Source organism: Paraburkholderia sp. D1E (genome assembly GCF_052682275.1).
The window spans coordinates 2,698,376-2,929,061 of record NZ_JBQYMB010000001.1; the positions used below are offsets into that span (position 1 = coordinate 2,698,376).

Sequence of the window (230,686 nt, forward strand, 5' to 3'; positions counted from 1 at the left end):
GGTTGGTGGCCATGGGCTTGCCCATGATGCCGAGTCCAATAAAGCCAGCTTTTTGCATGGAATTCTCCGGAGATGTCATGGCGGCCGTCTCTACTTCGAGTCCGCTTATTTCTGCATGAAGTGTTTTTGAACCGTCTGTGCAGCGGCTTTCAGCAGCCCCATATCAGCACAGACCGCGACGACGCGACAGCCCATCGAAATATAGCGCTCTGCGTCGGCCTGCACGGGGGCGAGAATGCCGCTCGGCTTGCCGGCGGCCTGTGCGCGCTCGAAAACGCGCGCAATTGCCTGTTGCACGTCGGGATGGTTCGGGTTGCCGATATGGCCGTAGGCGGCCGCGAGATCGGACGGTCCGACGAACACGGCGTCGACACCGTCCACAGCAAGAATCTCGTCAATATTGTCGACGGCCTTGCGGCTTTCGATCTGAACGATGACGCAGACGTTGTCGTTGGCGATGTCGAAGTAGTCGGCGACAGTTGCATAGCGATTGCCCCGGTGGCTCACCGACACGCCACGGATGCCCTGCGGCGGGTAACGCGTCGCGGCGACGGCGTGGGCCGCGTCTTCGGCGCTCTCGACGAACGGCACGAGAAAATTCGAGAAGCCGCTATCGAGGAGCCGTTTGATGAATACGCTGTCGTTGGCCGGCGGGCGCACCACAGGCGCGCTCGGGCTGTCCTTGAGCGCCATCAACTGGGGGATTAGCGTCAGAACGTCGTTCGGTGCGTGTTCGGCATCCAGCAGCATCCAGTCGAAGCCGACGATGCCGAGCAGTTCGGTAACAATCGGGCTGGCGAGCGAAGCCCAGCAGCCGATCAGGGTTTCGCCGCCGCACACGGCGCGGCGAAAGCTATTAGGCAAGGGCTGGTAAGGCGTGACGGCTGTCATGGGATGTCTCCTCGAACGGCAATTTACCGGGTAAGCTCCGACGTCTGCTGGATCCTATGTTATAGGTCGTCGTATGTCTTGGTGCAGATTAGCATTAGGTCGCCCGCCTGTAACGGTCACGTAAACCCGAATTCCTCACGGGGTAGGGGTTTCAGGTTGCGCGCAGGCTCATCTATGTTGTAGGATGACCTATATCTAAGATGTCCATCCAAGGAAAGTGAAATGTCTATTACCGGCGAAATGCTGATTGGTCGCAAAGCAGTGCGCGGCGAGGAAAAACCTTTGCGAGCGTTTAATCCCGCCACGGGCGCCGACATCGCCGAGCCGGTGTTCGGCAGCGGCTCGGTGGCGAATGTCGAGCTTGCCTGCGAACTCGCGCAGAAAGCGTTCGACCCGTACCGGCATCTGCCGCTTACGGTGCGCGCCGAGTTTCTCGAGCGTATCGCAGACGGCATCACAGCGCTCGGTGACGCGCTGATCCAGCGCGCGCACGAAGAGTCTGGCCTGCCGAAGGCGCGTCTCGAAGGCGAGCGCGGCCGTACGTCGGGCCAGCTCAAACTGTTCGCCCAGGTCGTACGCGCCGGCCAGTGGCTCGCAGCGACGCTCGATTCGCCGTTGCCAGAGCGCAAGCCTTTGCCGCGCTCCGACCTGCGCATGCAAAAGATTCCGTTGGGACCGGTCGCCGTGTTCGGCGCCAGCAACTTCCCGCTCGCGTTTTCGGTGGCGGGTGGCGATACCGCCGCGGCGCTCGCGGCGGGCTGCCCGGTGGTGGTGAAGGCGCATCGCGCTCACCTGGGCACCTCGGAGATGGTCGGCCGCGTGATTCAGCAGGTCGCGCAGGACATGGACTTGCCTGAAGGCGTGTTCTCGCTGATCGTCGGCGCCGGCAATTCCGTCGGTGAAGCGCTGGTCGCGCATCCGGCAATCAAGGCGGTGGGTTTCACGGGTTCGCGCGCAGGCGGCACGTCGCTGATGCGCGTCGCGGCCGCGCGGGCCGAGCCGATTCCGGTCTACGCGGAAATGAGCAGCATCAACCCGGTGTTCCTCCTGTCGAATGCGCTGTCGCAACGCGGTGAGACTATCGCGCGCGGCTTCGTGGATTCGCTGGTGCTCGGCGCGGGGCAGTTCTGTACCAATCCGGGGCTCGCCATCGCCGTCGACAGCGCCGCACTCAAAGGCTTCGTTGCAACGGCATCCGAAGCATTGAGCGGCAAGCCGGCCCAGACCATGCTGACAGCCGGCATCCACGCGGCCTATGAAGATGGCGAAGGCAAACTGGCCGCAACGAGGGGCGTCGAAACGATTGCGCAAGGCGTTGACGCAACGGGCCCGACGCAGGCTCGCGCGGCTTTGTTCGTGACCGATGCGCTGACCTTCCTGTCTACGCCGGCGCTGGAAGACGAGGTTTTCGGGCCCGCGTCGACAATCGTGCGTTGCAAGGATGAGCAGGAAATGCTCGCGGTAGCCGAGCACTTTGCCGGTCAACTGACGGCCACGGTGCAGATGGACAGCGCCGATCTGCCGGCGGCGAAGAAACTGGTGCCGATTCTCGAGCGCAAAGCCGGCCGGATTCTGATCAACGGTTTCCCGACGGGCGTCGAGGTTTCACATGCGATGGTGCACGGCGGCCCGTTCCCGGCGACCTCTGATAGCCGGGCGACGTCAGTGGGGACGACGTCGATCGAGCGCTTCCTGCGTCCGGTGTGCTATCAGGATTTCCCGGCCGATCTGCTGCCCGAGTCGCTGGCCGACGGCAATCCGCTGGACTTGTGGCGTCGTCGTGACGGCGAGATCACGCGTAGCTAAGCGGTGTCGCAGCTAAGCGGTGCGTGAGCAGCGCGCAAGCGGGCGCCGCGTGAGATAGAAAAATGGCCGGGATATCCCGGCCATTTTTTGCGCCCAGCGCGACGAATCAGTGGTTGCCCAGCGCGACGAATCAGTGGTTGTCCAGCGTGACAAATCAGTTGTTGTCCAGCGTGAAGAGTCAGCTGTTTGCTTCCGCGGCTTCGTTGGCGCGCCGCAGCCGCTCGCGGCTATTGGACAGGTGCATGCGCATTGCCGCGCGCGCGCCTTCGGCATCGTGCCGCGTGATCGCCTCGAGAATGCTTTCGTGCTCCAGATTGACGAGCGACAGATACGCGTCAGGCTCGGCACGCGCGATCCCCGCTGAATCGAGCCGGTTGCGCGGAATCAGTGCGCTGCCCATCTGCGTGAGGATGTCGACGAAATACCGGTTGCCGGTGGCGCGCGCCACGGAGATATGGAACTGCAGGTCGGCGTCGACGCTATCCCGCCCGTTGTGGCGGGTGGCTTCGATCGCATCGAGCGCGGTGCGCATGCGCGCGAGATCGTCCGGCTTGGCTCGTTGAGCCGCGAGACCCGCGCACTCCGTTTCGAGGCTGATGCGCAGTTCCAGGATCGACAGCACGTCGCGCAAGGTCGTGGCGGGCACCATGTCGATGCCCAGCTTTTCGCGCTGCGGTTCCAGCACGAAGCTGCCGATGCCGTGGCGCGTCTCGATGATCTTACCCGCCTGCAAGCGTGAAATCGCTTCGCGGATAACGGTGCGGCTCACGCTCAGCGTGACCATCAATTGCGATTCAGTTGGCAGTTTGTCGCCGGGCTTCAACGCGTTAGACGAAATTTGCTCGGTGACGTAGCCGACGACAAACTCGGCAAGATTGCGCGCGCGTCGTGGCGGTACCGCGGATGCCAGTGGTGTAGCCATCGAAAACGCCCCTTGAATCAGATAGTTGCAGATACTTCCTGCGATCCATTATACCGTCGTCTGACGACTGATTATATAAACGCCGGATCATTTTCGGCATCGACGTCAGACTGGGCGTCGATGCCCGGTTTAAGGCGCCTGGCGGAGCGGTCACGGTGTTTCTGCGAGCGCCCCGGGAAGTACGATAACCGCCCGGCTGCTAGCCCGGGCGTAGTTCGACCCGCTTGATGTCTTTCACGATCACGAGGTAACTGAACACCGTCAGCAAGGCATTCAGGCCGACGAAAACCAGCGCGCCGTTGAACGATCCGGTCTTCGCGACGACGTAGCCGATCACGATGGGCGTCACGATGCCGGCGACGTTGCCGAACATGTTGAAGATGGCGCCCGACAAACCGAGGGCTTCCTTCGGCGACGTATCCGCCACCACGGCCCAGCCGAGCGCCCCGATACCTTTGCCGAAGAACGCGAGCGACATGAGCGCGACGACGATCCAGTCGGTCGACACGTAGTTGCAGCCGATGATGCATACCGACAGCAGCATGCCGCCGACTATCGGCACCTTGCGCGCGATCGTGAGCGAATGTCCGCGCCGGATCAGCCCGTCGGACAGGATGCCGCCGAGCACACCGCCGGAGAATCCGCAGATCGCGGGCAGCGACGCCACCAGACCCGCGTGCAGAATCGTCATGCCGCGCGCCTGCACGAGGTAGATCGGAAACCAGGTCAGGAAGAAGTAGGTCAGCACGTTGATGCAGTACTGGGCGAGATAGACGCCGAGCAGCATGCGGTTGGTCAGCAGTTGACGCACTAGCGACCAGCCTCCGGTGCTGGCGATGTCCGCGGCCCGGGCTGCTTTCGTGTGCCCGTTCACCACGCCGCCGCCCTGTTCGATGTAGTCGAGTTCGGCGCGCGAGACGCGCGGATGGTCGGCGGGGTTCTTCATCACCTTCAGCCAGGTGAGGGCGAGTAAAAGTCCGGCCACGCCCATCACGAGGTAGACCGTGTGCCAGCTGAACGCGTGGGTCAGCCATGCCATCAGCGGCGTGAAAATGACCGCCGCGAAGTATTGAGCTGAATTGAAAATGGCGGAGGCCGTGCCGCGTTCGTTGGTGGGAAACCAGCTCGCCACAACCTTGGCATTGGCCGGAAACGCCGGCGACTCGGCCGCGCCCATTGCGAAGCGCAGCACGAACAGCGCGGTGACGGCGGCCGCTGCGCTGCCCAGCAGACCGATCGAGCTTTGCAGCAACGTAAACAGCGACCACAGGAAAATACTTGCCGCGTAGACGCGCCGCGCGCCGAAACGGTCGAGCAGCCAGCCCGCCGGCAATTGCGACAGAACGTAGGCCCAGCTGAACGCGGAGAAGATGTAGCCCATCTTGATGGCGTCGAGGCCAAACTCGGCGCGCATCGCGGATCCGGTTACCGAGAGCGTGGCGCGGTCCGCGTAATTGAATGTCGTGATCAGAAAGATCAGCAACAGAATCGCGTAGCGGACGTTGGTGCGCTTTGCGACGTAGGCGGGACTCGCGGTACGGCTCATTTCCATCGTCATCTCCTGAATTTTTATCAGTAAAAAAGCGCCCGGTGACGTTGCCGTCCCGGGCGCTCCTTGCAGTGCCGTGCGCGCGACCCCGGTTCGCCCGGCCTGACGCCGTACTGTCTTACTGCGCGCCGAGCTTCTTGATCAGCACGTCGAGCTGCGCCGTTTCTTCTTCGGTCAGATCGGTCAGCGGTGCGCGCACCGGACCTGCGCTGTGGCCGACCAGCTTCGCGCCGGCCTTCACGATGCTGACCGCGTAACCCTGGCGGCGGTTGCGGATCGCCAGATACGGCAGGAAGAATTCGTCGAGCAATTTGCCGACGCTCGCCTGGTCGTCCGCGGCGATTGCACGGTAGAAGTCCATCGCGGTCTTCGGAATGAAGTTGAACACCGCCGACGAGTACACCGGCACGCCCAGCGCCTTGTAGGCGGCGGCGTAAACTTCAGCGGTCGGCAGGCCGCCGAGGTACGAGAAGCGGTCGCCGAGACGCCGGCGGATCGACACCATGTTCTCGATCTCTCCCACGCCGTCCTTGAAGCCGATCAGGTTGGGGCAGCGCTCGGCCAACCCTTCGAGCATGTCGGCGTTAAGCTTGGAGTTCGCGCGGTTGTAGATGATCACGCCCATGTTCGGCACGGACTTGCAGACTTCTTCTGCGTGCGCTGCGATGCCTTCCTGGCAGGCTTCGGTCAGGTAGTGGGGCATCAACAGAATGCCGTTCGCACCGTGACGTTCGGCTTCCTGCGCATAGGCGATCGCCACGCGGGTCGGGCCGCCCGCGCCGGCGAGAATCGGCACCTTGCCTTTGCAGACTTCCGTTGCCGTGCGGACGACGTTTGAGTAGTCGTTATGCGTGAGCGAGAAGAATTCACCCGTGCCGCCGGCGACGAACAGCGCCGAAGCACCGTAAGGAGCGAGCCATTCCAGGCGCTCAGCATAGGTATCGGCGCGGAATTCGCCTTGTTCGTCGAAGTCGGTAACGGGGAAGGACAGAAGGCCTTCGGAAACGATCTGCTTGAGTTCCTGCGGTGTCGTCATGATGAATATCCAGGGCGTCGAATAGGGGTGGTATGTAGAAATGGAGATTTCTTATACGTCATCGTACAACAACAAATTGACTAACTCAACGGTGTTTTCACGGCATAATGCGCGTCATAGGGTAAATACGGAACGTCTGCTTAATCGTCTATGTTGTAGGATGACGTATGAATGGTTGGCGCAGCAGGCGTGAAACCGCATAAGGATCGATGCAATGGAACAAACCCCGCTCTACATTCGCGTTCACCCCAATGACAATGTCGCGATCGTCGTCAACGACGGCGGTCTGGGCGAGGGCGCCGTGTTTCCCGATGGTCTTGCGCTGCGCGAGCGTGTTCCGCAAGGGCACAAAGTCGCGCTGGCCGATCTTGCGGAAGGCGACGAGGTCATCCGCTATAACGTGGTGATCGGGTACGCTCTCAAGGCGTTGCCGAAGGGCAGCTGGATCAACGAACACGTGATTCGCATGCCGAGTCCGCCCGGACTGGAAGATCTGCCGATCGCCACCATCAAGGCGCCGGATATGCCGCCGCTGGAAGGCTTCACGTTCGAGGGTTATCGTAATGCCGACGGCTCGGTCGGTTCGCGCAACATTCTGGCCATTACGACCACGGTGCAATGCGTGGCCGACGTGGTTCAGCACGCGGTCACGCGCATCAAGGCCGAGTTGCTGCCGCAATACCCGAATGTCGACGATGTAGTGAGCCTCGGGCACACCTATGGTTGCGGCGTCGCGATCGACGCGCCGGACGCGATGGTGCCGATCCGCACCGTGCGCAACATCAGTCTGAATCCGAATTTTGGCGGCGAAGTGATGATGGTCAGCCTCGGTTGCGAGAAGCTGCAGCCTGAACGCCTGATGCCGCCGGGCACGATTCCCATCGCCGCTGCGGCGAATATCGCCGAAGTGGCCGACATCGGCGACGTCGCGGCCGATCTGAATGGCGACGTGGTGGTGCTGCAGGACGAAGCGCATGTCGGCTTCCAGTCGATGATCGAGTCGATCATGAGAATGGCCGACGGCCATCTGAAGCGGCTGAACAATCGCCGCCGCGAGACCTGCCCGGCCTCCGATCTGGTAGTCGGCGTGCAATGCGGCGGCAGCGATGCCTTTTCCGGGCTGACCGCGAATCCCGCGGTGGGCTTTGCCACCGATCTGCTGGTGCGCGCGGGTGCGACGGTAATGTTCTCCGAAGTCACCGAAGTGCGCGACGGCGTCGATCAACTGACCGCGCGCGCGGCCAATGCGGACGTGGCTGCGGCGATCATCCGCGAAATGCAGTGGTACGACGATTATCTGAAGCGCGGTGGCGCGGACCGCAGTGCCAACACCACGCCGGGCAACAAGAAGGGCGGTCTGTCGAACATCGTTGAAAAGGCGATGGGTTCGATCATCAAGTCGGGCAACTCGGCGATCTCCGGCGTGTTGTCACCTGGCGAAAAGGTCAGGCAGAAAGGCTTGATTTACGCGGCCACGCCGGCCAGCGATTTCATCTGCGGCACGCTGCAAGTGGCGGCGGGTATCAATCTGCATGTGTTCACGACCGGCCGCGGCACACCGTACAGTCTCGCGGAAGTGCCCGTCATCAAGGTCGCGACGCGCTCCGATCTGGCGCGCCGCTGGCATGATTTGATGGATATCAATGCCGGTACCATTGCAACCGGCGCGGCGACGATCGAAGACGTGGGCTGGGAATTGTTCCGCCTGATGCTTGAGGTCGCAAGCGGACGTAAAGAGACTTGCGCGGAGAAGCTCAAACTCCACAATGCGTTGACGCTGTTCAATCCGGCGCCGGTGACCTGATAGCACCGATCGTAATCATGACGCAATCACGAAAAAGACTGAAACATGACTGACTCGAACCTCAGCCGCCCGGCGGCGCAGAAACCATTCCGCCGTCTTCTGCTCACCGGCGCAGCCGGCAACCTCGGCCAGCAGTTGCGTGGTGCGCTCGCCGCGTGGGCCGATGTGGTGCGCGTTACCGATATCGCGCCGCTGGGTGAAGTGGCGGCGCACGAAGAAGCATCGATCGTGGATCTCGCGGATGAAGCCGCCGTTCACACGCTGCTCGAAGGTGTGGATGCGGTCGTTCATCTGGGCGGCATTTCCATCGAGGCGCCGTTCGAAGATCTGCTCGAAGCGAATATCCGCGGCCTGTACAACCTCTATTCGGCTGCGCAGAAGCAGGGCGTGAAGCGCATTGTGTATGCGAGCTCGAATCACGCTGTGGGTTTTCATCCGACGACATCGGTGCTCGATATCGACGCGCCGCTGCGTCCTGACAGCCTGTATGGCGTGACGAAATGCTTTGGCGAATCGCTGTCTCGTTACTACTTCGACCGCTTCGGTCTCGAGACTGTGTGCCTGCGGATCGGCTCGTCCTTCGAGCAGCCGAAGAATCCGCGCATGCTCGTCACCTATCTGAGCTTCCGCGACTTTATCGAACTGGTGCGCTGCTCGCTGTTCACCAACCGGGTCGGGCACGCGATCGTTTATGGCGTATCGGATAACCGGACCACGTGGGTCGATAACACCAAGGCGGCGTTCCTTGGCTTTCGCCCGCAAGACAGTTCCATCGAGTTCGAGCACCTCTTCCCGGTCACGGCGCCCACTGCCGAGCTCGACGATCCGACGCAGCATTTCCAGGGCGGCCCGTTTGTGCTGGCCGGTCCAATGGAACCGAAGCGGTGAGCGCCATGGCGAACCCGCGGGTGGAGCGTGTTGAGGCGGCGGGGCAAGCGCCCGCGTCGGTCGGCGAGAGTCCGGTGTGGCGCGCAGCGGAACAGGCGCTCTACTGGGTGGATATTCCGGCCCAAAAGATCGTGCGGCTACAAATCGATTCAGGAGAGCGCGCCGAGTGGTTATTGCCGGAGAAGGTGGCGTGCATCGCTTTCGATCGACACGGCAAGGTGCTGGCTGGCTGTGAGACGGGACTCTTCGCGGTGACGCTGACTGAAGGGGCACCCGGTGGCGAACCGGTGAAGGTGACGGGCAGAAAACTCGCCGCGCCGGTCTTCGCATTCGAAGATATGCGCTTCAACGACGGCCGTTGCGATCGGCAAGGGCGCTTCTGGTCCGGCACGATGGTACAAGACATGGCGGCCGCCAATCCCGCGGGCGCGCTCTATCGATTCGATGAGCGCGGCGTGTTGTCGGAGCCGGTCGTCGATGCGTTGATTACGCAAAACGGTCTCGCGTGGTCGCCCGATGGGACCACGATGTATCTGTCGGACTCGCATCCTCTACGCCGGCAAATCTGGGCATTCGATTACGACATCGAAGCAGGCGAGCCGCGTAACCGGCGCGTATTCGCCGATCTGCATCACTATGCCGGTCGGCCAGACGGCGCAGCGGTAGATGCCGATGGCGGCTACTGGATCTGCGCGAACGACGCAGGCCTGTTGTTGCGCTTTACGCCGCAAGGCAAGCTCGACCGGCAGATTGCCGTGCCGGCCGTGAAGCCGGCAATGTGCGCATTCGGCGGCGCCAATCTGGATACGCTGTTCGTGACGTCGATTCGTCCTGCGACTGGCGCGAGCGAACACGACGGCCATCTCTTTGCCGTTCGCCCCGGCGTGACCGGCCTGCCCGAGCCTGAATACGCGGGCAAACTCTGAAAAAGCGCGGTGCATGAGACGGGCGTCGAGGCATTAGTGCGTCGACGCCCAACAGTCGCAGCTTTTTATTCATCACTCGTCGTACAACATAGTGGCGTAAATGCCACTTTCGAGCCATCTCCCTCGCTACGAAAAACATAAATCCGCGAGGTGCGGATTTCGCTCGGTTAGGCTTCTGTATTGGCTTTCAAGCCAAAAATCAATTCGGAAACTCTTACGTCCGATCGGCCGCCGTGCGGGTAAATACCGGCTGTACAACTCATACGACGTTTTATAGACTTCATATGTCGTCGTACAACATATAAGCCCAAACAAATTGCTTTCGAGATAGCTTTTGGGCCGCTGGACAAAGCGGGCAGCGTTCTCTGCGCGTGTGACCAACTTCACGCGGGATTCATGCCGATGCAGTCGAAGTAAATGAAGTCGAGTTGTCTGACAGGAGTGCTGAGCATCTGTGCCGGGGACGTCAACACAGGCCAGCACGGCAAAGCGCTTGCTTACCCGTATGGGTGGCGCGCGTAGAGCCGGGAGACGTATCAAAACCATGTCGCATCCCAAAGCGGTCCGCCGCAAGCGGCCCTCCGCAAACGGTCATCCGCAATCGATTGGATGATCTATTTTTCAAGGAATGTCACGATGAATAAGAAGTTTGCCTCTTCCCGTGTTTCGATGATTGTCGCGGCCTCCGTGCTGGCGTTCAGCACGGTGTCGGCACACGCCCGCGTGTTCCGTGTGTCGGACGTGCATGGCGATACTTATCCGACCAATATGGCCGTGAAGTACATGGGGGAAGAAATCAGCAAGGCAACCGGTGGCAAGGATTCCGTGAAGGTCTTTGGCAACAGCGCGCTGGGTTCCGAAAACGACACGATCGATCAGGTGCGCATCGGCGCGCTGGACATGGCGCGCGCCAACGGTGCGGCGTTCAACGAGATCGTGCCTGAATCGATGATTCCGTCGCTGCCGTTCCTGTTTCGCGACATCGACCATTTCCGCAAAGTGATGTACGGCCCGGAAGGCCAGAAGATCCTCGATGCCTTCAAGGCGAAGGGCATGATCGCGCTGACGTTCTATGAGAGCGGCGCACGCTCGATGTACGCGAAGAAGGCGATCCATTCGCCCGCAGACATGAAGGGCCTCAAGGTGCGCGTGCAGCCTTCGGATCTGATGGTCGACGAAATCAAGGCGATGGGCGGCACGCCGACGCCGATGCCGTTCGCCGAAGTCTATACGGGCCTGAAGACGGGTCTGGTGGATGGTGCGGAAAACAACTTGCCGTCGTACGAAGAGACCAAGCACTTCGAAGTCGCACAGGTCTATTCCGAAACCCAGCATTCGATGACGCCGGAAGTTCTGGTGTTTTCCAAGAAGGTTTGGGACACGCTGACGCCGCAAGAGCAGGACATCATCAAAAAAGCGGCGGCTGACTCGGTGCCTTACTACGAGAAGCTGTGGACCGCGCGCGAAGCCGACGCGGCAAAGACGGTCACGAAGGGCGGCGCGACGATCATCCCCGCAGCGCAGATCGACCGTGCTGCTTTCGTGAAGGCGATGCAGCCGGTCTGGGCGAAGTATGAGAAGACGCCGCAAATGAAGCAGCTCGTCGACGAAATCCAGGCAGTCAAATAAGTTCGGCAATAACGCGGTGGTGAAAAGCCTTGCAGCAAGCGCTGGAGGTTTTTCCTGCCGCGCGGTTTCCTGAACCGATACCGGTTAGCAGGATTCCTGAAGATTAAATATAAGTCCGCTGTAGGCAAGGATGGGGTCAATGAGATTCATGAAGCGCCCAAATGATTTTCTCTTCCGTGTGCTGGTGGTCGTGGCGTCGGCGAGTCTTGCCACGCTGTGCCTGTTGGTGATTTATAGCGTCGTGATGCGCTATGCCTTCAGCGACGCACCGGATTTCGTCGAGCCGATTGCCCTCTTGCTGGTGATTGTGATCGCCATGTTCGGCGCCGCGCTCAAAGTTCGCGAAGGCGGCCATATCGGGCTTGACTCGCTAGTCAAGAAATTGCCGCCGAAAGGTCAGGTGGCCGCCCATGCGTTCCAGCATATCTGCCTGATCTTGCTGGCTGTGGCGATTTTCTTCGGCTGCTGGCAGATGGCGGAGACGACCATGGATGACAAGATCCCGATCCTGGGCCTTCCGGAAGCGCTTCGTTATCTGATTCCGATTATTGCTAGCACCTGCATCGCTCTGTTCTCGTTCGAGAACCTGCTGGGGCTTTTCGCACAGAAACAAAAATAGAAGAATCATGGAACTTGCCATCCTCTCAGTTAGTTTCCTCGTTTTCCTCGTGTTCGGGGTTCCTGTTTCGTTTGCGCTGGGACTCTCGTGCGTCCTGACTTATCTGTATGAAGGCCTGCCGGCGGCCACCGCCATGCAGTCGATGATTTCTGGAATGAACGCGTTTTCGTTCCTCGCAGTCCCGTTCTTCATTTTCTCCGGCGAGTTGATGCTGCACGGCGGTATCGCCGACCGCATCCTGCGTTTCGCGCAGGCCACGGTGGGTCATTTCCGCGGCGGCCTCGGCATGGCTAACGTGGTCGCGTGTACGTTGTTCGGCGGCGTGTCCGGTTCGCCGACGGCGGATACTTCCGCCATGGGCGGCGTCGTCATTCCGCTGATGAAGCGCGAAGGCTACAGCGCGGCCTATGCGGTCAACGTGACGACCCATTCGTCGCTGGCGGGCGCGTTGATGCCCACATCGACGAACATGATCATCTATGCATTCGCGGCCCAAGGCATTACCGGGACGTTGAACGGCCACCAGATGAGCGGCGTGTCGATCGGCGATCTGTTGTTTTCGGGTCTGTTGCCGGTTTTGTGGGTGATGGGTTTCGTGCTCATCGCCGCGTACTGGCAGGCGGTGAAGTTCGGCTACCCGCGCCGTCCGGACGGCTCGACGGAATTGCAGCGCTTTCCTGGCTGGTTCGCCGTGGCCCGCACGTTCCTTGGCGCATTGCCGGGCTTGATGGTGATCGCGATCATTCTGGTCTGCGTGGCGAGAGGTATTGCCACAGCGACGGAAGCGGCAGCCATTGCCGTGGCCTATTCGCTGGTATTGACCATCGTCGTCTATCGCACGATGACGATGAAGAAGCTCTCTCATGCACTTTCGAAGGCGGCTAAAACCACCGGCGTGGTGCTGCTGCTGATCGGTGTGTCGAACATGCTGCGCTACCAGATGGCCTATCTGGAGATTCCCGACGCAATCGAACACATGCTCGACGGTGCAACGAGCCACGCCTGGTTGATGTTGCTTTACATCAACGTCCTGCAGATTTTCCTCGGCACGTTCGTCGACATGGCCGCGCACATTCTGATCACCACGCCATTGTTCCTGCCGATGGCGATGCACGCGGGTGTTGGCCCGGTGCAGTTTGGGATCATGATTTTGCTGAATTGCGCATTGGGTCTCGTGCATCCGCCGATCGGTTCGGTGCAGTTCATCGGCTGCGCGATTGGCAATGTGTCGATCGGTGAAACTACCAAGGTGGCGTGGCCTTATTACCTGGCTATCTTCAGCGCGATCAACATTGTGACCTACGTACCGATGTTTTCGACGTGGTTGCCTAGCCTGATCAATGGCCACCCGGTGTTTTGAACGCTTGACCACGAGGCGGCGCCGGTGAGGCATTGCCAGACACACAAATAAATTTTTTACAGAGGAGCAAAAATGAAAAAGGCACTAGCAACCTCGGCCCTTGGGTTGGTCGCCCTCGGCGCGCACGCTCAGACCAGCGTGACGTTGTACGGTATCGTCGATACGGGTATCGGCTATCAAAGCAGCTCGACGTCGCTCGGTTCGACGACTGGCGGCCGCTCGGCCGTCAAGATGGTCAACGGCATCTGGGCGGGCAGCCGCTTCGGCCTGAAGGGCAGCGAGGATCTGGGTGGCGGCACGAAGGCGATCTTCCAGTTGGAAGAGGGCTTTAACAGCGCAACCGGCGCGCAGTCCGTCTCCGGCCTGGCGTTCAACCGGCAGGCGTATGTCGGCGTGGCCAATGCCACCTACGGCTCGCTGACTGCCGGGCGCCAGTACACGTCGTACTACACGTTGCTCTCGCCCTATAGCCCGACCACGTGGTTGACGGGCGCGTACGGCGCACACCCGGGCGATATCGATTCGCTGGATACGCTGTACCGCGCGAATAACTCGCTGGTGTATACGTCGCCGAGCATGTACGGTCTGACGGTGAGCGGTTCGTATTCGTTGGGCGGCGTGGCTGGCAGCACCAATGCCGGCTCGACGTATAGCGCGGCGGTTCAGTACCTGAACGGTCCGTTCGGCATCGCAGCGGGCTATCAGCGCATCAATAACTCGACGCCTGGCGGCGGCGCGTGGGGTGCTGATTCCACCACGTCGAATGCCGGCGCGCAGACGGCCGTGTCGGGCATCAACAACGGCTACCAGACGGCGCAGGCGCAGCAGCGCGTTGCGGTGACCGGCGGCTACGCGTTCACGTCGCAATGGGACGTCTCGTTCTCGTACTCGAACGTGCAATACATCCCGGGTGTGAATTCGAAGTTCCACAACCAGGCGATCTTCAACACGGCTGGCGCAGTGCTGCACTTCAAGCCACTGACCGCGCTCGATCTGGCGGCTGGTTATAGCTACACGCGCGCCACGCAGTCGAACGGCATCTCGAGCTCGGCTCGCTACCAGCAGTTCAATCTCTCGCAGTACTACAGCCTCTCCAAGCGTACGGGCCTGTATGCGCTCGAGGCATATCAACGTGCGGGTGGTCAGACTCTGGGAACGAACGGCACGAGCATCATCAATGCAACGGCCGATATCGGCGACGGCCAGAACGGCGCGCCGTCTTCGTCACGCAGCCAGTTTGCTGCGGGTGTGGGCATCATCCACAAGTTCTGATCGTGTAACAGAGTGACGGCGTCTGTCGACGCCGTCACGGCGACGCGTATCCGATACGCGTCTGCTCAGAAGTACTGGCTGCGCGCGCAATGCGCGCAGCATTTTTGGCGATGCACCGCCTTCGAGCATCGCGCGCGCCGGCGTTCAAGCCTGCGCTTCAGACCACAAACGCCCACCCGTTGCCCAGTTTTCACGCTTGACGTCGGTGAGGATAATGTCCACCGAGTTCGGTTCGACGCCGAGCGATTCGCAGGTCGCTTTGGTGATGGCTTCGACGAACTGGCGTTTCTGTTCCAGCGAGCGGCCTTCGAAGAGTTCGATATGAAACGTGGGCATTGCATGACTCCGTGATGGGTGACATTGGGAAATAAATTTAATCGCGGTACGTGCGATCAAGCCGGTCGAGCTTGCGCAGCAACGCCGGCCATTCCAGTGTGCCTTCGATCGCACCGCCGTCGTATAGTTGGTCGGCGGTGCGTGCGGCGATTGCATTGCCTGGCACGACGAGCTCGCTGCCGCATGCTTGCGCCTGCAACTGGATTTCGCAGGCCTTGATCAGCGTTGCCATGAGCACATAGGCCTCGGCGACAGTGCGGCCGGCAGTCAGTGTGCCGTGGTTGCGCAACAGCATGGCCGGTTTGCCGGCGAGATGCGCGACGAGGCGTTCGCCCTCAGTCGGCGTAAAGGCGAGGCCTTCGTAATCGTGATAGGCGAGGTGGCCGTAAAAGCGCAGCGCATGTTGCGACGCCGGCAGCAAGCCGGCCGGTTGAGCGGAAACCGCCACGCCCGCCGTATTGTGCAAATGCATCACGCAGAAGGCATCGGGGCGTGCCGCGTGCACGGCGGCGTGCAGTGCGAAGCCCGTCGCGTTGACGGGATGCTCGCTCGTGCCGACGATGTTGCCTTCGATATCGATCTTCACCAGATTCGACGCACACACTTCATCGAACGCGAGACCAAACGGATTGATCAGAAAGTGGCCGGGTTCACCGGGAACACTGGCTGAGATATGCGTGTAGATCAGGTCGTCCCAGCCATTGAGTGCCGCGAGGCGATAGGCGGCGGCCAGGTCGATGCGGGTCTGTTGTTCGGCGTCGGACATCGGCCCCGCCTCGGCGACGCGGCCGGCGGGCGTGTGGGTGAACGACATGTCTGTCTCCTGAAATTGTCTGGTGGGCCGTGACGGCGGCCGGGGTCTGGGGGATAAACCTGCGGCTTGAACCTGCGGCGCCAAACCCATGGCGCTAACCCGCGCGCCTGACCGAAGCCGCTGACGTAATCGATGCCGGTGACGTGACGGGCCCCCGGGCTTCGATGCATTCCGCCGCTTCGGACACTGCTGCGTCACGCATAAACCGTCGAGTGAACCACTGCATGCTCCACGTCGCGAGTACGAACGGTGCCGTCATAGCCGGCAGCGCATAGTAAGTGGCCGCCGTTTGCAACGCGACCGAAAGTGCAACACCGCCGAGCGTCACCGCGATGCCGCAATCGGCCAGCGCGATCGCGCTCAGCGCACCGTTGAATCCTAACAGGCCTGCTTCGAACGAGCTTGCACTTGCGCCGAACTGCAGGTGCACGGCGCTCGCGAGGCTTGCGCCGACCAACGCCCACAGCGCGTGCCGGCGTGACGCCGCGGCGATTCCGATCAGGACGAGCAAACCCGGTAACGCGCCGGACGCAAAGCCGGTTTGTGCGAACCCGGCGAGTAAGCCGCTGCTCAATTGCGTGGCGTCGAGCGTGTGCTCAGCGGTGAAAGCTGTTTGCTGGGAAACTCGTGTCACCAGCGGTAACCAAAACCACGTAACGATCAGGCAGGGGCTCGAGAAAAACCCGAGATCCCGTGCACGTAACCAGCGCGACCACGGTTCCAGCAGCCACGCGGCGCCCGTCGCGGCCAGAATCGCCACGGCGGCGGCTGTTGCATTGTCGGCGATGAAGCTGAACGCAGCGAGACCGGCCAGCGCGCCGTTAAAGCCATGCAGGCCGGCGCGGGTCGCATCCTCGCGATAGCCGGCCAGCACTGCGCTTACGTTGGCTGCGATCGCGCCCATCAGCGCCGCGCATGCGAGGCGCGGATCGCATAGCAGCCATGCGGCGAGCAGGCACGCGCCGGTGAAAGCGTTCGGTTGCAGCACGATCTGGCCGAGGCTGCGCAACAAGGTGCGCAAGGCGGCGGATTGTGCTTCGGTTGCGGCTGCGGGCATGGTTTGGGGACGGCGAATTCGATACGGCGCGACTTTGCCGCGTGCAAGCCAGGCGCGCGCGGCGGGTCAGGTTGAGTGTGACCCGCGAGCATAGGCCACTTGCCCCCCGCCAGGCATTGCCGGGCGTTGATAGTGGCTATTTGCGACACACGCGCACCATAGCGCCCCTGACCGAAAGGCCGAAAAACAACCTGTCGGCGAACCGAAAGCTTTCGCGCTACGATAGGAACCCGGCGCGCTGGCCGTGCCGTTTCACAAGGAGACAGGCGGATGCGTGAATTACGATGGGCATCGGAAGAGGACGACGGCATCGAACATCTGGTGTTCGAGGCGCGCGCGGACGGCTTTACGGTGGAGAGCGCCCTGGTCGGGCAGCGCTACGGCAAAGCGTATGGCCTGCACTATCAGGTGCGCTGCGACGCGCAATGGCACACCACGTATGCGTGGCTGAAGATCGTCGGCGGCGGTGAGCTGGAATTGCACGGCGATGGCGCCGGCCATTGGCACGATGGCCACGGCCGCGTACTGAGCGCGATTGAAGGCTGCATCGATATCGATATCGCCGCCACGCCCTATACGAACACGCTGCCGATCCGCCGTTTGCAACTGGCCGAAGGCGCGCGCGAGCCGATTTCCGTAGCCTATATTTCGACGCCGGATTTGCAGGTCACGCGCGCCGAGCAGGCGTATTCGTGCATCGAGTTGAATCGCGTGTATCGCTACGAGGGCATCTTTCGCAATTTCACTGCGGACCTGACAGTGGATGAAGACGGCCTCGTGATCGACTATCCGACGCTATTCACACGCCTGCCGCGCGGGCGTTGATCGTCGGGATGCCGGGGCCGCCAGCCCGGTGCTGTTCGACAAAGCGCTCGATGCCTGCTGCGATGCGCTCGGGTTCGCGCAATACGACCCAATGCCCGGCATCGATTTCCGTGCGGCTATATGCGCCGAGCCAGCCTTCGAGCCCAAGGGAAAGCTCGGGCCCGACGTAGCGATCGCGCAGTGGCACGATGAATTGCACCGGTGCCTGCGCATGGCGCGCGCGCGGGTGCAGCAACTTGTCGATGAAATTGGCGCGGTAGAGATTGAGGCCGTTGATTGCATTGCGCGTTTGCGCAGGATCGCGTTCAGGGCGCACGCTTTCGGTCAGGCGCAGCCATAACGGCCACATGCGTGCGCCGCCCGCGCGCCACACCAGTTCCGGCAGCAATGGCAGGTGAAAGAAGAAGATGTACCAGGATTTGAGTGTCTGCCGAAGACCGCTGCCGAATGGGCGCTTTGCTGCCTGAGGCGCTCTGGATTGTTCCGCAGGATCGGCGCCAGCGCCGCCGCGTAAGCCGAACGACGCGTGATCGAGGCACGGCCCGGAGATCGACGTGTACGAGGCAATGCGGCCTTTGAAGGCCGGATCGGTGACTGCTTCCCAGCTTTGAATCGAACCCCAGTCGTGGCCAACCAGGTGAAACGGCCGCGCGCCGCACGTTGCATCGGCGACGGCCGCGAGATCGGCGGCCAACCGTTCGAGCCGGTAAGCCGCGCGCGACGCTGGCGCGTCGGATGCCCCCGCGCCGCGCACGTCATAGCTGATCACCCGGTAGCGCGCGTCGAGTTGCGCGCGCACCGGCTCCCACACTGCCGCCGAATCCGGATAACCGTGCACCAGCACGATCGGCGGCGCGTCGCGCGGCCCACTCACGTAGACCGCGAGCCGCACGTCGCCGGCCTCGACCGACAGCGTGTCGCGTATCACGCGGCCGCCTGCACGCCGCGTCGCGCGGCTTTGCGTGCGCTCGGCGTGGCCGCGTTGGAGGCGTCGACTGCGGCGACGAGGCCGTCGATACGTGAGAGTTGCGCGCGATTGTCGTGATCCCACGGATGGAAGCCCGGGCGGAAAAAGCTCAGCCATTCGCCGGCGATACGCGGAAACACGCCGTGACGCGGGCTGTACAGATACTTCACGACGCGCCACATGCCGCGGATATGGCCGCCGCGTTTGCGATCAGCGATTAGCAGACGCACGTGGAAGTCGAACACGATCAGCCAGAAGGTCAGGGTAGTGGCGAGCATCGTGCTGGTGCGCAGCAGATAGCGTCCGAGGCCGGGTTTAACCACCGCATTCCACACGTCGTACGAAACCGACTTGTGTTCGGTTTCTTCGAGCGCATGCCAGGTCCACATCTGCGCATAGCCTTCAACCGAACCTTCGATACGCGATGCGTCCTCCAGCAGCAAACCCGCCAGCATCGCCGTGTAATGCTCGAGGCAGACCGTAACCGCGAGTTGATACGAATGCGGCAGGATCTTGCGGCCGAAGTTGAGAATCGCCCACAGCCGCTTGTCGAGCTTGTGCGCGGGCAAACCGGCTTCCTGCAGCAGATCGTTGTATTCGATGTGCTCGCGCGTATGCATCGCTTCCTGGCCGATAAAGCCGAGCACCTGCTTCTTCAGCACGGGGTCGTCGATCTGGTCGCGGTAGTTGCGCACGCTATCCATGAAGAAACGCTCGCCGGCTGGGAATAGCAGCGAAAGCGCGTTGAAGAAGTGTGTCACATGCGAGCCCTGCACGTGCCAATCGGAGGCACGTTCGGACGGTAAGTTGAAACGGAGGTCGCGGCGAACCGGCATCATGGCCTTGCTCCTTGTGATCTTTTATGTGCTGCTGATTGTGCTGATCGGGTGTTATGCATCGCGTTACGTGTCGGTCCGCGCATCACGCGCGACGGCCGTCCATTTGCGCGGCACGGCGCGCGCGCTTTTCCGCAATGCGTTTCATGCGGCGCGTCTGCATCACGACCAGCGCCTGATACGCCGCCGGCAACGTACGCGCCATCCAGTCGGCGGCGCGCGCATCACGGCCGATCAACACACGCCGTTTGTTCTTGCGCACACCGTCGAGAATCACGCGTGCGGCTTCGTCGGCGGTGGTGATGAAAAACTTCTCGAAGTCGTCCTTGCCTTGCTGTTCGGTTTCCAGCATGAAGCCGACCATGTTCGACGAGATCCGGCTCGACTGTGCGATGCCGGTGCGAATGCCGCCCGGGTGCACGCAAGTCGCCGACACGCCGCACTTCATCAGATCGAGTTCCTGGCGCAACGCTTCGGTAAAGCCGCGCACAGCGAATTTGGTCGCGTTGTAGCCGCTCATGCCGGGCTGCGAGAACAGGCCGAACACACTCGACGTATTGATGATGTGTCCCGCACCGGAGGCCTTGATATACGGCAGAAACGCCTTCGTGCCGTGCACCACGCCCCAGAAATTGATGCCGACGATCCATTCCAGATCGGCGTACTCCATTCCTTCGATGGTGCTGGACAGTGCGACGCCCGCGTTGTTGAACACGAGGTTCACCCGTTGATGCTGCGCGGCCGTTTCGGCGGCCCAGTCGAACATCGCGGCGCGGTCCGACACGTCGAGCACACGCGTGGTGATACGCAGCGGCGAGCCCACGATATGCGGCGCGGCTGCCTGCGCGAGTTGCGCGGTTTCTTCGAGGCTCGTGGCGTTGCGGTCGGCGAGCGCGAGGTGGCAGCCTTCACGTGCCAGCCGGATCGCGAGTGAACGGCCCATGCCTGAGCCTGCGCCGGTGATCGCGGCCACTCTGTCGGTGAAGTTTTTCATGGCTTATCTCCTGTCCTCTCTGAACGGTGCCTTGTCGTTGTGCTCTTTTTGGTTGTGCTTTTTCAGGTTGCTTCCGCGGATGTCGTGGCCGCGTTGCCGTGAGCATGGACAGGCTGCGGCTGCGTGTCAGCATGCCCGCTCAGCGGCTGCACGGCGGGCGAATACGCGAGGTAATCGTCCATGCTGAAGGTGCTGGTGGCCTGGCGGAATTTGTAGGCGAATCCTGGCCACAGCGTTGTGTTCTTGCCGGTCTTCGGATCGAGATACCAGCTCTTGCAGCCGCCCGTTGACCAGATCGCACGGCCGAGTTTCTGCTGGATCTGTTCGTTGTAGGTACGCTCCACCTGCGGGCGCACTTCGATCGCATCGGCGCGTTCGGTCTTCATCGTCTTCAATGCGCGCAGGACGTATTCGACTTGCGATTCGATCATGAACACCATCGAGTTATGACCGAGACCGGTGTTCGGGCCGACGATCATGAAGAAGTTCGGATAACCGGGCAGTGTCGTGCCGAGATACGCATGCGCGCCATCGCGCCACGTATCGACGATATCGACGCCGCCACGCCCGCGCACCACGCCCGCCGGAAACAGATCGGCCACCTGGAAGCCGGTGCCGAAGATCAGGCAGTCGGCCGGATGGCGCGCGCCGTCGGTCGTGATCACGGCGTCTTCTTCCACGCGAGCGATGCCGGTGGTCGTCACCGACACGTTCTGGCGCGACAGCGCGGGGAAGTAGTCGTTCGAGATCAGAATGCGCTTGCAGCCCATCGTGTAGTTCGGCGTGAGCGTGGCGCGCAGTTGCGGATCGGGCACCTGGCGGCGCAGATGGCGCTCCGCAACTTTCTGCGCGGTCTTCATGAGCGAAGGATGAACCGCGAAACCGAGGGCGCGTGATTCGAGCATGCAGTAGAGTGCCGAACGCATGATCTTCTGCGTGAACGGCAGATGCCTGAACAGCCACTGTTCGAACGGCTTCACCGCGCGGTCGGCCTTCGGCATGATCCACGGCGGCGTGCGCTGGAACAGGTTCAGATGCGAGACGCGCGGCGCGATCTGCGGCACGAACTGAATCGCGCTCGCACCGGTGCCGATCACCGCGACGCGTTTGCCTTCGAACGAATAGGTATGGTCCCAGTGCTGCGAGTGGAACGCTTTACCCTTGAATTTCTCGATGCCGGGAATGTTCGGCATGGCCGCGCGCGACAGCCCGCCCATCCCCGAGATCAGCACGCGCGCCGACCATTGCTGACCGTTCGCGAACGTCAGTTGCCAGCGGTGGCGGGTTTCGTCGTAGATCGCGCTCGCCAGCTCATGGCCGAAGCGCAGATGACGCTGAACGCCGAAGCGTTGCGTGCACGCTTCCAGATAAGCGCGAATTTCCGGCTGGCGCGCGAACATGCGGGTCCAGCGCGGATTTGGGGCGAAGGAGAACGAATAGACGTGCGATTGCACGTCGCAGGCACAACCGGGATAGTGGTTGTCGCGCCAGGTGCCGCCCACCGACTCAGCCTTTTCGGCAATGATGAAGTCGGTCATGCCGGCTTGCCGCAACCGGATCGCCATCCCAAGGCCGGCAAAGCCGGAGCCGATGATAGCGATATCGGTATCGATGGGCGTGGATGCGTCGGGCGCCGATGCGCCGGGCGCCGCGTCGTCGAGGGGCATCATGCGTGCGTTCATCCGATCCGTCTCCGTTTTGTTCGCTTTTGACTGTTACATTGGTTGATGTAACAATAGAGGCTGTCAACGGATGACGCAAGCGGGCTGTTAGACCCTCCGCTCTAAGAATGGCCGCATGATTTTTCACTATGTGAAAAACGGCTGCCGGCGTCAGGCATAAAAAAAGCGGACCCGCAGATCCGCCGTTTTTCGCCTCGCTGGATACTCAGTGCCGCTTCATTTCGCCGCCAGCGCCGCTGTAACCGCGCGGTTTTGCCAGACGTTGTCCTTCACGGTCACTTTCTTCGGAATCAGATGGGCGCCGTAAAACGCGTCGGCGACCACCTGCTGCGAGCGCACGATCTCGTCGGTCACGGTGGTGGTGCCGTACGGATAGCGGCGCACCCAGGTTTCGACCAGCTTCTGATCCAGACCGACCTTCGGCGCGATCAGCGCGGCGGTTTCCACCGGATGGCCGTTGACCCACAGGCCGGCGGTGCGCAACTGGCCGAGAATCGCGCCGATCACGTCCGGATGCTGCTGCGCGAAGTCGCGTGTGGCCTCGTAGAAGTTATAGGGGGCGTTGAGGTCCGAATAATCGACCAGCGTGCGAGCCTTCAGCGCCTGTTGCGCGGCGGCGTAATACGGATCCCAGATCACCCAGGCGTCGACGGTGCCGCTTTCGAAGGCGGCGCGCGCATCGGCGGGCGCCAGATACACCGGCTGAATGTCTTCGTAACGCACGCCGGCTTTTTTCAGCGCTTCAAGTAGCAGATAGTTCGAGCTCGAACCCTTCTGCAGCGCGACACGCTTGCCTTTCAATTCTGCCACGCTATGCAGCGTCGAATCGCTTCGGACCAGAATGGCTTCGGCATGACGTCCGGACGGCTCCGCGCCGACGTACACGAAGCGTACGCCACCGGCCTGCGCGAACACCGGCGGCGGCGCGCCGGTGTAGCCGAAGTCGACGCTGTTCGCATTCAGTGCTTCAAGCAGTTGCGGGCCGGCCGGAAATTCGAACCATTTGATGCTGTAGCCAAGCGGTTTGAGCTTGTCGTCGAGCGAGCCTTGCGCTTTCAGGATCGCGAGCAAGCCTGATTTCTGATAGCCGATGCGCAGTACTTTGGCAGGCTCCTGGGCGGCGCCGGTGCCGCTGCTTTGCGCGCTTGCGCCCAATGTCGTGAATGCCGCCAGCAATGCGGCGGCGATTGAAAGCGAAAAACGGGTATGACGGGCCATCCGGCGAATCTCCATTGCGTTCGATTGGTCGAAGATCGTCGCATGGACGTCCCGCCGGGCAAACGAAGCAATGCAGATTTGAATATGACGCGCGCGGCGCTATTTTTTAGGTTTTTCTTTCTTTGCGGCAGCGCGCTCCGCCGTTGTGCCTTCAGGCGGATGGCCCAGCTTCTTTTCCATGATCGCCGCAACGCGGTCGCCGAGATAATCGCCGGAAGCTTCTTCAAGCGCGCGGTTCATTTCACTTTCAACCAGCACCATTGCCAGCGGCCGCACACGCCAGATCGCTTCGACCAGGGCGGGTACGTCGGCAGGCGGTGGCAGCGCGTCGGCGTCGTAGCGGTCCAGTTGACGCACCACCAGATCGACCAGCGCCTTGGCGACCGCATTGAAGTGCGGCCTCGCGGTACCCACGGCATCAAGCAGGTCGGTGAGTGGAATGCCTTCCTTCGCCAGGGCGGCGCCGGCGGTCAGCGCCGTGGGGTTGCCCGACACGAACGAAAGGCCGTCGCGCTCCAGCAAACCGAGATCGACGGCTTTGCCGAGCGCGCTCGGGGAGGCTTTATTGCCGAACAATTGCAGCAGTTCGATCAGCGAGTATTTTTTCGGCCGTTCGCGCGACCAGCGGCCGCCGATTGCGGTTTCAAGGCCGAGGATCGAACGCAGATCGTGGCCTTCATCGACGGCCATGATCAGGTCCTGGATGTTCGCGAGCGTGTAGCCGCGCGTCAGCAGGTGGTTGATCAGCTTGAGGCGCGACACGTGCGTGTCGTCATACACGCCCACGCGGCCGCGCTTTTCCGGCGGCTCGAGCAGGCCGCGATCCTGATACGCGCGTACGTTGCGCACGGTGGTGTCAGTGACCCGCGCGAGTTCGTCGACGGTGTATTCATTGCGCGGCACGGCGCTTGCCGGGACGTTCGAGTCGTCGGGCGCGGGCGAAAAGGAGGGCGGCGGTTTGGGCATGGGGGGATTTTAACGCGCCGCGCAGCGCTTCAGTCGTGTCCCTGCGCCACATCGTCCGGTAAGGATGAATCGCCTGTGCCCAAGGTCCGCTGCATCAGCGTGGTGTCGAGCCACCGGCCATGCTTGAAGCCGACCGCCTTCAACGTGCCGGTCAATTCGAAACCCAGTTGCGTATGCAGCGACAGTGAACCGCCGCTGCCGCCGTCGGCGATGACGGCGACCATCTGCCGCCAGGGGCCGGTTTCGCAGCGTTCGATCAGCGCCTGCAATAGCGCGCGTCCCAGGCCTCGCCCGCGATACGCGTCGCCGATGTAGATCGAATCCTCGATCGTGTGGCGATAGGCGGCGCGCGGCCGGTAGGGCGTGGCGTAACAATAGCCGGCGACCTCGCCGTTGATCTCCGCCACCATGTACGGCAGCCCGTGGCTGCGCACGGACGCGAGGCGCGTGCGCAGGTCGTCGACGGAAGGCGGAATTTCTTCGAACGAAGCGACCCCGGTCAGCACGTGGTGCGCGTAGATCGCCTGAATCGTGGGCAGATCGACTTCGGCGGCGTCGCGGATGACGGGCGCGGTGGGCGGCAGCGTGGCGGCTGAGTCGGCTGAGTCGGCTGAATGGGCCGTGGAGGGTGCGGGACGGGTGGTGCTCATACGTGTTCCTGTCGTGGCCGGTCGGTCTGAGAATACGTTTTACTATGCCCGCCGCGCGCGCGAATTTGAAGCGAGTCAAAAATCGCTACGTTCTATAGGCGGTATCAGCGTATCTACAGGTGACAGGCGTACGCCAGACCTGGCGTGGAACGCCCGGCCATGCGGCTGGGCCGGGCGCTACGGATTTTCGTCGCCAGCACGCATCCGCGCGGCATGCGTTCCGGGGATCAGTTATGCGAGTACGTATCAGGCTGTGTCACGTGTCCGCGGTAATGCCGGTGATGCTTGCTCTTGTGCTTCGGTTTGGCCTTGGCCGGCGCGTGCTCGGCAGGCTGGGCTTGCGGCTGACCTTGCGGCGACTGCTGTGGCTGGGCCTGTGCGCCCGGCGCGGGTGCCGGATGGGCATTGCCGGACGGCAGCGAGCTTTGGCCTTCGCCGAAACGGAAGGTCTGCGAGGTTTGCGCGTAAGCGCCGGCGGACAGCGTTAGGGCGGCAACTGCCAGGCAAATCGAAAACTTCATGAATCCATCCTCCTTCTTAACGAGCCGGTGAGAATACCGCAATGCGGCTTGCTGTTCCCCCGGCGCGCTCAGACGGGCATGGCCGCAAGCACTGATTCGTCAAGCTCGAATACCAGGCGGGGGCTGCCGGACACATTGACTGGCGTGCTTCAGGATCAGGCGTCCGCGGCAGGAAACACGGGTTCGCCAAGCGTGAGCATCAGCCGATTGGCCCACGCGAAGATCGCAATAGCGTGAGTCAGGTCGAGGATTTCCGCGTGCGTCAGGCCATGGGCTTCGAGCCGTTTGATGGCGGCTGCGTCGACATTTTCAGGGCGTTCGGTCAGTTCGATCGCGTACCGGATGATCGCTCGCTCGCGCTCCGTGGTGCCTGCGGTCAAGGGGTCTTCGAACACCTGCTCGATCGCGTCCGTCCGCTTCGCGAGCTGGCCGAATCGTTGCGCGTGCACCGAAGCGCAATACACGCAGCCGTTCACACGCGACACCACGGTGCTGGCAAGCTCGCGTTCGGCGCGCGGCAGGTCGCCGGGCGCATACATGATCGCGTTGAAGACCCCGGAGCGCTGCCGCAGGATTTCCGCCTGCTGGACCAGCAGCAGATAGTAGTCTGAGGTCTTGGCTTCAGGATGGCTCTCTTCGAGCACGGCGATCTGCTCGGGTGTGGCGCCGCCGAGGCTGACCGTGTCGAGCCATGCGCGCCAGCCGAGCGTATCGAAGGTGAAGCCGTTGAACCGGTCAACCGGCAACGCACTGGTATTCACATGACTCATGCTGCCTCCTGGGCGGCGCGCAGTGCCTTCAGGCCCACTACGACACGCAACTGATAGGTGACGAACGCAATCAGTTGCGACAACGCGACGATACCGCGCGCCGTGATACCGGCCTGCTGCAGCGTCAGCAGATGTTCGGGGCGTGCATCGACAGGCGCGAGTGTCAGCAGCTTGACGTGCGAGAGGATCGCGATCAGGCGCGCGTCGGTGGCGGGGTCGAGCGTGCCCGCTTCGATTGAATCGAGTGTAACCGGTTGTGCGCCGGCGGCGATGAGCCGGGCGGTGTAGGCGTCGGCGAGATCGTCGGCCCGCGAAAGGCGCGCGGCATACCACGCTGCAAACAAACGCTCCTGCAAGGAGAGATCGGGCAACGCGGGATCGAACAATGCATCTTCGCTGCGCTGTGTGTGCAGCGCGACTTTGTCGCGGGCATGACGGATCGCGGCGAGCGGGCTGCCGGCTTGCAGGCCGGCAAGGGCGTCGACGGTGTCGCTGATGTCTGCGCCATTCGCGTCTGAGGGCGCGGACGGCTGGTTGGGTGAGGCGAGGTCGGTCATGTCTGCTCCGGCGGGTTAATCAGTGTTTTCAGCGGTTTTTTCTGCTTGCAGGTGAGCGCGCGAAGTGCCGGACGACGCATCCGCATCGGTCCATTCATCGCCTTGCAGCTCCGCCGTATTGAAGGCGAGGAGTGCCTCGTAGTGCCGCTCACGATCCGCGTCGAACAGACGGCTCGCGATACCACGCGCAAGACGCTGTGCGCCGTCGCTGATCGCCGGAATGTCGCCGGACAGCTTTCCATGACTGAGGCTTGCTGCATGATTGAAGCAATGGATCTGCGTCAGCGCCACACACGTGCCGCGTTCGCGTTCCTGAAACGCGAACGCAGCGCCGAGATCCGGTGATTCGGCCAGTTCGTGTGAAGGCAGCGACGGGTCTGCTTGATAGCGATCTTTCCAGCGCCGCACGTAGCGCGCGAACGGCGCGAATTCGGAACGCGTGGAGAGATCCGAATGAAAGCCGGTCGCGAAGATCAGAAAGGCCACCCCGTAACGGCCTTTCGGCGTTGTCACCGCGAGCGAACCGTCAAGTTCGTCGAGCGCAACGATCGGGCTGCCGACGTGAAAGCATGCACCGTCATGGCGGGAAACTCGCAGCACGCTGTCGCGCGGCGGGGGTGTTTGTTCAGTCTGCGCGTAGTGCAGGAAGCGCCATCTGGAAGCATCGTCGAGATCGGCGAAACCGTGCACGAGGCCCGGACTGCCGATGCCCGTCAGCTTATTCACACGCGGAATATCGTCGCGGCGGATAAACAGATCGACACTGGCCGCACCTGCTTCGAGTGCGGTCGCGGCATTGTCGAAGGCAGACGCACCCGCGCCGACGACACCGACGCGCTTGCCGGCCAATGCGGCGAAGTCGATTGCATCCGCGGAGTGCGCCCAGTAGCGGGGCGCAACCGTGTTGGCGATAGCCGGTACAAAGGGACCGCCCAAACCGTCGCGTCCGGTGGCGAGCACGACATGCCGCGCGAGCACCGTGCGCTGCGCGCCTGCTTCAGCGAGATCGAGCGCTAGCAGGCCGTCGTCGTGCGGCCGCAGCGAGGTCAGCGTGGTGTCGTTATGCACCGGCAGATCGAGCACGTGGCGATACCAGCGCAAATAGTCCATCCACTGTGTTCGCGGAATCTTGTAGAGCGCATCCCATGCGGCGCTGCCGAATTGCGCTTCGTACCACGCGCGAAACGTGAGGGCCGGCATGCGCAAGGCGGGCCCCGTGAGCTGCTTGGGCGAGCGCAGCGTTTCCATTCGCGCGAACGATACCCACGGACCTTCGTGTCCGGATGGTGCGCGGTCGAACACCCGCAGATTGTCGATGCCGAGCCAGCGCAGTTCTGCCGCCGCGGCGAGCCCCGCCATGCCGCCGCCGATCACCGCGACATCGAGCACGCGTTCAGCATCGGCGAAACGCGGCGGGACCCATGAGGGCGCGGGCAATTCCAGCCAGCGCAGATCTTCACGCAAGCGGGCTTCGAGTGCGGCAAGGCGATTCATGCGGTGTGTTCCAGATGTTTGGTGCGCGCACGGGGGACGCGCGTTTCGCGCTGTAGTAGCGCATCGTGTTGCTGGGCGGGATGCAGCACCACGCCTTCGAGCAGTTCGCGCGTCGCGTGTTCGATGGCTTGCAGCAACGCGTCGACGGCGGCGCGGCGCGGTTTGCCAGCCGGCGTCACAACGCCGAAGAAGAACGGAATCGCACAGTCGAGTGGCCGCGCCGTTACGCCTTCGATCGACAGGCCGAGACCCGTTGCCGGATCCACGATCGCGACTCCGGCACCCGCCCGGGCGGCCATCACCGCATTTAACGATGCGTTGGTTTCGAGGAACACATCAGCGGAAATACGCGCGGCCGCGAACGCCGCGTCGATCCGATGCCGTAGTCGAAACCGGTTCGCCACGGTAACGATGCGCCGGGTCGCCAGATCGCGCAGCGCGATGTACGGCTGCGAGGCGAGCGGATCGCCGCTTTGCACGAGCGCCACGCAGGGCGCCTCAGCTATCCAGTGGATGTCGAGTCCCGCATGGCCGATCGGCAGCGTGACCAGGCCGATATCCGCGGAACGGGTCAGTACTTCATGCACGACGTGTTCGGCCGACAAACTGCGTAACTGGAATTGCGATGCATGGCCGAGCGGCGGCAGCGCGGCGATGGCTGGCGGCACGATTGACGCCGCCAGCGCGGGCGTGGCCGCCACGCGCAGCGGTTCCGCTTCGCCGAGACCGATGGCGCGCGCCCGTTGCTCGATGGTCTTCAGTCCGATTAGTGAACGCTCGACTTCTTCGTAAAGCAGAAACGCACGATGCGTCGGCGTGACACGCGGACCATTGCGATTGAAGAGGGCATAGCCGAGATCCGCTTCGAGCTCCTGAATCTGACGCGTGACGGCGGGCTGCGAGCGCTCGAGTAAACGCCCCGCACCGGTGATGCTGCCGGCGGACATGACCGCCGAAAACGCTTCGAGTTGATGCAGCTCCATGGCTGGCCCTGGCAATTCGGTCTGCGCATTGTAGGGTCGTCTGAATGCGGGATTTATATAATCAATTCCGATATCGACAGCCGAAAAAATGCGAAGCGGATCGGTGGACGAGCGCGTGGCGTCTCAGGTTCTGTTCCATGCGGTGCGTTTCGAAAGAGAAAAAAATCAATTGCATCAATGAGATGCTTCAGCGTGTTTGCGGATGAGGGTGAACATGGGCGCATGGCTTCGTCTTGCGCAAGCAGAGGCATGCGCTCCAACGTGATAACCATATTCCCAAAACTTCGTTGGTTCGCCGGAATTCACCGTGGTTACATGGCCCCACTTTGAAGATGAGAGTCGGGGCAAACATGAAGCACGTATCGAAATCATCGCGGACCAGCTGGTCACGCTGGCTAAAAACGGTGCCGGTGCTCGCCGCCGTGGTGGGCATCGCAGCAACCTCGCCGGCCTATGCCGGCGCCGCGGCGGGCGAGCCGTATCTGATCGGCGTGAGTGGGCCGCTTACCGGACAGGACGCGCAATACGGCACGCAGTGGAAGCGCGGCTTCGATCTCGCGTTGGAGCAGATCAACAGCCAGGGCGGCATCAAGGGCCGTCCGCTTGCCTACGACTTCGAGGACAGCCGTGGTGATCCACGCCAGGCCGTGTCGATCGCGCAGAAGTTCGTCGGCGATCCGCGCATTCTGCTGGAGTTGGGTGACCTGTCGAGCACGACCTCAATGGCGGCCTCGCCGATTTATCAGCGCGGACAACTCGTGCAATTCGGCTTCACCAATTCGCACCCTGATTTCACCAAGGGCGGCGACTACATGTGGAGCACGGCGCTCAGCCAGGCCGAAGAACAACCGCTGCTCGCGCATTACGCGGCGAAAGAACTCGGCTTCAAGCGCATTGCCGTGCTTTATCTGAATACCGACTGGGGCCGCACCAGCAAGGACATTTTCTCGAAAGCCGCCGCGCAGGATGGCGCGCAGGTCGTCGCGGCGGAAGGCTATCAGCCGACGGAGAAAGACTTCCGCGCGACGCTGGTGCGCGTGAACGAAGCGAAACCCGACTCGCTCGTGCTGATCTCGTACTACGCGGACGGCGCGCAGATCGTGCGCCAGGCGCGCTCGTCAGGATTGACGCAACCGATTGCGGCAGTGGGCTCAATCTATTCGCCGAAGTTTCTCGAGCTGGGTGGCGAGGCCGTGAACGGCGTGTTCACTGAATCGAATTTCTTCCCCGGCGACAAGCGGCCTGAAGTGCAGGACTTCGTGCAACGTTATCGCGCGAAGTACAGCGGCGAGCCCGATACGTTCGCCGCGCGTGCTTACGACGCGATGATCGTCTCGGCGGAGGTCATGCGCCGCTACGGCGTGACCCGTCAGGCCGTGCATGACGGTCTGAAGCAGATCAAGGATGTGCCGAGCCTGATCTTCGGCAAGGTGCAGTTCGATCCGCAGACGCGCCGCGTGGCCGGCGCGCGCAGCGTGTACCTGGTCGTCAAGGACAACCGGTTCACACAATGGGACGGTTCCAAGCCACTGGTCGCTTCGAAATAACGCTTAGGCAACGCTCACGTGTCTGCTTCTCACCGGATCTGATTGCTATGGCCTCATGGCTCGACTACACGATCAACGGACTGATCGTCGGCAATATCTATGCATTGCTGGCGGTCGGCCTCGCGCTGATCTTCGGCGTGTCGCATCTGATCAACTTCGCGCACGGCTCGGTGTACATGATCGGCAGCTTCATCGGCTGGTTGTGTCTGACGCGGCTCGGTTTGCCGTTGCCGCTGGCCTTGCTGGCGGTGGTGCTCGGCTGCGGGCTGCTGGGCATCGCGATCGAGCGTATCGGCTTGCGGCCGCTGCAGGGCGCGGCGCGCATCGCGCCGTTGCTCGCGACGATCGGTATCAGCTTCGTGCTCGATCAATGCGCGCAGTTGCTATTCGGCGCCGATCCGCGAGCCGTGCCGAGCACGCTGCCCGATTGGCACTTCCGTCTTGGCGGCGCGACGATCGGCTCGCTGGATCTGCTGATTGCCGGCATCGGCGTGACGGCTGCTGCCGTGCTCTATGTGTTTTTGCGTTTCACGCGGCTCGGTTGGGCGGTACGCGCAACGGCGCAGGACCGGGACGCGGCGCAGCAGATGGGCGTGAACGTCAACGGTGTGAATCAGGCGGTGTTTGCGATCGCGTGCGCGCTTGGCGGCGTGAGCGGCTTGCTTGTCGGCATGTACTACAACAGCATCGATCCGGCGATGGGCTTTCAGGCCACGCTCAAGGGCGTGGTGGCGTTGCTGATCGGCGGACTGGGCAATGTGCCGGGCGCGATTGTCGGCAGCCTGCTGCTGGGTCTGGTCGAGAGCTATGGCGTGGCGATCTTCGGCACCAGTTACCGCGATCTGTTCGCGTTCGTCCTGCTATTGCTGTTTCTGGTGTGGCGTCCCAACGGACTCTTTAGCGGCAGCCGCCGATTGCCGCCCGAGCCGATGACCGGTACGTTCCTGTCCGCCGGCAAGGCGGTGAAGGTGCCGCGCGCTGTGGTGATTGCACTGACGCTGGCTGCGGTTGCGTTGCCGTTCGTAGCCAGTTCGTCCTATTTCCTGCAAACACTCACCAATGCCTGGCTGTACGGAATGCTGGCGTTGAGCCTGACGCTGGTGGCGGGCACCGTGGGACAGATTTCGCTCGGCCATGCCGCGCTGCTGGTGATCGGCGCGTACGCATCTGCGTTACTGTCGACGAATCTCGGCTGGTCACCGGTCGTGACGATTTTTTGCGCCGGTCTGATCACCTCCGCACTTGGCACGCTGCTGGTCTATCCGGCATTTCGTTTGCGCGGGCACTATGTGTCGATTGCGACGCTCGGCATCGGCGAAGTAGTGAGCCTCGTGATCCTCAACTGGGACAGCCTGACGCGTGGCCCGCTCGGCATCGCGGGCATTGCGCCGCTGTCGGTGTTCGGCTGGACGCCGGACAGTGCTCGTGCGATCTACTGGTTTGCGCTGGGCGTGCTGATCGTGCTGGCGTTGCTGCAAACGCGGCTGCTGGGCTCGCATCTGGGCCGCACGCTGCGCGCGATTCGCGAAGACGAGGTCGCTGCGCGCTCGCACGGCATCCGCCCGAACCGCTACAAGGCGATCGCGTTCGCGTTCGGTGGGCTGGCCGCCGGCATCAGCGGCGGGATCGCGGCGCATCTGTATAGCTACATCAACAACCAGACCTTCGACTCGCAAGTGTCCATCCTCGCCTTGACGATGGTGATTCTCGGTGGCCTCGGCAACGTGCTGGGCGGCATCGTCGGCGCGGTGGCGCTGATCGGCTTACCGGAGATTTTCCGCTGGGCCGCCGATTATCGGATGCTGATCTACGGCCTGGTGTTGCTGCTGCTGGTGCGATTCCGGCCGCAGGGTTTGCTGGGCACGGTATGACGGAGCGCACATGACACAAACTCTTCTCGAGGTGCGCGGCGTGACGCGGCGCTTCGGCGGACTGACCGCGGTGAACGGGGTCGATCTTTCGATCTCGGAAGGCGAACTCGTGAGTGTGATCGGGCCGAACGGCGCGGGCAAGTCGACGCTGTTCAACCTGATCACCGGGCTCGATACGCCAGACGCGGGCCGTGTGCAATTCGACGGCCGCGACATTACCGGCGTGCGGCCGGAAAAACTCGCCGCGCTCGGGCTGGCGCGCACGTTTCAACATGGCCGGGTGTTTGGCAACCTGAGCGTGCTCGACAACGTGTTGATCGGTGCTCACGCGCGTTTGCGCACCACTCGCACAGGTTGGCCGATTGTCGGCGCGATTGCCGAAGTGGCGCGCGCGCTCATCGGGCCGGCTTCGATCCGCCGTGAAGACGCGGCGTTGCGCGACGAAGTGCGCGAGATCATCGCGGGGTTTGGCGAGCGCCTGACGCCGCGCATCGATCATCCGGCGCATAGCCTTTCGTATGCGAACCGGCGGCGCGTCGAGATTGCTCGCGCGCTCGCCTTGCATCCGCGCATCCTGTTGCTCGACGAGCCGACGGCCGGCATGAACGAGTCCGAAACCGCCGAAATGCTCGTGCTGATTCAGCAACTGAAAGCGCGCGGGCTGACCATTCTGCTGATCGAACACAAGCTCGACATGGTGATGCGGCTATCGGACCGCGTGATCGTGCTCGACAACGGCGGGAAAATTGCTGAAGGGTTGCCGCGTGACGTGCGCAACGATCCGCGTGTGATCGAGGCGTATCTGGGTCATCGCAATGTCGGCGGCGCGGCGACCGTGCGCGTCGCGGCCTGAACTTCTGGAACCTCGACAATGAGTGACGCTCTACTGAAACTCGAACATATCGAAACGTTTTACGGCCCCGTCCAGGTGCATTTCGATGTCAACTTCCAGGTACGGCGCGGCCAGATCGTGAGTTTGCTCGGCGGTAACGCGAGCGGCAAATCGACCACGATGAAGCTGATTCTCGGTCTGCACAAGCCGCGTGCCGGCAGCATAACGTTCGAAGGCGAGGCGATCACGGGCCTCAGCACGCCGCAGATCGTGCGGCGCGGCGTCGGTTCGGTGCCTGAAGCGCGAAGGCTGTTCGGCGACATGACGGTGCGTGAAAATCTGCTGATGGGCGCCTATACGCGGCGCGACCGTGTTTCCATCGACGAAGACTACGAGCGCGTGCTGGGCCTTTTCCCACGCGTGAAGGAGCGCCTGACGCAAAAGGCCGGCACGCTCTCCGGCGGCGAGCAGCAGATGCTGGCCATGGCGCGTGCGCTGATGAGCCGGCCGAAACTGATCTGCATGGACGAACCCACCATGGGTTTGTCGCCGCTGTACGTCGATAAAGTGCTGGAGCTGATCGACACGATCAACCGGCAAGGCGTGACGTTCTTCATGGTCGAGCAGAACGCCAGCCTCGCGCTGGAGATCGCGCATTATGGCTACGTGTTGCAGACCGGGCGCGTCGTGCTCGAAGGCACGGCAGAATCGCTGCTCGGCGATGAGCGGATCCGCGACGCTTATCTTGGCGGCGAGGCGGCTGCGACGACAGCTTCCTGACGCGATCAACGCACGATATCGGGCGCAGCGGGCGGTTTATGCGGGATCACCTGTGCATTGCGCCGCGTAGCAACATGCGCTTGCCATGCGTGGCGTGGCGCACTCCGGTGAGCCGATCGCCAATCACGTGGCTGATCGCGAAAGCGGCGTCAAAGGTCGAACTGATCGAATTCGCTTTGCAGTTCGCGATTGCGTGCAACGCGTTCGTCGATGCCCGGGCCGAGCCGTTCGACAATCGCCGACATCAGCAGGTTGAACAGGCACGTGAGCGGCGCCAGCGAATCCCAGAACTGACCGACATCGGTTTTCACCTGTAAAAGATCGCCGTCGAATTCGCGCGCCCAAGGACAGTAAATATCGGTGACGAGCGCGAAGGGCAGGCCACGGCGCGTGGCGGCTTCGCAATAACGGCGCGCAACCGACGAGTAGGCGCGCGTATCGGTGATGATCAGATACGGTGACTTGAACTCGGAGTTCAGCGAATCGACATATGAGCCCGACATGCCGTCGGAATAGAACACGCGCGGGCGGATGTATTCAAGGTAGCTGTAAAACGCGTTGCTGATGCCGCGCGTGGACTGAATGCCGAGGATATAGACGGCGTCAGCATTCGAGATGCGTTCGGCCACACGGGCGAACACCGGCGATTGCGCAAGCTGGTAGACATGCTGGATCGCACCGATTTCGAGTTCGAGCGAGTGGGTGAGAGCCGGGTTGGGGGTGGAACTGGAAGCGTTGGGTCCGCTTGCGGTGGGTGCGGCTTCGTCGTGTTGGCCGGAGGCGCGGCGAAATGCGTCGAGGCGGTCGGTGATCAGCCACGGGCGTTCCTGCGCGCCGCGCAGTTCGCGCTTCAGGTCATCGAGGTTCTGGTAGCCGATGCTGCGCAAGAACCGGCCCACCGAGATGCCGCTGGTGCCGGCTTGCTGGGCGATCTGATCGGCGTTTTCGAGGCCGAGCCGGTCGAGATTCGCCAGCATGTAGCTGGCGACACGCTTGGAGGTGGGCGTGAGTTCGGCAAAGCGGGCTTCGACGGTTTGTGCAAAAGCGGTCGGCATCGTAGTTGCGGCGCGGAGCGGGTGGTGGGTCGATCACCAGGATGATGACATAGTCGACCGCGAGCCGACCCCGCACGATCCTAAAAATCAGGGCGCGCCCGTGCGGGCGAGGGCCTGGTCAGGCTGCCGGCCGGGCCGGCGCCGTTCGCGAAAAGTGTCGCGCGCCCGCCACGCACGCCACCACCACGACGGTCACCAGGATCATCGCGGGGGGTACCTCTTCGTGCAGCAGCAAACCGGCGAGCAGCAGGCCGAAGAACGGCTGCAGCAACTGCAACTGCCCGACACCGGCGATGCCGCCGAGCGCCAACCCGCGATACCAGAACACGAAACCGATCAGCATGCTGAAGAGCGACACGTACGCGAGCCCCCACAGCGCGGCGTGGCTCACGCCTTCAAACGATGCGGGCCGCGTCCACCAGGCGAGCGGCAGCATCACCGGCAACGACAGCACCAGCGCCCACGAAATCACCTGCCAGCCGCCGAGATGGCGTGACAGCCGCGCGCCTTCGGCATAACCCAGGCCGCAGACGACAATCGCCGCCAGCATCAGCGCATCGCCGACTGGCGACGCGTCGATGCCGTGGCGCAAGGCGAACGCGACCACCGCGCCGCTGCCGAGCGCCGAGAACAGCCAGAACGCCGGCTGTGGGCGCTCGCCGCCGCGCAGCACGCCGAAGATCGCGGTGGCCAGCGGCAGGAGTCCGACGAACACCACGGCGTGCGCGGCGTTGACGTGGCGCAGCGCGAGGGCGGTCAGGAGCGGAAAGCCGACCACTACGCCGAGCGCGACCACCACCAGCGGGATGAGGTCGCGCCTGGCGGGCCGCGCCTGGCGGAATACGAGCAGAAGCAGCAGACCCAGCGTGCCCGCGATGGTCGCGCGAGCCACCGTCAGAAACACCGGATCGAGACCTTGTACGGCGATACGCGTGGCGGGTAGCGAGCCGCTGAAAATCAACACACCCACCATGCCGCTCACCCAGCCGTTTGTTGTCTTGTCCATCGAAAGAGTCCATGCGCATTGAAAATGGAACCCACAGCATGCGCTTTCAGGCCGCAAAGGGTAAGCTATGGATCAGTACAATTCGTACAAACTGTACCGAACATGGAGCAGTACAGATGGCGGAAAGCGATAGCAGTCGGGTGGCCCCAGGCATGCAAACCGGCATGCAAACCGGCACGCGTGTCGGCACGGTAATGGACAGTTTGCGCGAACGCATCGCGCGCCGTTCACTGACGCCGGGCGCGCGCGTGCCGTCGATCCGCATGATGACCGAGACGCTCGGCGTGTCGAAGTCGACCGTGGTGGAAGCGTACGACCGGCTGGTCGCGGAAGGCGTGATCGTGGCGCGGCGCGGTTCCGGCTTTTTCGTGTCCGGCCATGCGCCGCCGCTCGCGCTCGCCGATCTCGGGCCGCGGCTGGATCGCGAGGTCGATCCGTTATGGCTCACACGGCAGTCGCTTGAGGCCGGTGCGAAGGTGTTCAAACCCGGCTGCGGCTGGATGCCGCCTTCATGGCTGCCGGAAGACGGCGTGCGCCGCGCGTTGCGTGCCGTGGCGCGCGATCCGCAGGCGCCGCTTGCTGAATACGCTAGTCCGCGCGGTCTGCCCGCGCTGCGTCAGCAACTCGCGTGGCGGCTCGCCCAGCACGGCGTGGAAGCACCGCCCGAGCAGATCGTGCTGACCGACGGCGGCACGCACGCACTCGATCTGGTCTGCCGGTTCCTGCTCGAACCTGGCGACACGGTTCTGATCGACGATCCGTGCTATTTCAACTTTCAGGCGCTGCTGCGCGCGCATCGCGCCCGCATTGTCGGTGTGCCTTATACGCCGTCCGGGCCCGATCTGGCGGCATTCGAGCGGGCGCTGATCGAGCACCGCCCGCGGCTCTACGTGACCAATTCCGCGATCCACAATCCGACCGGCGCCACGCTTGCGCCGGCCATTGCGCACCGGCTGCTGAAACTGGCGGGCGAGCACAATCTGCTGATTGTCGAGGACGATATCTTCGCCGACTTCGAAGACGAACCCGCGCCGCGTCTTGCGGCGTTCGACGGTCTCGCGCGGGTGGTCTCGATCGGCAGCTTTTCGAAAACCTTATCCGCGGCGGTACGCTGCGGCTACATCGCGGCGCGCAGCGAATGGATCGAGCCGCTGGTCGATCTGAAGCTGGCCACCTCGTTCGGCAATGGCCAACTCGCGGCGAGCGTGGTGCATCGCCTGCTGGTGGACGGCACGTACCGGCGGCATCTGGAATCGATGCGCGCGAAACTCGCGGACGCCATGGGCGAGACGATCAGGCGGCTGGGCTATGCCGGTCTTGAAGTGTGGACGCGGCCACGCGCCGGGATTTTTGTGTGGGCGCGCCTGCCAGATGCGCTCGATGCCGCCGATATCGCGCGTCACGCGTTAGCCGAGAGTGTGGTGTTCGCGCCGGGCAATGTGTTCAGTGCGTCGCAATCGGCAACCGGCTTCCTGCGCTTTAACGTGTCGCAATGCAACCGGCCGAAGGTGTATGAGGCGCTGCAACGGGCAATGGACGTGTCGGCCGCATCGAAGGAGTACGCCTGAGCGCGCGCTTCTCACCGCGCGCGCAAGCTTACTTGCACAGCAAAAGCAGGCGTTCCTGATCCGTGCAGGTGGAGCGCGGTTTTTGCGCGGCTTGCGCCGCCGTCGCGCTGATCGCCGCACTCTTGTTCGCGAGGCACGCGCGCAAATGTTTCTCCACCGGGCCGTAGTATTTCCATCCGTGCACGAGCGTCGGCAATTCGAGTTTCACCTGCTTCCACTTCGGATGCCCGTGCTCCTGCAGATTGTCGAAGTTGGCGCACAGTGAGTCGGCAAAATGATTCAGATTGCCGACGGTATCGCGCAGGCCGTAATCGTAGGTGACGAGAAAGGCCTTCACGGTCAACGTGGGAACGTCTTCTTTCAACCAGTTCGGGTAGCTGGTCGCGCGGAGCGTCGCGGGAAAATATGTCTGTTTCGCGCGGGCGGTTTCGGGTGCGTTGGGATCGACCCTCAGAGGGCGGATCTGTTGCAACAGTTCTGGGTTCATGTCGTTGAACAGTTTCGCCGGCTGCCCGACCACGATGATCGCAACGTCCACCTTCTTGACGATCAACGCGGCCAGCGCGTCTTCGTTACTCAGATGCTGGATGTTCTGCTCGGGAATCGCCTGTCCGAACATCAGGTGATAGAGGGTCGTGGCGGACTGAGCCGTGCCGCTGCCGATCAGACCCACGCTGATGCTCTTGTCCTTGATGTCGGCGAAGGTTTTCATCGGCGAGTCCGCGCGCACCACGACGTTAATTTCCTCGTCGTAGAGCGGCATGATGAGCCGTAGCGGCCGGATCGCCGTGCCTGCATCGGCATTGCCCGCGTTGGCCATATCGATGTAGGCCTGGTACACGTCGGATTGCACCAGCGCGAGCTTCACACCCGGCTCGAAGCGCATGCGCTGCACGTTTTCAGCGGAACCCTTCGACGCCATTACTTCCAGGTCGATGCCCGCCGGCTGCGCGACCCATTTCGAAAGATCCTGGCCGAACTGAATATAGGTGCCCCGTTCCGGACCAGTGACGATCTTGTAGTGCGCAGGCTCCGCGCAAGCAAACGAAGACATGACCATCAGCGTCAGCCCCAGCCATCCCGCCAGAAGTTTCTTCAGCATGGTCTATCTACCTATCGGTCAGGGTTGAACGGCTGCTTGCGTCGGCGCGCGCAAAGCATCGGTGAGCCGGCTTGCCGTCTCATGTTCAATGCGTTGCGTGCGTCTTGTCCGTCTGTTGCCGCTCAGAGGGCACGTGATCGCCAGTGCGATCGGGCATGCCGTGAATCAGGCCGTCTGTCGCACAAGCGGCTATGAAATTCGGTATCCAAACTATTTTTTGCTAACCGGGTTGTCTATCGCTGCATGCGGGTTGAGTGGCGCCCAACCTGTCTCGCGAATCACGCGTTCAAGGATTGTCTTCGCGGTCTCGTTGCCGGTGTCGATCGTGAGCGCTTCGTTGGCGTGCTGGCGCGCGCAGTTCCACGACTGCTGCGAAACACACACTTGCGCTGCCTGCAGCGCGGCGTCGCGATGCGCGGCGAGCGGCCTCAATTCGGTCAGCAGACTTTGCGCGTCGGTGTTGCCTGGTTGCAGTGTTTGCGCCGCGCCAAGCGCCGCTTGTGCCGCGGATAGATCGTTGGCGCGGAAGGCCATATGTGCTGCCTGCAGTGCTTGCGCGGCATCGTGGAACTGCGGCGCAGCAGGTTTGACAGGTGTTGTGACCACCTGCGGCACGATGGGCGCGGTCTGCATCGCTGGCGCAGCCCTGGCAGAATTGGTGGGGGCAACAGGCTTAACGGCGGCAGTCTGGTTCGTCGATTGAGCCGGTGCGTACAGCGCAATTGTGCCGGTCGCCGTTCTGGCATCCTGAACGTTGTCGGCGTTCTGTTCGGTGTTGCCGTTCTGCGATTCGTGGTTGTCGCTGAATAGTTCATAGGCGACATAGGCTAGTCCGATTGCGCCAATGGCTACGATCGCGAGCAACACGCGGCGCACTGGGAGCGCGTGGAGACCGCCAGAACGTGGCAGATCGGCGAGCGGGGGAATGGGTGCATCCGGAGACGCGAGTATCGGCGCTTGTATTGGCGTCCCGGCACGGGAAGCTTCGTCGGTTAACGCAACCTGCGCGGCGAGCTCGGTTTCGCCCGGCTGTACCGGATCGACGTCGTTTTTCTGCGCCGTCTTGCTCATGGCGCTGGCGCGGCTGCCGGGAATCACAACGCGCTTGTGTGGGCCGGCGTCGAGCGGGTGCACCGCGCCGCAATACGGGCAATAGTCGACTTGCCGGTACAGGGCACCGCCACAGCGTTTGCAGGGCGTCGGGAAACTATGGCCGAGTATTGTCTGGGTGGACATACTGTGGACCCACCTGTGGAAAACAATGCCGTTACGGCATGCTCCAGATCGTGTTGAGGCAGGAGTAATTGTCCGCGGAAATCACGATCCACATGCACTGGAGAGCCTTGAGGCGCAAGTCCTCGCTTGCGGTGCTGCTGCTTGCAATATGTGGCGTTTCGATGAGAACGTCAATCGACGTTCTTACCTACTTTATGTGCGGTAGAACACATTTGCAGGTACGACGAAACACTGCATATGTCGGCAGAACGAACAGACGGATGGTTTTTTTCACACCGCATGCGTAGTCACGATGCGCACGTGATGATTCGATGGCGGAATCGGCAGAACGGCATGGCGGCGATGAAAAGAAACGAGGTCGAAGCGCGTGGCGTTCGACCTCGTTATCAGGCGTTTGCAGGAAACGCTCATAGAAAACGTGATGCGGGATTAGTGCTTGCGCAGCGGATGATCCTTCAGAAGCCACGCGAGTGCGAAGGCCAGCACCACCACGCAGGCCGCCGATAGATACACCAGGTGCAACGCACCGGCAAACGCCTGCAGATAATCGCTACGCAACGCTTCAGGCAACTGGTGAATGGCAGCAGGTCCGAGCGCGTGCGGCAATTCGGTGTCGGGCGGAATCAGCTTTTCCAGGCGCGCGGCGAGGCCGTTCGAAAACACCGCACCAAAAGCGGCCACGCCGATCGAGCCGCCAATCGAACGGAATAGCGTCGCGCCGGAAGTGGCGACGCCCATGTGCTTGAATTCGACCGTATTCTGGACGGCGAGAATCAGCACCTGCATCACCATACCGAGACCGCAGCCGAGAATGCCCATGTCGATATACATCACATGAATTGGCGTGCTGATCTGCAGGCGCGCGAGCAACACCATTGCCACGGCCACGAGGAACGTGCCGGCGATCGGGAACATGCGGTACTTGCCGATCTTGCTGATCAGGCGGCCGGTTACCATCGACATCACGAACAGGCCGCCCATCATCGGCAACATCTGCATGCCGGCTTCCGTAGGTGTCGAGCCTTTGACCACCTGCAAATAAAGCGGCAGGAAAGTGACCGAGCCGAACAGCGATACGCCGATGATGAAGCCGATCAGACTGCTCAGCAAAAACGTGCGCTGTTTGAAGAGCTCGAGCGGCATGATCGGTTCGACGGCAGTACGTTCTTCATGGATGAAACCCCAGATCGCCACCAGTCCCATCCCCAGCGTGAACCACAACTGCGGCGACGACCACGGCAGAATCGTGCCGCCCTGGCTCGTGAACAGGATGATGCAGGTGAGGGCGCCGGCCAGAAACGCGGCGCCCATGTAGTCGATGGTGTGCTTCACATGCCGCACGTGCGGTTTGAAGACCGCACCGATTACGGCCAGCGAGATGATGCCGAGCGGCAGGTTGATATAGAAAATCCAGCGCCATGACAGGTGCTCGACGAGAAACCCGCCGAGCAGCGGCCCGACCACCGTTGCGAGACCGAACACGCCGCCGAATACACCCTGATAGCGGCCGCGTTCGGCTGGCGGAATCACGTCCGCGATAGCGGCCATTGTCACGACTAGCAGACCGCCGCCGCCGAGCCCTTGCAACGCGCGCAGCACGATCAACTGGGTCATGTTTTGCGCGACGCCGCACAGCGCCGAGCCGACGAGGAACACGACGATCGCTGTCTGCAGCACGATCTTGCGGCCGAACAGATCGCCGAATTTGCCGTACAGCGGCACGACGATGGTCGAGCTGAGCAGATACGCGGTCACCACCCATGACAGGTTATTGAGCCCGCCAAGTTCGCCTACGATGGTCGGCAGCGCGGTCGAGACGATCGTCTGATCGAGCGCGGCGAGCAGCATGACCAGCAGCAATGCCGGGAACAGCAGGCGGATCGGCGGGTGATCGGCTGCCTGCGTGCCGGGCTGCGCGTCTGGCTGCATTAGCCCGGTGGGTTGAGTCGTTGTCGATTGGTCCATGGCGCCAGGGTGTTGAAATTAATTAATTCAGGGATTAATATATGCGACATCGCGTCACTCGTCAAATTGAATGCAATGGCAAGGATTCCGTCAGATGAACAGGAAGTGAAGCGCGCGCCGCGCAGCACGGCCGCCGTGAAGGCGCGAAAGCTTTCGAAGCCGGCGTCAGCTGCCGTGGGAGATTCTGCGGACGTTGCAACGCCGGCCCCCGCACGCCGCCCCGGCAGGCCTACGGGTTCGGCGCGCGGCCCGGAGCAGCGCAGCCGCCTGCTGGATGCGGCACTTGCCTTGTTCGCGCGGCAGGGCATCGTCGATACCACGCTTGGGGAGATTGCCCGCGAGGCAGGTTTCACGCCGGCGATGATGCATTACTACTTCAGGACGCGCGATCAACTGCTCGACGTGCTGATCGACGAGCGCTTCGGTCCGCTACGCGCGGCGCTCGGCGTGCCGTTTCAGGAACATCCCGACGATCCGGTGGCAGCCATCACCCAACTCGCCCGGCGTTTGGTGCAGGTGGCGAGCGACAACCCGTGGTTTCCCTCGCTGTGGGTGCGCGAAGTGATTAGCGACAGTGGTCTGCTGCGCCAGCGTATGCATGAACGCTTCGGCAACGCGCATCAGAAGGCGTCGCTGTCAGCCATTGCACGCTGGCAAAAGGAAGGGCGCCTGAATGCGGGGCTGGAGCCGTCGCTGGTGTTCGTCACGCTGCTAGGCCTGACAATTCTGCCGCTGGCCACCTCGAAGCTGTGGCGAAACGATCCCGTGCGGCGCAATATCGGCGGCGAGGAGATCGCCCGGCACGTGGTGGCCTTGCTGGTGCAGGGCATCGGTCCCAGCAAAGCGGGCTGACCCACCACTGACTCACTCAAGATTACATTTCTGCCACCCCCGCCGATCGAAAGCACCGAGGCACGCAACATGCTACCTGAGGGGTGGATGCGAATGCCGCGCGAGAGACGCAACAGCGTTGGCGTCGCAAAAGAACAGGGATGTCAGGGAAGACGCCGCGCTGGCAGGGCGATGCACACGGGTTTGCAGCGGCTGCCACGGCGAATCGGGTGTCGGCATCTGTCTGCCGGGGCATTGGCGTCGAGGCCGGTTTTTCATTGGCGTGCAATTTTGGCGCGTTACTGTGCGCACGCGTTGCGCTCAGGCCGTGTTTTACAATCGCGGGCCTGCATGCAACTCAACGCATGAAATCGAGTCGGACCATGAACAGCAAGACAGCAGCCGCGCAAATCGGCGGCAAACAGCAGAGCGATACGTTGGCCGCGTCTGACGGCCCAACCGGTTTTTTAGAGCAACAACGGAACATGAACGGAGCATTGAGACTCGATCAGGCCACGATCGTGCTCGTCGAAGACGACCCGGATAGCCGGGAATCACTGGCTTTGTTACTCGAGGCAGAAGGGGCGCATGTCGTCGCTGTGGCGGATGCGGAAGAAGGTGTCGAAGCGGCGCTGCGGCTATTGCCTGACGCCGTGGTGTGTGACCTCGAATTACCGGCCATGGACGGCTTTTATCTGATCCAGCGGCTGCGTGATCACGAGATTCGCGGCGATCACGCGCCTTCGGTGGCCGTGGCGCTCACAGGCCATACCGACGACGCTTACCGCTTGCGCAGCATCGGCGAAGGCTTCCAGCATTTCATGATCAAGCCGGCATTGCCGGAAGATCTCGTGACCTTGTTGCGCGACGCGATCGAAGCCCGCGCGGCGGGCTGATCCGCCTCACTCGCGGGTGAGGCTGTTATTTGGCAACGGCGACCGGTGTTGCGGCACTGGCGTTGGCGCTGGCTGCTTCCGCTATCTGACAGGCGGAACACAATCCCTTCAATTCGATTTCGTCGCTGGCGAGGCGGTAGCCCGCGTCTTCGATTTGCGCGACGAGAGCCTGACGCAGCTTGGGCTGATGCAACTCGGTAACGTTGCCGCATTGCTGGCAGACCACCAGAATGCCATGTTGGCATTGCGTCAGGTCGTGGCAGACGGTGAATGCGTTAATTGATTCGATCCGGTGCACGAGCCCGGCCGTGAGCAGAAAGTCGAGCGCCCGGTAAACCGTGGGCGGCGCCGAGCCGGGATGGATCTGGCGCATGTCGTCGAGCAACGAATAAGCTTTGGTGGCGCGCCCTGAATTCAGCAGCAATTCGAGCACTTTGCGGCGGATCGGCGTGAGTTTTTCGCCGCGTTCGCGGCAATATTCTTCCGCGAGAGTCAGTGCGGCTTCCTGCGATTCACCGTGCCCATCGTGCATATGCCCCGGCTCATGATGATGAGCGGAGGCGGCGGGGGTGGCTTTGTCGGCGGTCGCGGCGGGCTTGGCGGTCTTCATGGGTCGATTATAAAGGCCATCGTGCTTCGCTGTGCCGGTGTGCGTCGTGCCGGCCGGTCGCGGCCGGGCGGCGCGATGAGGCATGAGGCCGCCGGATGGCTCAAGTCATGCTTAATCAAGTCATGCTTAAGTCAGCGGGAAATCGACGTATTTCTTGAAACCCGGGCGCGTCGCAATCCGTGAATACCAGCGCTCCAGATTCGGCAGCGGGGGACGTTCCACGCCATCCAGCCCGAACCAGCGTTTCGCGTACGAGCCAATCACGATATCGGCGAGCGTGAAATTCTCGCCTTCAAGGAAGAAACGGCCTTGCAGATGATTGTCCAGTAGCCGCCACAGCAGCGTGACTGCGGCGAAGTCGGTGGCGAGTTTGGCGGCGTCGCGCTCGGCGGCCGGCGTGCGCACGAGAGCCCAGAACACAGGTTTCTCCGCGGGTTGCAGCGTGGTGAGCGACCAGTCGAGCCAGCGGTCGATGCTGGAGCGCAGTTTCGGCTCGGCGGGATACAGGAGGCTCGATTCGCCGTATTGCAGCACCAGATAGCGCAGGATCGAGTTCGATTCCCACAGCACGAAGTCGTCGTCGACCAGCGTCGGAATCTTGGCCGTCGGGTTCATTGCGAGGTAATCGGGCTCGTTGTTGCGCCCGAATTGCAGGCCTGCATCGATGCGTTCGTACGGCAGCACCAGTTCGTCGCAACACCACAAGACTTTCTGTACGTTGACCGAGTTGGCGCGTCCCCAGATCGTAATCATCCGGCAAATCCTTTTCTTTATGCTTACAGTTGGCAAGCCGCGTAAGGCACGCGGCGTTCAGCCAGCAACGATACACGATGCACATGGGTTTGCGCGCCGCCGGCCGGCAATTGGCCGCGTGCAGTGCTGGCCGAAGTGTGGTCTGAACGTGGGTCAAAGCGCTAGGTAAACGTGGCCGAAATGTGTTCAAAGCACCGCCCATCCGGGGCCCGAATACCGGCCCAACCACCATGCCGGCAACACGCGGGCGTTGCGTACAATGGGCGCACCCGAATACGATGAGGCACCGCATGGCCCGCATTGTCCCCGACGACTGGAAGAGCCTCGCCGCCACCGGCGCGGCGGCACGCGAACGCGAAACCCTCGCGTTGCTGGAAGACGCCCTTCCCGATGGCTACACCGTCTATCACGGCGTGCACTGGACCCGCCTGAATCAGAACTTTTCGGTGTTCGGCGAGGCCGACTTCGTGATCGTCAGCCCGGCCGGGCGCGTGATGATCGTCGAACAGAAAACCGGTTTCCTGCGCGAAACGCCGAAGGGGCTCGTCAAGGTCTATCTTCAGACGGAGCGCAATGTGGCAATCGCGCTCGCGCACACTGTCGAAACGCTGCACCGGCGCTTTACCGCGGCGTTCGGCGCGGGCACGTATTTCATCGAAGAACTGCTGTATTGCCCGGACCACGTTGTCAAGGACGCGGCGATTGCCGGCGTGAATCCTGCGCGGATCGTCGACGCGACGCGTAAAGACCGGCTTGCCGCGATTATTCGTGAAGCCTTGCCGGCCGACGAATCGCGTCTCGCCTGCGCGCCGAAAATTCACCACTTCTTTGCCGACGAACTTGCGCTCACGCCCGACGCCAGCGCGCTGGTCGGCCAGGCCGGCACGCTCGTCACGCGCCTCGCGGGCGGCCTCGCAACCTGGGCGCGGCGGCTCGAATTTTCGCCGTTCCGGCTGCGCGTGATTGGCACGGCCGGCTCAGGTAAAACTCAACTGGCGGTGCAGGTGATGAGCGACGCGGTAGCGCGCGGACAGCGGCCGCTGTATGTGTGTTTCAACCGGCCGCTCGCGGATCACATCGCGCGGGTGGCGCCACCTGAGGCGAAGGTGGCGAACTATCACCAGCTATGCGACTGGATTGCACGCGACGCGGGCCGCGAGCCGGATTTCCAGTCCGGCGACGTGTTCAATCAGCTTGAAACGACTTTCGCGGGCGCGCCGATCGACGCGCGCTGGCAATTCGACGTGCTGATCGTCGACGAAGGGCAGGATTTCCAGCAGCCGTGGGTGGCGGCACTCGAGCGTCTTTTGAGGCCGGGCGCCGCGTGGTGGTGGCTCGAAGACCCGCTGCAGAATCTGTATATGCGCGAGCCGGTCGAACTGCCCGGCTGGACCAGGCTGAAAGAGACCACCAACTATCGCAGTCCGCGCGACATTCTCGATTATGTGCGCGACGTGGTCGGCGCCTCGGTGCCGGTCGCGGCGGATCTGGCGTCGGGCAGTCCTTTCGACGGTTCCGATATTTCGCTCTCCGTCTACGACGAAGTGAATGCCGCTGAAGGCAGCATCGAGGCAACCAAGCGGGCGATCACGCAGGCGTTGTCGCTCGGCTTTCGCAAACAGGACATCGCAGTGCTCTCGTTTCGCGGCCGCGAAGGCTCGGCGATGACCGCGCAGGATCATCTCGGCCCGCATCGGCTGCGCAGTTTCACGGGTAAGTACGATCTGTTCGGCAACCCGGAGTATCGCGAAGGAGATGTGCTGTTCGAGTCGATCTATCGCTTCAAGGGGCAGGCGGCGCCGTGCGTGATTCTCACTGAAGTCGACTTCGATATGTTTGATGAACGCATTGCGCGCAAGCTGTTGGTCGGCGCCACGCGTGCGACGATGAAACTGATCATCGTTGCTTCGCAGCGGGCCGCAGGGTATCTGCGCTTGCGTGATGGTAAAGAGGTCAGGGAAACCAAAGAGATCAGAGAAGCGAAAGAAGCTTAGCGCCCGTCTGGGCCGATGCGCGCGCCAGAACCTGTGCGCCAGGGTTCGCACCCGGTTTCATGCACACAACAGGCCCACGCCTTCAAGTCCACGCACGCGCGCCCACCAGCATTCCGGTTTGCGTGGGCGCGTCCCACCAGATCACGCGCAGCAGCGGCGCCTGCTGCGCGATCAGCAGTGCCTGCACCGGATCGCTCTCGACAAAATGCGTGACGCCGCCGCGCAATGCCGCAGCAGCCTTGTGAGCGGCGGCGCCGGCGGGACTTTCATCGTGCGTGCCGGGCGTGCGCATTACCAGTTGCATATGACCGAAGCCGTGCCGCGCGAGCCACGCTTCGGTGCGCGCGCGATCCAGTTCCGGCCGGCCGGTGATGATGGTACGAACGCGTTGCAGATCGAGGTCCGGCAGCATCTCGAACGGCAGCAGCGCGTCGCGTTCGGCGAGCGCCGCGGCCAGATCCTCGTCGTAGCGTGCGAGCGGCACGTCGGGCAGCAGAATGCCGTCGAGGTCGATCGCATAGGTAGCGTATTCGTGATCGTCGGCCATGGCGGGCGCGGTGCCCGCTTGCACGCGCTCCCAGTCCTCACGATAGCGCGCGGTGTAGGCCTGCCGCTCCCACGGAAACAGCGCGAAGTAGCCCCGGGCGTCGATCGCGTAGTCGGGTTGCATGCGGCTCAGGTCGTCGACCGCGGCGGTCAGCGTCCTGACGTCGAGGCCATGCTGCAGGAGGAATGCGATGCAGTCGGTCAGCGTAAAGCCGCGCCCCGCGATGTCCTCGCACAGCAATACCTTCGAGCCCGCAGGTGGAATGGGCAGAGTCGAATCCCAGGCAACCGTGCGCGACTGGCGGTCGTAACGCAGGAAGGCGACCGGCGTGCCGGCCGCATGCGAAACCATCAGCGCAAGCGGCGCGCCGCCGCGCAGAATGCCGATCGCCAACGTGAAACGCTCCGCCAGCAACGCGGGTTGCAACGATTCGATCCAGTGATCGAGTTGTTCGTACGTCAGGGGCAAAACGGGCTTGTTCATGACTCTTTGGGCGTCGCGTGGAGTACGCAGGGCAGGTGTCCCGTAGGCGGAGAGCGGCGCGCGGCGCAGCGCGGCGGCAGGTCCTCGTTTTTGAGACAAAGATTTTTGGCGATATTATGCATGCGGTTCAAAGATCGCGCGTCGGGGTGACGCGCGTCGCCGGACGGGGCGCGTCGCAAAGACCGGCGCCGCCGGCGGGGAAAGGGCACTGCAGGTTCGCTGGCGGGTTGAGCCGGCGCAGCGTGGAGCCGCCCACAAAAATAACAAACGATGGAAAAGCCAGGCAAATGACCAAGTTGAGCGCAGCGGTGGATGGCAGGAAAGGTGTGTGCAGGGGCGCATGGTGGGGGCTGGGTCTGATCTTCGCGCTCGCCGCGTGGAGCATGCACGCCCAGGCGCAGGCAGAGTCGTTGCCGTTGTCGCTCGACGTGAAGGGCAAAATCAGCAAGACCAACGACGCGGCACGCCATCTGTATCACTTCACCGAGGCACAACTGCTCGCGCTGCCGGTCCATTCGATTACGACCGCCACCACCTGGACTCCACGTTCCACCTTCACAGGACCACTGCTCGCGGATATCCTGAAGGCAGTCGGCGCATCTGGCAGCGCAGTCGAGATCCATACGCTCGACGACTATACCTACACCATTCCGGTGTCGGACTGCGATCGCTACGGCGTGGTCGTTGCATACAGCATGAACGGCCGGCGCCTGAAGATCAGCGACTTCGGGCCGCTGTTTCTTATTTATCCGCGCGACGCGTTCCCCGATGAACTCATGGGCGCGGCGGGCGACTCGAAATTCGTATGGCAGATCAAGGCACTCATCGTCAAATAACGCGCCGCCCCTTGCGTCGTGTCCTCTATGTGCTGATCTGGCTGACCGCGCTCGCGGCGCCGGCCGGCGCAATCGGCTATCTGTTGTACGCGAACCTGCTCAATCCGCGCGCCACCGAGCAGTTGACCGGTTCGTACGACGGCTTCTATTGGGACGCCGCGCAACTGCAGATCGCCTACGCGCGCTTCGAGAACCAGTTATTGCTGTATCAATCCGGCGTCGACGACGACTATCCGCGGCTCATGTTGCGCTACCAGTTGCTGCAATCGAAGCTGCATGTGATGGCCGGTTCGACACGCCGGCTGACTACGCAGCTCGCGCTGTTGCAGCGGCAACTGGACGAAATCCAGTCGATCGACCATCTGCTGGACGGGATTGAGCCCGAGGTCAATGCCTTGCAGAAGGACCGCAGCCGCGCCAGTCAGATAGTCGGGGAGTTGCGCCAGCATTGGAATGAGGTCAACGATCTCGCATTGAGCCGCCGGTTTGCCGACGTAGCCGACCGTGAGGCGATGAACCGCGATTTCATCGACAAGCGCCGCATGCTGTTCGCGGGCGGCCTGTTGCTGCTGTTGCTGTCGGCGGCCGCGACCACGCTGCTCGTGCTCAACGGCCGGCGCCGCACGCGCCTGATGCATCAGCAGCACGCGGCGCTCGAAGCGGAGCATCAGGCGAGCCGCGCCGCGCGCGAGTCGAGTCTCGCGAAAGACGCGTTTCTCGGCATGATCAGCCACGAACTGCGCACGCCCTTGCACGCGATCGTGTCATCGATCGAATTGCTGGGCTTTAACTATCACTCGGAGGCCGACCGCAAGGTCATCCAGCGGCTCGAAACCGCGGGGCGGCATCTGGAAGCGCAGATGAAGGATCTGACCGACTATGCGCGCCTCGGCGCCGGCAAGCTCGAACTGCGTCACGAGCATTTCGAGCCGCGCGAACTGCTGGCGTCGATCGTCGATGAACACGCGATGTCAGCCGCCGCGCGCGGTCTCAAGCTGGAAAGCGAGGCGAGCGGTATGAACGGTCTCGTCGATTCCGATCCGCACCGCATCCGCCAGATCGTCAACAACTTGGTCACCAACGCGATCCGTTATACCGAAACCGGCACCGTGCGCGTGCAATTGAGGCAGCGGCCGGCGGTGCTGATCTTCGTCGTCAGCGATACGGGACCGGGCGTGCCGCATGCGCAGATTCCGCTGATCTTCCAGGAGTTCACGCAGTTGGATGCGTCGCGCACGCGCCGCTTCGAGGGTGCGGGCATGGGTCTCACAATCGTGCAGGGGCTGCTCAAGCTGTTCGGCGGCACCGTCGAGGTGGCGAGCACGGTGGGTGAGGGGACGACCTTTACGGTGACGATCCCGGTCAAGCCGGTCGCGGCAACCGCGCCGGCCGGCGTTGCGGCACATGCCGAACCGGGCGGCGCGCGCCCGTGTGTCCTGATTGTCGACGACAACCGGTTGATTCGCGAGTCGCTCAGCGAAATGGTCGCGCACATGGATTTCGACGCGCACGCCGTCTCCAATGCCGACGATGCGCTCGTGTGGCTAGACGCGCATCACTGTGACGTGATGTTGCTGGATCTGCATATGCCGGATCGCGACGGTTATACGTTCCTCGCGGATTTCGCGGCACGCGGGGGGCCGTCGTCGGGTGTCCCGGTGATCGTGGTGAGTGCGTATGCGCCGGAGACGGCGAGTGGGGGCGGTGCGGCGGGGGAAGAGGGAGAAGCCGGCTTGCAGCCGTTTTTTGAAGCGTTATTAAAGCCGGTACATTACGAGGAACTGCGCAGCGCCTTGCAGCGTGCTTTGACTTCGCGGCATACGGTGTGATGTGACGCCTGGAAGACGCAGATGGAGGAGGGCTCAGCCTGAGCACACACCTTCAACCGCTTGCCGGCTCGTCAGGGCCGGTTGAGGCGCTTGGACAGATCGGCGACCAGGATCGCCATACGCGCGGGCTTTTCATAGCACGCGACGTCGTAATTGCGGATGACCTGGCTGATCTCCGATTCGCTAGCCTTGCCGGTCAGCAATTCGCCGGTCAGCACGAAAATCGGCGCGTCCGGATTTTCCGACGCCCGTACCGCGCGGATCGCCGCCGCCGAGGTCTGCGAGCCGAACAGCCAGTCGATCACGACGCCGTCGAAGATCTGCGTTTGCAGTTGTTCGGTGAACGCCGCGAGGCCGTAGATCGCCACCGCCGCGAAACCGCTGCGCTCGAGATAGTCGCGCAGATTGTCGGCTGAGGCCTGATCGTCGTCGACCACGGCGATGGTCGGCTTGTCGGTTTCAGCGCGGCGCGGATAGATCTCGATCTTGTGGACTTCGTACGCGCTTTGGTAAAGCGTACCGTCGTGACGCGTAACGCGCCATTGACCGAGCTTCGAGTACGCGACAAATTCAGGGCGGCTGCCAGGTTCGAGCGCGGCGCCGACCCAGGCGGTGCAGCTCAACTCGATTGCGCCGATGCTGAACACCGCCTCCTGGGCAATTGCGCCGACCATGCCCGGATCGAGCGACTGCGCGCCGAATAGCTGAGCGGCAGGTTCGCCGAACACCTCGGCGACCTTCTTGATCTGCGAGAGGGTCCACGGGCTGTTGCCGCGCAGCTTGCGGTGCCCCTGCGAAAAACTCAGATCGAGGATGCGGCACAACTCAGTGGTTTGCTGGCGTTTGCCAATTCCATGCCGGCTCATCAACTCGCGCACGCGCTCGGCGACAGCGATGGAGTCAGGTGAGTGTGTTTCGTTGGTCATACTGCGTGAGGATCTGCCTTCTTGAAGGGTGGCTGGGGCATGCGATACGGCACGCGCAGCGCGACAATGCACATTGAATGCGCATTGACGCCACTACGCGGGGGACAGCAAATGTACCGTAAAAAGTCTCACGGTCTGTATTTTGGTATGACTGCCGCTGAGCCTGTGGGTGCGAGACGCAAACCGACAAACCCGGCGATCTATTTATGCTTTTAGCATTGGAAGCATTTTACCGATTAAACCGGTCGGAATCTGTAAGTAATTCCGATTGAATTTTTCCTCATCCGCCGTTACGCCGGCGGCATCTTGCCGAGCGTGGCTGCCGAGCTTTTCAGGCCTTTGAAAATCCGCTCGGCGACCTTACCCGGAAACCGCTCGGGCAATTCGGCCGAGACCCGCGCGATGACCTCCGGCGTCTGTTCGATCAGCCGCTGGATCAATGGCTCGGCGTTCGCGCCGTACGAACATCTCAGCGCCATGGTGTTGAAGTGGCGCCGCTGCACGTCGCGGAAGGCGTCGTGTTTGCTGCGCGACCACATGGCCATGGCAAGCTTGGCCTTGAACCACGACCACTGATTCGGGCCGTTGCCTTCCACCGGCCAGATCGACATCACGTCGTAAAGCGGCGTGAGACGGTACTGGCCGCCCGCCAGCAGGCGAATGCTGAAGTTCTTGGCGTGGCCGTCCGGCGCCGCCAGCATCCAGAACAGGATCTGGCTTGCCAGCAGTGTCTCGATGTCCTGCTGCGCCGACACCGATTGCTGAAGAATCCGCGCGAGGTCCAGCACGCCCGGGCCGCCTTCGTTTTCGTACTTGCGATGCGACGGCACGCCGTACACCTGGCAGAAGTCTTCCTGCGGCAGGCGCAGCAGCCATTGCCCGCTTGAATGCAGTTGCCGGTCGAAGCGTTCGACGCTCAGTACCCGCTGCTTGCCGAACGTCATGATTTCGGCGTTGGCCACCGGCAGGCCGTAGGCGCGCAGGATTTGCAGACACAGCCATTCGTTTTCGACCGAGGTGCTGAGGTCGGCAAGCTTGTTGCCGACCAGCCCGAGCGGCAGCTTGAAAATGTGCGTGGTCGGCGTGGCGCCATGCGGACGCTGCCACTTGCCGTCGTGCCACAGCAGGGCGGTTTTCTCCTGCGCGCCGGCGAGCGAGATGCGGAAATCGTCCGCTTCGTCGCGCGCGCCCAGGGCGGGGCTGCTGACGGTGCGCGCCAGCATGGCTTCGATCTCACTGTCGGAGAGCGGCGTGCCTTCGATACGTTCGACGCCGGCCGGCGCGTCGTCAACGGCCAGCAACTGGACGGCGCCCACGCAATCGCGGCCAATGGCTTGCAGCAGGTCGAACGCATCGAGCGTATCGGTCTGGTAGCGCTGCGCGATGCGTTTTCTGATCGCCTCGCTGTCGGGCAGCAGATTGTCGAAATAGTTGAGCACCCGTGGCCCTTTGTGCACCACGTTGCCAGGCGCGAACGGCAACGAGAGCGAAAGCGGCCGGCCCGCGGGCGAGGCGACCCACGCGGGATCGTAAGCGAACTCCATGGGACCGCGGGTGGGCAGGCGCCAGACGCCGACACGCTCGCCGTTGGCCCACACCGAAAGCGCCCGCGAATGAGTTTGACGGCCCATGCTTACCATTCGATCAAAGGCGCTGGCTCAGGCGCCGGCTGGTTCTTGTCGCGTACCTGCAATTGCAGGCCGTAGGCGCCGCACAGCGCAAGCAATTGTGCGAGGGTGAGACTGGTGGCGTCGGTTTCCAGCGCCGAGATGCGGCTCTGGCTGACGCCGATGCGCGAGGCGGCTTCGGCCTGGGTGAGACCGGCCTGGCGCCGGCCGGCAGCAAGTAGCTGGGCCATCTGGTCCTGCGTGGAGACAAGGTGGATCATGGCAAATTATCCGTGAAACGAATAAATGCACTTTATGCGTCAGACAGATATTTGTCAAATATTCATATGACGCATATTTTGCAAATATCTGTCTGGCGCATAAACGGAAAATATCTGTATTGCGAATAAAATTGGTCTGTCTGCATTCCTGGCAGAGGATGGCCGTGTAGCATGCTGTGAAAACATTTTCTACCGACTCCATTCGACTCATGAACCCGCCGACGCTACGCCACACCGACGTGCCGTACTACACGCAATGGGGCAGCCCCGACTGGGTGCGCCACATCGTCGAACAACAGGGCGATCCGTGTGACGACCCATGCTGGCAGCGCAGTGGTTTTGCCGACCCGGAGCGTTACCGTTTCTGGGCCAAACGCCTGTGCGGTCTGACCTGCCTCGAATCCGCGCTTGACTACTGGCGCATAGAACACGCGCCGCGCGCCGTGCTGCTCGATGAAGCGTTGCGTCACGGCGTGTACCGGTTGCGCGACGACGGCGGCGTCGATGGGTTGATCTACCGGCCGTTCGCCGATTGGGTTGACGAGGCGTTCGGCATTCAGGTCGAGGTGCTGCCGCAGGCGCCGCTCGAAGAGATCGCCGTGCGCATTGACGGCGACACGCTGGCGATCGTTTCCGTGAGTCCCGAAATCCGTTATCCGGAGCGGCCGAATCAGCGCCAGGGCGGCCATCTGATCCTGCTGCACGGGCGCGATCGCGATGGCGTATGGTTCCATAATCCGTCGGGCATTGCGCCTCACCAGGCGGATGTGTACCTGCCGTTCGCAACGATGGCGCGTTTCTACGCGGGGCGTGGCATGACGCTCACCCGCATCGTCGGCTAGGGGCGGCATCAGGCAAGCCGTACGGCGAGCGCGATGATCGGGCCCGTTTGCTGCTGGAAAGTTTCCCACCGTCCTTTGCGATACCGGAAACCCGACATGAATCGAACCTATGCCTTGCTTGCCGCGGGCCTTGTCGCGCTCAGCGCCGTCACCGCAGCGAATGCAGCCACCGAGGACGACCAGGCCAAGGCCTGCCGCGGCGACGCGATGCATTTCTGCTCCGCCGAGATTCCGAACAAGGAAAAAATCACCGCCTGCATGAAGCAGCACCTCGACGAACTCAGTCCGGCGTGCCGCGCGATGTTCAAGGGCGGCAAGAAGGGCGACGCCAAAGCCGCTTCGCAGTGAACGTGGTGGCAGCGCGCCGCTGCGTTTCGGTGGAGTGCTTCGGTGGAGCACTTCGGTGAACCACGCTAACCCCTGCGTTGCAATCGCGTTCCCGCGATCCGGCCCCAGGGCGCGCCGCACGTCGTAGAATCGCTTGTTCCCGATTCCCGGAGTAGCCGCGTGTCTGACCAGCCACACCCCCAGCCACGCCCACCACGCTTTCGCCTGCCGCGCCGTGCTCGCACGCCCTGGCAGGCGCCGCGCGCCCGCACACTGTTCACGCGCCCCGCGGCGTCGCCGCAGCGTGTGTTGCTGCAGCGGATCTATCTCGTGCTTGGCCTGTGCGTGCTCGCCTTCGCCGTGCTCTATCTCGACCGCGACGGTCTGCGCGACGCCAACCGCAAGGTGCTCGGCATCGTCGACCTGATGTACTTCACGATGGTCACCGTCGCCACGGTCGGTTATGGCGACATCGTGCCGGTCACCGCCCGCGCGCGGCTCATCGACGCCTTCTTCATTGTGCCGATTCGTATCGTCATCTGGTTCGTGTTTCTGGGCACTGCTTATCAGTTCGTCATTCAACGCGTCATCGAGGAATTCCGCATGAAACGCCTGCAAAAACAACTGCGCGATCACGTCGTGGTGTGCGGCTACGGATTAAGCGGTTCGGTCGCGGTGCGCGAGCTGCTCGAAAGCGGCTTTGCCGCGGAGTCGATCGTCGTCATCGATTCGCAGCAGGAGGCACTTGAAGCGGCCACGGCGTTAGGTGTGGCGGGGTTGCTCGGCGATCCCTCGCGTGAGGACCTGTTACAGCAGGCGCAGGTGCGCATCGCCAAAGCAGTGATCATTGCCGTCAGCGACGACGCCATCGCGATCCTGCTCACGCTGACCGTACGCAGCGTCGCGCCGGACACGAAAATCGTCGTGCGGATTCAGGAGCAGACCTATCAGCGCCAGTTGCGCCAGGCCGGCGCGGACGTGATCGTTTCGTCGACCAAGATTGGCGGGCTGTTGCTCGCCGACGCGGTGGACAGCAACTACATCGTGCCGTTCATCAACGATCTGTTGTCGGCGCGCGGCCGTGTCAATCTGGTGGAACGGCCTGCTACGGCGCTGGAAGTCGGTCGCTGGAGCAATGCGCTGCCGGGCGCGGTGGTGGTCGGGCTGATACGTGCGGGGCGCATGCTGTCCTTCTATGAAGACGAGCCGTGTCCGATTGAGCCGGACGATCTGCTGATGGTGATCCAGTCGTCGCGCCATGCGGGCGACGCGTCCGGCGGCTAGTGCACACCGCCAGGCGCGCGGCCGGGCCCGGCCGCTTCAAGGCGAGGCCCCCGCAGATTGACGACGATGCGCATGTTTATGTTTTTGTAAACTAGCTCGCCGACGAACGCGATTCATTGACATTGACTTACGGTTTTCAGGTGCGCTGAATTGAACGCATCATCTTGCAAGGACAGGAAAAGCCCGCTTATGACTCACCCGACCACGCAGATCTTCGACGACGCCGCCACCGCGCGGCTGATTCCGTATGCGACGCTCGTCGACGCTTTGAAGCGCGCAAGCATCGACTACGCGCAGCAACGCATTAAGAGTCCTGAACGGCTTGTCGTGCCGCTCAACGAAGGCGGCATCATGCTGTCGATGCCGGCCACCGCGCCCGATCTTGCGATTCACAAACTGGTCAACGTGTGCGCGAGTAATAGACCGCGCGGCATTCCGACGATCCACGGCAAGGTAATGGCCTTCGATGCCGACACCGGCGAGACGCTCTTCATCCTCGACGGCCCGACGGTGACCGGTCGGCGCACGGCGGCGATGTCGATGCTCGGCGTACACACTTTCGCGCGGACCCGGCCGCACGAATTTCTGCTGATCGGCACGGGCACGCAGGCAGTGAACCATCTGGAAGCAATCGGCGAACTGTTTCCCGACGCACGTGTGTGGGTGAAGGGCAGTGCGCCCGCGCGGGCTGAAGCGTTTTGCGCTAAACATCGCGGCAAGGCGTACGACCTGCAACCGCTGCCGCATCCCGACGCCGCACTTCCCGATTCGATCGACGTGGTGATCGCACTGACCACCAGCAAGCAGGCCGTCTACAACGAAGCGGCGCGCGCGGACCGGCTCGTGATCGGCGTCGGCGCGTTCACGCCGGCCATGGTCGAGATCGGCGCGCATACGATTGCTGGTAGCGCGCTGTTTGTCGACGACGAAGCCGGCGCGAGGCATGAAGCCGGTGATTTCATCCAGGCCGGCGTCGATTGGGCGCAAGTCGGCGGAATTGCCACAGTGGTGGAAAACGCTGCTTTGTGGCTGCAGGGGAAACCGATTGTTTTTAAAAGCGTCGGTTGCGCGGCCTGGGATCTGGCGGCCTGCCGCGTGGCGCGCGAAGCCTTGTCCGGCGGCTGATCGCGGATCGTTTGCAGCGCCCGGCGCAGGGCGGTTCGCAGGCCCTGGTTGGCATCTTGCGCCAACCTGCGGCACATGTTGCCGTGCAAACAATCTCAAAACGTTGCACCATAGGCGTTTGCCAGAAAAAAGCGCCGGTCCGCCTGCGTTTTTTGCCCTTTGTCCTTTGAACGCCTATCACGACGCTGCGACCGCGCTATGACGACCCACCACGCTTCTGCCACTCCCGACCTGCCGCTCGACATGATCATCTTCGGCGGCACCGGCGACCTGTCGTTTCGCAAGCTGCTACCCGCGCTCTATATGGCGCATCTGCACTGCAATCTGCCGCCGGATACCCGCATTCTCACGATCGGCCGCAAGCCTTGGTCACGTGAGGAGTACATCAACGAATTCATGGAAGCGAAGGCGAAGCCCTTCATCGAAAAGAAGGCGTTCGATGCCGCCGCCTGGGACAAATTTCTGGCGCTGTTCGAGTACGTGCGCATGGACGTCGATTCGGTCGAGGACTACCAGCGTCTGAAGGAGGCGTCGCGTGACGGTGTGCGGCGCGTGTTCTATCTCGCGACCTCGCCGGATCTGTTCACGAACATTTGCGACAACCTGTCGGCGGCGGGACTGGTCGACGAGAATTCGCGGGTCGTCCTCGAGAAACCGCTGGGCCACGATCTGGCGTCCGCGCAAGAGATCAACACGGCGGTCGGCAAACATTTCAGCGAAGCGCAGATCTACCGGATCGACCACTACCTCGGCAAGGAAACCGTGCAGAACCTGATGGTGCTGCGCTTCGGCAATCCGATTTTCGGCCCGCTGTGGCAGGCACCGTATATCAAGAGCGTGCAGATTACGGTGGCGGAAACGGTCGGCGTAGGCAGTCGCGCGGGCTTCTACGACAAAACCGGCGCGCTGCGCGACATGGTGCAGAACCACTTGCTGCAATTGCTGTGCATCGTTGCGATGGAGCCGCCGGTGTCGCTCGACCCGGATGCGGTGCGCGACGAAAAGCTCAAGGTGCTGCGTTCGCTGCGGCCCATGACGCCCGAGGACATCGCGCGTGATACGGTGCGCGGCCAGTACACCGCGGGCGCCGTGGACGGCGAGGCAGTGAAGGGCTATCAGGAGGAAGACAACGTGCCGCCGGGTAGCCGTGCCGAGACTTTCGTCGCGTTGCGCGCGCATATCAACAACTGGCGCTGGGCCCACGTGCCGTTTTTCCTGCGCACCGGCAAGCGGATGCAGAAGAAGGTGTCGGAGATCGTCATCGAGTTTTCCGAGTTGCCTTTCTCGATCATTCCGAACGGCAATAGCGGGCGCAACTATGGCAACCGGCTCGTGATCCAGTTGCAGCCTGAAGAGTCGATCCAGTTGCAGGTGCTGGCGAAAGAACCGGGCAGCGGCATGCATATGCTGCCGGTGAATTTGAACCTCGACTTGCAGCAGGCGTTCACCGAGCGTCGCGCGGAAGCGTATGAGCGTCTGCTGATCGACGTGATTCGCGGACGCCTCACGCACTTCATGCGCCGCGATGAACTCGAAGCCGCGTGGGCATGGGCCGAACCGATTCTTGAAGGCTGGGGCAAGTCGGGCGACAAGCCGCGTGGCTATACGTCAGGTACGTTTGGGCCGGCTGCGTCGACCGCGCTGATGGCGCGGGAAAACGCCGTATGGGCGGAAGAATCGCAGTAAGTCAGCCGGCAGCCGGGCGTCGGCTGTAGGTCGACGCTTTGAAGTGTTCGTCTGGCATTAAAAAAGGCGGCCCGTTTTTGCGGGCCGCCTTTTTTATTACGTGTGAGCCGTGCTGCTCTACGGCAACGAAATCGTCAGCGTGGCCGATTGCGGTCCGAGCTTGACCACCTGCGAATACGGCGCGAGTGTGCGCAACGTCTGATCGCGCAGATAGGTGTTCAGACCGAGATAAGCGAGCAGCCCGACCAGCGCGAACACCGCACCGATCGACCACAACGGCACCTCGCGCTTGAGCCGGTGAGCGACCTGGTCCGGCAGCGGCCAATGTGGGGCGAACGGTGCACGCTTGCCTTTCATATGCGCGATTTCGTCGCCGATCCGCGCAGTCAGATACGCAAGCTTCTCTGGACCCTCGAGCAGATACTTGCCCTGGAAGCCGAGCAGCAGGCACATGTGGAACACTTCGAGCGACTGCAGACGCGCGGCGCCCTGGGCGCGGCATTCCTCGAGATACTGGAAGAACTTCTCACCTGCCAGTTGCTCGCCGAACAGCACCAGCTGCAGCGGCCGGCGCTCCCATTCAGTGCGAATCCTGAACGTTGACGACAACACCGATTCGTCAATGGCCGCGCAGAACGCAAACTTCGACGCGTAGACATCTTCCGCCGATGCATTGAGTTTTTTCGCACCGCGCTCGAAGTCGCCGAGAAACTGCTGGATACGCTGGCTGAATTCGTTCGCGTCGCCGGGTTCGCGGCCGTTCTTCAACAAAAACAGCATGAAGAAGCCGTCGTATAGCAGATCGAGCAGCGAGCGGACCTGGTAGCTCGGCTCGCTCATAGGGGCGGGCGTCGCGGCAGGTGTGCCGCCGCCAAACAGGGAAGGCGCGTAGCTCATGATGTGACGGCGATCAGTTCGAGTTGAAGATCGTTGATGCCCGACGGCGCGTAGATCATTGCCGATTGGGCCTGCAACATACGGTCATACAATGCGCCGCGCGATTCGCAGGAGAAGTAGCACGCGCCCGGCCGTACTGGAATGGCGGGCGGTACTTGCGGCGTGTAAACGAGGCGCACGCCCGGCATGGCCGAGAGCACCAGCTTGTCGACGTCGTCCGGCGCGCCGACCTTGAAGCGGGCGGGTACGGCTTCGACGAGTTCCGCAGTCGGCATGTCTGCGGAGACGGCGATGTAGAACATGGTCTTGTCGTCGATCTTGCCCGAGTCGAGACGGCCCGCATGGAACGACGGACGCACTTCTTCGAGCGCGATCGCGAAGTAGCGCGTCGAGATCACGGTTTCGAGCAGATCGCGCAGGATCGTGTCGAGGCGCGCAAAACCGGGGCCCGGATCGTCGTGCCGGTAAGCCGGCAGGTCGGACAGCGCATAGCCCTTCGAAAACGTCATCAACTGGCCGGCGAGACGCAGCAATTCCTGAAACAGACGTTCTGGATGCAGCGCCGAATGCTGATACAGATGCGCAAGCGAGGCAAACGCGGCACTGGCGGTGTGCAGCAGCCAGAACGACGCGATGTCGCCCGAACGGAATTCGATGATGTTCTTGGTCGGCTCGCGGTGAAAACCATACAGCGCGTTGACCTTGGCCTGTAGCGCGTCGATCAGTTGACGCAGCCGTTGATGCAGGATCGGCGAGGCGTCGATCGCGAGGCAGGGCGGCACGAACGTGTCGTCGATTTCGAAACCCGACGTGGCGGTGCGGCGCACGCGCACGAGCGGCACCGACAGCAACTGGTCACGCGGCTCGCTATGCGCAATGAGTTTGACGCTGGTCTTCAGGAAGGTGATGTCGGCTTCGGCGGCGTCTGTGAAATGATCGGCCACCGGCGTCTGCTCGCTGACATAACGCGACACGAAGCCCGCGTTGCTGTCTTGCGAATAGTTCGCGCCGGCTTCGCGCAGCGGATGCAGCGCCAGATAAAACGTGAACTCATTGATACCGTCGGGCAGCGTGTCGAGCGCGATCGGCGGCGGCAGGTCGTCGGCTTGCGGCGCGGAGTAGAGCGCGCCATCCGGAAACACCAGCGAGAGTTCGCTCACGCGCAGCACATTGCTGCCGAGCGCGTCGCGGTCGAAACGCGCCGAACGCACGCCCCAGTTGTATGGCTGGATCGCCTGGATCGATTCGAACAGGCGCGCCTCATGATAGGCGTCCTGACGCTGAAAATGCTGTGGCCTCAAAAACAGGCCTTCCCCCCAGAGCACTTTTGCCGAATAACTCATCTCAAACCTGTTATATACGTTCAGCGTGTGGCGCGCCCGGAGATAACCGATTCGAACGCCGTATTGTTAATTCTATAAAAACTGTTAAATCGTATTTGACCGGCATCTTTAACCGCAGCTTACTGAAGAAAGCATATTCAGCGGCTGGGCGGGCAATCCCTGTTCAGGCGGGATCACAGTGCCGTTGGTCACCGTCATTGCGCAGTTATGCAGGCCGATCATTATGCCGGATTTCTCCGACTTCGCCGGGTCAAACGCGAATTTCCAACGCTGCATGGCCGGGTCGCGGAATAGAGCGACGATACCGAATGCCTGAGCTTCACGCGAGACTTTTTCGGTAACGACGTAACGCTGACCGGGGATCAGCGTCACTTCGCGCACACCCAGCAGATCGCCGCCCAGTATGGTCTTTTCCTTGGCTGGATCGGTAAAGGCGTCGAATGGCGCCTGCTGGAATGAAGTGGGGTCTTTCAGCACGTAAAGCCGTACGACGAGTGCCAATGGGCGCTGGTCATTGGCGGCATTGAGATTCTGTGCGGCGTATAGCGTGAGGCCGACATTACGCGGTGGCTTTTGCGCGTCCGGCAGGTCGGGCTTGCCGAGGCCGCTCGCCTGCAAAACCGCGTTGGCAGCGGCTCCCAGCACCGGCACGGCGGCCGCGCAGCCGTCCAGCAGCGCACACACGGCGGCGCTGGCAATCAATAGCGATGCATAGCGAACAAGACGCGAATTCATATACATCGACCGGCTCGGCGCCGTCCCCCGTCAAAACATCAATAACGAAATCAATCAGGCAAATTTTCAGCAACGCTATGCCGCGTAATGCCGCTTTATGCAAAGCGCATTGCTCTCCGACACTTACCTGTTTGCTGCCTGGCATGCGGAAATTTTTTCCGTTCTCCGCATTGTGGCTATTGCACCAGGAAACAATTTCTGCATGTTTCGTTTAAATCATCCACATGCATTTTTTTTGTGCAATCCTTCTTCACACGAAAGTTGAATTATCGAAAATTGGCCTGTACTATACCCGCGCAGTTGAAGCAAAGCAAAACTCCGGTTTTCCCTTGAATTAAAAAAATCGCACGTCGGTGAAAAACGATGAATGAGCGTCTGTTAGTAAAACTATCTGGGGTAGTGTTGGCATGCGGCGTGATTGCCGGTTGCGCGACACAGGGCAACAACACAGCGACCACACCGGAGGCTTTTAATAAGCAACTCGCGGACGCGGATACCGTCGCCAAGGGCGGAGATCAGGATCGCGCCATCGCGCTTTATCAGCAATTGTCAAAATCGGATCCGACCCGTGAAGAACCGTGGTCGCGTATTGCGCAGATCCAGTTCACGCAAGGTCATTACGGTCAGGCTATTGTCGCCGCGCAAGAAGCGTTGCAGCGCGACCAGACGGATCGTCAGGCAAAGAGCGTGCTGGCTGTAGCCGGCCTGCGCGTGGCCACGCAATCGCTCGGCGAACTGCGTCAGGATGCGTCGCTCGCGGGTGACGCGAAATCAGACGCGCAAGCGCTCGCCAAGCAGTTGCGCGACACGCTCGGCGAAGCCACGTTGTTCCCGCCTGATCCGAACGACAAGCCCGTCGTGAAGAAGAAGCGCATTATTCGCCATGTTGCCAAGGGTAAGGCTGCGGAAACGCCGGACGCAGCCACCAGCGCCGCGGCTCCGGCCGCTACGCCGGCTGCTGCTCTCGCAGCACCCGCGCCGGCGCCTGCAGCACCCGCCAAAGCCGCACAAAGCGGCGGCGCGTCCGATCCGTTCAGCGCGCTGCGCTAATTCAGGCCTGATTCATCTGCATCCGGGAGCCGACGATGGCGAAGAAAGAAAGTATTCAAAAACGTTTGCAAAAAGTGCGACCGCCACGCGTTCAACTGACGTACGAAGTTGAGCGTGGCGATGCGATCGAAATCAAGGAACTGCCTTTCGTCGTCGGTGTGGTTGCCGATCTGGCAGGGCAGTCCGAAGTCGAGCAGCCGAAGCTGCGCGATCGCAAGTTCGTCAGCATCGACCGTGACAATTTTGACGACGTGATGAAAGCGATCGAGCCGCGCGCCGCGTTTCAGGTGGAAAACCGTCTGAGCGAGGCAGGTGGCAAATTCGCTGTCGATCTGCGTTTCAAGTCGATGGCCGATTTCAGTCCGGATGAGGTGGTTGCACAGATCGAGCCGCTGCGCCGTCTGCTCGATGCGCGTTCGAAGCTCGCCGACCTGCGCAACAAGCTGGCCGGCAACGACAAGCTCGAAGACCTGTTGAGCGAAGTGCTCAACAACACGCAGCAGTTGCAGACGCTGGCGAAAGATCAGGGCAACGCAGCAGACCAGCACGCCGGCGCGCCGGATCACGACAAGCAGGGCGAATAAGTACGCACGGGGTGTGAGATGAACCAGCAAACGGCAGCAGCCCAACTCGCCGCGGCGCAAAGTGGCGCGGAATCCACGTTGCTCGACGAAATCGTCGAGAAAAGCCGCGTGGCGAAGTCCGAGTCCGAACATGCGCGCGCGAAAGACCTGATCGGCGAACTCGTACACCAGGTGCTCGACGGCACGGTGGTGATGTCCGACAACCTGTCAGCGACCATCGACGCGCGCGTCGCGGAACTCGACCGCCTGATCTCCGCGCAACTGAGCGCGGTCATGCATGCGCCGCAATTCCAGCGCATGGAAAGCACGTGGCGCGGTCTGGACTATCTGTGCAAGGAAAGCAATACCGGCTCGACGGTCAAGATCAAGGCGCTGCACGCGCCGAAGCGCGACCTCGTGCGCGACTTCAAGAACGCCATTGAATTCGATCAAAGCGCACTCTTCAAGAAGGTTTATGAAGAAGAGTTCGGCACCTTCGGTGGCGCACCGTTCGGCACGATCATTGGCGACTTCGAGGTGACGCGTCAGCCTGAAGACGTGTATTTCATCGAACAGATGGCGCACGTCGCGGCCGCGGCGCACGCACCGTTTATCGCATCGGCGTCGCCTGAACTGATGGGTCTCGAAACGTTTGCCGATCTCGGCAAGCCGCGCGATCTCGGCAAGGTGTTCGATACCGTTGAATACGCGAAGTGGAAGTCGTTCCGCGACTCTGAAGACTCGCGCTATGTCGGGCTGACTTTGCCGCGCTTTCTCGGCCGCCTGCCTTTCAATCCGAAAGACGGCGCGACTGCGGAAGGCTTCAATTTTGTCGAAGACGTAGACGGCACCGATCACAGCAAGTATCTGTGGTGTAACGCAGCGTGGGCCTTCGCGGCGCGCCTGACGGCCGCATTCGACGATTTTGGCTGGTGCGCGGCGATTCGCGGCGTGGAAGGCGGCGGTCTGGTGGAAGATCTGCCCACCCACACCTTCAAGACGGACGATGGTGAAGTCGCGCTGAAATGCCCGACCGAAATCGCGATTACCGATCGCCGTGAAAAGGAATTGAGCGACCTCGGTTTCATTCCGCTCGTGCACTGCAAGAACTCGGATTACGCCGCGTTCTTCGCCGCGCAATCGGTGCAGAAGCCCAAGAAGTACAGCACTGATAGCGCGAATGCGAACGCTGTGCTGTCCGCGCAACTGCAATACATCTTCTCGGTGTCGCGCGTGGCGCACTACCTGAAGGCGATGATGCGCGACAAGATCGGTAGCTTCGCATCGGCGCAGAACGTTGAAGTATTCCTGAACCGTTGGATTTCGCAGTACGTGCTGCTGGACGACAACGCGACCCAGGAGCAGAAAGCGCAGTTCCCGCTGCGCGAGGCATCGATACAGGTCTCTGAGATTCCGGGCAAGCCTGGTGCGTATCGTTCGGTCGCGTTCCTGCGTCCGCACTTTCAACTGGACGAGCTTTCGATCTCTTTGCGGCTTGTCGCTGACCTGCCGAAACCGGCAAATTCATAAACGAAGTCAGAAAGCCCGTGCCGGCCGCACGGGTTGGCTGTTAAAACCACCTCTTTGGGGAGTCGATGAGTTATGAAGGACATCTATTTAAAATTCGGCAATCCGGCGATCAAAGGCGAGTCCGCCGATAAAGATCATGCTGGCTGGATCGAAATCGATTCGTGGAGCCACTCGATTACGCAACCGCGTTCGGCAACAGCTTCGACGGCGGGTGGTCACACGTCCGAGCGTTGCGAGCACGCCGACATGCAGTTCACGAAAGATATCGACGTGGTCAGCCCGCTGATCTATCAACACGCATCGGGCGGTACGACGTTCGACGAAGTGACGATCGACTTCATGCGTTCGGACGGCGAAGGCAACCGCATCAAGTACCTGGAAGTGAAACTCAAGTACGTGATCATCTCGAGCGCCACGCCGAGCGTGGTGGGCGAAGGCCTGCCGACCGAACAGTTCTCGCTGAAGTACGCTGCCGTGCAGTGGAAGTACACGCAGCAGAAGATCGGCGGCAACCAGGGCGGCAACGCGCAAGGCGCGTGGAGCCTGACGAAGAACGACAAGACGTACGCGGTTTGATGCCGGGGTGCGCGCGGCGTGCGGCCTGAAAAGGCTGACGCCCGCCGCGTGCGCCTCGCGTCGAACCGCTTCTTCGGACGCTGATGAAACGCTTCGAACCCAGCTTTCTCGACAAGCTGTTCGACGACGAACCGCATTTGCCGGCTTCCCCGGCGATGCGGCAATTGTCGTTGGACGAGTTGAAGGCCACCGTCGCGCGCGACGTCGAGGCGATCCTGAACACCCGGATCGCTCTGACCGAGCACGAGCTGGCGGCGCTGCCGGAATGTCAGCGCTCGGTGCTCACATACGGTCTGAACGATTTTGCGGGCTTGAGCCTCGCGAGTCACTATGACCGCACGTTTATCTGCAAATCGATTCAACAGGCAATCGCACGGCATGAGCCGCGCTTGCAGCAGGTGGCGGTCACGCTCGAATTGAACGAACAATCCACCAACGCGTTGAATTTTGCGATTCAGGCGTTGCTGGTCGTGCACCCGGCAGAAGAACCGGTGAGTTTCGATGCAATGCTGCAGCCTTCTACGCTGCAATATTCGGTGACGCGTGCACGCGCCAAGCTTTAGTGCCTGATTTTAGCGGCTGAGTTTTAGTACCTGCGTTTTGGTGTTTTTAGTACCGCTTTGCTGCCGTTAACGCGCAACGGTGGCATGGATTGGGCGGAGAGGATTCAGGTCCGGGGATATCGATGGAAGAATTGCTGCCGTATTACGAGCGCGAATTATCATTTCTGCGGCGCTATTCGCGCGATTTCGCCGAGCGCTATCCGAAGATCGCAGCGCGTCTGGCAATGTCCGGCGAGCACTGCGAAGATCCGCACGTCGAACGGATGATCGAATCGTTCGCGCTGTTGGGCGCGCGCATCAACAAGAAGCTCGACGACGATTACCCTGAATTCACCGAAGCGCTGCTGGAAGTGCTGTATCCGCACTACCTGCGGCCGTTTCCGTCGTGCTCGATCGCGCAGTTGGGCACCTCGGCTGCGCTCAGTCACCTGACCGAACCGGTCCTGGTCGAGCGCGGCACTGAACTCAAGTCGCGCCCGATTCGCGGCGTGCAGTGCCGTTTCCGAACCGCCTACGACGTGACGCTGGCGCCGATCCGTATTTCGGAGGCGAAGTACACGTCGGTGGCAATGGCGCCGAGCGCGACCGTCTTGCCGGGTAACGCTACGGCGATCGTGTCGATCACGTTCGAATCCACGGCCGCGCAGCTCGATCTCTCCGCATTGAAAGTCGGCACGTTGCGCGCCCACCTGCATGGCGAGCAATCGTTTATCGCGGCGCTGGCGGACTGTCTGTTCGTCAACGCAATGGCCACGTATGTCGAAGCCGACCGCCGCGGCGTGTGGAAGCAACTGCGCGAATCGCCTGTCGTACAAGCCGGTTTCGATGAAGACGATGCACTGATCGATTACCCGGCCAAATCGCACCCGGCCTACCGGCTGCTGACCGAATATTTCGCGTTCCCCGAAAAATTCAATTTCACCGATTTCGATCTGGCGGCCATGACGCGCGCGAGCGGTCGCTGCCAGCGTCTGACGCTGCACGTCGTGCTCAAGGAAGTGCGCAGCGATTCGCACATCGCGCGTCTGCTGGATTCGTTGTCCGCGCATCATTTCCGCTTGTTCTGCACGCCGGTGGTGAACCTGTTCGAACAGCACGGCGAGCCGATCCGCGTCAGCCACCAGGCGGTTTCATACCCGGTGATCGCTGAGGCGCGTCGCGCGTTCGCGTACGAGGTCTATTCGATCGATTCGGTGAAACTCGTCCGGCAGAAGGCGCACGAAGAATCGGTGATCGAATTCCGGCCGTTCTATTCACTGCATCACGGCGAAGCGGCGCGTGCGGGGCACTACTGGTTCGCGCGGCGGAACGATTGGGTTGCGCAGAAAAGCCCGGGTTACGAGACCGAGATCTCGATCGTCGATATCGACTTCGAACCAGCAGCCCCGCAAACCGATACGCTGAGTCTCGATCTGACGTGTACCAATCGCGATTTGCCGGCCGGCCTCGCCGTGGGGCTCGAAGGCGGCGACCTGTTTCTGGAAGGCGGTTCGCTGACCGGCAGCATCGCGATGCTGCGCAGGCCGACGCCTAGCGTGCGCTTCGAGCGCGGGCGCGCCTCGCACTGGCGGCTGATTTCGCATCTGGCGTTGAATCATGTATCGCTCGCCAATAGTGGCCTGTCAGCGCTCAAGGAAATGCTGGTGCTTTACGATTTGCGGCGCACGGCGGTGTCGGCGCGGCATATCGATGGATTGGTCGGCATCGAGCAGCGCGCAGCGGTGCAATGGCTGCCGGGCAAACCGTTTGCGACCTTCGTGCGTGGCATCGAGATTCGTTTGACGATCGACGAAGAGCATTTCGTCGGCACGAGTCTCGCCTCGTTCGTGCGGGTGATCGATACGTTTTTCGGGCTGTACGTGCATCTGAACAGCTTTGTGCAACTGGTCGTCGTGTCGAAGCGCACCGGCGAGGAGATTCTGCGATGCAAACCGCGCAGCGGCGAATCGATCCTGGCGTAGTCGAGCAGCTTCTCGACGAACCGCATCGCTTCGAATTTTTTCAGGCGGTGCGGATTCTCGAGAAGTGGTTCGCGCAGCAAACGCCGTCGAGTAATAGACGCCCCGGCGAAATCGTCGCGCAGCGGATTGCTTTTCGCAATTCGCTGTCGATGTCGTTTCCGCCTAGCGAAATTCACAGCGCGCAGTCGTACGACGATGCAGGTACGGCGCTGAAAGAGAAGCCGCAGCGCACCGCCGCGCTTGCGGCGGGTTCGCTCCACAAGGTCGATATCACGCCGGCGTTTTTCGGGTTGCTGGGCGGCCAGGGTGCGTTGCCGCTGCATTACACCGAGCAGATCATCGCGCGCGAGCAGATTCAGCGCGACCGGGCCGCGCGCGAATTCTTCGACGTGTTCTCGAATCGCGCGACCGCGCTGTTCTACGCGGCATGGAAGAAGTACAGGCTGCCGTTTCATTACGAACTGGATCGCGACGAACGCTATCTGCCGCTATTGCTCGCGCTGGCAGGCGTCGCCGACGACGACACGCGCAACAGTCTGCAAAGCGGCGACGGTGCGCTATTCGACGAAGCGATTGCCGGTTACGCGCTGGCCGCACGGCATCGGCCGGTTTCCGCGGCCTATTTGCAGCGTACGCTGTCCGAATACTTCAAGGTGCGGGTACGCGTCGAGCAGTTCGTAGGCAAATGGTACGACGTGCCGCGCGATCAATTGACCGTGCTCGGCGGTGTCAACGCGACGCTCGGCGCCACCGCGCTGGCGGGCGAGCGCGTCTGGCAGCGCGACATGCGCGCGCGTCTCGTGATCGGACCGCTCAACAAAGCCGACTACGAAGCATTTTTACCGGGCGCCGACCGCGCCGTGGCGCTCGAACGCATGCTGACGCTGCTCGCCGGCGTGACGCTCGAATACGAGATTTCGCTGGTGCTGCGCCGCGCGGAAGTGGGGCCAAGCATGTTGAGCGGCGGCGCACGCCTCGGCTGGGACGCCTTCCTGTGCACCAAGGCAGCCGACCGTGACCGCGCGGATGCCCGCTACGAATTGCACGTGATTCACTGACCACAACGATAGAACCTGGACCCGGATCGCACGACATGAGTACGTCCCTCAATACCCTGATCGCCAAACTGAATCCGACCTGCCGGCAGGCGGCTTTGCTCGCGGCGAACAACTGTCTCGCGCGCGGTCACTATGAGGTCGACCTCGAGCATCTGTTGCTGGCGCTGCTGGATGAACCGGCGAGCGATGTCACGCTGGCACTGCGTGCGAGCCGGGTCGACGCGCATGCTTTGCGCGCGGATATCGAGCGCGAATTGCAACGTTTGAAGACTGGCAATACGCGCACGCCGGTGTTTTCAAAGCATTTGATCGACTTGCTCGAACAGGCGTGGCTGATTGCATCGCTCGATTCGCAGATTGGACGGATACGCTCAGGGCATTTACTGCTCGCATTGTTGACGGCGCCGGATCTCGCGCAGTTCGCTGAGCGCATGTCGCCGCTGCTGCGCGACGTGCGGGTGACGGATCTGAAGCACAAGTTCGACGAATTGACCGCCGGCTCGCGTGAAGTCGAACGCAGTAACGCTGCGGAGAACGCGGCGGAAGGCGCGAGCGATACGGCTGCGGCCGAATTGGCACCCGGCGCGCCTTCCAGAACTCCCGCACTCGATACGTACACCAGCAATCTCACGCAGCGTGCACGTGAAGGCAAGATCGACCCGGTGATCGGCCGCGAAGGCGAGATTCGCCAGACCATCGACATTCTGATGCGCCGCCGGCAGAACAATCCAATCATGACGGGCGAGGCGGGCGTTGGTAAAACAGCCGTGGTCGAAGGTCTCGCGCTGCGCATTGCGGCTGACGATGTGCCCGCGCCGCTGAAAGGCGTCGCCTTGCATGTGCTCGATATGGGGCTGCTGCAGGCAGGCGCCAGCGTCAAAGGCGAGTTCGAGAACCGCCTGAAAACCGTGATCGACGAGGTGAAGAAGAGCCCGCATCCCATCATTCTGTTTATCGACGAAGCGCATACGATTATCGGCGCCGGTGGTCAGGCCGGGCAGAATGACGCAGCGAATCTGCTGAAGCCGGCCTTGGCGCGCGGCGAATTGCGCACCATCGCGGCGACCACGTGGAGCGAATACAAGAAGTACTTCGAGAAAGACGCGGCGCTGGCGCGGCGTTTCCAGGTCGTCAAGATCGAAGAGCCGAGCGAGACCCTCGCGGCGGCAATGTTGCGCGGCATGGCCGCGTTGATGGAAAAGCACTTCAACGTCCGTGTACTGGACGATGCGATCACCGAAGCGGTGCGTCTGTCGCATCGCTACATCAGCGGCCGCCAACTGCCGGACAAGGCGATCAGCGTGCTCGACACTGCCTGCGCCAAAGTCGCGCTCGCCCATAGCTCGACACCTGCCGCGATCGACGACACGAAGAAACGGCTCGAACGCATCGACACCGAAATCGCCGCGCTGGAACGCGAGGTGGCGAGCGGCGCGTTGCACGACGAGCGGCTCGCGGAATTGCGCAGCCTGCGCGAAGAAGACGTGAAGGACCTGGCCGTTGACGAGGCGCGCTACGACAAGGAGCGCGCACTGGTGGCGGAGATCGTCGGCTTGCGTGCGGAAATCGACGCCGCGCGCGTGAGCAGCGCGGACGCCGGCCAGGCCGACAAGGCGCCGCAGGCGCGCGAAACGCTTGCCACGCGCGTGGCGGAATTGCATGCATTGCAGGGCGGCCAACCAATGGTTCCATTGCAGGTTGATGGCCACGTGGTCGCCGAAATCGTCGCTTCATGGACCGGCATTCCGCTCGGCCGCATGATCAAGGACGAAATCCAGACCGTGCTGAATCTGCAACCGCTGCTGGCCGCTCGCGTGATCGGGCAGGACCATGCACTCGATGCGATCGCGCAACGCGTGCGCACGGCTAGCGCGAGTCTCGAAGACCCGAACAAACCGCGCGGCGTGTTCATGTTCGTCGGACCGTCGGGTGTCGGCAAGACCGAAACCGCGCTGGCGCTCGCCGATGTGCTCTACGGTGGCGAACGCAAAATGGTCACGATCAACATGAGCGAGTATCAGGAGGCGCACAGCGTATCGGGCCTGAAGGGTTCGCCACCGGGCTACGTCGGCTATGGTGAGGGCGGTGTGCTGACCGAAGCGGTGCGTCGCAATCCGTATTCGGTGGTGTTGCTCGACGAAGTGGAAAAGGCGCACCCTGACGTGCTGGAAATGTTTTTCCAGGTGTTCGACAAAGGCACGATGGACGACGCCGAAGGGCGCGAGATCGATTTCCGCAACACGCTGATCATCCTGACTTCGAACGTCGGCTCGCAGGCGGTGATGCAGGCATGCCTGAACAGGAGCGCCGAAGAACTGCCGGATACGGACGAACTCGCGGAGACATTGCGTCCGCAACTGTACAAGGCGTTCAAGCCGGCGTTTCTCGGCCGTATGAAAGTGGTGCCGTACTACCCGATCTCCGACGACGTGCTCGCCGAAATCATCGCTTTGAAGCTGGAGCGGATTCGCCGCCGCATCGAGTCGAATCACAAGGCGGTGTTCGAGTGGGACGAGTCGCTGGTCGATGCGGTGCTCGCACGCTGCACCGAAGTGGACTCCGGCGCGCGCAATGTCGACCATATTCTGAATGGCACGCTATTGCCGGAAGTCGCACAGCAGGTGCTGGAGCGCATTGCCAACGGCACCGCGATCGAACGCATCGCGGTACGCGCGAGCGAAGCGGGCGAGTTCGAATACACGGTTGTGTGAGCGGGCATGCCCCGCCTGCCTGCCAATCTGTTTTAATGCCGTACCGGATACTTATTGCTTTCTGTCATGCCGACTAATCTGAACACGCTGCTGGCCCCGATCAGCGAAGCCTCGCCTTGTGGCGAAGACCTGCTGTTTTCAGCGGATTTCGACGCGATCCAGCACGCGCGCCGATTCGAAGACCCGTCGCTGGATCAAGGCGAATGGGTCACGGATATCAAAGAGGCCGACTGGCCATTGGTGGTCGAACGTTCCAGCAGCCTGCTGCAGACGCAGACCAAGGATTTGCGTCTCGCTGTCTGGCTCACCGAGGCGCTTGCCATCGAAGAGGGCGTGACCGGTCTCACGCAAGGGTATGCGCTGCTGACGGGGTTGTGCGAAAAGTACTGGGATCACGTGCATCCGCTGCCGGAAGGCGATGACACCGAGTATCGCCTCGGCAACGTCGCGTGGCTGGTCGGCCGCACCGGCGATCTGCTGCGGGCGACGCCGCTCACATCGTCGCAAGGCAATTCGTACAGCACGATCGATTGGGACGTGGCCACGCATGTTGCGCAAGCGGTCAAGCGCGATCCGGATCACGCCGACGATATCGCGCGCGGCAAGCCTTCCATCGAGCAGATCGAGGCGTCGAAACGTGCCACGCCACCGGCGTTCTACTCAACGCTGCTGGTCGATCTGAAAGCGTTCGAAGCGGCGATACTCGCGCTCGAACAGGAACTGGACCAGCGCGCTCCCGATTCGGCGCCGAGCTTCCGTCAGGCGAAAGATGCGTATGAAAGCGTCTACCGGTTGGCGGAACGCTTCGCACGCGAGTTGGGCGTAAGCGCCGAAGCGTCGCCGCCAAAAACGCCGAACCCGGACGAGCACGAACGCGCCGAGCCTACCTTCAAGACTTCACCGCAACGCGAGGAACCCGTGTTGACGACCAGCCAGACTATCCCGAGCGGCCCGATTGCAGGAATCCAGAGCCGTGCGCAAGCCGTCGCGCAGTTGCGTGCCGTGGCTAAATTCTTTCGCAGCACCGAGCCGCATAATCCAGCTGCTTACCTCGCCGACAAGGCGGCGGAGTGCGCGGATATGCCTTTGCATCAGTGGCTTTCCTCGGTAGTGAAGGACGGTGGGTCGCTCGCGCATATTCGCGAGCTGCTGGGCGTGAAGCCCGAGGACAACAGCTAAGACTTCCATAGTGCAAACAAAAAAGCCTGGCATCGAACATCGGTGTGCCAGGCTTTTTTTTTGATCACGCGCTCAGGCAAGCAACAACTCAAGACCCCGCGCGAAACTCAATGCGTCTGTTACGCGCCCGCCCATCGGTCGTGTCGTTCGATGCAATCGGCTGATCCGGACCCACGCCTGTGGTCGTCATCTGCTCGGGCGGGATGCCCTTGGCGACCAGATAACCCTTCACCGCGTCCGCACGCGCCTGGCTCAGCGCGATATTCGAGGTGCGATTCCCCGAGTTGTCGGTATGGCCGATGATCGCCACCGTTTTCGTCTGCATCTTCGACAACACGGCCGCCATCTGATCGAGAATCGCGCGGCCTTGCGGCGTGAGCGTCGCGCTGCCCGTCTCGAACTCGATGGTGCGATTCGCCAGAGTCTGATCGAGCACGCCCTGTTCAGATGCGCTCACGCGTAGACCGTTCTTGATCGTGTAGGTCGGATTCAGTGCGTTCGCCATATCGCTTGCGAGCTGCTGACGCTGCGATTCGTTGTGCACTTCACCTTTCACGTCGATCTGCGTGCCGTCGATCTTCAACTGGCCTTTGCTGATCTGCTTCAATTGCGGGCCGATCAGCTTTTGCACGTTGGCGGACCAGTTCGGCGGCGTCGCGACGTCCGCGACTTCGATCTGATCGACTACGTTGGACGCGCCGTAGGTGTCGCGCAGACGTGCCAGCACGGCGGCCTTGGTCGCTTCATCCGGCACTTTGCCGCCCACGACGACCTGGCCCGGCATGGCATTGGCGGGCGGCGGCGATGCGCTGATCGCACCGGTGCCGGCGCCGGTGGTGCCGCTGGCGAGCCCGGCCGTGGTGACGGCAGGGCCTGCATTGCCCGGCTGCGCCGAAGGCGCGGGCAGAATCGTTGTGCGAATCGCAGTGCCGCTGTTGTCCACCGGCGTGACGCGTGCCGGGCCGTCGTTGTCGGCATGGGCGAGCGTGCTGATCAGAAGGCCGGCCAGCAGCGAGGCAATGCGCGTGTGTTTGCTCAACATCGTGTCACGCTCCCGTGAATGCTTCGCGGAACGTGTCGATGCTGACACGCAACGACAGTTGCGGTTGGTCGAGGTAGCTGACGAGCTTGCTGATGCCATGGTCGTTTTGTGCGTGCTCGTCGATCCACTCGGGATCGTCGATATCGATGTTATGTGCAGCGTACGCCTGCGGATCGACCACGCTATGCAGCGTTTTGGCCGAGGCGCCGTTAAAGCCGATGATGAGTCGCTCACGCTCGGCAATCGTGCCGATAAAAATCGCCAGTTCGAAATCGGCCTGCGAGACGAACGGCGCGATCAGTTCGAGCCAGAATGCCGCGACTAGCGAGCGATAGAACGGATCGTTCGGCAGCGGCAAGGTCAGCCCACGCTCGAGATGCGACGAACCGCTTTGCATCACCGGGCGCAGCAGCGAACCGAGCGCCAGCATCGCGCCGCGCAAGCGCACCGGATGACCGCTCGCGAGCAGCATCTGTTCGAGGCCGGCGAGTGTCTGATGCTCGACGAAGTCGTTGAAGGTGCCGTCGTGCGGATTGCCCGGCCCACCGCCGATTTCGATCTGCACTTGTGTTTCGCCCAGCGCCTGGAGCGCGCCGGCCGGCTCGCTCACACCGAGCAGCGGCTTCATCTGCGAGGCGACGCGCGACCACAGGCGTGCGAAGGCGAGCGGACTGCGCGCGAGGAACGTCAGCGGCTTTTCGACTTCCAGCGCGGTCGCGGCAAGAAACGGAAAGCGCCGCGACGACTGATCCTGACTCGCCACCATATGCCCCGCGATCGCCAGTTTGCTGCGCGAACCGAGGAACGCGAAGTGCATGGGCTGGGCGCTTTCGTAGACGATCTTCCAGCGTGGGTCGTCGGTGAGCAGTTCCATCGCCTCGGCGATCCAGCGGTCGAGCGTGGCCAGCAATTGCGGGTTATGCGGGCTTTTGACGAAGTCGCCGCGCGACGGAATCTTGCCGAAGTAGGCGATCTGCGCCTGCACGGTTTGTGTCATTGCGCACCCCCTGTGTTCGAAACCGCGGCGGCCGTTGCCGGCCGTGCCGCTTGCGACGCCGGCGTGGCAGCGGGCGCGACGCCCGGTGCACCACCCGCGGCCGTCGCATTGACTGAATTCGCCGCCGCGCTCACATCCGCCACCGAAGACGGCAGCCGCAAGCCGCGCAGGCTCTGTTGTTGCGGCGCGTCGCTGGTGGCGCTGCCCGAAGCCTGCGACGTGCTGATGATGCGCATGCTGACCGCCACGGTCACGTTGCCTTGCGTCCAGGACAGATCGAAGGTGCCGTCCGGGCGGCGCTTGCGTTGCGCCGAGTTGATCAGCTTTTCCAGACCGTAGCGGCCCGGCTCGTTGACCAGTTGCAGCGTGCGGCCGTCGAAGGTCGTGGCATTCAGCGTCGCGCCAGGCGAGCCCGACGGATTCGGCCAGACGAAGTTGGTCCATTGCGGCGGCGTGTTGCGGTAACGCATTTGCTGGCCGTCGATCGCGAGCGTGTATTCCGTGGTGCCGCTGCTTGGCTGCGGCAGGATCTGGAACACGGTCTGCGGCTCGGCCGAGCTTTGACCCGACGAGCTCGCGGCTCCCCCGGCCAACGGCGCTACCCAGCGCGCGAAACCGCTGGTGAAGTCAGGCGTCAGCGCGAGGCCCATATCGCCCCATGTGCGCGAGGTCAGCGTGTCGCCGCGACGCACCGCGAGCGGCCCGAGCGTGGTGCCGACAAACTTGGCGATCGCGCCGTCCGGCCCGAACACCTGGGCGATTTCGCCGGCGCCGGCTTCGACCTTCGCGTCGCCTGCAAACGGATACTTGTTCGCGAGCGAGCTCTGGAAGGTCTGATAGACCTGCGCGTTCCACACCTTGTTGACTTCGACGCTGGCCGGCTGGATCACCACCGCATAGGCAGCCATCAGCGGACGCACCAGCAGCGGGCGCAGCGCCTTGCGTTGCGAATCGGTGAGGCCCGTCAGCATCTGTTCGTCGACGTACTTCAGCGAATCGGCCAACTCGGAGCCGCTGCCGTCGAGCGTCTGCTGCATCAGCTGACGCGCGCCCGGTCCCGGATCGCCCTGGTTCTTGATCACGTTAAAGCGGGTACGGACCTTCGAGAGCGTGTCCATGTAGCCCTTCAACATCGAGCCGTTGTCGCCGGAGACGACGATGCGGCCCAATGCCGAGAACTCCTGGCCGATCGGGCCCATCGGTACTTCGACCGGATTGCCGTTGATGTCGATGTTGGCATTCAGCTGGCCGGTCGGCGCACGCGAGAACCAGTTCTTGAACCAGCTGGTCATGCCGGATTGCGCGCGTTTCAGGTTCGCGTTGAAGAGCGACGGGTTGTCCCACGAGGTCTGGTCATACGCGGTTTCAAGCACCTTGCGGATCGGCGAGTCTTGCGGATCGCCAAGACGGTTCATCGCATCCACCGCCTGGCCGAAGCTGCCGAAGCTCTGCACGGCAATGCCTTGCATGAACTTCTGCCAGTGCATCGCGTACTCGGTCTTGTACATTGCCACCAGCGCTTTCTGGATCTGCTCAGGGCTGCCTTCCAGCGTCAGGTCGTCATGCGCGGAGGTGTTGAGCACCCAGTCTTTTGCCTGCAATTCCTTGGTGGCGGCGTCACGAATTGCCGGCTGCACGTACTGGAACCACGCCTCACGCGTGAAGGTGCCGGGGATCGCATAGCTGCCGGCCACCAGCGCCGTATTGTTTTCGCCGACGATGCGCGCGATCGTCATCGGCGCGAAGCGGGTCGACGCACGCGCCTTGATTTCCTCGTAGACGCGCTGACGGGCCGGCATGCCGCGCACCACGCGGCGCAGGTTTTCACGCGTCTGGTCGACGAGACCGAGGTTCTCGTCGATCATCGGCCAGTCGTTGTCGGACACGCGCGACAGATAGAAAGTGATCATGCGCTCGGCGCTGCGGATCATCTCGTCGCGGGGCATGTTGCCGCGATTCGTCTCGAGCCAGCCGCGCCAGAAGCGGGCGACCTGATCGGTCAGGTGAGCCGTTTCCACGTGACGCTTGTCACTGAGCATCAGGTAGGTCTTGAGCGCGTTGTACGCGTCTTCGACGTTGGTTGGCGACGCGTCGCTATACAGGCCGCCCTGGCTGTTCGCCGCCATCGCCGCGTGTGCGGACACCGGAATTGCGGCGGCGTCCGGCGTGCGGTTCAGCGGCGCGAGCTGATCGGGGTGCGCGTTGACGTCTTTCAGGAACGAGGCGAGATTCTGCGAGACCGGGTCGAGCAGGATCTGGCGCACGCCGTTGTAATACTCGGTCAGCAAGTGCTGCTCGAGACGGTCGCCCTGATACAGCCCGAGCGACACCGCCAGCGGCTTGTCGCGGCGGAACTGCTCAAGCTGGTCGATGCGGTCTTCCAGAATGTCCATAGCCTGCAAACGCGATTGCAGGTCGTTGCGGTTCTGCTGCAGGCGCACCACGTTATCGAGGTCCGCCTTTACATTGTCGGCGAGCTGCTGATTGCCGATCGTCGACCACGTCCAGCCGCCGAGCGCCAACGCGAGCACCGCGACGAAGCCGAAGAACGTTGCATAGCGCATGCGTGTCTTGGCGGGGCTGGCGAACTGCTTGACGGTCTGCCGGTCGGCGAAGATCACCTTGGAGAACAGATCGCGCAGGAAGAAGCCGTTCTTCGAGAACGCGCTATGCGGCTTGGGCAGGCTGTCGGCGGAAAGGCCGAAACGGTTGGCGATGCGTGTCGCAGCGGCGCTGTTGGTTTCGCCTTCCTGCAACGCGCTGGTGAAGTAGAAGCCGCGGAAAATCGGCTTATGCTGGAACGGATTGGTTTCGAACAGCGTGGCGAGAAACGCGCGCAACGCGGGCTTGATCGCCGAGAATTCGAGCGGGAAGCTCAACTGACCCGGCGAGAGCTTGTTGCCGCGGTTGATCGACATCTGCGCGACGCTGATTTCTTTCAGGCCGTCGTAGAGCTCTTCAAAGTGCTCGTCAAAGAGGCCCACTACGTCGCGCTTCTCGTCCGGCTGATAGGGCAGGGTGGCGCCCCATACGCGGTCGTATTCGTGACGGTCATTGCCGCTGAAGAATTCGGTGAAGCCCGTGATCAGATCGGCCTTGGTGAACATCACGTACACCGGCGCGAACACTTCGAGCTTCTCGGTCAACTCCTGAACCCGTTGGCGCAGGTTTTTCGCAAGATTGATCGCGAATTCGGGCTTGCTGCTGGTCAACTCGGCAATGCTCGCCGTCACGATGATGCCGTTGATCGGTGCCTTCGGCCGGAAACGCTTGAGCAGGCCGAGGAAGCCGAGCCATTCGGTGCGGTCTTCTTCGTGCACCGAATAGCGGCCGGCGGTGTCGAGCAGAATGCCTTCGGTCGTAAAGAACCAGTCGCAATTCCGCGTGCCGCCGATGCCATGAATCACCGCATTGTTCTTGTCAGCGAAAGGAAATTGCAGGCCTGAATTCAGCACGGCGCTGCTCTTGCCCGCAGCAGGGTTGCCGATCACGATGTACCAGGGCATTTCATACAGCGCCGAGCCGCCGGACATCTGGCCGATCTTCGAAGTCTTGATCGTTTTCACTGCGTCGACGAGGCGCGTGCGCAGCACGTCGAGTTCGGCCTGGCGCGCGGGCGTCGGGGCGGGGCCGGTTTCGGTCTGCTTTTCAGCCTGTTGCTCGAGCATTTCGCCGAGCTTGTTGTTCGCGCGCCGTGCGCGCAGTCGGCGCACCACCCAGACCAGCAGCCAGAGTGCGATCACCGCGCCGAGCACGATGGCAGGCCACATCGGATCGATCTGCAGGGTATCGGCGCCGATGAACAAAACAGCAGCGAGCGCGAGCAAGCCGATGATCGAGAGCGTGCGTGTATGGGTCAACACGTTAAGAATGCGTCGCATAAGCCGTTCAGGTCTTGGTGATGTGTGTTGTGGCGCGTGTGTGGCAAACAGCATGACGCGAGCGCGGACAAAGTCTGTCTGCGCCGCGTTTGAAACAAAACGAAAGCATATTCAAGTGGAGGTGAATGCGGCTGGATTGTTAAATCCGCCATGGGATGGCCCGCCAATGGCGATTGGACGAATGTCGTTATGCATGCGACATTGCCGATTTTTGCCAGAAAATTTGATTGAACGCCCCATTGCAACCTCTTTATTGCCCACTTCGTCTTAATGACCGCGCCCCAGGACGAAGCCCGGTTTGTGATATTCAACGTGCCCGAGATCCATCATTTTCCAGCGGCCGCCCCACGTCAGGCCGACCTGTTCGGCCGTCTGTCCGTATAGCTGATAACCTCGCATGGCCCAGGGATCTTTTTCTGAAATGACGAGCTTGCCGTCGCGCAAAAACGCGTTATCCGCGGCAAGACCGTATTGGTGATAGCTCTGAAACGCAGCGGCATTGGTGACGTTACCCCCCATTTGCGCAAGCCGGTTTTGCCGCTCCGGACTGCGATAACCTTCCAGCAATGCCATCTCATACCCGTATTGCTCGTGCATGATTTTGTAAACGAGCAATAAACGCGTTCTGAAATCGGCGTCGAGCAAATTCCAGTCGCGGCTCGCATCTTTCAGTGCGGGCCGAATCTGCTCCACTTCCTGCGTTGCAAATACCTCGGGCGGCAGCGGCGGCGGGGGCACGAGCTGTTCGCCATTCAATAACGCGGCAATTTTCTCGTCCGGTACCCGTGCAGTGTCATCGAATTGGAATAATTGCCGGCCGCGTAAAGCCAATGCCACCAACGGCGGCGTCGCAAGAATACCTGTGGTGGTAAAAATCAGCAAGCGCCGCTTTGCCAGTAACTTTTGCATATCGACTGCAGTCGATTGCGAAATTTTTGCCGAACGTGCTAATTGACCGCGAGCACGAGAAGCGCCTTGCGATGCCCCGCGCATAACGCGGCCATGAATAGCGAGTGCGGCGCCTAATAAAGAGGCGCGTACCGCCGGCAATAGCAGCATTGCGGCGATCACAACGGCGATGGCGAAATAGGCGAGAAGTACTACGGCAATCAAAGTCGACCCCGGAAAATTGGAAACAATTGTATTTTGTAATGCTTGCTCTTAGAATCAGGCCTGCTCGGAGAGGAGCCGGAACGGTATTATCACGGCGAAATAATCCAGGATTCAATGAGACAGTGAATGAGTGCGCCGGAAAATTCGAATTCCAAAGCCCCGCCTAGCCTGTTATCGGATAAGGCTAAGGGCGCCGATGGCAATGGTTCGCGAATTCTCGCGAATCTGGAAGGCCGCGTCGAGCCGCCTGCCGATAAACCACGCCGGTCGAAAACGCCGCTTATGCTGGTCGCCTTGCTGGTGATCGCTGCGGGAGGTTGGGGCGCGTGGCATATGCAGCAGCGTGTGAAGACAGAGTCGTTAGCGTCAGCCACGCCGGCCAACGCTGAGAAAGCTGCCGTGCCGGCGTCCGCCGCCAGCGGTGCGCCGCAGGTCATCGCGAAAGCGGAGGCCCCGGCTGCAGCGTCGTCACAGGCGGCTACGATCGTTGCTGACGACAGCGACAGCAAGGCATCCGCGGCATCCGCGAGTACCCCCGCAAGCGGCGATGACAGCCGCTTGTCGCGTGCGCTCGCCGATGGCGCCGAACCGAGCAATGCTGCTGCGCCGGTTGCGTCGGCAACGGCCGCGTCGGCGGTAACGGTGCCGGCGGCGAAGCATGGCAAAAGCTCGACGGCTGTCGCCAGCAATGCCAAGCGCGATACGGCGACCCACGGCAAGAAGGAAAGCACGGTCGCAAGCAATCATCACGCGAGCGCACCGACCGCGGCCGCTCAAACGAAGAAATCGCGTGCGGCCGGTAATGCTTCGAAAGATGATTCGGATGCCGATCTATTAGCCGCGCTCGTGGCACGGACCAAACCGGCTGACGCGAAAGCGGCAGACGGCAACACGGCTACCAAGGTCAGTGCCCCGGCTACCCCTGGGAACGCCAGGCTGGCCGAACGCGTGAAGGAATGTGGACAACGCGGCTTCTTCGAAGACCAGTTGTGCCGCTGGCGCGTATGCGACGGACATTGGGGTAAAGACCCGGCCTGTCCGGGTTCGGCGCCACAGGCACACCAGCCTTAAGTTCGGGTAATGTGCGTCCTGGTGACGCACTACCGCATAAGACACGACGCTGGGTTGATTTGAGTCAATCCAGCGTCGTGTCTTATCTGGAGGCGGCGCATAGAATCTTTGGATGCGTCCCGTCTCCTCCTGGCCTCTCGCCACCAAACTCGCCGCTCTTGTCGCTACGTTGCTGGCGTTGGCGTTGGCGTCGATTGGCCTGACACTCTGGATTACCTGGCAACTCGACGGCGGTGCAGCCGCGATCAACGAGGCCGGGCGCATGCGGATGCAAACCTACCGCGTTGCGCTGATGCTGCGCGATACCCCGTCTCGGGTCGATGCGTTCGCACGGCAATTCGACGACAGTCTCACGCTGCTTGAGCAGGGCGATCCAGCTCGTCCGCTGTTCGTTCCATGGAATGACGAGGCGCGCCAGCGCTTTGCCCGCGTGCAATCGCAGTGGCAGGTACTGCGTCCGGTCTGGACCCGTACCAATCCCCCTCCTGCTGCCGAGATCGATCGGCAAGCCGATCAGTTTGTTTTACTGATCGATTCATTCGACAGTTCGATCGAAGCACAACTTGCGCGTTGGACCTCGATCCTCAACGCGTTGCAACTCGCGCTGCTCGTGCTGGCGATCGGCAGTGCGCTGGCGTTGCTGTATGTCGGCCATTTGAGCGTACTCGCACCGGTCCTCAGGCTCACTGGTGGTCTCGCGCGGATCGAACGCGGCGACTTTGACACGCGTGTTGAAGTGACGACACAAGATGAATTCGGTGAGCTGTCCACCGGTTTCAACCGGATGGCGCAGAACCTGCAACAGCTTTATGCCGGTCTCGAACAGAAGGTCAGCGAAAAAACCGCCAGCCTCGAGACAGAGCGCGCGCGTCTGGCCGCACTCTATGACGTGAGCGCATTTCTTGCGGATGCCAATACGCTGGATGCCCTTGCGCAGGGATTCGCGCAACGTATTCGCCGTATCGCCGGGGCCGATTCGGTGGCGATCCGCTGGTCGGGAGAGGGCAACGAACGTTATCTGCTGCTGGCCGGAGACAATCTGCCGCGCTTCATGGTTGAAGACGAGCAATGCCTCGCGTCGCGCAGTTGCCTGTGCGGTCATCCGCAGAGCGTGCCTGGCGCGCGGGTCATTCCAGTGCTGGCCACTGGTCCCGGCGCGGCGACGCTCGGACATTGCGCGCGCGCCGGCTACGCGACGCTCGTGTCAGTGCCTGTGATTCTGCATCAGCGCACGCTCGGCGAGATCGACCTGTTCTTTCGCGAGACGATTCAGTTGTCTGCCCAGGATCGCGATCTGCTCGACACACTCGCGAGTCATCTGGCGGGCGCCATGGAGAATGTGCGTGTGAGTGCGCTAGAACGTGAAACGGCCGTGTCTGATGAACGCGCTTTGCTCGCGAGCGAACTGCATGATTCGATTGCGCAGTCGCTGGCGTTTCTAAAAATACAGGTGCAGTTGCTGCGCGACGCGTTGCCGGTTCCTGCCGATTCATCTGTCGCACGTATCGTCGATGAGCTGGATGCGGGTGTGCGCGAAAGCACCGGCGACGTGCGCGAATTGCTGATGCATTTCCGCACGCGCGGCAACACCGAGGATATCGAACCTGCGCTGCGCACCACGCTGCGCAAGTTCGAGCACCAGACTGGACTCGCCACAAACCTGTCGGTCGAAGGCCACGGTCTGCCGCTCGATGCGGACGTGCAGGTGCAGGTGTTGCATGTATTGCAGGAAGCGCTGTCGAACGTGCGCAAACATGCGCATGCGCGCGAGGTCTGGCTGGAAGTGCAGCAAAGCCCGGTATGGAGTTTCGAAGTTCGCGACGACGGCGAGGGGTTTGACATACAGCAGCACAAGCCGGGCGAGACACACGTGGGGATGCGCATCATGCGGGAACGCGCGGCGCGTATTGGTGCGACGGTGGCGGTCGACTCCGTGGCTGGCGCGGGAACGTGCGTCACGTTGACATTGGCGCCATCCCAGCGCGGTGCGCCGGAAGCGGTTCATGAAGATCGGGCAGAGGCTGCTTGAACGCCAGCCCAGAACAGGTAGTCGATGATGATTCCAATTCGTTTGCTGGTGGTCGATGACCACACGTTGTTCCGGCGCGGGCTGATTGCATTGCTGCGTGAAGATGCACGATTCCAGGTGGTCGGCGAAGCGGCCGATGCCGGCGAGGCGCAACGGCGCGCCAGTGATTTGCAGCCCGATCTGATCCTGCTGGACAACCATCTGCCTGGTGTAAGCGGGATCGACGCGCTCAAGGATTTGCGAGAGGCCGCACCACAGGCTCGAGTGCTGATGCTGACCGTGAGCGAGGACGAACGCGATCTGGGTGCTGCCTTGCGCTGTGGCGCGCAGGGCTACCTGTTGAAGACTGTCGACGCAGACATGCTTGCCGAGTCGATTATGCGGACAATGCGTGACGAGGCTGTTGTGAGTCCCGAGATGACGGGCAAGCTGGTGTCGGCATATCGCGCCGCGGCGGCGAATGATTTTTCGACGGGTACGGGAGCCTCGGCTGAGATGGCGGCGGCGCGACCGGTCGTGGTGGATGCTGCCCAGGCACAGCTTGTGACGGACGTCGCGCTATCGGCCCGGGAGCAGGAGATTCTCGCGCATATCGCTCGCGGCGCGAGCAACAAGGAGATCGCTCGCGCGCTGGCGATCGCGGAGACCACCGTCAAGATTCACGTCCAGCATATTCTGCGCAAGCTTAAGTTGGGATCGAGAGTGCAAGCCGCCGTTTATGCGACAGTGAATTCAATCGCAATAGATTAGCAATACTCCCAAAGAACTACGCTCTAAGAATCCTCCTACTCCTTCTGCACCAAGCCTGACCTCCATCAGAAGGATATTCACGTCTCGCCCAAAACGGCAAAGTCAGAGTCATGGAACAAGGAGTCAATCCCATGACAAAGACCGCGGCCGGCAGCAGCGCCGCAGCGCAACCCAAGGCATGGTCGGTTCTGATCGCGAGCACCTTCGCGTTCACCGTGTGCTTCATGGTGTGGATGATGTTCGGCGTGATCGGCATTCCGATTCGACAATCTCTCCATCTGAACGAAACAGAGTTTGGCATGCTGGCCGCGTTGCCAGTCCTGACCGGCTCACTCGTGCGTGTGCCGCTCGGCATCTGGACCGATCGCTATGGTGGCCGAGTCGTCATGGCCTGTCTGATGCTTGCCACGGTGCCGGCAATCTGGCTCATGAACTACGCCACCACTTATTGGCAGTTCCTCGTCATCGGCCTGTTCGTCGGCCTGGCAGGCGGCGCATTCTCGGTCGGCACGCCGTATGTGGCCCGCTGGTTTCCGCAGGAACGCCGCGGCTTTGCGATGGGCATCTTCGGCGCGGGCAATTCCGGTGCGGCCGTCAATAAGTTCGTTGCGCCGGCCATCCTCGTCGCCTTCGGCTGGGGCATGGTCGCTAAAACCTACGCCGTCGCCATGCTCGCCGCGGTCGCGCTGTTCTGGCTCTTTACCGCCACTGATCCCTCGCATCGCGTGCCGACCAACCAACGCTTTGTCGATCAACTCAAGGCGCTCAAGGATCCGCGCGTACTCAAGTATTGCCAGTACTACAGCATCGTGTTCGGAGGCTATGTCGGGCTCTCGTTATGGATGGTGCAGTACTACGTTGGCGAATACGGGCTCGACATTCGTGTTGCGGCTTTGCTCGCCGCGTGTTTCTCGCTGCCTGGCGGCGTGCTGCGTGCCGTGGGCGGCTGGCTCTCGGACCGCTACGGCGCGCACTGCGTGACATGGTGGGTGATGTGGGTGAGCTGGATTTGTCTGTTCCTGCTCAGCTATCCGCAAACCGTTTTCACTATCGCCACCGTCGACGGTCCCAAGGTCTTCCACCTCGGCCTCAACGTGGTGTGGTTCACGGTGCTGATGTTCGTGCTGGGGATCGCCTTTGCGTTCGGCAAGGCCAGCACCTTCAAGTACATCGGCGACGAATTCCCGCACAACATCGGAGCGATCTCCGGCATCGTCGGACTCGCGGGCGGCCTCGGCGGCTTCGCGCTGCCGATTCTGTTCGGACTGCTGGTCGATCTCACGGGCATTCGGTCGAGCGCCTTCATGCTGCTTTACGGCGTCGTGTGGGTCTCGTTGATCTGGATGTATCTCACCGAAGTGCGCCGCACCAATGTGATGAGGCCAGGCGCAACCGCCGCCGCCGGCATCGCATCAGGTCAGGCCCCAACGCAAGCCCCAACGCAGGCTTCAAATCAGCCTTCTTCTCAAGCAGGAACCCCATCATGAATATCTCGACAGCACGCGCGCGAGCCGGCCGTACGCTGACTCTCTGGACGCCGGAGGACAAGGCTTTCTGGCAGCAGGAGGGTGAATCCGTCGCCAAACTCAATCTGTGGATTTCCGTGCCCGCGCTTTTCCTGGCATTCGCGGTCTGGCAGGTGTGGAGCGTGGTGGCGGTCACCTTGCCCTCACTCGGTTTTCGCTATTCGACCAATCAACTGTTCTGGCTGGCCGCGGCGCCGGCACTCTCGGGCGCAACGCTACGCATTTTCTATTCGTTCATGGTGCCGATTTTTGGCGGACGCCGCTGGACCGCGCTTTCCACCGCGTCCTTGCTGATTCCCGCCATCGGCATCGGTTTCGCGGTGCAGGACAACACCACGAGCTATCCGACCATGCTGTTGCTTGCGCTGTTGTGCGGCTTCGGCGGCGGCAATTTTAGTTCGAGCATGGCTAATATCAGCTTCTTCTTTCCGAAGGAGCGCAAGGGTTCGGCGCTAGGCGTGAATGGCGGATTCGGCAATCTCGGTGTATCCGCGGTGCAGTTTTTGTCGCCACTGGTGATCACGGCCGGCGTGTTCGGCATCTTCGGCGGCGAGCCGCAACTGATGACGAAAGCCGGTCATGCGTCGCAGGTGTGGATGCAGAACGCCGCGTTCATCTGGGTGCCCTGGATCGCGATTTCCGCGCTCACCGCATGGTTCGGCATGAACGATCTGGCCACTGCCAAGGCGTCTTTCGGCGCGCAAGCGACCATTTTCCGTAGTCGTCACAACTGGCTGATGTGCACGTTGTATCTCGGTACGTTCGGTTCGTTCATCGGCTACTCGGCCGGTTTCCCGCTGCTCATCAAAAGCCAGTTCCCTGACATCAACCCGTTGACGTATGCGTGGGTCGGACCGTTCGTCGGCGCGGCGATCCGCCCGGTAGGCGGCTGGCTTGCCGACAAGCTCGGTGGTGCGCGCGTCACGTTCTGGAATTTCGTTGTGATGGTGCTGGCGGTGGTGGGTGTCCTGTACTTCCTGCCGAAAACCGGCAGCGCCGCATTTCCGTGGGGCCCGCAAGCAGGCGCATTCGGTGGCTTCTTCGCGATGTTCATGTTGCTTTTTTTTAGCACAGGTGTCGGCAACGGCTCCACGTTTCGCATGATTCCGGTGATTTTTCTGAATCTGCGCCTGCATTGCGTGCCGTCCAACGACCAGGAAGCACTCGCTCATGCGAACCGTGAAGGGAATACAGAAGGTGCGGCCGCAATTGGTTTTGCCGGTGCGATCGGCGCGTACGGCGGTTTCTTCATTCCGAAGAGCTACGGCAGTTCGATTCTCGCCAGCGGCGGTCCTGAACTGGCGCTGTACGGCTTCATCGCGTTTTACGTGTTGTGTGTCGGACTGACCTGGTGGTTTTACGCGCGGCGCCACGCCGGTATGCCGTGTTGAACGCGGCATTACAAAGCATTCGAAAAGGAACTGAATCATGAGCCACTTTCTGGACAGACTGAAATACTTCGCGCAGCCGCGGGAGCGTTTTTCCAAAAATCACGGCGTGACCACGGGAGAAGATCGCACGTGGGAAGACGCATACCGCGCGCGTTGGCAGCACGACAAGATCGTGCGTTCGACCCATGGCGTGAATTGCACGGGTTCGTGCTCATGGAAGATTCACGTGAAGGGCGGAATTGTCACGTGGGAGACGCAGCAGACCGACTATCCGCGCACGCGCGCCGATCTGCCGAATCATGAGCCGCGCGGTTGCGCGCGCGGCGCAAGCTATAGCTGGTATCTGTATAGCGCGAATCGCGTCAAGTACCCGTTGGTACGCGCGCGCCTGCTCAAGCATTGGCGCGCCGCGCGCGCAGTCGCTGCGACCCCGGTCGACGCGTGGGCCAGCATCGTCGAGAACGACGAGCAGCGCCGCGACTACCAAAGTCAGCGCGGTTTGGGTGGTTTCGTGCGAGCTGACTGGAACGAGGTCAACGAAATCGTAGCCGCAGCCAACGTCTATACGATCAAGAAGCATGGGCCCGACCGCATCGTCGGCTTCTCGCCGATTCCGGCGATGTCGATGGTCAGCTATGCAGCGGGCAGCCGCTATCTGAGCCTGATCGGTGGCGTTTGCATGAGTTTTTACGACTGGTATTGCGATTTGCCGCCGTCGAGCCCGCAAGTGTGGGGAGAGCAAACGGACGTGCCGGAATCGGCGGACTGGTACAACTCGAGTTACATCATCGCGTGGGGCTCGAATGTGCCGCAAACGCGCACGCCCGACGCGCATTTCTTTACCGAGGTGCGTTATCGCGGCACCAAGACCGTTGCGGTCACCCCGGACTATTCAGAAGTCGCAAAACTCGCCGATCTATGGATGCATCCGCGTCAGGGTACCGATGCGGCGCTTGCGATGGCGATGGGTCATGTGATTCTGCGCGAGTTCTACTTCAACAAACGCAGTGCGTATTTCGACGACTACGCACGCCGTTACACCGATCTCCCATTGCTCGTGCAACTGAAGCCGCACACGCTGCCGGATGGCCGCGAGATGATGGTGCCGGATCGCTATGTTCGCGCCGACGACTTCAACGGAAAACTCGGGCAGGACAACAACCCCGACTGGAAAACGGTGGCCTTCGACGAGCAGGGCAAGGTCGTCTTGCCGCACGGTTCGATCGGTTTCCGTTGGGGGCCGGACGGCCGAGCCGACGCCGGCCGCTGGAATCTCGAAGCGAAAGAAGCACGCCACGGCGACGCAGTGAAACTCAAGCTCTCCGTGCTGGAAGATGGCGCGCAGCAGCATGAAATCGTGCCGGTCGGCTTCCCGTATTTCGGCGGTATCGATACACCACATTTCACCGCCAGCAAGCAGGGCGATGTCCTGGCGCGCTCAGTGCCCGCAGTACGCATTTCGTTGGGCAAGGCAGGCGAGGAGCGTCAGGTGCTGGTTGCCACCGTATTCGATCTGATGGCCGCGAACTATGGCGTGGACCGTGGCTTCGGTGGCGCCGTGGACTATAACGACGACGTGCCGTACACGCCCGCGTGGCAGGAAAAAATCACGGGCGTCTCGCGCGAGCAGGTGATCACCGTCGCGCGTGAATTTGCGGAGAACGCCGACAAGACGCACGGCAAGTCGATGGTGATCATCGGCGCGGCGATGAACCATTGGTATCACGCCGACATGAACTACCGCGGCGTGATCAACATGCTGATGCTGTGCGGCTGTATCGGCCAAAGCGGTGGTGGTTGGGCGCACTACGTGGGCCAGGAAAAGCTGCGGCCGCAAACCGGCTGGACCCCGCTGGCGTTTGCACTCGACTGGATTCGTCCGCCACGGCAGATGAATTCGACCAGTTTCTTCTATGCGCACACCGATCAGTGGCGCTACGAAAAATTGGGTGTCGACGAGATTTTGTCGCCGCTCGCTGATAAACAGCAATACAGCGGCTCGCTGATCGATTTCAATGTACGCGCCGAGCGCATGGGATGGCTGCCTTCAGCACCGCAGTTGCAAACCAATCCTTTGCAGGTTGCCGCCGACGCGCAAGCTGCCGGACTCGATGCGAAGGACTACGTCGCGCGCACGCTGAAAGACGGTTCTCTGAAAATGAGTTGCGAGGACCCCGATCATCCGGACAACTGGCCGCGCAACATGTTTGTGTGGCGCTCGAACCTGCTTGGCTCATCGGGTAAAGGTCACGAGTATTTCCTCAAGCATCTGCTCGGCGCCAGTCACGGCGTGCAAGGCCGCGACCTCGGCGACGACGATGCCAGGCCGGAGGAAGTGACGTGGCATGACAGGGCGCCCGAAGGCAAACTCGATCTTCTGGTGACACTCGACTTCCGTATGAGCACCACCTGTCTGTATTCCGACATCGTATTGCCGACGGCGACCTGGTACGAGAAGAACGACCTGAACACGAGCGATATGCACCCGTTCATTCATCCGCTCTCGAGCGCGGTCGATCCGGCGTGGCAGGCACGCAGCGACTGGGATATCTACAAAGGTTTCGCGCAAAAGTTCAGCGAAGTCTGTGTTGGCCATCTGGGCGTCGAGAAGGAAGTGGTGCTGACGCCGTTGATGCATGACACCGCGGCCGAACTGGCGCAACCCTACGATGTGCGTGACTGGAAGCGCGGCGAGTGCGAATTGATTCCAGGCAGGACCGCACCGCAAGTCAATGTGGTCGAGCGAGACTATCCGAACGTGTACCGGCGCTTCACGGCGTTGGGGCCGCTGATGGATAAGGTCGGCAACGGCGGCAAGGGTATTGCATGGAACACCCAGACCGAAGTTGGGCAACTGGCCGAACTGAACGGCACGGTGCGCGACGCAGGCGCGACGCAAGGCATGGTGAAGATCGACAGCGATATCGACGCCTGCGAAGTGCTGTTGATGCTTGCGCCTGAAACCAACGGGCACGTCGCGGTAAAAGCGTGGGACGCCTTGTCGAAAATCACTGGTCGTGAGCATACCCATCTGGCAATGCATCGCGAGGACGAGAAAATCCGCTATCGCGACGTGCAGGCGCAACCGCGCAAGATCATCTCGTCGCCCACGTGGAGCGGTCTGGAAAGCGAAAAGGTGTCGTACAACGCCGGCTACACCAATGTGCACGAACTGATTCCGTGGCGCACGCTGACAGGCCGTCAGCAGTTTTATCAGGACCATCCGTGGATGCGCGACTTCGGTGAAGGCCTCGTCAGCTATCGGCCGCCGGTCGATCTGAAGGCCGCTTCGCCCATGCACGATCGCAAGCCGAACGGCCATAAGGAAATCGCGCTGAACTTCATTACGCCGCACCAGAAGTGGGGCATTCACAGCACGTATACCGACAACCTGATCATGCTTACGCTTAACCGCGGCGGTCCGGTGATCTGGCTGAGCGAAGACGACGCTAAGAATGCGGGCATCGAAGACAACGACTGGGTCGAACTCTTCAATATCAACGGTGCGATTGCGGCGCGTGCGGTGGTCAGCCAGCGCGTCAATCCCGGCATGGTGATGATGTATCACGCGCAGGAAAAGATCGTGAACGTGCCAGGCTCGGAAATCACCGGCACGCGCGGCGGTATTCATAACTCGGTGACACGCATCGTGCTCAAACCCACCCACATGATCGGTGGCTATGCGCAGCTTAGCTACGGTTTTAACTACTACGGAACCATCGGCACCAATCGCGACGAATTCGTCCTCGTGCGCAAGATGGCGAAGGTGGACTGGCTCGACAACGAACCGGTCCTCGCAGCAAACGGAGGTCGGCAATGAAAATTCGCGCACAGATCGGCATGGTGCTCAATCTGGATAAGTGCATCGGCTGTCATACCTGTTCGGTGACGTGCAAGAACGTCTGGACCAATCGGGAAGGCGTCGAATACGCCTGGTTCAACAATGTAGAGACCAAGCCCGGCATCGGCTATCCGAAGCAATGGGAGAACCAGGACAAATGGAACGGGGGCTGGAAGCGTAACGCGGATGGCTCGATCGAGCCACGCCAGGGCAGCAGGCTGAAAGTACTCTCACGCATTTTTGCGAATCCGAATCTGCCGCAGATCGACGACTACTACGAGCCGTTCACATTCGACTACGAGCATTTGCAGGCTGCGCCGGAAAGCAAGGCGCCGCCGGTTGCAAGGCCACGCAGCCTCCTGACCGGCAAGCGGATGGAGAAGATCGAGTGGGGCCCGAACTGGGAAGAAATTCTGGGCGGCGAGTTCGAAAAGCGCAGCAAGGACAAGAATTTCGACGACGTGCAAAAGGATATCTACGGTCAGTTCGAAAACACCTTCATGATGTACTTGCCGCGGCTTTGCGAGCACTGTCTGAATCCGGCCTGTGTCGCGAGTTGTCCATCGGGCTCGATTTACAAGCGCGAGGAAGACGGCATCGTGCTGATCGATCAGGACAAGTGCCGCGGCTGGCGCATGTGCGTCTCAGGCTGCCCGTATAAAAAGATTTACTACAACTGGCAGTCCGGAAAGGCGGAGAAGTGCATTTTCTGTTACCCGCGTATCGAAAGCGGTCAGCCGACCGTGTGTTCGGAAACCTGCGTGGGCCGGATTCGCTATCTGGGCGTGCTGCTGTACGACGCGGATCGTATCGAGGAAGCCGCATCCGTTGAACGTGAGACCGATCTGTATCAGGCGCAGCTCAATGTGTTCCTGGATCCGAACGACCCGAAGGTGATCGAGCAGGCCCGTGCCGACGGCGTGCCGCAAACATGGCTCGATGCGGCGAAGCAGAGTCCTGTGTACAAGATGGCGATGGAATGGCGCGTTGCCTTGCCGTTGCACCCGGAGTACCGCACGCTGCCGATGGTGTGGTACGTGCCGCCGCTTTCGCCGATCACCGCAGCGGCAAGCGAAGGGCATATGAGCCTGAATGGCGAAATTCCTGACGTCACGCAGTTACGTATCCCCGTCAAATATCTGGCGAATCTGCTCACTGCCGGCGACGAAGCGCCGGTGATTCGCGCACTCGAACGCATGCTGGCAATGCGCACCTATCAGCGTGAAAAGCACGTGGACGGCCGTGAAAACGCGGCAGTGCTCGCGCAAGTGGGTTTGAGTCAGCATGAAGTGGAGGACATGTACCGCGTGATGGCACTCGCAAGCTATGAAGACCGCTTCGTGGTGCCGAGCGCACACCGCGAATATGCGGAGAACCTGTACGACCTGAAGGGCGGCTGCGGCTTTTCGTTCGGCAACGGTTGCTCGGATGGCGCAAGCGAAACGAGTCTGTTCGGCGGTAAGAAGAGACGCACGATTCCGATCAAGGCAAAGGTGTGAGAGGTGCAGTGATGATCAACGAGTCCATTTATGAACCCCACTGCGCGGCAGCACGAGTGCTTGCCGCTTTGCTGAGCTATCCGGATGCTCAGTTGCGTGCGTTGCTGCCCGAGCTGAGCATTGTTTTGTCGCGCGACACGGTGCTGTCGGCTGAGCGTCGCGATGCGGTCTTTGCGCTTACCGTCGACTTGCAACAAAGCGAGCCGCTCGAAGCGGAGGCGCGCTATCTCGACACATTCGACCGAGGCCGCCGCACGTCGCTCCATCTGTTCGAGCACGTGCATGGCGATTCGCGTGATCGCGGCCCGGCAATGATCGATCTTCAGCAAACCTATGCGCAGGAGGGTCTGTTGCTCGCGTCCGGCGAGTTGCCCGACTACTTGCCGGTGGTGCTGGAGTTTGCGTCGACGCAGCCCTACGGCGTCGCGCGTGAATTCCTCGCGGAAATGGCGCATCTGCTGCAGTCGATTCACGCTGCGCTGGCGCGTCAGCAGAGCCCCTATGCGGCAGCCGTTGCCGCCGCGCTCGATCTCGCGGGCGAACCGGTGCAACAGCCCGAGACCGTGCCGGAAGCTCCCGCCGAGGCTCCGCTCGACGAGCAATGGGCCGAACCCGTTGTCTTCGACGGCTGTTCCGTGGCCGGGCAGAATGCCGGGCCTCGTGTACAGCCCATCCAGATCGTTCGGCGTGATGCTGCGTCGCCACGCCGGTCCAAGGAAGCCATTGTATGAATTACCTCGATACGCTCTTATTCGGCATCTATCCGTACATTTGTCTGGCGGTGTTTCTGATCGGCAGTCTGCTGCGCTACGACCGCGATCAGTACACGTGGAAAAGCGATTCGTCACAGATGCTGCGCACCGGCACGCTGCGTTGGGGGAGCAATCTGTTCCACGTGGGCGTGCTGTTCCTGATGTTTGGCCACTTCTTCGGCATGCTGACGCCGCATGTGGTCTATGAATCGTTTATCAGCGCCGGCGCGAAGCAGGTCGTGGCGATGGTGTCGGGCGGTGTTGCGGGCACGCTCGCGTTTATCGGCGTGACCATGCTGCTGATCCGCCGGCTCGGCGACCCGCGCATCCGCGCTCATTCGAAGACCAGCGATATCGTGCTGCTGGTGTTGCTGTGGGCGCAACTGGTGTTGGGTCTGGGCACGATTCCGATGTCGGCGCAGCATCTGGACGGCAGCATGATGATGAAGCTCGCCGGCTGGGCACAGCACATCGTCACATTCCAGGGCGGTGCCGCCACGCTCATCGCTGAAGCGAACTGGGTGTTCAAGGCACACATGTTCCTCGGCATGACGCTGTTTCTGGTGTTTCCGTTCACGCGCCTCGTGCATATCTGGAGTGGCTTTGCCTCGCTCGCGTATCTGTTGCGGCCGTGGCAGGTGGTGCGTGACCGGCGTTTGAACGTACCCGTGGGGCAGAATACGCCGCGGCGGCGTTCGTAACGCGGCCGCCCTCGTTGCTGGCGATGCGCGTCACTCGACGCGCATCCGCTCCACCGGAAAAGTCGGGCAACTGTTTCGCGATGACTCGAAAGCGCGGCGCTGCGGCTTTCATGAATTTACCGATACAGCGGCGATGTTTATCGGCATTTTCGGCGATCTACGGCGCAGAAAGATCATTCCATGAATTACGCATTAAACCTGACGATTTTATTTCGTTAGGTTTACGTCTATGATGAGCCTCCTTATTCGAGCAGCACGACTGCATAAAAAGGAGACATCGGTGAAGAGGCTCTTCATGGTATTGACATGCGTAGCAAGCGTGGTGGCTGTCTCGGCCCTGTCGGCGTGCGGCGGCAGCGATCTCAATGCGCAGACGAACCCGCCCAAAGTGATTATCGACAGCGACTACAACACGCTGAGCGATGACGGCCAGCTCGGCGTAATGGCCGCGCAATTGCAGGCGCAAGGCTCGCTGAAAGTATTGGGTATTACGGTCGTCTCCGGTAATCAATGGTTGAAGCAGGGCGTATCGGACGCATTGAAATCGGTTGAGCGTCTTGGCGTTGAAAAACAGATCGGCGTATATGCGGGCGCCAATTATGCGTTGTCGCATGATTTCGCCACCATTCAGGCCGAGCAGAAGCAATTCCCGGGTGGCGACGGCTATCTCGGCGCGTGGAATACGCCCGAACCGAAGTCGGACAGCGACCTCGTTGCACCGCCGGACGGTTTCGCCACGCACACCAAGGTGCAGAGTAGGAGCGCGGTGGATTTCATTGTCGATTCGGTGAAGCAATATCCCGGTGAGGTGACGATTCTCGCAATCGGCCCGCTGACCAACATCGCGCTCGCCACGCGCCAGCATCCCGAGATCGTGCCGCTGATCAAACAGATCATCTACATGGGCGGTGCGATCGATGTGCCTGGCAACACGACGCCGACAGCTGAATTCAACTGGTGGTTCGATCCTGAAGCGGCGAAGGCCGTATTGCGTTTGCCGATCAAACAGGTGGTGATTCCGCTCGACGTGACCGACACCGTGAAGATGGACAAAACGCTGTACGACCGTGTTGCGCATGATCCGAGCAAACAGACCATCATCACGCAACTGTTCAAGACGCTGAATGGCTATGGTTTCGATGGCAAGAACGGCTTTGAAACGAATCCGAACTACACCACGAACATCTGGGACACGCTGACGCTGGCCTATCTGATGCACCCTTCGTTTGCAACGCAGACGGTGGATGAATGGGTGGACGTGGATATGAGCTTTGGCGCCAATGACGGCAAATCGACCGGTTACACCAGTTCGCCGCCGGCGGGCTTACAGAAGATGACGGTCGTCAAACGGTTCGACAATCCGGGCTTTTTCAATTTCTACGTTGATCTGCTGACGCGTCCGGTGCCGGTGACACTACCGAACTAACGCCTCCGTGGTGTTGCGAGCCTGCATGAAACCCGCTTCAGGCGGGATGCAGGCCACGCAACAACTGACGGACTCGCGACAGGTCCTGGTCGACGTGTTCGGTTTGCTCGAACAATTCCGCGAGCCAGTCGACGAAGGCGCGCACGCGTGGCGACACCCTGCGGTTTTTCACATAGGCGACCGAGACCGCCATCGGCACGGGTTTCCATTGCGGCAGTACTTCACGCAGCAGTCCTGAATCGAGATAGGGCTGTGCGGCGATCCGCGCCGGTTGAATCAGCCCCAGGCCTTGCAATCCGCAGGTGAGATAAGCCTGCTCGTCGCTGACTTTGACGAAGCCTTTTACCTTGATGTTTTGCGCTTCGCCGTCCACTTCGAAGTCGAAATCGACTTCGCGGCCGTTATGCGGCGACATGCAATTGACGGCGACGTGTCCGCGCAGATCGTCGAGGTCGGCGGGCGTGCCGTGGCGGCCCAGGTAGGCCGGGCTTGCGCATGTTACGTGCTCGAGAGTGCCCAGTTGCCGCGCAACCAGATTCGAGTCTGGCAATTCGCCTAGCTGGATACTGCAGTCGATGGCTTCCGAGATCATGTCGACTGTCCGGTTGCTGATGCCGATGGCCAGATCGAGATTTGGGTAGCGGGCGTGGAAATCGTCAAGTGCCGGCAGGACGATGGTACTCGCTACTGCACCGGGCATTTCAATACGCAGGCGGCCGGTCAGGTTATCCGTTGAATGACGGAGACTGGCTTCCATTTCGTCGATGTCGGCGAGTATTTGCGCGCAGCGTTCGTAGTAGGCTGCGCCTTCCGGGGTGATGCTTAGGCGCCGCGTCGTGCGGGTTAGGAGGGCGGTGCCGAGCAGGGCTTCCAGATTCTGGACGATTGTTGTCGCTGTCGCGCGGGGGATGTTGAGTGATTCCGCTGCGCGGGTGAAGCTGTTTGTGTCCACGATTCGGATGAATGTCCGCATTGCAGTTATTCTGTCAATCACGATTCAAACTCCAGTTAGTGAAATTAGGGTTGGTCTTTTTGCCTTTGGCGGCGGCGTTGTTTTTTGTTTGTCTGTGGTGGTTTTTTTGTTTTTTTGTATTGCTCACGCTTGGGTTTGTTTGCCTGCGGTGTTGGCGTTTTTTGGGGCTCGTTTGCTTGTGCGGCGCTTTCTTGTCTGGTTGCCTATGGTGTTGGCCTTTCCTTGTTTTGTTAGTGGTTTATTAGCGTCGCCCCTGTGCGGGGCAGGCACCTACTTTTCTTTGCCTGCTGCAAAGAAAAGTAGGCAAAAGAAAGCAGCTCACACCGCTAGCTCATAAGTGGAGAGGGTGTAATTAGTTTTGTGTAAACGGTCATTTGGCAGGAGACTGCCAGTAATCAGGAGCGACGATGACCGTAGCGAAACGCAACAAACGCGTGAAACCCGACCCTGAGCTCGTCAAGCTGGCCGACAGCCTGCTGGCGAACTACCAGAAACCAGAGGACCTGATTGGCGAGAACGGCCTGCTCAAGCAGCTCACGAAGATGCTGGTTGAACGGGCGCTAGAGACGGAGATGTCCGAACACCTGGGCCACGGCAAGAGCGAAGCGGTCACCAATGCCACGGGCAACACCCGCAACGGCCATAGCGCCAAGACGTTGCAGGGGGAGTTTGGCGAGTTGCCGCTCGATATCCCGCGTGACCGTCAGGGTGCGTTCGAGCCGAAGCTGGTGAGTCGTCATCAGACGCGCTGGTCGGGCTTTGACGACAAGATCATCTCGCTATATGCCCGCGGCCTGAGCGTGCGGGAGATTCAGGGGCATCTGGAAGAAATGTACGGTACCGAGGTGTCGCCCACGCTCATCTCGGCCGTAACAGACGCGGTGAGCGAGGATGTGAAGGCCTGGCAAGCCCGCCCGCTCGACGCGCTTTACCCCATCGTTTATCTCGACTGCATCCACGTCAAGGTGCGCGACAGCGGTGCTGTACGGACCAAGGCGGTCTATCTCGCCATCGGCGTGAACATGGACGGCCACAAGGAAGTCCTGGGGCTGTGGATCGCCCAGACCGAGGGCGCGAAGTTCTGGCTGCAGGTGGTGACCGAGCTGAAAACGCGCGGCGTGCAGGACATTTTTATTGCCTGTGTCGATGGGCTCAAGGGCTTCCCCGAAGCCATCGAAGCAGTCTATCCGAAGGCAGCAGTTCAACTGTGCATCGTGCATATGGTGCGCAACAGTCTGAACTTCGTGTCCTGGAAGGTGCAGCGCGAGGTCGCCGCCGACCTGAAGACGATCTACACTTCATCGACGGTCGAGCTGGCCGAGCAGAAGCTGAGTGCCTTCGAAGCCACGTGGGACAAGGACTATCCGTCCATCGGGCAGAGCTGGCGGCGCAACTGGGCACGCGTCATTCCGTTCTTCGACTATCCGCCGGAGATCCGGAAGGTGATCTACACCACCAATGCCATCGAATCGATCAACATGAGCCTGCGCAAGGTGATCAAAACCCGCAGTTCGTTCCCGACCGACGAGGCCGTGACCAAGCTGTTTTACCTGGCACTTAACAACATCAGCAAGAAGTGGTCGATGCCGATCCGGGACTGGAAGGCAGCCCTGAACCGCTTCACTATCCAGTTCGAAGACCGCCTGTTACCGGGTTAAATCAATACCCGTTTACACAAAATTCCGGACACCCTCTAAGTGGATCCCCCGCACAGTTGCGGTAGTGGTGCATCTGGAATCTGTGTTCCCGCACACTCCGCGTGAGTGACAAGGCAGTCATACTTCCGGCGGCGCTGCGCGCGCCGACGCGGTACTTCATTAAGGCGCCTGCCGTTTTTACGCTCTGTGGTACTTCATTAAGGCGCCCGCCGTTTTTACGCTCAGCAGCACTTCATAAAGCTGCCCGCTGTACTCGACGCCCGTGGCATTTCATCAGGTTTCCTGTCGTACTTGATATTCTCGACACTTCAAAGGGCAGGTTGCCGTTTCAGAGTTCAGCCGCATTTTGTATGCTGCGAGCTACGTTTTGCGCCGAAGGAGCGGTTCAATGCTATCGACTCAAGAAGCTAAAATGGCGATCCAAAACACTGAGCCCATTGGCATTTCGCCGAGGCGGAGCCGATGGCCGCACCACACCTGAACGGAGCCATGGGTTTACACGATGAACCCTTCCGGCGAGCACGTAGTGCGAGGCGGGAAGCATGATTGCTTTGTCACTCACGCCGAATGTGCGAGAACACAGATTCCAGATGCACCACTACCGTGGCTGCGCGGGGGACCCGCTTATGAGCTAGCGGTGTGAGCCGCTTTCTTTTGCCTACTTTTCTTTGCGGCAGGCAAAGAAAAGTAGGTGCCTGCCCCGCACAGGGGCGACGCTAATACACCAATAAGAAAACAAGGAAAGGCCAACACCATAAAAACACAGACAAGCGCCGCGCAGGCAACCAAATCAAGCAAAGCCAACGCCGTAGGCAAGCAAACAAGAAAGCGCCACGGAGTCAACCAACCAAACCAGAAAAGCCCCCGCCTGCAAGGCACCAAAAACCCCACCTGGCGCCTCACAGGCAAAAAACCAATTACTTCCGCATGGAATCCAGATCAACAACAAACCGATACTTAACATCACTCTTAAGCATCCGTTCATAAGCCTCATTAATCCCCTGCATAGGAATCACTTCAATATCCGAAGTAATCCCGTGCTCGCCGCAAAAATCGAGCATCTCCTGCGTCTCGGCGATCCCGCCAATCAACGACCCAGCCAGGCGGCGACGCTTGAAAATCAGATTGAACACCTGCGGCGACGGATGATCATGCTCCGGCGCACCGACCAGCGTCATCGTGCCATCGAGCTTCAGCAGACTCAAAAACGGATTCAAATCGTGCTGAGCCGCAACGGTATTCAGAATGAAATCGAAGCTATTGGCATGCGCGCCCATCTCTTCAGCATTCTTCGAGATGACAACCTCATGCGCACCAAGTCGCTTGGCATCTTCAATCTTCGACGGCGACGTCGTAAACAACACCACGTGCGCGCCCATTGCACGGGCCAATTTCACGCCCATGTGCCCCAGGCCGCCAAGGCCGACAATCCCGACCTTCTTGCCAGGACCGGCGCCCCACGTGCGCAGCGGCGAATACGTCGTGATACCCGCGCACAGCAACGGCGCCACACCCGCGGGGTCGAGATTCTCCGGCACCCGCAGGGTGAATTCCTCGTCCACTACCAGTTGCGTCGAATAACCGCCGTAGGTGATCTGACCGTCAACCCGGTCCACACCGTTATACGTGCCGACAAAACCGTTTTCGCAATACTGCTCGAGACCTTCCTCGCAACTCGCACACGTACGGCACGAATCGACCAGACATCCCACGCCCACCAGGTCGCCTGCCTTGTACTTCGTTACGTCCGGACCGACCGCCGTCACGCGGCCGACAATTTCATGGCCCGGCACCACCGGAAAAACCGTGTTCTTCCATTCGTTGCGTGCCTGATGCAAATCGGAATGGCACACGCCGCAAAACAGGACTTCCATCTGCACGTCATGGGCGCGCAGTTCGCGGCGCTGGATTTCGAACGGGGCGAGCGGCGTGGTAGCGTCGCTCGCTGCATAGGCATAAGTCGTGCTCATGGGTAGCTCCAGCAAAGAGGGTGATGTCACAAGGCGCCGACGATTGGCAACGCGCGTTGCCGATGCAGCCAAACCTTGTTGTGAACCGGGATCACGGCGCAAGCGGTGGTCGACGTATTCACCGAAATGGTGAACTGGCAACCAGGCCCGGCGCAGCGCGGAAAAAGATGATCCGGAAGGGTTCCCATAGTAGAAGCCGGGAGCGAATCGGGGAATACCTGAATATCTTGAAGGTTTGCCTAAAACTCCTGGCGATGAGCGCAGTAGTCCGTTTGATGCTAAATTTCAAGCATTATTCTCTTGTGCGTCACTATACCGTCATGTCAACCCGTTCTGTTGAACCCGTATCGGCCGGGCCGCGCTCGGCCGAGCACAACCCGGCCGAGCGCGGCCCGGCCAGTCGTGGCCCGGTCGATGCTGCCCAGCAACGTCTGGTCGAATTGTTCGATGTACTTGCGCCCAATCCGGGCTTCACGCGCTCGAGCCTGGAAGGTGTCAGCCTGATGCGGGCCAACCAGCCGATGCCGCGTATGCCCGTGATGTACGAGCCGAGCATCGTGATTGTGTGCCAGGGCCGCAAGCGCGGTTTTCTCGGCGATCAGGTGTTCCAGTACGACGCGCAGCAATATCTGGTGCTGTCGGTGCCGCTGCCGTTCGAATGTGAAACCGAGGCGAGCCTGGAAGAGCCGTTCCTCGCCATCTCAGTGCGTGTCGATTTGACCATGGTGGCCGAGTTGCTGATGGCGCTGAACGAAACGCAAGGCGCCACGCACAACGAGCCGCTAGGCATCTATTCGACGCCGCTCGATCCCGCCCTGAGCAATGCCGTGCAGCGTTTGCTGGAAGCGTTAGCTTCGCCGCTCGACGCGCGCATTCTCGCGCCAGGTGTAGTGCGCGAAATCTGCTATCGCGTGTTAACGGGCGAGCAGGGCGATGCGATTCGCGCGGCGCTCACGCATCAGAATCATTTCGGCCGTATCGCCAAAGCGCTACGGCGCATCCATGCCGACTACCACGGGCAACTCGACGTCGATACGCTCGCCTCCGAAGCGGGCATGAGTCTCGCCGTTTTTCATGCGCAATTCAAGGCCGTGACGTCGACCTCGCCGATGCAATACGTGAAGACCACGCGTTTGCATCACGCGCGCTTGTTGATGGTGCAGGATGGTTTGAACGCAGGCGCGGCCGCGGCACGCGTCGGCTACGAAAGCGCGTCGCAATTCAGCCGCGAGTTCAAGCGCCTGTTCGGCCTGAGCCCGGTCGATGAAGTCAAGCGGATGCGCGCCGCGTACGACGCACCGCCGCCGCGCGTGGTCAAGCCGGCAGCGCGTTATGTGACCGCGGTATGAGTGCGTTTGCTGGAGGCGTTATAGACCGCTAAACCAGTTGTATCCCTGGTCTTCCCAATAGCCGCCGGGGTTCGTGTTGGTCACGAAGATCGCCGCGATGTGCTTCGGATTCTTGAAGCCGAGTTTGGTCGGCACACGCAGCTTCAGCGGGTAGCCGTATTTGGCCGGCAGGGGTGCGTCGCGGAAGTCGAGCGTCAATTGAGTTTGCGGATGCAAGGCCGTCGCCATGTCGAGGCTCGAGTAATAACGGTCCGCGCATTTGAAGCCGACATAGCGCGCGTTCAGATCGGCGCCGATGCGCTCGAGGAACGTGCGAAACGGCACGCCTCGCCATTGCCCGATCGCGCTCCATCCTTCGATGCAGATGTGCCGCGTAATCTGCGAAGCCTGCGGCAAGGCGCGTAGTTGATCGAGATTCCACGTGCGCTTGTCCGACACTAAACCTGACACTTCCAGTTGATACGTCGAACCGTCGATATCCGGCGCGTCGAACTCCGGATAGAACGCGTTGAACGGGAACGGATCGGTGATCTCGCTCGCCGCATAAGTCGGCGCGAGCTTGTCGCGATCGAACAGCCAGCCCTGCACACGATCGTTCCAGCGCGACATGGCCCACAACACCTTGTCGACCGAATCGCCGTCCTGCATGTTGCAACCCGAGAGCATTGCCAACGCGCCGATCGAAAGTGACGAGCGCAGGAACAGGCGCCGCTGCAGGCGCTCGATTTGCGGTTTATGGTCGGCGAGGACAATGCGCGTGCCGCGCGAGTCCTTGCGTTCTGATTCGCTCATGCCTCGCTCCTTTCGTGCGTGGCGTGCCGCGCGCGGCCGGTCAACATGGGCAGCAGCGTGCGCGGCACCAGCAGCACCAACGCCAGATGCACGACGACAAACCCCACCACGCCGGCCATTGCGACAAAATGCACGCGGCGCGCGAAATCGAAGCCGCCGAATAGCGCGGTAAGCCACGAAAGTTGCACCGGCTTCCAGATCGATAGCCCCGACGCGACCAGCAGCACTCCAAGGAGCAAGACGAAGAGATAGAGCGCGCGCTGCACTGCGTTGTATTTGCCGTTATCGTGCGGCAGCTTGAACTGCATGGCTAATCTGGCATCGTGTACGACATCGCGCGGAGAGACTGGCAATAGCTTGCGACGAAAATGCCCACGCCCGATGCCATACGCCAGATACAGCAGGCCGTTCGCGCACAGCAGCCACATCGCCGCGAAATGCCATGCAATAGAGCCGCCCAGCCAGCCGCCGACGGTCGCCCACACGGGGAATCTGAACGGAAAGAAGGGCGACGCGTTATAGATCGCCCAGCCGCTCATCACCATGCAGACCATCGCAAACGCGTTGATCCAGTGCGTGATTCGTACGACGAGTGGGTGGACGATGAAGCGCGCTTGCGGTTCGGGCATGGTGAGCGGAGTTGAACTAAAGAAAAATCTGAAAGCCGCGTCATCGAGGCACGCGGCTGTTCGAACGGCTGAAAAAACGCCGTATTACATCGGCGGCGTTACACCATGCTCGCCTGCCGAGATAAAGTTCGCCGCCATCGAGCCGTCGGCTTCCTTGTGGGCGAACAGCACGACCTTCGTACCCGGCACCAGCAGTGAACGGTCACCCGCTTCCAGGGCGACGATAGGCACGTCTTGCGGAATCACGATCTTCTTCTCGCCGTCCTTGTACTTGACGGTAATCGTGCGGCCGTTGCTGACCACGAGCGAGCCGACCGTGCCGTTGGTCATGGTGCTGTTCGAGCCGAGATCCCACGGACGATGGCCTTCGCCCGAGCCGCGCATGCTGGCGGGGAACACGTGCACTTCGAGCGCTTTCAGCGTGCCGTCGGCCTGCGGGATCGCGGCCGTGCCGACATAGCTGTCCGGCTTGATGTCGTTGACGTTGGCGATCGTAACGCCGCGAATCGGCGTGTCCTTGCTGAGCTTTACGTCGACGTCTTTGCCGTCGCGTGTGTGGACCTTGAGCAGATCGCCCGAGAGCGAGGTCACGGTGCCGCGCACGCCGGTGGGCGCGGCGGTTTGGGCTTGCACGGCGGATCCTGCGGCAAACAATGATGCGGCGACGAGCGCGGGGGTGACGAAGGCGCGTATCGCATTAGCGGAAACAATCTTCATGAGTCTGCTCTGGGTGGGTGAAGGATAGGGGCAGATTAGGCGTGCGAGCGGCTCCGGCGAGTGACAGACGGATGACAAAAACGTCATGAACGGCGCAGCGAGGCCACGTAGAATGACCCCCATATCCACGTCCCCATCCATGACCCACGCTCGAAGCGGCGCGGGATTGGAACCCCAGGCACCATGAGCATCCTCGTCATTGAAGACGACCCGAAAACCGGCGACTACCTGAAGAAGGGGTTGCGCGAGAGCGGCTATGCGGTCGACCTCGCGCGCACCGGCACGGATGGCCTGCACATGGCGCTCGAACACGCGTATGACCTCGTGGTGCTGGATGTGATGCTACCGGGCATCGACGGTTGGGAAATCATGCGTGCGCTGCGCGCGCGGCGTGATCTGCCGGTGATTTTCCTGACCGCGCGCGATCACGTCAGCGACCGCATCCGCGGCCTCGAACTCGGCGCCGACGATTACCTCGTCAAACCGTTCTCCTTCACCGAGCTGGTGCTGCGTATCCGCACGCTGCTGCGTCGTGGCGTGATCCGCGAGAGCGATGTGTTCGAGATTGCCGACCTCAAACTCGACGTCCTGCGCCGCAAGGTCACGCGCGAGGGTGTCGAGATTCCCTTGACCAACAAGGAATTCATGCTGCTGCACCTGCTGGTGCGCCGGCAGGGCGAAGCGCTGTCGCGCACGCAGATCGCCTCGGAAGTGTGGGACATGAACTTCGACAGCGACACCAACGTGGTGGACGTGGCCGTCAAACGCCTGCGCGCCAAGGTCGATCATCCATTTGAAAAGAAGCTGATTCATACGGTGCGCAGCATCGGCTATACGTTCGGCGACGGCTCGTGAAGCTGTGGACCGAACGTTCGTTGACGGCCCGCACCACGGTGCTGTTCGCCTCGATTGCGTGCGTGGTGATCGGCACGCTGGGCGCGTATTTCTATCATTCCGCCGAGTTGTCGTTGCAACGCCGCGCGGACCTGGTGCTCACCGGCCGTGTCGAGCATTTCAGCCGCATCGTGCGCGATCTCTACTCGGTCAGCGAATTGAAGAACCGGCCTTTGCTGTTCGAGAGCATGCTCGGCGCGGAGGAAGACGTGCTGCTGTTTCGCCGTCCGGGCGAAGCGCCGTTCATCGACGTGAATCCTGGCAACGTCGCGGTGCCTGCCCTGCAGACCGGGACAGAAGACCGCTTGCCGACACTCTCGGACATTCGCCAGACCATGCTGCCGGACGGTGTGCCAGTTCATTGGGCGATCGCCACCGTCAAAGCGCGCGAGGACGGCAGTGAGGTCGAGGTGATTGCCGCGCATCCGATGACACAGGAAGTGCGGATGCTCGCCGCCTACCGCAATCGCATCGTGCTGGCCACGCTGATCGGTATGCTCGCCGCTACGTTGCTCGCCTACTATGTGCTGCGCCGCGCATTGCGGCCAGTGCGCGAGATCGCCACCCGGGCGGCGCAGATCAGTCCGGCGAGTTTGTCGGTACGGCTCGACAGCGAGGCGGCGCCGGTCGAATTGCGCCAGCTCACGGACGCGTTCAACGCCATGCTCGACCGTCTTGCCGATGGGTACCAGCGCCTCTCGCAGTTTTCCGCGGATCTGGCGCATGAAATTCGCACGCCGGTGGGCGCCTTGATCGGCCAGACCCAGGTGACGCTCGCCAAACCGCGCGATGCCGATGAATATCAGCAACTGCTCGAATCGAATCTCGAGGAACTGAGCCGTTTGAGCCACATCGCGGAGAACATTCTGTTTCTCGCGCATGCGGATCATGCGGCGCTGTCCATCGACCGTGAGCCGGTCGATCTGCGCGACGAACTCGTCAGGATCGCCGACTATTTCGAAGGCCCCGCCGACGAACGCGGCATGCGCTTTACCGTCGAGGCTCAAGGCGTGGCGTCGGTCAATCCGATGCTGTGCCGGCGGGCGATCAATAATCTCGTCGTTAATGCGGTGCGATACGGCGCGGGCGATACGGTCGTGCGGTTGCGCGGCACACAGGACGAACAGGGCGCGACCGTGGTGGTGGAAAACGACGGCGCGCCGATTCCTGGCGAGCAACTGGACCGTCTGTTCGATCGCTTCTACCGTGGAGATGCTGCACGCAGCGCATTCACCGAATCAAGCGGGCTCGGGCTCGCGATCGTCAAGGCGATCATGCATCTGCACGGCGGCACGGCGCGCGTGGTGTGTCCGGTGCCGGGCGTGGTGCGCTTCGAATTGCACTTTCCGGGCACTTAACCGGCTGTTTGCCTGGCTAAGGTCGTCTCCGGCGCATGGCAGCACACACAGAGTTTATTGCCGTCGGGATCGCGAAAGTACGCGCCGTAATAGTCCGGGTGATAGTGCGGGCGCAAACCCGGCGGACCTTCGCAGGCGCCGCCGTGGGCGAGCGCCGCAGCATGCGCGTGATCGACTGTGGCGCGGTCCGGGGCAAGGAGGGCCAACATCTGGCCGTTGCCTACGGTGGCAGGACGCCCGTCGTAGGGCTTGCTGATCACGAACAGCGGCCGCGGCGCGTCGGCTGCCATCCAGCCGGCCCAGCACGCATCGTCATCACGGAACTTGAGCCGCAGCCCTAACGTGTCCATCAGCGCGCTATAAAAGCCGAACGCGCGCGCGAAATCCGTGATGCCGACGAATGCGTGGGAAAACATTACTATCGCTCCTCGTTTGCGCTGCAGGCGGGCCCAAGCCGGGCCAGATGCATCAAACCTTCTTCAGATACTCGGCCTTCAGCATGAAGTTGCCTGCCTCCATCTTGCAGTCCACTTCGTGATCGCCGCCGACGAGGCGAATGCTTTTGACCTTGGTGCCCATTTTCAGCGTAATCGACGAGCCTTTCACTTTCAGGTCCTTGATCAGCACCACGGCGTCGCCGTCGGCCAGCGGGTTGCCGTTGGCGTCCTTGACGACACGATCGTCGGATTCGTCAGCGCTCGCGGCAGCGGTCATTGGCCACTCGTGAGCGCAATCCGGGCAGACGTAATTTTCGCCGTCCGGGTAAGTGTTTTCCATCGCGCATTGTGGGCAGGCGGGAATCGTCGACATCATTTTTTTCCAGACCGCGGCTCGGCGCGGATAACTTCAGGGCCGGCGAGTATAGCGGACGTTGACCGGGCGGCATTCGTCCAGCGCGCGGGAAGCTGTTTTAACGCAAGCCGGTAATGGCGATACTGGGATGATTGCGCAACTGGTTGCGGCGGCGCTTCGCCGATACGATGAAAACACCTCATCCTAACTGTCAGGACCATTGCTATGAAACGCTTCCATATCGCCTTGGCCGTCGCCAGCCTTGACGCCTCGATCGAAGATTACACCCGTCGTCTCGATCAGCCGCCCACCGCGGTTGTACCCGGTCGTTATGCAATGTGGCGCACCGATCTGCTCAATTTCTCGATCAACGAAATGCCGGATAAGACTGGTCAGCTTCGCCATGTCGGCTTCGAGGACGATTCAGTGGAAGGGTACTCGAGCAGCAAGGATGTCAACGGCCTCGAATGGGAGTTGTTTTCGGTAGAGGAGCAGGATCGGCGGATCGTCAGCACGTATGGCGAGGCGGTGCGGACCGGCAATAGCTGAGGCGCCTGTTTGCCAGCGCGCGAGACGCCCGGGCGTCACTCGCCCGGCGCGTCCGCAGCCGAACGGTTCGCATAGTGCGCGTGCTTTTCCTCATACATCAGCAGATCGGCGCGTTGCACGCCGGCTTCGAGCCGGTCGCCGCGCTGGCACGTCGCCGCACCCATCGAAAGACTCAGCAGCGAGCCCGGATAAAACTGGTTGTTCAGCTCGACCAGCTGGCGGATCGCATCGACCATCGCGGCGCCGCCTCGCTCGTCGGTGTTTGGGAGCAGGATCGCGAACTCGTCGCCGCCAATGCGCGCCGCATGAAAAGGCGCATCCGTCGCCTTGGCAAGGACTTCGCCGGCCCGCCGTAGCAAGGCGTCGCCGGCCGCGTGGCCGAGTTGGTCGTTCACGCGTTTCAGGCCATTCAGATCGGCCATGATGATCGTCACCGGCCACGGGCCCTTGCGCTCCAGCCGGTTCAGTTCGTCGACATAGAACGAGCGGTTGCGCAGCTTGGTCAGCACGTCATGCTTGCCCAGGAACTCCAGGTAAGCTTCGGCCTTCTTGCGCGCCGTGATGTCGGTGAGGGCCACCAGCACCAGATCCCAATTGCGTTCGTGGCCGGGCAGGACGGAGAACTGCAGGTGTACGTGCACCTCGCTGCCGTCGAGCGAATAGTTGAGCACTTCGCGTTGCTGGAATAGCTTGCCGTCCCATAGATCGATCAACTGCTCGCGGAAATGCGCTCGCATGTCGTCACGGAACACGTCGGGCAGTCGCGCCAGCAGCGTTCTCTTATCTTTCGCCGCGAACATGTCGAGCGTGTGCTGGTTCACGTCGAGCACGTGAATTTCCTGCATGCAGCGCTCGACAAACTCGGGATGCACGTCGGTGAACACGCGAAAATCGCTGATGCCGGCTGCACGAGCGTCGTCGAGCAGACGCTTGACCGCGCTGAAATCCTCCACCCACAAGGACACCGGTGAATATTCAAACAGGCCGCGCACATACTGTTCGGCCAGCGTCATGCGATGCCGCGCGCCTTCCAGTTCGGTGATGTCTTCGACGGAGACGAGCACGCGGTCCCAGCGTGCTTCATGGCCGGGCAGTACGGCGCCCTTGAGCAGCACGTCGAGCCGGCGTCCACCGAGCGTGTAGTTGACCGTCTGGCTGGTGAACTGGGCTTGCCCGGCCCACAATTGGCATAGCTCTTCGAGGTGCGTCTTGAGCATGTCGTCGCGGAACACCGAGGCGAGATTGCCCGTGAGCGCGTCGAAATCGGCGGCCTCGAATTGCGTCAGCGTCTTCTGATTCACCTTGATGACGCGGATGCTGTGTGCGCAGTCGGCGACGAGGCTCGGATTCCCAGCGAAATGGGCGCGCAGATCCGTCACACCTTGTTCCCGCCATGCGTCGAATAGCGTGCGCACGCCGCTGAAGTCTTCAAGCCAGAGCGAGACGGGCGCCAGTTCGAACATTTCGGAATCGTCCCGCAATCCCCCAAGGGGACTTCCTTCGGGGCGGAGGACTTCCAGCGGGGCATGGTTGGCGGGCGCTGAGCCGCGCGGGAGGCTGTCCTGCATGAGATTCCCGTGGTCGGAGTTCCGGCTATTCTAAGACGGCTTGGGTTTGGCGAGGAAGAAAGACGCGTGACGGGGCCTGTTTGCGTCCGGTCCATTCAATAAGATAACGGCATGGTTCGAATCGACTTTAGGCGTATGGACGGCCGCGGGCCGCAGCAGGGCACGCCTGCTTGCGAGCATTTGTGGGCACGTCTGACAGCTTGTGACAGCTTGTGACCGGTAACCAGCGGGGCCGCGGGAGGCTTGTTACACTGACTCGTCGTGTCTCCCATCCGTCACCGCCCCAAGAAAAAACGCCCGCTATGAAGCCATCCCTGCTGGTTCTGATTTCCTTGAACGACGCAAGCCGCGCCAAGGTCGAGGCTGCTTTCGACGTCGTCTATGCACCCGATGCCACCCAGCGGACCGCCGCGATTGCCGAACATGGCGAGACGATCCGCGCCGTGCTGACCAACGGCACGAACGGGCTCACGGCCGCTGAAATCGACCAGATGCCGCAGCTCGAGTTTGTCAGCGCACTCGGCGCGGGCTATGAAAACCTGGCCATCGACCACGCCCGCTCACGTGGCATCGTGCTCGCCAATGGCGCAGGCACCAACGACCATTGCGTGGCGGATCATGCGTTCGCCTTACTGCTCGCGGCGGTGCGCGACGTGCCGCAACTCGACCAGGCCACCCGCGAGGGCGTCTTGCGCGACATGTTGCCAATGCGCCCGAACGTTTCCGGCAAGCGGCTTGGCATTGTTGGGCTCGGCAATATCGGCGAGAAAGTCGCGCGGCGTGGCGCCGGGTTCGATATGGACATCGGTTATCACAACCGCCAGCCGCGGGAAGGCTCGGCGCTACGCTATTTCGACAGTTTGCAGGGCCTCGCGCAGTGGTGCGATTTCCTGGTGGTGGCGACGCCCGGCGGCGCCGGTACGCGTCATCTGATCGGCAAGGCGGTCCTGGACGCACTCGGGCCGGACGGTTTCGTGATCAATGTCTCTCGCGGCAGTGTGGTGGACACAGCCGCGTTGGCCGAAGCGCTCGCTGCCGGCACGATCGCCGGTGCGGGCCTCGACGTCTACGAGGGCGAGCCGGATCCGCCCGAAGCCTTGCTGACGCTGCGCAACGTGGTTTTGACGCCGCATGTGGGCGGCCGCTCGCCGGAGGCAATTACCGCCTCCGTCGACAATTTTCTGGGCAACGCCCGGCGCCATTTTGCGGGCGAGGCGGTGTTGACACCGCTCTGAAATTTGAAGGCAAACTGAAACCATCAGTTCAGCGGATAGTTTCTGTCACAAATCGCGATTTCCCTTGTGGACTCACGGCGCATAGGATGGTCGATATCGAACCCACATCGCTTCGACACAGCCGGAGCCGCGACGGAGATCCCGCATGGAACACCACGCCCGCACGCAGGACGAACGGCTCGAGATCAAGACGACCACCTGCTACATGTGCGCCTGCCGCTGCGGCATTCGCGTGCATCTGCGTGAAGGCGAGGTGCGCTATATCGACGGCAATCCAGAGCATCCGCTGAACCAGGGCGTGATCTGTGCGAAGGGCGCCTCGGGCATCATGAAGCAGTACTCGCCTGCGCGTCTGACCCAGCCGTTGATGCGCAAGGCGGGCGCGGAGCGGGGCAGCGCGCAGTTCGAGCCGGTGTCGTGGGAGGTCGCGTTCGACGTGCTCGAAAAGCGTCTTGCCACGATTCGCGCCACCGATCCGAAGAAATTCGCGCTTTTCACGGGCCGCGACCAGATGCAGGCGCTTACCGGCCTTTTCGCCAAACAGTTCGGCACGCCGAATTACGCGGCGCATGGCGGCTTCTGCTCGGCCAACATGGCGGCGGGCATGATCTATACGATCGGCGGCTCATTCTGGGAATTTGGCGGCCCGGATCTGGACAGCGCCAAACTCTTCTTCATGATCGGCACGGCGGAAGATCATCATTCGAATCCGCTCAAGATCGCGATTTCCAAATTCAAGCGCGCGGGTGGACGCTTCATTGCGATCAATCCGATTCGCACCGGCTATGCCGCGATTGCGGACGAATGGGTGCCCATCAAGCCGGGCACCGACGGCGCGCTATTCATGGCGTTTCTGCACGAACTGATCGCGGCCGATGCCTGGGATCACGAGTTCGTGCAGCGCTATACGAACGCGGCGGAACTCGTCGATCTGGACGAAGCCAGCGAAAACTTCGGCCTTTTCGTGCGCGATCCGGACCGGCCTGCCGGCAATCCGCTCTTTCCGCAAAATCATCTCTGGTGGGACGCCACGGCCGCACGCGCCGTACCGCATCATGCCCCCGGCGTGACGCCCGCACTCGACGGACGCTATACGCTCGACGACGGCACGCCGGTCACGCCGTCATTCGCGTTGCTGCGCGAACGCGTGGCCGACTGCACGCCCGAGTGGGCCGCCGGCATTACCGGCATTGCGGCGGATACGATTCGCCGCCTCGCCGGTGAAATGATCCAGACCAGCCGCGATCACCGGATCACGCTGCCGATCTGCTGGACCGATGCGTGGGGCGAAACGCATGAGACCGTCACCGGCAACCCGGTCGCTTTTCACGCGATGCGCGGACTGGCCGCCCATTCCAACGGTTTCCAGTCGATCCGCGCGCTTGCGGTGCTGATGTCGCTGCTGGGCACGATCGATTGCCCCGGCGGCTTTCGTCATAAATCGCCGTTTCCCCGCGCGGTGCCGCCGTCGGCTAAACCGCCAAACAGCCCCGACGCCGTCAAGCCGAACACGCCGCTCGCAACCGGGCCGCTCGGCTGGCCGGCCGCGCCTGAAGATCTGTTCATCGACGAAAACGGCGGTCCGGTTCGGATCGACAAAGCCTTCTCCTGGGAATATCCGCTCGCCGTGCACGGCCTGATGCATAGCGTGATCACCAATGCCTGGCGCGGCGACCCCTATCCCATCGACACGCTGCTGATTTTCATGGCCAACATGGCCTGGAATTCGTCGATGAATACGGTGAAGGTGCGCGAAATGCTCGTCGACAAGCATGCGAACGGCGAGTACAAGATTCCGTTTCTCGTGGTGTGCGATGCGTTCCAGTCGGAGATGACGGCGTTCGCCGATCTGATCCTGCCGGACACGACTTATCTCGAGCGGCACGATGCCATGTCGATGCTCGACCGGCCGATTTCCGAATTCGACGGTCCGGTGGATTCCGTGCGTGTGCCGGTCGTGCCGCCAACGGGCGAGTGCAAGCCGTTTCAGGAGGTGCTGATCGAGCTGGCTTCGCGCCTCAAATTTCCTGCTTTCACGGCGGCCGACGGCACGCGCCGCTTTCGCGACTATCCCGACTTCATCGTCAATCACACGACGACGCCTGATTCCGGCGTGGGTTTTCTGATCGGCTGGCGCGGCAAGGACGGCGACAAGGCGCTGGTGGGCGAGCCGAATCCGCAACAGTGGGAACAGTACGCAAAGAACAACTGCGTGTTCCATTACCGCTTGCCGGAGACGCTCCAGTACATGCGCAACTGCAACGGGCCGTATCTCGACTGGGCGGTGGAAAAAGGCTTCCGTAAATTCAAGGAGCCGATCCTGATCCAGCTGTACTCCGACGTTATGCAGAAGTTCAGGCTCGCCGCGCAAGGACGCACAAGCGGGCGGCAACCTCCCGAGCACTTGCGGGCACGGGTCGAAAAGTATTTCGATCCGCTACCGTTCTGGTATGCGCCGCTCGAAAGCGATTCCACCGACCTCGCGCGTTTTCCGCTCGCCGCCGTGACGCAACGGCCCATGGCGATGTATCACTCGTGGGATTCGCAGAACGCGTGGCTGCGGCAGATTCATGGCGAGAACTATCTCTACATGAATCCGCTGATGGCGGCCGAAAACGGTATCGCCGACGGTAGCTGGATCTATGCCGAATCGCAATGGGGCCGCGTGCGCTGCATGGCGCGCTTTAGCGAGACCGTCGAACCAGGCACGGTATGGACCTGGAACGCGATCGGCAAGGCCTCGGGCGCGTGGAATCTCGGCGCGGGTGCGAACGAATCGCAGCGCGGCTTCCTGCTCAACCACCTCATCACCGACGAGTTGCCCGGTCGTGACGAAGCGGCCGCGCGCCTCTCGAATTCGGACCCGGTGACAGGGCAGGCCGCGTGGTACGACGTACGCGTGCGCATCTATCCGGCGGAAGCGGACGCGCGTCATACGCTGCCGCAGTTTGACGCGATGCCCGCGTTGCCGGGGTCGAACGGGGTGATATCGCGGATCGTGCAGACCTATTTCGCGGGACGAGGCGAATTCGCGGCACGGTTGCGTGGTGCAGCCGGGCGCAAGTAGCGCACCAGCATCGGATATAGGTAGCGCGTAAGTCACGCAAGGAAAGCAGCAAGGAGCGATTCATGACTCAGATGGCGTTGGTGATCGACCTGAACGTGTGCGTGGGATGTCAGGCTTGCGTCACGAGTTGCAAGGAGTGGAATACGTCGGGCGAGTCGGGCAGTCTCGCCGACCTGAATCCGTACGACGCCGATCCGTCCGGCACGTTCTTCAATCGCGTGCAGAGTTTTGAAGCCGGCAGCTACCCGAACGCCGAGACGATCCACTTCCCGAAGTCGTGCCTGCACTGCGAGGACCCGCCGTGCGTGCCGGTGTGTCCGACCGGCGCCAGCTACAAGCGCAAGGAAGACGGCCTCGTGCTGGTCGATTTCGACAAATGCATCGGTTGCAAATACTGTGCGTGGGCGTGTCCGTACGGCGCGCGCGAACTCGATGAAGCGCGCAAGGAGATGACCAAGTGCACCCTGTGCGCCGATCGTATTCACGATGAAAACCTCTCCGAGCGCGATCGCCAGCCGGCATGCGTGCTCGCGTGCCCGACCTCCGCGCGACTATTCGGCGATATCCATGATCCGGAGTCGGTGGTGTCGAAGGCGATTGAGGAGCGCGGCGGCTATCAGTTGATGCCCGAGTGGAATACGCGGCCGGCGAACCACTATTTGCCGCGCGTCACGACGTCGGCATCGGGTTGCGGCAGCAGTGCCTGCTCGTGCAAAGACGCGGATACGGCGCTGAAGATGCCCGAATCGGTCGATGCGCAGCTCGAGCGTGGTGAACTGCATCTTGCGTCGATGGCGACGCGTATCTAAAGGACTTCGCGATGAATCCGGCTTTTTCGGTGGTTTTTCTCACTACGTTGAGCGGCGCGGCGCAGGGTCTGCTGATCGCGCTCGTCGGCGTGGAGACGGCCGCGCATCTGGGACTCGTCACGGCGCCCGCGGATGCGTTCTATGTCACCGCCGCGGGCTTGTCGGTCGTGTTGGGCGGCCTCGGACTGATTGCCTCGTTTTTCCATCTCGGGCATCCGGAGCGCGCATGGCGTGCGGTTGCGATGTGGCGGACGTCATGGTTGTCGCGCGAATGTCTGTGCCTGCCGGCGTTTCTCGCCTGTGTTTTTTTCTATGGTGTCGCGCACTGGTTTGGCTCGCCATGGTCGCTCGCGATAGGCTGGCTCGGCGTGGCGGCGAGCGCTCTGTTGTTCGTCTGCTCGGCGATGATCTACGCGTGCCTGCGTTTTCTGCAGGAATGGGCCACGCCGCTGACGCTGGTCAACTTCGTGCTGCTAGGTTGCGCGTCCGGGTTCACGCTGGCGACGGCGATGACCGCGTGGTTCGCGCCGGGTCTGACAGCGGGCCTGGCTATCTGTGCCTGCATGCTGACGCTCGCGGGCTGCGGGAGCCGTTCGGCATCACTCGTGCGCAATGCGCGGTTGCGGCCGAAGTCCACCGTGCAGAGCGCAACCGGCATCAAAAACCCGAAGCTCGTACAGGTCTCGCGCGGCTTTACTGCAGGCGCGTTCAACCTGCGCGAGTTCTTTCACGGCAAATCGGTGGGGACGCTGCGCGGGGTCAAATGGGGATTCCTCGGGGCCGCGTTTGTTGCGCCCGTCGTGTTGATGGTGCTGGGCGCAAGCCTGCATTCGATCGGCGTCTCGTTCAGCGTGCTGGCGGCCGCGTGTCTCGTGCAATACGCGGGTTTGGTGGCGGAGCGGTGGTTTTTCTTCGCCGAGGCGAAGCATCCGCAAAACCTGTATTACGCGAGAGTGGGGTGAGGCCACTCACCCACACGCGCCGACCTCGCCACATGCAGTACAGAAGTCGCACCCATCCTTGCGAATCACCGCGTTCGCACCACACGAGCCGCACTTGCGTCCGAGCATGGTGTGCAGCCCTTGCACGCCACCGGGTTGCGCCAGCGTCGACTCGTCGTTAGCGTCACCGGGATGCGGACGGATGCCGAAATCTGCGGGCAACGCCGTTTCAGCGTTCATCTGCCCGCGCGGTAGACGCGCCAGCATACGCGACGGCACCTGATTGCCCTCGGCGTCGAGAAAACCGCGCCGATGCAAAATCTGCTGGATCGCAAAAGCGAGCGCCGCCACTTCGGAATCGTGCCAGCGTGGCGTGCGATGACCGTCAAGACGTTGCACCTCGCCGAGCCGCACCTGCCCGCGATCCCACGACACCTTGCGCATATCCTGCAAGTTACGCGCGACAAATCCACCGCGTGCCGCGAGCGACAGCGAACGCATTGTCGCCGTGATCCATTGCTGCGATTCGTCGCGCTGACCGGTCGGAATGAAGAACTCGATGGGGCGCTCGATCGTGACATCTTCACCGCCGAGGCGTCCCGTTACTTCGATGAACGACACCGCCACGTAAAGCGACTTCTTGCCGGCTTGCGTCAGGTATTCGACCTTTTCGATGATCGCCGGCAACTCGCCCTTGGGGCGATGATCGATCGCGATCCGCAGCGGATCCTGATCGGTTTCGGCCAGCGTGTCATCCGCTTGCGGCGGGCTCACGCTCAGCACCGCGCCGAGCGTTTCATTCGGGCGGTACGTGGCGAGACCCTTGAGGCCGTTTTTCCACGCGTCGAAGTAGAGGCTCTCGAACGCTTCGAACGGATAGTCCGCCAGTACGTTCACCGTCTTCGAGATCGACGTGTCTACGAAAGGTTGCACGGCGGCCATCATGTCGAGGTGGTCGCGCGCCGACATTTCGAGTGCGCTGACGAAGTAGTCGGGCAGGTTTTTCACATCGCCGCCGAGCTCGCGGTAGAGGCGATACGCGTAGTCTTCGACGTCGAACGATTCGCGGCCGCCGTCGGCCATCACCTTCATGCGCGTGTAGGTCCAGGAGAAGGCCGGCTCGATGCCGTTTGACGCGTTATCGGCGAACGCGAGACTGACGGTGCCGGTCGGCGCGATCGACAGCAAGTGACTGTTGCGGATGCCGTCCTCACGTATCGCATCCTTGATGTCGTCGGGCAGGCGTGAGGCGAAGGTGCCCGCTTCCAGATAACGCCCGGCGTCGAACAATTCGAACGCGCCACGCTCGCGCGCCAGTTCCACCGATGCCCGATAGGCTTCGTCGCGCATCAGCCGGGCGATGCGTACCGCGAAGTCGCGGCCTTCCAGCGAGTTGTAGCGCAGGCCGAGCATCACCAGCGTATCGCCGAGGCCGGTAAAGCCCACGCCGATGCGCCGCTTGGCGCGCGACTCGTCATATTGCTGCTGCAGCGGCCATAGCGTGACGTCGAGCACGTCGTCGAGAAAACGCACCTGGGTGCGAGTGCGTTTGGCAAGACCGTCCCAGTCGAACGAAGGCTTGCGGCCTTTCATTTGCGCGAACGGATCGAGCACGAAACGCGTGAGGTTCAACGGTCCGAGGTTGCAGCAGCCGTAAGCGGGCAGCGGTTGTTCGCCACATGGATTGGTGGCGCGGATAATTTCGACCGCGCGTAGATTGTTGTCCTCGTTCATGCGCGAGATGAACACGATGCCGGGTTCGGCGACGTCGTAGGTGGAGCGCATGATGCGATCCCAGATCTCGCGAGCGGGTCGTTCGCTGTATACCCAGAGGCCGTCTTCGCGTTGCCGCACATCGCCTGCCGCGCGCATCGCCGGCGACGGCTCGGCGCGGTGCACGAGCGGCCAGGGCTGATCGTCTTCGACGGCGCGCATGAATTCGTCGGTGACGCCTACCGACACGTTGAAATTGTTCCAGCGGCCTTTCGAATGTTTCGCCTCGATGAACTCGATCAGATCGGGGTGATTGCAGTCGAGCACGGCCATTTGCGCGCCGCGCCGCGAGCCGGCGCTTTCGACGGTCCTGCAGGAGGCGTCGAATACGTCCATATAACTGCACGGGCCGGACGCCGACGAGCTGGTGGTATGAACGCGGGCACCCTTGGGCCGGATCGCGGAGAAGTTGTAGCCGACACCACCGCCGCGGCGCATCGTTTCGGCGGCTTGCAGCAACGCCACGTAGATGCCGGGAAGGCCTTGATCGTCGACACCCTGAATCGCGTCGCCGACCGGCTGCACGAAGCAATTAATGAGCGTGGCGGCGATGCCCGTGCCGGCCGCGCTCATGATGCGCCCGGCGCCGAGTGCGCCGTGCCGCAGATTGTCGACAAAAAGCGCTTCCACCGATCCACGCAACGCTTCCGGCTCCGCCTGAGCGACGCCGCGGGCGACGCGCTGGAATACGTCGTCGGCCGATTGCTCGCCGCCTTTCGCGTATTTCTCGAGCAGGACGTCCAGCGAGAATTGTTGCGGTGCAACTAGCTGGGCGGGAGGAACCGCTGCGGCGCGGGTTTCGGGGGTGTCTTCTGCCATGGTGTCGCCTCTCGTTTGCCGCCAGACGGGCTGCGGCGCGTTCGAATGGGATGGAGGACATTCATTTAACGATGCGCGTCTGGCAGGTGTGGTGACCTGGCGCAACGGGGATCACCTTAACGCACGTGGCGAAGGGCCGCAATCAGGCTTTTGGGGCAGGGATACCAATCGGCTGTTCGGCAGCCGCAGTGGCCTTTTGCCGTGGCTTTTCAGGCAGAAAGTTGACAAGCGGCGCCAAGCGTGTGTGAGTGCGGCCGGGAAGGAGTCGGCGCGCAGGGAATCAACGCAAATAGATCACGGGAGGGATCAACGCAAATAGATCACGGGAGGGATCAACGACGGCAAACGCCCTAAGCGCAGATCAGCAAATTGCCGTCCAGGGAAAAACCTCAGGCCTCAACAAGTTCGCCCAGCACCTCAGCACAAATCATTGCAGAAGCATTCGAAGGTGCCGGCCGCTCAGCCGGTTTGAACACCGCATCGCCACGGCGAATCTTGCGTCGCGTTACCGCGCAGGTTCCCGAGGTATGCGCGGACCGCCGCCGCCACCGCTGCTCGCCATAATGACAGCGCCCCGGTTCGACCCAGCGGATCACCAGCGTGGTGTCGGAGCGCTCGAGAATTTCGATGCGTACGCCATTGGTACCGTCAAGGGGGATGGACTCTAAGGTCATCATCGTCGGCTCCGTATTGTGGTGTGCCGAATGTAGTCCCGTGCGCCCTGGATAGCCATTGTGCCGGCGTTGAAACACTGTTCTCGAATTAGCAACAATGAAACTTGACATCCACGCTTACACGAAACGGCGGGGCTTTGCGGGCCATATGCGTTGTGAATTTGCGATAGCGTGGATTTTTGCAACGCAGTGTTGTACGCAGCGCGACGAAAATGCCGGCTGCAAAGGGCTTCGGCGCTTCCTTTAAGATGTCGTTATTGTTGAGCGACCGTGCGATGCAAGTGTAGCGGGTTTGCATTTTTCCGGTCGGCTCGCGCGCATGTCCACAAGACTTTAAGAGCCCACATGATTTCACGCCCCCCGGTAGCGCCGCCAGAATCGCCGACACCGCCTGATCGCCCGAAAAAGCAGAAAGCGGCTTTACTCGTCCTGTATATCGCGCTCGTGCTGCTGGCGCTGTGGGTCGTGCGCGATTTCATTGCGGCGGTGGCATGGGCCGGCGTCATTGCAATCGCGCTGTGGCCGTTTTTGAAAAAGGTGGAAGGCAGCCGCTGGTTCACCGGCCGCACGACGTTGATCGCCGCCGTGCTGACACTCGCTATCGCGTTGCTCGTGGTGCTGCCGGTCGGGATCGGCATTACACAGGCGCTGCGCGAAGCCCACGACATGAATGAGTGGTTCAAGACGGTGCAGGAAAACGGTATTCCGATGCCGGACATCGTCGAGCGCTTGCCGTTTGGCGTGCAACAGATTTCAGCCTGGTGGCAGGCCAATCTCGCTCAGCCGCTGCGCGACTCGGCGGCCATGAAGGGGCTGCACAGCACCACGGTGATGACGCTCGGCCGCCACTTCGGCGCGCGCGCGGCACATGGCTTGATGGTGTTCGCTTTCATGCTGGTCACGCTGTTCGTGATCTTTCAGGCGGGGCCGCGTCTGTCTGGCTCGCTGATGAAAGGCGTGCGGCGCGGCTTCGGCGATGACGGCGCGCAGTTGCTCGAGCGCATGGCCGCGGCAGTGCGCGGCACGGTGTCGGGGCTGGTGGTGGTCGGGCTCGGCGAGGGCGCCTTGATGGGCGTTGCCTATTTCGTGACCGGCTTGCCGCACGTCGCGCTGCTCGCATTCATCACGGCGATCGCCGCGATGCTGCCGTTCTGTGCGCCGATCACGTTCGGCCTTGCGGCCTTATGGCTGTTTTCACAAGGCTCGGTTGCCGGGGCCATCGGGCTTGCGGTGTTCGGCTCGATCGTGGTGTTTGTCGCCGAGCATTTCGTGCGGCCGGTGCTGATCGGCAACTCGACGCGATTGCCTTTCCTGCTGGTGCTATTCGGCATTCTCGGCGGGGCGGAGACGTTCGGTTTGCTCGGCCTCTTCATTGGGCCCGCGCTCATGACCGTGCTGATGGTGCTGTGGACCGATCTCGTGCAATAGTTGCACGCAATGTCCCGACGCAATCAGGACTGCTGATTCGCCAGGTTACTTTTCCTGCTCGCGCGCTGACTGATTGACGCAGCCCAGCGTGTATTTCAGCGCGGCGGGCAATAGCGCGCTCCAGACATCCCACGTATGACCGCCGTCGATGATGCGCAGCGCCGCCGGATTTCCCGCCATCCGGAGATGGGTGTAAAGCGATGACGCATCGGCCTGGATCGCGAGGTCGTCGTCGCCAGCGGCGATGAACATCGGCAGGCGATAGGGCTGGCTCATGTACCGTTCCCATTGCGCCGGATAGTTGAGCGCGTGCCAGACATGCGGATCGAACTGCCGGTCGCCGAACACGCCGACGCGGCGCGCAGCTGAAGCGAGCGGCGGCTCATTGGCATAGATCGCGGGGCTTAGCAGCAGCGCGCCGCAAAAGAGCTCCGGTTGCGTCATGGCGTAGCGCAATGCGCCGAAACCGCCCATCGAAACGCCGCCGATCATCCGCCCGCCGCGCTGCGTCGCGACTGCGTAGCGCGTTTCGATCTCCGGCAGCAGATCGCTGAAGAATGCGGTCTCCATCTTCTCCTTGCGATCGACATACCAGTCTGTGCCGCCTTGCGGCATGACGATCACAACCGGCGGCATCTCCCTGCGCTCGATCAGTGCATCGGCGGTGGCTTGAAGGTGGCCTTGCGTGAGCCAGTCGTTGGCGTCGCCGTTATTGCCGTGCAGAAGGTAGAGCACGGGAATGCGTGCGGCGTCGTGGCGATAGCCGGTGGGCAGATAGATCGTGTAGGCCCAGTCGCGGCCGAGCGCTTCGGAATGGAAGCTTCGGCTGATGACGGTGCTGGCGCTTGCCGGCGCACCGACAGCAGCGCACAGCGCGAGGAGTGCGGAATGTAGGAATAGACGCATGTCAGGGTAAGAGGCCGCCGCGCAGGTCGCGCGCGGTCGTCATGCTATCAGTATCGGCAGTGGAAATCGGCAAGCGGAAATCGGCAAGCACTAAGCACTAAGCAGTAAGCGGTAAGCGGTAAGCGGAGTGAGCGAGAACGCGGAAACCCGGTGGGCACGCAAGCGGCAACCCGGCATGCGACAACCCGGCATCCGGCGACCCAGCCAAAGCTCGCGCGTGCATGCGCACGCTGCTCACTCAGGGCGACGTTCTGAGGCGCAAGCTCCAGAGGCGCGCCGTGATGCGCTTGAGCGGATCCGACGCCCTGGCGACGGCGAACAGTGCGCCGACCGCAAATGCATCCGCTACCAACCCGAGCGGATAGTTCAAGTAGCCGTCGGTCGCGGCATTCAGCACCGAATCGACGACCAGGGAAATCACAGCGCCCGCGATAAAACACAGCAGCCCTTTGCGGCCGATCATGCCAACCCACGGCATCCATTGAGCGAGCTTTCTTGCCCAGCCGAGCTGGATCAGGTTCGCGACGAGCCACGCAATCGCAAGGAAATTGACCGCACGCAGATAGGAGAGGTTTTGCTTGAAGCTGCCATCGAGCGGCTCGCGTTCGATAAACAGCTTGTAGTAGGCCGCGGCAGCGACCACGGCGAACGCCAGTAAGCTGACCAGCCAGCCCAGACGGTGCGCGCTGATCCGCTGATAAACCGGCTGGCAACGTGCCAGCGCGCCGAGCACGAACAGCAACTGCCAGGCAAACGGGTTGAAATCCCAGTGCATGTCAGGTGCGGCGGGCAGGTAGGCGTCGATAGCCGGTGCGCCCGCCCACAGCGCGACGCTGCCGGCCAGCAGCAGCCATGGCTTGCTGCGCGCGAGCGGCAGGATCATCGGCACCAGCAGCGCGAAGAACGCGTACATCGGTAACACGGAAGCGAGATACGGCTGACGGCGGAATAGCAGGATGTCGCGCAGGGCGGCCACGGGGGCGTCCATCAGATCGTCGAGATCGGTGGTGGCGAGATTCGGGCCGTCGATACTGAACGCGGTCAGCACCGCGCTGACCAGCAGCATCAAGCCGGCCGTGATGAGGAAGGCGCGATAGATTTCCAGCGAGCGCCGCAGGAAACGGCTGCGCGCGGTCGCCTCGTTACGCCGTTCGGCGAGCGCGGCGTAGGCCGTAGCGGTGGCGAAACCGCCGAGGAACACGAAGACCTCGGCGGCGTCGCACAGTGCATAGGCATGCAGCGTGACGCGCGACAGAATGCTGCCGCCGATGTGATCGACGACGATGATCAGGAGAACCAGCCCGCGAAAAAAATCGAGCTCGATCAAACGGAATTGCGACTTTTGCATTGTGTGGTGCCAGAAGCAGCCCCGTGCGACGGCGCGCTAGTTCAGCGCGGCAGACGTCTCACACAGCTTTTTGAAATTGGATCGGGTGCAGCGGCGGGTGGCCGCCCCGCGGATGGCCACCCGTGTCACCGCTTGAATCGGCCACGCGAAGTGCGGTTGCCGAGGCCAGTAAAAATGACCCGTTTAACGCCGCGGAGTTCCGCTGCGCCGCCGCAAAAGCTTTCGATTATATTTCTTTCGATGACAAACCCGCTACGGGACGTGCCGGGCTGCCGCGTCCAATGCGACAGCCGGCTTAAGTCCGGACAACGCGGCGCCGTTTACCTGAATAAGCGCCGCGAAAAAAGGGGCGCCCGACGCAGTGGAGATTTCGCAACGTTTTGAGATATGGGACGCGACACCTGATAGACGGCGGCGTAACGGCGTGTGAGGATTTCCTGAAAGCGCGTCGGGGTCGGTAAACGCCTCAAGAAGCGTCAAAAGAAAGCGGTCGGATCGAGTTGTCCCATTACTCGAGTTCTGGGAGATCTTCATGAACAAGCAAGTGTTCGCGCTGGCTGTCTCCACCGCTTTGTCCGTCACCTCGTTAGCCATTTTCTCCGCGCCTGCTTTTGCCCAGACGAGCGTGACGCTGTACGGCGTGCTCGATGAGGGCATCAACTACACCAACAATGTCGGCCGCGGTCATGTCTATGAACTCGCAAGTGGCGATGCGCAAGGCAGCCGCTGGGGCCTGAAAGGCGCCGAGGAACTCGGTGGCGGCCTGAAAGCGATCTTCCAACTGGAAAACGGCTTCGACGTCAGCTCCGGGCAGCTTAACCAGGGCGGCCGGATGTTTGGCCGCCAGGCGTTCGTCGGCTTGAGTTCGGAGTCCTACGGCACATTGACGTTCGGCCGTCAGTACGACTCGGTGGTCGACTATCTGGCGCAGACCACGGCCAACGGCAACTGGGCCGGTGCGTTGTTCTCGCACCCGTACGATAACGACAACACCGACAACTCATTCCGTCTCGACAACAGCGTCAAATACGCCAGCCCGTCGATTTCGGGCTTCCAGTTCGGCGGCGTCTACAGCTTCAGCAACGACACCGGCTTCGCCAATAACCGCGCGTACAGTTTCGGCGGCCAGTACACCTACGGCGGACTGCTGGTTGCCGCGGCATATCTGCAGGCTGACAACCCCGGCAACGGCTCAAACGGTGCGATTACGGCGAACGACGCCAGTTTTATCGCCGCCCGCATGCGCGTGTTCGGTGGCGGCATCACCTACACCTTCGGGCCGGCCACGGCCGGCTTCGTGTACACCAACTCGAACTACCTGGACCCGACCGGCAACGGCTATCTCGGCGTGACGCCGCTTGTGCCGCCGGGGGTATTGTTGAACTCGTTGAAGTATCAGAACTTCGAGGTGAACGGCAAGTATCAGATTTCGCCGATGCTGTTCGTCGGCGCGCAGTACGTCTATACGATGGAAACCTACGACGCTTCGAGCGGCGGCGTGAAGCCGAAGATTCATTCGTTCGGCTTGATGGCGGACTACAACCTGTCCAAACGCACCGACGTGTACATTCAGGGCGAGTATCAGCAGGTGACCGGCGACGCCACCTATTCGATTCTGGACGATGCCTTTACGCCCGGCACCCAATCGCCGTCATCGACTTCGAAGCAGGTCGTGGTGCGCGCGGCGATACGGCATAAATTCTAGGGGCGCCGGTCGTGTATTGAATGATGACGGCAACGCCAGGTGCGATAAATACCGCTTTCCCGTGCGACGGGAAATCAGTTCATCACGTAATTCTGAATCAGAATCCCGATTACCACGCCGGCGGGAATGCCAAAGGTTCTGCCGCGAATGGTCGCGGTCAGATCTTCATCGAGTACGAAGCTGCAGCGGCGATCACGCCAGACGGTTTTATAGGCCAATGGTTTTGCATCGACGATAACGAGGGAAATGAGCGCGGTCAGGATGACCTGTGCCAAAGCATGCAGCTTCGCTATAAACGGCGAAAAATCACCGGCATTGCACAGCAATACCATCACGACTGCAGCGACGAGGGTGCCGAAAAAGAAGCCGCCCATGAATCTGTTCGCTGAATTAAGAGAATCCACTTAAACCTCAAATCATTCGCCGGCTTTATCGAGCTGGCGAAGTAAAAAATATACTAACGGAAATGGCCTTTCCGGTTGAAGACGTGCAACGCGCTGACAGAGAGGCAGGCAGACTCCAAAGGGACCCGTAAGGATATTTTTTTGACGTTCGTCAACATATCGTCCCTTTCCCAACCTTGTGTGAGATCAGTCCGAAAAATTGGGCGCGCGGCCAGATTGCTGGCTGAACAGCCGCAGCGGCGGCAGAGTGCGCTCGTCACACTCCGCCCACGCGCCTATGCCCGTCAAGGCGATTTGGTGGCACGGCCTGCAAGTCGCCGTTTACACGCCGAACAGATTCAACTTTGCATACTGCAACAACATAATCGTCTTTCCGTCGACGATCTCGCTACGCTCGACCATCGCCAGCGCCTCGTCCAGCGGCAGTTCCAGCACCTCGATATCTTCGCCTTCGTCGGCAACGCCGCCGCCTGCGCCGACCTTTGCCAGCGCATCGTATTCGGCGACGAAAAAGTGCAGCTTTTCCGTTACCGAACCCGGGCTCATGAAGGCTTCGAACACCTTGCGTACCTCATGCACCCGGTAGCCGGTTTCCTCTTCGACTTCCGCGCGGATCCGTTCTTCAGGCGAGGCCGCCTCCAGCAGACCTGCCGGCGTCTCGATCAGCATGCCGTGATGGCCGTTGACGAACGCCGGCAGGCGGAATTGCCGTGTCAACACCACCATGCGGCGGCGCGGGTCGTACAGCAGCAGCGTCGCGCCGTTGCCGCGATCATAGGTTTCGCGGCTCTGGCGTTGCCAGCTGCCGTCCGCGCGTTGGTAATCAAAGGTGGTTTTTTTCAGGACGTACCAGTCGTCCGATAGCACTTTCACATCGACAATCCGTACCCGCCCGGCGATTTCGTTCATGACTCGCATCCTGTCCTGTGGGAATCCTGCTGGAAAACGCGGTCTGCACCGCACGCAATTCATGGTATCGTGCAGTTTCATGCAAAAACAAGAAATTTCGTGCAATCTATCAAAATGCCTTCAGGACTGCCGCCGTGCTCACATCGCAAAGAAAACAGTTGATCCTCGAAGCGCTCAAGCGTGACGGTCAGGTGATCGCCAAGACGTTGAGCGTCGAATTCGACGTTTCCGAAGACACCCTTCGGCGCGATTTGCGCGAACTTGCCGCCGAGGGGCAGCTTCAGCGCGTGCATGGCGGCGCGTTGCCGGCCTCGCCGGCGGCGGTGGATTTCGCCGGGCGCGAGCGCATCGAATCGACCTCGAAAGCGGCGATCGGCCGGGCGGCGGCGGGCCTGATCGGGCGCGGCCAGATCGCGTTCATCGATGGTGGTACGACGGCCGTGCAACTGGCGCGTCATTTGCCGCGCCAGTTGCGCGCGACGATCGTCACACACAGCCCGAGCATCGCGGTCGAACTGGCGGAGCATACGGAACTCGAAGTCCTCATGATCGGCGGCCGTCTGTTCCGCCATTCAATGGTCAACGTGGGCGCAGCCGCTATTGAAGCCCTCAGCCACATTCGCGCCGACCTCTATTTCATGGGCGCGACCGGTGTGCATCCGCAAGCGGGTCTGAGCACCGGCGATATGGAGGAGGCCTACGTTAAGCGTGCGCTCGCGGAACATGCGGCGGAAACGGTGGTGCTGGCGTCGGCGGAAAAACTCAATGCGGCGTCGGCGTACAAGATTGCGGATGTGACGGCGGCCAGTACGATCGTCGTCGAGCGGAATACGCCAGCGGTGCTTACCGCGCCGTTCGAGGCATTGGGCATCACGATCCTGCGGGCTTAGTCAAGCATGCTTGCAAGTCGAAAACCGGGCGACCGGGACCGCTGCGAGACCAATACAAAAAACGTCGTAAACCGAACGCTATAGCGGTTCATACTCAATCCGTTATTTGCGAGATAGCTGACAAAAATTGACGCACCGTGCGTCTAAACAGCGAGATAATCCCGGCCCTTGCCCTCTGTAGGGCAGGGAAAAGGCAACTCACGGTAGCTCCAGGTAAATCAGATCGACTGCGGCATTGCCGAAGTGATGGCTGCTGCACGTCGCCGGTACGCCCGGGCGCACACTAGCGTCCGCGGTTCGAACACCTCCCTCGTGGTTTACAGCCGTTCAGCGCAGGTCCGCCGCGTGTAAGCTGGCATGTGGCCGCGCCGCGCCGGCCTGTGTTCCGCGTTTGTCCTGCTATTGGGTTGCCGCTGTGTTCACTAAAGGAGAAGTCCATGGGGAAACTCGACCTTTCACGTCGTAGTTTTCTGAAGGCCAGCGTGTTGGCGGGTGTGTCGGTGTATATCGCGCCGATGGGCAGCCGCGCATTCGCTGCGTTGTTCGAAGAAAAAATTCTGACACCAGTTCAGTGGGACGCCGCCAACGGGCAGGCGAAATTCCGCATCGACGGTATCGCCAAAGTGACGGGCTCGAAAGTGTTCGCGCGCGACATCCGCGCGACCGACATGCCGCACTGGCCGCAGCAGCAGTCGCACGCGTTCATCCTGCGCACGACGCAAGCCGACCGCAGCTATGAAGGCTTCGACCTGTCGTTGCTTGGTGACGAACTGAAGCCCGATCGCGTGGTTACGGCGGACGATCTGACGCGCGACGGCCTGATCTTTCCGGCTTTCTACGGCGACGACATGTTGCTGCCGCCGGGCAAGACGCCTGCGTATCTCGGCCAGGCGGTCGCGATCCTGATCTATCACGACTTCGCGCGCTTTCGCTTTGCAAAAGACAAACTGAAGTTTCAGGATCAGGTCATCCGTTACGGCGCGCAAACCGGGCCGCTCGAACGCGATCCGTGGGGCACGTTCCGCTTCGTGCGCGTCGGCGGCAAGACGCCGTATGACGACGACATCTTCTCCAGTCTGAAAGACGCGCCGGTGTTCCCGAGCATGATGCGCAAGCACCAGCCGGTGTGGCCGGACGGCGTCGAACACGGCAAGCTCGACGAGCAGGGCATGTTTCATGCCGCTCAGATCCAGCAGGAGCTGGATCATCCGTCGGCGGACTGGCTGGTGATGGAGCGCGAGTACAACACGCAGTCGATCGACACGGCCGCGCTCGAACCCGACAACGCGAACTGCTGGTACGACGCGGCGACGCAATCGCTGCACATGGTCGTGCCGACCCAGGCGCCGTCCGAGGTCGTCGACAGCGCGGTCGGCATGGTCGCGAAGTGCGCGTTCCCGGTGAAGAACCTGTTCGTTCACCCGTGCTACACAGTGGGCTACGGTTCGAAAGATCACTTCAACGTGCCGTTCTACGGCCTCGTCTGCGCGATGTATGCGGATGGGCGCCCGGTGCGTCTTGCCAACGATCGCTACGAGCAGTTCCAGACGTCGTTGAAACGCCATGCGTTCAAGATGAACTACCGGATCGCGGTCGATAAAAACACGGGTCTGTTGCAGTCGTTCAAGGCCGAGATGGAAGCAAACGGCGGCGGGCGGTGTAACTTTTCGCCCTCGGTGGCGATGGTCGGCGCGACTGCGGCGCAGTCGATCTACTACTTCCCGAAGAACGATCTGTCAGCGGTTGCGGTCGCCTCGCGCGCAATCGACGCCGGTTCCGCACGCGGCTACGGCACGCTGCAAAGCATGGCCGCGACCGAGATGATGGTCGACGAAATCGCTGCGCAACTGAATGTCGATCCAATCGACTTCCGCCTGAAGAACGGGCTGCGTTCGGGTATGAAGAACACGCAGGGCGCGGTGCCGGCCGGCGCGATTCGGGTCGACGATGTGTTGCAGAAGGCGAAGGTTCATCCGCTGTGGGTGAATCGCGCGAAGCGTAAAGCCGAATTCGAAGCCGCGCATCCGGGCAAGCGTTATGGCGTCGGCTTTGCATGTGTGCAGAAGGACTTCGGCACCGGCGCGGAAACCTCGTTCGCGAAGGTCGAGTTCAGCGCTGACGGGAAGGTCAGCCTGCAGCACACGGCTGCTGAAATCGGCACGGGCGTGTCGACCTCGCAGGCGATCGCCGTCGCGAAGTGGCTCGGCAAGCCGGCCACCGACGTACATGTCGCGATCACCGATTGGCCCGACCTGCCGGTCGTCACGAGCGGCGATCCGTACATGATGTCGCAAGCGGACCAGGACAAGCTGGCCGCGAATCCGCGCTGGTCGCCGGGTTATGCGTCGCCTTCGAGCGCGACGAACTCCGCGTTCTATTTCACGCACAGCACGCGCGAAGCGGCGCGCGTCGTTTTCGCGCACGGCTTGTGGCCGGCTGCGATGGCGATCTGGAGCCAAGGCGGCGGCGGTGGTCAAGCCGCGCCGCTGATGGTTCGCATCGAAGACGCGCGTTGGGTTGACGGTAAGCTGTCCGCGGCCGGGCTCGAGGCACTGCCGTTCGAACAGCTCGCGAAGAAGGCGCATGAATTGGGTCTCGTAACCGGCGCGACCGTGCACGTGTTCAATCGCTGGCAATGGACCGAGTCGGACTTCGAGATCGACGGCAGCGCCGAGCGTTTGCCGCTCGATGGGCTCGCGCTTCGATACGGCGACAACGCTTCCGCCGATAAAAAGAAACTGCAAACTACCGCGAACCACTACCGCGTGCTCGACCGTCAGCGCGTGTTTATTCCACCGGTTCAGCGCAACAACGCGGCTGTGACGTACTACAGCGCGGTCGGCACCCTGGTCGAGCTGTCAGTGCATGAGGCGAGCGGCAAGGTCGACCTGCTCGCGCATCACTCGATCATGGAATGCGGCAATCAGCTCTCGCCGCAACTGGTGTCGGGCCAGCTGCAAGGCGGTCTCGCCATGGGCATTGGTCATGCATTGCACGAGTACCTGCCGCTATACGAAGACGGTCCGGGCAACGGCACATGGAACTTCAACCGGTATCACTTGCCGCGCGCGACTGACGTCGCCGTCTGGGCCCAGACCGGTGAAGTGTTGCCGCCGCTCACCGAAACGGATCCACCGAAGGGCATCGCCGAAGTGGTGATGATTCCGGTGGTCGGCGCCATCGTAAACGGTATCGCGCACGCGATCGGCCATCGCTTTACCGACCTGCCGGTCACCCCGCAACGTATTCAGGAGGTGCTCGCATGACGGCCCCCACTCAACCCCCCGTTAATGCTGCAAGCGGCGCCAGCGCGGCCGGTGCTCTTGCTGCTTCAGGCGCTGCTTCCGCTGCTTCAGGTTCTTCCGTTGGCTCGGGCGCTGCTGTCGCCAACGCGGCTTCCGGCGCCTCGAGCGTTGCCGCCGGCGCGCCGGGCGCTACCGTGGTCGAGCGTCCGTTGACGCATTTCCGCACGCTGCCGGTGTCGGTCAAGGTGAACGGCGAGATCGTCGGCCCGACCGACGTGCCCGCCGGTCTGATGATGATCGATTTTCTGCACGAGTATCTGCACCTGACCGGCTCGCGCCTCGGCTGCGGCCAGGGCATCTGCCACGCGTGCGTCGTGATCGTCGACAAGCCGGACGGCACCAGCGAAGAAGTGCGCACCTGCATCACGGGCGCGAACTTTTTCCACGGCAAAACCATCCGCACGATCGAAGGCCACGCGAAGCGCAACGAAGCAGGCGAGGTGATCGAACTGTCGCCGATCCAGCAGAAGTTTCTCGAGCACTTCAGTTTTCAGTGCGGCTACTGTACGCCCGGTTTCGTCAACGCGGCGACCGTGCTGATCGAACGTCTGAAGCGTCAGCCGATCACCAAAGACCAGGTCGAGCAAACCATCACCGAAGGGCTGAACGATCACATCTGCCGGTGCACGGGCTACGTGCGTTACTACGAAGCCGTGAAGGAAGTCGTGATGACCACGCCCGGCCTCGTAAAGGACGCCGCATGATGAGCCCCTCGATGAATGTGCGTCGTGCGCTGCTGTTGCTCGCCACGGCTGCTTTGCTAAGTGCTTGCGGCAAACACGACGACTCCGCTGCTGCGATGCAGGCCGCCGCCGCGCTGGGGCCGCAATCCACCGCCGCCGATCCGCTCGCGCGCGGCCGCTATCTCGTCAAAGCCGCCGACTGCGCCGCCTGCCACACCACGGCAGATAGCGCGCCGTTCGCCGGCGGCGTGAAGCTGGCCTCGCCGTTCGGCACCTTCTACGGCACCAACATCACGCCGGACAAGGATCACGGTATCGGCAACTGGAGTGCGGACGATCTGTACAAGGCGCTGCACGACGGCGTTACGCCGACCGGGCAGTTGTATCCGGCCATGCCGTATACGTCGTACCGTCAACTGTCGCGTGCGGATAGCGATGCCATCTACGCGTATTTGATGGCACAGAAGCCGGCAGCCGTGGCAAACCGCGAACCCGAACTGTCGTTCCCGTTCAACATGCGTTTTGGCGTGCGCTTCTGGGACTGGGTCTTCCTGACGGACACATTGCCGGATGCATCGAAAGGGCAATCCCCCACCGGGACTTCCTCAGGAGCATCCTCGGACTGGAATCGCGGGCGCTATCTGGTGAACGCGCTTGGCCATTGCGCCGAATGCCATACACCGCGCGGCAAGTTCGGCCAGCTCGACGGCGCGAAGCCGCTGACGGGCGCGGCGCTCGGCCGGATCGCCGCACCGGACATCACGCCGCATGGTTTGGCGGCGCGTGGCTGGAATGCCGCCGACCTGCAGGCGTTCTTCGCCACCGGTATCGCGCCGCAAGGCTCGGCTTTCGGCGAGATGTATCCGGTTGTGCATCTGAGTACTCAGTACATGACGCACGACGATCTGCGCGCGATGTCGACGTATCTGCTCGGCGACCAGGCTCCGGCGCCGCAACCGTTGCAGTCGGTCTCCGCCGATGCCGCGCAACTCGAGGCGGGGCGCAATGTGTATCTCGCGGTGTGTGCCGGCTGTCACGGGCTTGGCGGTGCGGGCAAGCCGCACGTCGCCGTGCCGATGCATGCCAACTCGACCGTGCGCCAAAGCGATGCACATAACCTGATTGTGGCGATGCTGGACGGCATTGGCGCGCAGGATTTTCCGGGCCTTGAACGGATGCAGGACATGCCGGGATTCGCTACGCAACTCAGCGACACGGAACTCGCGCAACTCGCGAATTACCTGCGCGCGACGTATGGCGGCCAACCTGCCGACGTGACGGCCGATGCGGTGAAAGCACTGCGATAAGGTGTGTCACGCGTTGGGCGCTGCAAGTCTGGCGTCGAGCGTGATTTAGGGAATAGCCGGTGCCGTTAAAGGCGCCGGCTTTTTTTATGCGTGGGCCGCGATGCGCAATATCAACACGCAGCAGCTTCCGGCAAACACGTCAACCTTGCTCTTCCAGCAACGCCTTCAGTTTAGCGAGATCGCGCTCGACCCACTGCGCGTCGGCGGCGAATTTCTCATCTGTCATGCCAGGCACGCGAAACAGGGTGAACTGCACGTCGCTGCCGCTGCCATTGGCGATCACCCGCAGCGGGATGTAGATCTCGTTGCCGTCGGGCAAGAGCACATAGTGGTCGAGCACACCGTAGTCGTTGATGGCGGAGAAGCGCACGGTTACCGGGCCTTCGCTGCCTTCGAATATCCACTTCGTACCTTCGTGGCTCAGCGGTTTGCCAAGCCCCGATGCCCAGATCGGAAACGCTTCCGGTGGCGAAGTGAAAGCGTAGACATCGCGCCAGTCGCGTGCGATATGGGCGCTGATGATTTGCGCTTGTGAAGGCAAGGTCATTGTGTCTCCTGTGAATGGCGCGTAATGAACTCGCGCGCATGGGTCTGCTCAAATGGTATCGCGCCGCTACCGCCCAGCGGCACGGCCTACGTTTCGCCGTAGACCAATCGGGTTCCCTTCACGGAGACTTCATGAATAATCTCGCGACGCAGACTCTTCCTCATCATAGTTCCCCTAATTCGCTGGGTGCGCCGCTCGCCTGTGTGCAAGCCACGATCAGCAAAGTGTTCCTCAGCCCCGAGTTTCACCATGCCGCCGATCATCAGCAATTCGTCATCAAGATCGACACGGTCGTGAAGTTCGAGGGCGGCACGCAGAACCTTGTCGGCACGGAGGTATTCGTTGCCGTGCGCTTCGGCGATAGCGAGGGGCTCGCGCAGCAAATCCCCGGCTTGCAGGTGGGGCAACCGATCGAGGTGCAAGGCGAATACATTTCCGAAGCCAGCGCCTATCCCACCGCCGATAACAGCAACCCTGTTCTGCCGGTGCTGCACTTCACGCATCATCCGGTCGGCTACGTGAAGTATCAAGGCCAAACCTACAGCTAGTCGGCCGCTGTCTTATCGAGCAGGATGGGCAGAGGCTCGTGTGCTCGCCAACACATTTTTCCCTCCACGCTTAGCGTTGCGGCGACCGGCGATTCAAGTTTTGGCGGCGTTTTGCCGTTAAAGCAAACGTTATCGTCCGGTCGTCCGGCGGCGCAGCCGTTTACGGGTTTTGCGACGGTGCGTGTGGGCGCTTCAAGCTACCACTATGCATGCGGCGCGAACGGATCTGGAACGCCGGCTAATACAACACTAGGGCAGTGGTAACCGGACCTGCACGGAGCAGCGGCTGCTCGAGAGCATGCCGCGCCGGACTGGTTGCACGCGCAACCGTGTCTGCAACACCGTGCGTAAGGTTTGTATCAAAACGTGTGAGACGGGACGTTTTTTGCAAAACGCACTTTACAATTCCGCGTGAATTTTAATCGGCAATCTGGCCCTTTTCGCGGAAGATCGCCTCTTATCGGCATCGGACATCAGCAGGGCGAAAGGGGTTGGGTTGGACGGCAGGGCATGGGTGGGCGTCGCACGAGGCGGCCTCGCTGTGTCGCGAAAGAAGGCAGCGCTTCGTCAGAATGCGCGCGTCGTACGCGACAGGGCGGCACCCATCCCGCCAATAAAAAGCAGGAGTCGAACATGTTGGGAAAGCGTTTCGACAGAACGATGATGGCCAGTCTGGCTGGCGCGTGGGTCGCGCTGGCGGTCAGCGGTTGTGCGAATGTGGGGCAGCAGGGCGCGCAGACCGGCGCGGCAGTGGGCGCATCGGGTACATCGGCCGCGTCCGCTGTGCCGGCGGCGGCTGCGGCGCCAGCTTCCAATGTCGTCGCAGGCACGTCGGTTCTGCCAGCCGCGGACGACGGCACGCCGCTAAAAAAGGCGCCGCCGTTGGTGTATCGCGTCAAGCGTGGCGACACGTTGGCGCGCGTTGCGCAGCGTCATCATTGCAGTGTCAGGCAGTTGCAGGCGTGGAATGATCTCAAGCCTTCCTCGCGGTTGAAGCAGGGGCAGGTGCTGCACGTCGCCTCGCCGGAAACGGTGCGGGCAGTCAATGCGGCCAACGCTGCAGCGGCTGCGGCGGCGTCCGCTGTTCCGCTTGCAGCGCGGCAGACGTCGGCGGCAACCACGTCGCAGGCAGCGGCACAGTCCGCCACACCCGCATCCGCGCCTAGCGCCGCCGAGGTGCGCGAAGTCGCGCAAGAGACTTCGCGGCACGCGAACGGCGTGTCGCTGGCATGGCCTGCGGGTGGCCGTGTAGTCGAAGCTTTCCAGCCGGGTGAAACGCGCGGCATCGAAATCGGCGGCAAGGCGGGCGATCCGGTAAGGGCCGCGGCCGACGGCAAGGTGATGTACGCCGGCACCGGTCTGAATAGCTACGGCAGTCTGATCATCGTCCAGCACAACAAGGACTTTCTGACCGCGTACTCGCATAACCGCAAGCTACTGGTCAAAATCGGTGACGTCGTGCGGCAAGGTCAGCAGATTGCCGAGATGGGCGATGAAAATAACTCGCGCGTTTCCGTGGGCTTCGAGTTGCGCCGCGACGGCAAGCCGATCGATCCGATGCCGTATTTGCCGCAAGGCCGCGGCTAGCGGTATATCAGCGGGCGTTTCCGTCGCATCGGCACAAGCAGCGATCCCGGTAAATCATTTGCCGGGGCCGCTGTTTTTCCACATCCACGCATCCGTATCCGGTACTGAATAGCGCCGGTAACGGCCCACGCCTTCAACCGAACCAGCGCAGCGCCGCCGCGACGATCGCTTCGGGCGCATCTTCCTGCATCAGATGCCCGGCCTTGGGCACCGCCTGAAAGCGTGCCTCCGGTATGGCTGCCGCCAGGTGCCGGCCGCGTTCGAGCGGAATCCACTGGTCTTCCACACCCCACAGGATTTGCGTCGGGCAACGTATCTGCGAATAGCGTGCTTCGACCTCGTCGGTATAACGCTGATCCATTTGGGCGATCTGGCGATAGAACGCGGCTCGTCCGGTTGCGCCGAGCCACGGCGTCACATAAGGCGCGAGTTCCTCGTCCGGAATGTCGCGAGCGATGGCGCCACGCACGTACGCCTTCACCACCGCTTCATGGATATAGGGCGGCAGCCCGGCGAACGCCGCGCCGTGTTCGCGCACGTGCCGCACGAACGGCGAACCCCATGGCGCGACGGCAACCGGATCGATCAGTATGAGGCTCCGGTAGTCACACCCGTCAATGAGATGCGCGCGCAAGGAAGTTGCGCCGCCGAAATCGTGCGCGATGACGTCTGGACTCTTCAGTTGCCAATGCGCGAGCAATTCCGCCAGCAGCACGTTCTGCACACCGAGCGAGACATCCTGAGCGTCGCGCTGTTCGGATTGCCCGTAGCCAAGCAGATCGTAGTAATAGACGGTGCGAATCTGTGCGAGATGCGGAGCGATGCGATGCCACACATACGAAGAAAACGGTGTGCCATGAACCAGCACCAGCGGCGGACCGTTGCCGGCCACGTTAAAGCGCACGGTTTGATCGCGGAACGTATAGCGTTCGGGAAGCGGCCAGTTTTGCATAACGGTGAGTGTCGTGAGAAAGCCTGCTTACCTTAGCAGGGTGTTCCAAAGCGCGCTGAAAGGCATTTCGTAGCATCCGCTGAAAGCATCCCGCAAAAGCTCACCTTTGTTTTATTCAGCAAAGCCAGGCAAATTCAAAAGATTGTGATTGACGGCCGCACTGGATTGAGCGGTGAGCGGCGCAGGTACGGCCCACTATTACGAATCGAGCATAAATCACCTTGAAATAAGGTGTCGTTGTGCTGGCTGGATGCGGAAAGCCTGGTAATCGTCGCGAATGCGTCGATCCTGTATTCAACAAGACGACGCGTGATCGACCGAAATGCACGCCTGGCAATGGTGAGTGAATTCGGGAGCCAAAGGTGCCAGCATCACCAGCACATCGTGCTGCCGCGCTCAACCACAGCGACGACGCCTGGCTAATGCCAGCGAATCCCCAGACGAAGTAACGCGCCGCCGGCTACTTCGATTCAGTGCCGCGCAGCAGTTGCGAAACCTGCCCGTGATGATGCAGGATCGCCGGGTCGGCTTGCAGGAGCGGCAGGTAGCGCGGCAGGAACGCGTTGTCGGGCTGGTCGGGAGAAAAGAGGCCGGTGATTGCTTCGGCTGCGGCGAGCCGATCGGCAGCATCCGCTTCCTTGTCGTCGAGAATTTCGTCGACGTTCGCGATCACCGTGGAGAGCGGCGTGAGCCAGCGGAACCCCGAACCGTTGATGAGTACTTGCAGGAACGCTGCCGGTGTCACGGGGCCGAATTCCTTTTCGTACGATGCACGCTCGTGATCGAGAATCGACTTATGCAGCGCCAGTAGCGGTCTGCGAATCTCCGAGAGGAATTGAGTGCATTGCTGGTCGTTCATCTTGCCGCTCCTTCGGATAGTCATGCCGGATCAGGCCGGGCGATCGGGTCAAGCCAGATCCATGCTAACAAAATCGCTCGAGGATGCACCAATAAGAATGATGCGCGTACGCGAAGCGCCTCTGATCAAGCCAGTGTGGCAATGGTAACGCATTGATTTGAATCTGGTTTCACTTCCAGAAAGGACTGCGGCCGCCTCTCTTTCGGCGCGTGGACGCCGTGGAGATGCACGCGTTGTCGGCGAACTTCTTTATCCGCGACTACAATTTCCAGGTCCGCTTCCAGCGCGCTCGCGCTGCGCATCATCTAATGTCGTCATTGAACTGCAGCCGCATTGCGTATTAGCACGACTTGCTGAATAAACACGGCAAGTCTTTGCGTTTTGGTTCAACGTCTCTGTCTAAACAGCCTGATAAACAATAAACCCCACCCGGAGCCGCCCATGACAACGTTCAACATCAACGGCCAGACTCATACTGTCGACGCACCGCCCGACATGCCCCTGCTGTGGGTCTTGCGCGACCTCGTCGGCTTGACCGGCACCAAGTTCGGTTGCGGCATTGCGCAATGCGGCGCGTGCACGGTGCATCTCGATGGCGTCGCGGTGCGCTCGTGCGTGCTGCCGGCCGCGGCTGTCGGCGACAAGAAAATCACCACCATCGAAGCGGTCGGCGGCACGCCGGCCGGGCAGAAGGTGCAACAGGCGTGGCGTCAGCTTGACGTCGTGCAGTGCGGCTACTGTCAGTCGGGGCAGGTGATGTCGGCGGCGTCGCTGATCGCGAGCAACCCCGATCCAACCGACGCGGATATCGACGCCGCCATGGCCGGCAACATCTGCCGCTGTGGGACGTACAACCGCATCCGTGCGGCAATCAAGCAAGCCGCGAAGGGAGCCTGACATGTCCCAGGGATTGCTCGATGCACAAAACGGCGCGCAGCCGTCGAAGGGTGGCAACGGTGGTATCACCCGCCGCACGTTCCTTAAGTTCAGCGTCACGGTAGGCGCGGCCACGGGCGGCGGTTTGCTGCTCGGCTTCAGCATGCCGGCCGCGAGTCAGGACCAGAAGGCCGGCAAATCGGTGATCGGTGGCGACGCTGACGAAGCGCCTCAAAACGGCGTGTTCGCGCCGAACGCCTTTATCCAGATCGACACGGCGGGCAAAGTCACCCTGGTGATTCCGAAGGTCGAAATGGGGCAAGGGGTCTACACGTCGATCCCGATGCTGATCGCCGAAGAGCTTGAAGTGCCGCTCGACTCGGTCACGCTCGACCATGCGCCGCCGAACGAAAAGCTCTTCATGGACCCACTGCTCGGCGGCCAGCTCACCGGCGGTTCGACGTCGATCCGCTTTGCGTGGGAACCGATGCGCCGTGCCGGCGCCGCCGCACGCACCATCCTGATCAGCGCTGCCGCGCAGCAATGGCAAGTCGATCCGGCGAGCTGTCATGCACAAGCCGGGCAGGTGATTCATGCGGCCAGCAATCGCAGCATCGGTTACGGGCAGTTGGTGAACGCCGCGGCGAAACTGCCCGCGCCGCAGAACGTACCGTTGAAAGACCCGAAGGATTTCAAGCTGATCGGTACCCCGGTCAAGCGTCTCGATTCGCCTGAGAAGGTGGACGGCACGGCGCTGTTCGGACTGGACGTGCGCGTGCCCGACATGGTCTACGCGGCTATCGCGAATTGCCCGGTGTTCGGCGGTACGCTTGCGAGCGTCGACGATACCAACGCAAAGAAAATCCCCGGCGTGCGCCAGGTCGTCAAGCTCGATAATGCAGTCGCTGTAATCGGCGATCACACGTGGGCCGCCAAACGTGGCTTGCAGGCGCTGGACATCAAATGGAACGAAGGCGCGGGCGCGCAGATAGGGATGAAGCAGATCGTCGACGATCTCGCCAATGCATCGCAACGCAATGGCGCGGTGGCGCGTAAAGATGGCGACGTCGGCAACGCGTTTTCAAACGCGAAGACACGCGTCGATGCCGTGTATCAGCAGCCGTTCCTCGCGCACGCCACGATGGAACCGATCAACTGCACGGTGCACGTGCGGGCCGACGGCTGCGACGTCTGGCTCGGCTCGCAAGTGCCGACGCGGGTGGTGGACGCCGCGGTTGCCGTCACCGGTTTGCCCGCTGACAAGATCGTCGTGCATAACCATCTGATCGGTGGCGGCTTTGGCCGGCGGCTCGAGTTCGACATGGTCACGCAGGCGGTCAAGATCGGCAAACAGGTGTCGACGCCGGTGAAGGTACTGTGGACGCGCGAGGAAGACATCCAGCACGACATGTACCGGCCGTACTACTACGACAAGATCTCCGCCGGACTCGACTCAAACGGCAAGCCAATCGCGTGGCAGCATCGGATTGTCGGCTCGTCGGTGATGGCGCGTTTTGCACCGCCGGCGTTCAAGAACGGTCTCGACCCGGACGCGGTGGAAGTCGCCTCGGACCTGCCGTACGACCTGCCGAATCAACTGATCGACTACGTGCGCCAGGAACCGCATGCTGTTCCCACCGCATTCTGGCGCGGCGTGGGACCGACGCGCGGCACCTTCGTGGTCGAGAGTTTCATCGACGAACTCGCCGCCCAGGCGAAAGTCGATCCGGTCAAATACCGTCAGGATCTGCTCGGCAAAACGCCGCGCGCGCTGAACGTGCTCAATACCGCCACGCAGGCGGCGAACTGGGGCAGTACGGTGCCGAAGGGCCAGGGGCGCGGTGTCTCGGTGATGCATGCGTTCGGCAGCTTCTTCGCGATCGTCGTCGATGTCGCGGTCGATCAGGGCGAGGTGGCCGTCAAGCGTGTGGTGTGCGCGGTCGATTGCGGGATGGTCGTGAATCCGAACACGATCGAAGCGCAGGTGCAGGGCGGCATCATTTTCGGCATCACGGCCGCGCTCTACAGCGAGATCACGATCAAGGACGGTCGCGTCGAGCAGAACAATTTCACCGACTACCGGATGCTGCGGATCGATCAAACGCCGCCTATCGAGGTGCATATCGTGAAGAGCAGCGAGGCGCCGGGCGGCATCGGCGAACCGGGCACGGCGGCGCTCGCGCCCGCTCTGACGAACGCGATTTACGCGGCCACCGGCAAACGGCTGCGGCAATTGCCGGTCGGCAGCCAACTGCAAACCGCCTGACAGGAGCCCAACATGAAAAACACACTCAAGGGTTTCGGTGCGGCGCTGTGCGTGACGTTGCCGTTCCTGACGCAAGCCCCGGCCCAAGCAGCCGATCAGGCGCTGGTGCAGCGCGGCGCCTATCTGGCGAAGGTCGGCGATTGCGTCGCCTGTCATACGGCGCCGAAGGGCAAACCGTTCGCGGGCGGCCTGCCGATGACCACGCCGATGGGCCGGATCTACACCACCAACATCACGCCGGATCAGCAAACCGGCATTGGCAGTTACTCGGAAGAGGACTTTGCGAAAGCGATGCGTGAAGGCGTCGCGAAAGACGGTCACAACCTGTATCCGGCGATGCCGTATCCGTCGTATGCGAAGGTCAACGACGACGACATGAAAGCGCTGTACGCGTACTTCATGAGCGGCGTGGCGCCGGTGCAGCAGGCAAACCGCGAGCCGGACATCAAATGGCCGTTGAACATGCGCTGGCCGCTGAAGTTCTGGAACATGGTGTTCCTGGAGAAGGGCGTCTATCAGGACAAGCCGGGCAAGGATGTCGCGTGGAATCGTGGCGCGTACCTCATTCAGGGCCTGGGGCACTGCGGCTCGTGTCATACGCCGCGTGGCATCGCGTTCCAGGAGAAGGCGCTCGATGAAAGCGGCAGCGCGTTCCTGACGGGCGGCGTGCTCGACGGCTGGTTTGCGGCGAATCTGACCGGCGAACACAACGTCGGGCTGGGTCGATGGAACGATCAGGATCTGCAGGCGTTCCTGAGGACCGGGGCCAATCGCCACGCGTCGGCGTTCGGTTCGATGACCAGCGTGATCAACAACAGCACGCAGGCCATGAACGACACCGACATCGCGGCGATGTCCACGTACCTGAAGTCGCTACCGCCGGCGGCCGGCAATGGTGCGCCGCCCTATACGTACGACAGCCAGGCGACGAAGGTATCGTTGAACCGTCCTGCGAACGATGCCGGTGCGCGTGTTTATACGGCGTATTGCATGCACTGCCACGGCGTCGACGGGCGCGGTTTTGCGCCGATGCTGGCGCCGCTGGCCGGCAACCCGAACGTGCTGGAGAAGGATCCGTCGTCGCTGATCAACGTGACGCTGAACGGCACGGAAGATCTGGTGATCGGCGGCATTCCCGCGCCGTATCCGATGCCGAAGTACGCGCCGGTGCTCAACGATCAGCAGATCGCCGATGTGCTGACCTTCGTGCGGGCCGGTTGGAATAACGGCGGCCCGGCGGTCACGCCAGGTGACGTGGCGAAGTTGCGGAAGTCGACGCAGGCGGCGAAGTAGTCAAATCGCTGTGGCAACAAAAAAGCGGCAACCGTGTAATCCGGTTGCCGCTTTTTTCGTGAATGCGTGCGGGAGCGACAGAGCTTTTCGAGGACCGTCCAGTGCGGCAACGCGCTAATCGAGCGCAGCAAAGAACAGCCCACGGCAAGTTACCGGTGCTGTCCGATCTTCTGCCGCTTCTCCAGCACGCGCGCGTACCACGTCAACGGGAAACACATCGCGAAGTAAATCATCGCGACCATGCCGTAGATCGGGAACGGTCGGAATGCGGCGTTCGTGATCATCGTGCCGGTCTTGGTCAATTCCGTGAAGCCGATGATCGACGCGAGCGCCGTGCTTTTCACCACCTGCACCAGGAAGCCGACGGTCGGCGCCACGGCGATCTTCAGCGCCTGCGGCCAGATGATGTAGCGCAGTTGCTGGCTGAACGTCATGCCGAGACTCGCCCCGGCGGCCCACTGGCCACGTGGCACCGCTTCCACGCAACCGCGCCAGATATCGACCAGATACGCGCTGGTATAAAGCGTCAGCGTGACGGCTGCCGCAACCCAGGGCGACACGTCGACACCTAGCAGCGGCAGGCCAAAGAACGCCAGAAACAGCTGCATCAGCAACGGCGTGCCCTGAAATATTTCCACATACACGACGACGATCCGCCGCAGCCACGGCAACGGCGATACGCGCATCGCGAGCAGAATCAGCCCGACAATGCCGCCGCCGACAAACGCGATCAGCGATAACAACACCGTCCAGCGGGCGGCGAGCAACAGGTTGCGGGCGATGTCCCAGAGGGTGAATTCGACCATGATCAACGCTCCGTCGGCAGGGTGCGGGCGCCGCGCCACATGAGGCGGGTGCGCCAGTTACGCGGCACGCTGTCGCTGCTGCCGCCGCGAGCCACGCGGCCCGCAAAGAGGCTGCGGCCGAGCCGGTTCATGAGTTGCCGCAATACGATCGACAACACCAGATACGTCGCGGTGATGATCACGTAGCTCTCGAACGAGCGGAAGTTGCGCGACTGGATGAAGTTGGCCGCATAGGTCAGATCGGGCACTGAGATCTGCGAGACCACCGCCGAACCGAGCATCACGATCAGTACCTGGCTCAGCAGCGCGGGAAACACGTTGGCGACTGCCTGGGGCAACACGACGTAACGAAACACTTGCCGTCCGTGCAGGCCGAGCGCTTGCGCCGCCTGCACCTGGCCGCGCGGAATCGAATCGATACCGGCGCGCACGATTTCGATCGCGTACGCGCCCAGGTTGACGGTCATCGCCAGAATCGCGGCCTGCACTTCGTCGATATGAATACCGAGGCTGGGCAAGCCGAAGAAGATGAAGAACAACTGCACGATGAACGGCGTATTGCGGATCAACTCGACGTAAGTCGCGACCACCCAGCGCGCCCACTTCGGCCCGGCCACCGCGATGCTCGCGCCGCCAATGCCGACAACGCCGCCGAGCACGGTGGATACGGCGGTCAGCCCCAGCGTGACGGCGACGCCGCGCGCGAGCAGCCCCGCATAGAGGCCGAAGCCGCTGAAATCGAACGCATAGGTCATGACTTGGCGCTCATCGTGAGGTCAAACTCCGGCGCGGACCGGCCTGGCCGGTCCGCGCAAAAAAGGTTCAGAGGTCGGCCGGCAGCGGCGTGCGCAGCCATTTCTGCGAAATCGCGTTCATGGTGCCGTCCTTGCGGGCCTTGGCAATTGTGTCGTCGACTTTCTGCTTCAGACGCGGCTCATTCTTGTTCAAACCGACGTGGTCCGGCGAGCTGAACAGCAAGAACTTCTGCTCCGGATCGTTCGCCGGATGACGCGCAAGAATGGTTGCGCCGACGTCGTTGCCGACTACCATCAACTGTACCTGACCAGAAAGAAACGCCGAAATAGCGCCGTTAGGATCGTCGAAACGTTTGATGTTCGCGCTGGGCGGCGCGATCTTGGTCACGCTCAGGTCTTCCAGCGTGCCGCGCGCGACCGAAATCGACTTGCCGGCGAGGTCGGCGGCGTTCTTCACGGGCAGCGTTTTCGGACCGAAGACGGCGAGGTAGTAGGGCGCGTAAGGCTGCGAGAAGTCGATCACCTTTTCGCGTTCCGGCGTCTGACCGACTGAAAGCAGCATGTCAGCCTTGTGATCGGCGAGGTAGGCCATGCGGTTGTCGCCGGTCACCTGCACGAGCTCGACCTTCGCGTTGAGCGACTTGCCGATCAGATTGGCGACGTCGATGTCGTAGCCCATCGGTTTCATGTCCGGGCCGATCGAGCCGAACGGCGGGTAGTCTTCGAATACACCGATCCGTACCGTGCCGGACTTGGCGATACTGTCGAGCGCGTCGGCATGCGCGGCGGACGAAAACGCGCACAGGGCGCCGACGCCGGTGAAGGCGAGCGTCGCGGCGAGGGTGGCGAAGACGCGGCGCGCATTCGATGGAGCAACTTGGGGCTGATTCATGGTCTTTCCTCTGTCGAAAACTCGGTATTGGAATCGGTTTTTGTGAACGCTTCAGTGGCGTGCCTCGGTGGCGTGTTTCAGTGCCATGCCTCAGTGGCGTTCTTGAGTGACGCGTTTCAATGCGCCGCGCGGGCCGCGATCAGTTTGCACGCGTGCGGTGGCAATTCCGCGAGCACCGGCATGCCGAGCGTCAGCCCCGGTGTTTCGCGTGGCGTGGTCGCGGCGGTCAGCGTGAACCCCGCGCAATCGATCGTCGCTTCGAGCGACGCCCCCACGTCGCGGATAAAAGTCACCGTACCCGCGAGCCGGTTCTGACCCGCAGCATCGGACGCCGATTTGACGCACACGTCCTCCGGCCGGATCAGCAGACGGATATCGCTGCTGGACTCCGGCACCCGCGCTGGTTGCGCAACGGCAATGCGCCTGCCGCCCGGCAGACTGACGCCGCCCGCGCCGTCATAGGTAACCGGCAGGATGTTGCCGAGCCCAATAAAGTCAGCGACGAATTCGCTGACCGGGTCGCGATAAATATCGAGCGGTTTGCCGACTTGCGCAATCCGGCCTTTCTCCATCACCACGATTTCGTCGGCCATCGTCATCGCTTCGCGCTGGTCGTGCGTGACCATGATCGTTGTGATGCCGAGACGCTGTTGCAGCAGGCGGATCTCGACCTGCATCGCTTCGCGCAGTTTGGCGTCGAGCGCGGAGAGCGGTTCGTCGAGCAGCAGCAGTTTCGGTTGCGACGCGATTGCGCGTGCAATCGCCACACGTTGCCGCTGGCCGCCGGAGAGTTGCGTGACCGGCCGGTTAGCCATATGCGGCAACTGGATCAGTTCCAGCAATTCGGTGACGCGGCGCGTTTGCGCGTCTTTCGAGGTCTTGCGCAGCTTGAGCGGATACGCGACGTTCTGCGCGACCGTCATATGCGGAAACAGTGCGAGCGACTGAAACACCATGCCGAAGTCGCGCTGGTTGGCGGGCAGGCGCGTGATGTCACGACCGGCAAAATTGATGTTGCCCGAGCTCGGCGTTTCCAGCCCGGCGATCATGCGCAACAGGGTGGTCTTGCCGCAGCCGGACGGCCCGAGGAAGCACACCAGCTTGCCGTCGGGCACGCTCAGATCGACGCTGTCGACGGCATGGGCCGCGTTGAAGCGCTTGGTCACGGCCTGCAAGGTCAGATGGGTCATCGAATGCTCCAGCAAAAAGGCATCAGCACCGCGCGAATCGAAAGGATGGTCAAAGCGCCACCCCTTCGTCGCCGATCAGCTTTTCGAGCAGCCAGATCAGCGCGAAGTCGATCGCGACGATGAATACGGCGAAACAGAACACGGTCGGATCGAGCGACGACACCGTGCGGCTGTAAAGCCACACCGGCAGCGTCATCGTGTCGATGCCGTACAGGAAGAAGGTCACCGTGAATTCGTTGAACGAGATGATGAACGCGAACAGCATGCCGGCGAGAATACCGGGGCGCATGAGCGGCAGGATTACGTCGATCAGCGCGCGGCTTGGGCTCGCGCCCATCACGCAGGCCGCTTCCTCGAATTCGGGGCCGATCGAGGCCACCGACGCCGCACAATTTTTCACGGTGAACGGCAGGGCCAGAATCACGTGCGCGATGATCAGGCGGAATACGCCGAGTTCGACCGGCAGCACGTTGAACACCAGCAGCAGCGACAAGCCGAGCATCACCAGCGGATAGACGAGCGGCAACGCCACCAGTTGTTCGACCGCGGGTTTGCCGCGAAAACGGTAGCGGCTCAATGCGTAGGCGGCGGGCACCGAGACGAGCGTGGCGATGACCATCGTCGAGAGCGCGACGATCAGGCTCGTGCTGAGCGCGGCGCCCATCGAGAGCGCGTCGCTTGCATCCGGCGAGACGAAGCTGTGCCACGCTGCGCGGTACCAATGCAAGCCGTAGGCATGCGGCGGGAATTCGAGCGTGTCGGCCGCGCTGAACGACATCGTGATCATCGTCAGGATCGGCAGCGCGGCGAGAAACAGCACGACGGCGGCGAGCAGCGCGGTGGCTTTGCCGAGCTGGCCGGGCATGGTCATCGGCAAACGCGGCAGGCGCGGTGAACCCGGCGGACGCATCAGGCGTGGGGTTTGAACCGGCGTGCTCATGCGTGGGGCTCCTCGGTGAGATGTTGCGTACGGCGCACGAGGCGCTGTGACAGCGCCATCACCGTAAGCGTCGCGATCATCAGGACGACGCCCGATGCGGAAGCGGCGGGCCAGTTCAGCAAGGGCGCGACCTGGTCGTGGACCAGCACGGCGAGCATCGGCACACGGCGTCCGCCGAGCAGCAGCGGCACGGCGAAGGCGCTGGCGTTGTACGCGAACACGAGCAGGGCGCCGGACACGAGACCTGGCATGGCGAGCGGCAGCAAAACATGACGCAGCGTTTGCCAACGCGTCGCGCCAAGCGTGGCCGCGGCTTCTTCATACGAGCTCGAGACCGCGCGCATGGCACTCGACAACGGCAGCACGGCCAGAGGAAACGCCGTCTGAATCAAACCGAGCAATACGCCGTGTTCGCGATACAGCCACATCACCGGACGGTCGACGAGGCCGCTGCCAAGCAGTGCGTGATTGAGCAGGCCGGCCGGTCCGAGAATGATCAGCCAGCCATACCCTTGCAGCAGCAGATTGACGAGCAAGGGCAGCAGCACGCCCGCGAGCAACAGTCGCCGCGCGAGCCGCGATTTGGTGCGCGCCATTGCCAACGCGACGGGAATGGCCAGCAGCACCGCGCAGATCATGCTTTGGAACGCGAGCTTCAACGTGAGCCATAGCGACTTCAGGAAATAGCCGTCGATGAGATCAGCGTAGTTCTGCAGCGTGAAGCCGTGCCATTCGCTGCCCTGGGTGCCGAAACTCATACGCAGCACGACGAGGGCCGCCGCGCCGAGTATGGCGAGAAATAGCAGGATCGGCGTGAGTAGAAGCCAGGGGCGCACTTTCGCGAGTGCCGTGGACGCCTGCTCGTCCGGTGCGCCGGACGCGGCGCCGGGCGAGCCGGAAGCTGCACCCGCCGCATCACCCGCCGCAGCGTCCGACGTCGATGAGACCCGCCGCGAAAAGCGCGCGAGCATCGCGGTCATGCCGAGAAAATTTCGGTGTAGCGCTTGATCCACGCAGGCTGCACGACGGCGAGCGCCTTGTCGTCATGCAGGATCGCTTTCTCGGCGATCTGCTGCGGACTCGGCACGAACGCGCGGCTTTCGGCGGAAATCACGGCTTTCGAATTGACCGGGCCATTCAGCACGTCGGCAGCCATGCGACCTTGCACGCCGGCGTCGAGAGAATGGTTGATGAAGGCGTGGATCAGATCGCTGTCGGCCGGGTGCGACTTTGGAATCACCGTGAACATCAACTGCGTGGCGAAGCCTTCCTTCATGCCGTAGGTCACGCCCATTTTGTACTCGGGCTTGCGGATCTGGTCGGGGAAAAAAGCCGGCGAATAGATGCCGCCGATATCGAGCGAACCGGTGCGGAACAGATCGGCCACCTGATTCGGGTTCTCGCCGAGCGTCATCACGCGGTCTTTCAACTGCATGAGCTTCTTGAAACCCGGCTCGATGTTCTGTTGCGAGCCGCCGTTCATCTTCGCGGCGATGATCGCGAGGTCCACGGCCTCGGCCCATTCCGGCGGCGGCAGGAAAAGGCGTCCGGCGTACTTCGGGTCCCACAATGTTTCGTATGTGGTCGGTGCGGTCTTGACCGTCGACGTGTTGTAGATCAGGCCGTCCGACCACAGCAGGTAACCGACGCCGAAACCATTCGCCCCCGTGCGGTATTGCGGCGCGACGTCCTTCAGGTTCGGCAGTTTGTCGAGATCGGGCTTCATCAGCAGACCCGCGTCACCGAGACCCGCCGCGCCGACGCCGGCTAGCGTGATGACGTCGTAAGTGGGGCGATCGCCCGCGGCCTTGACCTTGGCGACCATGCCGGAGGTGCCGTCGGCGCGGTCGGCGATGACTTTCGCGCCGGTCTTCGCCATGAACGTGGCAGCGATGTTGCGCAAGGCGGCCGCGCCGGTATCGTCCGACCAGGTCAGCAAGCGTAGCGTCTTGCCGGAGAAGTTGTGCTCCTGTGCTCTCAGATTGATGAACGGCATCGGCAAGGTGGATGCCGCGAGCGCTGCGCCGATCGTCTTGATGGCCTGCCTTCTACCCCGTTTGATCTCTTGCATGGCGGTCTCCTGTGTTGAACGCCTGTTGCCTGGTGAGTTTCGCTCTGACCGCTGCCGCTGCATCGCCCATATGCGCTGCCTGTGGAGCCCAACCGCACGCAATGCCGGATGCGTTGCGTGTGGATGCACTCTAGGTTTGCCAAAATCCCCCAACAAACGAAATATGCGCATGGAGCGCATGACGGAATCTCATGGGTCGGCTGTTGCGCGATGCTAGCGACGGCTTTGCTGCGATCCGTTGGAACGCCGGGACAGTGGCGTATCGGGGTTAACGTCCATGATTTTTTTGCGTGGACGAGCGTGAAGGAGGTATGAGGAAAGCTCGGTTCTGGTGCGGTGTCAGGCGGGATTTGCCCTGAATCGGTGCAGGTGGGTGCGCTTAGGCTGGACCGGATGGTCGCGTCATGAGCCAAATGCATGCGCGTTTGCCCGCGCGCAACGCGTACGGGACAATCTGATCGCGTATCCTGTGGGCTCAATGGGTATGACGGCGCGCAACGCCGCCTATCCGAGCAATGACTTTTTCTGATCCCGGACCGGACTACCCAGATGCGACGTCTCCCGCCGCTCAACGCGCTGCAGATTTTCGAAACCGTCGCGCGGCATCGCAGCTTCACGCGCGCCGCTGACCATCTATGCCTGACACAAGGCGCGGTGAGCCGGCAGATCATCGCGCTCGAGGATTACTACAAGTTTCCGCTCTTCAAACGCCATGCAAAAGGTCTGACGCTGACCGCCGAAGGCGAATTGCTGCTGCCGGCCGTGAAGGAGAGCTTTGCGCGTATCGAAGAGATATCGCTGCGCCTCACGCGTCAGCGCACCGATCTCGCACTGAAAGTGCCAACTTGCGTAATGCGCTGGATGCTGCCGAAGATCATGCGCTTCCAGGCCGAGTACCCCGAGTTGCACGTTCAGATCACCACGACGTGGCAGCACGACGTCGACTTTCAGCTCGAGCCGTTCGATGCGGCGATCATCTATGGCTCGTCGCCGGGGGCGGACGTGCAGGCGGTGCCCTTATTCGAGGAGCGTCTGACGCCGGTGTGCGCGCCGGACCTGCTGAAAGACAAACCGCTGGACGAGGTGGCCGATCTGGCGCGCCACACGCTGCTGCATCCCACGCGCGATCATCGTGACTGGAAGATGTGGCTCGCCAAGGTGAGCGAGGTCGATGCCGCCAATACACACGGTATCGACGCCGGCCACGGCCCGAGCTTCGACACGCTCGACATGGCGACCAACGCCGCGTTGCAGGGCTTCGGTGTCGCCATCAGCGACCTTGCCTTGATCGATGAAGACGTCGCGGCCAAGCGCCTCGTGCGGCCGTTCGATACGGTGCTTAAGACCGGCTGGCGCTATTACTTCGTGTATCCGGATTCGGTCGCGCATCAGCAGAAGCTGAATCTGTTTCGCGACTGGATCGCGGAGCATTGGGAGGAGTAAGAAGGAGCCCGTTGTTCCGGTAGAGCGAGGGCCCCATTCTGTCGTCAGGGCGCGAAGGACAGAAACAGATACGCCGCGAACAGTGACAGATGCACGGCGCCTTGCAGAATCGTCGTGCGTCCGCTGCTGAGCGTCAGGGTGCCGACGACCAGCGTGAGCATCAACAGCACGGTTTCCTTGCCGTCGATACCGAGTATGAGCGGCTGGGCAGTCCACAAAAACACCGCGGCAACCGTTGGAATGGTCAGCCCGATACTGGCCAGCGCCGAGCCGAGCGCGAGATTCAGGCTGTTTTGCAAGCGATCGGCACGCGCCGCGCGAACAGCGGCGAGTCCTTCGGGTAGCAGCACCAGCGCGGCGATGATAATGCCGACCACCGCCGGTGGCGCGCCCGCGTTCTTCACCGCGGTTTCGACCACCGGCGAGAGCACTTTCGCCAACAACACGACGGCGACCAGGCACACCACCAGCAAGCTGCCGCTTGTCAGCGCGACGCCGATACTCGGCGGGGCGGCATGAACGTCCTCGTCGGGGACGTCGGCGAGAAAGTAATCGCGATGCCGCACGGTCTGGACAAACACGAACACCCCGTACAACACTAGCGACGACACCCCGGCGAATGCCAGTTGCGACGACGACAAAAGCGGGCCGGCGCTGGTCGTCGTGTAGTTCGGCATGACCAGCGTCAACACGGACAACGACGCGAGCACCGCCAGTGCCGCCGCGGCGCCGCGACTCTGAAAGTCCTGCTCGCGATGCCGGATGCCGCCCACCAGCAGGCAGATGCCCACGATCCCATTGCAGACGATCATCACCGCAGCGAACACGGTGTCGCGCGCGAGGCCGGCCTTCTCGGGACCGGACGTCAACATCACTGAAACGATCAGCGCAACCTCGATCACCGTCACGGCCACCGCCAGCACCAGGGTGCCGAACGGCTCGCCGACCCGATGCGCGACCACTTCCGCATGGTGCACCGCTGTAAACACGGCCGCACACAGCGCTACGCCGATTAACGCGAGCAGCAGCCCGTTGCCCGGCAGGGCATACGCCATACCCAGCACGATCCAGGCGACGAAGGGCGCGGCTATGGTCCAGCGGGGCAAAACGGTCGCGGGCGTAGTCATTCAGGGCTTCCTTTCGGTGCTTGTTCTGTTTGCTTGGGACTGGCGCGACGCGCGCAGACGGGCGCCGGTGAAACCCGGCCGCGAGCACAAATGCTAATCCATCCTGTCAACAACGCGTTCTAACGCATTAAATTATAAAGGATAATTTTCAACGAACGAGGTTTTGTCAGTTCGCGGGACAGCGTGTGTCGACGGAGTGGCGAAGGCGGTAAGGTAACGGGCTGCCGTTCTGCGTTCTGAAGGCGTGAGCTACGCAGGATTGCGCGGAAAAACGCGGCGCGGTTGCGATGGTTGAAACACCCATCGGTGGTACGGAACTGCCGGGCTAACAAATCAAACGAAAGAAACAGGATGTTCCGGTCCGGACGCGCGGCCTTCTGACGAAGCGTTGCGCCCGGATATAGCGCTACAACTGACTGACGCGTTTACTGTCCGACCGGACGAATCGTCAGGGCGTTCTTGACCGATGTCACGCCTGCCACGCCTTGCGCGGTCTGGGTTGCCAGGTCGACTTGCGGTTGCTCAGGCACCGTGCCGGCCAGCGTCACTGCGCCGCTACGCGAGCGTACGGTGATGTTGGCCACGCTCAGGCCCTTGGTCTTCGCCAGTGCGGTGCGCACTTTGCGTCCCAATGCACGGTCGGCTTTCTTGACCGACTTCGCGCCAGGTGCCGACGAAGCTGCCATGGGCGCAGCCGGAGCTGCCGCATCGCTGCTTTGCGCATACGCATTGACGGACGCCAGAACGATCAGCGCGCCGCCGACCATCTTGATTGCCTGGAATGCTTTCATTCAACTCTCTCCTATTGTCATGAATACGACGGCCCCGGATGGGCCGGTGTACTGCACCTGCGGGTACTTCGGGATCAAATCTGAATGGAACACTGCTGCGGGTCGTGCAACTTCTTTCAGTCTGTAAGATGATGGGGCGGACCTGAACACCATACCGGCAAAGGCTGTCCTGCAGGCCGGAAACACACGATACTCCAATTAGTGCCATGGTGAATGCGACCCTGCCCGGAAATGAGGTTCAGGTACAACGAATGGGCCGAGGAATGCAGGCCGATGGCGCCTGTCGCTTGCTGCCGTGTGGGCTGCATGCCTGTTCCTGCGTCTGCGGCGCATCCCTCGAACCCTGCGCTTTGCGCTTCACATCCAGTCCGAACCGCATGCCGACTCAGCCGCTGCCCATCCTCCCATTGCTTCGTGACGAATTGCCGCTCGATACGGTCGCGCTGGCGCGCTTCATGATCGGCAAATACCTGGTGCACGATCTCCCGGAAGGCCGCATCAGCGGCCGGATTGTCGAAACCGAAGCCTATCCGCTCGGCGATTCGACCAGCCACGCGTTTTTAGGCCGCCGCCCCTATAACGGCGCGATGTTTCTCGCCCCCGGTTATGCCTATGTCCGGCTTACGTACGGGCTTTCGTACATGCTGAACATGTCCGCCGAAGCGGAGGGGATTGGCGCCGGCATTCTGCTTCGCGCCATCGAGCCACTGGAAGGCTTGCCCCTGATGGAGACGCGGCGGCCTGGCGTGCCGCTGCGCGACCTCGCGCGCGGCCCGGGCCGGCTCACCATGGCCTTAGGCATCGGCCAGTCATTCGACGGCCGCGATCTTTGCACCGGGCGCGATCTGTGGATCGGCGCGATAGAGACGGGGGACGTGCCGATAGGCGTGACGACGCGCATTGGCTTGTCGCGCGAGATGCATCAGCCGTTACGGTTTTTTGAACCGGGTAGTGCGTTCGTCAGCGGGCCGCGAAAACTGCTGCTTCCGCCGCATGCCGGCGCTTTGGCGGGCGCGCAAATTTAACTAGCGGTAGTAAAGCAACGCGAGGCAACGCGGTAAAAAAAGCCCAGTGGACACGCATTTTTGAAACGTCAGACACAAAGGGTTACGATCCCGACAATTATTACGGTAAAGCTATCCCTTCAATATATGCAAACAGCAACTTCCGACGCATTCTTGCGTTTTCAACAATTATGTATCTCGTAATTAAGGGTTTTCCCTCGGCAATCGGGTGACTAGACTGAAACCAGTCGCTTCTCACGTTGTGTGGTTAGCGAACCAAAAAAACCAAGTCTGGAGGTAAGTCATCATGAAATCGATTATCAAGGCAATCACCATTGCAGCTATTCTCGCCGCCCCGGTCGCTTCGTTTGCTCAATCGAGTGACCAGCCCGTGACCCGCGCGGACGTCCGCAATCAATTGATCCAGCTGGAGCAAGCCGGCTACAACCCGAGCACGAGCAACGACCCGAACTATCCGGCTGACGTTCAAGCCGCCGAAAGCCGTGTACAGGCGCAAAACCCGGCCGTCGCACAGACGCAGGAACCGGTCGCGAATACCAGTGGGTACGGTGGCGCGGTGAACGGTTCGTCGCAGGCGGGTGGCATGGTCCAGCAGATGTCCGGCCCGAAGTCGGTTTATTTCGGTAACTGATTTCGACGATAGCCGGCACGGTTCGCCGGTCGTTGATCGAAGCGGGGCGCGCGAGGAATATTCCGGCGCACGTCCCGGGATCATCCAGCAGTTGATGGAAGCACGGAAATGCGCGCCTTATGCGGCGCGCATTGAAGAACTTTGTGTTTTGCCGATGGCGGCGTTCGACAGCTTGTACCGCCCGTTAAACGAATTCGCAGTGCCGCGTCCGGTTGCGGTTCACAATTCAGGAACCTCCGCTGCCGCAAGGTAGCTTCGCCCAACCTCTTTCAAGGATTGGGCTTTTTTTGCGCCCTGTGTCGCGCAGCGTATGATGCCCGAAGTGCCGCGCGGCGTGCGAAAGGCGGCGAACCTCAGGGTCGTTCGCCGTGGATATAGAACTCCAGTTGCTGAATCGTGAACTGCTGCTCGGCGATGATGTTCTTCACCAGGTCGCCGATCGATACCATGCCCACCAGGCGATCGTTTTCGATCACCGGCAAGTGGCGCATGCGCCGCTCCGTCATCAGGGCCATGCAGTCATCCGTGGTCTGGTCGGGACGGACGAAGCGCACGGCTTTGCTCATGATGTCGCGCACCGGTGTCGCCTTCGACGAACGGTCCATCAGGACGACCTTACGCGCATAGTCGCGCTCCGTAATGATCCCGGCGATGCTGTCGCCGTCCGTCACAACCAGTGCGCCGATGCCCTTTTCGGCCATCAGCTTGATTGCCTCGTAGACAGAATCGTCGGCCCCGACCGTGAAGACGATGGTGTTGTCCGGTTTCGTTTTAAGAAGTTGTGCAACGCTTGTCATGGAGCGGCTCCGTTTCGCAGTGCAGCACGCCGATGCGGCGCGCTGTCGTGAGGGACAGGCTGTTTCAGTATAGGCGCGACGCGCGGCCGGGGTACCTCGGGAATACCTGTGGCGCGCGGCACGTTTAGTCCGGATACCGGGCGCCGCCGCAGCGGTTCCGTGCGCGGCGTATGGACATCCGGGTGCATCGCGCCGATTAGCGGTAAACTCCCAGTCCGTACCTTATTCCCGGATTGATCGGGTTCATGTCAGCACCATTGTCTAAAGCCATGCTCACGTCTCACGATCCGTCGCAAGCAGCAGACGGCGCAATCAACGGCGAATGCGTCGTCCTCGACGCTACCGCCACGCTCCCCACGCGCTACGGCACGTTCACTTCCTACGTGTTTCGCGTGGCCGAAAGCGGCGCCGAGCATCTCGCGCTCGTGATGGGCGATGTCGCAAACAAGTCGTCCGTGTTGACGCGCCTGCACTCCGAGTGCCTGACGGGCGACGTGCTCGGCTCATATCGCTGCGATTGCGGCGAGCAACTCGATCTGGCGCTGCGCTATATCGCGGCCGAAGGCTGCGGCGTGCTGTTGTATCTGCGTGGCCACGAAGGGCGCGGCATTGGCCTGTCGAACAAGATTCGCGCGTATGCGCTGCAGGAGCAGGGCCGCGACACCGTCGAGGCCAATCTCGATCTCGGCTTGCCTGACGACTCGCGCGAATACGATTCGGCGGCGGGCATTTTGCGCACGCTGAAGGTCACCTCGGTGCGCCTGATGAGCAACAATCCGGAGAAGTTCGATACGCTGTCGAAGCACGGCATTCCGGTGTGCGAGCGGGTCGCGCTGGCGATTCCGATGCGCGAGGAAAACGAGCGCTATATTCGCACCAAGCAGGTGAAGTTCGGGCATTACTTCGACGAGAACGAGTAACTAGCGCATGGGTACAGGCCGCCTTTTGCAAACGGCGGCCTGTGTTGAAGCGTCGATTTTGTCAACTTATTGCGTTGTTATGCTGGTGAGATTCGCCGTAGATATGTACGGCGAATCTATGACGCATCCATGATGCATCGAGTCAAGTCGAGTCGCTGCGAATCAGAACAAACCAAAGTCGTCGTTGCTGTCGGGAATTGCGTTGAGCACGTCCCGAAGCGCTCGCCAGCCTGTCAGTCCCGCAAGACTTGCCGCGATTGCCATCCAGTAGCGGGCGTTCGTGGTCGCGCGCGTTTGCGGCGTTCGATGCGCCGCGATTTTCCGCGGTTCCACCGTTGCGCGCAGCAAAGGGCAGGTATGCATGCTGTTTCTCCTATCGCGAGTGCTGTCTAACGCGCTGTTGAAGTTGCACTTGCAGTTGACGTTACCGCAACGCGCGCCAGGATCGACGCAAACACGTCCGCTAGCGCGGTCGCGCCGAAGCGCCGTTCGCTGATCTCCGTTTCGACGTCGATGCGGCCCGCGTTGTGCGCGTCGTACAGATCCGTGATGAGTCGCGCGTGGTTCTCGCCGAGTCCCGCGCCCTGGAGCATGGCGGCCCATTCGCCACGTGGCACTTCATGGGCCGCGATCGGACGGTGTGTCAATTCACTGAGCGTGCGTGCGACGTCTAGCGCGCTGACGCGCGCCTCACCTTCGATACTAACCACCCGTGGCGACACCCTGGCCGGTCTGTCGTCGAGCAATAGTTCGGCGGCCAGCAGGCCGACATCCTCAGCGGCAACCGTCGGAAACAGCTTGCTCAAGGGATGATGCAGACTCGGCAGCACGCCCCTCGCGAGCGCGATGGGTAATACGCGAGCCCAGTTGTGCATGTGTTCCGCTGCGCGCAGAAACGTCAACTGTGAGTCGATAGGCGCGAGTTGCGTTTCGAGGGTGTGAAACAGTGTCGTGATGCCGGTGCCGCTCGCGTGTTCCGCGCCGTAGTCCGAGAGCGCAAGCAGGCGTTGAGGCGGGTTGGCGCGTAATGCGTCGGCGCTCACGTCGATCATGCGCCGCATCGTGTTCGCGGGATCGGCATCTGCACGCGGCACCGGGCACAGTATCTGTACCGCGTACGCGCCTTCGATAGCGCGCGCTACCGAAGCCGGGTCGAGCAGATCGGCAATGGCGATTTCACAGCCGATTTCTGCTAACACTTCACCTTGCTTGCCGTCACGCACGACCGCGCGTACCTCACGGCCGGCCCGGCGCAATGCCGCGGCGCTCACTCTGCCTACATCGCCTGCTGCTCCAAAGATGACGAACACGTTGGGCTCCTTGCCGTATCGGTGTGTCGTCATCTTAGGGAGGTAGGGATGGAGAAACGCGCGGGCGCGGATTGTCGTGCGCAGATTCGGATGATTGTTTTATTTTGTGGCGCCGCAACATGCGGGTTGAGGCGGTGCGGGTCAAGCAAAGCCAGGAAAAACGCAGCACAATGCACACACGTTGGCCGCCATCCACGAGGGGAAGCAATGAATGCCGTGACACCGATACCGCAGCCGCACAGTGGTTCCCGCATTGCATTGCGCTCAAGCAAGGCACTCGGCTGGCGAGGCTTCGGCGCGGAGCTGGTCAACGTGTCAGCCGGATTGCACCGGATTCCAGCACTCAAGCATCATCGCGTGGGCGTGCATGTCGGCGCGCCGGTCAAGGCGCGTTGCATGTGCAACGAGCGCCGCTACTCGCGGATTCAGGCGCATGGCGATGCGGATGTGATTCCGGCGGGCGTCGACGGGCAGTGGACCGATGAATCCGCGTGCACGATTTTCAGCGTGTGGATCGCTGAAGAGTTTGCGCAGAGGACTGTCGAACAATTGGAATTGAAGACGAGCGATGCGCAGCTTCGCCCGCAATTTCAGATGCGCGATCCGCGCTTTCAGCATCTGGCCTGGGCGTTACGTGCCGAACTCGAAGCGGACGATGCGTCTGATCCGCTGTATGCAGAGAGTCTGTGTACGGCCATGGTTGTGCGGCTGATTGGCAGCGCGCCGGTGCTCGACAAGCTTGAGAGCAAGCGCCGTACGCTGGCGCCGAAGACCGCTGCTCGCGTGATCGAGTTTATCGAAGCACATCTCGATCAGCGCCTCACGCTTGGCGAACTGGCTGCGCACGCCGAGTTGAGTGTGCCGCATTTCAAGGTGCTGTTTCGCGAGACGCTCGGTATGCCGGTGCATCAGTATGTGGTGCAGCGGCGAGTGGAGCAGGCGAGAGCGCTGTTGCTTCAAGGCAGGCTGAGCGCGAGTCAGATTGCGCTGGAGACGGGCTTCGCGCATCAGAGTCATATGGCGCATTGGATGGGGCGGTTGCTGGGGGTTACGCCGCGGGAGCTGGTCAAGTCAAGCCCGAATCCAGGCAGCATTATCGAACTCGATACCTTCGATGCTCACCGCATCGCAACACGGCGCTAAACCCTCAACTCGCACCGTTCCATAGCCAGTTTTGAGTTCCCGCTCTATTGCCCTCACTCGATTTGTATAGCTAAATACGCGGACTTCGCAACCGGAGGCCGTCACATGTCGAAATCGAAGGGTTCTCGTATCGTCGCCTGGGCGATCGCTGCTGTTGTCGCCAATGCTCCGCTCGCCGTTCTTCTGACGCTCGCCACACCAGCCGGTATAGATCGCGCTGTCGCCGCGACGTCGAACGCCAGCACCGACGATTACGCGGCAACCCGCTATCCGATCATTCTCGTACATGGCCTCACAGGCACCGACAAATATCTCGGCGTGCTCGACTACTGGTACGGCATTCAGTCTGACCTCCAGCAGCACGGCGCAACCGTGTACGTGGCGAACCTGTCAGGCTTTCAAAGCGACGACGGTCCGAACGGCCGCGGCGAACAGTTACTCGCTTATGTGAAGCAGGTCCTGGCCGCAACCGGCGCGCAGAAAGTGAACCTGATCGGCCACAGCCAGGGCGGTTTGACCTCGCGCTACGTCGCGGCGGTAGCGCCGGAACTCGTTGCGTCGGTCACCACGATTGGCACGCCGCATCGCGGCTCGGAGTTCGCCGACTTCGTGCAGGACGCGTTGCAAAAAGACCCGACCGGTCTTTCGACTCCGATTCTCGGTGCCTTCGCGAATATATTCGGCATCCTGACGAGTAGCAATCACAACACCAATCAGAATGCAGTAGCCGCGCTGCAAACGCTGACCACGGCGAACGCCGCGGCATACAACTTGCGCTATCCGAGCGCGGGTCTCGGTGCGCCGGGTTCGTGTCAAACCGGCGCGGCGACTGAAACCGTCAATGGCAACACGCATCTGTTGTACTCGTGGGCGGGTAGTGCGATCCAGCCGACTTCACTGCTGGGCATTCCGGGCGCCACCGACACCAGCGTCGCGCCAATCGATTCAGCCAACCTTCTTGATCCGTCGACACTCGTTCTGTACGGCACCGGCGCGATCATGCTGAGCCGCCAGTCGGGACAGAACGATGGACTTGTATCGGTGTGCAGCGCGCTCTACGGCAAGGTGCTCGGCATCAGTTACAAGTGGAACCATCTCGACGAAATCAACCAGTTGCTCGGCGTGCGTGGCGCGAATGCGGCGGACCCGGTGGCAGTGATTCGTACGCAGGCAAACCGGCTGAAGACACAAGGCGTTTGAGCGGATGCGGCGATTGGATCGGCAACGGGGCAGTGCGCGGAGCCAGTGGCTGGTTTTCGTGGCGGTGGGCGTGGTGTCTGCCGTGGCTGCGTTGTGGCTGAACCGCCCGCCGTCGGCGGGTGATGCATCAGCGCCGCATGCGGCGAATGCAGCGAGTTCCGCGCAAACCGCGCTCGCTTCGAGCAAGGGCATGGGCGCCAGCGCGTCGATGGCTGATGCATTGCCCGCTTCGCTCGACGGTTCGTCACCGCCGCATCTGCCAACCGATGGCCACGGCCACCTCGCGCGCACGCGTGCGGTCCGCGATTTCTTCGATTACTTCCTGACGACGCAAAACGAAATCTCCGCCGCGATGCTCGATGCATTGGTGCGTCGCCAGATCGCCGCGCAACTCGACGGCACACCGGCCGCCGATGAAGCGGTGACCGTCTGGCAGCGCTACAACGCATATCTCACAGCACTCGCACAAGTGCCGCAGAATTCCCCGACTCAAAACCAAAACCAAAACCAAAACCAAAACCAAAGTCAGAGCGGCGCAAAGCCGGACCTCGACGCGTTGCAACTCTCACTCGACCAGCGCGACGCGTTAGGCGCCCGGCTGATGGGCGAGTGGAACGAACCGTTCTTCGGCGCTGAATCACAGCAGCAACACACGGATTTGGCGCGCTTGCGTATCGCATCTGATGGCTCGTTGAGCGCGGCGCAAAAAGCGGCGCGTCTCGCCGCGCTAGACGCGGCACTGCCGCCGGAAACCCGCGCGGCCCACGAGCGTGCACGCCAGCAGCAGGCCGCACTTGACGCAATCGGCCAGGCGCAGAAGCAGGGCGCTTCGCTCGATACGATGCGTGCGCAGATTACGCAGACACTTGGGCCTGAAGCGGCGCAACGCGTCGTGCAGATGCAGCAGGCCGAAGACGCCTGGCAAGCCCGCTACGCGGACTATTCGAGCCAGCGCGCGCAGATCGACAAGCAGGATTTGCCGCCTCAGCAACGCGATGCGCAGATCACGCAGTTGCGCCGGCAGTTCTTCACCAATCCGAGCGACGCAATGCGTGCAGCGTCGCTCGACCGCGGTAGCGGTTCAGCAAACTGAAGCCACTATCGTGCCGCGATGCGGCATCCTCAACCCGGAGCGACCCCGGTCAACTGCGAATACACGTCATGCGACAGTTGCAACAACGCCTTGCGATCGATGCCGCCTGACACCGCGTAGCCGAAGTCGCCGTCCACCCAGTAGAACACGTTCACCGGTCCGTCCTGATACAGCTTGAATGCAGTGGTATTCGCGTTCACCTGACGATGCGAAATACACAGCGTCACGCGTTCGCCGTTTGGCCCGCGATACATGAATTGCGCGGTCGGCCCATCGGCACCCGGCAAGAGGCGGCCGCCTGACAAATTGAAACCGCTCTTCGAAAGGATCGGCGGGTGCACGTTGGTGCCGAGCCGGTTGGACAGCCACTGTACGAAATCCTGCTCGTGATCGGCATTCATGTCCGCCGGACGGTCGACAGCGGGCATATAAACCACATGCGCCACCGCGGCTTGCCGTGCGAAACCCTCGGAACTATCCACGCTAACGGGCCGCGTATCCGACGAGTGACTGGCGACCGGCGCAATGACGTCCTGCCCCATATGCGTGCCCACGCCGATGCCCACGCCCATCACCAGCGCCGCAGCCATCCCGGCGAACTGCGGCCAGTTGGCGGCAATGCGCCAGCGGCGCCCACTGGCCAGAGGCGTTTGCAGGCGTTTCGGCACGGGCTCGCTCAGCACGCGGTCGTAGCGTTCATGGAACATGTTGTTCAGCGAAAAATAATCGCTGACGCGCGTGGCCAACTCGGGGTTCTGTTCGAGCGCGCGTTCTACCTCGACGCGTCGTTCGTCGGACAGCGTGCCGTCCACGTACGCGTGCAGGTCTTCTTCGCCGATCGGCGTGTGTTGGTCGCTCATCGCACCACCTGTAATTTTGCACCGGGCTGCGTGCCCGCCATCAATGCTCGAAGCCGCTCGCGGCCGCGCGAAAGGCGCGACATCACCGTGCCGATCGGAATGTTCAGCGCAAGGGCCACGTCGGCGTAGCTCATTTCCTCGAGGCCGACCAGCAACACGACTTCGCGCTGCTCCATGGGCAGACGCTGCAACGCGTAGTCGAGGTCGCGCATTTCCAGCGAACGGGTCTGATCGGACGGTACGGCAAATTCGCTTTCGTGAACGCTGTCGTCGTCGACCGCCACGTGGACGGCGCGCGCCGAGGCTTTGCGCGCCTGGTTGGCGAACACGTTATGCATGATCGTGAACAGCCACGCACGCAGATCGGTGCCGGGCTGGAACATGCCGGTGCGGCCGAGCGCGCGTTCGAGCGTGTCCTGCACCAGATCGTCGGCGAGATCGCGATTGTTGATCAGCGCTCGCGCATAGCGCCGCAAGCGCGGCACATGCTCCATCAACTCGTCACGGACATCCATTGTTTATCCCAATCGTGGGGCTTCTCGCGGGCGCCGGGTGGGCGGCTGTCGATTGAATCACCACGCGCATTCGAGGTGCAAACACGCGTGGGCGCATTTTATTCCGTTGTGTTTGGCTGCGTTGCGAAAATCCGGACAGGGCTTAGCGCATGGTCATCACGTCGGCGGCGCGCATCAGGCCGTGGGTGCGGGCGTCGCCGGCAACCACGAAGCGCTGCCGCCGGGCTGTCCAGGTCAGCAGGCGGATCTCGCCGATGCGGTGGGCGGCCCATTGCGGCTGAGCCGGCGCCAGCAGTGCCAGCGTCGAAATCAGCACCACCGGACGGTTGTCTCCGTTCAGATAAATGAACTCGCTGGCGCGTTGGAATGGGCCAAGCGATAGGACCCTTTGATCCACCAGTCGCAACCCGATTGCAGCGAGGTTGGGCGCGGACACGTCGGTCCGCGTTGGCGATGCGGCGGAAAACCGTGCGTCGGCGGTTTCTGCCAGCGCCATCACGGCGGCATTGTCGAGTGCCTGGCGGGACACCTGAGTGGCGGCCAGCCAGCCGCTCGCGGCCGCCAGCGTCAGCACGAGCGCTCCGAACGCCTTCACCGCTTTGCCCGGACGCCTCGCGGCCTTCAGTGGGTCGAGTGCGCGGCGCCATCCTTCGGCACGGCTCGAAACGGGTTCTTCAGTTGTCTGGAAGGCCTGCTGCATCTGCGCGTTCAGCCTGCCGTAGAACGCCACCCGGCGCGCCTCCGCCGGGTCCTTGCCGAGATAGTCCTGCAGAAACGCGGCGCGTTCCGGCGTCAGCGTGCCATCGGCATAGGCCTGAATGTCGGCTTCGGAAAGCGGCGAGTCGGAGGGGACGTCGGTTGAGGTCATGGTTTTGGCGGTTGTCAGATTTCAGCTATCGAGTGGCGAACACGCGCAAGTGCGGGTTTATTCCGGGTTCGAAGTTTGTTTTTTTCGAATCGCCAATGCAGGAATAAAAACCACGAACCCGTGGTTCTCCCTCATGCAAGCCCGCGCAAAACTCACTGGAGTTCATCATGAAGAAGATTACTTTTGCCGCATTGTCCGCCGTCGCTTTTGTCGCTTTCGCCGCTTCGTCGAGCGCTTTTGCAGAAGGTAAGACACGTGCTCAGGTGTACCAGGAATTGATTGAAGCTCAACAGAACGGCCTCGATTACGTGACCGACGCATCGTATCCGGATGTCAATCCCGTTTTCGCACGGCAAGTCGAGCAGCACAAGGAAGCGCTCGCTGCACAGGCGGCCGCCGCAAGCCACTTCGCGAGCGGCAGCGCGTCGGCGGGTGACGTCAATTGAAGCGATCGATCTCCGGCGCGCATAGTGAACGGACGCGCCGGATCTCGGATGGAATAGATCACCGAATGCGGTGTTAGCCGATGAGTGCATCTATCCGAGAGTCAAGGAGCCGTCGTGACAAAACCATCCGTTCCCAATACTGAGCCTATATGCGTGCCATGCCGGCTCGCCGCGATCGGCGCGGTCGTTGCAGTCCTTGCCGGCGGCTTTGCCTATACGGCGGGCTGGCTGACACCGGGGCGGCTCACCGCGCCGCGTTTCATCAATACGTTCGAAGCGGTGGCCGGCCAGCCGCATCCCGGCTACCGCCGCAACCATGCAAAGGGCCTATGCGTGGAGGGCTATTTCGACAGTAATGGCGACGGTGCGGTGCTGTCGCGCGCCGCAGTGTTGGTTGTTGGCCGTACACCGGTCACGGGCCGTTTTGCTGTGCCGGGCGGCAACCCGTCGGCGCCCGATACCAGCTCTCCGGTACGCAGCATGGCCTTGCTGTTCCAGTTGCAGAACGGCGAGCAGTGGCGCACGGGGATGAATTCGACACCCGTTTTTGCCGTACATACGCCCGAGCAGTTTTATCAGCAACTGGTTGCGGCGAAACCTGATGCCGCGACCGGTAAACCGGACCCTGCGAAGCTGAAAGCGTTTTACGCCGCGAATCCGGAAACCAAACCGTTTCAGGCTTGGGTGAAAGCGCACCCGCCGTCATCGAGTCTGGCGAATGCCGCGTACTACAGCATCAACGCATTCCGTTTTACCGACACCGCCGGCAATAGCCGCGCGGTGCGTTGGGCGATGGTGCCTGAGACGCCGTACGCGCCGATTACCGATGCGCAAAAGGCAGAGAAGAATTTCCTCGAGGCCGATCTCGACCAGCGCCTGCAAAGTGGACCGCTGCGCTGGCATCTGATCCTGACGGTCGCGCGGCCGGGCGACCCCACCGACGACGCAACGATGCAATGGCCCGACGATCGTCAGCAGATCGACGCGGGCACGCTGGTGATCGATCACACGACATCGCAGGAGAACGGTGCCTGCCGCGACGTCAATTTTGATCCCACCATTTTGCCGAGCGGTATCAAACCGTCGGACGATCCGTTGCTCGCCGCGCGCTCGGCTGCGTACGCGCTGTCGTACAAGCGCCGTACGCGTGAAGAAACGCTGCATCCCGAGATTCATCAAACGCAGACAAACGGAGGTCGGTCATGAAGCCGGCACACGCACATTTCAGTCCGCTCGCGCGGCTCCTGCATTGGACGATGGCGCCGCTGATCATCGCGATGCTGTTCATCGGCGTGGGAATGGTCGCGACGGTGTCGCATGCGCATGGCACGCTGGTCGCGCTTCACAAGCCGCTCGGCATTGCGTTGCTGTTGCTGGTGATATTGCGTGCGAGCGTGCGTATCAGGCGCGGCAGTCCGCCGTTGCCGGTAGACATGCCGGCGCCGCAGCGCATCGCGGCCAAAGCCTCGCATCTGGTTCTCTATGCGCTGATGGCGGCGATGCCTTTGATCGGTTGGGCGATGCTATCCGCCGCGGGAGATCCGCTCACGCTATACGGCCCGCTGCATTTGCCGCCGATTGCACCGTATAACATCGAACTGTTCGCGGTACTGCGTGCACTGCACACATGGCTCGCATTCGCTCTGTTCGCCGCGGTGCTGTTGCATCTCGCGGCGGCGCTGTTTCATGGTTTGATCCGCCGCGATGGGGTGTTGTCAAGTATGGCGCGCGGCGGACGCCGGGCTTGAGAGACGCGCCGCCCAGGTCTTTCAGGCGAGGGCGGCGCTGTGTCGTAGGGCTGGGAGGCGAGCCCGCTGATCAATCTGGCAGGCCTTATCGGAACACCACGGTTCGATGTCCGTTAAGAATCACGCGATGCTCCAGATGCCACTTAACCGCCCGCGACAGTGCGACACATTCCACGTCGCGTCCGATCATCGTCAGCTCGTCGGGGTCCATCGCATGATCCACACGTTCAACCGCCTGTTCGATGATCGGTCCTTCGTCGAGATCGGTCGTCACGTAATGCGCCGTTGCGCCGATCAGTTTCACGCCGCGGTCGTAAGCCTGATAGTAGGGCTTGGCGCCCTTGAAGCTCGGCAAAAACGAATGGTGAATATTGATGGCCCGGCCGGCCAGCTTCTCGCACAGGTCCGCTGAAAGTACCTGCATATAGCGCGCGAGCACCACCAGATCAATTGCATGGTCCTCTACCACCTCCCAGATCTTCGCTTCCTGCGAAGCCTTCGCCGCAGGTGTCGACTGCAGGAGCGGGAAGTGATGGAACGGAATGTTATAGCTCGCGGCTAACTGGTAGAAATCCTTGTGGTTCGACACAATCGCAGGAATCTCGATGTTCAGTTGTCCGGTGCGATAGCGGAACAGCAGATCGTTCAGACAATGCCCGATCTTCGACACCATCAGCAGAACGCGTGGCTTGTGAGACGCATCGGCGATCTGCCATTGCATGTTCAGGCGTTGCGCGAGCGGTTCGAAGTGCTTGCGCAGGTCGTCGCAGCTCGCGCTGCCGCCGGTTTGCAACTGAAAATACGTGCGCATGAAAAAGCGCTCGGTGCGGCGGTCGCCGAATTGCGCGGAGTCAACGATATTCGCGCCGCTTTCGAGCAAGGCGGCCGAGACCGCGTGCACGATACCCGGCTGATCGGGACACGACAGCTTCAGGATGTAGCTGTTATCAAGGTGTGGCATGAGCGGTTCCGGTTCGATCAGCTTTTGACGCGTTCTGAGCGCGGGTCGTAGGGTGCTTTGAGATGCACGGTGGCCGGCAGAAGGTCGCCGGCCACGTCGAACTCGTAGCGGCCGCTACTCAAATACGCCGTGTCTGCCGCGCCGTCCGGATTGTTGATGTAGCCCATCGCCACCGGGCAGCCGAACGTATGGCCGAAGGCCGCCGAGCTGACGAAGCCGACTGGCTTGCCGTCGCGCAGGATCGCCTCGCCGCCCCACAGCATGCGATCGGCCGCGCCGTCTGCGGTAAGCACGACCATGCGTCGGCGCAGCGGTTCCGCGCGCAGTTTCAGCAAGGCCTCGCGGCCACGGAACGGAATGTCTTTATTGAGCTTGCAGGCGAACGAGAGACCCGCTTCGAACGGGTTCGAGTCCGGCGTCAGTTCGCGGCCCCATGCGCGATAGCCTTTCTCGATGCGCAGCGAATCGATGGCGTAATAGCCCGCATTGACGAGGCCGAACGGCTGGCCCGCCGCTTGCAGCGTCTCGTAGACGCCCGCCGCGAACTCGACCGGCACGTACAGTTCCCAGCCTAGTTCGCCGACGTAGGTGAGCCGCGTGGCGCGCACCGTTGCATAGCCGATATCCACTTCACGGCTCTGGCCGAAAGGAAATGCCGTATTGCTCCAGTCTGCCTTCGAGATGCTCTGCAGCAGCTCGCGCGAGCGCGGGCCCATCACCGCCAGCACTGCGTATTGGCCGGTGACGTCGACCAGCGTGCAGTGCTTGTCGTGCGGGATCGATTTCTCGATGTAGTCGAAATCGCGGGTGGTCTGCGCCGAGCCGGAGACGATGAGGTATTGATCGTCGGCGAGACGGGTCAACGTGAAGTCGGACTCGTAGGTGCCGCGCTCGTTGAGCATGCCGGTGTAGACGGTGGTGCCGGCCGGCACCGCAACATCGTTGGTGACGATGCCTTGCAGCACGCTTTGCGCGTCACGCCCCTTCACGAGGAATTTCGAAAACGAGGTCATGTCAAACAGCGCCACGCCTTCGCGGCAGGCACGATGCTCGGCGCCGCTCCACGGCAGCCAGTTCTGCTGGCCGAAGGCGTAGTCGATCTTCGCTTCAGCCACGCTTGGCGCAAAGAAATTCGGACGCTCCCAGCCCATCTTGCTGCCAAAGCTCGCGCCCTGGTCACGCAACATCGGGTAGAGCGGCGAGCGGCGGAACGGTCGCGCGGTATCGAGTTCGCGGTTCGGCCAGGGCATGGCGTAGTGCAGACCAAGCGTTTCCTTCACACGGTCGTGCAGCCAGGTGTCGTTGCCGTTAAAGCGCGCGAAGCGGCGAATGTCGACCGGCCACAGGTCCATGGTCGGCGTGCCGGCAACGATCCATTCGGCGAGCGCCATGCCGGCGCCGCCGGCCGACGCGATGCCCATCGAATTGAAGCCCGCGCCGACAAAAAAGCGCCGCAACTCTGGCGCTTCGCCGAGCATGAAGTTGTTGTCCGGCGTGAACGACTCCGGGCCGTTGTAGAACTGCTTCACTTGCGCTGTTTCGAGTGCGGGCACGCGCTGAAGCGCATTTTCCATCAGGATTTCGAACTGATCCCAATCGTCCGGCAGCAACTGGAATTCGAAATTGTCCGGGATGCCGTTCATGCCCCACGGTTTCGCGTTCGGCTCGAAGCCGCCCATCACGAGGCCGCCCACTTCCTCCTTGAAGTAGATGAAGCCGTCCGGATCGCGCATCACCGGCAGGTCCGGATGCACGCCGGCAATGCGTTCGGTGACGATGTAGTAGTGCTCGGCCGAGTGCAGCGGCACGGTCACGTCGCATAGACGGCCAACCGCCTTGGCCCACTGGCCCGCGCAATTCACGACGATGTCCGCGCTGATCGTGCCTTCTTCGCCGTCCTTGTTGCGCCAGGCGAGGCCGCTGACTTCGCGTGCGCCTGTCGTGCCGTTTGTCCTGTCTTCGAGCGCGGTGCGCGTGTGAATTGCCGTGACGCGGGTGTTCTCGACGATACGCGCACCGCGTGTGCGGGCGCCGCGGGCGAGGGCTTGAGTCAGGTCGGTGGGATTCGCTTTGCCGTCGCCCGGCAGCCAGACGGCGCCAAGCAGGTCGTCGGTGCGCATCACCGGCCATAGAGCGCCGGCTTCCTGCGGGCTGATCACGTCGCACGCCACGCCGTAGGCACGCGCGACGGCGGCGGTGCGCTTGAGTTGCGTCATCCGCTCGGCCGTACGGGCCACCGAGAGCGAGCCGCATTGTTTCCAGCCGGTCGCGAGGCCGGTGTCGGCTTCGAGTTCGGCGTAGAGGGCGGTCGAGTAACGGATCAATTTGGTCATGCTTTCCTGCGCGCGCAACTGACCGACGAGGCCAGCCGCGTGCCAGGTCGTGCCGCACGACAGTTGGCCCTGTTCGAGCAGAACCACATCGGTCCAACCCAGTTTCGTGAGGTGATAGGCGACGGAGCAGCCAATGATGCCGCCACCAATGATGACGACGCGTGCGTGGGCAGGAATGGATGTGGACATGTGTGGGAATAGGTTGAATGACTGTGCACAGATTGCCGTAAAAAAACACGGAGTGCAACATCTGTCTGGAATTGTTGCGTGAGTGCTGGCGTCACAAGATAGCCATAGTGAAACGCTATTAGCCTGTGCGAATGGTCGCTTCCAGTGCACAACCGCCTCGATCGAGATTCGCTTAGCGTCAATTTTAGATATGGTTTTGCTTGGTAATGTGTGGGTATCTCCTCCATTTAAGTGTGTGTTTTGCTAGACTCTTTCCATCAGTTATCGCACGAGCCCTATGTTCTCCACCCAACGCCAAGCCGAAATTCTGCGACTCGTGCACGAGCAGCGCACGTGCACGATCACTGATCTCGCCGGCCGCTTCGAGGTTTCCGACGAGACCATCCGCCGCAATATCAAGCCGCTAATTGCCGATGGCCTGCTCATCAAGGTCCACGGCGGGATCATGCTGCCCGAGCGGCTCGACGAGCCGCCGTTCCAGCGGCGCATGGTGGCAAGCCGCGCAGGCAAGCAGGCCATTGGCGCGCGCATCAGCGAGCTCGTGCGGGATGGCGACTCGTTGATCCTCGAAGGCGGTACGACCTGCCTGCACATCGCGCAGGCGCTGACCGCGCGCTCGCGGCTCACGGTAGTGACCAACTCGATCGAAGTCGCCCGCGTGCTGGCGCCGCGCAACGGCAATCGGGTGTTCATCGCGGGGGGCGAACTGCGCGCCGACGACTCCGCCGCCGTTGGCGACAGCGTGCTTGCCTTCCTGCGGCAGTTCCATGTGCGCTACGCGATCGTTTCGGTCACCGCGATCGACATGCAGGGCCGTTTCATGGACGCACTGCCCGCCGACGTGGCGTTTTCGCTCGCGGCCTTTGCGCAGGCCGAGCGGCGTGTGGTCGCGGCGGATCACATGAAATTCGGCCATAGCGCGCTCGTCCACGCCTTCGGCCCGGATGCGGTCGATCTGCTGGTCACCGATCAGGCGCCGGCTCCGGCACTTGCTCAGGTGTTTGCTGCAACGGGTCTGGAAGTCAGCGTCGGGGCGCCTGCGCAAGGCGGCTCCGGGTCAGATGCTGGAGACGGTAGTCGCGTCGACCCGGCGGCTGCCGCTACGCGCTAGCCCGGGCCGTGTTTTCGGCGTCTTATGCCGCCTTCAACGCCGCCTCCACAGCCAATTGCGTCCAACGCGTAAAATGGCGGGTTACCACGGGCAATCTATGCAGGACCGAGTTGCGCGGGCAGTCGCCATTCATCGCCTGCCGGGTCGCTTCTGCGTCCGCGCATAGTCGCCTTCGCCGGCTTGAAAAGGAATGGACCCTGATGTCGTCAGTTTTCTTCGATCGGGAACGGATTACAGAATGGCTGGGTGACCACACCGTCGCCAAGGCACGCTCAGTCGGCGCAGTCACGAAGGTGGAGTGGCGCGGCGACACGCTCAGCGGCAATGTACAAGGCACGCAACGCCAACCCTACCGCACGCGAGTGCGATTTCGTACCGATGGCGGTTCACCGTGGGCGCAGGGCGACTGCAGCTGCCCGGTCGGCCGCAACTGCAAGCATGTCGCCGCGCTGCTGCTCGCCGAGCTCGCGTATCACGACGAGATGGACCACATCACCAACGTCGACATCGGCGCCGACGAGCACGCGTCCGCCGGCTACCCGCAGACACCGTCCGGAACGGCAGTGCAGGCGCAGTCCGGCGTGCGCCCCGAGCTGGTTAGCTGGCTCGAGCGTTTTCGCGCGCGCGCCGAGGCTGCCGATGCGGTCGCCCAGAAGGCGGACGCAGCGCGCACCCAAACGCTGGCCTATCTCCTGAACTGGTCCAGGTTCCACATGCGCCATGAGGTGGTGTTGTACCGGGCGCGCTGCAAACCGGACGGCACGATTGTCGACATCGACGAGCCCTGGGGCAATGTGGAAGCGGCCCTGCTCAAGCAACCCAGATTCGTCTCCGACGAAGACCTGTCGATTCTGCGCGGCCTGTGGCTGGGGCGCTCGCGCGAGGACTTCGGCCAGTTCATTCTGCGCGGTACGAGCGGTGCGGAGATGCTGCAAAAGCTGATTGCCACGGGGCGCCTGTTCTTCGAGTTCAAACCGGCGCCGGGTCACGAGGGGCCGACTCCGCTGTCGCGTGGCGCCGAGCGGCCCGGGCGGATCGAATGGGAACCGCTGGCGGACGAACGCCTGCGGCCCGTGCTGTGCACCGAGCCGCGCGCCACCATGGTGCTGCCCACCGAGCCGGTCTGGTATGTAGACGGTGTCGCGAATGAAGCGGGCATCGTCGAGTCGTCGTTGCCGTTCCAGCAGTTGCCCGATTACCTCGCCATGCCGCCGATCTCGCTCGCCGAAGCGCCGCTCGTCGCCGCGGTGCTGCGCGAGATCGCGCCCGATCTGCCGCTGCCGCCCACGCAAGATGCGTCTTCGATCCGCGTGATCGACGTCGATCCGGTGCCGGTGCTTACGCTCAACAGCCATGCGCTGCCTTCGGCCGGTAAGACGGGGCCGCGCAAGTCCGAGGCTGTTGAACTGGCCGGCGTCAGCTTCGATTACGACGGCGTCAGCATCAACGTCGACAGCAGCGTCACGCTCGTGCCGATGCCGGGCGGCGACGTCATTCATATCCGCCGGCGCTACGAAGCCGAAAAGAAGCGCCTGCTCGAACTGCGCAAGACCGGATTGCAGAAAGTCCCGACCAGCCGCGTGTATGCATCGCGGCTTCTGCCCGACACGATGCTCGGTCTGCCCGATGCCGAATCCTGGTCCGCCTTCGTCAACGACGCGGTGCCTGATCTCGTGAGTAAAGGCTGGCGCGTGACGATGGCGCCGACGTTCCGCTACAACGTCATCGAGATCGACGCGATCGACGGCACCGCGCATCAGGCAGGCGACGGCTGGTTCGATCTGGAGATGGGCATCCGCATCGGCGAGCGCAATGTGCGGCTCGAGCCGCTACTCGCCGATCTGTTCCGGCGCGACCGGCGCTGGCTTGGCGGCGCGCTCGAAACGATCGCCGACGACGAACCGATCGAGCTGAAGACCGATGAAAACAAGCGTCTGCGTCTGCGCGCCGACCGGTTGAAGCCGGTAGTACGCGTGCTGGTCGACCTGTTCGACGCACTCGGCGGTGCGCTAGCAGACGGCGCGCCGCTGCGCGTGCCGTCCGTCGATGCGGGCCGGCTCGAAGCATTGAACAGCACCGGCCGCTGGCAATTTCAGGGCGACGACTCGATCCGTCAGTTGGCGCGGCGTCTACAGGCCGGCCCGGGCTTGCACGAGGTGCCGGTGCCGCGTGGCCTGAAGGCGGAACTGCGCGTGTATCAGCAGCAAGGCCTGAACTGGATGCAGTTCCTGCGTGAACACGATCTGGCCGGCGTGCTCGCCGACGATATGGGTCTCGGCAAGACCGTGCAGACGCTCGCGCACATCCTCGCGGAGAAAGAAGCCGGACGGCTCGACCGTCCCGCGTTGATCGTCGTGCCGACCACGCTCGTGCACAACTGGCGGGAGGAAGCGCGCCGCTTCGCCCCCGAACTGAAGGTGTTGATATTGAATGGCCCGCAGCGCAAGGAGCGTTTCGAGCAGATCGGCCAGCACGAACTGATTCTCACGACTTACGCGCTGCTGTGGCGCGATCAGAAGGTGCTCGCCGAGCACGACTATCATCTGCTGATCCTCGACGAGGCGCAGTACGTCAAGAATGCCTCTACCAAAGCGGCGCAGGCGATTCGCGGATTGCGCGCGCGGCATCGGCTGTGTTTGACGGGCACACCGCTGGAAAATCACCTCGGTGAGCTGTGGTCGCAGTTCGACTTTCTGTTGCCGGGCTTTCTCGGCAGTCAGAAAGACTTCACCAAACGCTGGCGCAATCCAATCGAGAAAAACGGTGACGGCGTGCGCCGCGCGCTGCTGGCGCGCCGCATCCGGCCGTTCATGCTGCGCCGTCGTAAGGACGAGGTCGCGAAGGAGTTGCCGGCCAAGACCACGATCGTATGTTCAGTCGATCTGGAAGGTGCACAGCGCGATCTATACGAAACCGTGCGTACGGCGATGCAGGAGAGGGTGCGCGCGGCGGTCAGCGCGCAGGGTCTCGCGCGCAGCCACATTATCGTGCTCGATGCCCTGTTGAAACTGCGACAGGTCTGCTGCGATCCGCGCCTCGTGCGAAAAATCAAGGTTGACGAGAATCAGGGTGAACCGGGCGAGAAGCGCTACAAAGCGGAAAAAACGGAACGAGCCGAAAAGGGCGCGCGCGTCATGCGTTCGGCCAAGCTCGATTTGCTCCTGTCGATGCTGCCTGAATTGATCGAGGAAGGACGGCGCGTGCTGTTGTTCTCGCAGTTCACCGGCATGTTGTCGCTGATCGCCGAAGCGATCGAGGAAGCTGCGATCCCCTATGTGATTCTGACCGGCGACACGACGGACCGCGTCACGCCGGTCGAGCGCTTCCAGCAGGGCGAAGTGCCGTTGTTCCTGATCAGTCTGAAGGCCGGCGGCGTGGGCCTGAATCTGACCGCGGCGGATACCGTGATTCACTACGACCCGTGGTGGAACCCCGCCGCCGAGAATCAGGCGACCGACCGCGCGCATCGGCTGGGGCAGGACAAGCCGGTGTTCGTCTACAAACTGATTGCCGCGGGCAGCATCGAGGAAAAGATCGTGGAGTTGCAGGAGCGGAAAGCGGGTCTCGCCGACAGCATTCTCTCCGAAGACGCCGCCGGCGCCGCCAAGTTCTCGGACGACGATCTCGACGCGCTATTCGCGCCGATGCCCGAGATTGAGAGCGTCAGATAGGCCAGTTGCGCAACGCGGATTCGAAAGGACCCTCTCAATCTCAATGTACGTCTGAGGCGGGCACCGCGCCTCAGACGCTGTGCGGGGCGAAAACGCCATCGCCACAAGGATCCGGCCCCGCGATTGACGATCGGGTGGGAGTAGAATTCCCGCCAGGAAACATCATTCGCTAGTTGACTGACTATTAAAGCCCTGTTTTTTTACAGGGCTTCATATTTTTTTTGAGCACTATTTTTGGAATTTCCCCATGGAAATTAAAGTCAACTTTCTCGATAAACTACGTCTTGAAGCCAGGTTCGATGACTTCACGGTAGTGGCCGATCAGCCTATCCGTTATAAAGGCGATGGCTCGGCGCCTGGCCCCTTCGATTATTTTCTGGCCTCATCGGCTTTGTGTGCAGCTTACTTTGTGAAGTTGTACTGCGTAACTCGCAATATTCCTACCGAAAATATCCGCCTGTCACAGAATAATATTGTTGATCCGGAAAACCGCTACCAACAGATTTTCAAGATTCAGGTTGAGTTGCCGCCGGATATCTCTGCCAAAGACCGCCAGGGTATTTTGCGCTCCATCGACCGTTGTACGGTTAAAAAAGTGGTGCAAGCCGGACCCGAGTTTGTCATTGAAGAGGTCGAAAACCTGGATGCCGATGCTCAGTCCTTGCTGATGTCGAAGCCGGCTTCTGATACCAGCACCTATATTGTGGGTAAAGATTTGCCGTTGGAGCAAACCATCGCCAATATGTCGGGCGTTCTGGCGGCCTTGGGCATGAAGATTGAGATCGCTTCGTGGCGCAATATCGTTCCCAATGTGTGGTCGCTTCATATCCGCGATGCGCACTCGCCGATGTGTTTTACCAATGGCAAGGGAGCGACCAAAGAAAGCGCGTTGGCGTCGGCGTTGGGAGAGTTTATCGAGCGCCTGAATTGCAACCATTTCTATGGCGGCGCATTCTGGGGCGAAGACATCGCCAATGCGGCGTTCGTACATTACCCGAACGAGCGCTGGTTCAAGCCTGGCCGCAAGGATGCGCTGCCGGCTGAAATTCTGGATGCGTACTGCCTCGAAATTTATAATCCCGATGGCGAGTTGCATGGCTCGCATCTGTACGACACCAACTCCGGCAATGTGCAGCGCGGCATCTGTTCGCTGCCATTTGTGCGGCAGTCGGACGGCGAAGAGGTGTATTTTCCGTCCAACCTGATCGAAAACCTGTTCGTCAGCAATGGCATGAGTGCCGGTAATACGCTGGTCGAAGCGCAGGTGCAATGTCTGTCCGAGATTTTCGAACGGGCGGTAAAGCGCGAAATTCTGGAAGGTGAAATCGCATTGCCCGATGTGCCGCACGAAGTGCTGGCGAAATACCCTGGCATTCTGGCCGGGATTCAGGGATTGGAAGAGCAGGGCTTCCCGGTGCTGGTAAAGGATGCGTCGCTGGGTGGGACCTACCCGGTGATGTGCGTCACATTGATGAACCCGCGCACAGGCGGTGTCTTTGCCTCGTTCGGCGCACACCCGAGCTTCGAGGTGGCGTTGGAACGGAGCCTGACGGAATTGCTACAGGGGCGCAGTTTTGAAGGCCTGAATGATCTACCTCAGCCTACCTTTGTCAGCAACGCGGTGACTGAACCGAATAACTTTGTTGAGCACTTCATTGATTCCAGCGGTGTGGTGTCGTGGCGCTTTTTCAGCGCCAAAGCGAATTTCGAGTTTGTTGAGTGGGATTTTTCCGGCCAGGGCGAAAACTCCAATGCCGATGAAGCCGCAAGCTTGTTCGGCATTCTCGACGACATGGGCAAAGAGGTTTACACGGCGGTGTATGACCAACTGGGTGCCGTAGCTTGCCGGATTCTAGTGCCCGGTTATTCGGAAGTTTACCCGGTAGAGGATTTGATCTGGGATAACACGAACAAGGCACTGTTGTTCCGCGCCGATATTTTGAACTTGCATCGCCTGGACGATGCCGCCTTGGCAGCACTGCTTGAGCGGTTGGAGAACAGTGAGCTGGACGAGCACTCCGATATTGCCACTTTGATCGGCATCGAATTTGACGAGAATACGGACTGGGGGCAGCTAACAGTTCTCGAGTTGAAGCTGCTGATTCATCTCGCCTTGCAGCAATTTGAGGCGGCGCAAGAACTGGTGGGAGCCTTCCTGCAGTACAACGACAACACGGTCGAGCGCGGATTGTTTTACCAGGCCTTGAATGTGGTGCTGGAGGTGCTGCTCGATGACGACCTGGAACTGGACGACTACGTGGTCAACTTCCGTCGGATGTTTGGCAACGCCCGGATGGACGCCGTAATGGGATCGGTAGACGGCAGCGTGCGCTTCTATGGCTTAACGCCAACGAGTATGAAGCTGGAGGGTCTCGATAGGCACCACCGCCTGATCGACAGCTATAAAAAATTGCATACGGCGCGGGTCAATGTGGCCGCTACAGCCAGTTAGCGTGACGAGTCATGGCGGGCTACATCCTCCTCGAGTACCTGCACTCATGAACGAGTGCAGCGACCTCGGGGCCCGTCAGTAAACGCTTGTCCGTGACACGCGCACCGTTGCGACTGCGCCCTTACTGCGCAACCGACCACGCATGATCTGGCGCCACCAGCCTGGCGTATTTTCGGGAAGCCGGGCGGCGTCGAGCGCGTAGTCCCACGCCGCCCTAAGTTCCATCTTGATGCTGTTCGCATAGGTGGGGCGATCACGTAAGCTTTCCAGCAGATCGAAGGCCATCTTGTGGGGTGACAGTTTCAGGAAGCTTGTCCAGGATCGGCTCGATGTCTATCTGCGATCGCATCCTCAAATCGGTTTGACAATATTTAAACGATTTATTTTGAGACTGTTCCTATACTGAGTCGCAATTGTCAAATCGCTGTTACCCGAAAGCGGGGCACGGCCACCTATGACAAAGGTAGACGGGGCCAATCACCGTGCGTGCGAGACCAACCGATCCAGATAACGACCCGTAGAGGTCGATTTCAATAACAGGCAGGGCCTGAGAGACGTTGTAGAAAATCGATAGAACGGCCCCCAGTGGCCGAGCCGGGCCGGATCGCCGCATAATCGCATCCGGGAAAGAGAAGGGCCATTTTCGATTATGATGATCTGCCCCCTCGGTAATCAGCGCGCTAAAGCCAAAATACGCGCCAATTTCGAGATAGTGGGGCGGCGGAACGGGGCGCGAGGCGAGGGACCTTTAATCGAAAAAGAGTGCAGCCGAATACGAAAACAGGAAGCTGGATCGTCGGTGCTAGCGCCGTCATCCCGGCCATCTGCCGGCTCACCGGCCATCAATTACGAAGGACGTTGCCGCGTTGCGGGGTTTTATGAGAATTGCAGTCCTGGATGACGATTCGGCTCAGGCCGACCTTGTTTGCCAAACGCTCTCGGCGGCCGGCCACGTCTGTCACGCTTATGGCGCGGGCCGCGAGTTGGTGCGGCAGCTGCGACGCCAGACCTTCGACCTGCTCGTGCTCGACTGGAACGTACCCGACATGTCGGGCGAAGAGGTGCTGCACTGGGTGCGCGGAAGCCTTTCCGAGCGCTTGCCGGTCCTGTTCATGACGAGCCGCGGCCGCGAAACCGATATCACCTCGATCCTCAACACGGGCGCGGACGATTACGTCGTCAAGCCGGTCTCCGCGGCGGTCCTGCTGGCGCGCGTCGGCTCGTTGCTGCGCCGGGCGTATCACCTGAAACCGCCTGCGGCCAAGGAAGTTTTCGGCGATTTCGAATTCGATCTGGGCGCGAAGCATGTGGTGGTGCGCGGCGCGACGGTCGCCGTGACGCAGAAGGAGTTCGAGCTCGCGCTGCTGTTGTTCCAGCACCTGAGCCGGCCGCTGTCGCGCGCGCATATTCTCGACGTGATCTGGAAGCAGGCAACGGACATCCCGTCGCGGACGATGGACACCCACGTATCGATGCTGCGCAGCAAGCTCGGCTTGCGCCCGGAGAAGGGCTATCGTCTGACGCCGATCTACGGCTATGGATACCGGCTCGAGCGGATCGAATCCGATACGCCGCCAGCGGCGGCCGAAAACCGCCCCGAAGCGGGGGACGCGTGACGGTTTCTTTCGCTGTGGTCGCACCCGGCTGCACAGGTTCACCGGGCCGCCGCGCCGGCGCAGTGCTGGCGATGGCCGGCCTGATCGCGATAACGTGCTTCGCGCCGGTATCGGCGGATGCGCAAACGTCCCGCGCGCCGAAGCAACGCGCCAGGACGGCTGCGCCAGTCTATGTGTCCTACGTGACCCACGAAGGCGACACGTTGTATGAAATCGCCGGCCGCTATCTGCGCGACTCCGGCGACTGGGCTATGTTGAGCCGCCTGAATCATGTGCCCGCGCCACGCCGCATGCCGGCTGGAATCGCGCTGCGTCTGCCGGCCGACAGGCTCAGACAGGACGCTGAGTCGGCGCATGTGATCGCGACGAGCGGTCCGGCCGAGCACGCTTTCGGCACGAATCCTTACACGCCGCTCTCGGCGGGCACGACGCTCGGCGAGGGCGACCGCATCCGCACCGGCCATAACGGCTTCGTGACACTGGAGTTGCCGGACGGCTCGCACGTCACGGTGTCGCAGGACGGCCAGCTCGACATCGGCAAGCTGCGGCGCACCGTGCTGACCGGCGCGGGCGATCGCGTGCTCGATCTGCAGCATGGCGAAGTGGAGAGCCAGGTCACGCACGCCACCAAAAAGGACGACCGCTTCCAGATCCGTTCGCCGTCGGTTGTCGCGGGCGTGCGCGGTACGCGCTTCAAGGTTGCTTACGACGGCGAAGAGCGAACCACGGCAGTGGAAGTGCTGGACGGCGCCGTTGGCGTCGACCCGGCCGCGGTCGGCGGCCAGGCCTCTGCGCCACCACCCGGCGTGCCGTTGCAGGCCTCGGCGCAACTCATCAAGGCAAGCTTTGGCAGTATCACGCGGGCGGGCAGCGCGATCGGCAGTCCGGTGGAATTGCTGGCCGCGCCGTCGCTCACCGAACCGGCAAAAGTGCAGGACGGCAAAACCGTCGCTTTCGACCTCGTGTCGGCCGAGCGCGCTGTGGCCTATCGCGTGCAGATTGCACGCGACGCCGATCAGCTCGACCTGATCCGCGATCTGCGCGTGAGCGCGCCGCATGCGGACTTCGGCGATCTGGCCGACGGCACGTATTTCGTGCGCATCGCCGCGATCGACGCGAACGGGCTCGAAGGCCTGCCCCAGGTGTACGGTTTCGAGCGGCGCCAACTTGGGCTGGCCGCGTCGGCGGGGCCGCGCGCCGGCAGCCGCGACTACGAGTTCCGTTGGTTCGTCAGCCGCTCCACGGTCGAGACGCGCTTTCGCTTCGTGCTGGCCACGACCGCCGACCTGAGCCATCCGCTCGTCGATCGGACCGATCTGACGGGTGGCCAACTCGTGGTGAGCGACCTGCCGGGCGGGGTCTACTATTGGACGATCGTCGCCGAGCAGTTCGAAAATGGCCGTTTCTATGAGAAGAGCAGCGCGGTCCGCTCGTTTACGCTTGCACGCTGACGCTGGTAGATTCACGGGGCCGAGCCACCAAGCGGCCCGCTCCTTAGCTCTCGACCACGCCACGCCTTGCCGAATACACACACGCGCCTGAGCCTCGACCCGCGCGCCCGCCTCGGCCGGCGCGCGGGCCGCCGCTTCCTGCTCGAATGGGTGGCGATCGGCTGCCTCGGCATTGTGGTGATTCTGCTCAGTTCGCTCGGCCGGATGACCGCGAGCGTCGACCACCTCGTCTACGACCGCTTTCTGAGCCTGCGCACGCCGCCGTTGCTGCACGACATCGTGGTGCTCGAAATCGACAATGCCAGCGTTGCGCAGCTCGGCCGCTGGCCGTGGCCGCGCAGCGTCCATGCCAGGTTGCTCGAACAGATTGCGAAGGCGAAGCCGGCCGCGGTGATCTACGACGTGCTCTTTACCGAAGCCAATCCGGAAGACGCCCAGCTCGCCCGTGCGATCGCCCTGAGTCCCACCTATCTGCCGATGCTGCTGACTCCGCCGGACAGCGCCGGTCAGCGCGTCGCGGTCGAACCGGTGGCGCCGCTCGCGCGTGCCGCGGCCGGACTTGGGCATATCAATCTCGAAGTCGACAGCGACGGCATTGTGCGCAGCGTCGCGCGGTTCGAAGGCGACGCGGATTCGCGCTGGCCGCAATTGATGGTGCCGGTCGCCCAGGCCGTCGAGCGTGGCGCGCTGCAATTGAACGGGCGGCCGCACAGGCAGCCTTCCGGCGACGCGGTGACGCAATCCAATGACAATGATGAGGGCGAAGACCGCTTCCTGATCCCCTTCGGCCTGAATGCGCAGAACTACACGAAACTGAGTTTCGCCAGTGTGCTCGCGGGTGATGTCCCGGCGGACAAACTACGCGGGCGTATCGTGCTGATTGGCGTGACCGCGTCCGGCTTGTACGATCGCTTTGCTACACCGGTGTCCGGCGAGCTGGGGCCGCTGCCCGGTGTCTATATTCATGCGAACGTGCTCGATACACTGCTGACCGGTCGCGAACTCGAACCCGCGGAGCCATGGGTGCTGTTCATCGCGTCGCTGGCGCCGCTTGCTGCGCTGCTCGCCGGTTTTCTGGTGCTGTCGCCACGCCGCTCGTTGCTGCTGACCGTGGCGTTGGGCGTGCTCGCCACGGCTGGCAGCGCGGCCTTGCTGTACGGCGCGCGGCTCTGGATGTCGCCGGTGCCGGCGATCTTCGGCTTGATCGTGGTGTATCCGATCTGGAACTGGCGGCGCCTTGAAATGACGATGGCCTATCTGCGCGAAGAGCTGCAACGGCTGGCCGACGAGCCTCACCTCCTGCCGGAAACACCACAGCGCCGCCGCGAGTTCGGCGGCGACGTGCTGGAGCAGCATATGGCGTTGATGGCGCAGGCCGCGCAGCGCGTGCAGGACATGAAGCGCTTTGTATGGGACAGCCTCGACAGCATGCCCGAGCCGATTCTGGTGAGCGACGTGGAAGGCATCGTGCTGATCGCGAACCATGCGGCCAAGGCGCATTTCGCGCGCCTTGGCGCGCCGCTACCGGAAGGCCGGCCGATGCGGGCGGTGCTGGGCGGCTTGACGCTGGTCAAGACCATCGACAGCGGCGCGCCGTCGGACGCCGAGAACAATCTGCTCGCGCATGCTCAGTGGCCCGCGCTGCTCGATCCCGCGCGCCATGAGTTCGCCGCACTGATGGCGCAGGGCGTGGAGGTGCGCGACGCCCACGAGCGCGATCATCTGCTGCGCTATGCGAATTGCACGAACGAGCAAGGTGAGACGACGGGCTGGATCGCGGGTCTGGTCGATGTATCGGCCCTGCATGCGGCGGAGCGCCAACGGGAAGACGCGTTGCGGCTGCTGTCGCACGATATGCGTTCGCCGCAGGCTTCGATTCTGGCGCTGGTAGAGATCGAGCGGGCGCGCAGCGAGCCGGTGCTCGCGCGTGGCCTGCTGGAGCGCATCGAGCGTTATGCGCAACGTGCGCTGACGCTTGCTGACGACTTCGTGCAACTCGCGCGTGCTGAATCGCAAACCTATATGCTCGAACCGGTGAGCATGACCGAACTGATGATCGACGCCAGCGACGAGGTTTGGCCACAGGCCCACGCCAAACGCATCACGCTGCAAACGAATACGGAAGACGAAGCCGACGCCGGGGAGGAGGGCCACTGGATCTGCGCGGACCGTTCGCTGATGACGCGCGCGCTCGTCAACATTCTGAATAATGCGGTCAAGTACAGTCCGCCGGACACGCAGATCACGTGCAGCCTGAAGAGCATTGGCAGCCTTGCGCAGACGGGCGTGCCCGGCGCGGCAAAACGCGTGTCGTGCACGATTCTCGACGAAGGCTACGGTATTCCCATGGAGCAGCAGGCGGGTCTGTTCGAGCGCTTCCGGCGCTTTCACGAGACGGAGCGCCCGGAAGTGGGCGGCGCGGGATTGGGCATGGCGTTCGTCAAGACGGTCGTGACGCGCCATGGCGGCGACGTCGACGTGGTCAGTGCGCCTGGCAAGGGAACGGCGTTCACGATTTCCCTGCCGGCACTCGACGAGGCGCAGTCCGATGCCGCCGCAGCCGCGCGCTGACGACTTATGACTTATGAACACTCACCTTATTGAAGCGAGAAGCTGGTGAAAGCGATATTGATCTGTGCCGCGCTGGCCGCGGCGAGTCTGACCGGATGCGCGGGTTTGAGCGCCGACGTGCACACGGCGAATCCTTCGGCTGCGCTGCAGGGGGCGCGTACCTATACGATTTCGCGCATGCCGTCGCAGGATGCCAGTACCGATCATCCGCAATTTGAAACCATGCTGCGCGATGAGCTGGCGAAGAACGATTTCATCGATACGGCGGGCAAGTCCGCGCATTATTTACTGTCGATTGCGTATGACACGCGGCCGGCCACGGTTGGCGTAAGCGTGAAGGATTGCGCGCCAGGCGCATGCGAACGCGCGCCCGAACCGCCGTTTGCGCTATTCGGCGGACGCGCTTATCAGCATTCGTTGACGCTGCGGTTTTTCGAGCAGTCGAGCGGACAGGAGGTCTACAGCGTGAACGCGGCCAGCAGCGATCGCGATGCTGATCCCCTGCATGCGATGCCGGCGCTCGTGAAAAGCGCCCTGGCAAAATTCCCTTTCGATGCGCCGCCCGACTGGCGCGTGAAACTGCGGACCGATCAGGCGAGCGGCATGCCGAATGTGGTTTCGGTTAAGCCGGTGCAGCCTTAAAACATCCCGCGCTATTCCGGCGTTTTGCCGTCTTCCGGCCAGCGGTTTTCGAACACGCAATCGGCGAGCGGCATGCGGCTTGCCCAGCGCTCGGTTTCCAGCATCGGCTCGCTGTAGAACTGATCGACGTGACCGAGACACAGGATCGCCACCGGCCGCGCGCCCTCGGGCATATGCAGCAGCGTACGGACCATGTCGACGTCGAATAACGACACCCAGCCCATTCCCAAACCTTCCGCGCGCGCGGCGAGCCACATGTTCTGGATCGCGCACGCCACAGACGCGAGATCCATTTCCGGCAAGGTGCGGCGTCCGAAGATGTGCCGCTCGCGGCCGTCCATCAGCGCCATCACCAGCAGTTCGCCGCAGTCCAGCATGCCTTCCACTTTCAGCTTCATGAATTCTTCGCGCCGCTTGCCGAGGGCGTCGGCGGTGGCGAGGCGTTCGCTTTCGACCGTCGCGTGCAACGCCGTGCGCAAAGCCGGATCGGTGATGCGCGCGATGCGCCAGGGTTGCATGAAGCCGACGCTCGGCGCGTGATGCGCCGCGTCGAGCAGGCGTTGCAACACGGCAGGGTCGACCGGCTCGCGCACGAAATGGCGCATGTCGCGCCGTTCGTAAATCGCGCGGTAGACGGCTTCGCGCTCGGAATCGTTAAAAGGCTTCGCCATGGAACAGGGCGGCCGTGAAGGCCGGGTTGGAGGGCCAATAAGCGTGCATATAGGTTGCCACAATCGAACCGGCGCGGAACACGTTCTCGCCAGGCGCATCGCCGTGCGGCCGGGTGGCTGAACGAAGCGGCGTGAGCGATGTCGTCAGTTTAGAGTAGTGGAAGGTGTGGCCGGTCATTGGACCATGCAGGCTGTCGATCTGTTGCATGCCGAGCGCGGTGAAGCGCGTTTGCATCGTTGCGTGGCCGGGCAGCAGGCCGAGCATCGGCGTTGTGGCGCCGCTCGTGTCGGTCAGCTGTTCAAGCAGATAGAGCATGCCGCCGCATTCGGCGACGACCGGTTTGCCGGCGGCCGCGTGCGCGCGAATCGTCGCGGCGCTTTGCGTGTTGCCTGCGAGCACTGCCGCATGGAGTTCGGGATAGCCGCCTGGGAGGTACAGGGCGTCGGCGTGCTCCGGCAGTGCTTCATCGGCGAGGGGTGAGAAATAGTCGATGTGCGCGCCGAGTGTCTCCAGCAGCGTGACGTTGGCCGGATAGATGAACGAGAACGCGGCATCGCGCGCTATCGCGATCCGCTTGCCTTCCAGAAGACGTGGCAGGGCTTCCTGCGCGGGCGCCCCGAATTCGACCGGTGGCGGGAGTTCAGCCAATGCGGTTTGCGCGAGTGCATCGGCGGCGCGATCCAGGCGCGTTTCCAGGTCGTCGATCTCTGCGGCTTGATGCAGCCCGAGGTGGCGATCGGGCAACTGGATTTCGTCGTTGCCGGTGATGTGCCCACACCAGCGCAGGTTCGGCGGTAACGCCTCTTGGAGCATTTGCGCGTGCCTTGGCGAGCCGACGCGATTGGCGAGCACGCCGTAAAACGGCACTTGAGGTCTGAATTGCGCAAGGCCGAAGGCGACCGCGCCGAAGGTCTGCGCCATCGCTTTTGCTGAAATCACTGCGAGCACCGGCACGCCAAACGTGGTTGCCAGATCGGCGCTGCTCGGCGTGCCGTCGAACAGACCCATCACGCCTTCGATCAGGATCAGATCCACTTCAGCCGCCGCTTGCGCGAGCAGGTTTCGGCAGGCCGATTCGCCCACCATCCACAGATCGAGCGACAGTACCGGCGCGCCGCTGGCACGCGCCAGAATCATCGGATCGAGAAAGTCAGGGCCCGTCTTGAAGACGCGTACGCGTCGTCCGAGTCGCCGATGGTAGCGCGCCAGACCCGCGGTAATCGTGGTCTTGCCTTGGCCCGACGCGGGCGCGCTAATGAACAGGGCGGGGCATGCACCGAAGGAGGTGTCCTTGAGGGACGTTTCGAACGAAGCCCCCCGCCCCGAAGGAAGTCCCCTTGGGGGATTGGAGGACGCGGACATTGCTCAGAACTCCACGCCGCGCTGCGCTTTCACGCCTTGCTCGCGATACGGGTGCTTGACGATGCGCATTTCGGTGACGAGGTCGGCGGCTTCGATCAACGCGTCCGGCGCGTGGCGGCCGGTCACCACCACGTGCAGCATGTGAGCACGGGCGTTCAGGACCGACAGCACTTCGTCGAGCGGCAGGTATTCGTACTTCAGCACGGTGTTCAGTTCGTCGAGGATCACCATGTGATAGTCGCCGCTCTCGATCATGCGGCGCGCTTCGTCCCAGCCTTTGCGCGCGGTGGCGATGTCGGCGTCGCGATTCTGCGTGTTCCAGGTGTAGCCGTCGCCCATCGTGACGAAGTCGCAATTGGCGATCGCACCGAGGAAGTCGCGCTCCGAGGTATGCAACGCGCCTTTGATGAATTGCACGACGCCGAGGCGCATGCCATGCCCAAGCACGCGCACGGCCATACCAAACGCTGCCGTGGTTTTGCCTTTGCCGGTGCCGGTGTTGACGATCAGCAGACCTTTTTCGACGGTGGCGCTGGCCTGCTTTTTCTCGTGACCTTCGCGCCGGCGCTCGGTCATGCGTTGATGCGATTCGGGATCAGTCTTCATGAAAGGTCCTGTTTTTGGGTGTCGTTGTTTGTCGGTTCGCCGGCGGGGTGGACGGTGGTTGAGGCTATCGCTACCGTGACGCCGTTGCGAATGGTTTTGCGCACGAGTAGCCGTGCGTTCGCGGCACTGAGTGCAATCGACGCAGGTGAGGCGATTGGGGCAGCCGATTCAGCCGATGCAACTGACGCAAATGTCGACGCGTGGGCGGCGCCTGGTGCGCTGGCCGCCTCAGATTCGGCCGCTGCGGCGAGCAACGCGCACGGTTCGCAGACGCCGTCTATGCCCAGATGCTCGCGTGCTGCCGCCGACGGATCGTCCACCGCTATCGCCGCAATCTGCGCGCGGCTGAACAGCATCAGCGGCAGGGCATGACGCGCGCAGAATTCGAGCAAGCCGGCTTCGTGGGCTTTGGTGTCGATCGAGGCAACCGTGCTGATTTCATCGAATGTGTGCGAGCCGAGTGTGGCGCGCACGGCCGCTTCAATCTCCTCAGCCGGGCTGTGCAGGCGGCAACCGATGCCGACAGTGAGCGTTTTCATTGCGCGTCCAACCCGCCCACCGTACTGGCATTCACAGCATCCCGCGCCAAAGCCAGCGAAGCCACTCCGCCGATCACCACGATCGCCGGCGATCCGAGTCCGGCACGCGAGACTGTATCCGCGAACTCGCCGAGCCGCGCGAGCACGTGCCGTTGCTCAGGACGCGTCGCCGATTCGATCGCCGCGGACGGCGTATCGGCGCTCATGCCGGCCGCGAGCAACGCGGCGGCAATATCGTTCAGGCGACGCATGCCCATGTAAATCACCAACGTCATCCGCGTGGCGACGAGCGCGGCCCAGTCCGGCTCGCCACTGCCGGCGCCGTGTCCGGTGACGAACACCACGCCTTGCGCGTAATCGCGATGCGTCACAGGAATACCGATTGCCGCGGGCGCTGCAATCCCGGCGGTGATGCCGTTGATCACGTCCACGCTGATGCCCGCGGCATGCAGCGCCTGCTGTTCTTCGCCGCCGCGGCCGAACACGAACGGATCGCCCCCTTTCAAACGCGCGACGCTGCGCCCGGCCTGCACATGTTCGAGCATCTGCGCGACGATGCCGGCCTGCGGTGTCGACGGATGCCCGCCACGTTTGCCGACGTACACGATCTGCGCGTCGGCGCGCGCGAATTGCAGCACGTCGGGGTTCACCAGATCGTCGACCAGCACCACATCGGCTTGCGCCAGGGCGCGCGTTGCCTTGAGCGTCATCAGTTCGACGTCACCGGGGCCTGCGCCGATCAGCCAGGCGCGGCTCATCGCGGCGCGCATGGCGTGCGCCATGTCATGACAAGCGGGAACGGGTGAGACGCGAAGAGGCCCGGGGCGGCAGAAATTGAGGTCATGCGGTGCGACAGGGTACGCGCGACGAAAAACGCTGCTCGCCGCGTTTCCCACGGGAAAACGCCAACGGCCGCGCCACGTCGTGCTTCAGCGCCTTCACATCCGTCCCTCGCGGATTCCGGCGGACGGCAGCGTGACGTTCACTGCCTCCGCGTCTGGCCGGTATCCGGGCTGGCGGCCTCATGCGTTTTGCCTTCCCGTCCAGATTCGTCAGACAGTGGCATCAAAAACGCATGCGCGATGCGAAAGCACCGCAGGTCGCTTACCGTTGCGGGGACAGCACAGGTTGAGCGCAGCGAGCGCGGCCTGTTTCCCGTTTAACTGCACATGCGAACGCATGTGCGGGCACCAAACGCGCGCATACGATAGCACACGGCAGGCCGCGCCGGCACTGCGGAAAGGCCCTGCGGACGCCTGCGTTTCCTTGACGGCACGGGGCGCTCGGCCTAAACTCGCACGCACTTTGGTGCTCGCATGCGCGCTCGTGCGCATGCAGTTAAACGGGAAACAGGGTGCCCACCTGCAATGGATCGGGTCAACCTGTGCTGCCCCCGCAACGGTAAGCGAAAAGCGGTTCCAGGTTGTTTGCCTGGCGCCGCGGAGCCGGCTTCGATGTCCACGCGCAAGGCCGCGTCGGCATATAACCACTGGGCGAGAAACCACTCGCCCGGGAAGGGGAAGCGGCGCTTTCGCCAGCCCGGATACCGGCCAGACTACGAAGAATGACCACCGCGGGGATGCGGCGGCGCGTTCATGACCTCATTCCCGTTTTCTGTTTTCTGTTGCCCCGGCAACGCCGTTGTTCGTCCTCGTGTCTGGTTATTGTCGTGGCTTAGGGCATGCGCCCCGTTTGCACGGCCTATACAGCCAGACGCGCAGGCGCATCGGCGTGCACATGCAACTCCTACGGATGGACCTCACGATGCAAACTCAAATGCGCAAGATCCCCGTCACCATCGTCACGGGCTTTCTCGGCAGCGGCAAGACCACGCTGTTGCGGCACATTCTTCAGCATGCGGGCGGCAAGCGCATCGCGGTGATCGTCAACGAATTCGGCGAACTCGGGATCGACGGGGAAATCCTCAAGGGTTGTGGCATCGGTTGCGATGAAAACGGCGTCGAGACCGAAGGGCAACTGTATGAGCTTGCGAACGGTTGCCTGTGTTGCACCGTGCAGGAAGAGTTTTTCCCGGTGATGGAAAAACTGGTGGAGCGACGCGAGCAGATCGATCACGTGCTGATCGAGACATCCGGTCTCGCGTTGCCGAAGCCGCTGGTGCAGGCGTTCAACTGGCCGCAGATCAAGAACAGCTTTACCGTCGACGCGGTCGTCACCGTAGTCGACGGCCCGGCCACGGCGAGCGGCCAGTTCGCCGACAATCCGGCCGCCGTGGATGCGCAACGCCAGGCCGATCCGAATCTCGACCATGAATCGCCGCTGCATGAGCTGTTCGAAGACCAGTTGTCGGCAGCCGATCTGGTGATTCTGAACAAAACGGATTTGCTCGACGACGCACAGCAAGCTTCTGTCGAAAGTTCGATTCGTGAAGAAATTCCGCCGCAAGTGAAGATCGTGCGCGCGCAGATGGGCCAGCTCGATCTGCATACGTTGCTCGGCCTCGAAACGGCCTCGGAAGAAACGATTCACCTGCGCCACGACCATCACGGTTCGGCCGAAGATGCCGATCACCATCACGACGAATTCGATTCGGTGGTGGTGCATGCGAATGTTTCGTCGCGCGAGACTGTGATCGCCGCGTTGCAAGGGCTCGTCGAAACGAACACGATTTACCGCGTTAAAGGTTTCGCGGCATTGCCGGGCGCCGCGATGCGTCTGGTGATCCAGGGCGTGGGCCGTCGTTTCGATAGTTATTTCGACCGGCGCTGGCAAGCGGGTGAAACGGGCGAGGGCGTGCAAAGCCGCTTCGTGCTGATCGGCGAAGACCTCGACCAGGCCACGCTGCAACAGACATTCGACGCCGCTTTGGGCGCCGTGGCGAACGCCCAACCGCAACAGGCGTAACCGGTCATGCATCTGCTGCGCACTACGCCGGGCGGTTTTGTCGACGATACGCAAGGCGTGATCCGCATCGATCAGCAGCCCGCCGATATCGTGGTGCTCAGCTCCGCCGATACCACGCTGTCGCTGCTGGCGAGCGTGGTGCCTCGTCTGGGCGAGGGTTTTCCGAGCGTACGGCTCGCGAACGTCACGTATTTGCGGCAACCGGCCTCAGTCGATTTCTATGTCGAAGACGTGTTGCAGCATGCGCGTGTCGTAGTGGTCGATCACCTCGGCGGCGAGGCGTACTGGCCGTATGGAATCGAACAGGTGGTCGCGCTCGCCGAGCGCAAGCAGCAGACGCTCGCGATGTTCTCCGGCGATCTTCAGGAAGATCCGAACCTGCTCGCGCGCAGCACTGCCGGCGCCGATCTGTGTCATCAGTTATGGCGCTATCTGCGTGAAGGCGGGCCGCAGAATGCCGAGGCGTTCCTGCGCGCTATCGCGTACCGCTCGCTTGGCTGGGGGCACGAGCCTGCGCCGCCGCGCGCCTTGCCTGCCGCGACGCTCTATTATCCCGAACGCGATACCCCGACGATGGCCGACTGGCAGGCGCGCTGGGTTAAGGGCGCGCCGGTCGCTGCGATTCTGTTCTACAAGGCGCATCTGCAAGCGGCCAACACAGCCGTGTTCGATGCGCTGGTTGATGCGCTCGAAGCACAAGGTCTGAATCCGCTGCCGGTCGCGATTACTTCGCTGAAAGATGCGATGAGCCGCGAAGTCGTGCAGCGGTTGTGTGCGCAACACGATGTCGCCTTGGTGCTGAATACGACTGCATTCGCCGCGTCTGCTATCGACGACCCCGAACCGCTTGCGCTCGCCGGCGACGCTCCGGTGATGCAGGTGATTCTGAGTGGCGGTAACCGCGAGGATTGGGTCAAGGACAATCAAGGCCTCAACTCGCGCGATATCGCCATGCATATCGCGTTGCCGGAAGTGGACGGCCGTATCATCACGCGGGCGATCAGTTTCAAGGGGCTCGCCTATCGTTGTCCGCACACCGAAGTCGATGTGGTCCGCTATCAACCGGACCTCGAACGCGTCGGCTTTCTGGCCGAACTGAGCCGCCGCTGGTGCCGTCTGCGCACACTCGATAACGCGGACAAGAAACTCGCGCTGATTCTCGCCAATTACCCAATGAGCGAAGGGCGTATCGGCAACGGCGTGGGGCTGGATACGCCGGCCTCGGTGGTCGGCATTCTGTCCATGTTGCGCGACGAGGGATACCGCCTCGCAGCATTGCCTGCCGACGGCGACGCCTTGCTGAAGGCGTTGACCGAAGGCGTGACCAACGATCCGGTCGTGCGTGATTTGCGGCCCGCGTTGCAAAGCCTCGCGCTCGACGACTATCTGGTGCATTTCAATGCGTTACCCGCCGAAGCGCGCAATGCGGTGAACACGCGCTGGGGCTCGCCCGAACAGGATCCGACGTTGCGGCGCGGCCGCTTCATGATTGCAGGCTGGCGCTGCGGGCAGGTGTTCGTCGGGATTCAGCCGTCGCGTTCGCGTGAGCAGGGCGATTACGCGAGCTATCACGACGCTGAACTCGTGCCGCCGCATGCGTATCTGGCGTTCTATTTCTGGTTGCGTCATCAGTTCGGCGTCGACGCCGTCGTGCATGTCGGCAAGCACGGTAATCTCGAATGGTTGCCCGGCAAGAGCGTCGCGTTGAGCGATGCGTGCTGGCCCGATCTGATTCTCGGCCCGATGCCGCACCTGTATCCGTTCATCGTCAACGATCCGGGCGAGGGCAGCCAGGCGAAGCGTCGTGCGCAGGCCGTCATTATCGATCACCTGATGCCGCCGCTTACGCGCGCTGAAACTTACGGGCCGTTGCAAGACCTCGAACGCCAGGTCGACGAATACTATGAGGCGCTGATGGTCGATCCGCGCCGTTCGAAGCTGTTGAGGCGCACCATTCTCGCGACCATCGTCGAGCATAAGCTGCATGACGAATTGAGTCTCGCGGAGCCGAACGGACAGGACGCCGAGGACGCGTTGCTAACGCGCGTCGATGCATGGCTGTGCGAGTTGAAAGAGGCGCAGATTCGCGATGGTTTGCATACGTTCGGGCAATCGCCTGACGGGGTGCAGCGGCGCGATACATTGTTGGCTTTAGGGCGCTTTCCGGTCGGTGATGGTCAAGGCAGCAAGGCTGGTTTGATCGACGCATTGGCGCGCGATCTGCAGATGGATCATCTGTTCGATCCGCTGTCGGTGGATTGGTCGGCGGCGTGGGACGGTCCACGTTCTGACGTGTTGCAACAGGTCAGCGATGCGCCGTGGCGGCACTGCGGCGATACACGCGAGCGCCTGGAACTGCTGGCGGCCGAGATGTTGCGTGAAGTGTGTGGTGATGAAGCGTCCGACTTTGTGTCCGTGAGCGGAACCTTGCCTCAAGCGGAACGAGTGATCGAGCGACTGCGCAACGATGTACTGCCGCGGCTCGACGCCTGCGGTCCGCAGGAAATGCGGCATCTGAAGCGCGGGCTTGAAGGGCGTTTCGTGCCGCCGGGGCCGAGCGGTTCGCCTTCGCGTGGACGGCCCGATGTGCTGCCCACCGGTCGCAACTTCTATTCTGTCGATACGCGAGCAGTGCCGACTCAAGCGGCATGGTCGCTTGGTTTGAAATCCGCGCAGCAGTTGATCGAACGGCATCTGCAGGAAAAAGGCAATTACCCGCGCGCGATTGGCCTCTCGGTGTGGGGCACCGCGACCATGCGCACCGGTGGCGACGACATCGCCCAGGCGCTCGCTTTGCTCGGTGTGCGGCCGAAGTGGGCGCCAGGCAGTCATCGCGTGACTGACTTCGAGATCATGCCGATCGAGGTGTTCGACCGGCCGCGTATCGACGTCACCTTGCGCGTATCCGGCTTTTTCCGCGATGCCTTTGCGAACGTGATGCATCTGTTCGACGCCGCCGTGCAGGCCGTGGCCGAACTCGACGAACCCGAAGACCTGAACCCGATTCGCGCGCGCGTGCTGCGCGAACGCGACGCGCTGATTGCGCGCGGCATGGATGCCACCGAGGCGCGCAAGCGTGCCGGCTGGCGTGTCTTCAGCGCGCGGCCCGGCGCGTATGGTGCGGGTCTGCAGGACATGATCGACTCGCAGCAATGGCAAACCGACGCGGACCTTGCGACTGCCTATCAAGCGTGGGGTGGTTACGCCTACACGCAGAAAAGCGCTGGCGAAGAAGCGCACCACGCATTCGGCGCACGTCTCGCCGCGATGGATGTGGTGCTGCAGAACCAGGACAACCGCGAGCACGACCTGCTTGATTCGAACGATTACTACCAGTTTCAGGGCGGCATGGTCGCGGCAGTGCGGCATCTGGCGGGCAATCAGCCACAGGTCTATCACGCGGACCACAGCAACCCGGCCGCGCCACGCGTTCGCACGTTGCATGAAGAGATCGCGCGCGTGGTCCGCTCACGCGTGGTCAATCCAAAATGGCTCGATGGCGTGAAGCGCCACGGTTATAAGGGCGCTGCTGAAATCGCAGCGACGGTCGATTATCTCTACGGCTACGATGCGACCGCACGGGTGGTCGCCGATCATCAATATGCGCTCGTCACCGACGCCTATCTGAACGATGCCGATACGCGCGCGTTCTTGCAGCGGCACAATCCGCACGCCATGCATTCGATCTGCGAGCGTCTGCTCGAAGCGATGCAGCGCGGTCTGTGGCAAGCGCCCGGCGATTATCGCGCGCAAGTCGAACAGCATCTGCTCGCGAGCGAGCAGCAGATCGAAGGAATGCAAACATGAACGCAGCGACCCAGCGGCCCGCTTTTCCCTTTGCCGCGCTGATCGGCCAGACACCATTGCAGCAGGCGCTCCTGCTCGCTGCAATTGACCCGGGTCTGGGCGGCGTGCTGGTGAGTGGGCCGCGCGGCACGGCGAAATCGACCGCGGCGCGCGCGCTCGCTGAGTTGTTGCCGGAAGGGCAGTTGGTGAATTTGCCGCTCGGCGCGAGTGAAGATCGTCTGATCGGCACGCTCGATATCGAAACCGTGTTGCGCGATGGCTCGGTGCGTTTTTCGCCGGGTTTGCTCGCGAAAGCGCATCGCGGCGTGCTATATGTCGATGAAGTGAATCTGCTGCCTGATACGCTCGTCGATGCACTACTCGATGCAGCTGCCAGCGGTGTGAATACTGTCGAGCGCGATGGTGTTTCGCATAATCACGATGCGAGCTTCGTGCTGATCGGCACGATGAATCCGGAAGAAGGTGAGTTGCGGCCGCAACTGATCGACCGCTTCGGTTTGATGGTCGAGTTGGAAAACTGTTTTGATCCGCAGGTGCGTCAGCAGATCGTTAGGGCGCGTCTCGCGTTCGATCTCGATCCGCGCGGTTTTCGTGCTGGATTCGCGCAGCAGCAGGAAACGTATGTTCAACGGATTCGAGCGGCGCGTGAAGCGCTGCCGCAACTCGATTTCGACGACGCCGTGCATGCGCATGTTAGTGCGCTGTGCATCGACGCGGCAGTCGACGGCTTGCGTGCCGATCTGGTGATGTTGCGCGCGGCGCGGGCATTGGCTGCCTTGGAGCAGGCGGTTGCGGTCACGACTGAGCATGTCGAGCGGGTCGCCGAGGCGGTGCTGATGCATCGGCGCCACGATCGCGAGACGCGGGCAGAGGGCGACGTACGCGGGAACGAAGCGCCGCGGCAGGCCACTGACGATGCGAATGCCGCGTCTTCGCAGTCTTCTCACGATACAGCGCCAGGCGCGGCTGCCGACGATAGCGATTGGGGTTATTTACCACCGCAGCCCGCGGGCGTCGCGCAAGTCAAAGGCGTTATTCCGCTCAACGCAAAAAAACGCTGAGCCATCGGAAGGGTGCCGCCGCTGACTCGCGCAGCGGTTTTCGATGGCGGCAAGGTGCCGGCGCAGGTTCGCGTGGCCGTTTGCAAGGGACGCCGGGCAAGCGCATCGCATGGTTGCCGACGCTCACCGCAATGCGTCAGGACACCTTGCGCGCCGAGCATCTGCGCTTCGTGCGTGAGGCGCCGCGGGGCGGTGTACTGCACTGCTTCGTGCTCGATTGTTCCGGTTCCATGCTTGGCGGGCAGCGCCTCGCACTCGCAAAGGGTTTGCTGAGCGCGTTGTTCGATCGCGCAAGCACTTCGCGCGCCGAGGCGGCGCTGGTGTGTTTTGGCGGCGCCGGCGCCGATCTGCGTTTCGGTCCCGCTGTGCCGCGCTGGTGGAACGAGCGATGGCTAAGGCCGGTGGGTGGAGGTGGCGGGACGCCGCTCGCGTCCGGCGTGCGTCAGGCCGCGCAGGTGCTGGAGCGCAGCGCCCGACGCAAGCCCGCGCAGCAGCGCTGGCTGTGGATCCTGACCGACGGCCGCAGCGGCGATCAGCCGGCGCGGCCGCTTCACGCGGACGAAGTGATATTCGTCGATTTTGAGCGGGAGGCGATTCGGCTGGGCCGTTGCAGGACGCTTGCCGATGCATGGGGCGCGGCGCTTTTTACACCGGAAGAACTGATTGCCTGAGCCGCACGCGCGCCATGCCGCGCGTTTTCGTGCGCTTATTTCAAACCGTTAGACCAGCATTGCACGTCGTCCTGGCGGTCGAATACGAAGACTTTCATCGCCATCTGCTGTGCTGCATCGAGTTGATCGAGTTCGAGACCGTGGATCGACGGCTCGCCCGGCGCGCTGCCTTTCTGCACGTTGCGGATGATTGCCGTGGTTTCGATCATGGTTTGCAGTTCTGCCGATTTGAGGCAGAAGGCGACGCGCAATCGTTCGCCGACTGCACCGAGCGTCCATGAGGCGCTCAGCGACATGCCGAGTGTGCTGATGCTGTTGGCCACGCCCAGACTTTCATATGAATCGCCAGTTTCGCCGATGCCGAAGCGCACCGCGAAGTGCGCGTGGACGCGGATCGACTTGCGTTCGCGCAGGCGGCGGATCACGCCGGGTTTCGATAGCACTACGTAGTCGAACGGGGCGCGACAAACTGACTCGACCGTGCAGACGAAACGAAACACGGCGTGGCTCGCTATGGCGACGATCTCGATGTTTTCGCCGAGGCGTAGTGGGAGGATGCGGCCATTTTGCAATGGCGGTGTCACGAAGAGCGCGTGGTTGGGCGCGAAGCCGATGATGCGGCATGGATGCATCGGAGCGCCGCTACCGAGTTGGGAGCGTACGCCTATTAATGCACCTATCGTCAGGTGCATGTCCTTTATTGTGAGTTTGCCGGTGGAGTGGTCGGGTTGGGGTTCTGGTTCTGGTTGCGTGGCCGCGTTCAGTAAGTCGCCGCGGTGCGGGTGGAAGTTGTCGAAGAGGAATTTGCGCTCGTCTGTGGTGGCCAGGATGGCGCCGCTGGCGAAGAGGAGTGTGCCGTCGGAGTCGGTGATTGGCCAGTCGAGGGGCGTGCCTGTTGGGACTGCTTCCAGAAGCAGGTGGGGTGATGGGGAGTCTGTTTGGGCGTCTGTTTGGGCGTTTGCCTGGGTGTCCGCTTGGGGCTCTGCTTGGGTCCCTACTGGTTTTTCCATGGTCGGCGGATAAATGTGTGGCTGAATTACTTGTTTACGGCTGCGCCGGATGGGGGCTTTAGTGGTTTTTGTTTGTTTTGGTTTTTTGTTTTTTGCTGGTTTTGTTTGCCCCAAGGTGTTGGGCTGTCCTTGATCTGGCTACTTTGGCCTTTCCTTGTTTTCTTCGCGGTCTATTAGCGTTCGCCCCTGTGCGGGGCAGGCACTTACTTTCTTTGCCGCCGCAAAGAAAGATAAGCAAAGAAAGCGGCTCACCCCGCCAGCTTATAAGTGGGTCCCCCGCGCAGTTGCAGTAGTGGTGCATCTGGAATCTGTGCTCCCGCACATTCGGCGTGAGTGACAAGGGCGTCTTACTTCCGGCGGCGCTGCGCGCGCCGAAGCGTACTTCACAAAACCACTCTCCGCGTTCCTGCTTCCTGGTTGTTCTTGTTTGTCCTCGTTTTGTCTTCGTAGCTTGCGCGTAGTTTCTATTGCGCGTCCTCGATTCGCCCGTTCCCGCTGCTTCCTCTTCGTCCTTGTGTCCCCTTGGGGGCGTGCGTCTGAGTGTCCCCGTATCCCCGTGTCCGGAGTGCTCCGAGTGCTCCGAGAGTCCCGAGAGCCCCGAGAGCCCCCGAGAGCCCCCGAGAGTCCCCGGTGGCGCGTGATCGTTCAATCGAGTTAGCGTCTCTCGCTTGCAAAAATATGCAATCACTGGTATTGCGTGAAAATTAACTCGGATAACTAAGTATTTTTTGCGATGCCCGAGCAAAGGCTGTTTTGGTGCTTCTCAACTTTTTGAAAATAATTGCACAAGAGGGATTGACGACATGCCGGCCGTTCTCCATAATCTCGTTTCTCTGCTGCAGATGCAGCGACGCAGAACGAAGCGGTGCCGGGTGGTTGTGAGGTTGGCGACACGCGGTGCGGTTTTTGGTAGTGAATGCGTAATCGATCTTTAAAAATTAACAGCCGATAAGTGTGGGCGCTTGATGCGCGACGCGGCGGTGGGTCCTTCGGGGCCTGCTGCAAAAGCGAAAGTATCAAGTCTCACACTAGTATTAAAGGAAGGTTTTCCTGCTGGGGTGGAAACACGGCGGCAGGATGATCATTCGTCAGTACGTTGAGTGAGCGACCGGGTTCGAAAGAGCCCGAAAAACAGTAACAGGTTTGAACTGAAGAGTTTGATCCTGGCTCAGATTGAACGCTGGCGGCATGCCTTACACATGCAAGTCGAACGGCAGCACGGGGGTAACCCTGGTGGCGAGTGGCGAACGGGTGAGTAATACATCGGAACGTGTCCTGTAGTGGGGGATAGCCCGGCGAAAGCCGGATTAATACCGCATACGCTCTACGGAGGAAAGGGGGGGATCTTAGGACCTCTCGCTACAGGGGCGGCCGATGGCAGATTAGCTAGTTGGTGGGGTAAAGGCCTACCAAGGCGACGATCTGTAGCTGGTCTGAGAGGACGACCAGCCACACTGGGACTGAGACACGGCCCAGACTCCTACGGGAGGCAGCAGTGGGGAATTTTGGACAATGGGGGCAACCCTGATCCAGCAATGCCGCGTGTGTGAAGAAGGCCTTCGGGTTGTAAAGCACTTTTGTCCGGAAAGAAAACTTCTGCCCTAATACGGCGGGAGGATGACGGTACCGGAAGAATAAGCACCGGCTAACTACGTGCCAGCAGCCGCGGTAATACGTAGGGTGCAAGCGTTAATCGGAATTACTGGGCGTAAAGCGTGCGCAGGCGGTCCGCTAAGACAGATGTGAAATCCCCGGGCTTAACCTGGGAACTGCATTTGTGACTGGCGGGCTAGAGTATGGCAGAGGGGGGTAGAATTCCACGTGTAGCAGTGAAATGCGTAGAGATGTGGAGGAATACCGATGGCGAAGGCAGCCCCCTGGGCCAATACTGACGCTCATGCACGAAAGCGTGGGGAGCAAACAGGATTAGATACCCTGGTAGTCCACGCCCTAAACGATGTCAACTAGTTGTCGGGTCTTCATTGACTTGGTAACGAAGCTAACGCGTGAAGTTGACCGCCTGGGGAGTACGGTCGCAAGATTAAAACTCAAAGGAATTGACGGGGACCCGCACAAGCGGTGGATGATGTGGATTAATTCGATGCAACGCGAAAAACCTTACCTACCCTTGACATGTATGGAACCTGGCTGAAAGGTCGGGGTGCCCGAAAGGGAGCCATAACACAGGTGCTGCATGGCTGTCGTCAGCTCGTGTCGTGAGATGTTGGGTTAAGTCCCGCAACGAGCGCAACCCTTGTCCCTAGTTGCTACGCAAGAGCACTCTAGGGAGACTGCCGGTGACAAACCGGAGGAAGGTGGGGATGACGTCAAGTCCTCATGGCCCTTATGGGTAGGGCTTCACACGTCATACAATGGTCGGAACAGAGGGTCGCCAACCCGCGAGGGGGAGCCAATCCCAGAAAACCGATCGTAGTCCGGATCGCACTCTGCAACTCGAGTGCGTGAAGCTGGAATCGCTAGTAATCGCGGATCAGCATGCCGCGGTGAATACGTTCCCGGGTCTTGTACACACCGCCCGTCACACCATGGGAGTGGGTTTTACCAGAAGTGGCTAGTCTAACCGCAAGGAGGACGGTCACCACGGTAGGATTCATGACTGGGGTGAAGTCGTAACAAGGTAGCCGTATCGGAAGGTGCGGCTGGATCACCTCCTTTCTCGAGCTAGACGTGTCAAAGCGTTGAGCGCTCACGCTTATCGGCTGTGAAATCAGGACAGATACGCAGACAGACTCAGGGGTCTGTAGCTCAGTTGGTTAGAGCACCGTCTTGATAAGGCGGGGGTCGATGGTTCGAATCCATCCAGACCCACCACTGTTTCTGCGGTGGCTGCAGCTAACCGGTGAGGACCCCGGGGCGAACAGGTTGCGTGATCTGTATGACTGGGGGATTAGCTCAGCTGGGAGAGCACCTGCTTTGCAAGCAGGGGGTCGTCGGTTCGATCCCGTCATCCTCCACCAATCTTCAATGCCTAGCGTTCGGTATTTACCGAGCTTTATGCATTGGCGATTGAGCCAGTCAGAGTGATATGAAGCAGAGCTTTATATCGGCTGTCGTTCTTTAACAATCAGGAAGAAGTAGTAAAGAGATTCACGAAAGCGTGTCTAGAGATGGGCATGTGAGTAGGTGAATCAGGGTTGTGATTGTATCAATGTATGAAAAGGGAAATCGAAAGATTGCTCTTGGAATACGGCGCAACACGAATACTCAACCTGTAGCGACTGTGACGAAACACTTCATCCCCCGTGGATGCAGTGCGAGACACACCCGTTATAGGGTCAAGCGAACAAGTGCATGTGGTGGATGCCTTGGCGATCACAGGCGATGAAGGACGCGGTAGCCTGCGAAAAGCGGGGGGGAGCTGGCAAACGAGCTTTGATCCCCCGATGTCCGAATGGGGAAACCCACCTCTATTGAGGTATCCATGGCTGAATACATAGGCCATGAGAAGCGAACGCGGTGAACTGAAACATCTAAGTAACCGCAGGAAAAGAAATCAACCGAGATTCCCAGAGTAGTGGCGAGCGAAATGGGACCAGCCTGTACTCTTTATCTTCATTGTTAGTCGAAGGCTCTGGAAAGTGCCGCCATAGCAGGTGATAGCCCTGTAGACGAAAACAGCGAGGAAGAACTGGGTGTACGACAAGTAGGGCGGGACACGTGAAATCCTGTCTGAAGATGGGGGGACCATCCTCCAAGGCTAAATACTCGTGATCGACCGATAGTGAACCAGTACCGTGAGGGAAAGGCGAAAAGAACCCCGGGAGGGGAGTGAAATAGATCCTGAAACCGCATGCATACAAACAGTAGGAGCCTCCTTGTGGGGTGACTGCGTACCTTTTGTATAATGGGTCAGCGACTTACATTCAGTGGCAAGCTTAACCGATTAGGGAAGGCGTAGCGAAAGCGAGTCCGAACAGGGCGTTCAGTCGCTGGGTGTAGACCCGAAACCAGGTGATCTATCCATGGCCAGGATGAAGGTGCGGTAACACGTACTGGAGGTCCGAACCCACTAACGTTGAAAAGTTAGGGGATGAGCTGTGGATAGGGGTGAAAGGCTAAACAAACCTGGAAATAGCTGGTTCTCTCCGAAAACTATTTAGGTAGTGCCTCGTGTATCACCTTCGGGGGTAGAGCACTGTCATGGTTGTGGGGTCCATTGCGGATTACTACGCCATAGCAAACTCCGAATACCGAAGAGTGCAATCACGGGAGACAGACATCGGGTGCTAACGTCCGGTGTCAAGAGGGAAACAACCCAGACCGCCAGCTAAGGTCCCCAAATATTGCTAAGTGGGAAACGAAGTGGGAAGGCTAAAACAGTCAGGAGGTTGGCTTAGAAGCAGCCATCCTTTAAAGAAAGCGTAATAGCTCACTGATCGAGTCGTCCTGCGCGGAAGATGTAACGGGGCTAAGCAATATACCGAAGCTGCGGATGCACATTTATGTGCATGGTAGGAGAGCGTTCCGTAAGCCTGCGAAGGTGCATTGAAAAGTGCGCTGGAGGTATCGGAAGTGCGAATGCTGACATGAGTAGCGATAAAGGGGGTGAAAGGCCCCCTCGCCGTAAGCCCAAGGTTTCCTACGCAACGTTCATCGGCGTAGGGTGAGTCGGCCCCTAAGGCGAGGCAGAAATGCGTAGCTGATGGGAAGCAGGTTAATATTCCTGCACCATTGTTAAATGCGATGGGGGGACGGATCGCGGAAGGTTGTCCGGGTGTTGGAAGTCCCGGTTCCTGTGTTGGAGAAGGCGCTCAGGCAAATCCGGGCGCGCAATTCAAGGGCATGGGACGAGCCGCTTAGGCGGTGAAGCAACTGGAAGTGGTTCCAAGAAAAGCCTCTAAGCTTCAGTTTAACAAGACCGTACCGCAAACCGACACAGGTGGGCGAGATGAGTATTCTAAGGCGCTTGAGAGAACTCGGGAGAAGGAACTCGGCAAATTGGTACCGTAACTTCGGGATAAGGTACGCCCCTGTAGCTTGATGCGCCTGCGCGCAAAGGGTGAAGGGGTTGCAATAAACTGGTGGCTGCGACTGTTTAATAAAAACACAGCACTCTGCAAACACGAAAGTGGACGTATAGGGTGTGACGCCTGCCCGGTGCCGGAAGATTAAATGATGGGGTGCAAGCTCTTGATTGAAGTCCCGGTAAACGGCGGCCGTAACTATAACGGTCCTAAGGTAGCGAAATTCCTTGTCGGGTAAGTTCCGACCTGCACGAATGGCGTAACGATGGCCACACTGTCTCCTCCCGAGACTCAGCGAAGTTGAAGTGTTTGTGATGATGCAATCTCCCCGCGGCTAGACGGAAAGACCCCATGAACCTTTACTGTAGCTTTGCATTGGACTTTGAACCGATCTGTGTAGGATAGGTGGGAGGCTATGAAGCGTGGACGCCAGTCTGCGTGGAGCCGTCCTTGAAATACCACCCTGGTTTGTTTGAGGTTCTAACCTTGGCCCGTGATCCGGGTCGGGGACAGTGCATGGTAGGCAGTTTGACTGGGGCGGTCTCCTCCCAAAGTGTAACGGAGGAGTACGAAGGTACGCTAGGTACGGTCGGAAATCGTGCTGATAGTGCAATGGCATAAGCGTGCTTAACTGCGAGACCGACAAGTCGAGCAGGTGCGAAAGCAGGTCATAGTGATCCGGTGGTTCTGTATGGAAGGGCCATCGCTCAACGGATAAAAGGTACTCTGGGGATAACAGGCTGATACCGCCCAAGAGTTCATATCGACGGCGGTGTTTGGCACCTCGATGTCGGCTCATCTCATCCTGGGGCTGTAGCCGGTCCCAAGGGTATGGCTGTTCGCCATTTAAAGAGGTACGTGAGCTGGGTTTAAAACGTCGTGAGACAGTTTGGTCCCTATCTGCCGTGGGCGCTGGATATTTGAAGGGGGCTGCTCCTAGTACGAGAGGACCGGAGTGGACGAACCTCTGGTGTACCGGTTGTCACGCCAGTGGCATCGCCGGGTAGCTATGTTCGGAAGAGATAACCGCTGAAAGCATCTAAGCGGGAAACTCGCCTTAAGATGAGATATCCCCGGGGCTTCGAGCCCCTTGAAGGGTCGTTCAAGACCAGGACGTTGATAGGTCAGGTGTGGAAGCGCAGTAATGCGTTAAGCTAACTGATACTAATTGCCCGTAAGGCTTGATCCTATAACAGGTGTGTTTTGCGTGATGAGTTAGCACTTCAGTGCTTACTCAGGACCACCCCCGAAGGGGGCAGGGACACGCGACGCACGGTTGAGATCAGTGTTGTGCCAGAAACAACACAACTCCCGCTGGTGAGCATCACCAGAAACTACTTCTTCCAGATTGGCTGTATTGCTCCCCGAGCAGTACGGCAACAAGTCATGCCTGATGACCATAGCGAGTCGGTCCCACCCCTTCCCATCCCGAACAGGACCGTGAAACGACTCCACGCCGATGATAGTGCGGATTCCCGTGTGAAAGTAGGTAATCGTCAGGCTCCCCTGCAGTAACAGAAACCCCACCCCTCAACGGTGGGGTTTCTGCGTTTACAGCAGCAAAAACGGCGCTCACTCTCTCCCGATCCGCAACGCGTTCGCGTAACCCGTCAGTTCCAGATAAGCGTGTCCAACGTCCACGCCTTCGCGACCCACCCGCACCGCACCTTCCCAATACACAGCACCAGTCGATTGACGGGAATCGAGTTCCTGGTCGTCCATCAATGGATCGAGGCGCCACATCAGCGTACCGGTTTTGACCATCATAGAGACGGGATACGACGTGTTCGTGCGTGGCGAGCGCCATGTGCGAATCGGAGTGAAGTCGACCTCATCGCGGCCAAACGTCTTCACCTGACCATCGCGATTTCTCAGCGCTGCGTGTGCCCATACCGTGTGTCCATCGCGACTGCGGACCTTGAAAGCCATCAAGGCTGAACCGTCCGTCAGGTTGGCGCCGAGCCAATCCCATCCGACCGCGTCGGTATCGAGCAGCGTGCTCGACCATTCATGATCGAGCCACGCCGCGCCGGTAACGGCCGTTTCGCCTGTCGATTTGCCGCCCGCTGCGACCGGTCGAACTACGCTGCCGGCCACGCGCAATTGCGGCTCGCTGTAGTAATAGCTCGCCTGTTCGGGCCGCGGACCTTTGCGCGAGTAGCCGCCTTCGCCCTGGACTAAAGGTGCTTGTGTCGGCGTCAGCGTGAGATGCAGCGCGAATCCGTTCGCGTCCACTGTAACGTCGTAGTGACCATCGGCGGCACGGATAATTTTCCATGTGTCGAGTTTGACGTCGGTATTGCCCGGCTTCGCATACGCGAGTCCGAAACCTTGGCGGGCAATGCGCTGATCGTGCGTAAGATGGCCGAGCGCTGGATCGCTTAACGCGGCATGGGCAATGATCAATTGCGATGGTGCGAACGCGCTCGGATCGGTGGGATCGTGACCGGTTGCCGAGCGAAAGAAAGTGATCTGGAAACCGAGGGGATGATTGTCCGGTGTCGTGAGCCAGCCCGTTGCGTACCACCACTCGGTGCGAAAAGCCGGGTGTGCCCCGGTGTCTTGCGGAAGAACGATGGGATGATCTGGCGTGACAGTCGCAAACTCGAGCGTCGCAGCGAACGCAGACGCGGCAGCCAGAAAACCCATGCAAAGTAACGCGGCACGAATCCTGGCGTTTAGCCGCCGTGCGCCCGCAACGCGAGGCAACGCAGTTGGTGACGTGCGCGACAAGGCGGGCGCGAGCCAGAGGCGACTCGCGCAACAGAGGCGAGTTACTCGATAATCTCGCTCCTCGCCCTCATGCGCCGACGCTCGCGTCATCTCACGCGGCAATCTCTCCATCACCAATCCTCCTTCACCGCGCGCACTGCATCCACCGACACTGCGCCGCGTCCCGCAATCACCGCTGTCGAACACGACGAGGCCAACATCATCAACGCCACCGTGCCGAGCACCGTCCATGGAACGTGCAGCGACATGCTCCAATGAAACGACTGCGGATTGACGACGAACACCAGAATCAGACTGATTGCGAATCCGAGAACAAAACCCATCGCGATGCCACATGCCGTGAGCATCCCGCCTTCGAGAGCGAGAATCGAAAGAACCTGTGAGCGAGTCACGCCCACGTGCCGGAGCATGCCGAACTCCCGGGCTCGTGCGAGTGTTTGCGCTGAGAACGTCGCCGCGACGCCGAACAGGCCGATTACGATCGCGACACCCTCGAGCAGATAAGTGACGGCAAAACTCCGATCGAAGATAACCAGCGTATGCGCGCGAATTTCGCCCGGTAGCGAGAGATCTAGCGACGCACCGTAGGGCAGCGCACGCAGCCCGGCAATCACGCGTTCAACGCTCGTCCCGGGTTGAACGGTGACGGCCACATCCGTTGCGCCTGTATCTGCAGTTAAACGCCGGTAATCCGCAAGCCGTATCTGGATCGCACCGGTCTGACGCACATAATCACGCCATATGCCGGCCACAACGAATACATGACCGCGCTCGCCGAGCGGCAATTGCACGCGCTGGCCAAGTTTATATCCATACAGATCGACCATTGCTTCGGACACCCAAACAGGTGTCTCGCCCTCATGCAACGCGGAAGGAGGCAGAACCGGCCCGGTCATCTGCAGATTCGCACCTGGATCGGCGGCATCGATTTCACGTGCGAGCACGGCGACGTCCGGCCGTGCAGGATCGAGCGTGAGATGCGAAGTGCGGGCAAACGCAGCGGTCTTGATGCCGGGCACGGCACCCAGCAAAGTCTGTTCGTCGGGGCGCAAGCCACCGGTGTCGCCGTTCGGTGCGACGCGAACGTACAGATCGGCCGAGAGCAGGTGGCCCAACCAGTCTTCGACGGAAACGCGGAAGCTGGCCACCATGATCGCCATCGCGACGATCAGCGCGAAGCTCGACAGCACGCCGCCCATTGCGATCGATGCATGGCCTGGGGCATTCGCGAGACGCGCCAAGGCCAACGTGCTCGCCGCGCCGGCGCGACGCCGCGCACCGAGCGCACGGCTCGCCGCACCAAAGATCAACGCGGTCACGCGCGGCATCAGCGCAATCCCGCCGACCAGCAACAACGCAACGGCGAGATAGCCGCCGATAGGCGCATCGAACAAGGGCGGCACTTGCGTGAGCACGGCGGCAACCAGCAGACATGCCAAAGCGGGCCACGGCGTAGCGAGTCGCGCCAACGCGCCTTCTTCGGCGCCGGCTTTGAGCGCTGCTGCGGGCCGCGCACGCGCCGCCTCCAATGCGGGAGCAAGACTGCCTAATACCGACACCGCGATGCCGAGCGTCAGAAATAGCGCGGTCGCCAGCGGTTCGAAACCGACGTGTGGCTGCACGCCAGGAAAGTAGCCGCCGCCCAGATCGCTGCCGAAAAAGCGCAATGCGCCGCTCGCCATCGCATAGCCGAGCGCGAGGCCGGACAGCGAACCGAGCAGGCCGAGCAGCGCGCCTTCTATCAGGATCTGCCGCAACAACTGCCCACGCGTCAGACCAAGCACGCGCAGCATCGCGAACTGCGCGCGCCGTCGCACGACACCCAGCGCCTGCGTCGAAAACACGAGGAAGGCGCCGGTGAAAAGCGCCACCAGCGCGAGCACATTCATATTGATCCGGTAGGCGCGCGACAGACGATCGGTCCGGCTTTCGGCGTCGCGCGTCTCGGAGATCACCCACTGCGTGCCGAGCCGTGCCTGCAGGTCACGCTTGAAGCGTTCCCGGTCGATGCCGCGTTCGAGCTGCACGTCGATGCGTGACAGCTTGCCCACCTTGCCGAACCTCCACTGAGCGGCGGCGATATCCATGACCGCGAGCCGCTGACCCGGCCGCGTTCTCACGAGGCCGCCTGCCACGCGCAAGTGCACGATCGACGTGCCGCTTCGCAGCGCTACGTCATCGCCGATTTTCACCTTTAGCCATTGCTGCGCCGCCGGCGAGAGAAATACCGCATTAGCCGCGAGCGTATCGAACGGCCGCTCCGGTGACGGCACGCCGATCAGATCAGGCGCAATGCGGCTTGCCTTGAAGACATCGATGCCGAGTACGGGCAGCGCGGCGTTCTGATCCGGCACGGTGACATCGAGAGCGAGTACGGGACTCGCCAACGCCACACCGGACTCAGTCGACAAACGCGGATAGATGGACTCGTCGAATAAAGGTTGTGCGCCACGCACCTGCAGATCGGCCTGGCCCGACAGGCTGCGAGCCGCCGCTGAGAATTCATTGAAGGCCGCGCTGTTGATCAATTGAACGGCGTATCCCAGTGCGACGCCGAGCGCGATCGTTGCGATCGCAACCAGTGCGCGTGCGCGATGACTGCGCCACTCCGCACCCAACAGCCAACGCGCGAGTATGCGATGACCTCGCATTCGCTGCAGCGGGCGTGGGTCAGCGTGCATCATCGGCTGAACGCGCAATGGGTCTGGCGTCGGGCTGCGAGCCGGAAAAGGCCCTGCGCCCGGATGACGCGTGCAAGCCGCCTTCGCTCAGAATCAGAATGCGGTCCGCCACGGCTGCGGCCGCTTCCGAGTGCGTGACCATGATGGTGGCCGCACCCGTTGCCTTGCTTTGCGTGCGGAACAAACCGAGCACGTCGTGCGCGGTATCGGGATCGAGGTTGCCGGTGGGTTCGTCGGCGAGAATCAGTTTCGGACGATGCACGAGCGCCCGCGCAATGGCGACGCGCTGCAATTCGCCGCCCGACAGTTGCCGCGGAAAATCATCGCCCCGGCCGCTCAAACCGACGGACGCGAGCATATCGAGCGCGCCGGCCGCGGGTAGATCGTTTAATAGCAGCGGCAGAGCGACATTCTGCGCAAGCGTCAGATGCGGCAGCACGTGAAACGCCTGGAACACGAAGCCCAGTTTTTGCCGGCGCAAGCGCGTTGCCGCGTTGTCATCCAGACGCGAGACCGCGCTGCCGTCGATGATCACGTCGCCGCTATCCGCGCTGTCGAGCCCTGCAATGAGATTCAGCAGTGTTGATTTGCCGACGCCGGAGTCACCCATGATCGCGACGAACTCACCCGGCGCGAGTGTGAAATCGAGGTGCGCCAGCACGATGCGGCCAGCGCCGTAGGTCTTGCTAAGCGCGCGGCATTCGAGCGCGGGAACGACACCTTCATCATGAAGCACCATGCGGGATCCAATAAGTCTTGCCGGTGAGGGCGGCGTCTAACCGTGCAAAAACTACCGTGCTGCGCACGAACGTCGGCCCTTGAACCGCCGAAGTATATTCGGGTTTTGTAAGGCTAGCAGGCATAGGCCGCCACTGCCTGATACCCATCTGAAAGCAGGCGGGTGAATGGATCGCGTGGGTCTTTTCGGGGCGCGCCGACGTTTCTTTAGAGTGCCGGATCAAAAAATTTTCTGCGCGCGGACGCGCTAAATTTTCGCGGCCCCCTCGAAACCGGCCTTGATGGCACGTCATGCACCAGCATGATTTATTCCAATCCAATCGTTGCGTGGACACGCTCGTGCAAGAGTGCTTAAGTTCTGCCCAACTGCTTTCTTCTCCATACAAAAAGCATGGTGAAAAGCCATCGGCGATAAATTTGTGCATCTGCACATTTTTCGGCGTTTCGCAAGGGCAGGCGTGGCAACAATACATTGCCAAAGGTGTTGCAGCATTGTTGCGCTGCAAAAGTATTCTTATCTTGGTAATCTCCCACCCTTGGTCATTCGACTGCGGGTAAACGTGAGGCGGGCAGCGCCGCTTCCACGTCAATTTCAGCGAAATCCAGCCTACATATCCATTTCAATGCTTTCGTTTTTGAAGGCGTTGATACGGCGTTTTGTATTTCAAGTTTTCAACAGAACACATGCCATTGCCTCCGCTTCTTAGCCTACTCATCTGGATCCCTATTGTCGCCGGCCTGGTGGTTTTGCGTGCCGGATCTGACGCGGCACGTAGCCGCACGCGATGGCTTGCACTGATCGGCGCGGTAGCGGGTTTCCTGCCGGTGATTCCGCTCGTGTCGAATTTCCGCAACGACGTGACGTCGATGCAGTTCGTCGAGAACGTCCGCTGGTCGCCCACCTTCGATATTGCATGGCATGTGGGCGTGGATGGGATTTCGCTGTGGCTCGTCGCGCTGACCGCGCTGACCACGATCATCATCGTGGCCGCCTCGTGGGAGTCGATCACCGAACGCACCGCGCAGTACTTCGGCGCATTCCTGATGCTGTCGGGTTTCATGCAGGGTGTGTTCACGTCGATGGACGGCATGTTGTTCTTTATCTCGTTCGAAGCGACGCTGATTCCGCTCTACCTGCTGATCGGCACGTGGGGCAATTCGAACCGCTCGTATGCGGCGGTGAAGTTCTTCTTCGTCTCGTTCCTCGGCTCGCTGATGATGTTGATGTCGATGCTGTACCTGTACGCGCAAACGCACAGCTTCGATCTCGCGCTGTGGCGTGAAACGCATCTCGGCACCTGGGCGCAGGTGCTGGTCTTCCTCGGCTTCCTTGCTGCGTTCGGTGTGAAGGTGCCAATGTGGCCGCTGCATACGTGGCTGCCGGACGTTCACCTCGACGGGCCGACCGGTGCTGCCGTGATGATCGGTATGCTCAAGCTGGGCGGCTACGGCCTGCTGCGTTTCGCGCTGCCGATCGCCCCGCAGGCCAGCCATTTCTTCGCGCCGATGATGATCACGTTGTCGCTGGTCGCGGTGATCTATTCCAGTCTGCTGGCACTGGTGCAGACCGACATGCGCCGCTTGCTCGCATATTCGACGATCGCGCACATGGGCCTCGTGACGCTCGGTCTGTTCGTCTTCAACCGCATCGGCCAGGCCGGCGCGATCGTGCAGATGCTGTCGTACGGCGTGGTTTCCGGCGCGATGCTGTTGTGCACGGGCATGCTCTACGACCGCACGAAGACGGCTTCGATCGCCGAATACGGCGGCGTAGCCAACACCATGCCGCGCTTCGCTGCGTTCGTCATGCTGTTCTCAATGGCTAATATCGGCCTGCCGGGCACGTCGGGTTTTGTCGGCGAGTTCATGGTGCTGATGGGTGCGATCCGCTTCAATTTCTGGATCGGTGCCATTGCGGCATCCACGTTGGTCCTGAGCGCGGCCTACACGCTGTGGATGTACAAGCGGGTGATTTTCGGCGCGATCGCCAATGCACGCGTCGCGAAGCTGCAGGACCTCGGCAAGCGCGAGTTCGTGTTGCTTGGTGCGATGGCTTTGTTGGTTTTGGCCATCGGCATCAATCCGAAGCCTTTCACCGATGCGATCGACCCGTCGGTCGGTACCCTGCTGGCCCAATCGGAACGAAGCGCACATCCTTCGGACTCCGCACCGGCTGATGGTGGCGAGCACTTGCAGGCGGCGGCACCTGCTGTCGTCGCGGCACGCACGCCGGGCTGACCGGAACGAAGTGCAGCGCAACGCAGGTGCAGCATTCGTCGCGCGGATGCCGCCCTTGCTGACACAGCCTTATCGCATCGGCATACGCCCCTTTTCGAGCATCAGGCGCGGCGCAACCATCCAGGTCGCGCCGCGTTTTAATGCTTATATAAAGGGGCTTTCGTAATCCGGCGGCTCCGACAACACTTTGCAATAGAGCATTGCAGACCCACACGTGCGCACAGTCGTGCGGCAACGTGTCGCACGGTGTTGCGACGCAATAGATTGTTGCTAAATCGGGTGTTTATATCTCATTGACGTCCCCCTATTATGCGATCGCTTACTAAGGGAGAGCGGTCGAATGACGTTCGTTGAAGTCGTAAATGAAGGGCAATGGATATGAAAGGAAAGACTCTGCGAGGGTCGATAAGTTTCCTTTCCGCCGGCCTCGTGTTGTTGCTCTCGGGTTGCAGCAACCTGGATGTTTTGAATCCGAAGGGAAGTGTGGGTCTGGCCGAACGTGAGCTGATTACCACGTCGACCGTGGCCATGCTGATCGTGGTTATTCCGGTTATTGCGCTCACGCTGCTGTTCGCATGGCGCTATCGCGCGTCGAACAAGAACGCGGAATATCGTCCGGGGTGGGTGCATTCCACCGGCATCGAAATCGCCATCTGGACGATTCCGACGCTGATCATTCTTTTCCTCGCCGTGTTGACGTGGAAAACCACGCACGAGCTCGATCCGTATAAACCGCTCGAGTCGCAGGTGAAGCCGATCAACGTCGAAGTCGTCGCACTCGACTGGAAATGGCTCTTCATCTATCCCGACCTCGGCATCGCCTCGGTGAACCAACTGGCGTTCCCGGTTGGCACGCCGGTGAACTTCCTCATCACGTCCGATACGGTGATGAACTCCTTCTTCATTCCGCAACTCGGCGGCCAGATCTACGCGATGGCGGGTATGCAAACGCGTCTGCATCTGATTGCCGACGAAGCCGGCAACTACGCAGGCACCGCGGCGAATTTCAGCGGCAAGGGTTTCTCGGACATGAAGTTCCGCGCACTCGCTACGTCGCCTGACGAGTTCAATGCGTGGGTCGCCAAGGTGCGCGGCTCGTCCGACCGTCTCGATATGGACCGCTATCACACGATGTCGGCGCCTACGGAGAAGGAGCCCGTGCGCTACTTCTCGTCGGTCGATCCGAAGCTCTTTCACAACATCATTGCCCGATACAACAACGGTAACGTCCTCGACAACATGAAAGACGCTAACTGTGCGCCAAAGGGTAAGGGGTAACGCATGTTCGGAAAACTTACGCTCGATGCGATTCCGTATCACGAGCCAATCATCGTGGGCGCGGGCGTCTTCATGGCGCTCGTCGGGCTGGCCGTGCTCGGCACGATCACGTATCTCGGCAAATGGCGCTACCTGTGGACGGAATGGCTGACCTCCGTCGACCACAAGAAGCTCGGCATCATGTACATCATCGTGGCGATGATCATGCTGCTACGCGGCTTCTCGGACGCGATCATGATGCGTCTGCAACAGGCGCTCGGCTACATGAGCCCGGGCTATCTGCCGCCGCATCACTACGACCAGGTGTTCACGGCACACGGCGTCATCATGATTTTCTTCATGGCGATGGCGTTCATGATTGGCCTGATGAACCTGATCGTGCCGCTGCAGATCGGTGCACGCGACGTTGCATTCCCGTTCATCAACTCGCTGAGTTTCTGGATGACCGCCGTCAGCGCGATTCTGATCAACGTGTCGCTGGTGATCGGTGAGTTCGCACAAACGGGCTGGCTGGCTTATCCGCCCTTGTCCGAATTGCAGTTCAGTCCGGGTGTCGGGGTCGACTATTACCTGTGGAGTTTGCAACTGTCCGGTATCGGTACCTTGCTTACCGGCGTGAACTTCTTCGCGACCATCGTCAAGATGCGCGCGCCGGGCATGACGTTCATGAAGATGCCGGTGTTCACGTGGACCGCGCTCTGCACCAACGTGCTGATCATGGCGTCGTTCCCGATCCTGACCGTGACGCTCGCGTTGCTCGGTCTGGACCGCTACCTCGGCATGCACTTCTTCACGAACGACGGCGGCGGCAACGCCATGCTGTACCTGAACCTCATCTGGGCATGGGGTCACCCTGAGGTGTACATCCTGATCCTGCCGGCGTTCGGTATTTTCTCGGAAGTCGTGGCGACCTTCGCCAAGAAGCCGCTGTTCGGTTACAAGACGATGGTATGGGCGACCTGCGCGATCATGGTGCTGTCGTTCCTCGTGTGGCTGCACCACTTCTTCACGATGGGCTCGGGCGCCGACGTCAATGCGTTCTTCGGTATCGCAACGATGGTGATTGCAATTCCCACCGGCGTGAAGGTGTTCAACTGGCTGTTCACGATTTACAAGGGTCGTCTGGAATTCACCACGCCCGTGCTGTGGACGATCGGCTTTATGGTCACGTTCACGATCGGCGGTATGACCGGCGTGATGATGGCGATTCCGGGTGCGGACTTCGTGCTGCACAACAGCCTGTTCCTGATCGCTCACTTCCACAACGTGATTATCGGTGGCGTGCTGTTCGGTTATCTGGCCGGCTTTAACTACTGGTTCCCGAAGGCATTCGGTTTCAAGCTGAATGAAAAGCTCGGCAAGGCTGCGTTCTGGTTCTGGCTGGTCGGATTCTATGTCGCGTTCATGCCGCTGTACGTGCTCGGTTTCATGGGCATGACGCGCCGTCTGAACCATTACGACAATCCGGCCTGGCATCCGTGGCTGATCCTCGCTGCGTTTGGCGCAGGGCTGATCGCTATCGGCATTGCTTGCCAGTTGGCGCAACTGTACGTCAGTATCCGCGACCGCAATCTGCCGGAAAACCGCGATGTCTCGGGCGATCCGTGGAATGGCCACACGCTGGAATGGGCAATGAGCTCGCCGCCCCCGGTGTACAACTTCGCGCTCATCCCGACGGTACGCAAGCTGGATGCATTCACCGACATGAAGTCGCGTAAAGCGCCGCAAACAGAGCCGGTTTATCGCGACATTCATATGCCGTCGAATACGCCTGCGGGTCTGCTGGTGGGCTTGTTCTCGCTGGCGCTCGGCTTTGCCGGTGTATGGCACATCTGGTGGCTTGCGATCGCCGGCCTGGTCGGCGCAGTCGGCACGGTCATCGTCTACAGTTTTATGGACAACGACGGCTACTACATCCCGGCAGACACCGTCGCGCTGACTGAAGAAAAGCGCACGGGTGCGGGCGCCCAGGTCGCGTTGGAGGTGGACTGATGTTACAGAAGACTATTGCGGTTCAACCGCATCTCGCGCCGGACCATGTGCCGTCGCAATCGGTATTCGGTTTCTGGCTGTACCTGATGACCGACTGCATCATCTTTGCCGCGTTGTTCGCCGTCTTCGCGGTGATGGGCCATCAGTTCGCGGGTGGTCCGACCGGTAAAGATCTGTTCGAGATCCCAGGCGTCGCGCTTGAAACGTCGATGCTGCTGCTGAGCAGTATCACGTACGGCTTCGCCATGCTGGGCGCGCATAAGAACAAGAAGGGCGTGCTGCTCTTCTGGCTCGGCGTGACCTTCCTGCTGGGTCTCGCGTTCCTCGTGCTGGAAATGCGCGAGTTTTCGCACCTGATCGCACAGGGCGCAGGCCCGAGCCGCAGTGCGTTCCTGTCGTCGTTCTTTACGCTGGTCGGCACGCACGGTTTGCACGTAACGTGCGGCCTGATCTGGATGGTGGTACTCGCGATTCAGGTGATGCGTCACCGCGATCTGACCGAGCGCGACATGATTCGCCTGACGTGCCTGAGCCTGTTCTGGCACTTTCTGGACGTCGTGTGGATCGGCGTCTTCACCTTTGTCTATCTTGCGAGCGTGATCTAAATGGACCATAGCCATCACTCACACCTGGCGCACTCGGACGAAGGACACGGGGGTGAAAGTCACGGCAGCATCGGCAGCTATACGATAGGTTTCATTCTCTCTGTCGTGTTGACCGCCGCGGCGTTCGGCCTCGTGCTGAACGGCACGTTGACGGGCGAGAACGCGTTGCTTGCGATCGCGGGCCTCGCGCTCGTGCAGATCGTCGTGCACCTGGTTTTCTTCCTGCACATGAATACGTCGTCGGCACAGCGTTGGAACGTCATGGCGTTCGGCTTTACAGTGCTGACGGCCGTGATTCTGATTGTCGGGTCATTGTGGATCATGCATAACGTCAGCATGCACATGATGTCGCGATAAGCGGAAAACGTAGTTGCTTGAGAAAAGCCCCGCAAGACGAAAGTTTTGCGGGGCTTTTACGTTTTCTGGCGAGACGGCTACGCGCGGGGCGTGAGCCTTTGCCGGAAACGCCATGACGCATGGCGGATTCCGTTGCGGGTCCAGCGGATTGCCTTGAGCAATGGCCGCTTCCGGTTGCCGCGGACTTGTTCGAGCGGTCGCGCAGCCTGCGGTGCGAGCTGTTCGACTACCGCTTCCGGCGTGGTGAAAAGACGCGTGCGCCAGTCCCAGTAGAGGGGGTAGCGCAGCAACACGCCCGCGCACAACATGTCCAAAGTCAGTGTGCGATAGCGCCATGGTAATGGCGTGAGTGCGTCGTGCGTCAGTCCCCAGCCTGCATAGAAAGGCAGCCCGTAGGTGAAGACCGCTTTGCCGCGCAACAACGCGTCGAAGCCTGCGAGTGACGACAAGGTGTGCACCTCGTCCGCCACGTCGACGAGCGAGAGCAAGTCCGCTTCCGTGTCGACAATATCCGCGAGTTGTTGCGCGTCGATCAGTCCATTGCGATTGCCCGACAGAACATCCGGATGCGGCTTGTAGACCACGAATGCATCGGGACGCAGCCTGCGCACTTCGCGCAACAGTGCGTCGGCGGTGCTGATGACGCGCGTGCCGAGGCGGATCGATGCGTCGTCGGCGACTTGCCCTGGAACCAGGACGACCCGCTTGCCTGCCGGCGCAGTCCACGCAGGGCGACGCCGGCCAAGGTTGTACTTGGTAACGCCAAGTGTCACCACGCGCTCGCGCAGTGCCGCAGCACGCGCCAGCTCGCTAGCGCTGAACTCGGTTTCATTGAGCAGTACGCTGAGATCGCTTGGCTGGCTGGCGTCGAAGTAGAGGCCGCGGTGGTCGATGACCTGGCTGCGTGGCGCGATCATGTCGGAGCCGAGGCCCGTCGAGTGAAAGAAGCCGTCTTCGATTCTGACGCGGCGAACCTCGGGGGCAAGACCGTCCGCGCTGCGTGCGCCCCACAGTACCGCGCATTCGTTCGCCTGCACGGACTGCGGCTCGCGCGTCCAGCGTAACGTTGCGCCGCCGGCGCTGATGTACGGCATCGCAAACGGGCGCTTCCACCACTGAAAGCGGATTCCTGCTGCGTGTTGCACGTCGGCGAAACGGTGCTGGACTGCTCGCTGCAACTCGATGCTGTCGAGCAGATCGTCGAGCGTACCCAGAGCATGCGTGGACGGATTCAGGTAGCGCGCAAAGCGCAGGAAGACCACCTCGAATAGTGCGGCGAGCGTGGGACGTGCGCTGCGGTTCGGCAAGTGCAGGTCGTCGTCGGTCAACCCCCAGCCCGCGTAATAGGGTGCACCGAATACGTGCGTCGGCACGCCGGCCAGCAGGGCATGCATGCCCTCCGAGGCGGCCAATGTATAGACGTGGTCGATATGAGGCAACGCTGCGCACAGCGATTCGTGATCGGCAAGATGCCGAGCGCCGGGTGGCATGCAGTCGGCCGACACGGAGAGCCAGCGCCCCGCGCCTTTATCATCCGATCGGGCGATCCAGAATTCGGCTTGCGGATGAGCAGAGCGTGCGGCGTGCACCATTCGCATGAAGGCTCGACGTGAGTTGCGAACCGCGATCGCGCCAAGTCCATGAGAACGTACGCGCTCGTCGACCAGCATGACGCGGGTTGTGCGTTTGGTTTCGAGTAGAGCGGCGGGACAACTGGATTGCGATCGGCGCTGTGTCGAGGCACGGCTGTGCGCGAACCGTTGCATCAGCCGCTCGACATTGGCCTTGGCCTCGACTTCGGGCAAAGCGCTGGCGCTCCGATCGTGTTCGAGCGCGGCGGTGAGTGCCGAATTGATCGCGACAACGAAAGCATCGGCGCCGGCATCCGTCACCGGAGCGCTGAACCACGACAACAAGGGCGTACCGGACGCGCCGTGCGACCAGACCGGACCTGGCCAAGCGGCGCTGACGCGCTTGCCGCCTACACGGGCGAAGCGCAATGCGACGCGGCCGAACAACCGATCGATCCACAGATGTTCCGAGCGTCCGGCCAGCCAGTTTAGCGAGCGGAAGCCGCGCGTTATGGCGCGCAGATTGATCGCCGGGATATCCGGAGCCGGTTGCCCAGTGACGCGTTGCTTCATCTAGCGCAGCGTCTCAAGAAAACCGTCCACGTGTTCGAAATGCTCCGCCCATGTCGGCTCGCGAAAGCGTTCGATGCGGGCCAATTGTGCGTCGCGCGCCGGACTGTTGGCCTGAGCATAGGCCTGAATTCGGGCGAGCCAGCCGGGACCGTCGAGCGGGTCGAGGTAATCCGGAATGTCGTCGGCGATTTCATGGAAGACGTCCAGGTCGCTGGCGAGCACCGGCACCTTGAGCGCGAGGGCTTCGGCGAGCGGCATGCCGTAGCCTTCGACGAATGACGGGAACAGCAGTGCCTGAGCGTGCTGGAGATAGGCATGAAGCTGCTCGTCGGAGCAGTGGGCTTCTTCTATCACGACGTTTTTCAGGCTTTGGCAGCGCTCCAGCATATCGACGACGTTTTCGCATTCCCAGCCGCGCCTGCCGATCACGACCAACTTTGGAGCAGTTGCGCCGAGCTGCTCGACCAGGCGCCGCCACACGTGCAGGATGAACCAGTGATTCTTGCGTGGCTCGATGGTGCCGAGCATGACGAAGTAGGGCGTGGGCAGCGGGCGTGGGGCGAGTGGTTGCTGGGTGACGCCTGAGGCGAGGCGTGCCACCACGCTCGGCGGGAGCGGCAGATTGGCCTGGTGCGCTTCGGCCGCGAGCGAGTCGAGTGTGGCTTGCGAATTGGCGATCAGGCCGCTCGCGTGCCTGAGTGCGGTATGCATGCGGTGCCGGTGAGTCGCCTCCACTCCTGGTCGACAGTATTCGGCATGAGTCAACGGAATTAAATCGTGGACCATGAATACGGGGCGTATTTCGCGTTTCGTCATTGCCCGGTAATAACGGCCGAATTCCATTCCGTTGTGACTTGTGTGCAACAGGATTCCGCCGAGGCTTTTTTCTCGCAGGCGAGAAAAGCATGCGCGTACAACTAATGTGCGGATTGCGTTCTTGTTGCAAACAGACGAACGAAGCCATGCAAACGTTTGCTGGGAGTCTCGCTCGGATAAAACCGTCGAAAAGCCGCGTTCGCTGAGGACTGCGCGCGCATTTGCACTGTACTTTTGAATGTATGCGAGGCCGACGCGGTCTACGCCGGTGGGCAAAAGCCCGTCGTAAAGGCGCGTGAGGAGGCGCGTGACGTCCAGGTGGATGGTTGACACGGGAGTGCAGTACGGTTTGTTAGCTGGCGCGCGGAATTTTCTGGTCTTTCTGGCAGGGATTTTTTATTACAGAGCGCCATTCTACCCGAGTGCGTGAGACAATTCGCGCCGACGTTTTACTTACTAACTCTTGCTAACTATTGCAATAAATGCCGCGTCTGTCACGTTGTCTTGTTTTCACCACGGTTGCCGCGGGTGCGCTTTTACTGGGCGGCTGCTCGAGCATTCCCAATTCCGGCCCCAGTAGTTCGCAGATTAGCAAGGTTGGGGCTGCGGCGAATCCGGCTGGCATCCAGATTGTCGATGTTACGGACGATATCGCCAGAAAGCTTTTCGCGGAGCGCAGCGTTGGCGATTTTTCGGTTGAGTTGGGTGATAGCACATCGTTCCAGCAACAGCTAGGTGTCGGCGACACGATCGAAGTTTCGATCTGGGAAGCGCCGCCCGCTACGCTGTTTGGAGCAACCCAGCCTGACCCTAAAGGCGGTGTGAGTAACGCGAGCGTGACAGTATTGCCGGATCAAACAATAGACGGTTCCGGCAAGATCAATGTGCCGTTTGCCGGCGAAATTGCCGCTGTGGGCCGCACGCCCACTCAACTGCAACGCGACATTGCTCTTCGTCTGAAGAATATTGCCCATGACCCGCAGGTTGTGGTGAAGTTGTCGCAGAATGCCACTTCATACGTCACAGTGGTTGGCGATGTAGCCAGCAGTAACCGTATGCCTCTCAGCGCGCGTGGCGAACGATTGCTTGATGCCTTGGCCGCCGCTGGCGGGGTGAAACAGCCGATCGACAAGATCACTATTCAGGTCACGCGTGGTAATACGGTTGCTTCGCTGCCACTCGAGCGCGTAATTCGAGACCCTCGGCAAAATGTGCCGCTTCACGCCGGTGATGTAGTGACTGCCCTATTTCAGCCATTCAGCTTTACCTCATTGGGGGCGACCGGCAGAAATGATGAGATTAATTTCGAAGCTCAGGGAATCACTCTGGCTCAGGCATTGGCACGCTCGGGTGGGTTACAAGACTCCCGGTCTGACGCTCAAGGCGTATTCATCTTTCGCCTTGAAGATGCCAATGCACTCCACTGGCCGGTCTCTCCTGTCCAGACGACCGCGAATGGAAAAGTGCCTGTCGTCTATCGCGTCAATCTGCGCGATCCTAATTCATTCTTTATTGCACAAAGTTTCATGATGAACAATAAGGATGTTTTATACGTATCCAACGCACCGATCGCTGAGCTTCAGAAATTCCTGAATGTGGTCTTCTCCGTTGCTTACCCAGTCGTGAACACGGTGAATAGTTTTAAATGATTTGACGATATTTTATATTGTTGCGTGACACGCCGAAAAATTCCAGAAAGGCGTATTTTTGGATAAGCAATTGCGCGTCAAAATTCGCTAAGGTACTGCCAGGTTTCCTGGCGCGCGCAAGAAAATTTGATAGTTACTGGGCTTGCTCAGGGAATCCGAGACGAAAAGAGCATGGTGCAATATTCGGACGTGGCCACAGCCAATTTTAAAAACTGTGAAATCCTGATTGTTGGCGATCTTATTCTTGACACCTTTGTTTACGGGCACGTGTCGAGAATTTCACCTGAGGCACCGGTGCCAGTATTAAGCATCAAGTCCGAAGAAAGCATGTTAGGCGGCTGCGGCAACGTCGCAGCGAATGTGGCGGCTCTGGGCTCTCGCGCGAAATTGCTTACGGTCGTCGGAGACGACGAAGCTGGAGAAAAATGCCGAAGAATATTGGCTGACACCCCTCGCATCGAGGCGCTTCTTGTCACAGACAAGAGCCGTCGTACCACCCTGAAAGAACGGTATGTTGCCCAATCGCAGCAGATCCTGCGAGCAGATTCTGAGGACGTTCGTGCAGTTTCAGTTCAAGTTGAAGACGCCCTGATTCGCGAGTTTGAAGCTGCATTATCCAGTGCGCATGTGGTTGCAATATCCGACTATGGCAAGGGTGTGCTAACGGACCGAGTCCTTAGCGAATGCATACGCATCGCACGTCAGAAAGGAATCCCCGTCGTGGTTGATCCGAAGCGAAAGGATTTCGAAGCGTACAAGGGTGCTGCCGTCATCAAGCCGAACTGCTCGGAACTAATCGCTTCAACGGGACTACCTTGCGGTACCGATGCTGAAGTCGAAACGGCTGCGCGCGTATGGGCGGATAGACTTGGAGCAAGCATATTCGTGACTCGTTCCGAACTTGGCATGTCACTGGTGCGGCCATCCGAGTTGATCGTCCACTCGCGAGCAGTGGCTCGGGAGGTATTTGATGTTTCGGGTGCGGGTGACACCGCTCTTTCGGTGTTTGCAACGGCTATTGCGGCCGGGCTTGATGCGGTGCAAGCAATGAAACTGTCGAACGCAGGCGCAAACATTGTGGTGGGCAAGCGTGGCACTGCAACGGTCAGTGCAGAAGAGTTGGCTGCCGTTCTGTTTGAACTGGCTGGCAGCGAGGCGGCAGATTGTTTGGCATAACGCGGCCAGAAGGCGCTGCAACTACGCTTTGACGCATATTGTTAACGCGTCAGCTTACGATTGTCGGGACAATGCCGAAGTCCAGTGGACATGAGGGGGCACAAGTTCATGCGTACCTTCTGGGTGGGGTGTTTCTCAATCGCCCCGGCTTTCATGATTCGACGTGTTCATAAAGTTATAGGGTGAAAAATGCTTGAGTTCCTTCCGGCTAAATCGAAATTTGGTGGGAACAATCCCGGTCGGGTAGTGAAAATGGCTGATGAGGCACGAAGCCGGCAGGATTGGGTATCGGCTGCTTCGTATTATCAAAAGGCTTATCAGATTCGACCAGAGCGACTTGACCTTCTGGTGCAATTCGCCAACGTTAGCAAGGAGGCGGGCAATTACGGTGCCGCTTATGCTGCATATATGAAGGCGCTGGCAGCGACCCCGAATGATGCAGACATCTTGCTGCAAATCGGTCATCTCTTGAAAATAAGCGGTAATTTTCGAGCGGCTTGCGACTTTTATTCGCGCTCTGCCGATTCGGGCGATGCCCGCGCCTCCTTGGAACTAGAAAGCCTTCGCGTAGTATCCCTTGATCTTGCCCGGGATGTTGCTCAGGTACGCCTTTCTGCACTTCATCCGTCGGACGGTATCGACGGTGCACTTGTTCGCGCGCTGACAACCGAATTGCTAACATTTGACCAGCGGCGAAGCGCAAACTCTATTATTAGCATTCGCCGATTGCTAACCGGAAAAATCGAAAATTTACCGGAGGCGCGTGTTTTCACAACCCTCGCTGGTTTGTTTCTGGAGCTTCACGGCGACGATAGTCATCACTCGGCTCGCTGGCAGTCGGTCCTTGCGCCTGTGGATACGGCAATCGTATCGGACAACAAAGTTCTGCACGACTTTGTGGAAGCGTTGATTGCCGATCACCAGGTGCCCTCTGACGTTGCTCGTCGGTCAGATACATCGGCTTTGAAGATTGAAGAGATTACCTATGATGTGTGGGATGCTCGGTCTGCCGCAGAAAAAATCGACCAGATAGCTTCGAGCGTTGCTTCATTTCAATCTTTTCACAACCAGGCTTTTCTTGAAGCGTACGCACGACAACGTTTCGAGCATACGCCTTGGGCGGAGATCTGGAATCGCCACTGGCAAGATATCCTGGTTCTGGACGTCGAGGACGAGCGGTCTTTTGTTCAGGCGTGGTTGCTGCGCGCTGCAAATGCAATGGCCCGCGACCTATTTCTGAGTCTACGGCAATACTGGAGCACGCCTTGGCCTGCGGGTCTTGTGTACCGACTTGCAATGGCTCAAGTCGGCGTCTCGATTGACCTCCGTCCGTTCGGTATCGGAGAGCGAGCGCCGCACGCGCATGTCTTTGAGAAAATCAGGACGCTGCTCAGCTCTCATCCGGAATACGAACAGAAACACGAGGTCATCGACGCAGTCTCGAACGCGCTAGTAGCGATTATCTGTTCTCGTTATGTGCACGGCGATGCAACGGCAAGTTACGTTGCTGACCTGGTTCGACCGCAAAGAGGCATGGTCGCTTCGGTGGTGTTGCGAAACTGGCTGTCTGCAGCAAACAGAAGTTTTGCCGAGTGCAGGATTGCAGGCAATCTTTTGCGAGAGTCAGGAGACTGGACAGGTGCTCTCACTCTTTTTAGATCACTGAGTGAGCGTGCAGGCAACGTATACAGCGAAGTTTTTGTCGATCTTGCTATCACGGAAAAGACCTGCGGAAATTTTGCCGAGGCCGCTGAATGTTTCCGTCGCGCATCTGAAAATAACGTTCAGCGCGAGTTTTGTATTTCGGAATACCTCCGACTTCTACCAGAGGTATTTGACGGCACGGAATTAAAAGAGAAAATTCTTGGGACCGCTTCGCCGTCTGAATTGCGATCGATTGTCGGGGATCATTTTATAAACGAACTACTCTACGCTTTGGACGACGCGCGAGCGGAGTATTCAGGCGGACAAGTTATACCCGAAATAGTGGAGTCGCTGCTTCCTTCGCGAAGCGACGACACTTCGGGTTTGCAACAGGCGGGTGTCCGTATACGTCGCATTGGTAGTGGCGAAGTCGAGAATGCTGGACGCCAACTGCCGCTATGTTTGGGTGTTTCTGCTGTTCGAGTCGATGTCACCTCTGCGAAGGAAGTCGTAGCCTGCAGGTTGAGAATTTCCGGCCGGACGCTTTGCCGAGAGCTTGCTCCAAAACCCCTCGTCAAGCGTGATGCGTCGGGTCACGTTTACTACGAGTACCGCTTTAATATTTGGTTTAACGTAGACCGTCTTGAAACCAAAGGGGTGAAGACACTCGAACTCTATTTTGAGGAAGCTTCCAGCGGTTACTTTACGCATCGAACGCAGGTGGTGCTGGGCACGACGTTGTCGACACCTGAGTCCTCAGTGCTTATGAAGGATGCAGCAGCGCTGGTGGCTGAACGGCCGACCCAAGTTCATTCGGCTCAGCGTTCGGCATTTCAAGGACCATTCAATCGGGTTGTTTTTGTTCGACCGGATCAACTTGGCGATGCGGTATGTTCAATCGGCGGCGTTGCGCGGATACGGGAGCTTTTTCCCGACGCTGAAATTGTCGGTATCGTCAGTCGTTCGAACTCGGGCCTATTTCGATCGTTGGGCATCGTTGACAGGCTTGTGGAAATCGATTTCTCGTACAACGAGATCAGTCGGCGTCGAACATTGTCAATTGCGAATCAGGAGCGACTGATCCAAGAGTTTCAGGATACTGCTGTTGACCTTGCAATTGATTTAAGCCCGGGCGCGGATTCTCGACCGATACTGAAGCTTACCGGTGCCAGGTATAAGGTCGGCTTTTCTCCGGATAGATTCCCTTGGCTCAATCTCGGCGTTGAAATACGTGCGTCGACTGGGGCCAACAGGTCGCAAGCTTTGTCGCAAGGGGCCATGATTCGGTCGTTGTTGGAGGCGGTTTCTGTTGCCACTTCTGACGAGGTGCCGAAGATGAGTGGCCGTTCAACCGCTGCTGAGACATTACGCGACTTAGGCCTCGAATCTGGCAAGTACGTGGTTCTACACAGCGGTGCTCGAACGGAATCCCGAAAGTGGCCCATTCAGAACTACATCGAACTGGCTGAGCAGATCACGTCTGAGCGACACGTTCCGGTAGTCTTTTTCGCGGATACACACGAAAAAGAATGGGTGGACGCGCAGTCGTTGAGGATCGGTGACAAGTTCAAGCCGCTTTTTCATCTGGCTAATTTTGAGGCCTTCGATCATGTCCTGAGCGGTGCCGCTGTGTTTGTTGGCAATGATTCGGGCCCGAAGCACCTGGCGGCCTATCGCGGAGTTCCGACCATATCCTTGCATATGGGGGCGGTACCTTGGGAAGAGTGGGGACAAGAGGGCGCGGGCGTAATTATGTCGCGATGGGTCCCCTGTATAGGATGTGGCATCGAACTCAATCGTGAGTGCGGTCGCGGAGTTCCGTGCCTAACTGGCATCAAGGCGGTTGAGGTCGCTGAGCAAGTATTCCGCGTGCTGGATTGACAAGGTAGTTTACCGCCACAATTGCTCGAAACGGACTGAATTTACAGGACTATTGTATGTGGACAGACGATCCATCATGGGTGAAAGCAGCTGGTTGGGTAAAGACGCTGCAGGATTCGTATAGCTACGTGCTCGCGCCGGATAGCCTACAGGGTGTGGCCACACGCTGTTTGCCTCTCGAGTATTCGCACATTGCGGATATGAGAAGTTGTGCGATCGTTATGCCGAAAGACTCCGTAGGCAGGCTGGCGTTGTCCTGGATAGAACAATTAAAGACCTTCGAAGTAATCTGGGTCGATGAAGTGTTTGTGGTGCTCGGTGGTTCAAAAAGGTCGGGCTTGCCCACAGCCACAGAAGCTGAACTTGTGCACATAGGGTTCCTATGGGACAGGGTCGCGGCAGTACTGGGTGGCCGACCGATTCGACCCAACAACATCGACAAAGACCTCTCCAGTGCAGAGGACGACAGACCTTACATCTTGATGATCAATGCTTGCCAGACGGAAAATCCTGGCGAGAACCTGATGGCGGCCGCGGTTATCCGGACTCTGAGTGATTTGTGTCCAAATCTTCGCTGGGTCATTGCTGATCCAGCCGTCGATCGCACGCTTGTTGCTGGCGCTGAAATAGTCGTTCTGGGGCCGGGCGGTTACCTGTACGACCTGGAGGATCATGCGGAATTAAGAATCGATTTTCAAAACACGGCAAATTATTTCCGATTTGGTTTTGAAGCGAGAGAATATAAGAAGCCTTTCTTTGTTGTCGGTATTGGGCACCAGCAGGATATTGTATCGGTGACTACCACGCGCTTCATCTCCAAGGCGCTGGAAGATGCTCGATTTCTGACGACGCGCGACATGGAGACGGCGAGCCTTGTTTTCAGCAAGATCGGGTTTGGCGCGCCCTTGGTTGCGACGGAGGATCTCAGCGTCGCTTTCGCTGAGGAAGTCCGGTTGCGTGCAGGGCTGGCAAGTGACTCAACGCGCGTACTTGCTGTAGCAGGTGGATTCAGTGTTGAAGAGTTGTTTGAGACAATCCCAGCCGCTGATGGCACAATAAGATTCATATTGCAATCGATAGAGGACGTGCAGTGGTTCGCGCAGAACGAGGCGCCCATACGCAGCAACTTCAAGTCGGTCGAGGTCGTAGATGTTCATGGGTTCGGTTACGACATATTGATCGATGCGGTTGTGTCTGCCGATGCACTCATTACCTCGCGTTTTCATAGCATGATGATCGGTTTGATGGCAGGAATTGAGACGCTTGCCTGCGGAAAATCCGGCGATAAGCGTGAGCGAGTCTGTAGAAGATTTCGGCAGGAGTCGTGGGTCAATTTTGTGGATCTTAGTAACGGGCGAAGTGAACAGTTCTGTCAGCTCGGAACGAGAGTTGCGCGAGAGGGCCGGCGTGTGCCGTCCCGGGGTTTGTTTTCGCCAAGTGACTTGGCTAGCCTGCGGAACCTGTTTTCAGTCACCTTTCCAAAATGAACCAAGTGTGAATCTGAAGTAGCAGCCTCTCGTGACCAGAGAGAGGCTGCCGCACACACGGCTAAAGCGCTGCGTACGCCGTTGCCAGATGATAGGGTGTTGTCGACGGCATATCCTCGCGAATAATTTTCGCAGTAGGCGTCATTGATTCGAACCAGCCGGTAGAGTGCAGAAATCGCGTTTCGAATTTCTTCATCTGTTCCAGTAGGATGACCGCTGATACGTCGTCGTCGCGTATCGCGAGCGCGCGTAGATATTCCGATTGCGCCCAGATACGCTGTGTCGCATCGATAGTTGCGCCTGTTTCGTCTAGCGCAGCTGAGACCCCGCCACTCGCCTGATCCACGCCATGACTTTGGGCGAACATGAACGCTCGCGTCAAATTTTCGATTAGCCCTGTATTTTCGAAAATTCGTCCTGCGCGATTAGCCAGCCAGAACCATTCGAATTGGTGACCAGGTTCGATACGGTTATTCGACATGCCGATCGGCAGCTCAGCGATGCACCCCGTATTTTTTTGGACAAAGCTGTCGGAGATCGTATTGCCGAGTCGCAATAGCGCGTCAGAGAATGCTGTGTCTTCGGTCGTCTCGTATGCGGCTAGCCAGGCTTCCGTCAGATGCATCAGTGGATTCTGAATTGGCGTGCCAACAACCTCGCCGAAATGTTCATCAAGTGCCGCATTGAACATTCCGGATTGCGCGCCGAACTTATCCTCTATTATGGAGCTGGTTCTATGGAGAACGCGAATAGCATCGGAGTTCGCAAATCGCGCGGCATACTCTGCGCACGCAAATATAATAAATGCATGCGTGTACAAGTCGCTTGTCGTGTCCAACGGGCGCCCAGCGGCGTCGATGCTATAGAACCAGCCATCGTTATTGGGGTTGCGGAAATGATGAATGAGCGATTCGAACAACATATGGGCATGCTGTGTAGCACCAGCTTGCGAGAAAACGAACAATTGCCTGGCGCAGGCCATTGCCCGGTAACGAGATACCGGCGCCACAGTGTGAGTCGATGCCGAGACTGCCTCATATGGCAGTCTCATGTCTTTATTGAATCCAGGTCCTTGCCAGATCGGTAGAACTACGCGCGAAAAATGTTGGCGAAGTGCGTCCTTGAGCGTCGCAACGGAATCTAACTTACTCATACTTTTCGTTAATAAAATGTTTTGCAGTTTGCAGGCAAGTTCGACCTACATAGGTTAGTCGTGGCACGGGAGCTCAATTCTTAATGGAGATATCCCATTACGCGGTGTACAGAACGTGTGCCTACTGACCTCTTATCGGTTTCCGTGTAACAAGCTCTCGTACAGGTTGCTAAGCTTCTTTTGGTGCGCACTGTCGCTGAAAAGCGATGCGCGCAAAGTACCTTCATTCGATAAGCGTTGGCGAAGCATGTCGTCGACATCGAGAGCGCGAATTGCTTCGGCGATTTCATGAGTATCATATGGATTCACGAGGATCGCTGCCTTCCCGGCGACCTCCGGAATCGAACTTAGATTGGAACTAAGAACCGGAGTGCCGAGCAGCATGGACTCAAGCACTGGCAATCCGAATCCCTCGTATAGCGATGGGAAAAGCGTTGCCTTGGCCCCTTTGATGAGGCTAATCAGCAAAGAGAAGGGTACATAGTCGATTCGCAGAATTTTAGTACGTGACGACGTTTCGTAACTTTTATCAACCTGAAGATTCTGATTGTCGCTAAAGAAGCGCAGTTCCTGATCTGCTTTCCAGGCTTTGGCCCCGACGATCACCAGCGGAGTGTCAATGCCGCTTCCACAATACGCCTCTATCAGACGTCCAACGTTCTTTTTGGGTTCAATGGCGCCGTAGTAGAGAAAGTAATTTTTAAACGATAGCCCGAATGCACCCTCCAGTTCACGCTTGATAACGTCCGCAGGTTTATTAGCGAATTTTTCGTGAACGTGCACTGACTGGTAGGTGTTTGTCACTTTCTCTGGGGCGACACCTAGCATGTTGATGATGTCGGTTCGAGATGTTTCTGAAACCGTTACGATGTGGTCAGCTTCTCGGGCAAGCGTCTTGCAAAGGTTCAGGTATCTTTTTTTATTATCGAGTGTCGTGTAGGGGAGGCGTAGCGGCACAAGATCGTGTAGCGTATAGATATTTTTTGCCCCTTTGATCTTGATGGGCAACGGATAGGTCCAGTGCATTATGTCTGGAGTTTCTGGCATTCTTACTGGAAATATTTTTTTCCAGTAAGAGTACGAATCGTGAGCGCGACGAAATAAATCGCGTACGTTCCAGATGTTGTCGAAATACGGAAGGCGCGAAGTAAATCCTTCTGAGACCACGGCGCCTGTTATGGGCACGGCGTGGGCATCGTAGCCGCGAGGAGACAGCGCAACATCCCGCGCTTCTCGGAGGAACTTGGAAATCGGCCCCGACTTCGACGTCAGGGGGTCGAAGAAATTGATCTCTCGCATGAGCGGAGATGTTTTTCCGGAAGAGGAGTTGCCGTACAGTACGTTGACCTGGTACCCGAGGGAACGCGCGCAGTAACTCAGATTCCGCGCGTACGTTGCTACACCGGTACCCTTCTCGAGCCGCAGGTTATAACCGTCAAGCATCACTTTCATACCTTCTCCAGGATATCCTTCTCTTATTGGACGAAGGAAGCTAGGCGTTTACCGGCCTACCAATACACGCATGTTGTAGTTTGAGAAGCTAGGGCAGACAGAAGATGCGGGTCTTCTCGTTAGTGCTCCATCGCCCGTGTACTAAATAAAAACGACTAGATCGCCGCGAATAAGCGCCGCGTTCAATCTTTGTTAGTTTTCAACCCACGAGATGGGCGCTGAATAAGCCACATGTCACAGCCGCTCATAATGCTCGTACGCGGCGTCGATATCTGGAAATTCAAGCAGATTTCCGCCATCCAGTACGCAAGCGCGAGTGCAGTGCTCTTTAATCATTCCCGGATCATGCGAAACGATGATCATCGAGCGATCCGAGCGCTTGCCGAACAGTTCGTCATGGCATTTTTGTTGAAAGTTGGAATCGCCTACGGCAATCACCTCGTCAATCAAAAAACAATCGAATTCGATCGCCATCGACATTGCGAACGCTAATCGTGCACGCATCCCGTTCGAATACTTCTTAACGGGCTCTCGTAAATACTGGCCGAGGTCCGTGAATTTTTCCACGAACGGCAGTGCGACGTCGTAGGGGGCATTGTAAATCCGGCACACGAAGCGCAGGTTGTCGAGTCCAGTCAGGCTGCCTTGGAATCCTCCGGTGAACGCAAGAGGCCAGGACACCGCCATTTCCCGCTCGATTACTCCTGCCGATGGAAGTTCCGATCCGCCGATTAGTCTCACGAGGGTAGATTTTCCGCTGCCGTTCTTGCCGAGAATTCCTACTCGCTCACCCTTTTTGATGTTGAGGCTGATGTTGTTCAGAATGACCCGTTTACCGCTGCGTACTCTATATCGCTTAGTGACGTTCCGAAGTCGAATCATTGCGACTCCACGTGTTTGGAGGCGTTGCGGACCACGGCTAGACCTAGCCAGGTCAAAACGAGGCAGATAACCGAAACATAAGGCACGTTGTAGTAGGGCGTGATGCTGTTGCCGAAGTATCCGTATCGGAACATTTCGACACAATGTGGTACGGGGAAAATCATCACGATGTCACGTAATTTTGGCGGCAACCAACTAGCCATGACAAATGCGCCAGAAATAGGCAGCTGAAAGTAGGAAATCGGATGCCACAGGCGTTCGACCATTTCACTGTATTCACTAAGACCTCCGATCAGCAATGCCATTGCGCAAGAATACCAAGCTAGCAATGCCCATCCGGCCGCCATTGTGAGCATGTCCTGCGGCGCTGGAATCAGCCCCGCAATCACACAAAGGGTCAACAAAACGACCATTGACAAAGTAATGCCGGCTATTTCTAGAACGATGCGTGCCAGAAAAAGATCAATTATCCTGACGTTACGATGGAACAGAAGTGCCGCGTTCGGCTCTACCGCGTGCGAGCATCTGCCAATAGTATTTCGCCAGACAAGCACGGTGGAGTAGCTTGTGATAGCGAACGCCATGATGCTGAGATGATGGCTTGAAGAGATGTCGTGCAAGGTGCTCCAAAGCGCCATGACTCCGATCGTGAACAGCATCGGCTCGACAAACAGCCATGCAAACCCAATGTTGTGGCGCCCATACCGCGTAATGATTTCGCGCATCACCAACGCGTAGATCACGCGGGCCTGGATCGCGAGTGAGCGCTGGAGTGTCGTTGAGGATTCGTTTGCCATCAATCGTCTAGTCGCGATGTTCGCGGATGCTCGCAATAAGCAGGCTTAGAGCGCCCCATGCAATGAAGCCCAACACGATAGTCGTCAGTATTCCCCGGATCCGCTTCGGTTCGATTGCGACGTCGGGCTGATTGGGCTGGACAAGGCGTTCGAGATACAGTTGTTTGCGCTGGGCTTCCGCCTTTGCGTTGTCGAGTGCGGTCAAGGCGGACGCGAGTTGCTTATCAGAAAATTGGGCGTCCAACTGGAGGCGTGCATATCCGGCGGCTTTGTCGGAGAGCGAATTTTTCCCGCCACTTACGCCGCCAGTCGCGCTATCTATCTGCTTTTGAATTGTCGCAATGCTTGTTTTGAGAATTGCTATCTGCGGATTTTGCGGCGCGATGGACTCGAGTTGAACGAGTTGTGTCTGTGCCGCAAATAATTGAGTCTGGAGGCTCGTCACCTGCTGCAATTGCAGCGCGGATTGCCTGTCGGGGTCAAAGATAGTGTACGAATTTCGGAAGGTTGCCAGAGCGGCCGCAGCATCCTTTGCCTTCGACGCCGCTGTGTCGACTTGACCTTGGGCGAATTGAACAGCGTCAGAAGCGGCTCGTTGGTTCATGCGATTGATGAGACGCTCGCTCATTTCGAGCAGCGATTCATTAATCTGTTTCGCGTCTTCGGCGGTGAAGGCGCGAACCTGTACCGTAGCAATGGCGGACGTTGGGTCAAAGTCCACTAGCACTACGTGCTTGCCGTAGTATTTCCACAGCCCCTCGAAACTGTCATCGAGTGTGCGGGGGAATCGGCTAAGGAAGTCGCCGTGGTCACCGTAAGCTTTGCGAATGTAGTCGGCGTGATTCAATTCACGTAAAGCGTCGCGCGACTGAATAAAGTCAATGACAGGATACGTATCGTCTTCTGCGCGGGCGAATCCCGTGCCTTGAAGCAGGGCGCCCATTACGCTCGTCTGGGCCTGGCGCGACGGGCTTCGGACCACGAAGCGCGACTCAGATACAAACACGTCCGAAGCTACCAATCCGAAGTACAGGATGGAGATGGCTGTGGGGAGGACGACCGTTAGCATGAAGAGCCGGTTAGTCCTCTTTACGCGCTCAATCAGATCTGGTTTTTTCCTGATCGGGAGGTTTGTCGTGTGGTTGCTAGATGCAGTTTCCAACGTGTCGTCCAAGCTAATGTGGTCTTTAAGACCCTCCGCTTTGGCCAAAACAAAGCTGTGGCAAGGGCCGTACTGCAGAATTCGGCCCTCGAGTGCCTGCGCAAACGTTTCCGGGTATTCCGTTCGACGATCTTTGCCATACTTGCTTTAATCCCGCTCCGCAAAAAGGGGCGGTATGCCTAAGTATTAGTTGTCAGTCGTGCCAAAGCGCTGGGGGCGGCCGATTATAGCCATACGGAATCGTCTGCGCCACGCAGACCAAACACCTCTTCAGAAATTTCGTCGTTTTTTGGTAAGTTTCTTTGTCTTACTCCTGTAATGTTGTATTCTTCGAGCCTACGAAAAACCGACTAACCCAGAATCGCTACCCGGCTACGGATAGTATGCACGGCTTCGTGTGCGCTGCCCGCCTGGCTTGTGTTGCATCGACGTTCCAACATGCATCGCTCCTTTCTCGCTCTGCAAGGCACGGCTTCCTCGTTTTTTAGCCGACTCGCCATAGCATTATGCGAACGTGGCCACTCAGTGCGCCGAGTTAATTTCTGCGGCGGTGATGTGATTTATGCCGGTAATGGCAGGGCATGGGATTTTCGCGGCCCATCAATTTCATTAACTGAGTGGTATGTCAACAGATTAAAAAGCGGAAATTTTACCGACGTAATAATGTTCGGTGACTGTCGCGAGATTCACCGCCACATGCATCCAGTCGCGCAAAGTAATGGCTTGCGCGTACATGTATTCGAAGAAGGTTATGTCCGCCCACACTGGTTGACCCTGGAGTGTCACGGCGTAAACGGCCGTTCTAAACTGCCCCGCGATCCCGCGTGGTACCTCGACCAACGCCGCCATACCCCCGCAAGCCCATTAGCCCACCCCACCGGCTACAACCTATACGAACGCGCTTTCCACGACATCCGCTACCGCAGTGCCAATACATTGTTCGCCAAGCGCTTCCCGCACTACCAGAGCCATCGTCCGAGAAACGGTTTCTTCGAATACTCGGGCCTTGCCGCCCGCGCATTGCGTCAACGTCAGCATCATCGCGATTCCGATAAAGTCACTCGCGATCTGCTCGAAGCCGGTCACGCGTACTACATCTTCCCGTTGCAATTGAATTCGGACGCGCAGATCGTCGTCCATTCGCCGTTCGATGGTGTGCGTGAAGCAATAACAAAAGTACTCAGGTCATTCGCGCAGCACGCGCCGGCCGATAGCTGGCTTGTGATCAAGAACCACCCCCTCGACACGGGCTTGATCGACTACCGCCGTCATTCCGAACAGCTTGCACGCGAGCTCGGCATCGCGGATCGCCTGCGTTTCATCGACGCCGGCCATCTGCCGACGCTTCTTGATCACGCGCGCGGCGCGGTTGTAGTCAACAGCACGGTCGGTTTGTCCGCACTGCATCACCGCCGTCCGCTAATCGCGCTCGGCACGGCGATCTACAGCATGCCGGGTCTGACCTGGCAAGGCACGCTGGACGATTTCTGGCAGCACGGTGAGCAGCCGGACATGCATCTGTATCAAGCCTTTCTGGACTACGTCGTCCACCACACCCAAATAAACGGCGATTTCTACACCCGCACCGGCATTGCCATGGCAACCGCTGGCGCAGTGCAGCGTCTCGAGGCCGCCGCGCATGCCTAACGCCGTCCCGCGCCACATTGTGATCACCGGCGCGAGCGCGGGGCTCGGCCGCGCGCTCGCGCTGGCGTACGCGGCGCCTGGCGTGGTGCTCGGTCTCATCGGCCGAGACGAAGGACGTCTGGAAGCTTCAGCCCAAGCCTGCCGCGCAAAAGGCGCATCAGTCAAAACCGGCCTGATCGACGTGCGCAACGCTCAGGCGATGCAAACCTGGCTGCACCAATTCGACGACACCCATCCCATCGACCTACTCATCGCCAACGCCGGCGCGGCCAGCACGCTCGCGTCCGCGCAAGACTGGGAAGAACTCGAACGCACGGCCGCCATCGTCGACACCAACTTCTACGGCGCGATGCACGCGGTCCTTCCGGTCATCGCCCGCATGCGCCCGCGCCGCAATGGTCAGATCGCACTGATCAGTTCGCTTGCCGCGCTACGCGGCATGGCAATCTCGCCGGCCTACTGCGCCAGCAAGGCAGCGATCAAAGCCTACGGCGATTCAGTCCGCCCGATCCTGTCGCGCGATGGCATCCGCGTGTCGATCGTCCTACCCGGATTCGTGAAGACGGCCATGAGCGACGTCTTCCCCGGCGACAAGCCGTTCCTCTGGTCGGCCGACAAAGCCGCACAGCACATCCAGCGCAAACTGAAAGTAGGGCGCGCGGAAATCGCTTTCCCAAGCTTGCTCGCGTTCGGCATGCGCCTTCTGCCGCTGCTGCCCGCCGTAATGGCCGATGCGATTCTAGGCGGACTGTCCTATCTGCCACGCGAGGAACGCTGAGTGGAAACGACGCTCGCGCTCAGCTTCGCAATCGCTGCCGGCCTCGCGCTTCTGCCCGAAGCGATCGCGGTGCCGCGCGCGTCGTTGCGCCGCTCGCCGATCGCCTTTGCATTGCATGTGGCCGCAATCGCTTTCATCTGTCTGTGCGTGTTGCTGGTCACGGGGCGCGTCAGGTTTTCCGCATTTGTCGCAATTGCGCTGGTCGCCTTGCTTGCCGGTGTGAGCAATGCAAAATATGCGTCGCTGCGCGAGCCGTTTGTCTTCACCGATCTCAGCCTCTTTAGTCAGCTATTCGCGCATCCGCGTCTGTACTTGCCGTTTCTCAGCGCAGGGACGGTGGCAGCGATCGTGGTTGGCATCGCCGTGGTGATCGGCGGTTTCGTCGCGGACACGCCAATGGCCAGCAGGCCATTCGGCGCTGTCATCATCGCTGCCGCCACCTGCCTCGCCGCTGCCTACCTGCTCGCCGCACGCTTACCCCTCACACTGAATCCGTCCGATGACCAGAAGCGTCACGGTTTCTTCGCCGTCTTCATCGCCTATCTGCTGAACGGTATGAAACCGGCTACGCCGCGTCAATTGCGCGACGCGCTGGCCGCGGGGCCCTTCGCCACAGGTGCGTCGCGATCGACGCCCGACGTGATCCTGATCCAGAGCGAATCGTTCTTCGACGCGCGTCGCCTTACTGAATTGATCGCCCCGGCCATCCTGCATCACTTCGACACCGCACGCCGCGAGTCCTTCCAGTACGGCGAACTGACGGTGCCCGCATGGGGTGCCAATACAATGCGCACGGAGTTCGCGGTGCTGACCGGCATCGATCAAACGCAGCTCGGCTATGCGCGCTTCTATCCGTACGCATTCGTGCGGCGCGCCTGCACGTCGCTCGCTTCGTGGTTCAAACGGGGCGGCTATCAAACCCAGGCAATTCACCCGTACTACGCGGATTTCTTCGGTCGCGAACGCGCTTTCAAACATCTTCAGATCGACCGCTTTCTCGACATCAAATCGTTCGCCGATGCTCAGCGCGCCGGTCCGTACGTCGCCGATATGGCGGTGGCGGAGTCGATTATCCAGGCATTAGACGAACCGCGCGACAAGCCCGCCTTCATCTTCGCCATGACGATGGAAAACCACGGCCCCCTGCATCTGGAATCCGTTCAGGCAGGCGAGGGCGCGGCATTTCACACGCTCGGCGACGACGTCCGCTGGCACGATTTAACCGCTTATCTGCGTCATCTCGCCAACGCAAACGCCATGATTGGGCGTCTGTTCAACGAATTGCGTTCGCGGCGCCGTGATACGGTGGTGTGCTTCTATGGCGATCACGTGCCGGCGCTGCCACACATATTCAGCGAGCTCGGTTGCGAACCGGCTCGAAGCGACTATTTTATCTGGCGCAATTACGGCGAAGCGCCCGCCAGGAATGAAGCATTGCGCGCCGAAGACCTCGGCCTGGCCCTGATTCGAGCACTTGATCCGGGTTTGCCGAGCGGGGTATTGGCGCGCACGTTGCACCCGAGTACAGAACAATGACCAAACAGATTGCAATTGTGGGGATGGCCTGCCGCTTTCCGGGCCATGTTGAGAGCCCCGATGATTTTTGGGCGCTGCTGCGCGACGAAAAAGACGCGGTCACGCAAATTCCGGCGGACCGTTTCGGCACGGAGTTCTATCAGCACCCATCCAGGCGCGAAGCAGGCAAAAGCTATACGTTTTCAGCGGGTGTGCTCGACGATGTCGCTGGTTTCGACGCCGCCTTTTTCGGCATTTCGCCGCGCGAAGCACAGCAGATGGATCCGCAGCAACGCCTGTTGCTCGAACTCGCATGGGAAACCTTCGAAGATGCGGGCGTGCGCCCGCGTGACATGGAAGGCAGCAATTGCGCGGTCTATATCGGCGTCGCGAGCCAGGACTATGGCAATCGTTTCGTCGACGACTTGAATGCCGTAGATCCGTATTCGGCTACCGGCAATACGCTCAGCATCGCGTCCAACCGTCTGTCCTATCTGTTCGATTTGCGCGGGCCGAGCGTATCGGTCGATACGGCGTGTTCGTCGTCGCTGGTCGCCTTGCATCAGGCGTGTCAGACGCTGCAATCGGGCGACGCCGAGGTGGCGCTCGCGGGCGGCGTCAATCTGCTGCTGCATCCGTTCGGCTTCGTGACGTTCTCTAAAGCGTCGATGCTGTCGCCCCGCGGGCGCTGCCGCGCGTTCGACGCGACCGGCGACGGTTACGTGCGCTCGGAAGGCGGCGCGCTGGTGATGCTCAAGACGCTCGAGCGCGCCCTGGCGGACGGCGACACGATTCACGCGGTGATCGCCGGTTCGGGCGTCAACTCGGACGGCTACTCGCAAGGCGGGATCAGCGTGCCGGGCGCGGCGACGCAGGCGGCATTGCTGCGCACGGTCTACGAACGCGCGGGTGTCGATCCGCGCTCGCTCGCCTATGTCGAGGCACACGGTACGGGCACGGCGGTCGGCGATCCGATCGA

Annotated in this window: 187 protein-coding genes, 2 tRNA genes, 3 rRNA genes and 2 riboswitches (2 of these 194 cut by a window edge); of the genes, 103 read left to right on the top strand and 89 right to left on the bottom strand. The window is 61.1% G+C overall.

What is annotated here, in order from left to right:
- Together ACUN0E_RS12235 and garL are read right to left on the bottom strand one after the other, a co-directional pair.
- Positions 1–79, bottom strand: partial view of a 2-hydroxy-3-oxopropionate reductase gene (locus ACUN0E_RS12235; RefSeq protein ID WP_445566733.1) — the 5' end (the start) only. Its footprint begins 836 nt before the window's first position; the window shows 79 of its 915 coding nt (coding positions 1–79); it begins with the start codon at positions 77–79; the stop codon falls past the left edge of the window.
- A 26-nt stretch (positions 80–105) separates the two neighbouring features.
- Positions 106–891: a 2-dehydro-3-deoxyglucarate aldolase gene (garL, locus tag ACUN0E_RS12240; RefSeq protein WP_408230102.1), complete on the bottom strand. Its 786-nt coding sequence runs from the start codon at positions 889–891 to the stop codon at positions 106–108.
- 222 nt (positions 892–1,113) lie between these two features.
- Here garL and ACUN0E_RS12245 point away from each other — a divergent pair, with 222 nt between their 5' ends.
- Positions 1,114–2,697, top strand: a complete 1,584-nt coding sequence (locus ACUN0E_RS12245) for an aldehyde dehydrogenase (NADP(+)) (RefSeq protein WP_445566734.1) — start codon at positions 1,114–1,116, stop codon at positions 2,695–2,697.
- Positions 2,698–2,875: 178 nt separating this feature from the next.
- Here ACUN0E_RS12245 and ACUN0E_RS12250 read toward each other — a convergent pair whose 3' ends face one another.
- The 3 genes from ACUN0E_RS12250 to kdgD form a co-directional block, all read right to left on the bottom strand.
- The gene (locus tag ACUN0E_RS12250) at positions 2,876–3,619 is read right to left on the bottom strand and encodes a FadR/GntR family transcriptional regulator (RefSeq protein ID WP_445566735.1); all 744 of its coding nucleotides are present in this window, start codon (positions 3,617–3,619) and stop codon (positions 2,876–2,878) included.
- A gap of 199 nt (positions 3,620–3,818) precedes the next feature.
- A complete protein-coding gene (locus tag ACUN0E_RS12255; protein WP_445566736.1) occupies positions 3,819–5,171 on the bottom strand; it encodes an MFS transporter in 1,353 nt (450 codons plus the stop codon).
- 115 nt (positions 5,172–5,286) lie between these two features.
- Entirely contained in the window at positions 5,287–6,204 is a 918-nt protein-coding gene (kdgD, locus tag ACUN0E_RS12260) for a 5-dehydro-4-deoxyglucarate dehydratase (protein ID WP_445566737.1), read from the bottom strand.
- A 214-nt stretch (positions 6,205–6,418) separates the two neighbouring features.
- On the opposite strand from kdgD, the gene garD reads away from it, so the two are divergent.
- The 7 genes from garD (at position 6,419) to ACUN0E_RS12295 (ending at position 14,702) form a co-directional block, all read left to right on the top strand.
- Positions 6,419–8,008 (top strand): galactarate dehydratase, encoded by a 1,590-nt coding sequence (garD, locus tag ACUN0E_RS12265; protein WP_408230117.1) that lies wholly within the window; start codon positions 6,419–6,421, stop codon positions 8,006–8,008.
- A gap of 45 nt (positions 8,009–8,053) precedes the next feature.
- Entirely contained in the window at positions 8,054–8,896 is an 843-nt protein-coding gene (locus ACUN0E_RS12270; protein WP_408230120.1) for an NAD-dependent epimerase/dehydratase family protein, read from the top strand.
- Positions 8,893–9,822 (top strand): SMP-30/gluconolactonase/LRE family protein, encoded by a 930-nt coding sequence (locus ACUN0E_RS12275; RefSeq protein WP_408230123.1) that lies wholly within the window; start codon positions 8,893–8,895, stop codon positions 9,820–9,822. The genes ACUN0E_RS12270 and ACUN0E_RS12275 overlap by 4 nt, the downstream gene beginning before the upstream one ends.
- 636 nt (positions 9,823–10,458) lie before the next feature.
- Positions 10,459–11,451, top strand: a complete 993-nt coding sequence (locus tag ACUN0E_RS12280; protein WP_408230126.1) for a TRAP transporter substrate-binding protein — start codon at positions 10,459–10,461, stop codon at positions 11,449–11,451.
- Between the two features lie 139 nt (positions 11,452–11,590).
- On the top strand, positions 11,591–12,070 hold the full coding sequence (locus ACUN0E_RS12285) for a TRAP transporter small permease (protein WP_408230129.1): 480 nt from the start codon (positions 11,591–11,593) through the stop codon (positions 12,068–12,070).
- Between the two features lie 7 nt (positions 12,071–12,077).
- Positions 12,078–13,430, top strand: a complete 1,353-nt coding sequence (locus ACUN0E_RS12290) for a TRAP transporter large permease (protein WP_408230132.1) — start codon at positions 12,078–12,080, stop codon at positions 13,428–13,430.
- A 72-nt stretch (positions 13,431–13,502) separates the two neighbouring features.
- Entirely contained in the window at positions 13,503–14,702 is a 1,200-nt protein-coding gene (locus ACUN0E_RS12295; protein ID WP_408230135.1) for a porin, read from the top strand.
- Between the two features lie 144 nt (positions 14,703–14,846).
- Here the strand turns inward: ACUN0E_RS12295 and ACUN0E_RS12300 are convergent, their stop codons facing one another.
- From ACUN0E_RS12300 to ACUN0E_RS12310, 3 genes are all read right to left on the bottom strand, one after another.
- A complete protein-coding gene (locus ACUN0E_RS12300) occupies positions 14,847–15,194 on the bottom strand; it encodes a 4-oxalocrotonate tautomerase (RefSeq protein WP_445566738.1) in 348 nt (115 codons plus the stop codon).
- A complete protein-coding gene (locus tag ACUN0E_RS12305) occupies positions 15,076–15,852 on the bottom strand; it encodes a class II aldolase/adducin family protein (protein WP_445566739.1) in 777 nt (258 codons plus the stop codon). The genes ACUN0E_RS12300 and ACUN0E_RS12305 overlap by 119 nt, the downstream gene beginning before the upstream one ends.
- A 94-nt stretch (positions 15,853–15,946) precedes the next feature.
- Positions 15,947–16,909 carry an urea transporter gene (locus ACUN0E_RS12310; protein WP_408509432.1) on the bottom strand — a complete coding sequence of 321 codons (963 nt, stop codon included), beginning with the start codon at positions 16,907–16,909 and terminating at the stop codon, positions 15,947–15,949.
- A 270-nt stretch (positions 16,910–17,179) separates the two neighbouring features.
- Here ACUN0E_RS12310 and ACUN0E_RS12315 point away from each other — a divergent pair, with 270 nt between their 5' ends.
- Complete coding sequence (locus ACUN0E_RS12315) at positions 17,180–17,734, top strand: putative glycolipid-binding domain-containing protein (RefSeq protein ID WP_445566740.1); 555 nt, start codon at positions 17,180–17,182, stop codon at positions 17,732–17,734.
- Here ACUN0E_RS12315 and ACUN0E_RS12320 read toward each other — a convergent pair.
- The 12 genes from ACUN0E_RS12320 to ACUN0E_RS12375 form a co-directional block, all read right to left on the bottom strand.
- Positions 17,709–18,662 (bottom strand): alpha/beta fold hydrolase, encoded by a 954-nt coding sequence (locus ACUN0E_RS12320; protein ID WP_445566741.1) that lies wholly within the window; start codon positions 18,660–18,662, stop codon positions 17,709–17,711. The genes ACUN0E_RS12315 and ACUN0E_RS12320 overlap by 26 nt on opposite strands.
- The gene (locus ACUN0E_RS12325) at positions 18,659–19,540 is read right to left on the bottom strand and encodes a metal-dependent hydrolase (protein ID WP_445566742.1); all 882 of its coding nucleotides are present in this window, start codon (positions 19,538–19,540) and stop codon (positions 18,659–18,661) included. Before ACUN0E_RS12325 ends, ACUN0E_RS12320 begins: the two co-directional genes overlap by 4 nt.
- Positions 19,541–19,622: 82 nt before the next feature.
- On the bottom strand, positions 19,623–20,531 hold the full coding sequence (locus tag ACUN0E_RS12330) for an SDR family NAD(P)-dependent oxidoreductase (protein WP_408230156.1): 909 nt from the start codon (positions 20,529–20,531) through the stop codon (positions 19,623–19,625).
- Between the two features lie 62 nt (positions 20,532–20,593).
- Positions 20,594–22,213, bottom strand: a complete 1,620-nt coding sequence (locus ACUN0E_RS12335; protein WP_445566743.1) for a flavin-containing monooxygenase — start codon at positions 22,211–22,213, stop codon at positions 20,594–20,596.
- 216 nt (positions 22,214–22,429) lie between these two features.
- A complete protein-coding gene (locus tag ACUN0E_RS12340; RefSeq protein WP_445566744.1) occupies positions 22,430–23,431 on the bottom strand; it encodes a sulfonate ABC transporter substrate-binding protein in 1,002 nt (333 codons plus the stop codon).
- Positions 23,432–23,530: 99 nt separating this feature from the next.
- Complete coding sequence (locus ACUN0E_RS12345; RefSeq protein ID WP_408338703.1) at positions 23,531–24,397, bottom strand: MerR family transcriptional regulator; 867 nt, start codon at positions 24,395–24,397, stop codon at positions 23,531–23,533.
- A gap of 29 nt (positions 24,398–24,426) precedes the next feature.
- Positions 24,427–25,047, bottom strand: coding sequence for a GNAT family N-acetyltransferase (locus ACUN0E_RS12350; RefSeq protein ID WP_445566745.1), 621 nt, complete (start codon positions 25,045–25,047; stop codon positions 24,427–24,429).
- Positions 25,048–25,274: 227 nt separating this feature from the next.
- Positions 25,275–25,568, bottom strand: coding sequence for a hypothetical protein (locus ACUN0E_RS12355; RefSeq protein WP_408338699.1), 294 nt, complete (start codon positions 25,566–25,568; stop codon positions 25,275–25,277).
- Between the two features lie 155 nt (positions 25,569–25,723).
- The gene (locus tag ACUN0E_RS12360; RefSeq protein ID WP_445566746.1) at positions 25,724–26,338 is read right to left on the bottom strand and encodes a peroxidase-related enzyme; all 615 of its coding nucleotides are present in this window, start codon (positions 26,336–26,338) and stop codon (positions 25,724–25,726) included.
- A complete protein-coding gene (locus ACUN0E_RS12365) occupies positions 26,335–26,895 on the bottom strand; it encodes a CMD domain protein (RefSeq protein ID WP_445566747.1) in 561 nt (186 codons plus the stop codon). The genes ACUN0E_RS12360 and ACUN0E_RS12365 overlap by 4 nt, the downstream gene beginning before the upstream one ends.
- Before the next feature lie 15 nt (positions 26,896–26,910).
- Positions 26,911–28,389: an NAD(P)-binding domain-containing protein gene (locus ACUN0E_RS12370; RefSeq protein ID WP_445566748.1), complete on the bottom strand. Its 1,479-nt coding sequence runs from the start codon at positions 28,387–28,389 to the stop codon at positions 26,911–26,913.
- The gene (locus ACUN0E_RS12375; protein ID WP_408230182.1) at positions 28,386–29,372 is read right to left on the bottom strand and encodes a LysR family transcriptional regulator; all 987 of its coding nucleotides are present in this window, start codon (positions 29,370–29,372) and stop codon (positions 28,386–28,388) included. Before ACUN0E_RS12375 ends, ACUN0E_RS12370 begins: the two co-directional genes overlap by 4 nt.
- 350 nt (positions 29,373–29,722) lie before the next feature.
- On the opposite strand from ACUN0E_RS12375, the gene ACUN0E_RS12380 reads away from it, so the two are divergent.
- From ACUN0E_RS12380 to ACUN0E_RS12395, 4 genes are read left to right on the top strand one after another with little or no spacing between them, the layout of a single operon-like run.
- Positions 29,723–30,919 (top strand): ABC transporter substrate-binding protein, encoded by a 1,197-nt coding sequence (locus ACUN0E_RS12380; protein ID WP_445566749.1) that lies wholly within the window; start codon positions 29,723–29,725, stop codon positions 30,917–30,919.
- 47 nt (positions 30,920–30,966) lie between these two features.
- Positions 30,967–32,790 carry an ABC transporter permease gene (locus ACUN0E_RS12385; RefSeq protein ID WP_445566750.1) on the top strand — a complete coding sequence of 608 codons (1,824 nt, stop codon included), beginning with the start codon at positions 30,967–30,969 and terminating at the stop codon, positions 32,788–32,790.
- A gap of 10 nt (positions 32,791–32,800) precedes the next feature.
- Entirely contained in the window at positions 32,801–33,643 is an 843-nt protein-coding gene (locus ACUN0E_RS12390) for an ABC transporter ATP-binding protein (protein WP_445566751.1), read from the top strand.
- An 18-nt stretch (positions 33,644–33,661) separates the two neighbouring features.
- On the top strand, positions 33,662–34,402 hold the full coding sequence (locus tag ACUN0E_RS12395; protein ID WP_074287770.1) for an ABC transporter ATP-binding protein: 741 nt from the start codon (positions 33,662–33,664) through the stop codon (positions 34,400–34,402).
- 149 nt (positions 34,403–34,551) lie between these two features.
- On the opposite strand, the gene sapR is transcribed toward ACUN0E_RS12395, so the two are convergent.
- On the bottom strand, positions 34,552–35,457 hold the full coding sequence (gene sapR / locus ACUN0E_RS12400; protein ID WP_445566752.1) for a sap1 transcriptional regulator SapR: 906 nt from the start codon (positions 35,455–35,457) through the stop codon (positions 34,552–34,554).
- Between the two features lie 118 nt (positions 35,458–35,575).
- Complete coding sequence (locus ACUN0E_RS12405; RefSeq protein ID WP_445566753.1) at positions 35,576–36,463, bottom strand: DMT family transporter; 888 nt, start codon at positions 36,461–36,463, stop codon at positions 35,576–35,578.
- Positions 36,464–36,579: 116 nt separating this feature from the next.
- Here ACUN0E_RS12405 and ACUN0E_RS12410 point away from each other — a divergent pair, with 116 nt between their 5' ends.
- On the top strand, positions 36,580–38,031 hold the full coding sequence (locus ACUN0E_RS12410) for an aminotransferase-like domain-containing protein (protein ID WP_445566754.1): 1,452 nt from the start codon (positions 36,580–36,582) through the stop codon (positions 38,029–38,031).
- Between the two features lie 28 nt (positions 38,032–38,059).
- On the opposite strand, the gene ACUN0E_RS12415 is transcribed toward ACUN0E_RS12410, so the two are convergent.
- From ACUN0E_RS12415 to ACUN0E_RS12425, 3 genes are all read right to left on the bottom strand, one after another.
- Complete coding sequence (locus ACUN0E_RS12415; RefSeq protein ID WP_408509425.1) at positions 38,060–39,133, bottom strand: TAXI family TRAP transporter solute-binding subunit; 1,074 nt, start codon at positions 39,131–39,133, stop codon at positions 38,060–38,062.
- A gap of 210 nt (positions 39,134–39,343) precedes the next feature.
- Positions 39,344–40,369 carry a hypothetical protein gene (locus tag ACUN0E_RS12420; protein WP_445566755.1) on the bottom strand — a complete coding sequence of 342 codons (1,026 nt, stop codon included), beginning with the start codon at positions 40,367–40,369 and terminating at the stop codon, positions 39,344–39,346.
- Positions 40,370–40,798: 429 nt separating this feature from the next.
- Positions 40,799–42,298, bottom strand: coding sequence for an MDR family MFS transporter (locus ACUN0E_RS12425; protein ID WP_408520853.1), 1,500 nt, complete (start codon positions 42,296–42,298; stop codon positions 40,799–40,801).
- Positions 42,299–42,409: 111 nt separating this feature from the next.
- Here ACUN0E_RS12425 and ACUN0E_RS12430 point away from each other — a divergent pair, with 111 nt between their 5' ends.
- Together ACUN0E_RS12430 and ACUN0E_RS12435 are read left to right on the top strand one after the other, a co-directional pair.
- Positions 42,410–43,186, top strand: a complete 777-nt coding sequence (locus tag ACUN0E_RS12430) for a TetR/AcrR family transcriptional regulator (protein WP_445566756.1) — start codon at positions 42,410–42,412, stop codon at positions 43,184–43,186.
- 362 nt (positions 43,187–43,548) lie between these two features.
- Positions 43,549–44,061: a response regulator gene (locus ACUN0E_RS12435; protein WP_408230215.1), complete on the top strand. Its 513-nt coding sequence runs from the start codon at positions 43,549–43,551 to the stop codon at positions 44,059–44,061.
- Between the two features lie 25 nt (positions 44,062–44,086).
- Here the strand turns inward: ACUN0E_RS12435 and ACUN0E_RS12440 are convergent, their stop codons facing one another.
- The gene (locus ACUN0E_RS12440) at positions 44,087–44,671 is read right to left on the bottom strand and encodes a Fur family transcriptional regulator (protein ID WP_445566757.1); all 585 of its coding nucleotides are present in this window, start codon (positions 44,669–44,671) and stop codon (positions 44,087–44,089) included.
- A gap of 126 nt (positions 44,672–44,797) precedes the next feature.
- Positions 44,798–45,424, bottom strand: coding sequence for a glutathione S-transferase family protein (locus ACUN0E_RS12445; protein WP_408338681.1), 627 nt, complete (start codon positions 45,422–45,424; stop codon positions 44,798–44,800).
- 290 nt (positions 45,425–45,714) lie between these two features.
- Here ACUN0E_RS12445 and ACUN0E_RS12450 point away from each other — a divergent pair, with 290 nt between their 5' ends.
- Entirely contained in the window at positions 45,715–47,418 is a 1,704-nt protein-coding gene (locus ACUN0E_RS12450) for an ATP-binding domain-containing protein (protein ID WP_445566758.1), read from the top strand.
- An 82-nt stretch (positions 47,419–47,500) separates the two neighbouring features.
- Here ACUN0E_RS12450 and ACUN0E_RS12455 read toward each other — a convergent pair whose 3' ends face one another.
- Complete coding sequence (locus ACUN0E_RS12455; protein ID WP_445566759.1) at positions 47,501–48,448, bottom strand: phosphoribosyltransferase; 948 nt, start codon at positions 48,446–48,448, stop codon at positions 47,501–47,503.
- A 287-nt stretch (positions 48,449–48,735) separates the two neighbouring features.
- On the opposite strand from ACUN0E_RS12455, the gene ACUN0E_RS12460 reads away from it, so the two are divergent.
- The gene (locus ACUN0E_RS12460) at positions 48,736–49,284 is read left to right on the top strand and encodes a molybdopterin-dependent oxidoreductase (protein WP_445566760.1); all 549 of its coding nucleotides are present in this window, start codon (positions 48,736–48,738) and stop codon (positions 49,282–49,284) included.
- The gene (locus ACUN0E_RS12465) at positions 49,254–51,113 is read left to right on the top strand and encodes an ATP-binding response regulator (RefSeq protein WP_445566761.1); all 1,860 of its coding nucleotides are present in this window, start codon (positions 49,254–49,256) and stop codon (positions 51,111–51,113) included. Before ACUN0E_RS12460 ends, ACUN0E_RS12465 begins: the two co-directional genes overlap by 31 nt.
- A 71-nt stretch (positions 51,114–51,184) precedes the next feature.
- Here ACUN0E_RS12465 and ACUN0E_RS12470 read toward each other — a convergent pair whose 3' ends face one another.
- The 3 genes from ACUN0E_RS12470 to ACUN0E_RS12480 all read right to left on the bottom strand — a co-directional run bounded on the left by ACUN0E_RS12470 (position 51,185) and on the right by ACUN0E_RS12480 (position 53,927).
- Positions 51,185–52,039 carry a helix-turn-helix domain-containing protein gene (locus ACUN0E_RS12470; protein WP_408230236.1) on the bottom strand — a complete coding sequence of 285 codons (855 nt, stop codon included), beginning with the start codon at positions 52,037–52,039 and terminating at the stop codon, positions 51,185–51,187.
- A 290-nt stretch (positions 52,040–52,329) separates the two neighbouring features.
- Positions 52,330–53,670, bottom strand: a complete 1,341-nt coding sequence (locus ACUN0E_RS12475; RefSeq protein ID WP_408388921.1) for a type II toxin-antitoxin system HipA family toxin — start codon at positions 53,668–53,670, stop codon at positions 52,330–52,332.
- Between the two features lie 2 nt (positions 53,671–53,672).
- Entirely contained in the window at positions 53,673–53,927 is a 255-nt protein-coding gene (locus ACUN0E_RS12480; protein ID WP_408230242.1) for a helix-turn-helix transcriptional regulator, read from the bottom strand.
- A 209-nt stretch (positions 53,928–54,136) separates the two neighbouring features.
- On the opposite strand from ACUN0E_RS12480, the gene ACUN0E_RS12485 reads away from it, so the two are divergent.
- The 5 genes from ACUN0E_RS12485 (at position 54,137) to zwf (ending at position 59,191) form a co-directional block, all read left to right on the top strand.
- Positions 54,137–54,769 (top strand): C39 family peptidase, encoded by a 633-nt coding sequence (locus ACUN0E_RS12485; protein ID WP_408230245.1) that lies wholly within the window; start codon positions 54,137–54,139, stop codon positions 54,767–54,769.
- Positions 54,770–54,865: 96 nt separating this feature from the next.
- Positions 54,866–55,117 carry a hypothetical protein gene (locus ACUN0E_RS12490; protein ID WP_445566762.1) on the top strand — a complete coding sequence of 84 codons (252 nt, stop codon included), beginning with the start codon at positions 54,866–54,868 and terminating at the stop codon, positions 55,115–55,117.
- A 159-nt stretch (positions 55,118–55,276) separates the two neighbouring features.
- On the top strand, positions 55,277–56,380 hold the full coding sequence (locus ACUN0E_RS12495) for a potassium channel family protein (protein ID WP_408230251.1): 1,104 nt from the start codon (positions 55,277–55,279) through the stop codon (positions 56,378–56,380).
- 189 nt (positions 56,381–56,569) lie between these two features.
- Positions 56,570–57,505, top strand: a complete 936-nt coding sequence (gene lhpI / locus ACUN0E_RS12500) for a bifunctional Delta(1)-pyrroline-2-carboxylate/Delta(1)-piperideine-2-carboxylate reductase (RefSeq protein ID WP_445566763.1) — start codon at positions 56,570–56,572, stop codon at positions 57,503–57,505.
- 198 nt (positions 57,506–57,703) lie between these two features.
- Positions 57,704–59,191: a glucose-6-phosphate dehydrogenase gene (gene zwf / locus ACUN0E_RS12505; protein ID WP_408230257.1), complete on the top strand. Its 1,488-nt coding sequence runs from the start codon at positions 57,704–57,706 to the stop codon at positions 59,189–59,191.
- A 117-nt stretch (positions 59,192–59,308) separates the two neighbouring features.
- Here zwf and icmH read toward each other — a convergent pair whose 3' ends face one another.
- The 3 genes from icmH to tssJ all read right to left on the bottom strand — a co-directional run bounded on the left by icmH (position 59,309) and on the right by tssJ (position 62,166).
- On the bottom strand, positions 59,309–60,088 hold the full coding sequence (gene icmH / locus ACUN0E_RS12510; RefSeq protein ID WP_445566764.1) for a type IVB secretion system protein IcmH/DotU: 780 nt from the start codon (positions 60,086–60,088) through the stop codon (positions 59,309–59,311).
- Positions 60,085–61,431 carry a type VI secretion system baseplate subunit TssK gene (gene tssK, locus ACUN0E_RS12515; RefSeq protein ID WP_408230263.1) on the bottom strand — a complete coding sequence of 449 codons (1,347 nt, stop codon included), beginning with the start codon at positions 61,429–61,431 and terminating at the stop codon, positions 60,085–60,087. Before tssK ends, icmH begins: the two co-directional genes overlap by 4 nt.
- A 108-nt stretch (positions 61,432–61,539) precedes the next feature.
- On the bottom strand, positions 61,540–62,166 hold the full coding sequence (gene tssJ / locus ACUN0E_RS12520; protein ID WP_408230343.1) for a type VI secretion system lipoprotein TssJ: 627 nt from the start codon (positions 62,164–62,166) through the stop codon (positions 61,540–61,542).
- 363 nt (positions 62,167–62,529) lie between these two features.
- Between tssJ and ACUN0E_RS12525 the strand changes: the two genes are divergently transcribed.
- The 9 genes from ACUN0E_RS12525 (at position 62,530) to tssA (ending at position 73,357) form a co-directional block, all read left to right on the top strand.
- Positions 62,530–63,216, top strand: coding sequence for a tetratricopeptide repeat protein (locus ACUN0E_RS12525; protein ID WP_408338668.1), 687 nt, complete (start codon positions 62,530–62,532; stop codon positions 63,214–63,216).
- A gap of 35 nt (positions 63,217–63,251) precedes the next feature.
- Positions 63,252–63,800 (top strand): type VI secretion system contractile sheath small subunit, encoded by a 549-nt coding sequence (gene tssB, locus ACUN0E_RS12530; RefSeq protein ID WP_408230269.1) that lies wholly within the window; start codon positions 63,252–63,254, stop codon positions 63,798–63,800.
- A gap of 18 nt (positions 63,801–63,818) precedes the next feature.
- The gene (gene tssC / locus ACUN0E_RS12535; protein ID WP_445566765.1) at positions 63,819–65,309 is read left to right on the top strand and encodes a type VI secretion system contractile sheath large subunit; all 1,491 of its coding nucleotides are present in this window, start codon (positions 63,819–63,821) and stop codon (positions 65,307–65,309) included.
- 72 nt (positions 65,310–65,381) lie between these two features.
- Entirely contained in the window at positions 65,382–65,885 is a 504-nt protein-coding gene (locus tag ACUN0E_RS12540; protein WP_054036475.1) for an Hcp family type VI secretion system effector, read from the top strand.
- A gap of 83 nt (positions 65,886–65,968) precedes the next feature.
- A complete protein-coding gene (gene tssE / locus ACUN0E_RS12545) occupies positions 65,969–66,448 on the top strand; it encodes a type VI secretion system baseplate subunit TssE (protein ID WP_054036473.1) in 480 nt (159 codons plus the stop codon).
- 122 nt (positions 66,449–66,570) lie between these two features.
- Positions 66,571–68,409 carry a type VI secretion system baseplate subunit TssF gene (gene tssF, locus ACUN0E_RS12550; RefSeq protein ID WP_408338666.1) on the top strand — a complete coding sequence of 613 codons (1,839 nt, stop codon included), beginning with the start codon at positions 66,571–66,573 and terminating at the stop codon, positions 68,407–68,409.
- The gene (gene tssG, locus ACUN0E_RS12555) at positions 68,373–69,467 is read left to right on the top strand and encodes a type VI secretion system baseplate subunit TssG (RefSeq protein WP_408230275.1); all 1,095 of its coding nucleotides are present in this window, start codon (positions 68,373–68,375) and stop codon (positions 69,465–69,467) included. The genes tssF and tssG overlap by 37 nt, the downstream gene beginning before the upstream one ends.
- Positions 69,468–69,502: 35 nt before the next feature.
- Positions 69,503–72,178 (top strand): type VI secretion system ATPase TssH, encoded by a 2,676-nt coding sequence (gene tssH / locus ACUN0E_RS12560; RefSeq protein WP_445566766.1) that lies wholly within the window; start codon positions 69,503–69,505, stop codon positions 72,176–72,178.
- A 66-nt stretch (positions 72,179–72,244) separates the two neighbouring features.
- Positions 72,245–73,357 carry a type VI secretion system protein TssA gene (gene tssA / locus ACUN0E_RS12565; RefSeq protein ID WP_408230281.1) on the top strand — a complete coding sequence of 371 codons (1,113 nt, stop codon included), beginning with the start codon at positions 72,245–72,247 and terminating at the stop codon, positions 73,355–73,357.
- 88 nt (positions 73,358–73,445) lie between these two features.
- Here the strand turns inward: tssA and ACUN0E_RS12570 are convergent, their stop codons facing one another.
- The 4 genes from ACUN0E_RS12570 to ACUN0E_RS12585 form a co-directional block, all read right to left on the bottom strand.
- Positions 73,446–74,399 (bottom strand): OmpA family protein, encoded by a 954-nt coding sequence (locus ACUN0E_RS12570; protein ID WP_408520843.1) that lies wholly within the window; start codon positions 74,397–74,399, stop codon positions 73,446–73,448.
- Between the two features lie 4 nt (positions 74,400–74,403).
- Positions 74,404–75,396: a type VI secretion system-associated protein TagF gene (tagF, locus tag ACUN0E_RS12575; protein ID WP_408338662.1), complete on the bottom strand. Its 993-nt coding sequence runs from the start codon at positions 75,394–75,396 to the stop codon at positions 74,404–74,406.
- Positions 75,393–79,277, bottom strand: a complete 3,885-nt coding sequence (tssM, locus tag ACUN0E_RS12580) for a type VI secretion system membrane subunit TssM (protein WP_445566767.1) — start codon at positions 79,275–79,277, stop codon at positions 75,393–75,395. The genes tagF and tssM overlap by 4 nt, the downstream gene beginning before the upstream one ends.
- Positions 79,278–79,544: 267 nt before the next feature.
- Positions 79,545–80,390, bottom strand: coding sequence for a M15 family metallopeptidase (locus tag ACUN0E_RS12585; protein WP_325043007.1), 846 nt, complete (start codon positions 80,388–80,390; stop codon positions 79,545–79,547).
- A gap of 126 nt (positions 80,391–80,516) precedes the next feature.
- Here ACUN0E_RS12585 and ACUN0E_RS12590 point away from each other — a divergent pair, with 126 nt between their 5' ends.
- The 10 genes from ACUN0E_RS12590 to ACUN0E_RS12635 all read left to right on the top strand — a co-directional run bounded on the left by ACUN0E_RS12590 (position 80,517) and on the right by ACUN0E_RS12635 (position 95,376).
- Positions 80,517–81,461, top strand: coding sequence for a hypothetical protein (locus ACUN0E_RS12590; protein ID WP_445566768.1), 945 nt, complete (start codon positions 80,517–80,519; stop codon positions 81,459–81,461).
- A 112-nt stretch (positions 81,462–81,573) separates the two neighbouring features.
- Positions 81,574–83,490, top strand: coding sequence for a type IV pili methyl-accepting chemotaxis transducer N-terminal domain-containing protein (locus tag ACUN0E_RS12595; protein ID WP_445566769.1), 1,917 nt, complete (start codon positions 81,574–81,576; stop codon positions 83,488–83,490).
- Between the two features lie 27 nt (positions 83,491–83,517).
- Positions 83,518–84,240 carry a response regulator gene (locus ACUN0E_RS12600; RefSeq protein ID WP_445570426.1) on the top strand — a complete coding sequence of 241 codons (723 nt, stop codon included), beginning with the start codon at positions 83,518–83,520 and terminating at the stop codon, positions 84,238–84,240.
- A gap of 131 nt (positions 84,241–84,371) precedes the next feature.
- Positions 84,372–85,727, top strand: a complete 1,356-nt coding sequence (locus tag ACUN0E_RS12605; protein WP_445566770.1) for an MFS transporter — start codon at positions 84,372–84,374, stop codon at positions 85,725–85,727.
- A complete protein-coding gene (locus ACUN0E_RS12610; protein WP_445566771.1) occupies positions 85,724–87,157 on the top strand; it encodes a NarK family nitrate/nitrite MFS transporter in 1,434 nt (477 codons plus the stop codon). The genes ACUN0E_RS12605 and ACUN0E_RS12610 overlap by 4 nt, the downstream gene beginning before the upstream one ends.
- Positions 87,158–87,194: 37 nt before the next feature.
- Positions 87,195–90,977: a nitrate reductase subunit alpha gene (locus ACUN0E_RS12615; RefSeq protein WP_445566772.1), complete on the top strand. Its 3,783-nt coding sequence runs from the start codon at positions 87,195–87,197 to the stop codon at positions 90,975–90,977.
- Positions 90,974–92,497 (top strand): nitrate reductase subunit beta, encoded by a 1,524-nt coding sequence (gene narH, locus ACUN0E_RS12620; protein ID WP_445566773.1) that lies wholly within the window; start codon positions 90,974–90,976, stop codon positions 92,495–92,497. The genes ACUN0E_RS12615 and narH overlap by 4 nt, the downstream gene beginning before the upstream one ends.
- A gap of 11 nt (positions 92,498–92,508) precedes the next feature.
- Complete coding sequence (gene narJ / locus ACUN0E_RS12625) at positions 92,509–93,228, top strand: nitrate reductase molybdenum cofactor assembly chaperone (RefSeq protein ID WP_445566774.1); 720 nt, start codon at positions 92,509–92,511, stop codon at positions 93,226–93,228.
- Positions 93,225–93,950, top strand: a complete 726-nt coding sequence (gene narI, locus ACUN0E_RS12630) for a respiratory nitrate reductase subunit gamma (protein WP_445566775.1) — start codon at positions 93,225–93,227, stop codon at positions 93,948–93,950. The genes narJ and narI overlap by 4 nt, the downstream gene beginning before the upstream one ends.
- Positions 93,951–94,245: 295 nt before the next feature.
- The gene (locus ACUN0E_RS12635) at positions 94,246–95,376 is read left to right on the top strand and encodes a nucleoside hydrolase (RefSeq protein WP_408520855.1); all 1,131 of its coding nucleotides are present in this window, start codon (positions 94,246–94,248) and stop codon (positions 95,374–95,376) included.
- Between the two features lie 37 nt (positions 95,377–95,413).
- Here ACUN0E_RS12635 and ACUN0E_RS12640 read toward each other — a convergent pair whose 3' ends face one another.
- The gene (locus tag ACUN0E_RS12640; protein ID WP_408230318.1) at positions 95,414–96,370 is read right to left on the bottom strand and encodes a LysR family transcriptional regulator; all 957 of its coding nucleotides are present in this window, start codon (positions 96,368–96,370) and stop codon (positions 95,414–95,416) included.
- Here ACUN0E_RS12640 and ACUN0E_RS12645 point away from each other — a divergent pair.
- Together ACUN0E_RS12645 and ACUN0E_RS12650 are read left to right on the top strand one after the other, a co-directional pair.
- Entirely contained in the window at positions 96,336–96,686 is a 351-nt protein-coding gene (locus ACUN0E_RS12645; protein WP_445566776.1) for a hypothetical protein, read from the top strand. The two genes, ACUN0E_RS12640 and ACUN0E_RS12645, sit on opposite strands and share 35 nt — an antisense overlap.
- 70 nt (positions 96,687–96,756) lie before the next feature.
- Positions 96,757–98,007, top strand: coding sequence for an IS256 family transposase (locus ACUN0E_RS12650; RefSeq protein ID WP_408265345.1), 1,251 nt, complete (start codon positions 96,757–96,759; stop codon positions 98,005–98,007).
- Between the two features lie 917 nt (positions 98,008–98,924).
- Here the strand turns inward: ACUN0E_RS12650 and ACUN0E_RS12655 are convergent.
- Positions 98,925–99,977: an NAD(P)-dependent alcohol dehydrogenase gene (locus tag ACUN0E_RS12655; protein WP_445566777.1), complete on the bottom strand. Its 1,053-nt coding sequence runs from the start codon at positions 99,975–99,977 to the stop codon at positions 98,925–98,927.
- 320 nt (positions 99,978–100,297) lie between these two features.
- Here ACUN0E_RS12655 and ACUN0E_RS12660 point away from each other — a divergent pair, with 320 nt between their 5' ends.
- Positions 100,298–101,326: an AraC family transcriptional regulator gene (locus ACUN0E_RS12660; RefSeq protein ID WP_445566778.1), complete on the top strand. Its 1,029-nt coding sequence runs from the start codon at positions 100,298–100,300 to the stop codon at positions 101,324–101,326.
- An 18-nt stretch (positions 101,327–101,344) separates the two neighbouring features.
- Here the strand turns inward: ACUN0E_RS12660 and ACUN0E_RS12665 are convergent, their stop codons facing one another.
- From ACUN0E_RS12665 to ACUN0E_RS12675, 3 genes are all read right to left on the bottom strand, one after another.
- Positions 101,345–102,118: a molybdopterin-dependent oxidoreductase gene (locus ACUN0E_RS12665; RefSeq protein WP_445566779.1), complete on the bottom strand. Its 774-nt coding sequence runs from the start codon at positions 102,116–102,118 to the stop codon at positions 101,345–101,347.
- Complete coding sequence (locus ACUN0E_RS12670) at positions 102,115–102,747, bottom strand: cytochrome b/b6 domain-containing protein (RefSeq protein WP_445566780.1); 633 nt, start codon at positions 102,745–102,747, stop codon at positions 102,115–102,117. The genes ACUN0E_RS12665 and ACUN0E_RS12670 overlap by 4 nt, the downstream gene beginning before the upstream one ends.
- An 84-nt stretch (positions 102,748–102,831) precedes the next feature.
- Positions 102,832–103,464 carry a hypothetical protein gene (locus tag ACUN0E_RS12675; protein ID WP_445566781.1) on the bottom strand — a complete coding sequence of 211 codons (633 nt, stop codon included), beginning with the start codon at positions 103,462–103,464 and terminating at the stop codon, positions 102,832–102,834.
- Between the two features lie 183 nt (positions 103,465–103,647).
- On the opposite strand from ACUN0E_RS12675, the gene ACUN0E_RS12680 reads away from it, so the two are divergent.
- Together ACUN0E_RS12680 and ACUN0E_RS12685 are read left to right on the top strand one after the other, a co-directional pair.
- Positions 103,648–104,319 (top strand): heavy metal response regulator transcription factor, encoded by a 672-nt coding sequence (locus tag ACUN0E_RS12680; protein WP_408236167.1) that lies wholly within the window; start codon positions 103,648–103,650, stop codon positions 104,317–104,319.
- Positions 104,316–105,716, top strand: coding sequence for a heavy metal sensor histidine kinase (locus ACUN0E_RS12685; RefSeq protein WP_445566782.1), 1,401 nt, complete (start codon positions 104,316–104,318; stop codon positions 105,714–105,716). The genes ACUN0E_RS12680 and ACUN0E_RS12685 overlap by 4 nt, the downstream gene beginning before the upstream one ends.
- Here ACUN0E_RS12685 and ACUN0E_RS12690 read toward each other — a convergent pair.
- The gene (locus ACUN0E_RS12690) at positions 105,713–106,132 is read right to left on the bottom strand and encodes a VOC family protein (protein ID WP_445566783.1); all 420 of its coding nucleotides are present in this window, start codon (positions 106,130–106,132) and stop codon (positions 105,713–105,715) included. The two genes, ACUN0E_RS12685 and ACUN0E_RS12690, sit on opposite strands and share 4 nt — an antisense overlap.
- Positions 106,133–106,184: 52 nt before the next feature.
- Positions 106,185–106,526, bottom strand: a complete 342-nt coding sequence (locus tag ACUN0E_RS12695) for a zinc ribbon domain-containing protein YjdM (protein ID WP_408236431.1) — start codon at positions 106,524–106,526, stop codon at positions 106,185–106,187.
- A gap of 207 nt (positions 106,527–106,733) precedes the next feature.
- On the opposite strand from ACUN0E_RS12695, the gene ACUN0E_RS12700 reads away from it, so the two are divergent.
- Positions 106,734–107,057, top strand: coding sequence for a hypothetical protein (locus tag ACUN0E_RS12700; RefSeq protein ID WP_445566784.1), 324 nt, complete (start codon positions 106,734–106,736; stop codon positions 107,055–107,057).
- A gap of 35 nt (positions 107,058–107,092) precedes the next feature.
- On the opposite strand, the gene ACUN0E_RS12705 is transcribed toward ACUN0E_RS12700, so the two are convergent.
- On the bottom strand, positions 107,093–108,625 hold the full coding sequence (locus ACUN0E_RS12705; RefSeq protein ID WP_445566785.1) for a diguanylate cyclase domain-containing protein: 1,533 nt from the start codon (positions 108,623–108,625) through the stop codon (positions 107,093–107,095).
- Between the two features lie 302 nt (positions 108,626–108,927).
- Between ACUN0E_RS12705 and ACUN0E_RS12710 the strand changes: the two genes are divergently transcribed.
- The 4 genes from ACUN0E_RS12710 (at position 108,928) to ACUN0E_RS12725 (ending at position 114,698) form a co-directional block, all read left to right on the top strand.
- A complete protein-coding gene (locus ACUN0E_RS12710; protein WP_445566786.1) occupies positions 108,928–109,860 on the top strand; it encodes a 2-hydroxyacid dehydrogenase in 933 nt (310 codons plus the stop codon).
- Between the two features lie 145 nt (positions 109,861–110,005).
- Positions 110,006–112,927, top strand: coding sequence for a molybdopterin-dependent oxidoreductase (locus ACUN0E_RS12715; protein ID WP_445566787.1), 2,922 nt, complete (start codon positions 110,006–110,008; stop codon positions 112,925–112,927).
- Between the two features lie 62 nt (positions 112,928–112,989).
- Complete coding sequence (locus tag ACUN0E_RS12720; protein WP_408236185.1) at positions 112,990–113,736, top strand: 4Fe-4S dicluster domain-containing protein; 747 nt, start codon at positions 112,990–112,992, stop codon at positions 113,734–113,736.
- Positions 113,737–113,747: 11 nt separating this feature from the next.
- The gene (locus tag ACUN0E_RS12725; RefSeq protein ID WP_445566788.1) at positions 113,748–114,698 is read left to right on the top strand and encodes a dimethyl sulfoxide reductase anchor subunit family protein; all 951 of its coding nucleotides are present in this window, start codon (positions 113,748–113,750) and stop codon (positions 114,696–114,698) included.
- A 6-nt stretch (positions 114,699–114,704) separates the two neighbouring features.
- On the opposite strand, the gene ACUN0E_RS12730 is transcribed toward ACUN0E_RS12725, so the two are convergent.
- Both ACUN0E_RS12730 and ACUN0E_RS12735 read right to left on the bottom strand, forming a co-directional pair.
- The gene (locus tag ACUN0E_RS12730) at positions 114,705–117,269 is read right to left on the bottom strand and encodes an adenosylcobalamin-dependent ribonucleoside-diphosphate reductase (RefSeq protein ID WP_445566789.1); all 2,565 of its coding nucleotides are present in this window, start codon (positions 117,267–117,269) and stop codon (positions 114,705–114,707) included.
- 389 nt (positions 117,270–117,658) lie between these two features.
- Positions 117,659–117,943, bottom strand: a complete 285-nt coding sequence (locus ACUN0E_RS12735; RefSeq protein WP_028197253.1) for a DUF3331 domain-containing protein — start codon at positions 117,941–117,943, stop codon at positions 117,659–117,661.
- Between the two features lie 345 nt (positions 117,944–118,288).
- Here ACUN0E_RS12735 and ACUN0E_RS12740 point away from each other — a divergent pair, with 345 nt between their 5' ends.
- Complete coding sequence (locus ACUN0E_RS12740; protein WP_408338618.1) at positions 118,289–119,371, top strand: AI-2E family transporter; 1,083 nt, start codon at positions 118,289–118,291, stop codon at positions 119,369–119,371.
- A 45-nt stretch (positions 119,372–119,416) separates the two neighbouring features.
- On the opposite strand, the gene ACUN0E_RS12745 is transcribed toward ACUN0E_RS12740, so the two are convergent.
- Complete coding sequence (locus ACUN0E_RS12745) at positions 119,417–120,277, bottom strand: alpha/beta hydrolase (RefSeq protein WP_445566790.1); 861 nt, start codon at positions 120,275–120,277, stop codon at positions 119,417–119,419.
- A gap of 238 nt (positions 120,278–120,515) precedes the next feature.
- Positions 120,516–121,625, bottom strand: a complete 1,110-nt coding sequence (locus ACUN0E_RS12750; protein ID WP_445566791.1) for an OpgC domain-containing protein — start codon at positions 121,623–121,625, stop codon at positions 120,516–120,518.
- Positions 121,626–122,157: 532 nt separating this feature from the next.
- On the opposite strand from ACUN0E_RS12750, the gene ACUN0E_RS12755 reads away from it, so the two are divergent.
- Positions 122,158–123,330: a porin gene (locus ACUN0E_RS12755; RefSeq protein ID WP_445566792.1), complete on the top strand. Its 1,173-nt coding sequence runs from the start codon at positions 122,158–122,160 to the stop codon at positions 123,328–123,330.
- 74 nt (positions 123,331–123,404) lie between these two features.
- On the opposite strand, the gene ACUN0E_RS12760 is transcribed toward ACUN0E_RS12755, so the two are convergent.
- Together ACUN0E_RS12760 and ACUN0E_RS12765 are read right to left on the bottom strand one after the other, a co-directional pair.
- Positions 123,405–123,704 (bottom strand): hypothetical protein, encoded by a 300-nt coding sequence (locus ACUN0E_RS12760; protein WP_445566793.1) that lies wholly within the window; start codon positions 123,702–123,704, stop codon positions 123,405–123,407.
- A 351-nt stretch (positions 123,705–124,055) separates the two neighbouring features.
- A complete protein-coding gene (locus tag ACUN0E_RS12765; protein ID WP_445566794.1) occupies positions 124,056–124,643 on the bottom strand; it encodes an NUDIX domain-containing protein in 588 nt (195 codons plus the stop codon).
- Positions 124,644–124,777: 134 nt separating this feature from the next.
- On the opposite strand from ACUN0E_RS12765, the gene ACUN0E_RS12770 reads away from it, so the two are divergent.
- The 4 genes from ACUN0E_RS12770 to ACUN0E_RS12785 all read left to right on the top strand — a co-directional run bounded on the left by ACUN0E_RS12770 (position 124,778) and on the right by ACUN0E_RS12785 (position 130,828).
- The gene (locus ACUN0E_RS12770; protein ID WP_445566795.1) at positions 124,778–125,533 is read left to right on the top strand and encodes a DeoR/GlpR family DNA-binding transcription regulator; all 756 of its coding nucleotides are present in this window, start codon (positions 124,778–124,780) and stop codon (positions 125,531–125,533) included.
- Positions 125,534–125,970: 437 nt separating this feature from the next.
- Positions 125,971–128,799, top strand: a complete 2,829-nt coding sequence (locus ACUN0E_RS12775; protein ID WP_445566796.1) for a xanthine dehydrogenase family protein molybdopterin-binding subunit — start codon at positions 125,971–125,973, stop codon at positions 128,797–128,799.
- A complete protein-coding gene (locus ACUN0E_RS12780; protein ID WP_445566797.1) occupies positions 128,796–129,542 on the top strand; it encodes a (2Fe-2S)-binding protein in 747 nt (248 codons plus the stop codon). Before ACUN0E_RS12775 ends, ACUN0E_RS12780 begins: the two co-directional genes overlap by 4 nt.
- Positions 129,539–130,828, top strand: a complete 1,290-nt coding sequence (locus ACUN0E_RS12785) for a c-type cytochrome (RefSeq protein WP_445566798.1) — start codon at positions 129,539–129,541, stop codon at positions 130,826–130,828. Before ACUN0E_RS12780 ends, ACUN0E_RS12785 begins: the two co-directional genes overlap by 4 nt.
- 139 nt (positions 130,829–130,967) lie before the next feature.
- On the opposite strand, the gene ACUN0E_RS12790 is transcribed toward ACUN0E_RS12785, so the two are convergent.
- A complete protein-coding gene (locus ACUN0E_RS12790; RefSeq protein ID WP_408236224.1) occupies positions 130,968–131,375 on the bottom strand; it encodes an SRPBCC family protein in 408 nt (135 codons plus the stop codon).
- Positions 131,376–131,506: 131 nt separating this feature from the next.
- On the opposite strand from ACUN0E_RS12790, the gene ACUN0E_RS12795 reads away from it, so the two are divergent.
- Together ACUN0E_RS12795 and ACUN0E_RS12800 are read left to right on the top strand one after the other, a co-directional pair.
- Positions 131,507–131,923 carry a hypothetical protein gene (locus ACUN0E_RS12795; RefSeq protein WP_408236227.1) on the top strand — a complete coding sequence of 139 codons (417 nt, stop codon included), beginning with the start codon at positions 131,507–131,509 and terminating at the stop codon, positions 131,921–131,923.
- Positions 131,924–132,559: 636 nt separating this feature from the next.
- A complete protein-coding gene (locus tag ACUN0E_RS12800; protein ID WP_445570427.1) occupies positions 132,560–133,510 on the top strand; it encodes a peptidoglycan DD-metalloendopeptidase family protein in 951 nt (316 codons plus the stop codon).
- Between the two features lie 133 nt (positions 133,511–133,643).
- On the opposite strand, the gene ACUN0E_RS12805 is transcribed toward ACUN0E_RS12800, so the two are convergent.
- A complete protein-coding gene (locus ACUN0E_RS12805) occupies positions 133,644–134,462 on the bottom strand; it encodes an alpha/beta fold hydrolase (protein WP_445566799.1) in 819 nt (272 codons plus the stop codon).
- A 460-nt stretch (positions 134,463–134,922) separates the two neighbouring features.
- Entirely contained in the window at positions 134,923–135,321 is a 399-nt protein-coding gene (locus ACUN0E_RS12810) for a hypothetical protein (RefSeq protein ID WP_325042634.1), read from the bottom strand.
- 441 nt (positions 135,322–135,762) lie between these two features.
- On the opposite strand from ACUN0E_RS12810, the gene ACUN0E_RS12815 reads away from it, so the two are divergent.
- The 3 genes from ACUN0E_RS12815 to ACUN0E_RS12825 are packed head-to-tail and all read left to right on the top strand — an operon-like array spanning position 135,763 to position 139,756.
- Positions 135,763–136,218 carry a (2Fe-2S)-binding protein gene (locus tag ACUN0E_RS12815; protein WP_408509404.1) on the top strand — a complete coding sequence of 152 codons (456 nt, stop codon included), beginning with the start codon at positions 135,763–135,765 and terminating at the stop codon, positions 136,216–136,218.
- Position 136,219: 1 nt separating this feature from the next.
- On the top strand, positions 136,220–138,463 hold the full coding sequence (locus tag ACUN0E_RS12820; RefSeq protein ID WP_445566800.1) for a molybdopterin cofactor-binding domain-containing protein: 2,244 nt from the start codon (positions 136,220–136,222) through the stop codon (positions 138,461–138,463).
- 12 nt (positions 138,464–138,475) lie between these two features.
- Positions 138,476–139,756: a c-type cytochrome gene (locus ACUN0E_RS12825; protein ID WP_445566801.1), complete on the top strand. Its 1,281-nt coding sequence runs from the start codon at positions 138,476–138,478 to the stop codon at positions 139,754–139,756.
- A 149-nt stretch (positions 139,757–139,905) separates the two neighbouring features.
- Here ACUN0E_RS12825 and ACUN0E_RS12830 read toward each other — a convergent pair whose 3' ends face one another.
- The 7 genes from ACUN0E_RS12830 to ACUN0E_RS12860 form a co-directional block, all read right to left on the bottom strand.
- Positions 139,906–140,562, bottom strand: a complete 657-nt coding sequence (locus ACUN0E_RS12830; RefSeq protein ID WP_408236242.1) for an amino acid ABC transporter permease — start codon at positions 140,560–140,562, stop codon at positions 139,906–139,908.
- Positions 140,563–140,564: 2 nt separating this feature from the next.
- Entirely contained in the window at positions 140,565–141,317 is a 753-nt protein-coding gene (locus ACUN0E_RS12835; protein WP_445566802.1) for an amino acid ABC transporter permease, read from the bottom strand.
- 67 nt (positions 141,318–141,384) lie between these two features.
- Positions 141,385–142,209 (bottom strand): transporter substrate-binding domain-containing protein, encoded by an 825-nt coding sequence (locus ACUN0E_RS12840; RefSeq protein ID WP_445566803.1) that lies wholly within the window; start codon positions 142,207–142,209, stop codon positions 141,385–141,387.
- 116 nt (positions 142,210–142,325) lie between these two features.
- Entirely contained in the window at positions 142,326–143,399 is a 1,074-nt protein-coding gene (locus ACUN0E_RS12845) for an ABC transporter ATP-binding protein (protein ID WP_445566804.1), read from the bottom strand.
- Positions 143,400–143,448: 49 nt separating this feature from the next.
- Positions 143,449–144,339 (bottom strand): ABC transporter permease, encoded by an 891-nt coding sequence (locus tag ACUN0E_RS12850; RefSeq protein WP_445566805.1) that lies wholly within the window; start codon positions 144,337–144,339, stop codon positions 143,449–143,451.
- The gene (locus tag ACUN0E_RS12855; protein ID WP_445570428.1) at positions 144,336–145,310 is read right to left on the bottom strand and encodes an ABC transporter permease; all 975 of its coding nucleotides are present in this window, start codon (positions 145,308–145,310) and stop codon (positions 144,336–144,338) included. The genes ACUN0E_RS12850 and ACUN0E_RS12855 overlap by 4 nt, the downstream gene beginning before the upstream one ends.
- A 5-nt stretch (positions 145,311–145,315) precedes the next feature.
- Positions 145,316–146,410: an ABC transporter substrate-binding protein gene (locus ACUN0E_RS12860; RefSeq protein WP_408338595.1), complete on the bottom strand. Its 1,095-nt coding sequence runs from the start codon at positions 146,408–146,410 to the stop codon at positions 145,316–145,318.
- 549 nt (positions 146,411–146,959) lie between these two features.
- On the opposite strand from ACUN0E_RS12860, the gene ACUN0E_RS12865 reads away from it, so the two are divergent.
- On the top strand, positions 146,960–147,853 hold the full coding sequence (locus ACUN0E_RS12865) for a LysR substrate-binding domain-containing protein (RefSeq protein ID WP_408388863.1): 894 nt from the start codon (positions 146,960–146,962) through the stop codon (positions 147,851–147,853).
- 44 nt (positions 147,854–147,897) lie between these two features.
- On the opposite strand, the gene ACUN0E_RS12870 is transcribed toward ACUN0E_RS12865, so the two are convergent.
- A complete protein-coding gene (locus ACUN0E_RS12870) occupies positions 147,898–148,980 on the bottom strand; it encodes a calcium:proton antiporter (RefSeq protein ID WP_445566806.1) in 1,083 nt (360 codons plus the stop codon).
- Between the two features lie 425 nt (positions 148,981–149,405).
- Positions 149,406–149,771, bottom strand: a complete 366-nt coding sequence (locus tag ACUN0E_RS12875; RefSeq protein ID WP_408236266.1) for a BON domain-containing protein — start codon at positions 149,769–149,771, stop codon at positions 149,406–149,408.
- 377 nt (positions 149,772–150,148) lie between these two features.
- Between ACUN0E_RS12875 and ACUN0E_RS12880 the strand changes: the two genes are divergently transcribed.
- Complete coding sequence (locus tag ACUN0E_RS12880) at positions 150,149–150,796, top strand: DNA-3-methyladenine glycosylase (protein ID WP_445566807.1); 648 nt, start codon at positions 150,149–150,151, stop codon at positions 150,794–150,796.
- 286 nt (positions 150,797–151,082) lie between these two features.
- Complete coding sequence (locus ACUN0E_RS12885) at positions 151,083–151,427, top strand: DUF4148 domain-containing protein (RefSeq protein ID WP_445566808.1); 345 nt, start codon at positions 151,083–151,085, stop codon at positions 151,425–151,427.
- A gap of 353 nt (positions 151,428–151,780) precedes the next feature.
- Here the strand turns inward: ACUN0E_RS12885 and ACUN0E_RS12890 are convergent, their stop codons facing one another.
- Positions 151,781–152,224, bottom strand: coding sequence for a CBS domain-containing protein (locus tag ACUN0E_RS12890; protein WP_408212913.1), 444 nt, complete (start codon positions 152,222–152,224; stop codon positions 151,781–151,783).
- Between the two features lie 269 nt (positions 152,225–152,493).
- Here ACUN0E_RS12890 and ribA point away from each other — a divergent pair, with 269 nt between their 5' ends.
- Positions 152,494–153,144, top strand: a complete 651-nt coding sequence (gene ribA, locus ACUN0E_RS12895; protein ID WP_408236440.1) for a GTP cyclohydrolase II — start codon at positions 152,494–152,496, stop codon at positions 153,142–153,144.
- A 162-nt stretch (positions 153,145–153,306) separates the two neighbouring features.
- On the opposite strand, the gene ACUN0E_RS12900 is transcribed toward ribA, so the two are convergent.
- Complete coding sequence (locus tag ACUN0E_RS12900; RefSeq protein WP_445566809.1) at positions 153,307–153,507, bottom strand: hypothetical protein; 201 nt, start codon at positions 153,505–153,507, stop codon at positions 153,307–153,309.
- A gap of 26 nt (positions 153,508–153,533) precedes the next feature.
- Positions 153,534–154,454 carry an NmrA family NAD(P)-binding protein gene (locus ACUN0E_RS12905; RefSeq protein WP_445566810.1) on the bottom strand — a complete coding sequence of 307 codons (921 nt, stop codon included), beginning with the start codon at positions 154,452–154,454 and terminating at the stop codon, positions 153,534–153,536.
- A gap of 207 nt (positions 154,455–154,661) precedes the next feature.
- Between ACUN0E_RS12905 and ACUN0E_RS12910 the strand changes: the two genes are divergently transcribed.
- From ACUN0E_RS12910 to ACUN0E_RS12920, 3 genes are all read left to right on the top strand, one after another.
- Positions 154,662–155,597 carry a helix-turn-helix domain-containing protein gene (locus tag ACUN0E_RS12910; protein ID WP_445566811.1) on the top strand — a complete coding sequence of 312 codons (936 nt, stop codon included), beginning with the start codon at positions 154,662–154,664 and terminating at the stop codon, positions 155,595–155,597.
- 105 nt (positions 155,598–155,702) lie between these two features.
- Positions 155,703–156,797, top strand: coding sequence for a triacylglycerol lipase (locus ACUN0E_RS12915; protein WP_445566812.1), 1,095 nt, complete (start codon positions 155,703–155,705; stop codon positions 156,795–156,797).
- A 4-nt stretch (positions 156,798–156,801) separates the two neighbouring features.
- Positions 156,802–157,890 carry a lipase secretion chaperone gene (locus ACUN0E_RS12920; protein WP_445566813.1) on the top strand — a complete coding sequence of 363 codons (1,089 nt, stop codon included), beginning with the start codon at positions 156,802–156,804 and terminating at the stop codon, positions 157,888–157,890.
- A gap of 29 nt (positions 157,891–157,919) precedes the next feature.
- Here ACUN0E_RS12920 and ACUN0E_RS12925 read toward each other — a convergent pair whose 3' ends face one another.
- The 3 genes from ACUN0E_RS12925 to ACUN0E_RS12935 all read right to left on the bottom strand — a co-directional run bounded on the left by ACUN0E_RS12925 (position 157,920) and on the right by ACUN0E_RS12935 (position 160,133).
- Positions 157,920–158,750, bottom strand: a complete 831-nt coding sequence (locus tag ACUN0E_RS12925; protein WP_445566814.1) for an anti-sigma factor family protein — start codon at positions 158,748–158,750, stop codon at positions 157,920–157,922.
- The gene (locus ACUN0E_RS12930) at positions 158,747–159,265 is read right to left on the bottom strand and encodes a sigma-70 family RNA polymerase sigma factor (protein WP_054036380.1); all 519 of its coding nucleotides are present in this window, start codon (positions 159,263–159,265) and stop codon (positions 158,747–158,749) included. Before ACUN0E_RS12930 ends, ACUN0E_RS12925 begins: the two co-directional genes overlap by 4 nt.
- Positions 159,266–159,407: 142 nt before the next feature.
- The gene (locus ACUN0E_RS12935) at positions 159,408–160,133 is read right to left on the bottom strand and encodes an anti-sigma factor family protein (protein WP_445566815.1); all 726 of its coding nucleotides are present in this window, start codon (positions 160,131–160,133) and stop codon (positions 159,408–159,410) included.
- Between the two features lie 167 nt (positions 160,134–160,300).
- Here ACUN0E_RS12935 and ACUN0E_RS12940 point away from each other — a divergent pair, with 167 nt between their 5' ends.
- From ACUN0E_RS12940 to ACUN0E_RS12950, 3 genes are all read left to right on the top strand, one after another.
- Entirely contained in the window at positions 160,301–160,579 is a 279-nt protein-coding gene (locus tag ACUN0E_RS12940) for a DUF4148 domain-containing protein (protein WP_445566816.1), read from the top strand.
- A gap of 114 nt (positions 160,580–160,693) precedes the next feature.
- Positions 160,694–161,785, top strand: a complete 1,092-nt coding sequence (locus tag ACUN0E_RS12945) for a catalase family peroxidase (protein WP_445566817.1) — start codon at positions 160,694–160,696, stop codon at positions 161,783–161,785.
- Positions 161,782–162,327 carry a cytochrome b gene (locus ACUN0E_RS12950; protein WP_445566818.1) on the top strand — a complete coding sequence of 182 codons (546 nt, stop codon included), beginning with the start codon at positions 161,782–161,784 and terminating at the stop codon, positions 162,325–162,327. Before ACUN0E_RS12945 ends, ACUN0E_RS12950 begins: the two co-directional genes overlap by 4 nt.
- A gap of 85 nt (positions 162,328–162,412) precedes the next feature.
- On the opposite strand, the gene purU is transcribed toward ACUN0E_RS12950, so the two are convergent.
- The gene (gene purU, locus ACUN0E_RS12955; RefSeq protein ID WP_445566819.1) at positions 162,413–163,288 is read right to left on the bottom strand and encodes a formyltetrahydrofolate deformylase; all 876 of its coding nucleotides are present in this window, start codon (positions 163,286–163,288) and stop codon (positions 162,413–162,415) included.
- A gap of 17 nt (positions 163,289–163,305) precedes the next feature.
- Positions 163,306–165,810 (bottom strand): GcvT family protein, encoded by a 2,505-nt coding sequence (locus ACUN0E_RS12960; RefSeq protein WP_445566820.1) that lies wholly within the window; start codon positions 165,808–165,810, stop codon positions 163,306–163,308.
- Positions 165,811–166,087: 277 nt separating this feature from the next.
- On the opposite strand from ACUN0E_RS12960, the gene ACUN0E_RS12965 reads away from it, so the two are divergent.
- From ACUN0E_RS12965 to ACUN0E_RS12975, 3 genes are all read left to right on the top strand, one after another.
- Positions 166,088–166,921, top strand: a complete 834-nt coding sequence (locus ACUN0E_RS12965) for a DeoR/GlpR family DNA-binding transcription regulator (RefSeq protein ID WP_408236311.1) — start codon at positions 166,088–166,090, stop codon at positions 166,919–166,921.
- A gap of 200 nt (positions 166,922–167,121) precedes the next feature.
- A complete protein-coding gene (locus ACUN0E_RS12970; RefSeq protein ID WP_445566821.1) occupies positions 167,122–170,592 on the top strand; it encodes a DEAD/DEAH box helicase in 3,471 nt (1,156 codons plus the stop codon).
- A gap of 247 nt (positions 170,593–170,839) precedes the next feature.
- Entirely contained in the window at positions 170,840–173,044 is a 2,205-nt protein-coding gene (locus ACUN0E_RS12975; RefSeq protein WP_445566822.1) for an OsmC domain/YcaO domain-containing protein, read from the top strand.
- A 75-nt stretch (positions 173,045–173,119) separates the two neighbouring features.
- Here the strand turns inward: ACUN0E_RS12975 and ACUN0E_RS12980 are convergent, their stop codons facing one another.
- Complete coding sequence (locus ACUN0E_RS12980; protein WP_445566823.1) at positions 173,120–173,329, bottom strand: hypothetical protein; 210 nt, start codon at positions 173,327–173,329, stop codon at positions 173,120–173,122.
- Positions 173,330–173,922: 593 nt separating this feature from the next.
- Between ACUN0E_RS12980 and ACUN0E_RS12985 the strand changes: the two genes are divergently transcribed.
- The 4 genes from ACUN0E_RS12985 (at position 173,923) to ACUN0E_RS13000 (ending at position 179,324) form a co-directional block, all read left to right on the top strand.
- Positions 173,923–174,660, top strand: coding sequence for a response regulator transcription factor (locus ACUN0E_RS12985; protein ID WP_408236404.1), 738 nt, complete (start codon positions 173,923–173,925; stop codon positions 174,658–174,660).
- A 71-nt stretch (positions 174,661–174,731) separates the two neighbouring features.
- Positions 174,732–176,111 carry a FecR domain-containing protein gene (locus tag ACUN0E_RS12990; RefSeq protein ID WP_445570429.1) on the top strand — a complete coding sequence of 460 codons (1,380 nt, stop codon included), beginning with the start codon at positions 174,732–174,734 and terminating at the stop codon, positions 176,109–176,111.
- Between the two features lie 66 nt (positions 176,112–176,177).
- A complete protein-coding gene (locus ACUN0E_RS12995) occupies positions 176,178–178,682 on the top strand; it encodes a CHASE2 domain-containing protein (RefSeq protein ID WP_445566824.1) in 2,505 nt (834 codons plus the stop codon).
- Between the two features lie 42 nt (positions 178,683–178,724).
- The gene (locus ACUN0E_RS13000) at positions 178,725–179,324 is read left to right on the top strand and encodes a DUF4136 domain-containing protein (protein ID WP_445570430.1); all 600 of its coding nucleotides are present in this window, start codon (positions 178,725–178,727) and stop codon (positions 179,322–179,324) included.
- An 11-nt stretch (positions 179,325–179,335) separates the two neighbouring features.
- Here ACUN0E_RS13000 and bluB read toward each other — a convergent pair whose 3' ends face one another.
- From bluB to cobA, 5 genes are read right to left on the bottom strand one after another with little or no spacing between them, the layout of a single operon-like run.
- Positions 179,336–179,995 (bottom strand): 5,6-dimethylbenzimidazole synthase, encoded by a 660-nt coding sequence (gene bluB / locus ACUN0E_RS13005; RefSeq protein ID WP_445566825.1) that lies wholly within the window; start codon positions 179,993–179,995, stop codon positions 179,336–179,338.
- Positions 179,979–181,358, bottom strand: a complete 1,380-nt coding sequence (locus tag ACUN0E_RS13010) for a cobyrinate a,c-diamide synthase (RefSeq protein WP_445566826.1) — start codon at positions 181,356–181,358, stop codon at positions 179,979–179,981. Before ACUN0E_RS13010 ends, bluB begins: the two co-directional genes overlap by 17 nt.
- 3 nt (positions 181,359–181,361) lie before the next feature.
- Positions 181,362–181,964 carry a cob(I)yrinic acid a,c-diamide adenosyltransferase gene (gene cobO, locus ACUN0E_RS13015; protein WP_408236416.1) on the bottom strand — a complete coding sequence of 201 codons (603 nt, stop codon included), beginning with the start codon at positions 181,962–181,964 and terminating at the stop codon, positions 181,362–181,364.
- Positions 181,961–182,503, bottom strand: a complete 543-nt coding sequence (locus tag ACUN0E_RS13020; RefSeq protein ID WP_445566827.1) for a cobalamin biosynthesis protein — start codon at positions 182,501–182,503, stop codon at positions 181,961–181,963. Before ACUN0E_RS13020 ends, cobO begins: the two co-directional genes overlap by 4 nt.
- A complete protein-coding gene (gene cobA / locus ACUN0E_RS13025; RefSeq protein ID WP_408394080.1) occupies positions 182,500–183,261 on the bottom strand; it encodes a uroporphyrinogen-III C-methyltransferase in 762 nt (253 codons plus the stop codon). Before cobA ends, ACUN0E_RS13020 begins: the two co-directional genes overlap by 4 nt.
- 224 nt (positions 183,262–183,485) lie before the next feature.
- Positions 183,486–183,713: riboswitch (cobalamin riboswitch) on the bottom strand.
- 79 nt (positions 183,714–183,792) lie between these two features.
- Positions 183,793–184,072, top strand: a riboswitch (cobalamin riboswitch).
- A 195-nt stretch (positions 184,073–184,267) separates the two neighbouring features.
- Between cobA and cobW the strand changes: the two genes are divergently transcribed.
- The 4 genes from cobW to ACUN0E_RS13045 all read left to right on the top strand — a co-directional run bounded on the left by cobW (position 184,268) and on the right by ACUN0E_RS13045 (position 190,907).
- A complete protein-coding gene (cobW, locus tag ACUN0E_RS13030) occupies positions 184,268–185,368 on the top strand; it encodes a cobalamin biosynthesis protein CobW (RefSeq protein ID WP_445566828.1) in 1,101 nt (366 codons plus the stop codon).
- A 6-nt stretch (positions 185,369–185,374) separates the two neighbouring features.
- On the top strand, positions 185,375–189,175 hold the full coding sequence (gene cobN / locus ACUN0E_RS13035) for a cobaltochelatase subunit CobN (RefSeq protein ID WP_445566829.1): 3,801 nt from the start codon (positions 185,375–185,377) through the stop codon (positions 189,173–189,175).
- Positions 189,172–190,236: an ATP-binding protein gene (locus ACUN0E_RS13040; RefSeq protein ID WP_445566830.1), complete on the top strand. Its 1,065-nt coding sequence runs from the start codon at positions 189,172–189,174 to the stop codon at positions 190,234–190,236. Before cobN ends, ACUN0E_RS13040 begins: the two co-directional genes overlap by 4 nt.
- 131 nt (positions 190,237–190,367) lie before the next feature.
- On the top strand, positions 190,368–190,907 hold the full coding sequence (locus ACUN0E_RS13045; RefSeq protein WP_445570431.1) for a vWA domain-containing protein: 540 nt from the start codon (positions 190,368–190,370) through the stop codon (positions 190,905–190,907).
- A gap of 35 nt (positions 190,908–190,942) precedes the next feature.
- Here the strand turns inward: ACUN0E_RS13045 and ACUN0E_RS13050 are convergent, their stop codons facing one another.
- Positions 190,943–191,917, bottom strand: coding sequence for a flagellar brake protein (locus ACUN0E_RS13050; protein WP_445570432.1), 975 nt, complete (start codon positions 191,915–191,917; stop codon positions 190,943–190,945).
- 1,145 nt (positions 191,918–193,062) lie between these two features.
- On the opposite strand from ACUN0E_RS13050, the gene ACUN0E_RS13055 reads away from it, so the two are divergent.
- The 5 genes from ACUN0E_RS13055 to rrf all read left to right on the top strand — a co-directional run bounded on the left by ACUN0E_RS13055 (position 193,063) and on the right by rrf (position 198,404).
- Positions 193,063–194,593, top strand: a 16S ribosomal RNA gene (locus tag ACUN0E_RS13055).
- Positions 194,594–194,672: 79 nt separating this feature from the next.
- Positions 194,673–194,749 (top strand) — tRNA-Ile (locus tag ACUN0E_RS13060).
- A gap of 70 nt (positions 194,750–194,819) precedes the next feature.
- Positions 194,820–194,895: transfer RNA gene (locus tag ACUN0E_RS13065), tRNA-Ala, on the top strand.
- A gap of 316 nt (positions 194,896–195,211) precedes the next feature.
- Positions 195,212–198,091, top strand: a 23S ribosomal RNA gene (locus ACUN0E_RS13070).
- A 200-nt stretch (positions 198,092–198,291) separates the two neighbouring features.
- Positions 198,292–198,404: ribosomal RNA gene (gene rrf / locus ACUN0E_RS13075) — 5S ribosomal RNA — on the top strand.
- The 16S, 23S and 5S rRNA genes sit together here with 2 tRNA genes alongside, the layout of an rRNA operon.
- A 70-nt stretch (positions 198,405–198,474) precedes the next feature.
- On the opposite strand, the gene ACUN0E_RS13080 is transcribed toward rrf, so the two are convergent.
- From ACUN0E_RS13080 to ACUN0E_RS13090, 3 genes are all read right to left on the bottom strand, one after another.
- Positions 198,475–199,551 carry a lipocalin-like domain-containing protein gene (locus ACUN0E_RS13080; protein WP_445566831.1) on the bottom strand — a complete coding sequence of 359 codons (1,077 nt, stop codon included), beginning with the start codon at positions 199,549–199,551 and terminating at the stop codon, positions 198,475–198,477.
- Between the two features lie 194 nt (positions 199,552–199,745).
- The gene (locus tag ACUN0E_RS13085) at positions 199,746–202,319 is read right to left on the bottom strand and encodes an FtsX-like permease family protein (protein WP_445566832.1); all 2,574 of its coding nucleotides are present in this window, start codon (positions 202,317–202,319) and stop codon (positions 199,746–199,748) included.
- The gene (locus tag ACUN0E_RS13090) at positions 202,306–203,055 is read right to left on the bottom strand and encodes an ABC transporter ATP-binding protein (protein ID WP_408509688.1); all 750 of its coding nucleotides are present in this window, start codon (positions 203,053–203,055) and stop codon (positions 202,306–202,308) included. The genes ACUN0E_RS13085 and ACUN0E_RS13090 overlap by 14 nt, the downstream gene beginning before the upstream one ends.
- Before the next feature lie 683 nt (positions 203,056–203,738).
- Here ACUN0E_RS13090 and ACUN0E_RS13095 point away from each other — a divergent pair.
- The 5 genes from ACUN0E_RS13095 (at position 203,739) to cyoD (ending at position 209,524) form a co-directional block, all read left to right on the top strand.
- Entirely contained in the window at positions 203,739–205,292 is a 1,554-nt protein-coding gene (locus tag ACUN0E_RS13095; protein ID WP_445566833.1) for an NADH-quinone oxidoreductase subunit M, read from the top strand.
- A 378-nt stretch (positions 205,293–205,670) separates the two neighbouring features.
- Positions 205,671–206,570 (top strand): ubiquinol oxidase subunit II, encoded by a 900-nt coding sequence (gene cyoA / locus ACUN0E_RS13100; protein WP_408225230.1) that lies wholly within the window; start codon positions 205,671–205,673, stop codon positions 206,568–206,570.
- A 3-nt stretch (positions 206,571–206,573) separates the two neighbouring features.
- Positions 206,574–208,562 carry a cytochrome o ubiquinol oxidase subunit I gene (gene cyoB, locus ACUN0E_RS13105; protein WP_445566834.1) on the top strand — a complete coding sequence of 663 codons (1,989 nt, stop codon included), beginning with the start codon at positions 206,574–206,576 and terminating at the stop codon, positions 208,560–208,562.
- Positions 208,562–209,167, top strand: a complete 606-nt coding sequence (gene cyoC, locus ACUN0E_RS13110; protein ID WP_408509686.1) for a cytochrome o ubiquinol oxidase subunit III — start codon at positions 208,562–208,564, stop codon at positions 209,165–209,167. The genes cyoB and cyoC overlap by 1 nt, the downstream gene beginning before the upstream one ends.
- On the top strand, positions 209,168–209,524 hold the full coding sequence (cyoD, locus tag ACUN0E_RS13115; RefSeq protein WP_325045337.1) for a cytochrome o ubiquinol oxidase subunit IV: 357 nt from the start codon (positions 209,168–209,170) through the stop codon (positions 209,522–209,524).
- Positions 209,525–209,601: 77 nt separating this feature from the next.
- Here cyoD and ACUN0E_RS13120 read toward each other — a convergent pair whose 3' ends face one another.
- Positions 209,602–211,668, bottom strand: coding sequence for a capsular polysaccharide export protein, LipB/KpsS family (locus ACUN0E_RS13120; RefSeq protein WP_445566835.1), 2,067 nt, complete (start codon positions 211,666–211,668; stop codon positions 209,602–209,604).
- Positions 211,669–212,817, bottom strand: coding sequence for a glycosyltransferase family 4 protein (locus tag ACUN0E_RS13125; RefSeq protein ID WP_445566836.1), 1,149 nt, complete (start codon positions 212,815–212,817; stop codon positions 211,669–211,671).
- A gap of 149 nt (positions 212,818–212,966) precedes the next feature.
- Here ACUN0E_RS13125 and ACUN0E_RS13130 point away from each other — a divergent pair, with 149 nt between their 5' ends.
- The 4 genes from ACUN0E_RS13130 (at position 212,967) to ACUN0E_RS13145 (ending at position 220,321) form a co-directional block, all read left to right on the top strand.
- Positions 212,967–214,133: a polysaccharide biosynthesis/export family protein gene (locus tag ACUN0E_RS13130; RefSeq protein WP_445566837.1), complete on the top strand. Its 1,167-nt coding sequence runs from the start codon at positions 212,967–212,969 to the stop codon at positions 214,131–214,133.
- A gap of 171 nt (positions 214,134–214,304) precedes the next feature.
- Positions 214,305–215,309 (top strand): D-glycero-beta-D-manno-heptose-7-phosphate kinase, encoded by a 1,005-nt coding sequence (rfaE1, locus tag ACUN0E_RS13135; RefSeq protein WP_445566838.1) that lies wholly within the window; start codon positions 214,305–214,307, stop codon positions 215,307–215,309.
- Positions 215,310–215,498: 189 nt separating this feature from the next.
- Positions 215,499–218,834: a glycosyltransferase family 9 protein gene (locus ACUN0E_RS13140; protein WP_445566839.1), complete on the top strand. Its 3,336-nt coding sequence runs from the start codon at positions 215,499–215,501 to the stop codon at positions 218,832–218,834.
- 56 nt (positions 218,835–218,890) lie between these two features.
- Entirely contained in the window at positions 218,891–220,321 is a 1,431-nt protein-coding gene (locus ACUN0E_RS13145; protein WP_445566840.1) for a polysaccharide pyruvyl transferase family protein, read from the top strand.
- Positions 220,322–220,382: 61 nt separating this feature from the next.
- On the opposite strand, the gene ACUN0E_RS13150 is transcribed toward ACUN0E_RS13145, so the two are convergent.
- The 5 genes from ACUN0E_RS13150 to ACUN0E_RS13170 form a co-directional block, all read right to left on the bottom strand.
- Positions 220,383–221,474 carry an AGE family epimerase/isomerase gene (locus ACUN0E_RS13150; RefSeq protein WP_445566841.1) on the bottom strand — a complete coding sequence of 364 codons (1,092 nt, stop codon included), beginning with the start codon at positions 221,472–221,474 and terminating at the stop codon, positions 220,383–220,385.
- Between the two features lie 132 nt (positions 221,475–221,606).
- Positions 221,607–222,926: a glycosyltransferase family 4 protein gene (locus tag ACUN0E_RS13155; RefSeq protein ID WP_445566842.1), complete on the bottom strand. Its 1,320-nt coding sequence runs from the start codon at positions 222,924–222,926 to the stop codon at positions 221,607–221,609.
- Between the two features lie 234 nt (positions 222,927–223,160).
- Positions 223,161–223,808 carry an ABC transporter ATP-binding protein gene (locus ACUN0E_RS13160; RefSeq protein WP_445566843.1) on the bottom strand — a complete coding sequence of 216 codons (648 nt, stop codon included), beginning with the start codon at positions 223,806–223,808 and terminating at the stop codon, positions 223,161–223,163.
- A complete protein-coding gene (locus ACUN0E_RS13165; protein WP_445566844.1) occupies positions 223,805–224,605 on the bottom strand; it encodes an ABC transporter permease in 801 nt (266 codons plus the stop codon). Before ACUN0E_RS13165 ends, ACUN0E_RS13160 begins: the two co-directional genes overlap by 4 nt.
- A 7-nt stretch (positions 224,606–224,612) precedes the next feature.
- Positions 224,613–225,779: a hypothetical protein gene (locus ACUN0E_RS13170; RefSeq protein WP_445566845.1), complete on the bottom strand. Its 1,167-nt coding sequence runs from the start codon at positions 225,777–225,779 to the stop codon at positions 224,613–224,615.
- Positions 225,780–226,205: 426 nt separating this feature from the next.
- On the opposite strand from ACUN0E_RS13170, the gene ACUN0E_RS13175 reads away from it, so the two are divergent.
- The 4 genes in view from ACUN0E_RS13175 to ACUN0E_RS13190 are tightly spaced (each overlapping or abutting the next) and all read left to right on the top strand, a layout consistent with a single transcriptional unit that may run on beyond the window.
- Entirely contained in the window at positions 226,206–227,414 is a 1,209-nt protein-coding gene (locus tag ACUN0E_RS13175) for a capsule biosynthesis protein (protein ID WP_445566846.1), read from the top strand.
- Positions 227,407–228,192 carry an SDR family NAD(P)-dependent oxidoreductase gene (locus ACUN0E_RS13180; RefSeq protein ID WP_445566847.1) on the top strand — a complete coding sequence of 262 codons (786 nt, stop codon included), beginning with the start codon at positions 227,407–227,409 and terminating at the stop codon, positions 228,190–228,192. The genes ACUN0E_RS13175 and ACUN0E_RS13180 overlap by 8 nt, the downstream gene beginning before the upstream one ends.
- A complete protein-coding gene (locus ACUN0E_RS13185; protein ID WP_445566848.1) occupies positions 228,193–229,728 on the top strand; it encodes an LTA synthase family protein in 1,536 nt (511 codons plus the stop codon).
- Positions 229,725–230,686, top strand: partial view of an SDR family NAD(P)-dependent oxidoreductase gene (locus ACUN0E_RS13190; RefSeq protein ID WP_445566849.1) — the 5' end (the start) only. The gene runs 6,685 nt beyond the window's last position; the window shows 962 of its 7,647 coding nt (coding positions 1–962); it begins with the start codon at positions 229,725–229,727; its stop codon lies off the right edge, out of view. The genes ACUN0E_RS13185 and ACUN0E_RS13190 overlap by 4 nt, the downstream gene beginning before the upstream one ends.

Coding starts and splice junctions, on each gene's coding strand:
- garL (WP_408230102.1), bottom strand. CDS start 891: ATGACAGCCGTCACGCCTTACCAGCCCTTGCCTAATAGCTTTCGCCGC.
- ACUN0E_RS12245 (WP_445566734.1), top strand. CDS start 1,114: ATGTCTATTACCGGCGAAATGCTGATTGGTCGCAAAGCAGTGCGCGGC.
- ACUN0E_RS12250 (WP_445566735.1), bottom strand. CDS start 3,619: ATGGCTACACCACTGGCATCCGCGGTACCGCCACGACGCGCGCGCAAT.
- ACUN0E_RS12255 (WP_445566736.1), bottom strand. CDS start 5,171: ATGGAAATGAGCCGTACCGCGAGTCCCGCCTACGTCGCAAAGCGCACC.
- kdgD (WP_445566737.1), bottom strand. CDS start 6,204: ATGACGACACCGCAGGAACTCAAGCAGATCGTTTCCGAAGGCCTTCTG.
- garD (WP_408230117.1), top strand. CDS start 6,419: ATGGAACAAACCCCGCTCTACATTCGCGTTCACCCCAATGACAATGTC.
- ACUN0E_RS12270 (WP_408230120.1), top strand. CDS start 8,054: ATGACTGACTCGAACCTCAGCCGCCCGGCGGCGCAGAAACCATTCCGC.
- ACUN0E_RS12280 (WP_408230126.1), top strand. CDS start 10,459: ATGAATAAGAAGTTTGCCTCTTCCCGTGTTTCGATGATTGTCGCGGCC.
- ACUN0E_RS12285 (WP_408230129.1), top strand. CDS start 11,591: ATGAGATTCATGAAGCGCCCAAATGATTTTCTCTTCCGTGTGCTGGTG.
- ACUN0E_RS12290 (WP_408230132.1), top strand. CDS start 12,078: ATGGAACTTGCCATCCTCTCAGTTAGTTTCCTCGTTTTCCTCGTGTTC.
- ACUN0E_RS12295 (WP_408230135.1), top strand. CDS start 13,503: ATGAAAAAGGCACTAGCAACCTCGGCCCTTGGGTTGGTCGCCCTCGGC.
- ACUN0E_RS12300 (WP_445566738.1), bottom strand. CDS start 15,194: ATGCAATCGCCGCACGCACCGCCGACCAACTATACGACGGCGGTGCGA.
- ACUN0E_RS12305 (WP_445566739.1), bottom strand. CDS start 15,852: ATGTCGTTCACCCACACGCCCGCCGGCCGCGTCGCCGAGGCGGGGCCG.
- ACUN0E_RS12310 (WP_408509432.1), bottom strand. CDS start 16,909: ATGCCCGCAGCCGCAACCGAAGCACAATCCGCCGCCTTGCGCACCTTG.
- ACUN0E_RS12315 (WP_445566740.1), top strand. CDS start 17,180: ATGCGTGAATTACGATGGGCATCGGAAGAGGACGACGGCATCGAACAT.
- ACUN0E_RS12325 (WP_445566742.1), bottom strand. CDS start 19,540: ATGATGCCGGTTCGCCGCGACCTCCGTTTCAACTTACCGTCCGAACGT.
- ACUN0E_RS12330 (WP_408230156.1), bottom strand. CDS start 20,531: ATGAAAAACTTCACCGACAGAGTGGCCGCGATCACCGGCGCAGGCTCA.
- ACUN0E_RS12335 (WP_445566743.1), bottom strand. CDS start 22,213: ATGAACGCACGCATGATGCCCCTCGACGACGCGGCGCCCGGCGCATCG.
- ACUN0E_RS12340 (WP_445566744.1), bottom strand. CDS start 23,431: ATGGCCCGTCATACCCGTTTTTCGCTTTCAATCGCCGCCGCATTGCTG.
- ACUN0E_RS12345 (WP_408338703.1), bottom strand. CDS start 24,397: ATGCCCAAACCGCCGCCCTCCTTTTCGCCCGCGCCCGACGACTCGAAC.
- ACUN0E_RS12350 (WP_445566745.1), bottom strand. CDS start 25,047: ATGAGCACCACCCGTCCCGCACCCTCCACGGCCCATTCAGCCGACTCA.
- ACUN0E_RS12355 (WP_408338699.1), bottom strand. CDS start 25,568: ATGAAGTTTTCGATTTGCCTGGCAGTTGCCGCCCTAACGCTGTCCGCC.
- ACUN0E_RS12360 (WP_445566746.1), bottom strand. CDS start 26,338: ATGAGTCATGTGAATACCAGTGCGTTGCCGGTTGACCGGTTCAACGGC.
- ACUN0E_RS12365 (WP_445566747.1), bottom strand. CDS start 26,895: ATGACCGACCTCGCCTCACCCAACCAGCCGTCCGCGCCCTCAGACGCG.
- ACUN0E_RS12370 (WP_445566748.1), bottom strand. CDS start 28,389: ATGAATCGCCTTGCCGCACTCGAAGCCCGCTTGCGTGAAGATCTGCGC.
- ACUN0E_RS12375 (WP_408230182.1), bottom strand. CDS start 29,372: ATGGAGCTGCATCAACTCGAAGCGTTTTCGGCGGTCATGTCCGCCGGC.
- ACUN0E_RS12380 (WP_445566749.1), top strand. CDS start 29,723: ATGAAGCACGTATCGAAATCATCGCGGACCAGCTGGTCACGCTGGCTA.
- ACUN0E_RS12385 (WP_445566750.1), top strand. CDS start 30,967: ATGGCCTCATGGCTCGACTACACGATCAACGGACTGATCGTCGGCAAT.
- ACUN0E_RS12390 (WP_445566751.1), top strand. CDS start 32,801: ATGACACAAACTCTTCTCGAGGTGCGCGGCGTGACGCGGCGCTTCGGC.
- ACUN0E_RS12395 (WP_074287770.1), top strand. CDS start 33,662: ATGAGTGACGCTCTACTGAAACTCGAACATATCGAAACGTTTTACGGC.
- sapR (WP_445566752.1), bottom strand. CDS start 35,457: ATGCCGACCGCTTTTGCACAAACCGTCGAAGCCCGCTTTGCCGAACTC.
- ACUN0E_RS12405 (WP_445566753.1), bottom strand. CDS start 36,463: ATGGACAAGACAACAAACGGCTGGGTGAGCGGCATGGTGGGTGTGTTG.
- ACUN0E_RS12410 (WP_445566754.1), top strand. CDS start 36,580: ATGGCGGAAAGCGATAGCAGTCGGGTGGCCCCAGGCATGCAAACCGGC.
- ACUN0E_RS12415 (WP_408509425.1), bottom strand. CDS start 39,133: ATGCTGAAGAAACTTCTGGCGGGATGGCTGGGGCTGACGCTGATGGTC.
- ACUN0E_RS12420 (WP_445566755.1), bottom strand. CDS start 40,369: ATGTCCACCCAGACAATACTCGGCCATAGTTTCCCGACGCCCTGCAAA.
- ACUN0E_RS12425 (WP_408520853.1), bottom strand. CDS start 42,298: ATGCAGCCAGACGCGCAGCCCGGCACGCAGGCAGCCGATCACCCGCCG.
- ACUN0E_RS12430 (WP_445566756.1), top strand. CDS start 42,410: ATGGCAAGGATTCCGTCAGATGAACAGGAAGTGAAGCGCGCGCCGCGC.
- ACUN0E_RS12435 (WP_408230215.1), top strand. CDS start 43,549: ATGAACAGCAAGACAGCAGCCGCGCAAATCGGCGGCAAACAGCAGAGC.
- ACUN0E_RS12440 (WP_445566757.1), bottom strand. CDS start 44,671: ATGAAGACCGCCAAGCCCGCCGCGACCGCCGACAAAGCCACCCCCGCC.
- ACUN0E_RS12445 (WP_408338681.1), bottom strand. CDS start 45,424: ATGATTACGATCTGGGGACGCGCCAACTCGGTCAACGTACAGAAAGTC.
- ACUN0E_RS12450 (WP_445566758.1), top strand. CDS start 45,715: ATGGCCCGCATTGTCCCCGACGACTGGAAGAGCCTCGCCGCCACCGGC.
- ACUN0E_RS12455 (WP_445566759.1), bottom strand. CDS start 48,448: ATGAACAAGCCCGTTTTGCCCCTGACGTACGAACAACTCGATCACTGG.
- ACUN0E_RS12460 (WP_445566760.1), top strand. CDS start 48,736: ATGACCAAGTTGAGCGCAGCGGTGGATGGCAGGAAAGGTGTGTGCAGG.
- ACUN0E_RS12465 (WP_445566761.1), top strand. CDS start 49,254: ATGGCAGATCAAGGCACTCATCGTCAAATAACGCGCCGCCCCTTGCGT.
- ACUN0E_RS12470 (WP_408230236.1), bottom strand. CDS start 52,039: ATGACCAACGAAACACACTCACCTGACTCCATCGCTGTCGCCGAGCGC.
- ACUN0E_RS12475 (WP_408388921.1), bottom strand. CDS start 53,670: ATGGGCCGTCAAACTCATTCGCGGGCGCTTTCGGTGTGGGCCAACGGC.
- ACUN0E_RS12480 (WP_408230242.1), bottom strand. CDS start 53,927: ATGATCCACCTTGTCTCCACGCAGGACCAGATGGCCCAGCTACTTGCT.
- ACUN0E_RS12485 (WP_408230245.1), top strand. CDS start 54,137: ATGAACCCGCCGACGCTACGCCACACCGACGTGCCGTACTACACGCAA.
- ACUN0E_RS12490 (WP_445566762.1), top strand. CDS start 54,866: ATGAATCGAACCTATGCCTTGCTTGCCGCGGGCCTTGTCGCGCTCAGC.
- lhpI (WP_445566763.1), top strand. CDS start 56,570: ATGACTCACCCGACCACGCAGATCTTCGACGACGCCGCCACCGCGCGG.
- zwf (WP_408230257.1), top strand. CDS start 57,704: ATGACGACCCACCACGCTTCTGCCACTCCCGACCTGCCGCTCGACATG.
- icmH (WP_445566764.1), bottom strand. CDS start 60,088: ATGAGCTACGCGCCTTCCCTGTTTGGCGGCGGCACACCTGCCGCGACG.
- tssK (WP_408230263.1), bottom strand. CDS start 61,431: ATGAGTTATTCGGCAAAAGTGCTCTGGGGGGAAGGCCTGTTTTTGAGG.
- tssJ (WP_408230343.1), bottom strand. CDS start 62,166: ATGAATTCGCGTCTTGTTCGCTATGCATCGCTATTGATTGCCAGCGCC.
- ACUN0E_RS12525 (WP_408338668.1), top strand. CDS start 62,530: ATGAATGAGCGTCTGTTAGTAAAACTATCTGGGGTAGTGTTGGCATGC.
- tssB (WP_408230269.1), top strand. CDS start 63,252: ATGGCGAAGAAAGAAAGTATTCAAAAACGTTTGCAAAAAGTGCGACCG.
- tssC (WP_445566765.1), top strand. CDS start 63,819: ATGAACCAGCAAACGGCAGCAGCCCAACTCGCCGCGGCGCAAAGTGGC.
- ACUN0E_RS12540 (WP_054036475.1), top strand. CDS start 65,382: ATGAAGGACATCTATTTAAAATTCGGCAATCCGGCGATCAAAGGCGAG.
- tssE (WP_054036473.1), top strand. CDS start 65,969: ATGAAACGCTTCGAACCCAGCTTTCTCGACAAGCTGTTCGACGACGAA.
- tssF (WP_408338666.1), top strand. CDS start 66,571: ATGGAAGAATTGCTGCCGTATTACGAGCGCGAATTATCATTTCTGCGG.
- tssG (WP_408230275.1), top strand. CDS start 68,373: ATGCAAACCGCGCAGCGGCGAATCGATCCTGGCGTAGTCGAGCAGCTT.
- tssH (WP_445566766.1), top strand. CDS start 69,503: ATGAGTACGTCCCTCAATACCCTGATCGCCAAACTGAATCCGACCTGC.
- tssA (WP_408230281.1), top strand. CDS start 72,245: ATGCCGACTAATCTGAACACGCTGCTGGCCCCGATCAGCGAAGCCTCG.
- ACUN0E_RS12570 (WP_408520843.1), bottom strand. CDS start 74,399: ATGTTGAGCAAACACACGCGCATTGCCTCGCTGCTGGCCGGCCTTCTG.
- tagF (WP_408338662.1), bottom strand. CDS start 75,396: ATGACACAAACCGTGCAGGCGCAGATCGCCTACTTCGGCAAGATTCCG.
- tssM (WP_445566767.1), bottom strand. CDS start 79,277: ATGCGACGCATTCTTAACGTGTTGACCCATACACGCACGCTCTCGATC.
- ACUN0E_RS12590 (WP_445566768.1), top strand. CDS start 80,517: ATGAGTGCGCCGGAAAATTCGAATTCCAAAGCCCCGCCTAGCCTGTTA.
- ACUN0E_RS12595 (WP_445566769.1), top strand. CDS start 81,574: ATGCGTCCCGTCTCCTCCTGGCCTCTCGCCACCAAACTCGCCGCTCTT.
- ACUN0E_RS12600 (WP_445570426.1), top strand. CDS start 83,518: ATGATTCCAATTCGTTTGCTGGTGGTCGATGACCACACGTTGTTCCGG.
- ACUN0E_RS12605 (WP_445566770.1), top strand. CDS start 84,372: ATGACAAAGACCGCGGCCGGCAGCAGCGCCGCAGCGCAACCCAAGGCA.
- ACUN0E_RS12610 (WP_445566771.1), top strand. CDS start 85,724: ATGAATATCTCGACAGCACGCGCGCGAGCCGGCCGTACGCTGACTCTC.
- ACUN0E_RS12615 (WP_445566772.1), top strand. CDS start 87,195: ATGAGCCACTTTCTGGACAGACTGAAATACTTCGCGCAGCCGCGGGAG.
- narH (WP_445566773.1), top strand. CDS start 90,974: ATGAAAATTCGCGCACAGATCGGCATGGTGCTCAATCTGGATAAGTGC.
- narJ (WP_445566774.1), top strand. CDS start 92,509: ATGATCAACGAGTCCATTTATGAACCCCACTGCGCGGCAGCACGAGTG.
- narI (WP_445566775.1), top strand. CDS start 93,225: ATGAATTACCTCGATACGCTCTTATTCGGCATCTATCCGTACATTTGT.
- ACUN0E_RS12635 (WP_408520855.1), top strand. CDS start 94,246: ATGGTATTGACATGCGTAGCAAGCGTGGTGGCTGTCTCGGCCCTGTCG.
- ACUN0E_RS12645 (WP_445566776.1), top strand. CDS start 96,336: ATGAATGTCCGCATTGCAGTTATTCTGTCAATCACGATTCAAACTCCA.
- ACUN0E_RS12650 (WP_408265345.1), top strand. CDS start 96,757: ATGACCGTAGCGAAACGCAACAAACGCGTGAAACCCGACCCTGAGCTC.
- ACUN0E_RS12655 (WP_445566777.1), bottom strand. CDS start 99,977: ATGAGCACGACTTATGCCTATGCAGCGAGCGACGCTACCACGCCGCTC.
- ACUN0E_RS12660 (WP_445566778.1), top strand. CDS start 100,298: ATGTCAACCCGTTCTGTTGAACCCGTATCGGCCGGGCCGCGCTCGGCC.
- ACUN0E_RS12665 (WP_445566779.1), bottom strand. CDS start 102,118: ATGAGCGAATCAGAACGCAAGGACTCGCGCGGCACGCGCATTGTCCTC.
- ACUN0E_RS12670 (WP_445566780.1), bottom strand. CDS start 102,747: ATGCCCGAACCGCAAGCGCGCTTCATCGTCCACCCACTCGTCGTACGA.
- ACUN0E_RS12675 (WP_445566781.1), bottom strand. CDS start 103,464: ATGAAGATTGTTTCCGCTAATGCGATACGCGCCTTCGTCACCCCCGCG.
- ACUN0E_RS12680 (WP_408236167.1), top strand. CDS start 103,648: ATGAGCATCCTCGTCATTGAAGACGACCCGAAAACCGGCGACTACCTG.
- ACUN0E_RS12690 (WP_445566783.1), bottom strand. CDS start 106,132: ATGTTTTCCCACGCATTCGTCGGCATCACGGATTTCGCGCGCGCGTTC.
- ACUN0E_RS12695 (WP_408236431.1), bottom strand. CDS start 106,526: ATGTCGACGATTCCCGCCTGCCCACAATGCGCGATGGAAAACACTTAC.
- ACUN0E_RS12700 (WP_445566784.1), top strand. CDS start 106,734: ATGAAACGCTTCCATATCGCCTTGGCCGTCGCCAGCCTTGACGCCTCG.
- ACUN0E_RS12705 (WP_445566785.1), bottom strand. CDS start 108,625: ATGCAGGACAGCCTCCCGCGCGGCTCAGCGCCCGCCAACCATGCCCCG.
- ACUN0E_RS12710 (WP_445566786.1), top strand. CDS start 108,928: ATGAAGCCATCCCTGCTGGTTCTGATTTCCTTGAACGACGCAAGCCGC.
- ACUN0E_RS12715 (WP_445566787.1), top strand. CDS start 110,006: ATGGAACACCACGCCCGCACGCAGGACGAACGGCTCGAGATCAAGACG.
- ACUN0E_RS12720 (WP_408236185.1), top strand. CDS start 112,990: ATGACTCAGATGGCGTTGGTGATCGACCTGAACGTGTGCGTGGGATGT.
- ACUN0E_RS12725 (WP_445566788.1), top strand. CDS start 113,748: ATGAATCCGGCTTTTTCGGTGGTTTTTCTCACTACGTTGAGCGGCGCG.
- ACUN0E_RS12730 (WP_445566789.1), bottom strand. CDS start 117,269: ATGGCAGAAGACACCCCCGAAACCCGCGCCGCAGCGGTTCCTCCCGCC.
- ACUN0E_RS12735 (WP_028197253.1), bottom strand. CDS start 117,943: ATGACCTTAGAGTCCATCCCCCTTGACGGTACCAATGGCGTACGCATC.
- ACUN0E_RS12740 (WP_408338618.1), top strand. CDS start 118,289: ATGATTTCACGCCCCCCGGTAGCGCCGCCAGAATCGCCGACACCGCCT.
- ACUN0E_RS12745 (WP_445566790.1), bottom strand. CDS start 120,277: ATGCGTCTATTCCTACATTCCGCACTCCTCGCGCTGTGCGCTGCTGTC.
- ACUN0E_RS12750 (WP_445566791.1), bottom strand. CDS start 121,625: ATGCAAAAGTCGCAATTCCGTTTGATCGAGCTCGATTTTTTTCGCGGG.
- ACUN0E_RS12755 (WP_445566792.1), top strand. CDS start 122,158: ATGAACAAGCAAGTGTTCGCGCTGGCTGTCTCCACCGCTTTGTCCGTC.
- ACUN0E_RS12760 (WP_445566793.1), bottom strand. CDS start 123,704: ATGGGCGGCTTCTTTTTCGGCACCCTCGTCGCTGCAGTCGTGATGGTA.
- ACUN0E_RS12765 (WP_445566794.1), bottom strand. CDS start 124,643: ATGAACGAAATCGCCGGGCGGGTACGGATTGTCGATGTGAAAGTGCTA.
- ACUN0E_RS12775 (WP_445566796.1), top strand. CDS start 125,971: ATGGGGAAACTCGACCTTTCACGTCGTAGTTTTCTGAAGGCCAGCGTG.
- ACUN0E_RS12780 (WP_445566797.1), top strand. CDS start 128,796: ATGACGGCCCCCACTCAACCCCCCGTTAATGCTGCAAGCGGCGCCAGC.
- ACUN0E_RS12785 (WP_445566798.1), top strand. CDS start 129,539: ATGATGAGCCCCTCGATGAATGTGCGTCGTGCGCTGCTGTTGCTCGCC.
- ACUN0E_RS12790 (WP_408236224.1), bottom strand. CDS start 131,375: ATGACCTTGCCTTCACAAGCGCAAATCATCAGCGCCCATATCGCACGC.
- ACUN0E_RS12795 (WP_408236227.1), top strand. CDS start 131,507: ATGAATAATCTCGCGACGCAGACTCTTCCTCATCATAGTTCCCCTAAT.
- ACUN0E_RS12805 (WP_445566799.1), bottom strand. CDS start 134,462: ATGCAAAACTGGCCGCTTCCCGAACGCTATACGTTCCGCGATCAAACC.
- ACUN0E_RS12810 (WP_325042634.1), bottom strand. CDS start 135,321: ATGAACGACCAGCAATGCACTCAATTCCTCTCGGAGATTCGCAGACCG.
- ACUN0E_RS12815 (WP_408509404.1), top strand. CDS start 135,763: ATGACAACGTTCAACATCAACGGCCAGACTCATACTGTCGACGCACCG.
- ACUN0E_RS12820 (WP_445566800.1), top strand. CDS start 136,220: ATGTCCCAGGGATTGCTCGATGCACAAAACGGCGCGCAGCCGTCGAAG.
- ACUN0E_RS12825 (WP_445566801.1), top strand. CDS start 138,476: ATGAAAAACACACTCAAGGGTTTCGGTGCGGCGCTGTGCGTGACGTTG.
- ACUN0E_RS12830 (WP_408236242.1), bottom strand. CDS start 140,562: ATGGTCGAATTCACCCTCTGGGACATCGCCCGCAACCTGTTGCTCGCC.
- ACUN0E_RS12835 (WP_445566802.1), bottom strand. CDS start 141,317: ATGACCTATGCGTTCGATTTCAGCGGCTTCGGCCTCTATGCGGGGCTG.
- ACUN0E_RS12840 (WP_445566803.1), bottom strand. CDS start 142,209: ATGAATCAGCCCCAAGTTGCTCCATCGAATGCGCGCCGCGTCTTCGCC.
- ACUN0E_RS12845 (WP_445566804.1), bottom strand. CDS start 143,399: ATGACCCATCTGACCTTGCAGGCCGTGACCAAGCGCTTCAACGCGGCC.
- ACUN0E_RS12850 (WP_445566805.1), bottom strand. CDS start 144,339: ATGAGCACGCCGGTTCAAACCCCACGCCTGATGCGTCCGCCGGGTTCA.
- ACUN0E_RS12855 (WP_445570428.1), bottom strand. CDS start 145,310: ATGCTCGCGCGCTTTTCGCGGCGGGTCTCATCGACGTCGGACGCTGCG.
- ACUN0E_RS12860 (WP_408338595.1), bottom strand. CDS start 146,410: ATGCAAGAGATCAAACGGGGTAGAAGGCAGGCCATCAAGACGATCGGC.
- ACUN0E_RS12865 (WP_408388863.1), top strand. CDS start 146,960: ATGCGACGTCTCCCGCCGCTCAACGCGCTGCAGATTTTCGAAACCGTC.
- ACUN0E_RS12870 (WP_445566806.1), bottom strand. CDS start 148,980: ATGACTACGCCCGCGACCGTTTTGCCCCGCTGGACCATAGCCGCGCCC.
- ACUN0E_RS12875 (WP_408236266.1), bottom strand. CDS start 149,771: ATGAAAGCATTCCAGGCAATCAAGATGGTCGGCGGCGCGCTGATCGTT.
- ACUN0E_RS12880 (WP_445566807.1), top strand. CDS start 150,149: ATGCCGACTCAGCCGCTGCCCATCCTCCCATTGCTTCGTGACGAATTG.
- ACUN0E_RS12885 (WP_445566808.1), top strand. CDS start 151,083: ATGAAATCGATTATCAAGGCAATCACCATTGCAGCTATTCTCGCCGCC.
- ACUN0E_RS12890 (WP_408212913.1), bottom strand. CDS start 152,224: ATGACAAGCGTTGCACAACTTCTTAAAACGAAACCGGACAACACCATC.
- ribA (WP_408236440.1), top strand. CDS start 152,494: ATGCTCACGTCTCACGATCCGTCGCAAGCAGCAGACGGCGCAATCAAC.
- ACUN0E_RS12900 (WP_445566809.1), bottom strand. CDS start 153,507: ATGCATACCTGCCCTTTGCTGCGCGCAACGGTGGAACCGCGGAAAATC.
- ACUN0E_RS12910 (WP_445566811.1), top strand. CDS start 154,662: ATGAATGCCGTGACACCGATACCGCAGCCGCACAGTGGTTCCCGCATT.
- ACUN0E_RS12915 (WP_445566812.1), top strand. CDS start 155,703: ATGTCGAAATCGAAGGGTTCTCGTATCGTCGCCTGGGCGATCGCTGCT.
- ACUN0E_RS12920 (WP_445566813.1), top strand. CDS start 156,802: ATGCGGCGATTGGATCGGCAACGGGGCAGTGCGCGGAGCCAGTGGCTG.
- ACUN0E_RS12925 (WP_445566814.1), bottom strand. CDS start 158,750: ATGAGCGACCAACACACGCCGATCGGCGAAGAAGACCTGCACGCGTAC.
- ACUN0E_RS12930 (WP_054036380.1), bottom strand. CDS start 159,265: ATGGATGTCCGTGACGAGTTGATGGAGCATGTGCCGCGCTTGCGGCGC.
- ACUN0E_RS12935 (WP_445566815.1), bottom strand. CDS start 160,133: ATGACCTCAACCGACGTCCCCTCCGACTCGCCGCTTTCCGAAGCCGAC.
- ACUN0E_RS12940 (WP_445566816.1), top strand. CDS start 160,301: ATGAAGAAGATTACTTTTGCCGCATTGTCCGCCGTCGCTTTTGTCGCT.
- ACUN0E_RS12950 (WP_445566818.1), top strand. CDS start 161,782: ATGAAGCCGGCACACGCACATTTCAGTCCGCTCGCGCGGCTCCTGCAT.
- purU (WP_445566819.1), bottom strand. CDS start 163,288: ATGCCACACCTTGATAACAGCTACATCCTGAAGCTGTCGTGTCCCGAT.
- ACUN0E_RS12960 (WP_445566820.1), bottom strand. CDS start 165,810: ATGTCCACATCCATTCCTGCCCACGCACGCGTCGTCATCATTGGTGGC.
- ACUN0E_RS12965 (WP_408236311.1), top strand. CDS start 166,088: ATGTTCTCCACCCAACGCCAAGCCGAAATTCTGCGACTCGTGCACGAG.
- ACUN0E_RS12970 (WP_445566821.1), top strand. CDS start 167,122: ATGTCGTCAGTTTTCTTCGATCGGGAACGGATTACAGAATGGCTGGGT.
- ACUN0E_RS12975 (WP_445566822.1), top strand. CDS start 170,840: ATGGAAATTAAAGTCAACTTTCTCGATAAACTACGTCTTGAAGCCAGG.
- ACUN0E_RS12980 (WP_445566823.1), bottom strand. CDS start 173,329: ATGGCCTTCGATCTGCTGGAAAGCTTACGTGATCGCCCCACCTATGCG.
- ACUN0E_RS12985 (WP_408236404.1), top strand. CDS start 173,923: ATGAGAATTGCAGTCCTGGATGACGATTCGGCTCAGGCCGACCTTGTT.
- ACUN0E_RS12990 (WP_445570429.1), top strand. CDS start 174,732: ATGGCCGGCCTGATCGCGATAACGTGCTTCGCGCCGGTATCGGCGGAT.
- bluB (WP_445566825.1), bottom strand. CDS start 179,995: ATGGCGAAGCCTTTTAACGATTCCGAGCGCGAAGCCGTCTACCGCGCG.
- ACUN0E_RS13010 (WP_445566826.1), bottom strand. CDS start 181,358: ATGTCCGCGTCCTCCAATCCCCCAAGGGGACTTCCTTCGGGGCGGGGG.
- cobO (WP_408236416.1), bottom strand. CDS start 181,964: ATGAAGACTGATCCCGAATCGCATCAACGCATGACCGAGCGCCGGCGC.
- ACUN0E_RS13020 (WP_445566827.1), bottom strand. CDS start 182,503: ATGAAAACGCTCACTGTCGGCATCGGTTGCCGCCTGCACAGCCCGGCT.
- cobA (WP_408394080.1), bottom strand. CDS start 183,261: ATGAGCCGCGCCTGGCTGATCGGCGCAGGCCCCGGTGACGTCGAACTG.
- cobW (WP_445566828.1), top strand. CDS start 184,268: ATGCAAACTCAAATGCGCAAGATCCCCGTCACCATCGTCACGGGCTTT.
- cobN (WP_445566829.1), top strand. CDS start 185,375: ATGCATCTGCTGCGCACTACGCCGGGCGGTTTTGTCGACGATACGCAA.
- ACUN0E_RS13040 (WP_445566830.1), top strand. CDS start 189,172: ATGAACGCAGCGACCCAGCGGCCCGCTTTTCCCTTTGCCGCGCTGATC.
- ACUN0E_RS13045 (WP_445570431.1), top strand. CDS start 190,368: ATGCGTCAGGACACCTTGCGCGCCGAGCATCTGCGCTTCGTGCGTGAG.
- ACUN0E_RS13050 (WP_445570432.1), bottom strand. CDS start 191,917: ATGGAAAAACCAGTAGGGACCCAAGCAGAGCCCCAAGCGGACACCCAG.
- ACUN0E_RS13080 (WP_445566831.1), bottom strand. CDS start 199,551: ATGGGTTTTCTGGCTGCCGCGTCTGCGTTCGCTGCGACGCTCGAGTTT.
- ACUN0E_RS13085 (WP_445566832.1), bottom strand. CDS start 202,319: ATGATGCACGCTGACCCACGCCCGCTGCAGCGAATGCGAGGTCATCGC.
- ACUN0E_RS13090 (WP_408509688.1), bottom strand. CDS start 203,055: ATGGTGCTTCATGATGAAGGTGTCGTTCCCGCGCTCGAATGCCGCGCG.
- ACUN0E_RS13095 (WP_445566833.1), top strand. CDS start 203,739: ATGCCATTGCCTCCGCTTCTTAGCCTACTCATCTGGATCCCTATTGTC.
- cyoA (WP_408225230.1), top strand. CDS start 205,671: ATGAAAGGAAAGACTCTGCGAGGGTCGATAAGTTTCCTTTCCGCCGGC.
- cyoB (WP_445566834.1), top strand. CDS start 206,574: ATGTTCGGAAAACTTACGCTCGATGCGATTCCGTATCACGAGCCAATC.
- cyoC (WP_408509686.1), top strand. CDS start 208,562: ATGTTACAGAAGACTATTGCGGTTCAACCGCATCTCGCGCCGGACCAT.
- cyoD (WP_325045337.1), top strand. CDS start 209,168: ATGGACCATAGCCATCACTCACACCTGGCGCACTCGGACGAAGGACAC.
- ACUN0E_RS13120 (WP_445566835.1), bottom strand. CDS start 211,668: ATGAAGCAACGCGTCACTGGGCAACCGGCTCCGGATATCCCGGCGATC.
- ACUN0E_RS13130 (WP_445566837.1), top strand. CDS start 212,967: ATGCCGCGTCTGTCACGTTGTCTTGTTTTCACCACGGTTGCCGCGGGT.
- rfaE1 (WP_445566838.1), top strand. CDS start 214,305: ATGGTGCAATATTCGGACGTGGCCACAGCCAATTTTAAAAACTGTGAA.
- ACUN0E_RS13140 (WP_445566839.1), top strand. CDS start 215,499: ATGCTTGAGTTCCTTCCGGCTAAATCGAAATTTGGTGGGAACAATCCC.
- ACUN0E_RS13145 (WP_445566840.1), top strand. CDS start 218,891: ATGTGGACAGACGATCCATCATGGGTGAAAGCAGCTGGTTGGGTAAAG.
- ACUN0E_RS13150 (WP_445566841.1), bottom strand. CDS start 221,474: ATGAGTAAGTTAGATTCCGTTGCGACGCTCAAGGACGCACTTCGCCAA.
- ACUN0E_RS13155 (WP_445566842.1), bottom strand. CDS start 222,926: ATGAAAGTGATGCTTGACGGTTATAACCTGCGGCTCGAGAAGGGTACC.
- ACUN0E_RS13160 (WP_445566843.1), bottom strand. CDS start 223,808: ATGATTCGACTTCGGAACGTCACTAAGCGATATAGAGTACGCAGCGGT.
- ACUN0E_RS13165 (WP_445566844.1), bottom strand. CDS start 224,605: ATGGCAAACGAATCCTCAACGACACTCCAGCGCTCACTCGCGATCCAG.
- ACUN0E_RS13175 (WP_445566846.1), top strand. CDS start 226,206: ATGCATCGCTCCTTTCTCGCTCTGCAAGGCACGGCTTCCTCGTTTTTT.
- ACUN0E_RS13180 (WP_445566847.1), top strand. CDS start 227,407: ATGCCTAACGCCGTCCCGCGCCACATTGTGATCACCGGCGCGAGCGCG.